Here is a 192,892-nt window from a genome sequence, read left to right as displayed (position 1 = left end):
CCCCGACCTCGACACCGGCCCCATGGAGATCATCGGGCGTATCAACCGCTGCGCCGCCCTCCTCCAGCAGGCCGAGGACGCCCCGCTGCGCCGGGCCGGCCTCAGCCGCCCCGAGTTCGACCTGCTCGGCGCGCTGCGCCGCACCGGCCACGAACTGACCCCCGGCGAACTCGCCCGCGAGACCTTCTCCTCGGGCGCCGCCGTCACCAAGCGCCTCAAGCAGCTCACCGAGCGCGGCCTGGTCGAGCGCCGCGGCGACACCCGCGACCGGCGCGTCGCCCACCTCCGCCTCACGGACGCCGGCCGCGATCTCGTCGACGGCATCCTCCCCGAGCAACTGGCCTACGAGACCTCCGTACTGGCCGTCCTGGATCCGCAGGGGCAGGGCGAACTGGCCGGGCTGCTGGGCGAGTTGCTCGGCCGGCTGGAGGGCCGTCTCGGCGCGCTGCGCGTCTGAACCCCGCTGAACCGCCGCGTCCGGAACTTTCGGAGGCCGGGTGCCCGTTGACGTGATCGACTCCGACTCCCTACGTTCGACCAGGCCGGTTCGGATCACCGACTGGCGTACGACATGTCGAACGAAGGGGCGATGCCGTGACAGCCGAAACGCTCACTGTCGATCTGGGCACGGAGACCGGCTCGTTCCACGGCGGCGCGAGCGGCACGCTCTACGGCCTGTACGGCGACGGCGTGCCCAGCCGCGCCGTCGTCGAGGGCATGTACGTCCGCACGGTCACCACCAAGGCACAGGACGGCGTCCAGCACCCCGGCGCCGACGCCCTGGAGATCCTGCCGTCCTTCGTCGCGGCGGGCGGTCAGGACGTCTACGTCTACCTGACCGACATCCACCGCGGCTTCCCCTACGAGTGGCCGGGCGCCACCGGCGAGGAACGCCTCACCGCCTACCTGGCGAACGTCCGCCGCCAGGTCACGCAGGTGCAGACGCTGGGCGCGCTGAAGTCCCATGTCGTGTACGTCCCGTTCAACGAGCCCGAGGGCAACATGTTCGGCACGGGGGAGTGGAGCTACGACCAGGTCTCCTGGCACACCGAGCCGGGACCCTACTTCGCGGCCTGGCAGCAGACGTACCACCTCATCAAGGGCCTGGACCCTCAGGCACGCATCGCCGGCCCGAACACCTGCATCCTCTATCCGGAGGTGCGCGGCTTCCTGGAGTTCGCGCGCGAGCACGACGTGCTCCCCGACGTGATCACCTGGCACGAGCTGTCCTCGCCGGACGAGGTCCGCAGGAACGTCGCCGAGTACCGGGAGATGGAACGGGAGTTGGGCATCGGCCCGCTGCCCGTCAACCTCAACGAGTACGCGCACAACTACCATCTGTCCGTCCCCGGACAGATGATCCAGTGGATCGCCGCGATCGAGGAGTCCAAGGTCGACGCCGACATGGCGTACTGGAACATCGCCGGCAACCTCAACGACTCGGCGGTCGAGGCCAACAAGGGCAACGGCCAGTGGTGGCTGTTCAACGCCTACGGGCAGCTGTCCGGCAACACCGTCCGCGTCACCGCACCGCACCCCGACGTCCAGTACACGCTGCAGGGCGTCGCCACCCTCGACCGGCTCAAACGGCAGGCCCGTGTGCTGTTCGGCGGCGCGAGCGGCGCCGCGGACCTCGTCCTCGAAGGCGTCGACACGGACGTGTTCGGCACGACCGTCCACCTACGCCTCCAGGAGATCGCCTGGAGCGGCCAAGTCGGCGCGAGCGCCCAGCCCTTGCGGCTGCTCGACGCCGAACTGCCGGTCGTGGACGGCCGGGTGACGCTGACGCTCACCGGCCTGGACGAGATGTCCGCCCACCAGTTGATCGTGGCTCCCGGTGGCCACGGTGCCGCCCTGCTGCCGCCCGCGGCGGGCCGGCGGTTGACGTACGAGGCCGAGGACGCCACGTACACGGGCGGCGGCTACGTCAAGCACGGCCCCGAAGGATCCCCTTCCGACGTCGACAAGTTCGCGACCTCCGGCGGCTACCACATCGGCGGCCTGCGCACCGGCTCCGACGGCGTGCTCGCCTTCGACGTCGAGGCCCCGCAGGACGGGACGTACGACCTGCGGGTCTTTGCCAATTCCCACAACCTGGCCGATCTGGTGCGCGAGAACGGCCCCACCAACGTCTTCCTGCGCGTCGACGGCAAGGACGCGCGCGAACTGCGGCTGCCGCTCGGCTACAAGTGGGCGGTGTGGGGCCACACCGACACCGAGGTCGAACTGACCGCCGGCCCGCACCGGATCACCCTCGCCGCGCAGGACCCCGACCTCGGCACGACCCAGGGGGACGCGGTCGTCGACAAGCTGGACCTCACCCTGCGCGACGACCAGGAGGCCCTGTACGAGGCCGAGTTCGCCGCCCTCGACGCGGGCGCACGGGTGAGCTACGCCGACCTCGGCGCCTCCGGCCCCGGCGCCGCCGTCCTCCCCCGGGGCGGCACCGTCACCTTCTGGGTGCATGCCCCCGACGACGGCGAGGCGACGGTCACCGTCGACCTGCTCGGCCCCGGCGAGGGCCTGCTCACGGTCAACGGCGAGGAGCTCGGACCCGTGCAGCGAGGCGCAATCCCGCTGTTCCTGGCCGGCGGCATCAACAAGGTCACGGTGACCGGGACTTCGGACCGCCTGGTCGTGGACCGGCTGCGCGTCGGCGCCTCCCGCTCACTGCTGCCCACGTACGTGTCCGCCGCCGAGGACGGCATCCTGACCGGCACCGCGAGGGTGACGGGACGCTCGTACGCCACCGGCGGCAAGGCGGTCGACGGCATCGGTGCCGGCCCCGGCAACGCGCTCACCCTGACGGTGACGGCCGAGCGCGCCGGGCGCCACGCGCTCACCATCCGCTACTCCAACGGCGAGCAGGCGCCCGCCACCCACTACAACCCCGACCCGGTCTGCCGCCACGCCGACATCTCGGTCAACGGCGCGGCCCCGCAGCGCGTCCTGTTCCCCACCACCTTCCACTTCAACAACTTCTGGAACCTCTCCCTACCCGTGACCCTCCATCAGGGCAGCAACACGCTCACCTTCACCGCCGACGAACTCCCCGACTTCGACGGCCACACCAAGAACGCATACGGTCAGCGCTCGGCGTATGCCCCGCTCATCGACCAGGTGACGGTGACACCGCTTGCGCCGCTCTGTCGTGACGGGCACGAGGAAGGGGCCTGATGCTGGAGTTCACGTTCGCCGGCCGGGTGATCGAGTGGCGCGGCCCGGCGCCCTACTACTACCTGCCCGTGCCCGATGAGGAATCCGCGGACATCCGTGAGGTCGCGGCGCAGGCCAGCTACGGCTGGGGCGTGATCCCCGTGGCTGCGCGGATCGGCGAGGTCGACTTCGAGACCTCGCTGTTCCCCAAGGACGGCGGCTATCTGCTGCCGCTGAAGGCCGCGGTCCGGGCGCCCCGGCAGATCACCGCCGGCGACGAGATCACCGTGGAGATGACCGTTCGGCTCCCGCACTGATCAGTGCTCGTCACCCGCCCGGTACACGCCGAACACCGCCGCCTGCGGATCCCGCAGCACCGCGATCCGCGGCCCGTCCGGCACCGAGGTGGGCTCCATGAGGACGGTGCCGCCCGCCTGCGTCGCCGTGGCCGCGCAGGCGTCCACGTCGGCCACCGCGAAGTACGGCAGCCAGTGCGGCGGCACCTCGGGCGGGAACTTCTCGTCCATCCGCACCATGCCGCCGAAGTCCGCGCCGTCGATGCCCCATTGCGGGTATTGCTCCGAAGCGCTGACACTCCAGCCGAACACCGTCGTGTAGAAGCTCTCGGCCCGCTCGGGCGCCCGGGTCAGCAACTCCACCCAGCCCAGTGAGCCGGGCGCGTTGAACAGCCCGGCACCCGGGAAGGCCCGCGCCTGCCACAACTGGAAAGCGGCACCTGCCGGATCGAGCGCCACCGCGAAACGGCCCACGTCGAACACGTCCATCGGGCCCAGCAGAACCGTCCCGCCGGCCGCGGTCACCTGCGCGGCGGCGGCATCCGCGTCCGCCACCGCGAACGACACGTTCCATGCGACGGGCTGCGACTCCTGGTACAGCGGGGTCAGCGCGGCGACCGCGGCGTCGCCCAGGTGCGCGACCGTGTATCCGCCCGCCTCCTGCCGCGGATCCGTCTCGCTGCGCCAGCCGAACAGCTCCGCGTAGAACCGCTTGGCCGCCGCCAGGTCGCTGGTCCCCAACTCGGCCCAGCAGGGCCCGCCGGTCACCGGCTTGTCGAGCTTCATGGCGTCCTTCCGAAGCCTTGGGCGAACAATGGCCCCTCCAGCACGCTGAGCCCGGCCCCGCCCTCCGGCCATCCGGCCGAAACCCTCGCGCCCGGCGCCGCCCCCGACGTACCCTCGCCCATGTACCGCACCGCATGGCGGCCTCCAGCCCACGTCTCCGCTTCCTGGAGGTTCCGCATGCCCGCGCCCACCGTCCGCCCCTTCCGCCGCGACGACCGCGACCAGCTCACCGACCTGATCAACGCACATGTCGCCGCCGTCGTCCCCGGCGTCTCCGTCTCGGTCAACACCGTCCTCAGCGACCTGGAGCGACAGCCCGGCGAGTTCATCACCGACCCTTGGGTCGCCGAGCGCGTCACCCTCGTCGCCGAGCAGCGCCGCCACATCGTGGCCGCCGCCCACCTGCTGCGCTACCGCTCCGGAGACGAGGTCGGCGACCACTACCGGGACGCCGGTGAGATCGACTGGTTCGTGTACCGGCCGCCGGCCTCCTTCTGGCCCGACTCCGAGAAAGCCGCGGACCAGCTGATGGCCGGGTGCCTGGCCCAGTTCGCCCGCTGGAACGTACGCGTCCGTTACGCCGACGGCGCCCTCCCGGCCCCCGTCGTCCACGGCCTGCCCCGCAACTGGCCGCACATCCGTGCCGTCTACGAACGCTCGGGCTTCCGCCACGTCGGAGACACCGAGGTCGTCCTGATCGCGCTCGTGGCCGACCTGCCGGCCGTCGAACCCCGTCCGGGCGTGAGGTTCGAACGCTCGCTGGGGGAGTGCGGCACCCGTTTCACGGCCTACGTCGACGCACGCGCCGCAGGCTTCATCGAGGTCGACACCGCCCTGTCCCGCCCTGAACGCCACGCCCGCGCGGCAGGCCTCGCCGACATCGGCAACCTGCACATCGATACGGCCTCGTACGGCGAGGGCCTGGAGAAACAGCTGCTCGGCCAGGCCGCGGACTGGCTGTGCCTGTGCGGCACGGACCGTCTCCTCGCCTACGAGTCGGCCGACGACAAGGTGGCCATCGACCTCCTGCTGGCGGCAGGTTTCCGGGAACTGACCCGCACCGATTGCCGCTGGGAACACGGCTCACGCTGAGTCCGTCAGGCCGTGAGACCACCGGACTGAAATTCCCGACATAAGGGTCGATAATTCCTTTCAGGTCTGCGGAGGGTGGAGCGACATTGATTCGCGTGCTGCTCGTCGAGAACGCCCGCCTCGTGCGGGGAGCTTTCGCCGCCCTGCTCTCCCGTGAGGACGACATGGAGGTCGTCGCGGAGGAAGCAGGTGATGGCGAGGTGCTGGCGCGGGCGCTGATGTGCCGCCCCGACGTGGCCGTGATCGACGTCGACTCCGAGGAGGGCGAGGAATTCGCCTTGCGGGGCGAGCTGAAGCGGCGGCTGCCCGCGTGCCGAGTGCTGCTGATGATGGCCTCGCCCACACCGGCGCGGCTACGGCGGATGCTCGATCTGCGCGCCGCCGGGGTGATCAGTACGAACGCTCCGGCGGACCGGCTGATCCACGGCATCCGCAAGCTGGCCAGGGGACAGCGGTTCATCGACCCGGAGTTCGCGCTGGCCGCGCTCGACGCGCGGGCGAACCCGCTGACCCCGCGGGACGTGGAGATCCTGCGGCTGACCGCTGACGGCATTCCCATGCGGGAGGTCGCCGAGCGTTTGTCGCTGTCCGTGGCCACGGTCCGCAACCACCTGTCGGCGATCACCAGGAAGATCGGGGGACGCACCCGGATCGACGCCATCCGGATCGCCAGGGAGTCGGGCTGGGTGTGACCACCCCCGGGCGGGCCGTGGCCGCCGGGTCCGCCGACCGCCTTCGGCGGGCCTTGGCCAGGTTTTCACCGCTTCCCGCCCGCACCGGCACGTCGTGGAGGCGCACCAGCCCCGGCCGGGGGTTCGAGCACCCCGCGGGTTTCCGGGCCGTCAGATCCCCGGCCGGTAGCGGATCGGATGGTCCGCCGGCACCTCGACCAGCACGATCCGTGTTCCGTCCGGATCCGCGATCCACATTTCGATCAACCCCCAGGGCTCCTTCACCGGCGGCCGTACGATCTCGACGCCCTTGGCCCGCAGCTCCTCGTGCGCCGCGGCCGCGTCCTCGACCTGCAGCCACAACTGCACGGCGGGGGAGGGCGGGGTCTCGGAGCGGCCCGAGACCTCCAGGAAGCCGCCACCGAGGAAGTAGACGGTGCCGCGCTGCGGCCCCGTGCCGAACTCGCGGTGGACGGCGAGGCCCAACTGCTCGCCGTAGAACGTGCGGGAGCGCTCGGGATCGCTCGGCTGGAGAAGGGTCCGGCTGCTGAGAACGTGCACCATGCATACGGAGCCTAGTGGCAGGGTTAGGCTCGTCCCTGCCCGCGCCGAGCCAGAAACCGGAGTGACGCCCATGGAGACCGCCGCCGACGGACTGACCTTCCGCGACGCCACCGACGCCGACGTCGACGTGCTGGTCGCGCTGATCGAGTCGGCGTACCGCGGGGACTCCAGCCGGGCCGGGTGGACCACCGAGGCGGACATCCTGCAAGGGCAGCGCACCGACCCCGAGGGCGTGCTCGCCGTCATCAAGTCGCCCGACAGCCGTCTGCTGACGGTCGAGCGGGACGGTGCCGTCGTCGCCTGCTGCCAGCTCGAACACCGCGGGGAACACGCCTACTTCGGGATGTTCGCGGTCAGCCCGCAGCTGCAGGGCGCGGGCCTCGGCAAAGTGATCATCACGGAGGCGGAGCGCACGGCGCGCGAGAACTGGGGCGTGCGCGAGATGCACATGACCGTGATCTCCGTACGAGACGACCTCATCGCCTGGTACGAGCGCCGCGGCTACCGCCGTACGGGCCGGATGACCCCGTTCCCGTACGGCGACGAGCGCTTCGGCATTCCGCAGCGCGACGACCTGCAGTTCGAGCTGCTGGTCAAGCAGCTGGTCTGATCAAGGGGCCGGGCTGAGGCTCAGGCCGTGAAGCGGCCGGTGCGCTTGATCTCCGGATAGTCGGTGGTCGCGCCGTCCAGCTGGAGCGCCCGGACGAGCCGCAGATGGTCCTGCGTGTTCACCACCCAGCCGATGATCCTCAGGTCCGCCTTGCGGGCCTGCTCCACGATCTCCAGGGTGAGGCGGCGGATGTTGAGGCAGACGGTCGCGGCACCCGCCTCCACGGCGCGCTCCACGATGTCGGTCCCGTAGCGGCTGCCGATCAGCGCGGTCCGTACGCCCGGCACCAGACGGGTGACCTCGGCGATCGCCTCGTCGTGGAACGAGGACACCTCGACCCGGGCGACCAGGTCCCGTTTGAGCATGACCTCGGCCAGCGCGCGTGCCGCCGCGATGTCCTTGATCTCGGCCTGCAGCGGTGCCCGCACGGCTTCGAGGACCTCCTCGAAAACGGGGACGCGCTCGCCGCGGCCCGCGTCCAGGGCGCGCAGCTCGGAGAGGGTCTTCTCGGCGATCGGGCCAGTGCCGTCGGTCGTGCGGTCCACGTCGGTGTCGTGCATGACGACGAGGGCGCCGTCCTTGCTCAGATGCAGATCGAGTTCGATCACGTCGAGCCCGGCGTGCTGGGCGGCGACGAAGGAACGGAGGGTGTTCTCGGGCTCGGTGCCCATGACTCCGCGATGACCGATGGTAAGGAAGTTCAAGGTTCAACTCGCTTCCGTCGACGGCGGCTCGGCTCCGCGCGCGGACCGGAGCGGACGGCCGCGCGGGCAGAGCCGCAGCCTAATGGCCCGGCCCGGCGATGAACCCGCGCGTACACGGGGATTGGCGCGGCGCCGGGCGTGTGCCTGGCCTGTACCCGTCGGGGATCACCCTGGCGTGGGCGAGTCCTTCCGGTATTGACCGGTGGCCGGTTTCGTCGTGCCGTCGCCGGGTAGCCGCGCGATACCCAAATGTCTGCCGGACGGGTTTCCGGCAGGAAAAAATTCGGTGACCAAGGAGCAGTGCAGGATAATCTCCCGAGACTCCTCTTGCTGAGAGGAAGTCCGTATGTATACGGTCTCCATACGCGAGCTTCTCCCGTGGAGGATGGGACATGACGGAAATTCTTGTGCAGGCGGCTTCGGGGGAGCAGGTTCCTCCGGTGACCAGGGTGGTTGAGCACCCGGCCTGGGCCGTGCTCAAGAATGCCGTGGAGCAGATCCGGCCATGGCAGTCCAAGGACGGGTCGATCGACCTCGAGGCCGAGGGCGCACCCGAGCGCGCGGACGCCGAGGCGGCCGTACGGCGTGTCGTGGCGGCCGTCGAGGAGCTCTCCCCGCTGCTCCCGCACGACACCGACTACCACGAGGCGCTGGCCAAGGACCTGCTCCGGTGGGCCGAAGGCGGCTTCGAGGTGCCCGACTTCCTCGACTCGCTGCTGGCCTTCCAGCCCGCCGCGAACCGTGCGGACGGTCTGCAGCACCTGGTCGTCTTCCCCATGTACACGCAGAACGGCAACCCGGACCGCAACCTCGAAGCGGTCGTGCTGCGCATGGTCTGGCCCGACTGGCTGGCCGAGCTGGAGCGCACCCGTTACGACAACCCGCTGTTCTGCGGCATCAAGTTCGAGGACTTCACGGCCGGCTACGACACCAACTCCGCCGTCCTCTTCCCGGAGACCATCGCCGTGCGCGAGGCGCCGGAACGTTTCTCCTGGGGTGGCATCTTCTGCGACCGCGAGGCCGCCCGCTTCCGCCGTGTGACCGACGCCGCCGTCGACATCCTCGGCCTGGAGCTGCCCGAGGACATCGCCGCGATGGTCCACGACCAGAAGCGCTGCGAGGAGGCCTTCGTGCTGTGGGACATGGTCCACGACCGCACCCACAGCCACGGCGACCTGCCCTTCGACCCGTTCATGATCAAGCAGCGCCAGCCGTTCTGGATGTACGGCCTCGAAGAGCTGCGCTGCGACCTCACCGCCTTCAAGGAGGCCGTGAAGCTGCAGGAGGACGGCGTCCCGCAGGCCCGTGACGTGCAGTACGCGGTGCTGTTCGACCGCATGTTCCGCTTTCCGGTCACCGGCGAGCGCGTGCGCAACTACGACGGCCTCGGCGGCCAGCTCCTCTTCGCCTATCTGCACAAGCACGACGTGATCCGCTGGACCGACAACAAGCTGCACATCGACTGGCAGCGCGCTCCGCAGGTCACCAACCAGCTGTGCGGCGATATCGAGGACCTCTACCGGGCCGGCATCGACCGCCCGAAGCTGGTCCACTGGTTCGCCGCCTACGACCTGGTGTCGCAGTACCTCGCCCCGCACCCCGGCTCCCGCTGGGCCAAGGGCCCCGACGCCCTCGACCTGAGCCGCCCGCCGCGGAAGCTCGTCGATGACGTGCTTCCGGACGAGTTTCCCCTGAGCATGTTCTATGAGGCCCTCTCCAAGAAGCTGAAGAACGTGATCGCCTCCACCAAGGGCATCACGGCGGAGAGCCCCGAGCGGGTCGCCGCATGAGCGACCGCAGCACCAGAACCACTGCTCAGGAGGCGAAGACCATGGCGGGGAACGGAGCTCTCAGCGGTGTGGTGATCGCGGTGGCCGGCGCGGGCGGACCCGCCGGGCGCGCGGCACTGATCCGGCTCGCGGAGGCGGGCGCGACCGTCGTCGCCGCGGACAACGATCCCGAGCGGCTCGCGGAAGCCGTGGACGCGGCCCGTTACGCGTCCGGCGGCGCCACCGTGACCGGTGAGCCTGTCGACCTGCTCGACCTGGAGTCCACCCGGGAGTGGGCCACGCACATCGAGAAGGAGTTCGGCCGCGTCGACGGCCTGGTCCACCTCGTCGGCGGCTGGCGCGGCAGCGAGACCTTCATCAAGACCAGCCTCGACGACTGGGACTTCCTGGAGCTGCTGCTCATCCGCACCGTGCAGCACACCTCCCTCGCGTTCTCCGAGGCGCTGCAGCGCAGCGAGCGCGGCCGCTACGTCCTGATCAGCGCGGCCGGAGCGTCCAACCCGACCGCCGGAAACGCCGCCTACGCCGCCGCCAAGGCCGCCGCCGAGGCGTGGACCCTCGCCATGGCCGACTTCTTCCGCAAGGCGGGAGGCGCCGACGGGCCGACGTCGGCGGCTGCGATCCTGGTGGTGAAGGCGTTGGTGCACGACGCGATGCGCGCAGAGCGACCCAATGCGAAGTTCGCGGGCTTCACGGACGTCAAGGAGCTGGCCGAGGCCATCGCCGACGTCTGGAGCAAGCCCGCCGCCGAAGTGAACGGAAAGCGTCTGTGGCTGACCGAGAAGCCGTGAACCCTCCGAGGACCGACGCGCGTCGCCATCACGACCCGCAGGTCCGCGGCTTCGCCAGCGACAACTACGCCGGGGCCCACCCGGAGGTGCTCGCCGCCCTGGCCCTGGCCAACGGCGGGCACCAGGTCGCGTACGGCGAGGACGACTACACCGACAACCTCCAGAGCATCATCCGCAGCCACTTCGGGGCCACGGCCGAGGCCTTTCCGGTCTTCAACGGCACCGGCGCGAACGTCGTCGCGCTCCAGGCGGTCACCGACCGCTGGGGCGCGGTGATCTGCGCCGAGAGCGCGCACATCAACGTCGACGAGGGCGGCGCCCCGGAGCGCATGGGCGGCCTCAAACTGCTCACGGTGCCGACGCCGGACGGCAAGCTCACTCCCGAACTGATCGACCGGCAGGCGTACGGCTGGGACGACGAGCACCGTGCGATGCCGCAGGTCGTCTCGATCACCCAGAGCACGGAGCTCGGCACGCTCTACACGCCGGACGAGATCCGCGCGATCTGCGAGCACGCACACGCGCGTGGCATGAAGGTGCACCTGGACGGCTCCCGGATAGCCAACGCGGCCGCGTCCCTGGACGTCCCGATGCGGGCGTTCACCAACGCCGTCGGCGTCGACATCCTCTCGCTCGGCGGGACGAAGAACGGCGCGCTGTTCGGCGAGGCGGTCGTCGTCATCAACCAGGACGCCGTCCGCCACATGAAGCACCTGCGGAAGCTGTCCATGCAGCTCGCCTCCAAGATGCGCTTCGTCTCGGTGCAGTTGGAGGCCCTGCTCGCCAAGGACCTGTGGCTGCGCAACGCCCGCCACTCCAACGAGATGGCCCAGCGCCTGGCCGAGGGCGTGCGCGCCGTGCACGGCGTGGAGATCCTCTACCCGGTCCAGGCCAACGGGGTGTTCGCCAAGCTCCCGCACGACGTGAGCGAGCGGCTGCAGCAGCGGTTCCGCTTCTACTTCTGGGACGAGGCCGCGGGCGTGGTGCGCTGGATGTGCGCCTTCGACACCACCGAGGAGGACGTGGACATGTTCGTGGCGGCGCTCAAGGAGGAGATGGCGCACTGAGGTACCTCCCGTGATGCATAGGTATGCGGTTGCCTGAAAAGTCATTGACTCTCGGGTGATCGTATTCCTATGCTCTGCGGGCATGGAGCTGATCCAGAACACCCCCGACCTGTCCGCCTACCTGGCCGCCGACGAGGTCGTCGACCATGACCATCCGGTGGTACGGGAGACGGCTGCCCGCCTCGCCCGTGATGTACCGGACTCGTATGCCTATGCGCGGGCCGCTTTCGAGTTCGTGCGTGACACCATCCCGCACTCCCAGGACTCTGGCGACCTGCGCGTCACCTGGCGGGCCTCCGACGTACTGCACCAGGGCACCGGCATCTGCTACGCCAAGGCCCACGCCCTCGCCGCCCTGCTCCGGGCCGAGGACATCCCCACGGCACTCTGCTACCAGAGGCTGGCCCACGACGACGGCGACGGCCATGCCGTGCACGGGCTGATCGCGGTCCGCTTCAACGGCGCCTGGCACCGGCAGGATCCCCGCGGCAACAAACCCGGCGTCGACGCCCAGTTCTCCCTCGAGGGTGAGCGGCTGGCCTGGGTCCCCGATCCGGATTCCCACGAGGTGGACTATCCGGACCTGTACGCCGAACCGCATCCGGCGGTCATCGAAGTCCTCAAGGCCGCCGCCGACCGGCCCCATCTCTGGAAGATGCTGCCCACCGCACTCTGACCCCGCATTCACCCGTGTCGCGATCGAGGCACACAGCCTGGTCAACGGGCCCGCCATCGAGGAGTGTTCGGCCCTCCGGGGCGAGGCGACCGCATACATCGCCGCCCGCCTGGACGGTCGCGCCCCGCACGACGACCCGCACATGGCCGCCTGGCGCGAGATCTGCACGGCGTTCGGCGCCACGGGCCGTCGGTGACAAGGACTTCGTGTCGGCCGGCGGCGAGGAGGCCGTCGAACACCCCGACGGGGGGTCGGTCGCCCGGCACGACGACGCCGGCGTGACCTGCCGCCACTGGAACTGGCACCAGGGCCCGCGTACCCGCCTCACCGAGGACATGGTTACGGGGGGAAGCGGAACTCGCCGAACTGCTGGAGAAGTTCAGCCCCGGGGCACGGATCACCGTCCACGCCCCGGTGTGACGATTCAGCGGGCCTCGGCCGCCTTCACCTCTTCGGGGGTCGGCGCCGTGCCGCCGAGATGGGCGGGCATCCACCAGGTGTCGTCCGGGCCTTTGGGCCGCACGGGATAGGCGCGCTGCGCCGCCTCCAGCAGCTCCTGGACGCGCTCGCGCAGTCGCCGGGTGATGGCGCCCGCGTACTGGTCCTGGGGGGCCTCCACCGGCTCGCCCACCCGGATGGTGATCGGCGTGTGGCTGCGCTTGAAGTTGCGCGGGTGGCCCTTGGTCCACAGCCGCTGGGTGCCCCACAGCGCCATGGGGATGAGCGGGACGCCCGCCTCCTGGGCCATGCGCGCGGCACCCGACTTGAAGCTCTTCAGGGTGAAGGACTGCGAGATGGTCGCTTCCGGGAAGACGCCGACGATCTCACCGGACCGCAGCGACTGCAGCGCATGCTGGTACGCCGTCTCGCCCTGCTTGCGGTCCACCGGGATGTGCTTCATACCGCGCATCAGCGGACCGGAGATCCGGTGCCGGAACACCGACTCCTTCGCCATGAAGCGCACCAGACGCTTCTGCGGCAGGGCGGCCAGACCGTCGAAGATGAAGTCCAGGTAGCTGATGTGATTGCTCACCAGCACGGCGCCGCCCGAGCGCGGAATGTTCTCCGATCCCCTGCAGTCGATCTTGAGGTCCCACACCTTGAACAACGTTTGGGCGAGACCGACGACGGGACGGTAGACAAGCTCAGCCATGGACGGGGTGGACCCTTCTCTCTGCCTGGATGGGTGCTCCCGGCGGGAAGTTACGCAGCCGTAGGTTTACGGCATTGCGCAGATCGTGCCCCAAGAACGAACGGGGGGCCAGTCCTGGCGCCGCAGAACGGCGAGATCCTCGTCACGTCCGACAACTGATCCACCTCGGATTTTTAAGCCGCCTTTACTCCGTACGGACCGTCACCCGCCGTACGAGCAGGTACATCTCGCAGCCCAGGCAGTACCCGAACGCGGCATTGAGGAACGCGGCGGCGAGCGCCGCGGCGGTCGCCGCGAGCCCCAGCCAGGTCGGGCCGAGTCCGAAACCCACCAGTCCGACCCCGGCGAAGACCAGCCCCACCGCCTGCGCGAACCGCGGCGGCTCCGGCGACTCGAACTCGGTCGGCGGCCCGAGCCTGGGACGCACCGCCTTGCGGAACAGCCAGCCGTACGGCGAGCGGCCCACCCCGCCCGCCGCGCCCAGCGCGAACGCCAGCGTCTGCCAGGCCAGCAGCCAGGCGCTCCCGGTGATCAGCACGACCGCCAGGACGACGGTCGTCACGGCCGCCCCGAAGCGGGGCCCCCTCACATCGATGTCCATGAAGCAAGCATTCCGTATGGGGAAAGATCCGGGGAGCCGGGAATCTTTGCAGTCTCGTGAATGCTTGTGCAGGTGATGACCGGACTTGTGGTGTGCGCAGCGGTGCTCGTGGCGGCGAGCGCCTACGGAGTGATTCATCGACGGCGAAACGGGAGGGTGCGCGTGCGTGGGCGCGACGGCGGGAAGCGGCTGGCGGCGGCCGAGTTGGGCGCGGAACTCGGCGAGCGCGCCACGCTCGTGCAGTTCTCCAGCGCCTTCTGCGCGCCCTGCCGGGCCACCCGGCGCGTCCTCGGCGAGGTGGCAGGCATGGTCCCCGGCGTGACCCATGTCGAGATCGACGCCGAGGACCATCTGGACCTGGTGCGCGAACTCGACATCCTCAAGACCCCGACCGTGCTGGTCCTGGACGCCGACGGCCGGATCGTACGGCGTGCCACCGGCCAGCCGCGCAAGGCCGACGTCATCGCCGCACTGGGGGAGGCGGTTTGACGGCTGTGCTGCGGACGGTGAGGCATCTCCCATATGCCGGAACCTACTTGACTGTGCGCACCACCTATCGTCAGCCTGACCGTATGCCTACGGAACTCCTTCTCTACGGGCGGGTCCACGTCGACCTCGCCCGCACTGCGAGCGCGCGCTGTCCGAGCTGTTGAGCAGCCACGACGCCCGCCCCTCCGCGTAGAAGGACAATTCCATGACGGCCACGCCCGACCTCGGCACCCGTACCCCTCAGCTCGCCTCTCCCGAGCTGCTGCGCTCCGTCTTCCGGCGGCACGCGGCAGGAGTCGCCGTGATCACCGCACGCGGCGACGCCGGCCCGGTCGGCTTCACCGCCACCTCGCTCACCTCTGTCTCCGCCGAACCCCCGCTGCTGTCCTTCGGCATCAGCACGGGGGCCTCCAGCTGGCCGGCGATATCGGCGACCGACCACATCGGCGTCCACATACTCGGCGAGCATCAGCAGGACCTGGCGGCCACCTTCGCCAAGAGCGGCGCCGACCGCTTCGGCGCGGCCACCGCCTGGCGTACGGGCCCCGAGGGCGTTCCCGTCCTCGACGACGTCCTCGCCTGGCTGGTCTGCCGGATCGTGGGCCGCGTCCCCGCCGCGGACCACCGCATCGTGCTGGCCGAGGTCGTGCTCGGGGACCCCACGGGCCCCGGCCGCCCGCTCCTCTACCACCAGGGTCATTTCAACGGCCTGCGCGACTGACCGCCGGCCGGCTCCGCCTGCGAAGCGGTCGAGTTCCGATTACGCTGCGTTGCAAAGGTCACAGTTCAAAGCGCTTGCTTAGCGGGAACGAACTGGGTGTACTGACGAGTAATGTTTCGCTCGGAGCGCGGGTCGCCCCGATCGGGATCGGCCGCTTGAGGCGCCTATGCTGCCTGAGAGTAGGCAGCACCGAAATGACGATTGCAGTAGGAGAGCCGGCGTGAGCTTGAGGATCGTTGTCACTGTGAAGTACGTGCCCGACGCCACTGGCGACCGGCACTTCGCCGATGACCTGACCGTCGACCGGGACGACGTGGACGGTCTGCTCTCCGAACTGGACGAGTACGCGGTCGAGCAGGCGCTGCAGATCTCCGAGAACTCCGACGACGACGTGGAGATCACCGTCCTGACGGTGGGTCCGGAGGACGCCAAGGACGCGCTGCGCAAGGCGCTGTCCATGGGCGCCGACAAGGCCATCCACGTCGAGGACGACGACCTGCACGGCACCGACGCGATCGGCACCTCGCTGGTGCTGGCCAAGGCCATCGAGAAGGCCGGCTACGACCTCGTGGTGTCCGGCATGGCCTCCACCGACGGCACCATGGGCGTCGTACCGGCCCTGCTCGCGGAGCGCCTGGGCGTGCCGCAGGTGACGCTGCTGTCCGAGGTCTCCGTCGAGGACGGGACGGTCAAGGGCCGCCGGGACGGCGACGCCGCCTCCGAGCAGCTGGAGGCTTCGCTTCCGGCGGTGGTGTCGGTGACCGACCAGTCGGGTGAGGCGCGCTACCCGTCCTTCAAGGGGATCATGGCGGCCAAGAAGAAGCCGGTCGAGTCGTGGGATCTGTCGGACCTGGAGATCGACGCCGATGAGGTCGGTCTGGCGGGTGCCTGGACGAAGGTCGAGTCGGCGGCCGAGCGTCCGGCCCGTACCGCGGGCACGATCGTCAAGGACGAGGGCGAGGGCGGCAAGCAGCTCGCCGAGTTCCTCGCGAGCCAGAAGTTCATCTAAGGGCCCTGGACCCTTCACGGCTCAACTCCCTCACCGCCCCTCAGACTTCGCACATCGCAGGAGAGCAATCCCATGGCTGAAGTTCTCGTCTACGTCGACCACGTGGACGGTGCCGTCCGCAAGCCCACCCTGGAGCTGCTGACCCTCGCGCGCCGCATCGGCGAGCCGGTCGCCGTCGCGCTGGGCAACGGCGCCGGTGACACCGCCGCCGCGCTGGCCGAGCACGGCGCCGCCAAGGTGCTGACCCACGAGGCGTCCGAGTACGCCGACTACCTGGTCGTCCCGAAGGTGGACGCGCTGCAGGCCGCCGTCGAGGCCGTGTCCCCGGCCGCGGTGCTGGTGCCGTCCTCAGCGGAGGGCAAGGAGATCGCCGCGCGTCTGGCGCTGCGGATCGGTTCCGGCATCATCACGGACGCCGTCGACCTGGAGGCCGGCGACGAGGGTCCGGTGGCCACCCAGTCGGTGTTCGCCGCTTCCTTCACCACCAAGTCCCGGATCGGCAAGGGCACGCCGGTCATCACCGTCAAGCCGAACTCCGCCGCGGTGGAGGCCGCCCCGGCCGCCGGCGCGGTCGAGGCCCTGACGGTGTCGTTCTCGGAGAAGGCGACCGGTACCAAGGTCACCGCCCGCACGCCGCGGGAGTCGACCGGGCGTCCGGAGCTGACCGAGGCCGCGATCGTGGTCTCCGGCGGCCGTGGCGTCAACGGCGCCGAGAACTTCCCGATCATCGAGGCCCTCGCCGACTCCCTGGGTGCCGCGGTGGGTGCCTCGCGTGCCGCGGTGGACGCGGGCTGGTACCCGCACACCAACCAGGTCGGCCAGACCGGCAAGAGCGTGTCGCCGCAGCTGTACATCGCCAACGGCATCTCCGGCGCCATCCAGCACCGGGCCGGCATGCAGACCTCGAAGACGATCGTGGCGGTCAACAAGGACCCGGAGGCCCCGATCTTCGACCTGGTCGACTACGGCGTGGTCGGCGACCTCTTCGACGTCGTCCCCCAGCTGACCGAGGAGATCAACGCCCGCAAGGGCTGATCACCCGAAGGCCGGTCGAGGCCCCCGCGACTGCACGAACAGTCGCGGGGGCCTCGGCTCATTCCAGACTGAGCGAGGCCCGCACGGGCAGATGGTCGCTCGGGAACTGGCCGCCGGCGGAGAAGGTGTCGACGGATGCCCGGTGGGTCGTCACCCAGGGCGTGGTGAGGATCCAGTCGATGCGGTCGCCGTTCGGGCTCAGCCCCTTGTAGCCGTGGAAGGTCCCGTACGAGGCGCTGCGGTGCGCCGTCGCGTCCCAGGTGTCGAGGAGCCCCGAGCCCACCAGCGTGTCGTGGACCGGGTTCCCGTGCGCGGCGGCGTTGAAGTCGCCGGTCACCACGGCCGGAAGCGAACGGTCGAGCTGGGCGATCCGCTGGATCAGCAGCGAGGCGCTGCGCTCGCGCGCGTACTGGCTCGCGTGGTCGAAGTGGGTGTTGAGGACGTAGAACTCCCGGCCGCCGTCGGCGAGATCGCGGAAGCGGACCCAGGTGACGATGCGCGGGAAGGCGGCGCCCCAGGTGTTCGAGCGGATGACCTCCGGGGTGTCGGAGAGCCAGAAGGTGTAGTGCTCGACGGGGGCCAGGCGCCGGTTGTCGTAGAAGATCGCCGTGGACTCGTCGCGGCTGCCGCCCTCGCGGCCGGTGCCGATCCAGTCGTAGGACGGCCCGAGGTCGGTGTCGATGTCGCGCAGCTGCTGGTAGAGGCCCTCCTGGGTGCCGATGACATGGGGGTGCGCGCGACGCAGCAGCTCGCTCATCACCGGTCTGCGGTCGCTCCAGCTGTTGGGTTCCTTCGTGCTCGCGAAACGTAGGTTGAAGGTCATCACCTCGAGACGTGGCGCCCGGCGCGCCTGTGTCGAGGGGGACGGCGCGGGCGAGGCGGACGAGGCGGAGATCGCGGCGCCGGCGAGCGGCACGGTGACCGCCGCGGCCACGGTCGCCTTGAGGCCCAGACGGCGGGTGACTCGGCGTTGGTTCGGCACGGAGGCTCCTTCGGTGGCGGCAGCCGGACGAGTCGTGCGAGGGCGAGTCGTGCGTAGGGAAGTGTCATACCCGGGTGTGAGATGAGCGTGAACATGCCGAGATCGCGGCGTTGCTCCCCGTGGACATGGTGTTGACCACCGGAAGGTGCCCAGATAACTTCATTCTACGGATTGTTGATTCCGCACAGTGGAAAACAGGAGGGTATGGGATGGGTCAGGGCCAGCAGGAGAAGGTGGCGACGAGCCTCGCAGGCGCGATCAGCGAGGAGATCAGCGCCTCCCTCGCCCCGGTCGACGCCGAACTGGAGCGTCGCTACCCGGGGGACCCCGGCACCCGCCAGCCCGTCCACACCGTCTACGTCCCTGGTGACGTCTTCGCCGCCGACACCATCCGCTCCTGGGGCGACCAGGCCCTTGCGGCCCTCGACGCACACGCCCCGGACGCCGCCTCCTTCGCCGCCGTCCTCGGCCTGTCCGACGAGCTCGCCGAGCCCGTCTACGCGCGCGTGCGCGCCAAGCTGGAGCGGGAGCCCATCGAGGACCTGCGCGTCGACTTCGAGGACGGCTACGGCCCCCGTCCGGACGCCGAGGAGGACGAGACGGCGGCCCGCGCGGCCCGCCTGATCGCCGAGGCCTATGCGAAGGGGGCTGCGGCCCCGTACATGGGCATCCGCATGAAGTGCATGGAGGCGCCGGTACGCGACCGGGGCATCCGCACCCTCGACATCTTCCTCAGCGGTCTGATGGAGGCCGGCGGGCTGCCCGACGGGCTGGTGCTGACGCTGCCCAAGGTGACGTACGCCGAGCAGGTCACCGCCATGGTGCGGCTCCTGGAGGCCTTCGAGAAGGCGCGCGGGCTCGAGCCCGGCCGGATCGGCTTCGAGATCCAGATCGAGACCAGCCAGTCCATCCTCGCCACCGACGGCACCGCCACCGTCTCCCGCATGATCCAGGCCGCCGAGGGCCGGGCCACCGGGCTGCACTACGGCACCTTCGACTACAGCGCCTGCCTCGGCGTCTCCGCCGCCTACCAGGCCAGCGACCACCCGGCCGCCGACCATGCCAAGGCGATCATGCAGGTCGCGGCCGCGGGGACGGGCGTACGGGTGTCTGACGGCTCGACCAACGTGCTGCCCGTGGGCCCGACCGAGAAGGTCCACGACGCCTGGCGCCTGCACTACGACCTCACCCGCCGGGCCCTCGCCCGCGCCTACTACCAGGGCTGGGACATGCATCCCGGCCACATCCCCACCCGGTACGCGGCCGTCTTCGCCTTCTACCGCGAGGGCTTCGAGCAGGCCGCCGCCCGCCTCGCGCGGTACGCCAACCGGGCCGGCGGCGACGTCATGGACGAGCCCGCCACCGCCAAGGCCCTCAGCGGCTATCTGCTGCGCGGTCTGGACTGCGGCGCCCTCGACATCGCCGAGGTGGCCCGCCTCACCGGACTGACCCGGGCGGACCTGGAGGGCTTCGCGTCGCCCCGGCGCGGCGACCTGACCGCGTCCGCCAAGTAGCAGGCCCGTCACAGGAGTCACCACCGGCTGGCGTTGTCACCCCCGCCCCGTAGTCTGTACCGCACGCATTGACGTGTCACAGGAACGGGGCGTGCGGTGTCTTCGGGGGAGACCTCAGGCGGGAACAACCAGGGCGACGGGACCGGTCGGCTGCTGGCGGGGCGGTATCGCGTCGTTGCCCAACTCGGCCGCGGCGGCATGGGCGTGGTCTGGAGAGCCGTCGACGAGGTGCTGGGCCGTGAGGTCGCCGTCAAGGAACTGCGCACCTACTCGGACGTCGCCGGGCCCGAACTCGACGACCTGCGGCTGCGGATGCAGCGCGAGGCGCGCGCGGCGGCCCGGGTGCGCCACCCCGGAGTCGTCGCCGTTCACGACGTGACCGAGGTCGACGGCCGCCCGCTCATCGTCATGGAGCTGGTCGACGGGCCGTCCCTGGAGCAGGTGTTGCGCGAGCGCGGCTCCCTCGAGCCGGTCGAGGCCGCCGGCATCGGCGCCAAGGTGATGGACGCCCTGGCGGCCGCCCACCGGGCCGGCGTCCTGCACCGTGACGTGAAGCCCGGGAACATCCTGCTCGAAGGGTCCGGCCGTGTCGTCCTGACGGACTTCGGCATCGCGGCGATGGACGACCCGGGCGACGGCGCGACCGCCCACCTGACCCGCAGCGGTGCGCTCGTCGGCTCCCTGGACTACCTGGCGCCCGAGCGGGCCCAGGGCGCCGAGGCGAGCCCGGCCTCCGACGTCTGGGCCCTGGGAGCCACGCTGTACGCGGCCGTCGAGGGCTCCTCGCCCTTCCGCCGCACGTCGACGTACTCCACGCTCACCGCGATCGTCACCGAGCCCCTGCCGGAGCCGGAGCGTGCCGGCCCGCTCACCCCCGTACTCCGGCAGCTGCTGGACAAACGGCCCGAGACCCGCCCGGAGGCCGAGCAGGGGCGCGCTCTGCTGCAGGCGGTGGCGGACGCGGGCGGCACGGACACGCCGACTACGACCCTGCGTGAACACGCGGTGCCGAGGGCGCAGACGGAGCCCGACATCCCGTCGCTGCCTCCCGGCTTCCTGATGCCGGGAGCCGCACAGGGTCCCGCTCCCACTGAGCAGCGCAGGTCGGCGGAGCCCGCCCCCGACTCGGCCGGAGAGCACCACCGGGTGGCGCCCGGCTCCCACCCCGCGCCGTTTGCCGCACACGCGACGCCGGGCTTCGGCCCGCCCGCGCCGCACAACCCGGCACCGGACCTGGCGACGGCCCCCACCGGGCCCATGTCGCCGGCGACCTCCCCGCGCCGCAAGAGCCGCGCCCTGCTCGCCGCCGCGGCCGTCACCGTCGTCCTCGCGGCGGCCGGCGGCACCGTCGCCCTGCTGAACGCCCGGAACACGCAAGCGAACACGCGCACCTCCGCGTCCCATTCGGATGCCCAGGGGTCCGCGTCCGCCACCGCCCGCACCGACGCCGGCCACTCGGACGGCCCCAAGCCGACGGAACAGGGCGACAAGAAGACCCCGACGCCGACGAGGACCGCCGGTCAGACGGGCGGGGCCAAGCCGACGAACCGGGCCTCGTCCTCATCCACGGCCAAGTCCCCAGGCGGCGGTACCACGGGCGGTACGACCTCAGGCGGCTCCACCACCGGCGGCGGCAGCGGCGGTACGACGGGCGGAGGGGGCGCGACCACCCCGGCACCGGCCTGCACCTCCATGGGCGGCGGCAAGTACAACTGCACGGTCTGGCGCACCGCCAAGTCCTACACCGCCTCCGGCACCGAGGTCGGCGTCCTGGGCGCCGGCACCAACTACTTCTACTGCCAGCAGAACCTGGGCCGCCGCGAGACATACGGCCAGTGGACCAACGTCTGGTGGGCGAAGACGGACGACGACAGAGGCAACACGAACGTCTACATCAGCGACGTCTACATCAAGGGCGGCGACAACGACCAGCCGATCCCCGGACTCCCGGTCTGCTGACGCCCCTCACGCTCACCCGTCCGCCACGTACCGTTCCAGCCCGGACTCCGTCACCAGCTTCTCCTCGGCGAACACCCGGGTGCCCCGCTCGCACAGCCCCGCGTCGGCACGCGCCCGCGTGCAGAACTCCTCGGGAGTGACACCGAACAGCTCCCTCAACCGGGCCGAACCGGCGAGGAGTTCGGTGAGCAGCGCCCGCTGAGCGACCTGCCCGCGCGGCGCCCGCGAACCGTTGCGCAGGACCCCGCGGCGGTTGACGTAGATGTACGCACCGGGCAGCCGCGTCCCGTCCTCCAACTCGATGCGCACCTCCGGCTCCTGCAGCCGGGCGCGCCGGAAGTTGCCGTAGCGCAGCGGCACACCCTCGCTGGCGTCGATCACCGCGAGCTGTGCGGCGTCCAGCCAGGTCACGAACAACTCCCGTACGGCGCCGGGTGCCTCGACCGGTGAGGCGGACACATAGCCCAGGCGGCTGACGTGCGCGGAGACGCCCACGTCGATGCCGGTGACCCGGGCGCGCACCATCGGGACGGGCGAGGTGATCCCGGACTCGTCCATCTTGTGGCGCAGTTGGCCCGGGCAGGCGTTGGAGCCGACCGCCACCACGGGGACGCGGTCCTCGTGCACCAGGCGGTCGAGGGGCAGGAACCGGTCACCGTCGAGGAGCCCGGACCGCGCGGGCCAGGCCCCCGGGTAGAGCAGCGGGTGGTCACGCGGGGCCACCGCGAGGCCCAGGGCTTCGAGGTTGTGGTCCGCTGCACCGTCCACGGGCGGCTCAGTCCGCCGGCGGCAGCTCGCCCGAACCGCGGGTGATCAGCCGGGTCGGCAGCTCGATGCGCTCCGGGGTGAGCAGCGCGCCGTCCAGCTGACGGAAGAGGCGGTCGGCGGCGGTGCGACCGAGGGCCGCCGCGTCCTGGGCGACGACGGTGACACCCGGCTGCAGCAGATCGGCGAGCTCGAAGTCGTCGAAGCCGACCAGGGCGACCCGGCGGGGCTGCTCGGCCAGGACCCGGACCACGGTGACCGTCACACGGTTGTTGCCCGCGAAGACCGCGGTGACCGGGGCAGGGCCGGAGAGCATCTCCTCGGCGGCCCGGCGCACCCGCTGCGGATCCGTCACGCCCAGGGACATCCAGGAGTCCTCGACCGGGATGCCCGCGTCCTCCATGGCGGACCGGTAGCCCCGCAGCCGCTCGGCGGCCGTGTGGATACGGGGCATGTCGCCGATGAAGCCGATCCGGCGGTGGCCGTGGGCGATGAGGTGGGCGACTCCGTCGCGGGCGCCGCCGTAGTTGTCGGACAGGACGACATCGGCGTCGATCTTCCCGGCGGGCCGGTCGACGAACACCGTGGCGACGCCCGCCCTGATCTCCGGCTCCAGATAGCGGTGGTCGTCACCGGCCGGAATGATCACCAGGCCGTCCACCCGCCGCGCGCACAGGGCCAGCGCCAGCTCCTGCTCGCGATCGGGGTCCTCGGCGCTGGAGCCGTTGATCAGCAGGGCGCCGTGCGCGCGGGCCACCTCCTCGACCGCGCGGCTGAGGGGGCCGTAGAACGGGTCGGCGAGGTCCTCCAGGACCAGGCCGATGCTGGCGGTGCGGCCCTTGCGCAGCACGCGCGCGCTGTCGTTGCGGCGGAAGCCGAGCGCGTCGATGGCCTCCTGGACGCGGCGCTCGGTCTCGGGGGTGACGCCGGGCTCGCCGTTGACCACGCGCGAGACGGTCTTCAGGCCGACTCCGGCGCGCGCCGCCACGTCCTTCATGGTGGGACGGTTGCCGTAACGCGTTGCGGAGAGGGGGGCTGTTCGGCGAGCGGTCTCGGGCACGATGCGCTGTCCTGTCTCGTCCACGGGTCTCGTCCACAGGGATGCGTCAGACCATGAGTTTGTATGAGGATGTGGCGTCGAGCATAGAGCCTGGACAACGTTGTCATATGCACGAGAGACTGTCCACCGCAATCTCCGGCCTGCGCCCCCACCGCCAGGTCGGCCGCCCATCTCCGTAGTTGAAAGGGGAACTTTCCCCTGACCGACGGAGATCCGATGGTTTTCGGGGAGATCCGACACTGATGCACACCGACCTCGTGGCAGCGCTCGACATCGGCGGCACCAAGATCGCCGGGGCGCTGGTGGACGGCCACGGCCAGATCGTGGTGCGCGCTCAGCGTGCGACGCCCGCGCAGCAGGACGGCGAGACCGTGATGGGTGCCGTGCGGGAGGTCCTCGGCGAGCTGACCGCCGCGCCCCTGTGGGGTCGCGCCACGGCGCTCGGGATCGGCAGCGCCGGCCCGGTGGACGCCTCCGCGGGCACGGTGAGCCCGGTGAACGTGCCGGGCTGGCGCGACTATCCGCTCGTACGGCGGGTCCAGGACGCGGCCGGGGGGCTCCCGGTCGAGCTGATCGGTGACGGCGTGGCGATCACGGCGGCCGAGCACTGGCAGGGCGCCGCCCGCGGCCACGACAACGCGCTGTGCATGGTGGTCTCCACGGGTGTCGGCGGCGGCCTGGTCCTGAACGGGCAGCTGCACCCCGGCCCCACCGGCAACGCGGGCCATATCGGCCACATCAGCGTCGATCTCGACGGCGACCCCTGCCCGTGCGGCTCGCGCGGCTGCGTGGAGCGCATCGCGAGCGGCCCCAACATCGCCCGCCGCGCCCTGGAGAACGGCTGGCGGCCCGGCCCCGACGGCGACACCTCCGCGGCCGCGGTGGCCGCCGCCGCCCGTGCCGGGGACCCGGTCGCTGTCGCTTCCTTCGAGCGCGCCGCCCAGGCGCTGGCCGCGGGCATCGCGGCCACCGCGACGCTCGTCGAGATCGACATCGCGGTGATCGGCGGGGGAGTGGGCAAGGCGGGCGACGTGCTGTTCACCCCACTGCGCAAGGCCCTCGGCGACTACGCCACCCTGTCCTTCGTGCAGCGCCTGGAGATCAGCCCGGCCCAGATGGGCACGGACGCCGGGCTGGTCGGGGCGGCCGCGGCCGCGCTCGCCAAGCGGACGGACGCGGCCGCGGTCTGAGGGGCGGGTGACAACGGGCTGCCCGGCCCTCCGGAGCGGACTCAGCAGGTCAACTGCGCGTTCGCCCAGTCCGCATGGTCCGAGTCGATGCCGTCGCCGCCGTCGGTGACGACCAGGCGGACCACCTGGGCGCCGGTCACATCGGCGGTGAGCGGCTGGGCGGGCATCGCATTGGTCAGCACGCCGGTCGAGGCCACCTTGGTGCCGTCGGCCCAGATCTCGAAGGCGACGGTGCCGTTCGCGCCCTTCTCGTCGTCGACGCCGACATCGGCGGTGACCGTCCTGCACGCCTTGCCGGCGTAGTAGTCGACGGCACTCTCCGCGTGGACGCCGAGTCCCTTGCCGTACACCACCCCGCCGATGGTGAGGGGGTTGCCGTCACCCGCGGCGCTCTCCCCGTTGCTGGTGTTGCGCTCGACCGGCCCATAGCCGTTCGTGGCCGACAGCCACGGCAGATCGCCGAGTCCGGAGGTCCCCGAGGGCGGTGGCACGACGACGGACGCGGTCAGCGGGACCGAGCTGTATACGCGGTCACCGCTCGCCGAACGGTAACTCACCTTGAGGGTCAGATCGTACGACCCTGTCGGCGTCCCCGCCGGGGCGGTGAGCGACCACTGGGTGCGCAGGGAGCGGCCCGTCGGCAGTGAGGCGGTCGTGGTCCGTGAGGTTGCCTCGGCCGTCCAGCCCTGCGGCCCGGTCAGTGAGACGGACACGTGCCGGGCGGGCGTACGGCCCAGGTCGGTGACGGTGGACGTCAGTGCGGCCGCCTTGCCCGCCTCGACCAGCGGGCTGCCGTCCAGGCCGGGTTCGACGGCGGGCGGGTGCGCGGCCCACTTGGGGTCGGCAAAGACCCGTACCAGGACCGTGCCGTGCGCCGGTACCGTCGCCGAGACGGTGCCGGCGGTGTTGTAGCTCTTGTGCCGCCACAGGTCGCGCAGGGTGTAGGCGTCGGCGGCGGGCAGGCCCACGGCCTTGGCGGTGGTGCTGATGTGCTGGGCCGTTCCGGACTCGTTGAAGAGGGCCACCGTGCGGCTGCCGTCCTTCATCTCCTTGGCGACGACCCAGCGCCCGCCCTGGGAGGAGACGACCGTGCCCTGCTTGCCCAGCGGGTCCTGGTCGACGGCGACGACCTCCTTGTTGTCGAGGACGTCGAAGGTCGCCTGGGAGGCCTTGCGCAGGTCGGAGCCGATGAGAAGCGGCGCGGCCATGATGGACCACATCGAGAAGTGCGAGCGGTACTCGGTGTCCGTCATGCCGCCGTTGCCGACCTCCAGCATGTCGGGGTCGTTCCAGTGCCCGGGGCCCGCGTACGGCGCGAGCGGCAGGTTCTTCTTCAGGATGGACAGCATCGAACCCCAGTTGTCGCTGATGTCGCCCGTCGTACGCCACAAGTGGCCCACGTCGGCCGCCCATTCCCAGGGTTTGTTCTGGCCCCATTCGCAGATGCTGTAGACGATCGGCCGACCGGTCGCCTTGAGTGCGTCGCGCATGGTCGTGTAACGCACCTTGGCGTCCACGCCCTGGTTATTGCAGTTGTCGTACTTGACATAGTCCACGCCCCAGTCCGCGAACTGCCGGGCGTCGCTGTACTCGTGACCGAGCGCGCCCGGGAATCCGGCGCTGTTGCAGGTCTTCGTGCCCGCGCTGGTGTAGATGCCGAGTTTGAGCCCCTTGGCGTGAACATAGTCGGCGACCGCCTTGATCCCGTTCGGGAAGCGGGCCGGATCGGGTACGAGTTTGCCGTCCGCGTCCCGGGCCGGCAGGGCCCAGCAGTCGTCGAGGTTGACGTACTGGTATCCGGCGTCCTTGAGGCCTTTCTCGACGAAGAGGTCCGCGATTCCCTTGACCATGGACTCGTTGAACTCGGCACGGCAGTGCGTGGAGTTCCAGTTGTTGAAGCCCATCGGCGGGGTCAGGGCGAGGCCGTCGGCCAGGGCCGGGGCGGCGGGCGCGGTGGTGGGTGCCGCCACGGCGGGCACGGCGAGCCCTGCTGCGCCCAGCAGCCCCGCGGTGAGCACTCCGACCACTCTTCGACGGGTTGTGCGGTTGGGAAGGTGACGCATCGTTACGTTCCTCCGAGCACACGAAAGATGGGATGATGTCATGTTCGCGTCATCGCTGCGCGTTTACGGTAAGACCTGTCGGACTGTGTTGGAAGAGAGGAGGTGCTGGTTGTTCGATATCCCGTCAGAACCCTTGACCCTGTGGACGCATTGAGGGGAGGTCCAAGTCGCGCGTTCGGTTATGTTGAGTGACCCCTCCGGTGGGGAGCTCGGCGTAGTCATCGTTCGACCGTTGGTCCAGCCCAAGGTGGTGAAGGTCATCCGATGTCCCGTGATGAATCCCTTGCCTGCTGCGGCCCTTGGTGTCGTCGGCAAGATATTTTGAACGCGTTCAAGTTTCTGGGTTAGGCTTCCGTCATACGAAGGGGGAAGCCTGATGAAGATCGTCATTCCCGGTGGGACGGGCCAGGTCGGCACTGTCCTGAGGCGCGCGCTGACGGCCGCCGGTCACGAGGTCGTGATCCTCACGCGGCGGCCGGTGCGCGAGGGCGAGGTCCGCTGGGACGGCGAGCACCTGGGCCCGTGGGCCGAGGAGATCACCGGCAGCGACGTCGTGATCAACCTGGCCGGGCGCAGCGTCAGCTGCCGGTACACCCCGGCCAACCTGAAGGCCATGATGGACTCCCGGGTGAACTCGGCCCGCATCGTCGGCGAGGCGATCGCGTCCGCCTCGCAGCCGCCCCGCGTCTGGCTCCAGATGAGTACGGCCACGGTGTACGCCCACCGCTTCGACGCGCCCAACGACGAGAGGGCCGGCGCGATCGGCGGCAGCGAGCCCGGCGTCCCCGGCTACTGGGCCTACAGCGTGGAGATCGCCAAGAACTGGGAACGGGCGCAGGAGGACGCCGACACACCCCGCACGCGGAAGGTCGCCCTGCGCTCCGCCATGGTGATGAGCCCCGACCGCGGCGGAGTCTTCGACGTCCTGCTGCGGCTGGCGCGGCTCGGCCTCGGCGGCCCGGTCGCGGGCGGTGCGCAGTACGTGTCCTGGATCCACGAACGCGACTTCGTCCGCGCGGTGGAGTTCCTCGTCGACCGGGACGACCTGGCCGGACCGGTGAACCTGGCCGCGCCGGGGCCGCTGCCGCACCGCGCCTTCATGCGGGCCCTGCGCACCGCCTGGGGCATGCCGGTCGGGCTGCCCGCCACGCGCTGGATGGCGGAACTCGGCGCCTTCGCCCTGCGCTCGGACACCGAACTCCTGCTGAAGAGCCGCCGGGTCGTTCCCGGCCGGCTGCTCGAAGCGGGGTTCGCCTTCGAGCACGCCCGGTGGCCCGAGGCCGCCGCGGACCTGGTGCGCCAGGTGCGCGGCGGACGAGGGCGTGACCCGCGGGCGGTTTCACAGTTGAACCGGGCATGAAGAAACGCAGCATGCTCGCCATCGCCTCCCTCGCGACCGGTTTCGTCGTCGCGGCCATCACCCCCTCGCAACACGCCGACCACCAGGTGGTCGGTGGCCACCAGACGCTCGGCGACCTGGGCGTCGAGGACACCGTCGGCACGGTCACCCACACGGCCGGGGACGAGGGCCTCGCGGGCCCCGGCAAGGCCCTCGGCCAGTAGCACCGACGCGGACGAGACCGGATCGCGGCGCCGGTGCCCCTGCCGCAGGGGCACCGGCGCCCCCTTTTGCGCCCCCTCAACTGGGGCTGGTTTCCGTGGCAGGGTGGAGCGGGCAAGCCTCAGGGGGCCAAGAGAAGAGGGGGACCTGTGACCGTCGTCTGGATCAACGGCGCGTTCGGTGCGGGGAAGACCACCACCGCACGGGAACTGATCGAGCTGATCCCGAACAGCACGCTCTTCGACCCCGAGGTGATCGGCGCAGCGCTCACGCACCTGCTGCCGCCCAAACACCTCGCCGAGGTCGGCGACTACCAGGACCTGCCGATCTGGCGACGTCTCGTGATCGACACGGCGGCCGCAGTGCTCGCCGAACTGGGCGGAACCCTGGTGGTTCCGATGACCCTGCTGCGCCAGGAGTACCGCGACGAGATCTTCGGCGGCCTCGCAGCGCGCCGTATCTCTGTCCGACATGTCCTCCTCGCCCCGGCGGAAACGATCCTGCGGGAGCGAATAGCCGGCCGGGAGGTGCCGCCCGACCTGCCGGACGGCGAGATGCGCGTACGGCAGTGGTCGTACGACCACATCGAGCCCTACCGCGCCGCCCTCGCCTCCTGGCTCACCGCCGATGCCTATCCCGTCGACACCGGGGCCCTCACTCCGTATGAGAGTGCGCTCCGTATCGCCGAGGCCGTCAGCACGGGGGAGGTAGTGGCATGTGACATAGTACAAACCCCCGAGCCCACCGCCGAGACGCTCGCCGCCGGCGTCCTCCTCTTCGACGAGCAGGACCGCGTCCTTCTCGTGGACCCCACCTACAAGGCCGGCTGGGAGTTCCCCGGCGGTGTCGTCGAACCCGGCGAGGCGCCTGCCCGGGCCGGCATGCGTGAGGTCGTCGAGGAGACCGGCATCCACCTCGACGAGGTCCCCCGCCTGCTGGTCGTCGACTGGGAGGCCCCCGCACCGCCCGGTTACGGCGGACTGCGCCTCCTCTTCGACGGCGGGCGCCTCGACTCCACCGAGGCCGCACGGCTCCTGCTGCCCGGCCCCGAGCTGCGCGACTGGCGGTTCGCCACCGAGGAGGAGGCCGCGGACCTGCTGCCGCCGGTGCGCTACGAGCGGTTGCGGTGGGCCTTGCGGGCGCGTGAGCGCGGGGCGGCGCTGTATCTGGAAGCGGGCGTCCCGGTCGGCTGACCTGCACCGAACTCCCCTGGTAGGGACGTGACTTCTGTGGTTCCTGAGTGCTTGTCAGGCGACTTTGCCCGGCGGAGGTGGTTCCTGGGGTAAAGCGAGGGTGAATCGTCGCCGTCCCGGTATGAACAGGAACCTGAAAAAGGTACACACGAGTTCTACCGTCGGTGCGCAGCTCAGCTCTCTCGCGGCCGCTCGGCCGCCTCGACAAGGCCGCGGAGCCTCCGTCGGCCGGAGGAGGGACATGCGCGCGCAACCATCGGCCCTCACAAGGGGACTTGCTCTGGCCGCCGGGCTCGTGCTGGCTCTGGCCGCCTGCAGCAGCAGCGGCGGCGGTGGCAGCTCCGACAAGGGCAGCTCGGCCGGGCTTTCGTCGTGCAACACCCAGGGCAAGGCCAACACCTGCAACTCCGCCGCCACCAAGTCCGGCGGAACGTTCACCTATGTGCTGGAGAAGAACATCCAGCAGTGGAACGTCCAGGACACCAACGGGAACACCTTCGAGAACGCCGAGGCCCTCGAGGTCGTACTGCCCCAGGTCTTCGTCCCGCTGCCGGACTTCACCGTCGCCCTCAACAAGGACCTGGTGACCTCGGCGACCCAGACCGGCACCAGTCCGCAGACCCTCGTCTACAAGATCAACCCCAAGGCGGTCTGGAACGACGGCACCCCCATCACCGCCGACGACTTCGTCTACTACTGGCGCACCAACGACGGCAAGGACTGCCCGCCGCCGCCCGCGAGCGACAGCACGCAGACCAAGGGCTGCCTCCCGCAGAGCACGGCCGGGTACGACCGCATCAAATCGGTCACCGGATCCGACGGCGGCAGGACGGTCACGGTCGTGATGGCCAAGCCCTTCTCCGACTGGAAGCAGCTGTTCGGCGCCGGCTATCCGCTCTATCCGGCGCACATCGCCGAGAAGCTCTCCGGTGCCAAGGCCGGCGACGCCGCACACATGACGGCCGCCCAGATGACCCAGGGCTGGCAGTACTTCCAGAAGAACCCGCCCACCAAGTACCCGACGGCGGGCCCGTACAAGATGACGCAGTGGGTGGACAACGACCACGCCACCTTCGAACCCGACCCCAAGTGGTGGGGCGCGACCAAGCCGTCCCTGCAGCGGCTGATCTTCAAGGTGATCTCGGACGCCACCCAGGAGCCGATCGCCCTGCGCAACAACGAGGTGCAGGCGATCTATCCGCAGCCCGAGGTGGACCTGGTCAACCAGGTGAAGTCCATCCCGAACGTCACCTACAACATCGGCAACGGCCTGCAATGGGAGCACTTCGACCTCAACCTGCACAACCCGGTCCTCGGCAAGTACACGGCGCTGCGCCGGGCGATGTTCACGGCGATCAGCATCAAGGACATCATGTCCAAGACGGTCGCCCAGTTCGATCCCTCGGTGAAGCAGCTCGGCAACCACAACTACGTACCCGGGCAGGCCGGTTACCAGGATCTGGTGACCGCCACCGGTCAGGGATCGGGTGATCTCACCAAGGCCAAGAAGTACCTCACCGACGCCAAGTTCACCGGGGTGGGCACCGCGCTGAAGACGCCGGACGGCCAGGCCGTCGGACCCTTCAACTGCCGCTACACCACCGGCAACCAGATCCGGCAGAGCGAGTGCCAGATCCTGCAGAGCGACCTCGCGAACCTCGGCGTCAAGGTCACCATCAAGCCGATCGGCGCGGCCGACCTCGGTACGGTGCTGGCCGGGCACCAGTACGACATCATCGTCTTCGCCTGGGTCGCCTCGCCGTTCCCGACCGCCAACGCCCAGCAGAACTGGGTCACCGGAGGCGGCGGCAACTACGGTGGCTACAGCGACAAGCAGGTCGACTCACTGATCGCGCAGGCCGTCGGCACGACCGACCAGGCCAAGGCCGCCGCCCTGCTCAACCAGGCGGACAAGATCATGGTCGATGCCGCCTACGTCCTGCCGCTGTACCAGAAGCCGACGTTCCTCGCGGTCCAGACGCGGTTCGTGAACATGCGCAACAACTCCACGAACGTGGGACCGCCGTACAACACCGCGGAATGGGGCCTGAAGAAGTAGCCGCCGCACCCGTCATGCCCGGTCCCGGCGACCCCGGAACCGGGCCCGGCCCGCGAGAGAAGACCGCATGCTCGCCTACACCGTGCGCCGCATCCTCGTCTCGATCCCCGTGCTGATCGCCTCGACCTTCATCGTGTTCCTGGTCGTCGTCAACGCCGGCGACCCGGTCGCCAACTTCGCCACCTCACGGCAGCCCCCGCCCAGCAAGGCCGCCGTCGCCGCGTTCGCCCGGCACATCCACGCCGACGAGCCCGCCGTGCAGCGCTACTGGAACTGGATCACCGGAGTGCTGCACGGCGACTGGGGCCCGTCCGTGCAGCCCAACCTCGACATCGGGCACGACCTGTTCACCCGCTTCCGGGTGACGGTCACCCTGGTCGCCGCCGCCATGCTCATCGCCCTGGTCCTGGCCGTGGTCTTCGGTGTGTTCAGCGCCATCCGCCAGTACACCGCCGCCGACTACACCATCACCTTCTTCGGGTTCCTCTTCCTCGCCATGCCCGTGTTCTGGTTCGCGGTGCTGCTCAAGCAGGCCGGAATCTGGTTCAACGAACAGACCGGCAGCCAGTTCCTCGGCACCATCGGCGAGAAGTCCCCGTACCTCGAAGTCGACACCACCTGGAACCAGTTCACCGACCGCATCGGCCACCTAGCCCTGCCCACCATCACCCTGGCCCTGGTCTCCTTCGCCTCCTGGACCCGCTACACCCGCGCCTCCATGCTGGAGGTTCTCAACAGCGACTACGTCCGTCTCGCCCGCGCCAAGGGGCTGCGCCGCCGTACGGTCATGGTGCGGCACGCGCTGCGCACCGCCCTGATCCCGCTGGCCACCGTCACCGCCCTCGACATCGCGATCATCCTGGGCGGAGCGGTGATCACGGAGACGATCTTCCAGTGGCACGGCATGGGGGAGATGCTCGTCGAGTCGGCCGCCACCGTGGACGTCTACCGGACCATGGCGTGGCTGCTGCTCTCCGCCGTCGTCGTCATCGGCTTCAACCTCCTCGCCGATCTCCTCTACGCCGTACTCGACCCGAGGATCCGCTATGACTGACATCGAGGCCGCCGGATCCGCGGGCACCCAACTGCCGCCCGCCGAGCACGAGTTCACCGTCAGGCAGCGCACCCAGACCCAGCTCGTGCTGCGTCGCTTCCTGCGGCACCGGGCCGCCATGGTCAGCCTGGTGGTCTTCGTGCTGATCCTGCTGTGGGCGTTCATCGGCCCGCACCTGTGGCACTACTCGTACCAGAAGTACACGCCCGACAACTCCCAACCCCCGTCCTGGAAGCACCCGTTCGGCACCAACGCCTCCGGCTACGACGCCTACGCCCAGGTGATGCGCGGCACCCAGACCTCGCTGAAGATCGCCATCCTGATCGCGCTGGGCTCCACCCTCCTGGGCGCGGTCTGGGGGGCGGTCGCGGGCTTCTACCGGGGGTTCGTGGACGCGGTCATGATGCGGATCGCGGATCTCGTCCTGACGCTTCCGCTGTTCGCGATCGCCCTCGTCATCTCCTCCCGCAGCGGCGGCTCCTGGTACTGGATCGCCGCCGTCATCGCCGGACTGACCTGGGCGTACGTATCGCGTGTGGTGCGCTCCACGGTCCTGTCGCTGCGTGAGAAGGAGTTCGTGGAGGCGGCGAAGGCGCTCGGCGCCTCGGACGCGCGGATCATCTTCCGGCATCTGCTGCCGAACTCGCTCGGCCCGATCATCGTCAACGCGACGGTGCTGGTCGCCACCGGCATCCTCACCGAGACGGCCCTGTCCTTCGTCGGCTTCGGCGTCCAACCGCCCGACACCTCCCTGGGGCTGCTCGTCTCCCAGGCGCAGACGGCGGTCGACACCCGGCCCTGGCTCTTCTACATCCCCGGCGCGTTCATCATCGCCATCGCCCTGACCATCAACTTCATCGGCGACGGCCTGCGCGACGCCTTCGACCCCCGGCAGCAAAGGGTGCGACAGTGACGGTCATCGGCAAGGGCGAGGAGTCGGGCGCGGTCCTCGAAGTGGAGGACCTCAGCGTGGAGTTCCCCACGGAGGACGGTCTCGTACGGGCCGTCCGCGGCGTCGGCTACCGCCTCGACCGCGGAGACTCGCTCGGCATCGTCGGGGAGTCCGGGTCCGGCAAGTCGGTCACCGCGCTCGCCGTGATGGGACTGCTGCCGGCCACCGCCCGGGTGCGCGGCTCGGTCCGATTCGAGGGCACGGAACTGCTGGGGCTGCCCGACGCACGACTGTCGGACCTGCGCGGCAGCGGCATCGCAATGATCTTCCAGGACCCGATGACCTCGCTCAACCCGGTCTACAACGTGGGATACCAGATCGCCGAGACGCTACGACGCCACAATCCCGGCCTGAACGCCCGCGCCGCCCGTGCCCGGGCCGTCGATCTGCTCGGCACGGTCGGCATCCCCAGCCCCGAGCGGCGCGTCGACAACTACCCGCACGAACTCTCCGGCGGGATGCGCCAGCGCGTGGTCATCGCCATCGCCATGGCCAACGACCCGGATGTGATCATCGCCGACGAGCCCACCACCGCCCTGGACGTCACCGTGCAGGCGCAGATCCTCGACGCCCTGGAGACCGCCCGTGCCGAGACGGGCGCCGCCCTGGTGCTCATCACCCACGACCTGGGCGTCGTCGCCGGGCACAGCGACCGGGTCGCCGTCATGTACGCGGGCCGCATCGTGGAGACCGGCTCCGTCGAGGACATCTTCTACACCCCGCGCATGCCCTACACCCTCGGCCTGCTCGGCTCGCTGCCCCGCATGGACCGCGAGGAGGAACGCCTCACCCCGATCACCGGCTCCCCGCCCTCCCTGCTGAACCTGCCGCCCGGCTGTCCCTTCGCCCCCCGCTGCCCCCTGCGCCGCGAGGCCTGCGACAGCACGGAACCCGCACTGCGCAAGGCCGGACACGAACTGCACCTCAGCGCCTGCCACTTCGCCGACGAACTCGTCGACACCGGGGCCGCGGAGGTGTTCGACGCGGTCGGCGCCGACTCCGAGGCGCTGGCCCGCTTCGCCGACACGACGACGCCCTCGCCCCACTCGACCACCGCCGAGGAGGACTCCGCATGAGCGCCCCCGCCCAGGCCACCGCCGCACCGCTGCCCCCACTGCCCGGGCACGGCGGCACCGGTGAACCCGTCCTCCAGGTCCGCGACCTCGTCAAGCACTTCCCGGTCATGTCCCGGGGCGTCGTACGCCGCCGTGTCGGCGAGGTGCACGCCGTGTGCGGAGTCTCCTTCGACCTCTTCCGGAACGAGACCCTGGGCCTCGTCGGCGAGTCCGGCTCCGGCAAGACCACCACCGCACGCACCGTCCTCGGCCTGGAGTCCGCCACCTCCGGCCGGGTCCGCTACCGCGGCACCGAACTGACCGGACTGAGCAGACGCCGGATGCGGCCGCTGCGCCGCGAACTGCAGATCGTCTTCCAGGACCCGTACGCCTCCCTCGACCCGCGCATCACCGTCCATGAGATCGTCGCCGAACCGCTGCGCATCCACGGCCGCTACGACGCGGGAGCCAAGGACGAGGTGCGCGAACTGCTGCGCCTGGTCGGGCTCAACCCCGAGCACGGCAACCGCTACGCCCACGAGTTCTCCGGCGGCCAGCGCCAACGCATCGGCATCGCACGGGCGTTGGCCCTGCACCCCAAGGTGATCGTGCTGGACGAACCGGTGTCGGCACTCGACGTGTCGATCCAGGCGGGCGTCCTCAACCTGCTGATGGACCTGCAGAGCGAGCTGGGCCTGTCCTTCCTGTTCGTCGCCCACGACCTGTCGGTGATGCGCCATGTGGCCGGCCGGGTGGCGGTCATGTACCTGGGCCGCCTGGTCGAGATCGCCCCCGCCCGCCATCTGTTCACGGCCCCCGCCCACCCCTACACCCAGGCCCTCGTCTCGGCCATCCCGCTGCCGGACCCGCGCAAGGAGCGCGCCCGCACCCGCATCCTGGTCCAGGGCGACATCCCCAGCCCGGTCCGCCCGCCCAGCGGCTGCCGCTTCCGCACCCGCTGCCCCAAGTTCGCGAACGAGTTGACGGAGAGCGAGCGCGAGACCTGCGTCGAGGAGGTGCCGGCGCTGATCGACCGGGGCGGCGGGAACCCGGTTGCCTGCCACTACGCGGAGAGCGTGGAGCTGTTGTAGGCGAGCCGCAGCTCCTCGTACGGGTAGGGGGTCTGCCTGCTCTGGGTGCGCAGGCGGCCGAGGAAGCCGTTGACGACGGCGGTCAGTGCCGCGTCGCGCTTGATGATCGCGGCGGCGGCCTCGGGCACGCCGTCGGGGTGCGCCCCGACCGCGCAGGCGCGTACGAAGGCCTCCCGCTCGAGTCTGTCGTACCCGTACAGGGCGGTGACGAGCCAGTTCACCAGGTGGGCGCGGCTGTAGACGAGGTCGTAGTCGCGATGCCGGTCGAAGAAGGCGCGCTCCGGCCGGGACAGCCGGAACCGGGAACTGAAGGCGAGCCCGTAGTCCGCCAGGAAGAACTCCTCGCCGTCGGTGAGGACGTTCTGGAAGTGGGCGTCGAAATGCAGCAGTTGGCGTTCGCGGAGGAAACCGGTGAGCGCGCCCAGCCACTCGTCCACCTGGGTGCAGATCCGGTCCGAGTCGACGGTGCGCACCTGTGTGTCGAGCCAGTCGTGGAGGGTGTGAGGGAAGTACTCCAGGAACAGGGTCAGGCTCGCGGACGAAGCGCGCAGGGCCTCCAGGCGCTCACGGACCTGTGGGGAGGCCCCGCAGTACGCCACCGTCCCTTCCACGTCGGCCAGTTCATCGGGGAGCGGCTGGACGGTGTCCGGCAGCACCCGCCAGTGGTGCATCAGAGGGAAGCCGGTGAAACGGTCGGAGAGCACCCAGTTCGTCGTCATCGTGTGCACGGCCAGCTCGCGCCAGGCGCCGAAGCCGGGGCTGCGGCCGGTGCCGTAATGGCAGAAGGCCGGCAGCTCGAACAGGTTCGCCGTGGACCGAGCGTTCTCGGGCAGCAACTCGACGTCCGTGAGCGGCATCCGCTTCACGAAGACCCGGCTGCCGTCCACCTCGACCAGCAGATACCGCCCGCCGATGCCGGCACCCGCGGGGGTTCCCGAGGCCAGGAGGCCCGCCAGCTCGTGGTCGCTGAGAAGGGAGAGGGTGGTGGCGAGGTCGGCGTGGACGGCGCGGCGCGCGGCGGAGGACATGACCTCCATGGTCAGGGTGACGGCGGCTGCGTGTCTGCCGATCGGTGAAGCGCCGTCCTCGCGTGTGTGATCGTGACGGCCTGTCGGCGGACCGGGCTTGAGTGAGTGTCAGGTCCATCATGCCTGGTCGGAGACGCTTTCGGTAGGACGTAGGGCACGCCCGTTCGGCCTTGTGCCGGGTGGTGCCGCACCCGCAGACTCGTCGTCATCCACTCTCCGGCCCACGGGCCGGCAACCGTCATCGGCTGCCGGCGCGTTCGCCGTGCTGTCTCGCCGTGTGACACGCACCGGTCGGGGAGGGACGGGACGAAGGGGATCGATGGACCGGGACATGGTCGTGCTGGCGAAAGTCCGGCTGCTCAGTGCCAACCGGCGGGTGGTGCGGGGTGCCGAGGGACTGTGGATCTACCGACTGCTGACGCAGGTCGAGCCGGAGGTGTACGGATCGAAGCTGGTGTACGTCCTGGTGGAGGAGAGCGGCTCCCCCCTGGTGCGGGAGTCGCCCGAGCGACGGCTGGCACTGCTGGACGAGGCCGTGGACGCGGCGAAGGCCCTCAGCGAGGCGAACCCCTACCGCGCGAAGATGCTGGCGAGGGCACTGGCCGCCAGGCAGCGCGAACTCGAGGCCGGTGCGGCGAAGCCGCGAGAACTCGAATGACCCGGTAGGCGACCGGCGTCGCCTTGAACGTGGGGCCCCGTCCGGGGGCGGGGCCCCTCCTAGGGCTTGCATATCCTGGTGCCGGGCCAGGCGACCGGTGCAGACGTCCCCGCCGACGCGGCTCCTGGACGAGGAGGAGTCTGAGATGACGGTGAGCGTTCTGAGAGCGGACGAGCGCCCGGCCGTGCCATGGAAGAACGGGGGCGGACTGACCCGTGAGATCGCCTCTTCCCCCAGCGGGGCAGGGATGTCGGACTTCGCGTGGCGGGTGAGTCTCGCCGACGTGGCCGAGCCGGGACCGTTCTCCCGCTTCGAAGGCGTCGACCGGATCATCACCCTGGTCGACGGGCCCGGCATGGTGCTGACCGTCGACGGCACCTCGCACACCGTGGCCGAGCGGTACGTTCCCTTCCCCTTCCCCGGGGAGGCCGCCACCGGCTGCCGGCTGCTGGGCGGTCCGCTCGTCGACTTCAACGTGATGGTCCGGCGCGGACGGGCCACCGCGCAGGTCGAGATCGTACGGGACCGGGTGGCGCTCCCCGCTCAAGCCGAGACGACGCTGCTCGCGGTCGTACTGGACGGCTCCGCGGTGTTCGAGGCGTCCGGCCTGGTCCTCGAACGCTTCGACGCGGCCCTGATCACCGACGCTCCCGACGAGGCCCTCATGGTGGCCGGCAGCACAGCACTCGTCACCCTCACCGGCACAGCCGCAGAGGGGTAGTTCAGGGGGTGCGACCGGGCGGCCACGGCGGGCGCAACGGACGCGGAAAGGGCCCCTAGAAACCACCGTGGACGGGGGCCCTTTCCGTGTCGCAGAGCCGTCAGTTCGCGGCGTAGTTCTGCAGGAACAGGGCCTCCGCCACCGACAGCCGTTCCAGTTCCTCGGGTGAGACGCTCTCGTTCACCGCGTGGATCTGGGCCTCCGGCTCGCTCAGGCCGATCAGGAGGATCTCCGCCTGCGGGTAGAGGGCGGCGAGGGTGTTGCACAGCGGGATCGAGCCGCCCTGGCCGGCGTACTGCATCTCCTGGCCGGGGTAGGCGACCGCCATCGCCTCGGCCATCGCCGTGTACGCCGGGCTGGTGGTGTCGGCGCTGAACGGCTGGCCCTGGCCGACCTGTTCGGTGCGCACCCGGGCGCCCCACGGGGTGTGCGCCTCCAGGTGGGCCTGCAGCAGCTTGGTGGCCTCGGCCGCGTCGACGCCCGGCGGCACCCGCAGGCTGACCAGGGCACGGGCGCCCGCCTGCACCGACGGGGTGGCGCCGACGACCGGCGGGCAGTCGATGCCGAGGACCGTGACCGCCGGGCGCGCCCAGATACGGTCCGCGACCGAGCCGGAGCCGATCAGCTGCACGCCGTCCAGCACCTTGGCGTCCTGGCGGAACTGCTCCTCGTCGTACTGCAGGCCCTCCCAGCGGGTTTCGGGGGTGAGCCCGTCGACGGTGGTCGAGCCGTCCTCCGCGCGCAGCGAGTCCAGTACGCGGATCAGCGCGGCCAGGGCGTCGGGGGCGGCGCCGCCGAACTGGCCGGAGTGGAGGTTGCCGCGGAGGGTGTCGATCTGGATGCGGACCAGGGTCATGCCGCGCAGCGTGGAGGTGACCGTCGGCAGGCCCACCCGGAAGTTGCCCGCGTCGCCGATGACGATGGTGTCGGCGGCCAGCAGGTCCGGGTGTGCCTCGGCGTACCGCTCCAGACCGCCCGTGCCCATCTCCTCCGAGCCCTCGGCGATCACCTTGATGTGGACCGGCACGCCGCCGTTGGCCTTCAGGGCGCGCAGCGCGAGCAGATGCATGATCACGCCGCCCTTGCAGTCGGCGGCGCCGCGCCCGTACCAGCGGCCCTCGCGCTCGGTCAGCTCGAAGGGCGGGGTGGTCCAGGCGGCCTCGTCCAGCGGCGGCTGGACGTCGTAGTGGGCGTAGAGCAGGACGGTCCTGGCGCCCTCTGGGCCGGGCAGATAGCCGTACACGGACTGAGTGCCGTCGGGGGTGTCGAGGAGGGCGACGTCCTGGAACCCCTCGGCGGTCAGCGCGTCGGCGACCCACCTCGCGGCGCCCTCGCTCTCGCTCCTGGGGAACTGGTCGAAGTCCGCCACCGACTTGAACGCCACCAGTTCGGCGAGCTCCGCCTGCGCCCTCGGTATCAGCGAGGCGACGGTCTCGGCGACCGGATTCGACGACATGGGCACGCTCCTTGTGGGTGCGACGTTGTACGTGTGGATATCGGGATCCTCCCACAGCGGCCTGCGGTGATGTCCGCCGTAGGATGCGGGGGACAGGTGCGGCAGCGGCTTGATCGGGAGCAGTAGACCATCGTGAGCAGCGAGAACTCTTCGGCGGGCGACGTGCAGCGGGTGTGGGACGTCGTCGTGGTGGGCGCGGGGCCCGCGGGGGCCTCGGCCGCCTACGCGGCGGCGGTCGCGGGACGCAGCGTGCTGCTGCTGGAGAAGGCCGAGCTGCCGCGCTACAAGACGTGCGGCGGCGGGATCATCGGTCCCTCGCGCGACGCTCTGCCGCCCGGCTTCGAGCTGCCCTTCCGGGACCGGGTGCACGCGGTGACGTTCTCGAACAACGGGCGCTTCACCCGCACCCGGCGCTCCAAGCAGATGCTCTTCGGCCTGATCAACCGGCCCGAGTTCGACCAGCAGCTCGTCGAGCACGCGCAGAAGGCCGGCGCCGAGCTGCGCACCGGCGTCACCGTGCAGCGCGTGGAGCAGCACGGCTCGGCGGTGCCGGACCGGCGTACGGTCGCGGTGTTCCTGCAGGGCGGCGAGACGCTGTTCGCGCGGGCCGTGGTGGGCGCGGACGGCAGCGCCAGCCGGATAGGGGCGCACGTCGGGGTGAAGCTCGACCAGGTGGATCTCGGTCTGGAGGCGGAGATCCCGGTGCCCGAGACCGTCGCGGAGGACTGGAAAGGGCGGGTGCTCATCGACTGGGGCCCGATCCCCGGCAGTTACGGATGGGTGTTCCCCAAGGGGGACACGCTCACGGTCGGGGTGATCTCGGCGCGTGGTGAAGGCGCGGCCACCAAGCGGTACTTGGAGGAGTTCGTCGGACGGCTCGGCCTCGCCGGGTTCGAGCCGAGCGTCTCCTCGGGCCACCTGACCCGGTGCCGGGCCGACGACTCGCCCCTGTCCCGGGGGCGGGTGCTGGTGTGCGGGGACGCGGCGGGGCTGCTGGAGCCGTGGACCCGCGAGGGCATCTCGTTCGCGCTGCGCTCGGGACGGCTCGCGGGGGAGTGGGCGGTGCGGATCGCCGAGGCGCACGACGCGGTGGACACCCGGCGCCAGGCCTTGAACTACGCGTTCGCGATCAAGGCGGGACTCGGCGTCGAGATGAGCGTCGGCAAGCGTCTGATGACGGCGTTCGAGCGCAGGCCCGGCCTGTTCCACGCGGCGCTGACCGGGTTCAGGCCCGCGTGGAACGCGTTCCGGGACATCACGCGCGGTTCGACGTCCCTGGCCGAGATCGTGCGCACCCACCCGATGGCCCAGCGCGCGCTGACCGCGCTCGACCGGCGCCCGCCGGCCGGCAGCGAGGTCAGCTCCTGACCGTGATCAGGAACACCGGGTGGTCCGGGGCGATACGACGCAGATCGGCATCGGGGGAGTCGGGGCCCACGCCGTTGAAGAAGACGCCGACCTCGGCCTTCCAGCGCTTGAGGTAGGCGCGCAGCAGCGGGACCTTGTCGTCGTCGGCGACCTCGGTCGCGGTGAACACGTCCACGTTCTTGCCGAGGCGCAGCTCGCCGCCGCCCGCCGCCCGCATGTTGTGCGTCCACTGGACGTGACCGCGGGGGGCGAGCAGATACTGCTGCCCGTCCACCGTCAGCAGGTTCACGGGGGTGGTGCGCCACTCGCCGCTCTTGCGCCCACGGACCGCCAGTACCCGTGAGCCCCAGACGCTGATGCCGCGGCGGGTCATCCATGCCACGGCGCGGTTGAAGACGTTGACCGTGAACCAGCCGGGCTTCTGGACGTGTGTGGACATGAGGACCCCCATCGGTGTCGGAGAGATCGCTGCTCGCCTTTGTGAGCACTGCTCTCGCTTGATGGACAGTCTGCACCGGATCGGCGATCGAAAGCAAGAGCGGTGCTCTCTTTTTTGTTCGCTGTTCTCTGTTGTGTGCACTGCTCTCGTTTCATGGGAGACTGCTCCCCATGAGCACCGCACACGGCGCCCGCGCCCGAGCCAGGATCGAGGTCACCGCGGCCATCAAGGAAGAGGCGCGCAGACAGCTCGCCGCCGAGGGCGCCGCCAAGCTCTCGCTGCGCGCCGTGGCGCGCGAGCTCGGCATGGCCTCCTCCGCGCTCTACCGCTACTTCCCGAGCCGCGACGACCTGCTGACCGCCCTCATCATCGACGCGTACGACTCCGTGGGGGAGGCGGCCGAGACGGCGGACACCGCCGCGGCCGACGCCGGACCCGTGCAGCGCTGGACCACCGTGTGCGAGGCCGTGCGCGAGTGGGCCCTCGCACATCCCCACGAGTACGCGCTGATCTACGGCTCGCCGGTCCCCGGCTACACGGCCCCCGACACCACCGTCCCGGCCGCCGCCCGGGTCGGCCTCGTCCTGATCGCCATCGTGCGTGACGCCTATCAGGGGCGAGGCCTGGCCCTGCCGCCGCTCGCCGCCGAACTGCGCCCCGAGGCCGAGCGCATGGCCGCCGAGCTCGCCCCCGACCTGCCGCCGTCCGTGGCCGTGGCGCTCGTCGCGGCCTGGGCCCAGCTGTTCGGGCTGGTCGGGTTCGAGCTGTTCGGGCAGTTCAACAAGGTCGTGGAGGACCGGGGGACGTTCTTCCGGCAGGCGGCGGGTCAACTCGCCCACGGGGTGGGTCTGGTGTACCCGGCGAAGGACGGCGTCACGAGGAGGTCCGGCGGGTAGCTTCGTCCACCGAAGATCGGTGCACGGACGAATTCGGGGGCACAGGGGTGGAGATGCTGAGCGCATTGGTGACGACCGCCGCCGGGGCTCTGTCCGCCACGGTGGGCGTCCTCGTGGGGGGGCGTCCTCACCCGGCGGGCCCAGGACGAGCAGTGGCTGAGAGACCAGCAGGTCGTCGTCTATCAGGAGCTGCTGGGCCATTTCGCCAAGTTCACCATGATCCTCAAGCGGGCTCATGCCGATCGCAGCGGCTGGGACTACGACTGGGGCGAATGGAGCGCGGTGCTGACCCGCGCGAGCCTGGTCGCTGACGAGGCGGTGGCGCTGGAGATCGACATCTTCGGCAAGACCGTCGAGACCTACCTGGGCCGAGTGGCCAGGGGGAGCGACCCTGCGCGCGATCCCCTCACCGACGAGGAGTTCCTGCAGGCGGGCGCGGAGGCGGCACAGGCTCAGGTGCGGCTGGTCAACGCCATGCGCAGGTCGCTCCGGAGGAAGCAGAAGGACCTGCCCTTCTGGATCGGCGGGGCTCAGACGCACCGTCCCCCGGACCGTTGACCGTCCCGTCCGGCTGATCCCGGATACTTCCCCGGGAGTACCCCTGATCACCTCGCCCGGTGGACGCCCACCAGGCCCGATCGCGTCTAGCGTGGCGTGCATGGATGAGCAGCGCGTCGGCGGGGGCGGGCCGCCCCAGTGGTGGCGGCACGGGCCGCCGTGGCTGAACCGCTGGGGTGAGGAGCACCAGCGGGCCCGCTGGCCGTGGCTGTCCACCGTGCTGCTCACCGTCTTCTTGCTCGCCGGCTCCCACTACGCGGCGCATCAGCAGGAGGGCAAGCGGGCCGCCCTCGACCTCTTCGCGCGCGTACTGCTGCTGGTGGGCTCGGGACTGCTGCTGTGGCGGCGGCGCCATCCGGTGCTCGTCGTGTACGGCACGGCGGCCGCGGCGATGGTCTACCTGGGTGCCGGGTACGCGTACGGGCCGGTCTTCTTCACCGTGGTGGTGGCCTGCTTCAGCGCGATCGTCTCGGGGCGTCGGCGGGCCGCCTGGGGCGCGGTGGCGATGCTGTGGGCCGGGCACATGCTGGTGGCCCACTGGCTCTACCGCTGGCTGCCGCCGTCGCGGGACTCGACGGCCCCCTGGGCGCAGGAGGCAGTGATCGCCGCGTGGGTGGCGGCGATCGTGGCGGTGGCGGAGCTGGCCCGGATCCGGCGCGAGCAGTGGGCCGGAGAGCGGGCCGAGCGGGCGCAGGCGGCGCGGCGGCGGGCCGACGAGGAGCGGCTGCGCATCGCCCGGGAGCTCCATGACGTCCTCGCCCACAGCATCTCGGTGATCAACGTCCAGGCGGGTGTCGGCCTCGCCCTTCTCGACAGCGACCCCGAACAGGCGCGCACCGCGCTGACCACCATCAAGGCCGCCAGCAAGGAGGCGCTCGGCGAGGTCCGCCAGGTCCTCGACACGCTCCGCACACCGGGAGACGCCCCGCGCGCTCCGGCACCCGGTCTCGACCGGCTGCCCGAGCTGGTGGAGCAGGCGGCGAGCGCAGGCCTCACGGTCGACGTCCAGGGCGAACCGCCCCTCCTCCCGCCAGGCACCGACCTTGCAGCCTTCCGCATCGTCCAGGAGGCCCTCACCAACGTCGTACGGCACTCGGGCTCACGCCATGCGCGCGTGCACGTCGAGCACGACGAGCGGACGCTACGGCTGCGCATCGACGACGACGGGCCCGCCACCGGCGCCGACGCGGGCGGCAGCGGCAACGGTCTGGCCGGAATGCGGGAGCGTGCCGCAGCGCTGGGTGGCACGATCGAGGCGGGCCCGCGCCCGGACGGCGGCTTCCGGGTGCTCGCCGTACTGCCGCTCAAGGTCAAGGCCAAGGAGGACGACCGGTGATCCGCGTACTGCTCGCCGACGACCAGTCGCTGGTGCGGGCCGGCTTCAAGGCGCTGCTCGACGCGCAGCCGGACATCGAGGTGGCCGGGGAGGCCGCCGACGGCGAGGAGGCGCTGCGCAAGGTGCGCGAACTGCGCCCGGACGTCGTCCTGATGGACATCCGCATGCCGCTGCTTGACGGCCTGGCAGCAACCCGCCGGATCACCGACGAGGAGGCCCTGCAGGGCGTCAAGGTGGTCATGCTCACCACCTTCGAGCTCGACGAGTACGTCTTCGAGGCGATCCGCTCCGGCGCCTCCGGCTTCCTGGTCAAGGACACCGAACCGGAGGAACTCCTGCGCGCCGTAAGGGCGGTGGTCGAGGGCGACGCACTGCTCTCACCCGGTGTGACCCGCCGGCTGATCGCCGAGTTCGCGGCCCGCTCCAAGGAACCCGCGGCGGCCGGCGCGCTCGCCGAACTCACCGAGCGGGAACGCGAGGTGATGGCCCTGGTCGGCATCGGCCTGTCCAACGAGGAGATCGCCCGCCGTCTGGTCGTCAGCCCCCTCACCGCGAAGACCCATGTCAGCCGGACCATGGTCAAGCTGGGTGCCCGGGACCGGGCCCAACTGGTGGTCCTGGCCTACGAGTCGGGGCTGGTGCGGCCGGGCTGGCTGGGCTGAGCGCCCCGCCGGAAGCGCACCACGACGCTCACGACCCGGACGACGAACACGATGGGTGCGAGCGTCACCCCCATCAGCAGGAGCAGCCTGGACAGCAGACCCGGCAGGTCGAAGAGCAACGCCGGACCGGCGACGGCCCCGAAGACCACGGCCGCCGCGAACACCGCACTGACCAGCGCGTAACCGATCTCGACGGTCATCGCATCCTGCTCGGCCTTGTGACGCCGGCCCCCGTATCCGTCCATGCACCCAGTCTCACGGCGATGCGCCCGGCGGGGCAAGCAGGCCGCCGCCGGGCGCACACGGGGGAGGCGTCCCCCTAGTCGCGTACGGGTACGCGCTCCGCCTCCAGGGATGTGGACTTGGCGACCACGAGGGACTGCTGGGTACGGCGCGTCCGCAGGCCCGGGAGGGTGATCAGCAGGCCGGCGACGGCGACGCCCGTCACCACCACCAGTCCGGGGCGGTAGCTGTCCAGCACGGCCTGCGGGGTGGCGTGTTCGGGGGCTCCGGCGGTCACCACCGCGGTCACGACGGCCAGGAAGATCGCCCCGCCCACCTGGACCGAGGTGTTCAGCAGCCCGGAGACCATGCCCTGCTCGTGGTCCTCGACGCCGTTGGTGGCCTGGATGTTGAGCGAAGGGAAGACCAGCGCGCAGGCCGCGCCGATCAGCAGCATCGACGGCAGGATGACGGCCGCGTACACGGGGTCGAGGTTCACGCGCAGGAACAGCGCGTATCCGACGACCATCAGCGCGAAGCCCGCCGCGATCAGCCGCTGGGTGCCGAACCGGTCGACGACCGAGCCGACCTTCGTCGAGGACACCGCCACCAGCGCGCCGGCCGGCAGGAAGGCGAGCGCCGTGTGCAGCGCCGACCAGCCGAGCAGCGACTGCATGTACAGGGTGACCAGGAACTGGAAGCCGACGTAGGACCCGAAGAAGGCCATCGCGCCGAGCTGGGCACGGATCTGGCTGCCGGAGCGCAGCACCCCGAGCCGGATCAGCGGACCGGCCGAGCGCCGCTCGACGAGCACGAACACGGTCAGCAGTGCGGCGACGGCCAGGAAGGACAGCAGCGTGCGGGCCGAGGCCCAGCCGACCTGCGGTGCCTGTACGACGGTGAAGACGAGCAGCAGCATCGACGCGGTGCCGATGACGGCGCCGGGGATGTCGTAGCCGTTGTGGTCCTTCTCGCGTTCGCTGCGCGGCAGCAGCTTCAGGCCCGCCACCAGAGCGATCACGGCGATGGGTGCCGGCAGCAGCATGGTCAGGCGCCAGCTGGCCTCGGTGAGCAGGCCGGAGAGCACCAGACCCATCGAGAAGCCGGTGGCCGCGCAGGTGGTGTAGATGGACAGGGCCCGGTTGCGCAGCGGGCCCTCGGCGAAGGTCGTGGTGATGATGGACAGGCCGGCGGGCGCGGTGAAGGCCGCGCTCAGGCCCTTGATGAAGCGGCTGGCGATCAGCAGCGGACCCGAGTCGACGAGCCCGCCGAGCAGTGAGGCGAGGGCGAACACGCCCAGGGCGATCAGGAAGACCTGGCGCCTGCCGAGCAGGTCGGCGGTGCGTCCGCCGAGCAGCAGCAGACCGCCGTAGCCCAGGATGTAGCCGCTGACGATCCATTGCAGCGCCGAGGTGGACAGATCGAGGTCGGAGCCGATGGACGGCAGCGCGACGCCGACCATCGACACATCGAGTGCGTCCAGGAACATCGCGGCGCAGAGCACCAGCAGGGTGCCCCACAGCCGGGGGGTCCAGCGAGCCGCCGAGGAAGGGGCCGCAGGGGTGGAGAGCGGAGAGGTCATGGACACAGACACTACATGCGTATGCATCGAATGCAAACGCATTTAATTCCGGTGCAATAATTCCTTGTCTCTGCTACGGTGCGCGGATGGTGGCGAAGAAGGCGGAAGAGGCGCTCGTGGACCAGTGGCGGGACATCCTCGCGCTGCATGCCCGCACCCAGTGCGAACTCGACCGCGCACTGCATCAACACGGCCTGTGCGCCAGCGACTTCGAGGTGCTGGACGTGCTGTCCGGCGACTCGTGCAACTACCGCGTGCAGGAGATCTCCGAGCGGGTCCATCTCAGCCAGAGCGCACTGTCGCGACTGATCGCCCGGCTGGAGAAGGACGGCCTCGTCGAACGCGCCATGTGCCCGGAGGACCGACGGGGCGTCCGCGTCGCCCTCACCGCGAAGGGGCGCACGCTGCACGGCGAGGTGCTGCCGGTGCAGCGTGCGGTGCTGACGCGGATGCTGGCGGGCGACCTCAGCTCCAGGTGACCGCCGACTTCTCGCGCCACAGGGCGGCGACCGCGCTGTCCCCCCTCACGTCCGGGAACGGCAGCCGGTTCCACAGCGCCAGGTACAACTGCGCGGCGGTGCCGGTCACTTCGCAGTCCGCGTCTCCTGCTGCCTCCCGCACGGCCACCGGCGGCTCCTGAGACAGCCTTACGGTCCACACCGCGTCGTCCGTGTCCGTCGCCCGCACCCGCAGCACCCGGGGCTCGTCGCTGCGGACCTTGCTCCTGGGCCGGGTGTGGAAGCCGCGCAGCAGCTCGTCGATGCCGTCCGCCGCGAAGCCGGGATCGATCCCGCTCTGCGCCCCGCCTCTCGCGGACTCCGCGTCGATCCGGTGCACGGTGGTCTCGTGCGCCTGCCGCCTGGCCCAGAACGCGAGCGGTGACGGCGCGGGCAGGAAGTGCCAGCACTGCACGTCGGGCGCGGCGGAGGCCAGGGTGTCCACGAGATACCGGTGACCCTCGCGGAACCAGGTCAACAGTTCGTCGCCGTCGAGGTCGGGCAGCCCGCCGTCGGGGTGGTAGGAGGTGTGTCCCTCGGCGACGTAGGCGGCGGCCCACCGGTGCACCATCCCCGTGTGCCGCAGCAGGTCCCTCACCTGCCAGTCCGGGCAGGTCGGCACCTTGGCGTCGGTGCCGGCCGCCTCGGCGGCCGCGACCAGCAACCGGCCCTCCCGGTCCAGGATCTCCACGAACTCGGCTGTCTCCATGGGGCGAGTGTGCCGGATGGAGTGCGGTCGAAGGGAAGAGGGCGCGGCTACGGCCGCCGGCTGGAGCGGCCCTCCGGGCGGTCGGCGGTGCCGTGACGCAGGCCGGCATCGACGTTGCTGCTGCGTACGCCGGGCGAGACGCTGCTCGGCGGGCCGGCGGGCTGCGCCCTGCCTCACCTTCGTCGGCGCACCCCCTCAAGCTCCGTCGCCTTGGCCGTCGAGGGCGCACACCTCAAGGTGATCCTGCCGGGCCGGAAGATCGCCCTGCTGTTGTCCCTGACCACGGGTTCGGCCATGGTCGGGATCGCCTCCGCCACCGGGACTGTCGCGCCGCTGATCGGAGACGAGGGAGTCTCGCTGCTGGTCGCTCAGGGGCGGCCGCCGCGAAGCCGCCCCTGAGTGCCCGTCAACTGCCTTACCGCTGGGTGTAGATGAAACCGACCTTGTCGACCTCGTCGCCCGTGCGTCCGTGGAAGCCCGCGATCTGCCAGCCCGAGGGGGCGGTGCGGGTCACGCAGTCGGAGGTCGTGGTGCCGCCGGCGAGGGTGCGGCCGAGGTTGGTGGTGAACTTGGCGTAGAAGATCCGCGTGTGGCCGTCGTACGCCCCCTGGCAGAGCTGACCGCTGGTCACGTACTCCCCGCTGCCGAGGGTGAGGGAGGACGCGGTGCCGCCCGTCCCGCCGTGCGTGAGCGTGCTGCCGTTCGCGAGGGTGAGGCTCAGCTGGTCGACCCGGGAGCCGGAGCGCAGCGCGATGGTGGTGGCGCGGGCGCCGGCGGGCACGCTGTTGATGTCGTTGTAGTAGTCGCCGTGCGGGCCGCCGAACTGGTCGCTGAGCTGGTAGGCAGGGTTGCGCGACCAGTTGAAGCCGACGGTGATCGGGTCGTGGTCGGAGAGCATCAGCCCGGCGTCGGTGAGGAACTTGGCGTGCTCGTTGTTGTACGACGTCGCGCCCAGCGAGACCAGCCTGCTGCTGCGGTAGAGGACCTTGTCGACGACCTCGCAGGTGTTGGGCACGGTCGGCCCGGACTGGTCGCAGACCAGGGCGTCGCTGCCCTTGGCGGGCGGGGTGCCGCCTCGTATCAGCTGCACCCAGGCGTCGGTGAGGCCGTTGGCCGCCGCGAACTCCGCGATGGTGTCGGCCGAGCGGGTGTAGCGGGTGTTGGTGTCACCCATGACGACGACGGCGTTGCCCGCGGAGTGGGTGTTGATGAAGGCGGTGAGCTGGTTGAGGTTGTCGGCACGGGAGGCCTCGTCGCCGTCATTGGTGCCGGCGTTGGTGTGCAGGTTGTAGAAGTCGACATAGACGCCCTCGGCGAGGCGCTCGCGCATGAAGGTGAAGCCCTTGGGGGTGAGGCAGTCACCGGAGTCGACCTGGCAGGAGTTCCAGTGGACGCGCTCGAAGTCGTCCGTGTCGTAGGGGATTTTCGACAGCGTGTTGAGCCCGCTGCCGATGCCCGCGCCGCCGCTGGTGGGGGTGCGGTAGGCGTGCGCGGTGTCGGCGGCGTAGAGGTAGGAGTGGTAGTTGAAGTCCTCCTCGGCATGGACGATGTCGTACGGGGCTATGCGCTGCCCGATCGCCGTGGTGCTGGACTCGCGGGGCGTCGGCGCGCTGTTGATGGCCGCGGGCAGTCCGGCCACGTTGTAGCTGAGGACGTTGAAGCTGCCGGAGTCGGCCGCCGCCGCGGTGGGCGCGGCGGCGGTGAGCCCGCCGAGGACGGCGGTGGCCGCCGCCAGGCAGGCGAGGAGTCTGCGCATGGGGTGTGTCTCCTGTGGAGGGAAAGCGGTTTCGGCGTGAGCCTGACAGAAGTTACCGCCGGTTACCCCAGGCGTGTCGAGTGTTCGGACGCTCTTTCGCAGGAGTTGTCGCTGAGGACTCATCCCTGCGTGGTGTACGGCACCACGCTCACGCGCAGTGTGAAGGCGGCGCGTGCGGCGCCCGCCACGTCCGGGGCCTTCGCCAGCGCGGTGACCACGGCCTCGCCGCCGCGGGTGCCCGCGCACCGCAGTGCGGCGTGTGCCGTTCCGCCGGCGTCCAGCCGCCATCCGGAGGCCGGCACGAGAGCCGGTGCGGAAGTGTTCACGCCCTCCCACCGCTTGTCGTCCGTCCGGGGCCGCAGGACGAGGGACACCACGGTCCCCGGTCGCACGCACAGCCGCTGCTCGACCGCATCCCCGGGGGCGACGCTGATCTCCGTGTGCCCGGCGGCACAGTGGCCCGCCGGAGTCGAGGACGCCGTGGCTGACTTGCCCGGGCCCGGCCCGGAAGGGGACGCGGGCGCGGCTGTGGGTGCCGTGGAGGACGGCCGTGCCGAGGTGCCGCCGGACGCCGACGCCGGTCCCGTGGATCCGCCGCCCGCCGACGTGCCGCACGCCGCCAGTACGACGATCCCGGCGATCATCCAAGCCCCGGACCACCACCGCATGCCAGTTCCTCCCGACCCGCTCGTACCGAAGACAGCATCCCGCGGAATCCGGCCGGCAGCAGCGGGCCGCCGCCACTTTTCACGGCAGGACGCTAGTTGAGGGCGCTGCCCTTCTTCCAGGTGACCCAGGGGACGTTCCAGTCGCCGTAGCCGTTGTTGGCCGCGACGGTTTCGACGGAGTGGACGACCGTGACCGGGTCGCCGAGGTGGACCCGGCCGTAGAACCACTGTGCGTCGCCGGTGCTCATGCCGATGCAGCCGTGGCTGCCGTTGACCACGCCGAACTTGCCGTCGTTCCAGGGCGCCGCGTGCACATAGGTGCCGGACGGGGTGAGCTGGACGTCCCATTTGACCGCGCCCAGGTCGTACGCCTCGGGGCCGAAGATCCGCACGGTCGAGGAGTCCATGCGGATGGTCGGCACCTTGCCCAGGACGACCATGGTGCCGTTCCAGGTCTCGTAGCCCTTCTTGCCGCTGGAGACCTTCAGGGTGCGCAGCGTCCTTCCGTTCTTGCGCACCGTCATCGTTTTCGTGGTGACGTTCACCGTGCTCGTCACGGCGTCCCCGATGCGGAAGTCCACGACGCGTTGCTGGGTGCCGTAGAGCCCGTTGCCCGCGTTCACGCCCGCCAGGTCCATGCGCAGCGTGACACGGGTGCCCGGCTGCCAGTAGTTCACCGGGCGGTAGTCGATACGGTCCTTGCCGTCGCGGTCCTTCATCCAGCTCCAGGCGCCCTGGACCGCGGGGGAGGCGGTGACATGGAGCTTCCGCTCGATGGCCGCCTTGTCGCGGATCGGCTTGTTGAAGGTGATCGAGACCGGCATGGCGATACCGACCGTCATGCCCCCGTCGGGGTGGTACTCGCCGACGAAGGCGTTCTTCGGCGTCTCGGTGGTGAAGGAGGCGGTCTTGTCGAGAGCCGACCCGCCGTCCGTCTTGCCGTGCGCCGTCACCGTGTAGGTGGCGCCCGGGGCGAGCGGCGTGGTCGAGGTCCACACGGACCTGTCCTCGGACCAGGTGCCGGAGATCCGGCCCGGGCCCGGGGAGCCCACCTGGACGGAGATCAGGGATCCGCCCCGTGCGTGCACCGTCACCTTCCGCCCGACCGGCACCCTCGCACTGCCGGCGTCGGGCTGCACGACTATCGCGGGCGGTCCCCCCTTGTCCCCGCCGTCCGCATCGCCGCCCGAGCTGCAGGCGGCGAGAAGGACGGCGGCGGCCGACGCGAACGCGAGCGGAGGTGCGGTCCGGCGGCCCCGCGATGCCGGCAGGCGCTGTCGCATGGGACTCTCCCCTTCCCCAAGGGCTTGCTTGCGTTTCCTGGTGCGTTGCTTTGTCGCTTTCCTGGTACCCCGGGAAGGCACCCGGCCGACCGGCCCATCGGGTGACTGCTTAGGGTGGGCGCACCTGCGCCCTCTCCTTGGGCCACGATTCGACTGGGGGTCGGCGGTGACGGAGATCGGTCGCTGGACGGACGGTCTGGAGGAACAGGCCGCTCGCGCTCTGCCGCCCGAGATCTACGGCTATTTCCGCCGAGGTGCCGGCCAGGGCATCAGCGCGGCCGAGGCGGCCACCAGCTGGGACCGGCTGCGACTGCGGCCCCATGTGCTGCGCGACGTCTCCGTCTGCGACACCTCGACGACCGTGCTGGGCACACCGGTCGGCACCCCTGTCCTCGTCGCGCCGAGCACCTTGCAGCGCCGCGCCGACCCGGAGGGCGAGGCGGCCACCGCGCGCGGTGTCGCCCGTGCAGGATCGCTATTGGCGGTCACCTCCAACACGGCGATCCCCTTCTCCGCGCTGCCGGCGAGCCAGGCGCCGTGGTGGGTGCAGGTCTACGTGGCGCGGGACCGGTCGCTGACCGTGGAGGTGCTGGAGCGGGCGAAGGCCGCCGGTGCGCGGGCGGTGGTGCTCACGGCCGACACCCCGGTCATCGGCTCGCACGGCAGGCCCGGAGCCCATGTGGCGGACTTCGTCGGACCGGAGGACCTGTACGGCAACATCACCGGCATCCCCGCCCCGGAGGCGGCTGAGCACGCGCCCGACCTCACTCCGGACGTGATCGGCCGGCTGGCCGAGCAGACGGGACTCCCGGTCGTGGTCAAAGGCGTGCTGCGCGGCGACGACGCGCGCGAGTTCGCGGCAGCCGGGGCCTCCGGGCTGCTGGTCTCCAACCATGGCGGACGGCAGCTGGACGGGCTGGTGCCGACCGCCTGGGCGCTCCCGGAAGTCGTCGACGCGGTGGCCGGCACCGGCACGGAGGTCTACGTCGACGGCGGCCTGCGCCGGGGCACGCACATCCTGGCCGCTCTCGCGCTCGGCGCCCGCGCGGTGTTCGTCGGACGGCCGGTGCTGTGGGCACTGACGGTCGCCGGGGACGCCGGAGTTGCCCGGTTGCTCGGCGAGCTCACCGGCGAACTCGCCGAGGCGATGCGTCTGACCGGCATGTCGTCCCTGGACCGGGTGACACGTGATCTGCTCTGGAGCGGGCCTCCCCCTGTGAGCTGAGGGTGCGGCGAGTGCCGAGGGCCGGGGCCTTCGGTGGCCGTACGGCGTGTTACTCAGGTGTGCCGTGCGATGCCCGCGCCGATGTCGCCGACTCGGCTGCCTTGCTGCCGGGGGTCCGGGGGTAGTCCCCCGGAAAACGCAGCGCCAGCCCGATGAGCGCGGCGACCGCTGCCAGTGCCGCGACGCTGGTGAGGGCGGTGGGCAGGGAGAACCAGTCGGCCATGAAACCGATCGCGGGCGGGCCGAGGAGCATGCCGCCGTAGCCGAGGGTGGAGGCGGTCGCGACGCCGCTCGGGCCGGCGAGCATCCCGGCACGTTCGACAGCGACCGGGAAGAGGTTGGCGAGACCGAGTCCGGTGACGGCGAAGCCGATGAGAGCCGCCCACAGGGAGGGCGCCAGGGCCCCGGTCAGCATGCCGAGTGCGGCGGTGGTGCCGCCCGCGATGACGGTGCGGGTGCGGCCGAGACGTTCGAGCAGGGTCGTCCCCGTCAGCCGCCCGACGGTCATGGCGAGCGCGAAACAGGAGTACCCCAGCGCCGCGGCTCCCGCGGAGGCGCCCAGGTCCTGTTCGAGGTGCAGTGCACCCCAGTCGGCCATGGCCCCCTCGCCGTATGCCGTGCACAGGGCGATGAGGCCGAAGACGGCGACCAGCACGCGGCGACGACCGTCAAGGCGGCGCGGACCGTCCTGTGCGGGGTCGCCTGCCGGCTCGGGAGGCTTAGGTGGCTGCCGACGCAGCAGGGAGCGCCCTGCCACGGACGTCACGACGAGCCCGATGATGGCCAGGCCGAGGAGATGCCGGGTCGGGGAGAGATGTCCGGCGACCAGTCCGCCGAGCCCGGCGCCGAGCATGCCGCCCAGGCTGAAAGCGGCGTGGAAGCTCGGCATGACCGGCCGCCGCAGGGCGGTGACGAGGTCGACGGCGGCGCTGTTGAAGGCGACGTTGATCCCGCCGTAGGCGGCGCCGAAGACGAGGAGCACGGCGCCGAGCGCGACCGCCGAGTGGGTCAGCGGCGGCAGGGCGACGCTCAGGGACAGCAGGATGCCGCAGATCACGGTGACGGCGTGGCTTCCGTAGCGGCGGCACAGGCGTCCGGTGAGCATCATCGTGATCACCGCGCCGGCGGACACACCGAGCAGGGCGAGCCCGAGGACGCTGGCGGAGGCGCCGGTCTGTTCCTTGATCGCGGGGATGCGTACGACCCAGCCGGCGAAGACGAAGCCGTCGAGGGCGAAGAAGACGGTGAGGGCTGTGCGGAGCCGGGTGAGGTCGGTGTTGTTGCTGCCCGGCACGACGTTGTGCGTTCGGGATTTGTTTATTTGCGGCACAAAACCACGCTAGGGGGACGCGGAGAGCAGGGCAAGGGATTTGCTCCGCCTGCATGGGAGGCTCGGTGACGAGGATGTCGAGGGCCTGTGGGGGCCCTATCCGTGTTTGAGCCGCGCTGAGGCGTGTACGCGACCGGTATGACCCAGTCGAAGCGTGAGACAGAGCGAAAGTACGATGCTCCGTCGGCCGATGACACCTCGTGGCTCCCGGAGCTCACCGGCGTGGACGGCATCGTGTCGGTCGTGGAACAGGGCACCGATGAGCTGGATGCCGTGTACCACGACACCGAGGACCTGCGGCTGGCCGGCGCGACGGCCACGCTACGGCGCAGGAGGGGCGGACCCGATGCCGGCTGGCACCTGAAGCTGCCCCTGTCCAAGGACAGTCGGGAGGAGGTGCGGGCGCCGCTGTCCGAGACGATTCCGGAAGCACTGCGTGACCTGGCCCTTTCCCGTACCCGCGGGGCAGAACTGAAGCCGGTCGTCCGCATCAGGTCCACCCGCGCCACGCGGCACCTCGTCGATCTCCAAGGCGCGGTCCTCGCGGAGCTGACCGTCGACGAGGTCCGCGCCGAGTCCCTGCGTGGCACGACCACACTGGCTGCCTGGACGGAGATGGAGGTCGAGCTCGCCGACGATGCCGATCCGGCACTCCTGGACGCCGTGGACAAGACGCTGCACAAGAACGGCATCGACCGTGCGGCCAATCCGTCCAAGCTGGCCCGGGCCCTGGAGCAGACAGGAGTGGGCGGGCCGCGCCTGCCCGACCCCCGTGCCGAGGCCGTCGTCCCCGGGTCCGCCGGCGACGACTTCCTCAGGTACCTGGACGAACAGGTGCAAGCCGTGGTGCGTCTCGATCCCGCGGTGCGCCGTGACGTGCCCGACTCGGTGCACAAGATGCGCGTCGCCTGCCGCCGGCTGCGCAGCACCCTGCGTTCCTACCGGTCGGTGCTGGATCGTGAGGTCACCGATCCGATCCGCGACGACCTCAAGTGGCTGGGCGGCGAACTGGGCGCGGAACGCGACCAGGAGGTCCTCATGGAACGGCTCGGTGCGCGCATCGAGGCCCTGCCCGCGGAGCTGGTTCTCGGGCCGGTCGCGGCCCGGTTGAAGGCGTGGAACGTCGCCAGCACCGACGAGGCGCGCCGACGCACCCTGGAGGCACTGCACACACCTCGCTATCTGGCCCTGCTGGACTCCCTGGCCGCGCTGACCGAGCAGCCGCCGCTGCGTCGCAAGGCCGCCCGCAAACCGGACAAGGCGATGGCCAAGGGGATCTTCAAGGAGTACGACCGGCTCGCCGGTCGGGTGGCACACGCGCTGGAACTCCCGCCCGGACCGGAACGCGACACGGCCCTCCACGAGGCCCGCAAGTCGGCCAAGAAGACGCGCTACGCCACCGAACCTGCACGTGCCTCGCTCGGCAAGCCCGCGAAACGGCTCGGCAAGCGTGTGAAGGCCGTGCAGAAGGTGCTCGGTGACCATCAGGACAGCGTCGTGGCCCGGGACGCCCTGCGGAAGCTGGCCCTGGCGGCGCACGCCGCGGGGGAGCCCGGTTTCACCTGGGGCCTGCTCTACGGCCAGGAACAGGGCGTGGCCAGGGAGCGCGAACGCGAACTGCCGGCCGCATGGGCCGATGCGTCGAAGCCGGGCCTGCGCAAGGGGCTCGCCCCCTGACGGGTGCCCCGCTCAGGGGTCCGGTCGGATGCGGGACGCCCGCCCGGGTGAAACCCCCCGGGCTCCCGGCCTGTGCACCGGGCCCGGTCCGGGCGGGGCGGCATCGTGGCGGAGTCGCGACACCGGACTTCGCAGGAGGAAACACATGCTCGGCACCGACTTCCGCACCGGATCACCCAACTGGATCGACCTCGGCAGCCCCGACACGGACGCGGCCGCCGCGTTCTACGGCGCCGTCTTCGGGTGGCAGTTCGTGTCCGCCGGGCCCGACGCCGGCGGGTACGGGTTCTTCCAGAAGGACGGGAAGACCGTGGGTGCCCTCGGGCCGCTGGGCGAGGAGGGCGCCCGGTCGGCCTGGACGACGTACTTCCAGAGCGACGACATCCAGGCCACCGCCCGCCAGGTGATCGAGGGTGGGGGCACCGTCCGCGCCGAACCCATGGACGTCATGGGTCAGGGCTGGATGGGCCAGTTCACCGATCCCCAGGGCGCACAGTTCGCCGTATGGCAGCCGGCGAAGACGAAGGGGCTGGAGAAGGCGTCGGAGGACAACACTCTGGTGTGGGTGGAACTGCACGTCGCTGACCCTGAGGCGGCGATCCGCTTCTACGCCGGTCTGTTCGGCTGGCGTTCCCAGGAGATGCAGGCACCCGGGATGACGTACCGGGTGCTCAGCATCGAGGACGGCGACCAGCAGGAAGGCTCCTTCGGCGGTGTCGCCCCGCTCCAGGGCGAAGGCGAGGAGACGCGCTGGGTGCCGTACTTCGCCGTGGCCGGCGCCGACGCCATCGCGACGAAGGTGCAGGAGAACGGCGGGTCGGTGCTCATGCCTGCCTCGGATGTGCCGGACGTCGGCCGGATCGCCTGGCTGGCCGACCCCGCCCAGGCGGTGTTCGCCGTGCTGAAGCCGAACCCGCGGCAGGGGTGACGGCTCCTCAGGTGCGTGTCGGAGGTCGGCGCTGTTCCGCCTCGTCCGGGAAGCACCGGGCCACCTCCGCGGCCTCGCAGGGCAGGGCGTCGTGAGCGGTGCGCGGCTCGGTGTACGTCAGTTGCGTGCCGCTTCCCGCCCGGCTGAGGACCAGGTCGCCGGGCTGGTAGAAGGGCCCGGCCAGGCTCGGGGTGGCCAACAACCGTACGACCGGCGGCCGTTCAGCGGTACGCCCGTCGGTCTCCCTGGAGCCGGGGCCGGCGGTGAGGTCCGGCTCGGCGTGCTGGGTCCTACTCATCACCGGGTGCCCTTCGCCGCGAAAGTGGCCACGGCGTCGACGTTGTCCTTCGTGATGAAGGCGGGCCCCGTAAGTACGGGGGCCGTGCCGCCCCCGCTGAAGTTGCCGTTGGTCCTGTACAGCCACAGGGAGTCGACGGCGAGGTAGCCCTGCAGGTAGGGCTGCTGGTCGACGGCGAACTCGATGGTGTTCTTCTGGATGGCGGCGACCAGGTCCTTGTTGAGGTCGAAGGTGGCGACCTTCGCCTTGCTGCCGGCGTCGGTGAGGGACTGCACGGCGGTCAGCGCGATGGGGGCGCCGAGGGTGACGACCTGGTCGATGGAGGAGTCCTGCTTCAGCTTCGCGGTGATGGTGGACTTCACCGAGGGCATGTCGGTGCCGTTGACGTAGAGGATGTCGGTCTTGCCGTGGAAGCCCTTCTTGAGGCCGGCGCAGCGGGCTTCGAGGGCGACCTGGCCTTGTTCCTGGATGACGCAGAGAGCGTGCTTGGCGCCGAGTTGGTTCAGGCGTTGGCCGAAGGCCTGGCCGGCGATGTTCTCGTCCTGGCCGAAGTATTCGAGCATGCCGAGCTTCTGCCAGTCGCCGACACCGGAGTTGAAGCCGACGACGGGGATGCCGGCGGCCTTGGCCTTGTTGATGACGTCCTTCATGGCGGTCGGTTTGGCGGCGGTCAGGGCGATGCCGTCGACCTTCTGGTCGATCGCGTTCTGCACCAGGTTGGCCTGGTTGCCCGCGTTGGGGTCGCTGGAGTAGACGAGTTTGATGTTGTCCTTGGCGGTGGCGGCCTGGGCGCCCTTGCGGATGAGGTCCCAGAAGGTGTCGCCGGGGGAGGCGTGGGTGACCATGGCCACCGTCATGCGGGGTGTGGTGGCCTTGCCTGCGGAGGCCGCCGCGTCGCCTTCCTCGGACTTCTTGCCGCCGGAACTGCTGGAGCAGCCGGTGGCGAACAGGGCGCCGACGAGAGCCGTGGCGGTCAGAGTGGCGGCTCGGTGGTGTCTGTGCATGTCCCTTGCACCTCACTGTGCTGGTCAGGGGGATGGGAATGGGGCGTGGGCCTTGATGGAGTTGCTGAAACTCGCTGGAAGAGCTCCGCCCGGTCCGGCGGGATGGGCGAGCGGCTCGGGAGCGCCGTGTGCGGCGGGGTGTCGTCTGCGGCGGCCGTGGGTGTGGTCCGCTGGATCCCATGGACTAGAGCGCGTTCCTAGCGCGCGCTAGGTGCTCGAACTATGGAGTGCCGCACCGGTGATGTCAGTGAATTTGTCAGGACGTCTCGACAAGAAGGCCGAGGTGTCAGGCCCGCCCGTGCGCCTCCTGAGAGCGTCGTGACAGCGCGTCGATGACCACCGCGGCGAAAAGCACCCCGCCCGTGATGACGAACTGGATGGCCGTGGGGGTGTCCGTGATCGCCATGCCGGACGCGATCGACTGGATGACCAGCATGCCGAGCACCGCGGACCAGGTCGTACCGCGCCCTCCGAACAGACTGGTGCCGCCGATGACGGCTGCCGCGATGGCGTTGAGCAGCAGGACGCCCGAACCCGAGCTCTGGCTGACCGAGGTGATGCGCGAGGCGAGGAACAGGCCCCCGATCGCGGCCATCGTCCCGGAGACCGCGAGCACCGCGGTCTGAATGCCGATCACATTGAGGCTGGCGCGACGGGCCGCCTCGACGCCGCCGCCCAGTGCGTAGACCTGCCGGCCGTAGTGCGTGTGGCGCAGGATGACGTCGAGTCCGGCGACCACCACGAGGAAGATCAGAAGGGCGAGCGGCAGCCCCTGGAACCGGTTGAGCAGATACGCCGTGGTGAAGGCGACCACCGCGAGCCCTCCCGCTCGTACCACGATGTCCCGCATCGACCGGTGCGGCATGCCGGCGGCCGCGCGGCGGCGCCGGTCCAGGTACGACATCACGAAGACGAGGCCCGCCCAGAGCGTCGCCAGGCCGTAGGCGACGGCGTCATTGGTGAAGTAGTAGCTGGTCAGCTTGGCGACGAGCCCGTTCTCGTCGAGGTTGACCGTGCCGCTGGTGCCGAGGACGTAGAGCATCAGACCGTTCCAGGTGAGCAGCCCCGCCAGCGTGACGACGAAGGCCGGTACCCGGGTCTTGGCGCAGGAGAAGCCCTGGAGGGCTCCCGCCGCGGTGCCCGCGAGCACCGCGAGGATCAGGGCGAACCACTCGGGCACGCCGTTGTTCACGGTCAGCACGGCGAAGACGGCCGCGGCGAAGCCACTGATCGAGCCCACCGACAGGTCGAGTTCACCCAGCAGCAGCACGAAGACGATGCCGACCGCGATCAGGCCGGTGCCCACGATGTCCACGCTGAGATTCGACAGGTTCCGGGGCGAGAGGAAATTGTTGTTGAGGGACTGGAAGATGATCCAGACCGTGGCGAGAACGAGGACCACGGGCAGTGAGCCCAGTTCACCGGCGCGGAACCTGCGCCGCAGGAGGTCGGCCCCGTCCTTCACGGCGAGGGTCAGAGCCGCCCGGCCGTGCGGTCCGCGGGGCTCGGCGGCCGCGGCCTCTTCGGCCCGCGTGTTGTCCGTCATGCGGCGCATCCCTTTCACCACGCCTCGTGGGTGGCCGGCCGGCGGGGCACGTTCTCCGTGGCACCGGTGATGGAGGAGATGATCTGTTCCTGGGAGGCGGTGTTCACGTTGAAGAAGCCGTTGTTGCGGCCGAGCCGCAGCACGGCGGCCCGGTCCGCGAGCGCTTTGACGTCCCCCATGTTGTGGCTGATGAGCAGCACTCCCATGCCGCGCTCGCGCAGCGCGTCGACGAGGTCCAGGACCTCGGTGGTCTGCTCGAAGCCCAGCGCCGCCGTCGGTTCGTCCAGCAGGAGCACCCGGGGCTCGCCGAGGAGCGAGCGTGCTATGGCGACCGTCTGGCGCTGGCCGCTGGACAGGGAGACCACCGGGGCGCGCAGGGCGGGCACGGTCCTGGTGAGGCGTTCGAGCAGCTCGATGGTGCGGCTCTCCATCTCCATCTCGTCGAGGAAGCCGAACCTGCGGATCTCCCGGCCGAGGAAGAGATTGCCGACGACGTCGAGGTTCCCGCACAGCGAGAGGTCCTGGTAGACGGTGGCGATGCCGAGATCCCGGGCGTCGTGCGGGCGCCTGATGTGCACCGTTCGCCCCTCCCACTCGATGACGCCCCTGTCCGCGGGGGCGACACCGGAGATCACTTTGACGAGGGTGGACTTGCCGGCGCCGTTGTCGCCGAGCAGGGCGACGACCTGACCGGCGTGGATCTCCAGTTCGACGTCCTTGAGGACCTCGACGGCGCCGAAGCGTTTGCACACGCCGTGCAGCGCCAGCAAGGGGGAATCCGGCACTCGGACCATCTCCTTCCCGGGGCTCGGACTCGGCCGAAGCCGGTTCGTCAGGTCAGTCCGGACCTGCTGCAGGCGGCCTGGAGTCGGGGGACGCAGATCTGCCGGACGGTGTAGAAGCCGTCCTTGACCAAGGTGTCCTTGATGGTGGCGGCGGTCACGGACACGGGGGTGAGCAGGACCGCGGGAACGGTCTTCCCGCCGCTGGTCGTGACCTTGTCCTTGGCGACCTGCTGGAGGCCGGTCCGGCGCGCCGCGGCCACCGCCATGGCGGCACCGGCGGAGGCCTCGGGGCCGAAGGGCTTGTAGACGGTCATGTACTGATCGCCGGCGACGATCCGCTGCACGGCCCCGAGTTCGGCGTCCTGCCCGGTGACCGGGGGCAGCGGGTCGACCTTGTTCGCCTTGAGGGCGGAGATGCTGGCCCCGGCGAGACCGTCGTTGGCGGAGTACACCCCCTGGATATGGGCCACGCCCAGGGCGGCGATGGCGCCGGACATGTTCGTGTTCGCGATCTCCGGGCGCCACTGCGGTGTGTCGTACGCCTTGCCGATCTTCACTCTCCCCGTGAGCACGGACAGCGCGCCCTTCTTGAACGAGACCGCATTGGGGTCGCTGGGATCGCCGTTCATCATGACGATCTGGGGCAGGTGGCCGTGGTTGCCCATGGCCTTCAGCAGCGCTCTGCCCTGGAGTCTGCCGACCTCCTCGCCGTCGAAGGAGACATAGCCCGAGATCGGGCCCTGCGCGAGCCGGTCGTAGGCGATCACCGGGATGTCCGCCCGAGCTGCCGCCTGCACCGAAGTGGCGAGCGATCTGGCGTCCACCGCCACGAGCACGATCGCGTCGACGCCCTTGGTGATCATCGAGTCCATCTGCTCCTGCTGGAACGCCACATCGCCCTTGGCGTTGGCGTACTCGATCGTGCAGCTACGGCACAGCTCCATGATCTTCTTCTCGAGCAAGGGCCTGTCCTGGGTCTCCCAGCGGGCCGTGGTGGCATCCGGCAGCAGCAGGGCGATCTTCGGTGCGGTCCCCCCGTCGGAGGTGCTTGCGGTGCCCGACCCGCAGGCCGACACGGCGACGGCCGTCGAGACCGCGGTCATGACCATGGCCGCGCCCCGTATGCAGGCCTTCATGCGCGAGACCTCCCTCCGAGTGCGGGTCGGGTGGTCACGCCGGCATGGAGATCCAGAGATGCACTGGTCGCTGCCCGCACGCGGCGACACCTGGCCCTCTCACGTGAGCGGCAAGACGACCATGCCGTCAGTGTGGCACCGGCTACGGCGATCTGCGAATGCAGTGGCGGTTTGCTCAGATATGCGATTCTGTTGTGGGGACGCCCGATCTCAGCCGCATCCGCGGCACGGACGGGAGGTAGGTTGCGGACATGCCTGAAGACGGCGGTGCCCCGGCCGGAGTCTCTCAGCTGCGGGCATCGGGAGCCGATGCCGCGGACGCGGGCGGTCTGCCCGCGGTGCCGCAGGCGGCAGCGGAAGAGCGCGCTCTGACCTTCGCCGGGGTGGCCATGGCAGCCGTCTATGTGCCCGCCGGTGACACGGACGAGCTGCGCCTGGCGGAGACGGCCCGCTGGACCGTTTCCGACTACCGGCTGCCCGAGTGTCTGCCCCTGCCGGGAGGCTCACCCGCCGCGCACGCCTTCCGCACCGACCGGCCGCTGTGGCTCACCCCTGCGGAACTGGCCGACCACTCCCAGGGCGCGCCCACTCCACCGCACACGCAGGCCTCGCTCGGTGCCCTGCCGCTGGAGGCGGACGGCAGCCGGCTCGGCTGCCTCGTCGTCGTGGGCGCCGATGCGGACGGCTTCGAGGACGAGCAGCGCCGTTTCCTGGAGCGGTACGCCGACGCCGTCGCCGGTCTGCTGCTGGCCGCCGCCGGCCGGTCCCCGCCGTCGCCGCTGCTGGGTCCCGCGCTGCGGAGCCTGCGCGTCGGCTCGTTCGTACTGGTGCCCGACACCGGTCTGATCGACGCGGACGACGCCCTCCTCGAACTCCTCGGTATCACGCCGGCCGACTTCGACGGCAAGGCCGACACCCTGCTCGCGCACGCCCTGCCCGAGGACATGCACGCGCTGGTGTCGGTCCTGGAACCGGCTCCGCAGGCGTTCGGCCGGCGGGAGCTGGAGTTCCGGGTGCGCGGCCCGACGGGGGAGATGCGCTGGCTGAGCCTGAGCTGCCGGGTCCTGGCGGGCACCGACGAACGCCCCGAGCAGGTGCTGGGCGTGGTGACGGCGACCTCCGTGCTGCGCCGCGGCCCCGACGACGTCTCCAGGATCCAGTGGCTGACCGCCGCACTGGACGACGCCACCACCGTCCGTGACGTCGGCCGTGTCGTGGTCACCGCGCTGCGGGAGCCGCTGGGCGCCGACCGGGTGGCCCTGGCGGAGCTGCAGGGCGACCGCCTCATGGTCACAGTGCTCGATCCGCCGCAGCCTGCCGCCTGGCCTCAGGCCTGGCGCGCCGAGTGGCGTACCGAGTGGCCCGACGCACCGGTCAGCGCTCTGCCCACCCTCCAACTCGCCCTGCGGGACGGACGGTTGGACCTGTGGCCGGCCGGGACGGCCTTCGAACCGAACCTCGCGGGCATCGGCGACGGAGGTCTCGCCGTCCTGCCGCTGCCCGCCAAGGGCCGGGTCGCCGGCCTCTGCATGGTCGGCTGGGACCAGCCGCACGAGTTCGCCCCCGACGAACGGTCCCTGCTGACCGCCACCGCGGCGCTGGTCGGACAGGCCCTCAAACGGGCGCACGAGCACGACGCCGAGCAGGAACTCGCGACGATGCTCCAGCGCAGCCTGCTGCCCCGGCGCCTGCCCGAGCTGCCCGGCGGCACGGCCGTGGCCAGGTATCTGCCCGCCAGACGGGGCCTGCAGGTGGGCGGCGACTGGTACGACGTCATCGCCCTGTCCGAGGACCGGGTGGCCCTGGTCATCGGCGATGTGCAGGGGCACAGCGCCGGAGCCGCGACCATCATGGGCCAGATGCGTACGGCCGTCAGGGCCTACGCGGTGGAGGGCCACCCGCCCGACGTGGTCGTCTCCCACGCCAACCGTCTGCTCGTCGGCATGGAGACCGACCTCTTCGCCACCTGCTGCTACGCCGAACTGGACCTGGAGCAGGGCAACACCCTCTTCGTCCGGGCCGGGCACCTCGCCCCCCTCGTTCGCCACCCCGACGGCAGCACCGAGGAGATCGAGGTCGAGGGCGGACTCCCGCTGGGCATCCTCGACGAGGCGGAATTCCCCATGACAGCCGTCGAGTTGTCTCCCGGCACGGTCCTCGCCCTGGTCACCGACGGCCTGGTCGAGGCCGCCGGCCTGCCCCTCGACGAGGGCATGCGCCAGACCCGCACGGCGCTCGCCGCGGCCGATCCGGAGGATCTGGGGCGCATGGCCGACCAACTGCTCGGCGACGTCGGCCGCCGCGAGGACGACGTCGCGGTGCTGCTGCTGCGCTACGACGGCATGGGCACCCGGCCGATCAGGGCCGGCTGGGTGGTGTGGCGGCTGCCCGACGCCGTCATGCACGCCCGCCGCTTCACCGCCCGCACCCTGCGCAGCTGGCAGGCCGAGGACGTGGCCGACGCGGTCCTGCTGGTCGTGTCCGAACTCGTCACCAACGCCCTGGTGCACACTCAGGGCCCGGTCCGCCTCGACCTCATGCTCCGCGGTGACCGGGTACGGGTCTGCGTGAGCGACTCCTCGCCCCGTGCGCCCGCCAAGCCGGTGATCGTGGACTGGGAGTCGACCGGCGGCCGGGGTCTGCTCCTGGTCGAGGCGATGTCGGAGTCGTTCGGTTCGATGCCGGTGGCCGGCGGCAAACAGGTGTGGAGCGAGATCGTCCTGCCGGGACGAGCACCGGCGCCCACCGCCCCGGGCCCGGGAACGGAACGAGGGGGCCGGCGGTGAGAACCCGCCTGTGGCAGGTCGTCGCCGCGCTCGCCGCGGGACTGCTGACGATGTCCCAGGCCGCCTGCGGAGGAGACGGCAAGGCGGGATCGGGCAGCTTCACCGTCGGCCTGCTGCTCCCGAGCCGATCGGTCCCCCGCTGGGAGCACTCCGACCGGCCGCTGATCGACAAGCGGCTGAAGGAGCTGTGTCCGCGCTGCACCATGGAGTACGCCAACGCCGAGGACGACGCGGACCGGCAGCGGCAACAGCTGACCTCCATGATCACCGCGGGCGTCAGGGTCCTGATCCTCGACGCCGCCGACGCGAAGGCGCTGCGGTCCTCCATCGTCGAGGCCCACCGGGCGGGGGTACCGGTCGTCGCGTACGACCGGCTCGCGGAGGGCCCGGTCTCGGGTTACGTCACCTTCGACGGAGCGCAGGTCGGCAGGCTCCAGGGTGAGGCGCTCCTGAAGGCGATGGACGGGCGGGTGAAGAGCAGCGAGGTCGTCATGCTGAACGGCGATCCGACCAGCCCCAACGCAGCCTGGTTCAGAAAGGGCGCCCTGTCCGTCCTGGCGGGCAAGGTCAGCATCGGCAGGTCGTACGACGTCCAGGGCTGGAGCACGGACGACGCCCACGCCCAGATGTCCGCCGCCGTCGCGGCCCTCGGCCCGGACCGGATCGGCGGGGTCCTGGCGGCCAACGACGCGATAGCCGCGGGTGCCGTCTCCGCACTCAAGAGCGCAGGCGTCAGGCCGCTTCCCCCGGTCACCGGTCAGGACGCCGACCTCGACGCAGTACGGCGCATCGTCGTGGGCGAGCAGTACATGACGGTGTACAAGCCGTTCCGGGCGGAGGCGGATGCCGCCGCCGCCATGGCCGTGGCGCTGGGGCGCGGCGACGATCTGAGCAAGGTCGCCACCACGACGACCGACAGCCCCACGACCAGCCGTATCCCGTCCGTGCTGCTCACCCCGAGGGCTGTCACGGCCCGCAGCATCGAGCAGACACTCGTCAAGGACGGCGTGTACACCGTTGACCAGATCTGCACCCGCGCGCTCCGGCCCGCCTGCCAACGGGCCGGACTCGCGCGCTAGCCACCGTCACGAGGTGATGGACGGTCATGGAGTCCACTTGATGTTCGGGTTCACCCGGCCGGTCCAGTTGAAGGTGGCCATGTTGTCCCAGCCGTCCCCGCTGTTGTTGATGTCGGCGGGATCCCATCCGTTGCCGGGGACCGCGTACCAGGTCGGCTCCCAGTAGAAGACGCCGATCGCGCCCGCGCCGCGGGCCGTGTTCTGCACGGCCGTGAAGTCGGCCGCCTGGCCCTGCCAGGTGAGGGGGTAGCCCGGGCAGCCGGAGGTGACCGAGTTGGCTGTGCCGTCCGCGTTCCCCGTGGTGAAGGGGTACGCCGTCTCGGCGATGATCACGTCCTTGCCGTAGCGGGACTTCATGTCGGACACGACGCTGCCCATGTTGGACAGCGTGCCGTGCCACATGCAGTAGTAGGACAGTCCGGTGATGTCCCAGTTGACGCCCTTGGCCTTGATGCCGTCGTAGAACCAGCGGGCATGCGCGTCGCTGTCCGCGTCCGCGGTGTGAATGACCACCTTGGTGCCGCTGTTGCATGCCTTGGTCGCGTTGTAGCCGGACTTGAGAAGCAGGCTGAGGTTGGTGAAGTCGTTGTTGATCACCTTGCCGTCGTCCCACAGCATGCCGACGTTGATCTCGTTGCCTATCTGCACGCTGTCCGGAGTCGTGCCCTGGGCCTTGAGGCTGTCGCAGACGTCGTAGGTGTAGTTGTAGACGTCGGTCTGCAGTTGGCTGATGCCGTGCCCGGACCAGGCCGCGGGCTTGTACTGCTTGCCGGGATCCGCCCAGGTGTCCGAGTAGTGGAAGTCCACCAGCAGCTTGAGGCCCTTCGCCTTGACCGTCTTCGCGTACGCCAGGACCTTGGCCTTGTTGTTGTAGCCGCCGGCCGGGTTGTTCCAGATCCGCAGGCGGACGTAGTTGACGCCGGCGCCCTTGAGGATGTCCAGCGGGTCCTTGGCGTTGCCGTTCGCGTCGTAGTACTTGGCGCCCAGGTCGAGTGCCCGCTGTGCCGTGGAGACGTCGGCGCCGAGCATGCTGAGCGAGCCCGCGGCGGAGGCGCTCGTCGGCGTGGTGAGCATGGCCGCCGGCAGCGCGGCGGCCACTGCGAGCAGGGCGGCGACCTTCGTGGTGCGCCTGGGGCCGTGCACGGACATCCCGATCTCCTTTGACCCGGCGTCGAGTTGACGAGCGGCAGATGCTGAGAACGCGCACAGTAGGGGACGTTATTGTCATGGGCAATGCAAAAGTGCGTGGAGGGTGGGAAAACTGGGAACGTGCACACCATGAGCGAGGCCGGTCGGCCTCGGGGAGCGTGACCGCTCACCGAGTGCTGCAGACCGTCTTCGGAGCCGCCGTGGGTACCGGCTGCGCGGCCTGCACGCTCTGTATGCCGTTGAGGAGTTCCGGGATCTTGGGGTCCTGGTGCGCGGCGGCCCTGGCCAGGGTCAGCAGGACGGCCTCGTAGAAGGCGTCCCGGACGGCCGGGGCCATGACGTCGGAGGCGTCCAGGCATCGCGGTCCGTCACCGGTGAGCCGCCCGGCGATCTCGTCCTCGACCCGGCCGTCGTGGGGATGTACCTGCCGATTGGCCGAGAAGACGTGCGCCACCTTCGCCCACTGCTGCTGGCCCTCCTTGGAGGCCAGTCGTTCGATGAGGTCCCTGGCCGGGCGGCGGTCGCTGAACAGTGCGGCGAAGTCTCCGGTCACCTCATGGGCCCGGACCTGCTCCGGGCCTGCGGGCAGCAGCGGAGCGGAGTCCATCAGCTCCGCATGCTTCGCGTCGGCCTGTCCGTAGAAGGAGCGGGCGAAGGAGCCCTGGTGCTCCAGGGTGCATCCGCGCCGACCACCGAACAGCAGCCCGTTGCTGCCCGGGGCGCCGCGGTGATCGGTGAGCAGGGCGTCCGCGGCCGCAGCCCTGTTCTGCTCGAACGGACGGGCCCATGCCTCCCAGGCGTCGCGCACCGCAGCACTCGTCCACCACTCTTCCTTCTTGTTCTTGCCCAGCGCCCACTTTCCGTAGATGTCCGGGCCCGAGCGCTGCAGCACCAGGTCCTCGATCCAGTCGGTGCCGGGCCAGCCGGAGGCGCCGTCGTCCCCCATGCCGATGCACCAACTCTGCAACGGTGCCGGTGCGTTGGCGGGCTTGTGGCCCTGTCGGTACCAGACGATGCTCTTCAGGTCCGCCTTGACCGGGACCCAGTACACGTCCCGGGAGGTCCCGCTCGCCGTGCTCCACGGCGAGCCGTACTGCTGAGGGTCGTAGAGGCCGTTGAGCCGCTTGAGCCGTTCCTGGTCCGCGTACTCGGCGAGTTCACCGATACCCGGCATGATCACGATGTCCGGGGGCTCGCCCGACTGCACCTTGGAGAGCAGCACCTCGCGCTGCGCTGCGGTGCCCTGGTACTGGAAGGGGATGCCGAAGCTGCGCAGCACCTGCTTGAACTGCTCCTCCTGGGTGCCGGTCCACGTCCCGAGGATGGTCACCGGCTGCTGGTCCTCCTGCTCCGCCCACACCACCACGATGCCGGTGACAGCGGTCAGCAGCAGCACCACGACGAACACCAGCACCTTGAACCGCCTGGTCACCGTCGCCTCCAGTAGTCGCTGTCGAGTCGGAGCACGAGCCCTGTCGCGGGCAGGAGGACGACCAGCAGGCCGCCGATCAGGGTGCCCCGGTAGACCCTGTCGGTCCAGGCGTCGTCGGCCAGTTCCCCCCGGACCTCCTCGGACTTCTCCGTGACCTCTTGCTGTGCGCCGACCAATGCGTCGCTGCAGCAGTTCTGACCGGACACCTCGGTGATCGTCTGCAAGTCGCTGAACGCGTTGTCGAGGTCGTCCTCGGTGGAGGAGGTCGTCATCAGCGGGACGACGGCGAGCAGCACCGTGAGGACGAAGCCTGCGAGCAGATACGGATTCCAGTCGCGGCCGCAGCGGTCGCGCAGCACGAACAGCGCGGACATCAGGGTCAACGCCAGGGCTGCCAGGGCGAGTTCGGCGGCCCACCAGCCGCTGCGCTGCACCCACCCCATGGCGGCAGTGGTTTCGGCGTGCTGCAGTTGGATCTGCTGCAGTCGGTCCAGCCGGGGCACGAGTCCCACACCCGGGCGGGTGAGCAGGGACTTCGCCTCCTTGAGTTTCTGCTCCTGCATGTACCGCTGGCCCTGGTACAGGGATGTGCCGAGGTTCACGGAGTTGCCGTAGGTGGCGAGCACACCGTTGACGGTGCCGAGGTCCTGATCCGTGCGGTCCGCGATCCGGGACAGGCTCTGGTCGGCGGCGGAGAGCTGGGACCGGTAGGTCTCGCCGGAGCCCGCGACGCGGATGAGGCCGTTGTGCAGCAGGACCTCGGTCTCCCACTCGGCACGCAACACCGAGAGCCGGGCGGCGGCGAGCCCCTGGACGGCCGGCGCCTCCCGGGACGAGAGCGCCTCGGCGCCGCGCTGGGTCTGGTGGTACGAGAGGAGCAGGGAGCCCACCGCCACCATCGCGCACACCGTCAGCAGCAGGAGGTGCGCCTCCAGCAGCCGGCGGGTCCGAAAGGGGCTCAGGCGTCCGCGCCAGAAGGCGGCAAGGGAGTAGTCGCGCAGGGAGGCGGTGCGTCCGGTCGTCACAGCAGCTCCTTCCCGCAGGCGATGCAGTAGCGGGCCTCGCTCCCGGCCGGGGTCGAGCAGTGTCTGCAGTGCGGGCCCGGCCGCGGGAAGACCGTGTCGGTCAGGGTTCCGCCGGGATAGGACCCGGCGCGCAGGATCATCGGGCGGAGGGCACCGGAGTCGACGGCGGTCGGCAGCCGGACCCGCCCGGCGGCAGCGTCCTCGATGTCGGCGACTTCGCGGATCTCGTCCAGCACCCAGTCCGCCTCGAACTTCTCAGCCATGCTCGCGGCCTGCCCCAAGCAACGTTCCGCGACCTCCCGTTGGCCCTCTTGGAGAGCTTCGAGGCCCTCCCGCAGGGCATTGCGCATGGCGGCGGTGCCGGTCAGGAAGCGTACGCTGGCAGCGCCCGCCGAGGCGTGTGCCGGCGCCGGCCCGGGGCGGTGCCAGCGGGCGACGACGGGCGCATGGACATCGCCGATGGAGACCATGGCGAACTGCAGGTCGGCCTCCAGCGGGTCGGCGTCCGCGTCGGCGACGAGAGTGAGCAGATAGTCGCGCCTGCCCTGCTCCTGCCACTGGTAGGTCGGGAAGCTCCAGTGGTGCGGCCGGTCGGCGTGGGACTGTGCGCGCAGGCGGCGCGGCCGGGGCGCCTTCTCGCTGAGCGAGACCTGGCGCACGGAGGGCCGCACGGTCACCTCGATCGGCAGTTGCGGGGTGTGCACCCGGCGCAGCCGCTCGATGGCGCCGGTGATCGCCCCGCCGAGCCCCTCGTCCACGAACTCGGCGGTGCCGTGCAGCCGTTCGGCAAGGGCCAGCAGCGGGTCGGGGTTCCAGTCCGCGCCCACGGCGAACACATCGCAGGTGAACTGCCCGGCGCAGGCCTCCAGTTCCTCCTCGAGCCGGGTCTCCCCCGGGGCGCTGCTGCCGTCGGTGATCAGCACCAGATGGCGCACGGACAGCGGGCGGCCGGTGAGCAGGGCGCGCGCACCGGCCGCCCAGACGGCGTACCCGGCCGGCCGCGGACCGTCCCGGTGCAGCGGGAGCGCGCCGGCGGCGAAGACGGCCCGGCGCCTCACGGCATGGTCGGCGACGGCCCACTCGGCGTCGCCGCGCGGATAGCACCGCAGCGGCTCGGGCCCCCCGCCGAGCACGGTGAAGGAGATGCCGTCGGGCAGGGCGCGCAGTGCGGCCGGCAGAGCGTGCCGTACGGCCGGCCGGTTTGCCTCGGCTACGTCCACCGCGATGATCACGGCGAGTTCCACCGCGGGCAGGTCGACGGGAGCGCCGTCGGCGGCCATGTCGACCCGCAGATGCGCCTCGATCTTCGCGCTGCGGTGCGGGCGCAGGTCACCGTCGAGATCGACGTGCAGCTGGATGGCCGGCTGCAACGGCAGGGTGTGGCTGCTCATGCCGTACGTCACCGCTCCTTCCCCTTCGTCGCCGTTCGGGCTGCCGGCTGCCGTGCGGTCGGCACGGCGGCCCGTCAGAACACGGTCTGAGGCCGTATCGCGTGCAGCAGGTCCACAAGGTGCTCATGGGCGGTGGCCGACTCCCGGTTGCGGGCGGCCAGTTGCCGGTAGTGCGACTCCAGCCGTCTGCGCAGCTCGCGTTCCGCCGCGCTCATGCGTCTGAGGCTTCGGACATACAGCCGTCCGGCGTCCCCTCCCGCGGGGCCGGGGCGGTCGTCGAGGCTGCGCAGGGCGTCCAGTTTCCACTCGTGCAGTTCGGTGCTCAGGCGGAGCGCCTCGTCCTCGGACAGGCTCGGCTCACCGGCGCCGGGTGTCTGGTGCACCAGGCCGGCCAGCTCGCCCAGCGCCGCGTCGACGTCGGCCGGCGTGGGCAGCTGATCGCGCTGCCCGGGCAGCCGGGCCGCGCGGATGCGCAGGGAGGCGATCCGGGCGACCGTGTGGTCCAGGGTGCCGGGCCGGACCCGGCCGAGCACGTCGAGGGCCGCCGGGCGGTCGCCCGCACGCAGCGCGAGGCGGGCCAGGCCGAGGGCGGCGCCGCCGTGCGCGGGGTTGCGGGCGAACACGGCCTCATACAGTTCCTTGGCGGTCGGCCCGGCCCGGTCGTCGCCGAGCCGCTCCCCGCAGTAGGCGAGGGCCAGTTTGGGCGCGTACTCGCCGGGCAGCTCGAGGTACACCTGGGCGAAGTGGGTCCTGGCCTCGGCGACCTGCCGGGGGTCGTCGTGCAGACCGGCGCTGCGCAGGGCGAGCAGCGCACGGTGCCACTCCAGCCGCCACCGGCGCACGGCGGACGGCCCGGGGATGGAGTCGGCGGTGTCGAGCTCCAGTTGCGCCCGGTTCAGATCGTCCTCGGTGTTCCGGTCCAGCAGGACGCGCACGTTGTGCAGGCAGATCTCCACCGAGCGCGGCTCCCTGTCCTCCTGGTCGAGGAGTTGGCCCGGGTCGTAGCCGCTGCTCACCTCGAACCGGGCGGTCTGCGGATCGCCCGGATAGCGCCGCGGCACCGGCAGACAGCGGGCGATCTCGGCGGGGGTGGGTGCGCCCAGGTCGAGCGCGGGGGCCACCGGCGGTTCATAGCGGAAGCGGCGGGGGCGCTCCAGCCAGTGCTCGATGCCCGGGACCGTGCCGAGCCGGGCACCGAGCAGCTGCGGGGACGGCCGGAAGTGGTCGGAGGGCTCGGGCGGGTCCGTCTTGCCGCGCAACGCACGGATCTCCCGCAGCGCGCCCCGCAGCTGGCCGGCCATCTCCCGGGCGTCGGCGAACCGCTTGCCCGGGTCGGTCCGCACGGCGCGCTCGACGACCTTCCAGAAGGAGGCGGTGCCGAGACCGGGCACCTTGTCGACGGCCCAGCCGCCGAGTTCCCGCAGGGTGACGCCGACGGTGTGCAGGTCGTGGGCGACGGTGGGGCCCGGCAGGAACGCGGTCTCGGGCGCCATGTACGGGGGCGTGACATGGGCCGGGGGCCTGCTCTGGCCGTGTTCGCGCATGCCGCCGAGATCGATGACCTTGACGCCGTCCTCGTGGTGCACGACGTTCGAGGGCTTCAGGTCCCCGTACACGAAGACCCGTTCGCGGCCGGCATGCAGATGGACGAAGGCCTCCAGGATCTGGCAGCCGTACGCGGCGACATGCTCGATGTCGAGGACCGTCTCACCGCGCCTGGTCTCCTCGACGACCTTCTCCAGGGTGCCGTCGCCGACGTCGTCCATGACGATGTGGCCGCCGGTGACCTGGCCGTCGGCGTCGCTGCGGGCGACGAAGTCACGGATCTGGACGATGCGCGGGTGGCGGATCGCGACGAGGTTCTGGCGTTCGACGTCGGCGAGCCGGGCGCCGTCGTGCTCGTACCGGTTGAGCAGTCCCTTGACCGCGACGACGTCACCGAGATGGGTGTCCCGGGCGAGGTAGACCCAGCCCTGGCCGCCGTGCGCGATGGGCCCCATGATCCGGTACTGGTCGCGCAGCACCTCGCCCTCGGCGAGTTCGGGACGGTACGAGTAGGGCTTGCCGCAGACCGGGCAGTGCCCCTCCATCGGCACCGGGCCCTCGGTGTAGGGCGGGGCGAAGGTGATGCCGCAGTCGGCGGACGAGCAGGCCATGGTGATGCGCAGCGGTGCTTCGGGGTCGATGAGGCGTTCCTCAGGGGGGCGCGACACGCGCCGGGGCAGCGAGAGGAGCTCCTCGGGCCCCAGGTCCTGCGGGTTCCCGGGCAGCGCGGGCAGCTCGGGCGTGTCCTCGGCACGGCCGCAGTCGGAGCAGTACCCGGTGGGCAGCACGGTGCCGTCGCAGGGGGCTCCGGTGAAACGCCGGTGCGGGCATGCCGTCATGCTCGCGTCCTCCCGCCGCCCGGGCCGGGCGGAGCCCCTCATCCCTGGCCTCCGTGATGCCGCAGGTCGGCACGCACGGTCTTGATCAGCCCGCGCAGCCGGGACAGTTGCTCGTGCGCTTGCGTGAGGCCTTCGATCACGCGGAGTTCGTGCCGCCGGCGGTCGGCCGTCTCGGTCGCGCGGCTGAGGGAGGCGCTGTCGACGACGCCCCGGCGGATCGTGCGGCCGAACTCCTCGGTCCGCAGGCGGGTGATCAGCGTGTCCGCATGGCCGAGCAGGGCGGGCCGCAGGAGTTGGTCGCGGGCGGCGTTCCAGCCGGTACCGCCCTCGTGGCGGAAGACGAGCAGCAGCCGGACGCCGAGGGCCCGTAATCGGACCAGGAGTTCGATCAGCGGGCCCGGCTCGGGTTCTTCGTCGAGGCCGTCGACGAGGACCGTGACCGGGCGGACGGGCGCGCGGTCGGCCGCCCGTCCGGGCCGGGGCTTGCGGCCGAGCAGCCAGTACCAGTACGCCAGGTACTCGCCGGTCGGGACGGTGATCCGGTCCAGGGCGCGGTCGGCGAGCTCCGGTCTGCTGGCGCCGCCGCGATGGACGACGTCGGCGCGGTGCAGCAGATGGCGCAGCGAGCGGTCCTTGCCACTGCCCGGGGTCACCACGGTGATCTTCACCGGGTCCTCGTCCGGGTCCCCGAACCACCGCATCGACCGCTCCTCGAAGTCGCGGTCCCATGCGGACGGGCGGCTCAACTCCTCGACGAGCGGCGAGAGCGCGGCGATGCGCTCCATGGGGATCAGATACGAGAAGGCGAGCCGGTTCTTCTCGGGCCGCTCCTCGTTCATGTCGCCGCGCCAGCTGACGACGAGGCCGACGACCCGCACGGGAGGTCCTTCGAGCGGCCCGGTGCACACGCCCGCGCCGCTGAAGCTTCGGCGGACCACCTCCGCCTTGGTGACGGCGTCGAGTTGCACCAGATCGCCGCTGGCCCCGCTGATCCGGCCCCACAGGCTCATGCCGTCGTCGAAGCCCACCGCGTAGCCGGTCGCGTACACCTGCATACCGCTGTGCAGTGTGCGCTCGAGCGGGGCGGGGCGCGCCTGCGGGCGGGGGCTGTCCAGGCGCAGCACGGCTACGTCCTCACCGCGGTCAAGCAGCCAGCCGCCGGGCAGGACGCGTGCGGCCACCGGTTCCAGGTCACCGTTCTCCGCGAACTCCAGCCACATGACGGCGTCCGGGTGGTCCACCACATGTGCGCAGGTCAGTGCCGTGTTCTGGTCGACGAGCACGCCGGCCCCGCAGATGGGTCCATGAGCGCCCTCGCGCCGCAGCCTGAGTCTCCAGTCCGCACGCAGTTCCCCCATGGTGTCTCAGGCTACGCTCGGTGCATGCTGCGTCACTAGACTCGTGACCAGGATTGATCGGTCAACCAACGGAATCCGTCCGCTGGTTGACAAGGGGGCCCGAACTGGTTGCGGTTCCCCGCGCCCCTTTGGGCGCGGGGAGTGTGCGCCTAGTGCCGGTGGTCTCCGATCCTGACGGTGCCGGTGGTCCTCGTACCGTCCTGGTTGTCGTAGACGACGTCGCCGGTGGACTTCCTCCAGATCCTGATGCGGTATGTGTCCGGGCTGTCGGTGGCGGTGATGCGGAACGCGTAGCCGCCGTGGCCGTCGACCGTGCCGGAGCCCTGGTAGACGGCCCGGGAGCCGGTGATCACCAGCCAGTCGGAGCCGGTGGAGCGGAAGGTGAGCTTGGCGGCGCCGAAGACGAACACCGCCTCCCCGGTGGGGGTGGTGGCCCCCTTTCCGTACCGGGCGCCGAAGGTGAACGCCGCCTTGCCGGTCAGCCCCGGCCTGGCCGGGAAGGCGCCGGCCGGTGACGTGATCGTGCCGGCGCCGAACGCCGGACCGGCGCCGCGGTCGTAGACGATCACCTCGGGGAGCGTCCTGCTGTCCGTGCCCCCGTCGTCGTCGGAGACGGTGATCACCGGGCGGTGGATGCCCGCCGTGGCGTAGCGGTGCTCGGCGCGGCAGGCGTCACCGGAGGCGGTGAGCCGGCCCGGTGTCGGTGTGGTGCCGTCCTTCCAGTCGATGGTGCAGGTGTGGCTGTCGGACGTGCCCGGATCGGTGAAGGCAGCGGTGACAACCACAAGCTTCCCGACCGGAGTAGGGGTCGCGGGGCCTGTCGCCGAGGTGATCGACGGGGCGGCGTCGGAGACCGTGACCGTCGTGGTGTCGGTGCTGCGGCCGCCGGTCAGGGTGAGCTCGAAGGTGCCGTTGTCGGTGCAGGTGACGGTGGTGCGGGCCGAGCCCGGGTCCGCGATCGTGCAGGGTGCACCGGTCTCCACCGTCCACTTGGGCGTGCCCGCACCGGAGATCGTGCCGGCGAGCGGGATGGCGTCGCCCTCGATGCCGGTGGCGTCCGGGCCCGCGTGGACGATGGTGACCGGGTCGATGCTGGTGAGCGTCGGGACCACCTTCTCGATCAGACCGTCGGAGTCGAACTCCATCTTGTCGATGGTGGTTTCACGGTGGGTGCCGTCTCCGCCGGGGATGGCGAACCGGTGGTAGGCGATGTACCAGTCGTCGGTGTTCGGGACGTGTACGACGCTGTGGTGGCCGGTGCCCTTGATGCCCTGGGAGAGGTCCTTCGAGAGGATCACGCCCCGCTTGGTCCAGGGGCCGGTGGGGGAGGGGCCGGTGGCGTAGGCGACCCGGTAGTTCTCGTCCCGGGTGTCGTTCTCCGACCACATGAAGTAGTAGGTGCCCTTGCGCTTGATGACGAAGGAGCCCTCGTTGTAGCCGCTCGGGGTGATGTCCTTGACCTTCGAGGTGTCGATGGAGGTCATGTCGGCGCCCAGCGGCACGACATACGCATGGCCGTTGCCGAAGTACAGATACGACTGGCCGTCGTCGTCGGTGAAGACCGCGGGGTCGATCATCTGTCCGCTGAAGTCCCCCGCCTTCAGCAGCGGCTTGCCCAGCGCGTCCTTGAACGGGCCCGTCGGCGAGTCGGAGACCGCGACGCCGATGTTCGCGTCGGCGCAGAAGTAGAAGTAGTACTTCCCGTCCTTCTCGGCGATGGTCGGCGCCCAGGCCCTGCTGTCGGCCCAGGAGATGTCCGGGCCGAGGTCGAGGATGACGCCGTGGTCCTTCCAGTGGACCAGGTCGGTCGAGGAGTACGCCTTGAACTGCGTACCGCTCCAGCCGTCGAAGCCGTCGGTGGTCGGGTAGATGTAGAAGGTGTCGCCGAAGCGGACGATGTTCGGGTCGGCGTTCAGGCCCGGCAGCACCGGGCTTTTCATCACGACTGCTGAGACCGTCCAGTTGCGCTTCTTGCCGTCGGAGCCCGTCACCTCGTACGTCACCGGCTTGCTGAAGTCCTGGACGCTGCCGGAGGCGGGGCTGATCGCCGCGCCGTGGGCCAGGGTGAACTCCGGTGCCAGGGACGTGAGATCGGTGCCTTCCTTCATCGGCAGCGTGATCCTGCTGTCGGCGTTGTCGATGATCGCGTCGACCTTCAGATCCGGGTGCGTCGCCTTGGCGATGCCCGCCGTGTTGCCGCTGAGCTCCATCACCTCAGTGGCCGACAGGGCCCGGTCGTAGATGCGGAAGTCGTCGACCTCGCCGCCGAAGTACGGGTCGGCCGAGTACAGGGACCGGCCGATGTAGCCGCTGTAGTCCTTGTTCGCGTCGTACAGCTCCGACGGCTTGATGCTGGTCGTGGTGCGGGCCGCCTCGATGCCGTCGACGTAGAGGACCATCGTGCCGGTCGAGCCGTCGAGGGTGACGGTGACGTGCCGCCACTCGCCGGGCGTGAGCTGTGAGCCGGCCGTCAGTTTCGACTCCGCCGACCAACTGGCCTTGGTGATCGCCGAGTAGAGGCTGGAGCCGCCGTTGGAGGGGGTGGCGAAGAGATACTTGTTGCTGTCCGGACCGAGCCCGAACAGCCACTGGAAGCTGCTGCCGCCCTTCCACTTGGCATACGTCGACACGGTCACGCTGTCGGCGTCCTTCAGCACCCCGTTCGGGATCTTCACATACGGCGAACTCGACGCGTCCCCGGACATCTTGAACGAGCCGCCCGTCACGCCCGTGCCGAAGTCGGGCGTGTGGACATAGGTGCCGTGGTAGCCGTGTCCGCTGGAGTCGTGGGCGATGTTGCCGCCCGTCTCGTCGAAGTCGTAGTGCAGGAGCAGGTCGGCCGGGACGTCGGCACCCTCCTCCGACACCGTGACCTCGGCCTGGACGGGGAGGGCGGTGCCGTCCGGCAGGCTGCCGGTCACGGTGAAGGTCCCGGGGTTCGCGTAGGCCGAGGCCGGGACGTCGTCCCAGGTGACGGCGACGGGCCGGTCGACGCCGTCGGCGTACTTCGCGATCACGGTGGCCGGCAGGACCGGCGCCTGACCGGTCTTCGTCTTCACCTTCACGCCCTCCACGCCCTCCACCAGCTGGTCGGGCTGGTAGGCGCGCAGCAGACGGTCGTACTCGGCCTGGGTGACGGGCAGGACGGTGCCGTGGCGCGGCTTGGCCGGCAGGTCGTAGCCGGTGGACGGGGTCCAGTTGCCGGAGGCCAGGTCCGTCGTCTCGAACGGGATGTAGCCGCGGCCGCCGAACTCGTCGAGGAAGGCGTACCACTTGTCCTCGGTGTTGGACTTGAACACCAGAGGACCCTCGGCCGCGCTCATCGCACCCTTGCCGATGCCCTCGGCGACCGGGTCCCAGGAGCCCAGGATCGAGTCGCTCTTCTCCTCGAAGATGAACTTGCTGTTGGGGGTGGAGGAGGTGTTGTTGCGCTCGTCCTTGGACAGGCGGTAGTACGTCCCGTCGTGCTGGATCATCGTGGAGTCGATGACCGAGTAGCCGCGGTCGATCCACACCTTGGGCTCGCTGAAGGTGTAGAAGTCGCGGGTGGTGGCGTACATCATGCGGTTGTACGTGTCGCCGCCGTGCTCGGCGTTGTCGTACAGCTTCGAGGCCCAGAAGACCACGTACTCGCCGCGCTTCGCGTCGTAGAAGGCCTCCGGCGCCCAGGTGTTGCCCGCGCTGTCGGGGGAGATCTTCACCAGCCGCTGGTTCGTCCAGTGCACCAGATCGGTGGACTCCCAGATCATGATGGACTTGCTGCCGGTGCGCTGGGCGGCGTCCCAGTCGCCGTTGCCGTAGATCCTGAGGTCGGTGGCGATCTGGTAGAACTTGTCGCCCTCGGGGGAGCGGATGATGAACGGGTCCCGCAGGCCCTTCTCGCCGAGCGTGGAGGTGAGGACGGGCTTGCCGTCGTTCAACTCCCGCCAGTGCAGCGGGTCGTTGCCCTTGCTGAGGGCGTTGTAGATCTGTTCGCCGTCGGCCGTTCCCTCGCCGGTGAAGTAGCTGAACATGTAGCCCTTGAGGGCAGCCTTGGCGGGCAGTTCGGGCACGTGTGCGGTGAAGGTGCGGGTTGCGGTCGCCGTGCCCTTGGTGACGGTGGCGGTCAGCTCGACGGTGGTGGCGCCGTCGCCGTGCGCGGGGCGGTGGACGACACCGTCGGCGGAGACGACGTCCGGGTTCGCGGAGGACCAGGCGACCTGAGTGGCGTACGAACCGCTCGCCGGGAGGGTGAGGTTGCCGCGTGCGTCGTCGAGGTTGTGGACGGTCAGCGCGTCGGCGGCCTGCCGGGTGGCGGTGGCGTCGTCGAAGTCGGGCAGGACGGTCACCTCGAAGGTGCGGGTGTCGGTGACCGTGCCCTTCTTGAGGGTCGCCGTCAGCGTGGCGTGGCCGTCCGGTGCACCGGCGGCCGGGCGGGTCACCTTGCCGGAGTCCGAGACGAGGGCGGTGTTGTCGCTGGCCCAGCTGATCGTGGAGCCGCCCGCCGTACCGGTCTTCGGCAGGTCCAGGTCGGCGGTGACGGCGCTGGTGTCACCGAGGCTCAGGGCCGCCTTGTCGTCGGCGACGCCCTGCGTGTCGACGGGGAGGGCGAGTTGCTGGACCTCCGAGCCGGCCAGTGCGCGGTCGTATACGCGGAAGTCGCGGATACGGCCCTTGAAGAGCTTGTCGCCCGAATACACGGACTTGCCTATGTAGTTGGCGGTGGTGGTGCCGGAGCCGATCGCGCCGGGGGTGATCGTCACCGACGTGTTGCGGCCCACCTCGACGCCGTCCTCGTAGAGCACGCCGGTGGCGCCGGTCTGGGTGTAGGCGAGGTGCTTCCAGACCGCGCGGGTGAGGTTGTGGGAGTCGGACGGCTTCGTGGTCTGTTCCGTCGACCAGTTGCCGCTCGCCACCGAGGTGCGCAGGGAATTGCCGGTCGTGAACAGGTAGCCGTTGCCGTTGCCGCCGCTGGTGTTGCCGAAGCCGTAGAGGAAGTACGGCGTGCTCTGCGCGGAGTCGAGGAGCACGTCCAGGGAGACGGTGATCGAGTCCATGCCCTTCATGACGTCGTCCGGCACCTTGATGTAGGTGTCGGAGCCGTTGAAGGCGAGCCCCTGACCGGCCGCCGACCAGTCGGCGGTGCCGTTCACCGTGCCGTCGCGGCCGTTGCCGGAGGCGTCACTCACGGTGGTCCCGGATCCGCCGTCGAGTTTGTACCAGAGGGCGAGACCGTCGGTGAGGCCGGAGGCCTCGGCCGTCGGTGACGCCTGCGCGGGGAGGGCGGGGCCGGCGAGGGTCAGGAGCATCGCGGCGGCGGTCAGTCCGGCGAGCCGGCCCGCCAGGCGTCTCGCGCGGCCGTGAAGTCGTGCGCTGTGCGTCATGTCGGGATTCCCTGCTGAGGCATGGCTGATGAGGGGGGAAAGGCTGGATGCGAGCAAGCGGGAGCGGGCCGACAGCGCATGCGCGGAGGGCCTGGTGTTACGTAGAGGTGACGTCGTGTTGCGAGAGTTTCAATCGGCGTCCTGTGGAGCGTCAAGAGGTTTCGAACGATGTGCGACAGGTCGAACGAAAGGAGTCGGGATGAATACGGCGACCGTCGTCGGTGCCGGGCCCAACGGTCTGGCCGCCGCCGTCGCCCTGGCCCGGGCAGGCCTGCGGGGCACGGTGCTGGAGGCGGCCGACACGATCGGCGGCGGCACCCGCTCCGGCGAGGCGATCGTGCCGGGACTGCTGCACGATTTCTGCTCCGCCATCCACCCCATGGCCGTCGGCTCCTCGTTCCTGAACTCGCTGGGCCTTGACCGGTACGGGCTGCGGTGGGCGTGGCCGGAGATCGACTGCGTGCATCCGCTCGACGGCGGCACGGCCGGGGTGCTGCACCGCTCGGTGACCGCGACCGCCGCCGGTCTCGGCGCCGACGGCCGGGCCTGGCGGCGGCTGTTCGAGGGCCCGTCGGCGGCGTACGACACCTTCGGCGACGACATCATGGGCCCGCTCGCACGCCTGCCCCGGCACCCGCTCCGCCTCGCCCGCTTCGGTGTTCCCGCGCTCGCCCCCGCCTCCCTGCTGGCGAAGGCGTTCAGGACCGAGGAGGCCAGGGGCCTGTGGGGCGGGGTCGCCGCGCACGCCTTCCACCCCCTGGAGCGGCCGCTGACCGCGAGCATCGGGCTGGGCATCGTCACCGCGGGCCACTGCTACGGCTGGGCCGTGGCCGAGGGCGGCTCGCGCCGCATCACCGACGCGATGGCGGCGCTGCTGCGGGAACTCGGCGGGACGATCGAGACCGGGGTACGTGTGCGGTCGCCGGCCCAACTCCCGGACGCGGACGTGACCTTGTGGGATGTGGCTCCCACCGCGCTGGCCGACATACTCGGCGATCTGCTGCCGCCCCGGACCGCCCGCGCCTACCGACGCTACCGCTACGGACCGGGTGCTTTCAAGGTCGACTTCGCGGTCGAGGGCGGAGTGCCCTGGCGCGCCGAGGCCGCACGGCGGGCCGGCACGGTGCACGTCGGCGGCACCTACGCCGAGATCGCGGCCGCGGAGCGGGACGTCCATGCCGGGCGGATGCCGCGGCGTCCGTTCGTCCTGGTCGGGCAGCAGTACCTGGCCGACCCGTCACGCTCGGCCGGCGACATCCACCCCGTCTGGTCCTACGCCCACGTCCCGAACGGCTACACCGGCGACGCCACCGCGGCGATCACCGCCCAGATCGAACGGTTCGCGCCCGGCTTCCGGGACCGCATCATCGGCACCGCGGTACGCACCACACCCGGCTTCGCCGAATACAACCCCAACTACGTCGGCGGCAACATCATGACCGGCGCCACGGACATCCCCCAGCTCCTCCTCGGAACCCACCTCACCCTGCAGCCCTACGACACCGGGGTCCCCGGCCACTATCTGTGCTCCGCGGCCACCCCGCCCGGCGCCGGCGCCCACGGAATGTGCGGAGCCCACGCCGCGGCCCGAGCCCTGCGGCGGCTGCGCCCGTGACGCCGGGTGTGTGAGGAGTCAGTGCACGTCCCGGGCCGCTCGTACCAGCGCATCGAAAAGCCCCTGCTGTGCGGTGTCCTCGTGGGCGGTGTCCTCCGGATGCCACTGAACGGCCGTGAACCACCCGCGGGCGTCGGGGAGTTCGAGTCCCTCGACCGTGCCGTCCGCGGCGCGTGCGGTGACCGTGAGCCCGGTGCCGGGGCGGTCCACCCGCTGGTGGTGGTAGCAGGACGCCTCCACTTTCTGCGCGCTCGTGACCTGCTCCAGCAGGGTGCCGGCCAGGACCGCCACCGGGTGCACGACGTGGCGGTGCTCGCGTTCCGGGCCGCCCATGTCCTGGTGCAGGGTGCCGCCGAGGGCGACGTTGACGACCTGGAGGCCACGGCAGACCGCCAGTAGGGGAAGGCCCAAGTGCAGGGTCTTACGGGCGAGTTCGAGGTCGAAGGCGTCCTGGAGGTCGTCCACGTCGTACACGGTGTCGTGGGTGTCGGTGGCGCCGTAGCGGTGCGGGGCCAGGTCGCCGCCCCCGGGCAGCAGGACGCCGTCGAAGCGGGCGAGCCGGGAGGCGACCTCGGAGTCCGCCGGATGGATGCTCACCGGTTCGCCACCGGCCCGCCACACCGCCTCGATCAACGCGCGGGCGTTGACCTCGGCGGCGTACCGCAGGGCGGAGGTGGTGGCGGCGAAGCGCGCGGGGATCGCTATCAAGGGGCGCGTCACAGCTGGATCCAGGTCGTCTTGAGCTCGGTGTACTTCTCGATGGCGTGCACGGACTTGTCGCGGCCGTTGCCGGACTGCTTCATGCCGCCGAAGGGCACGGTCAGGTCGCCCTCCTCGTAGCAGTTCACCCAGACCGTGCCGGCCTTGAGCGCCCGGGCGACCTTGTGGGCGGTGGACAGGTCGGAGGTCCACAGGCCGGCGGCGAGGCCGTACTCGGTGGCGTTGGCGAGCCGTACCGCCTCGTCCAGGTCGTCGAAGGTGAGGACGGACAGGACCGGCCCGAAGATCTCCTCGCGGGCCAGCCGCATGCCGGGGGTGACCTGCTCGAAGACGGTCGGCTCCAGGAAGCAGCCGCCGGTTCCGGTGAGGGTGCGGGAGCCGCCCGTGAGTAGCCGCGCGCCTTCCTCGCGGCCGGTGGCGATGTGGTCGAGGACGCGGTCCAGATGGGCTTCGCCGACCAGGGCGCCCATCTCGGTCGCCGGGTCCAGCGGATCGCCGACCCGCAGCTCGCGGGCCCGGGCCACGATGGCCTCGGTGACGCGTTCGGCGACGGAGGAGTGCACCAGCAGCCGGGAGGGTGCGGTGCACATCTCGCCCTGGTTGAAGAAGATGCCCCAGGCGGCGGTGGCGGCGGCCTTCTCCAGGTCGGGGGCGTCCGGGAGGATGATGTTCGGTGACTTGCCGCCCAGCTCCAGCCAGACGCGCTTGAGGTTGGAGTCGGCCGCGTAGTGCAGGAAGCGGCGGCCGACCGCCGTGGATCCGGTGAACGCCAGGACGTCCACATCGGGATGCAGTCCGATCGCCCGGCCTGCCACCGGTCCGTCGCCGGTGACGACGTTGAGCACGCCCGGCGGCAGCCCGGCCTCGGTGGCGAGCCGCCCCAGCAGCAGGGCGGACAGGGGTGAGTTCTCGGACGGCTTCAGGACGACCGTGCAGCCCGCGGCCAGCGCCGGAGCTGTCTTCCAACTCGCCAGTGTCAGGGGGAAGTTCCACGGTACGACGGCGCCCACGACACCGGCCGGCTCCCGGGTGACCAGGGCGAGGGCGTCCGGGGCGGTGTGCGGTGACTCGTCGGTGAGTTTGTCCGCCAGCTGCCCGTACCAGCGGAAGGTGTTGATGGCGGCACGCAGTTCGATGTCGTGCGCGTCCGTGATCGGCTTGCCCATCTCCAAGCTGATGGTCAGCGCGAGCTTCTCCCGCTGCTCTTCGAGCGGTTCGGCGATGCGTAGCAGGATCCGGCCGCGGTCGGCGGGCGCGAGGCGCGGCCACGGGCCGGTGTCGAAGGCCCGGCGTGCGGCGGCCACGGCCAGGTCGACCTCGGCGGGCCGGGCGTCGGCGATCTCGGCGAGGACCTGTCCGTCGCGCGGCGCGACGACGGCGAACGCGGTGCCCGCGCCCGGTTCGTCAGCACCGTCGATGTGGTGCTGGGTGGGCAGTTCCAGATCCTTGGCGCGACGCAGCAGGTCGTCGTGGGCGAGGGGCGGCATCAGCTGTCCTCTCCCTGGTCCTGGGGGTTTGCGGAGGGTTCGGACCGTTGCCGGTTCCGGGTCAGCCGCGCCGCGGCCAGTCCCAGGACCAGCACCGCCGGGACGGAGAGCTGGAGCCAGACGGCGGTGGTCTGGTCGCCGCCGATGAGCGTGGTGAAGTTCTCGATGATCAGCCAGATCCCGCCGGCGATGCCGAGCGCGCCGAGAACCGGTGCGACGAGGGTGTTCCAGGCCCGGGTGTCGGCCCGTGAGCGGCGGAAGAAGACGACCACGGAGACGGAGGTCAGGAAGTACAGGAGCATGATCCCCAGGACTGCGACGCCACTGAACCAGGAGAAGAGCGTCAGCACCGGGTCCTTGCCCAGCAGCGCGAACGGCATGACCAGGGCCACCGCGATCACCGTCTGGACGATCCCGGCCGCCCAGGGGGAGTGGCGCCGGTTCAGCGCGGTCAGCCGGTGCGGCAGCAGCCCTTCACGGCCCAGGGAGAACAGGTAGCGGTTGGCGGAGTTGTGGAACGCCAGGATGCCGGCGAACAGCGAGGTGGCCAGCAGGACGGGCAGCACATCGCCGGTCCATGCGCCGAACTGGGCAGCGATGGGTGCGAAGACGAAGGATGTGGCGTCGCCCGACGCCAGCGCCTTGCCGGCCTGTGCGGTCGCCCTGGACGCGCCGTGCGCGGAGATCAGCATCCACGAGGTGAAGGCGAAGAAGCAGGTGATCACCGCGACCGCCAGATAGGTGGCGCGCGGGACCGTCTTGCGGGGCTCCCGGGCCTCCTCGCCGTAGATGGCGGTGGCTTCGAAGCCGATCATCGACGCCACGGCGAACATCAGCGCCACGCCGGGGGCGCCCTGGAGCGCGGCGTGGGGGGAGAAGCTGTCGCCGAAGCCGAGCCCCTCGGGGCCGCCGCCCTTGAAGAAGGTCACCAGGGCGAAGACGGTGAGGATGCTGAACTCCGCCAGCACGAACACGGCCAGGACCTTGGCACCCATCTCGATCCCGGCGGCACCGAGCACCTGGACGACCGCCATGGTGACCAGCGTGCAGACCCACCATGCGACGTGTACGTCCGCGTAGTGCTGGATGAGTCCGCTCACCGTCGCGCCGTGGAGCCCGTACATGGCCGCCTGGACGGCGCAGTAGGCGAGCAGGGCGACCCCGGCGCTGCCGGAACCGGTCGAGCGGCCCAGGCCCTTGCCGATGTACATGTAGAAGGCGCCGGCGTCCACGACATGGCGGCCCATGGCGACGAAGCCGATGGAGAACAGCAGGACCACGAGCCCGGCCGCGAGATAGGCGGCGGGGGTGCCTGCGCCGTTGCCGATGGCGACGGCGATCGGCACCGCCCCGGCGATACCGGTCAGCGGTGCCTGGGCGGAAAGGACGAAGAAGAGGATGCCCAGGACACCGAGGGAATCGGGCTTGAGCCTGCCGGTCACGGATGAATCCTGCGCGCTGTGCGGGGAGAGGGCCGTCTGACTGTCCACTCGGATCACCTGTCGGGGACGGGAAGGGATGGTGGTTCGTTTAGGGTCAAACGAGTTGCTTCATGGTGGGCTGGAACTATCCGTTTGGCAAGGGGGTGGGCGGAGTTTTCCGGTCAACGGCAAAAGGCCCCGGGAAACCCCCCGGGGCCTGGAAAAAGCGCAGCTCAGGAGTCGGCGTCGAGGAGCCTCAGCAGGGCGCGCAGTTGCTCCAGGGCGGCGTCAGTGACGTCCGGCTCGCCGAAGACGAGCTGGTGCAGCACCAGGCCGTCGAGCGCGGCGAAGACCAACCGGGTCATCGCCTGGTCCGCGCCGGCCGGCAGCATACGGTTCAGCTCGCGCCGGGTGGCATCGAAGTACTCGTCGTACAGTGCGCGCAGCTGCGGCAGCAGCTCCGGCCTGCGGCGCGCCTCGAGCAGGAGCTCGTACTGGAACGCCTGGATGCCGGGATCCGCCGTGACCATGTCGGAGAGCCCGGTCGAGAAGTCCGCGACCTTGCCGGTGCCCGGTTCGAGGGCGCTGGTGCTCAGCGAGGTGCGGATCGTGTGCGCGAGCGCCTCCTCGATCAGCGCGTCACGCGAACCGAAGTGGTGCACGACCAGCCCGTGGGTGACCCCGGCCTCCTCGGCGACGGCCCGGTAGGTGAGCTTGCGCAGTCCGCCCCGGGCCACCACGCGCACGGCCGCGTTCAGCAGGGCCTCGCGCCCCTCGCCGTACTGCAGGCGCTTGCGTGACGGTCGGCCCTTCGGGGCGTCTGCGGACTCGGTCATGCCCGTGACCCTACCGGTATCGCTGAGCAGCCCTTTTGGGAGTCAGCGCCGGGGCGGCCGGATCCCGCGGAACTCCCAGTCGCCGCCGAGCGCGGTGGACAGCACCTCCTCGGACTCGGTGGGCTGGGCGCCGACGTCGGAGCGGATCGGGGCAGGCCCGGTGACGATGTGGTTGGTGAGGCGGCCCAGACCCTCGACCTCGACCTCCACGACGTCGCCCGGCTGTACGGGGCGGGAGTTGGCCGGGGTGCCGGACAGCAGCACATCCCCCGGATACAGGGTGATGGTGCGGGCGATGTCGGCGACGAGATAGTGCATGTCCCACTTCATCTCGTCGGTCGAACCGTCCTGGACCACCTCGCCGTCGACATACGTCCGCAGGGTCTTGCCGTGGAAGTCCCAGTCGGTGACCAGGCCGGGGCCGAGTGGGCAGAGGGTGTCGGAGCCCTTGACACGGAGCATGGAACCGGCGTCGGTGTCGCGGAAGTCGTGCAGGCCGTAGTCGTTGGCGATCGTGTAGCCGGCGATGTACTCGCCCGCCTCGGCCGGGGAGATGTTCCGGGCGGTCCTCCCGATGACGATGGCGACCTCGCCCTCGTAGTTGAGCCATTTGCAGCCCTCGGGGCGGACGACCGCGCCCTGGTGGGAGTTGAGCGCCGAGGTCGGCTTGTGGAAGTAGGTGGGCGTGTCGGGCAGGTCGATCCGGAACTCGTCGACGCGGCTGCGGTGGTTGAGGTGGACCGCGATCACCTTCGACGGCACGACCGGCGGCAGGTGCTGCGCCTGTTCGGTCTTGATGCGGCGGCCGTCCCCGGCGACGAGTTCGTCCCCGTCGACGGTGACCTGGACGGCGGCGCCGTCGAGGAGGATGCGGCGGTATTCGGGCATGGCGGCCTTCCTAAGGGCGTCGGTGCGGGTGGTGGGGCGCGGCTGTCACGGGTGCTCCCGTGCCGGTCCAGCCGTCGGCCGGGCGGTCGAACCACAGGTGGACCTGGCCGGTGCCGACGGCGTTCTCGTACTCGCCGTACTGGCGGGCCCTGGCGGTGCAGGCCTGCTCGCCGAGGGCGCCCGCCATCATCAGGTAGTGGAAGAACCTCGCCTCCGGCTTGAACTTCCAGAACTCGTCCATGGTGTCGAGGACCTTGTCGTGCCGGCCCTCCTTGAACCAGCCGATGCGCTCGAGGTCGGCGGCGCGGGCCTCGGGCGTGAAGATGTGCGCCGGGTCGCTGGCCTCGTGGTCGCGGATCTCGCGCAGCGGCCAGAACGTGTGCGACAGCGCGCCGGAGGCGATCAGCAGGACGCGCCGGCCGGGCGTGGCGGCGATGCCGTCCGCGAGGGCGCGCCCGAGCCGCAGATGGTCCTCCATGTCGCCGGTCTGGCACACCCCGATGGTCACCCACCGCTTGTCCGGCAGCCCTTCGCCGAGGAACTTCCAGAGGTTGATGGTGGCGTAGTAGATCGGCAGGTAGTCGTCCTCGATCGCGGTGATCCAGGTGCCGTGCCGGTCGGCGAACTTCTCGATGCTGCGGGCGAGTTCGGGGTCGCCGGGAAAGTCGTACGGCATCCGGCACATGCCGCGCGGCAGCTCTTCGGAGGTGAACAGCCCCGCCCGGCGCGGCTGCGCGGTGACGACGAACTCGACCGTGGTCGCCCAGTGGGAGTCGAGGACGACGACGGTGTCGTAGTCGTCCCGCTCGAAGATGTCACGGCGGAGTTCCCGAAGCCCGGAGACGAGAGTGATCTCCTTGCCCTCGTTGAGCTCCAGCCGGTCGGCCTCGGGGAGCACGATGGTGGGGACGTGGGCGAGCAGCCCGGCCCCGACGATCTCACCCATGGTTGTGCTCCCATCCCTTCGGGGCGGTCACGGTGTTCTTCAGGTCGCAGTAGAAGTCGAAGCTCCAGGTCCCGCCCTCGCGGCCGACACCGGAGAGCCGGGAACCGCCGAAGGGCGCCTGCAGATCGCGTACGAAGAAGCAGTTCACCCACACCGTGCCCGCGACGAGCCGGGCGGAGACGCGGTCGGCGCGCTCGCGCGAACCGGTGGCCACGGTGGCGGCCAGCCCGAAGCGGGTGTCGTTGGCCAGCCGGAGGGCCTCGTCCTCGTCGGCGAAGGTCTGCAGCGTCAGGACCGGGCCGAAGACCTCCTCCTGGACGATCTCGCTGTCCTGTCGGACACCGGTGAGCAGGGTCGGCGCGTAGTACTGGCCGTCCCTCCGGTGGCCGCCGATGACCGCGCGGGCTCCCGCTGCGAGCGCCCGCTGCACGAAGCCGTCGATCTTCTCCAACTGCCGGGGGTGGATGTTGGGCCCGATGTCGGTGCCCTCGTCGCGCGGGTCACCCTGCTTCAGTGCGGTCGCTTTGTCGACGAAACGGCGGGTGAACTCATCGGCCACCGACTCCTCGACGAGCAGGCGCGTCGCGGCCAGGCACACCTGCCCGGCGTTGTCGTACTGCTCCACCGCCAGGTCGACGGCGAGGTCGAGATCGGCGTCGGCGAACACCAACAGCGGTGATTTGCCGCCCAGTTCGAGGCTGAGCGGAGTGAGGTTGGCCGCAGCCGACTCCGCGATCCGCCGGGCGGTGGGAACGGATCCGGTGAAGCTGATCCGGCGCACGTCCGGGTTCGAGGTGAGGGCGTCGCCGATCTCCGAGCCGTAGCCCTGCACGACGTTCAGGACACCCGCCGGCAGCCCCGCCTCGGCCGCGATGTCGGCCAGCAGCGAGGCGGTCAGCGGAGACCACTCGGCGGGCTTCAGGACGACGGTGTTGCCCGCGGCCAGCGCGGGCGCCACCTTCCAGGTCGCCAGCATCAGCGGCGCGTTCCACGGGGTGATGAGGACACACGGACCCGCGGGGTCCCAGCTCACGTGGTTCGTGTGGCCGCGCGTCTGGAAGTCCTCGTGATCCAGCTTCAGCAGCCAGTCGGCGAAGAAGCGGAAGTTCTGCGCCACCCGGGGCATCACGCCCCGGCGGTGCGAGCGCAGCAGGGCGCCGTTGTCGGTGGTCTCGACGACGGCGAGCTCTTCGCGCCGCTTCTCCACACCGTCGGCGACGGCATGCAGAATGCGGGCGCGTTCGGCGCGGGGAGTGGCGGCCCAGGCGGGGAAGGCGGCCTTGGCGGCGGTGACTGCGGCGGCGGCTTCGGCGGGTCCACCGCGCGCGATCTCGCCGAGTGCACTGCCGTCTGTCGGCGAGATGTCGGTAAAGGTGTCGGCGGAGGCGAGTCGCTCACCGCCGATCCAGTGCCGGGTGTCGACGGCGACCCCGGCGACAGTGATGCGGTGCTCGGTCATGTCCGGTCTCCAAGTCCCTTGATGCGTACGGTGGTCACTCGGCTCCGGACGTGCCGGACTCCAGCAGTCGCCCGCCGTCCCAGACGACGCCGACCTGGCGGTAGTAGGCGGCGATCGGCTCGTGGATCTCCAGGCTGGCCAGCTCCTCGGTGGGCGCCTCGAACAACTCGAGATCGGCGTCCCCGACCCATGGCTGACCGGCCTCGAAGGCCGCGGCACCCGTCTCGATCAGCTCGTCCAGCGCCAGGCCCTTGCCCTTCTCGATGGACGGCAGCCAGCGGTGGTGCGCCATCGGATGGCCGTTGACGAACCCGTTCGTGTCCGAGGGCTCCCGCAGCGTCACCACGGCCTGGGCCAGCCGCCGGTCGGCGGCGGCGAGGGTCGCCCCGAACCGTGCGCCCGCCTCGATCCGCGGTGCGGGGCCGTACGGGTGCGGGCGGGTCTGGTGGATCGAGCCGAGCTTCTTGGGATAGCCCTGGTGCAGTCCGCGGGCGATCGCGAAGTCCTTGTCGACCCAGATGTACACGCACCGCGAGTACGTCTGCCCGCGGTACTTGCAGCGGACGACCGCGAAGGCCTCCTTGTACTGGGACAGCACCGGGTCGAGCAGTTCCGCGCCCGACGCCGAGCAGGACTGCCAGTCGGCCCAGATCAACGCGACCGCACCCGGGTCCTCGTCCGCCAACTCCAGTGGTTCGGGCAGCAGTTCACGGACGCGCGCGGGGTCGGTGCGGTACTCGACGGTGAGCAGGTCACCGGAGTAGCGCCAGGGCGGGGAGGGGATCAGCGACGAGGTGCCCGTCGCCGTCCTGGGGTGGAGGTATCCACGGACGGTGGTCATGGTCAGGAGCTCCCTTGGGCGCTGAGGGCGGGCTGCTTGAGCAGTTCGGCGCGGTGGCGGGCGGCGGCGGATCCGGCGGCGGGGCCGCCGAGCGCCACGACACCGACCAGCCGGCCGTCGTGGTGGTAGCCGACCAGGACGTCCGCGGCCGGGTCGCCGTCGAGGACCCGCACGTCGCCGACGCCGAGCGCGGGGGCGCCGAAGGACTGCAGCCGGAAGTCGTGCTGGTCGCTCCAGAAGGTGGGCAGCGGAGCGAAGGGCGCGGGCTCGGCGTCGGCGCCGGTGAGATGGGCGACCAGCATCTTCGCCGCGTGCTTGGCCGTGTCGGTGGGGATGCACCAGTGCTCGACCCGGCGCGGTACGCCGTCGTAGCGGGCGTTGGGGAAACGCGCCACATCGCCCACCGCGACCACCTCCGGCCGGCCGCCGACCCGCAGATGTTCGTCGGTGAGCACCCCGTCGGTCAGGTCGAGGCCGTTGCCGTCCAGCCATTCGGTGTTTGCGAGTGAACCGACCGACTCCACCACCACATCGGCGGGCAGCACGGTTCCGTCGGCGAGCACCACGCCGGCGACCCGGCCCGCTCCCTCGAAACCGGCGACTGAGGTGCCGAGCGCGAAGCGCACCCCGCGCTGTTCGTGCCGCTCCAGCAGTGCCCGCCCGAGCAACTCGCCGAGCGGGCCGACCATGGGCAACGGCAGCGGATCGACCACCGTCACCTCGCGGACACCCAGTCCTACGGCGGTGGCGGCCACCTCGCAGCCGATGAACCCGGCGCCGACCACCACCAACCGGGCGCCGGGGCGGGTCAGTCCGTCCCGCAGCCCCTGGGCGTCGGCCAGCGTACGGACCGTGTGGCGGCCGGCGATCGGGCCGGGGCAGCGCAGCCGACGGGGCCGCATGCCCGTGGCGACGACGAGCCCGTCGTAGGAGAGCGTCGAACCGTCGTCGAGCTCGACGAGCCGTTCGGTGAGCCGGGAGGCCACGACCCTCGTGCCGAGGCGCCATTCCGCGTCGGCCACGCTCGCGCGGGGGCGGAAGGCCAGCGATGCGAAGGGTGCCTTCCCGGCCAGTACCTCCTTGGAGAGCGGGGGCCGGTTGTAGGGCATGTGCGGCTCGTCGCCGACGAGTGTGATCGCCCCGGTCCAGCCGGCTGCGCGCAACTGTTCCGCGGCGCGCAGACCGGCCATGGAGGCGCCGGCCACCACGATGCGTGCGCTCATGCTCAGGCCTCGATCCGGATGGCCTGCAGCGGGCAGACGTCGGCGGCTTCCTCGACCTCGTCGCGCAGCGCGTCGTCGGGGTCGCTGACGAAGCCCAGCCGCCCGTTCTCGTCGAGCTGGAAGACGTCGGGGGCCGCGAAGACGCACTGGCCGTGGTCCTGGCACTTGTTCATGTCGACGACGACCTTCATGGCGAACCCTCCTGGATCTCGTTTGGCTTCAAACAACATAGGAAGCGTGCGGCCCCTGGTCAATACCTGTCCAGGTGGATAATTTTTTGAAGCCACCCCCTTGCGGGTGGCGGGAGCGGTTCTTATCGTTTGGCATCAAACAATATGCCGGCCGCCGAGGAGACAACGGTGAGCGCATCCAGAACACCGGACGTCCGTCAGTACCAGGAGCGGCTTGCCGCCGAGGGCATCGACGTGGTCCGGGTGACCTATCCCGATCTCATCGGCACCGACCGGGCCCGCGACGTGCTGCTCGACCAGCTGCCGATCGCCTGCGAGCACGGGCTCGCCTTCTGCCGGGCCGTCTACCACACCTCACCCCAGGGGGACGTGGTCCCCGTGACCGGCGGCCTGGACGCCGGACTGCCCGACATCACCGTGCGCCCGGACCTCGACACCCTGGTCGCGCTGCCCTGGGAGCCCGGGGTCGCCGCCTGCCTGGGCGACGTCATCGACCCGGCGACCGGGGCACCCGCCCCCGAATCACCCCGTGACCTGCTGCGCGCGGTCCTCGCCCGGTGCGCCGAGCAGGGCCTGCGCCCCGTGGCCGGACCCGAACTTGAGTACTTCCTGTGCGAGAAGGCCCCGGGATCCCCGAACGGCTGGAAGCGCTACTCCGCGGCCACCGGAGCCGTCTACACGGCAGGCCTGCGCGCCGACCCCGACAACCATCTGCTGCGGACCCTGCGCGGGCTCCGCGACCTGCGCATCGGTGTCACCAACGGCAACCACGAATTCGACGGCGGGCAGTTCGAGATCAACCTCACCCACTCCGAGGCCCTGTCGGCCGCCGACCGCGCCTTCCGCTTCAAGGCCGCCGTCAAGGAACTCGCCCGCAAGGAGGGCCGGCTCGCCACCTTCATGGCCAAGCCCTTCAACGACGCAGGCGGCTCCGGCTTCCACCTCCACCTGTCCTGCGAGGACGAGCGTGGCCGCAACGCCTTCGACGACCCGGCGGGCGCCCACGGCCTCTCGGCCACCGCCCGCCATGCCCTCGCCGGCATCCTCGCGCACGCCCCGGCCCTCGCCGCCCTGGCCAACCCGACCGTCAACTCGTACAAACGCTTCGGCCCGGACACCCTCGCGCCCTGGCTGATCGACTGGGGCCTCGACAACCGCAGCGCCATGGTCCGCATCCCTCCCGAGCGCGGCTTCGCCGCCCGCCTGGAGTTGCGGCTCGGCGACGCGAGCGCCAACCCGTACCTGCTGCTCGCCGGCACGATCGCCGCCGCGCTCCTCGGGGTCCGCGCGGCGGAGGAGCCGCCCGCCCCGCTGGAGGGCTACGGCTACGACACCGCACGTGCGTCCGTGCTGCCGACGAGTCTGTCCGCCGCCCTCGACGCGCTGGAGGCGGACACCGCCCTGGCCGAGGTGCTCGGCAAGGACTTCACCACCTCATACCTCAGCTACAAGCGCAACGAGGTCGAACGCTTCGGGCGGCACGTCACCGACTGGGAGTTCACCGAGTACGCCTACCACCTGTGACGTCCGGGAGCCACCGATGACCGAGACCCTGACCACCGCCGTCAACGAACCGATGCCGCTCGCGGACGTCGACCTCGCCGACCTCGACAACTTCACCGACGGGGTGACGCCCTGGCGGATGTTCCACACCCTGCGCCACCAGGACCCGGTGCACTGGCAGCCGGAGGAGGCGCCCAACTCCGGCTTCTGGGCGGTGACCCGGCACGCGGACATCGCCCGCGTCGACCGCGACGCTCAGACCTTCACCTCGACCAGGTTCGTCAACCTGGAGGAGGTCGACGACGACCAGATCAACAAGCGGGCCTCCATCCTGGAGATGGACGGGGTACGGCACCGCGCGCTGCGCAGCGTGATCCAGCGGCAGTTCGGCGCGAGCGTGATCAACGGTTACACGGACTTCCTCCGCGGGCTGACCGCCACCACGCTGGACGCGGCCCTGGCGAAGGGCAGCTTCGACTTCGTCGCCGACGTCTCCGCCGACTTCCCCATCAACGTCCTCGCCCGGCTGCTCGACGTGCCGCCTCAGGACAATCAGAAGCTCATCGACTGGGGCAACCGGATCATCGGCAACACCGACCCCGACTACGCGGACGTGCTGCTGCACAGCGCGGAGAGCGAGCAGTACCGCGACTTGCCCTTCCGCTCACCCGCCTCGCTGGAAGTCTTCGACTACGGCCGCGAGCTGGCCCGGCAGCGGCGCGGCGGCGACGGCACCGACCTGGTCTCCCGGCTCGTCAACACCACACCGCGCGACGGTGTCCCGCTCTCCGGGCAGGACTTCGACAACTACTTCCTGCTGCTGGTGGTGGCCGGCAACGAGACCACCCGGCACACCATCACCCACTCGATGCTGGCCCTGCTGCAGCACCCGGAGCAGCTCGCCCGCCTGCAGCAGGACCCCTCCTTGATCCCGGTCGCCGTCGAGGAGTTCCTGCGCTGGGCGTCCCCCGTCTACCACTTCCGCCGCACCGCGACCAGGGACGTGGAGCTGGGCGGCAAGCAGGTCAGGGAGGGCGACAAGGTCGTCATGTGGTTCGCCTCCGGCAACCGTGACGAGGAGGTCTTCGGCAACCCGTACGACTTCGACGTCACCCGGCAGCACAACGACCACGTCACCTTCGGCAAGGGCAGCCCCCATCTGTGCCTCGGCAATCTGCTCGCCCGCACCGAGATCCGCATCATGTTCGAGGAACTGATCCCCCGGCTCGCGGACATCCGCCTGACCGGCGACGTGCCGCGCGTACGGTCCAACTTCGTCAACGGCATCAAGAAGCTGCCCGTCGAGGTGACCCTGGCCTGAAAGGTCAGGACGTCATCCCGTAGTGGAGCACACCGCCCGAGGTCAGCACCCCTTCCGGAAGGAAGGGGCCGTTGACGGGGAGCCCGTTCAGCCTCAGGGACCGCACGTGGGTGTTCGTGGCCGAGGCGTCCGGGGCGAGCAGGGAGAGGGTGACCCCGTTGCCGCGGTGCACCGTGGCGGCGGGGAACAGCGGGCCCGCCAGGGCCAGTTGGGCGCTTCCCGGGACCTGGGGGTACATGCCCAGACAGGCCCAGACCGCCCACGACGACATCTCGCCCAGGTCGTCGTTGCCGACGAGGCCGTCGGGCCGGTCGGTGAAGAGGGTGGTGAGGGCCCGCCGCACGATGTCCTCCGTGCGGTCGGGACGGCCCGCGTAGTCGTACGCCCAGGGGATGTTGAAGGACGGCTCGTTGCCGAGATAGGCGTACGGCTTGTCGGCGCCCGCGTTGAGCTGGGTGAAGAAGGTGTCGAGACGGGCGGTGGCCGCGGCGGTCCCCCCCATGGCGGTGAACAGACCGGGCAGGTCGTGCGGCACCAGCCAGGTGTACTGCGCGGCGTTGCCCTCGACGTACTCCCCGTGCTGGGTGGGGGAGAAGGACGGCCAGCTTCCGTCGGCGTTGCGGGGCTGGATGTAGCCGCTCACCGGGTTGAACAGATTGCGCCAGTTGCCGGCGGCGCGGGTGAGGAGCGCCTGGGTCTTCGTGTCGCCGAGACGTCCGGCCAGATGGGCCAGCGCGGCGTCGGCGATCGCGTACTCCAGCGTGGTGGCCGCACTGCCCCAGACGCCCTTGGTGCCGGCCGGGATGTAGCCCAGGGTGTCGTACTGCTGGTGCCCCGGCCGCTGCCGGTCGTCCTGGCGGCCCGCCACGGCCGCGCGCAGCAGCCCCCGGGCGTCGAAGTCGGTCCCGCCGAAGGCGTGGATCGAGGCGGCCATGGCCGGCAGCGGGTCGCCGACCATGACGCGGGTGCCGCCGTTGGCCACCGTCCAACGGTCGAAATAGCCCGCCTGGCGGCCCTGTTCGAGAATCGACTGGGCGATGTCGGACGCCTCGTGCGGCGCGATCAGAGCCAGCAGCTGGCCCTGGGAACGGTAGACGTCCCAGCCGGAGAAGTCCGCGTACTGCACATGCCCCGGACGGGTGCGGTGGACGCGGCCGTCCATACCCCGGTAGCGGCCGTCGGTGTCGCTGAAGGCGCTGGGGTGCAACAGCGCGTGGTACAGCGCGGTGTAGAACACCCGGCGCTGGGTCTCGGTGCCGCCGCGCACGGCGATCCTGCCCAGCCACTCGTTCCAGCGGTCACGGGCGGCCCTGTGCAACTGGTCGTAGGAGCGCTTGCCCTGCTCCACGGTGACATTGCGGCGGGCGGCGGCGACGTCCACGAAGGACACGCCGACCCGCGCGGTCACCGTACGGGTCCCGGGGGCGAAGGAGACGTACGCCCCGGAGGTCTTCCCGTCCAGGGGCTCGGAGTGCGCGAAGGGGCGGTCGAAGACGACGTGGAAGTAGAGCCGGTAGCGGTTCGAGGAGTGGCAGAAGCCGCCGCTGTCGGTGTAGCCGGACAGGGTGCGCGACCCGATGCTGATCTTCCCGGTGGCCTTGTTGAAGGCCCGCCCCGCGTCCACCGTCAGACCGGCGGGCCGCGCGTCGCCGGCCGGATAGGTGAAGCGCGCGATGCCGGAGCGCTGGGTGACGGAGATCTGCGTACGGATGCCGTTGTCGAAGCGGACCCCGTAACTGCCCGGCGATGCCTCCTCGTTGGTGTGGGAGAAGGTGGCGTGGCGCGCGGCGGGGTCCGGGTCCGGGCGGCCGGTGAGCGGCATGAACGGCACGTTCCCGTAGTCGCTGCAGCCCGCGCCGGAGATGTGGGTGAGGCTGAAACCCCGGATCCGGTTGTCCTTGTACGCGTACCCGCCGTGCTGGCGGGTGACCGTGTCGGGGCTCCACTGGATCCCGCCCAACGCCGCCGAGGCACCGGGGAAGGTGTTCCCGGCGCCTCCGCCGTGGCCGAAGTCGGTGCCTCCCGGAGCGGTGCCGACGAACGGGTTGACGTAGCCGGCGGGGTCGTCCGTGGCGCGTGCGGGCTCGGCCGTGGCCGGGGCGGCGGACGCCGCCGGGAGCGGCGAGGCCAGCAGCACGGCCGAGGTCAGGGCAGCCGCGACAGGGTGCAGGCGCAAGAAGCTCTCCTCGAGACGGTGGGACGTCGCGGTGGCGAACGACGACGGAATGCCCACCTTCCCGGCCTAACGGCGTGGTTGCGCGACGCCTTGCCGTGGAACGCGCGCGGATCAGGCTCACGGCGCAATGCACCGGAGTGAACGAGGGCGCGCGTGCGGGGAGCTCACACCTCCCGGTGGTCGATGCCCAGCAGGCTCGCCGCGGCCCGCAGATCGGCGCCGTGGCTGCCGACGGCGAGGGACCAGTGGTGGCCGACGCCCGTCGCGCTCCAGGCGTCGACCCATTCGCCGGGGTCACGGCCGAAGTCGACACGGCTGGTGGTGTTGCCGATCTCCAGCAGCGGCCCGGGCACGACGGTGCCCTCGGAGGTGATGAACGACAGGCTCCCGTCGGCGTCCTGGCCGAGGCCCAGGAGGGTGACCGGCCCGTGCCGGACGTCGAACTCCACGCTGACGCCCCAGCCGCGCTTGCCGTGGTAGACGCCGAGACCGCGCAGCAGCGGGTCACGGGCGCTGACGGCGAGGTGGGCCGGCCCGTCATGGCCCATCTCCACCACGCCGTCCTCGAAGTCGAGGGCCTGGATCTCGGTGAAGGAGCCCCCGGCGCCGACGCTCTGCGATGCCAACTGGGCCACGCTCGTGCGCAGTTCGTACTCGCCGGCCGCGGGTACGCCCCGGGCGGTGAGCAGGGAGGCGCCCAGGATCATGCCCGCCCCCAGCCGTTCGTGCAGCTCGCCGTCGAGGCCGCGGTGGTAGTAGGCGAGCGTGTCGAGGCCGAAGTCCTCGACCAGCCGGTCCAGCGCGACGGACACCTTCGCACCCCACGCGAAGTCCTCGTCCGCAACGCTGTCGTCGAGGGTGAAGACCTGGCGGGCCAGCGCCATGCGGTCGCGGGTCTCCCCCTCGCTCACCCTCTCCACCCGCTGCCGCAGGTCGTCGAACTCCAGTACCTCCACGTGCGAGCCGAAGGTCGCGGGCAGCAGCGTCAGATCGGTCGACACGTCCAGCATGCCCGGGTACAGATGACCCATGAGGCCATGCCGGGCGTGCCGCAGCGCCGCGCGGACACGGGCCGCGCGGATCCACTGCTCGATGCGCCGCCAGGCGGACTCCTGGCGCAGCCAGCCCGACACCGACCGGAAGGGGATGCCGGCCCGGCGGAAGACATTGCCGACCTCCGGCACCGAGCACTGCGCGCAGTACGCCAGCCAGGCGCCCGTGTCGAAGGTGGCGTGGTCCATCCGCTCGGACGGCTGGAGGTCGATGACCAGCACGGGGGTGTGCGAGCGCCGGGCGATCGGCAGCACCATCGACGAGGTCAGATACGTCGTCAGGAACAGCACGATCAGGTCGCAGTCGGCCCGACGCAGCTCCTCGGCGGCGACCGCGCCCTCCTGCGCGTCGGAGATGAACCCGACGTCGGTGACCTCCGCGTCCACCTGCCCGAGCCGCTCGGCCAGGTACGCGGCGGACTCCTTCAACTGCGGCAGCAGACCGGGAAACTGCGGCCAGTAGGTGCCGAGCCCGCCCGAGACCAGGCCGACCCGGGTACGGCGCCGGTGCACCGGCGGCAGCAACTCCTGCAGGGACATGGAGTGTTCGGCGGTTGCCATGGCTGGGGGTAGCTCCTTCGCGGGTCCACGGTCGGATTCAGAGGTGCCCGGGCCGGTCCTACGCCCGGGCTACTCCCAGGTCCGCCGGAGCGGCAGCGGCGCCGGGGGAGCGCTGGATGAGGACACGGACGACGTACACGCCCGCGACCGCCGAGGCCGCCATGCAGGCGGTGATCGACCAGAGCAGCACGGAGGCGCTGTACTCCATCAGGGCGGGAGTGACGAAGGCGACGCCCGCGAAGACGCCCCGCGAGACGGCGTAGGTGAGGCCCTGGGTGGTACCACGGGTGTCCGGCGGCAGCGTGAGCTGTGACCACACCTTGTAGCTGGCCTCCCCCGCGAAGGGGTTGGAGATCTGGTAGAGCACGAAGAAGACCAGCATCCCGGCCAGCGCGCCGGCGGTCAGGGAGGCGATGCAGAACGCGACGATCTGCACGACGGTGAACACGTAGAACAGCCGGTCCCGCCAGGCGGTGTCGGCAAGCCGGACGAAGACGAGGGTCAGCACCAGCGCGATCGGCAGGAACGCCAGGTTGATCCCGGTGGCCAGGCTCTGCGAGGCGCCGCTGACCGTGACCAGCAGATAGGTGCCGAACTGGCCGAAGGTGTTGGCTCCGATGCCCCAGGTGACGTAGTAGGCGAAGGTCGCGGCCATCGGCACCAGGGCGGCGCGGTTGAGGATGTTCCGCAGTTCGATACCGCGTGGGGCGGCCAGCGCGGCCGCCTCCTCGGCCAGTTCCGTGTCCGAGGGCTCGTCGGCCAGGTCGAGCCGGGAGCGCAGCTGCCAGGTGACCAGCGCGGCGACGGCCAGATGGCCGGTGATGATCCGCGCCCCGGTCATACCCGTGTCCGACAGCAGATAGCCGAGGAAGATGACGACGACGATGCCCGCCACCCACATGACCTGCGTGAAGGACACCAGACGCGCCCGGCCGTCGGCGGGAGCGGCGTCCGAGACCACGGCCAGGGAGGTCGGCAGATCGGCACCGGCCGCGAGCCCCGCCACGAGCACGCCGATGAAGAGCACGATGTCGTTCGGCGCGAGCGTGATGACGACCGCACCCAGGGCGAAGCAGAAGATGTCCCAGTTGTAGACACGGCGGCGCCCGAACATGTCGGCCAGCCGCCCGCCGACCAGGGAGCCGACGGCGATGCAGCCGGTGACGATCGCGCTGATCGCGCCCGCCATCCACACGCCCATGTCGTAACTGTCGCGGTAGATGGCCAGGTTGACGGCGATGCTGACGATGAGAGCGGCGTCGAGGTAGGAGGCCATGCCCGACAGGGCCGCCACCTTCCACAACCGCCAGGGGATGGGTTGTTCCGAGTGTTCGGGAGCGGTCGGGGTTCGGACCATGATGCGACTCCGTCGTCAGGGGATGGGCCGAGCGGAGAGGGACGGCGCGGCTCTGAGGCCGAGTGCAGTGAATATAGGGTCGGAAAAACGTTCCAACAACCCCTCATGCGCCCATTTGCAGGAAGACGCGTCGGCGTGCTTCCCGCACTCGGGATCCGGTGCGAACATTCCAGGTTGTCGGCGATCTGACCCATGTAAAACGTTTTGATCCGCGAGGGTGCCCAGCCGTTCCCGGAAGGACCGTATCCGTGATCTCCTCCGCGCTGCAGCAGCTGTTCGACGACCCGCCCAGGGACTTCGGCCCCACTCCGCTGTGGTGGTGGTCGGGTGCCGAAGTCACCCGCGAGCGCCTCGCCTGGCAGCTGCGCAGGTTCGCCGAGGGCGGCGTCCACAACCTCGTGGTGATCAACCTGGCGCCGGCCGGCCCGAGCTTCGGCGCCCGCGCCGACGAACCTCCGTGGTTCGGCGAGGAGTGGTGGGCACGCTTCACCGACGCCTGCGAGATCGCCCGGGACCTGGGCATGCGCCTGTGGTTCTACGACCAGATCGGGTTCTCGGGCGCCAACGTGCAGGGCGGAGTGACCCGCTCGCATCCGGAGGCGGCCGGCCTCGCCCTGCGCTGCCGCACGGCGACCGTCTCCAACGGTGCCGTCCCGCTGGGGAGTTCGGAGACCCTCGTGGGCGCGTACTTCCCGGAGGGCCGGCGCCTTCCCGTCACCGGCATCGCGCGGATCGCGGCCGCCGACGGCAGCGAGGTGCTGCTCGTCACCGCCGTCCCCACGGCCTTCGACTACCTGGACCCCGGCGCCGTCCGCCTGCTCCTGGACGCCGTGCACCACGAGTACGACCGGCGCGTCCCCGAGTACCTGGGCAATGTCATCGCCGGAAGCTTCCAGGACGAACTGCCCGGCACCAACGCCTGGAGCCGCCGCTTCCCGCAGGAGTTCCTCGCCCGTCGCGGCTACGACCTGCTCGACCACCTCCCAGCCCTCTTCCACGACACTCCCGACGCCGGCCGGGCCTCGAAGGCCCGCGCCGACTACTACGCGGTCCGCGCCGAACTCACCGAAGAGGCCCTGTTCCAGCCCCTCGCCGCCTGGCACGACGATCGCGGCATGCTCCTCGGCTGCGACCAGAGCCACCCCGCCCGCTCCGGCTTCCCGGCCCAGTCCACACAGATCTACTCGGACTACTTCCGCACCCACCGCTGGTACGGCGCCGCGGGCAGCGACCACCACGGCGACGCCAAGGTCCACTCCTCCATGGCGCACCTCTACGGCCACGAGCGGGTCTGGATCGAGGCGTTCCACTCCTCCGGCTGGGGCGGCACCCTCGAGGACACCTACGACTGGCTCCTGCCGTTCCTGCGCAGCGGCGCCAACCTGTACAACCCGCACGCCAGTTACTTCGGCACCGCGGGCGGCTGGTTCGAGTGGGCGCCGCCGTCCACCGACTGGCGCCAGCCCTACTGGCCGCAGTACCCGGCCTTCTCCCGGGCGGTCGCCCGGCTCTGCTCGATCCTGTCCTGGGGCACCTACAGCGCTGACGTGGCGGTCCTGCACCCCACCACCACCATGCAGTCGCTCATCCCGCTGGACGCCCCCGTCAAACACTTCGGCGACGGCCGCCTCGGCGAGACCCACGCCGAGGCCGACGAGACCCAGCGCCACTACCTCGGCCTGTGCGGCACCAACAACTGGCTGCGGCCCCACATCGGCGCCCTGGACCGGCACGGCATCTCCTACGACGTCATCGACGACGCCTCGGTGCAGCGGGCCACGCCCGCCGACGGCGCCCTGCGGGTCGGGGACCTGGCGTACACCGCGGTGCTGCTGCCCTCGGCGAGCGTCCTGGAGCAGGACACGGCACGGCGGCTGACCGAACTCCTCGACGCCGGCGGACGGGTGGTGGCCGTGGGCCGCCCGCCGACTGCTGCGGCAGGCCTGGCCGGTGACGACACCGTCGTGGCGGCGCTGTGCGCTCATCCCGGGCTGGAGCGGGCGAGTGACGCCGAGGCGGGCGCCGCGGCCGTGGCGGACACTGCCGGTCACGCCACCGGCGACGTGCCGCTGCTCGTGCGGCGGCAGGGAACGGAAGCGGTCGCCCTGGTGACGGGTGCCTTCCCCGACGCCCGCGCACATCCGCCCGAGGGCAACCACGAGATCGACCCCGCCCGCTACGCCCGCACCAGGTCCCTCACCGTGCGCGCCCCGGTCGCCGAGGCCGAGGTCTGGAACCCGGCGAACGGCGCCCGGCGCCCCGCGCACGTCACCGTCGCCGACGGCGTCTCGACCATCGAAGTGCCGCTGGAAGGCGCCCCCGCCGCCCTCGTCGTATGGCGGGAAGGCACCCCGGTGGCCCCGACACCCGCACCACCGCCCGAGCCGGCCCGGACCATCGACGTGTCCGGCGGCTGGGAGGGCCGCCTGGTGCCCACCATGGACAACACCTGGGGGGACCTCGCCCTGCCCGCGGGGTCGTCCGTCGAGGAACCGCAGATCTGGACCATGCGGTGGACCGAGAGCGATGCCCCGGACGCACGCTGGGAGCAGATCCGGGCGACATACGGCAACCGGGCACGGGTGCTGCCCCCGGTGCCCGCCGCGAAGGCCCCCGACCCGCTCGACCAGGCCTTTGTCGCACGGGTCCTGGCCGGAGAGCAGCCCCTTGTGCCCTGGGACGAGAGCTGGAGCGTGGCGCTCTTCTCGTCGAGCCGCGGAATCCCGGACCCGGACGGGCTGCTGGGCAACAAGGGGCTGGTGACCGAGGAGTTCGTACGCGTCCCGGTGCCGGGCCTCGGCACGGTCGCCCGGGTCCGGTCGATCGTCGAGACCGACCACCGCGGGCCCGCCGATCTGCACGTCGGTGCGGCAGCGGCCAAGCGGGTGTGGTGGAACGGCGAGAGGCTGCCCACGGGCCGCGGATACCTGGCGTCCGTCGGGGTGTCGGTGGACCGGCCCCGCAACCTCCTGGAGTACGAACTGTCCGACGCCGAGGACCGCCCCTCGATGATCTCGGCCACGGCCCAAGCCCCGTTGGGCAGTTACTTCTGTTTGTCTCTGCCGGACGGGTTCGCGGCGCGTCCGCAGTTCATGTGTCTGCCGGAGGGCGTACGGCCGGACGGCGGCGTCACCTACCGGGGCCGTCTGTGTCTTCCCGACGGTGGGGAGCGGGCGGTGCTCGTGGTGGGCGCCGCGGCGGGAGTCACCGTACTGCTCGACGGCGCGGTCGTGGCGCGGCAGGAGAAGGTCGAGTACTACGAGTCCGACTGGGGCGCCGTGCCGATGTTCTTCCGCCACGAACTGACCCTCTCGGCGGGCGATCACGTGCTCGACGTCGTGACCGACAGCGTCCGCGCCCGTGATGCCGTGTTCGTCGACCTCGTGGCGGGAGAAGGCGTGACCGCGCTGGTCAGCGGCGCCGGATGGGAGGCCGGGACGGGGCAGTGGCGCGGGCGTACGGTCGAACACGAGGGCAGGTGGGGCGAGTTGCAGCACTGCCATGCCGCCGTACGACCGCATCCCTTGCCGGACACCGAGTGGCTGACCGGCAAACCCGTGCTCGGCACCGCAGTCCTGCCCCTGCGGTCCACCGATGAAGTCCGCCCCCGTGCACAGCGTTTCCGCTTCACCGTGCCCGCGGGGACCGTGTCGCTCAGGCTGCCGCTGGCGCTGCCCGCACGAGTGAGGGCCGCGGACGGCGCTGAACACTCACTCGAAGGACAGCTACTGCCCCTGCCTCAACCTGCCTCGGAGGCAACGGAGTTCGAGGTCGTCACCGAACCGACCACCGTGCTGCGGGGCGGCTCCGCCTGGTGCGGGCCGGTGCGCGTCCGTACCGTGGCGGCGCCCCTGCCCCTCGGGGACTGGCAGTCGCTGGGTCTTGGCGGTTGGAGCGGCGGTGTGACGTATGCGCGCGAGGTGGAGGTGCCCGCCGGGCCGGACCCGGTGCTCGACCTGGGGCGGGTGCGGGGGAGCGTCGCGGTTCTTCTCGACGGGGAACCGGTCGGCGAGGCGTTCTGCGCGCCGTACCGCTTCGAGCTGCGCGGTGCCGCCGGGCGCACCGTGCGGATCGACGTGACCGTCCACAACACCCTGGCCCCGTATCTCGCCGAAGCCACCCCCACCGCCTGGGCCTTCCCCTCCCAGCTGACGTCCGGGCTGATGGGGCCGGTGACGCTCAGGATCCCGGAGTCAGCCGCCGGTGAGTGACCGGGTGGAGTCCCGCAGCACCAGTCCGGGCGCGAACACCCTTGCCTCATGGGCGTGTTCGGCGCGGGCCTCCACCTCGTCGAGGAGCATCTCCACGGCGGCCCGGCCGAGATCCTCGACGGGCTGCCGGACCGTCGTCAGGGTCGTCCCCACGAAGCTCGCGATGTCGAGGTCGCCGTACCCCACCACCTGTACGTCCTCGGGGACCTTCACACCCCGCTCGGCCAGGCCCCGGCACAGCCCGGCGGCGAGGAAGTCGTTGGTGCAGAACACCCCGTCGGGCAGTTCGTCGAGCCCCCGGGCGATCTCCATGCCGTACGCCACCGTCATCTCCTCGGCGACCACCTGGCCCAGCCGCGCCTCGCGCCGGGTGCGCACGGCCTGCCGGGCACCCTGGTAGCGGTCGGCGCACTGCCGTATGGACCGTTCGCCGTTCACGACCAGGATGTCGCGCGCCCCGCACTCCAGGAGGTGCTGCACGGCGATACGGCCGCCGGCGATGTCGTCGACGGAGACGGAGCAGCCGTCCTGCGCGGGCATCGCACGGTCCGCCAGTACGAGGGGAATGCCCCGCTCGCGCAGCCGTGTGAGCCGGGTGGGGTCGGCGCTGAGCGGGACGACCACGGCGCCGACGGCGCGCTGTTCGACGAGCATGGTGAAGTAGCCCTGCTCGCGCTCCGGGGCGTCCCCGCTGTGGCAGAGCACCAGGGAGTAGCCGTGGTCGTAGGCGGCGTCGGCGGCGCCCCGCGCGATGCGGGCGTAGAAGGAGTTGGTCACGTCGGGCAGGACCAGGCCGATCGAGGACGTGTGGCCCGTGCGCAGTCCCGCGGCGCCCGGATGGGGCACGTAGTCGAGCGCCGCGACCGCGTCACGGACCCGCTCAGCCGTGGCGGCGTTCACGCGCTCCGGGCGGTTCAGCACGTTCGACACCGTCGACACCGACACTCCGGCGGCGGCTGCGACGTCCTGGATCCGGGCGGGGCGAACCGGGATGGCGTCCACCCCCCTCGCTGTGACAGCCGTGCGACCAGGCACGACGTGGTCCTCATGGGCGACGCAAGTCTACCCCGACGGCGGTTGAAACGTTTTTCAGCCCGCAGGGCCGCCGGGCCTTCCTGCAAACCCTCGCCTGACGAGCATCAGCACGCCCTCGCTGCTTGTCCACGGCCCGTGCTCCATTCCCGGATGCCGGTACGCGTACATCCCCGCGGTGAACGTCTCGCCGAGGCGCAGGTCGGTCAGCGAGCCCTCGACGAGGTACACCTCCTCGAAGTAGTCGTGCCGGACGCTGCCCTGCGCACTGCTGTCCGTGCCCGGCTCGTACCGTTGCAGCACGGTGGCGTCCCCGGTCCGCGGATCCTCGGCCAGCACCTGCTCCCACACGCCGTCGGCCGCACCGGGCGGCCGGAGCCACGGCGCCTCGGGACGGTGGAACTCGGACTGCGGTCTGCTCATCGGCGGTGCTCCTCACTGTGTCGACCGAGTTCAGCACAGGCGACGCGCCATTCACCCTCTGTCGTACCGTCCGGCACCACCCGCGACCGGCAGGTCGCCGACTGTGCCGGGCCCTTTCGAAGTGGGACGCTGGGACGAGAGGCATCCGCCGAGGGGACTCGGGAGGGCCCGATGGGACGTGACGTACCTGCCCTGGTGTTCACGCGCGAGGACCGCCGCCGCTACCGGGACAAGATGCACCTCTGTCTCGACGTGCTGGCGCAGATGCTGCGCGAGTCGGGCTTCGAGAGCGAGCGCCCCCAGGTCGGGCTGGAGATCGAGCTCAACCTGGTGGACGACGACGGACGGCCGGCGATGCGCAACACCGAGGTGCTCCAGGCGATCGCCGACCCCGCCTGGTCGAGCGAGCTCGGCCGCTTCAACCTGGAGATCAACATCCCGCCCCGGCAGCTGACGGCCGGCGGCCCCGGCGCCTGGGAGCAGGCCATCCGCGACGCCCTCAACCACGCCGAGGAACGCGCCTCCGACGTGGGCGCACACATGATCATGGTCGGGATTCTGCCGACGCTGGGGGAGTCGGACGTGGGCGAGTCCGCCCTGTCCGGCGACCCGCGGTACAAGCTGCTCAACGAGCAGATCTTCGCGGCCCGCGGCGAGGACCTGCGCATCCGGGTGGACGGCGTGGAGCGCCTGTCGATGTACGCCGACGCCATCACCCCCGAGGCCGCCTGCACCAGCACCCAGTTCCATCTGCAGGTCGCCCCGAAGGAGTTCGCGCCCTACTGGAACGCGGCCCAGGCGATTGCGGGCGTACAGATCGCCCTGGCCGCCAACTCGCCCTTCCTGTTCGGCCGGGAGTTGTGGCGAGAGACGCGCATCCCGCTGTTCGAGCAGGCCACCGACACCCGCCCGCAGGAGATCAAGGCCCAGGGCGTACGGCCGCGGGTGTGGTTCGGCGAGCGGTGGATCACCAGCGTCTTCGACCTCTTCGAGGAGAACGTCCGCTACTTCCCGGCCCTGCTGCCGCTGTGCGACGAGGAGGACCCGCAGGCGACGCTCGACGGCGGCGGCGTCCCGCAACTGGGCGAACTGACCCTGCACAACGGCACGATCTACCGCTGGAACCGCCCTGTGTACGCCGTCACGGAAAGCGGCCCGCACCTGCGCATCGAGAACCGAGTCCTGCCCGCAGGCCCCACCGTGGCCGACATCATCGCCAACGGCGCCCTCTACTACGGCCTCACCCGCGCCCTGGTCGACGAGGACCGGCCGGTGTGGACTCGGATGTCCTTCGCGGTCGCCGAGGAGAACCTGCACGCCGCCGCCCGTGACGGCATCGACGCCCGCCTGTACTGGCCCGGCGTGGGCGAAGTCCCGGTCACGGAACTGGTGTTGCGGCGCCTGCTGCCGCTCGCCCACCGGGGCCTCGAACTGGCCGGCATGGACGCGACCTGGCGCGAACCCCTGCTCGGCATCGTCGAGCAGCGCTGCGTCACGGCCCGCAACGGCGCCCTGTGGCAGGCGGAGACGGTCCACCACCTGGAGAAGACCGGCATCTTTGGCCGCCAGGAGGCGCTGCGCCGGATGACCACCACATACATGGACTACATGCACCTCAACGCGCCTGCGCACACGTGGCCCGTGGACTGACGCCGACCTTGCACAAGGCGAATTCGACCGTGACGTCGACCCCCTCCATAAGGTAATCTAAAGGCAAAGAAACATTCGATGTACGGCAAAGGAGGCACCGGTGTTCGATCTTCGGACAGAGGCAGAGATGAGGCTGCACTCGGAAAAGACGGCCAGGGAACTCGCCCTGAAGAAGCAGCGTGAGGAGACCCTGACGGCTCCTGGCGCCGGCGAGGAGAGTGCGAGCGCTGAAACGCAGCCGCCACCGACATAGCGCGCCGGTCGATCGGCCCCCTCTGTCGGAGGGTGGCTGACCTGCGTCTTGTGTGCGGGGAGGCGTGATGGAACGCTTCCTGTCCACGGCGGCAGGGGAGCGTACCGATGGACCTGGAGCTACGGCATCTGCGCGTCCTGTGTGCGATCGCGGACGCCGGGAGCGTGGGCCGCGCCGCCTCGGACCTCGGCTACTCGCAACCCGCCATGAGCACCCAACTCCGGCGGATCGAGCGCCACTTCGGGCAGCCGCTGTTCGAGCGCGGGGCGACAGGGGTCAGGCCGACACGGTACGGCGTCGAGGTCGTCACCCAGGCCCGCGACGTCCTGGCCCGTGCCGCCGCGATCGGGTGCCGTCCGGCCGCCGGTGCCACGAGCAGCCGTAGGACCCTGCGTGTCGCGGCGACCAACTCGCCGGTGCTGTCCGGCATGGTCTCGCGGGTCCGGGCCCGGCTGCCGGACGTCACGCTCGCGGTCAGCAGCGTGTACGCCTCCTCGCGGATCGTCGAACTCCTGGAGGACGGCGAGGTGGACGCGGCCGTGGCCGCGGACTACCCCGGGATGGAACTGAAGCATGCGGACACGGTCACCCACCGAGGAATCGTCACCGAGCCCACATTCGTGGCGCTGCCCGCCCGCCATCGCCTCGGACACCGCGCCCAGGTCTCGCTCGCCGATCTGGCCGAGGACGCCTGGTTCCTGACACCGGACGACGGGGCGGGCTGGCCGGGAGTGTTCTACACGGCCTGCGCGGCGGCCGGATTCTCACCGGTCGCCGTACATGAATTCCTCGGTGACCAGCTGCAGTTGCAGAGCATGATCGCCGACGGCCTCGGGGTCTCCGTCGTGCAGGCGACGCTGCGGCCGATCCCGGACGTGGTGATCAGGCCGCTGATCGGTACGCCGCTGTGGTGCCGCTATGTGCTGGCCTGGCGGCATGACGCGGTTGCTGAGGACGTGGTGGAGGAGCTGTTCCACTCCGCCGCCTCCGCATACCGCGAACTTGCCGGGCGGTCACCGCACTTGAGGGCGTGGGCCGCACGCACTTGGCGGGAAAGCGGGGCGTAGCCGGAGTCGGGGCGGACGGGTGTTATTGGGCGACGGGTGTTATGGCCGGCCGGAGCACAGTGCTATGTCACATTCCATTGTTGAGGGCATCCGGCGCTGAGATGGTGCCTCACGCGCCTCAACACCCTTATCGAGGCGCATCCCTCCGCAGAGGAGTCCAGAGATGCGCTACCTCTTCGCGCTGCCCAGACGCGCCGCCGTCACCCTCGCCGTCTGCACCACCCTCGCGGGCATGCTGTCGGTGCCGGCGCTTGCCGCACCCCCCGCCCGGCAGGGCGCCGCCCTCGCGGCACTGGCCCGGAAGGTGCCGCCGCCCACCGGCTCGACCGCCACCGCCGCGGACCAGCCGGCCGTACAGGCCCGCCCGCTCGCCACGGCCCAACTGCCCCCGCTGAAGCCGACCGGACCGAAACCCGAACCGAAGCCGGTCTCGTGCACCCCGGCCGACTTCGCGAACAGGGCCGGTTCAGCGCTCGTCACCTTCGTCGAGGCCTCGACCACAGATTGCATCAACACCCTGTTCGCAGTGACCGGCACCGACGCCCGCGACATCTTCCGCCAGTCCAAGATGGTCACCGTGGCGAAGGCCTTCAGGCGAGAGGCGCAACGGTATCGGGGCGACAACACCTCCGGGGTGTGGCAACTCGTCCTGTTCCTGAGGGCCGGCTACTACGTCCAGTTCAACCACCCGTCCGACGTCGGTCCCTACGGCGCACCCCTGGCCCAGGCCGCCACCCGTGGCCTGGACGCCTTCTTCGCCAACCGGCACTCCCGGGACGTGACCGCGGAGAACGGAGACGTGCTGGGCGAGGCCGTCATCCTCACCGACAGCGCCGACCAGCAGGCCCGCTACCTGAAGGCCTATCGGCGCCTGCTCAACGCCTACGACAGCTCCTACGACGTGCTCCCCAGCATGCTCACCGCCGTCAACGACGTCTACACCCCGCTCTGGCGCGGCAACTGGAACCCGGCCTACGTCAACGCGGTGACCGCCGACCCGGGCATCGCCCGGACCCTGCACGGGTTCGCGCTGGGGCACCTGGACCTGCTCGGCACCGACCGCGCCTACCTGGACTCCAACGCCGGGATGAACGTCGCCCGTTACGTCGAACACACCGCGCTGCGCGCCACGGTCCAGCCGCTGGCCAAGGACCTGCTGGACGCCTCGAAGATCACCGGTCCCACGGCCGGGCTGTGGGTCGCGGTGGCGACCCAGGCAGACTCCTACGACCGCCCCGACTGCTTGTACTACGACATCTGCAACCTGCCCGCCCGGCTCACCGACGCCGCCCTGCCCCTCACCCACACCTGCGACGCGACCCACACCGTCCGGGCCCAGGCACTCACCTCGGCCGAACTCGACGCGGTATGCGCCGACCTCGACGCCCAGGACCCGTACTTCCACGATCTCGTCAAGGACGACGGCCCCATACCGGGCCAGTACCTGTCGACGGTGCAGCTCGTCGTCTTCGCCAGCCGCGCGGACTACCAGACCTACGCCGGGGCGATCTACGGCGTCAGCACCGACAACGGCGGCATCACGCTGACCGGAGACCCGGCCGACCCCGCCGACCAGCCCCTCTCGATCATGTACCAGAAGCCCTCCGACGACGGCTTCACGGCCCGCGTCTGGAACCTCAACCACGAGTACACGCACCTCCTCGACGCCCGCTACGACATGAAGGGCGACTTCACCCGGCAGACGTCGGTGCCGGACGTCTGGTGGATCGAGGGCCTGGCCGAATACGTCTCCTACGGCTACCGGGGCATCACCGACGAGCAGGCCGTCGGCGAGGCGGGCAAGCACACCTACCGGCTGAGCACGCTGTTCCAGAACACCTACGCGAACAGCGACGTGATCCGCACCTACCCCTGGGGGTATCTCGCGGTCCGCTACATGTTCGAGAACCACCCCGCGGACATCCAGCGCATGCTCGCCCGCTTCCGGGTCGGCGACTACACGGGCGGATACGCCCTCTACGCCTCCGACATCGGCACCCGCTACGACGCCGACTTCGACCAGTGGCTCACGGCATGCGCCGACGGCGCCTGCTCCGACACGCCCGCCCCCGGACGGCGCAGCGAGTCGGTGTTGTAGTCCGGACGGGGCTGAGGCCAGTGCTGGGGCGCGAGCGGCGCGCTGAACGCCGAACTAAGGGCGTGATGCCGGACTCCTGCGGATGCGCTGCGGGCCGAAATGGAGTATTGGACGCGCCCAAGATCCCAAATTACTACTTAGTGCATGTATATGCTCACACTAAGTAGTCAATCCAGGGCTTTGCGCCCGGGTGAGAAAGGGTCAACCATGCGCAGGTTTCAGCGCGCTGCGGTCGTAGCCGTAGCGGTGGCGGGGCTGTCCGTTCTCGGTGTCGGTGTCGGCTTCGCCGACGACGCCGACGGGCCGCGGCAAGCCACCGAAGTCACCCCGCCGTGGCACTTTGCGCCGACGGTGAGTTCCAAGAAGGCGACGCCGGAGCAGGCACCCAGATACACGGTGCCGGAGTTGGATCTCAATCGGTTCATCGATGCGTTCGTCGCCCCGGCTTCCAAGGATGCGAGCGACAAGTAGCCAGGCGCCAAGGGGGCGAGCGGCTCCGTAGCCCGCGCCCCGGTCGGCCCAGATACGTCAGAGCAGCAAAGGCAGCCCGGACGCGCTAAGACCCATCAGGGGTGCGCGCCCGGGCTTTTGCCGTTTTCCGCCCCCTCCAAGGCCTTGGCGCACGCCGGTCGACGGCGACCGCGCCCGGGCCTCGATCGTGTTCGGGGACAAGCACATGTTCCGTCACCCGGGGACCCGTGATGGAAAGACCTCCAACAAGGGGATGGAAATCAATCACCTGTATTCATGAATGCCGGACCGGGGTGGGTTCCCGATCCGGCCCTTTCGGCTTTCTGGGATCCCGGCGGACGGCCGGCTTTTCCGGGCATGCGAAAACACCGGTGCCCCGGCTTGCGGCCGGGGCACCGGTGTGAGCTTTTCTGTTACTTGCCGCCGACGCTGTTGTTGCAGCCCATGGACGAGCCCAGCGAGGTCGACTGCGCGCCCTCGTTGCCCTCGCCGTTCAGGGCGCCGCCCAGCAGGCCGTTGAGCAGTCCGACCTGGCCGAGGATGTCCAGGTTCAGGTCGTGTGACCTGCAGGTGGTGCTCTGCAGGACGGTGTTGCCGCCGCCCTTCCCGCCGTCGTCGTGGGCCTGAGCGGTGCCGGCACCCAGGAGTCCGACGCTGACGGCGGCGACCAGGACGGCAGCCTTGCGAAGCTGGTGCATGTCATCTCCGGTGGAGTGAAGTGGATGCGACCTGCGATAGATCGACTTCGTGCAGTTGTGGAGGTTAATAAGAAATATCCCCGGAACATCAGGCGGCGCGCCGAATTCGGAAAATGACTCACTACCCTGGTCGATGGCCCGGAAATAATCCTTGTGAGTGAACCACGGCGTAAGCAGATATTGAGGCCCGCCAACTTGGCCGACTGCCGGGCGAGTTGTTGCGCGCCCTGTGCGGCTGACGCACGCTGGTCACATGGGTGAGCACGACGGCCCCACGCTGATCACTTCCGTCCAGCGGGCCTTGCGGCTGCTGGAGGCGGCGAGCGCGCACGAGAACGGCGCGCCCGCGAAACAGCTGGCACGGGAGACGGGGCTGCCCCTGGCCACCGCCTATCACCTGCTGCGGACGCTGGTCCACGACGGATACCTGCGGAAGCTGGGCGACGGCGCTTTCGTGCTCGGCGACAGACTGCAGACGCTGCGGACCACGGGCCGTGGGCAGGCACTGCTCAGCCGGGTCCGCCCCACGCTCGCCGCACTGCGGGACGAGTTCGCCACCGCCGCCTACCTCACCTTCTACGAGGACGGCGAGATCCGCGTCGCCGAGATCGTCGACAGCGCCCGGGCACCCCGCGTCGACCTGTGGGTCGGGTTCGAGGACGCCGGGCACGCCACCGCGCTGGGCAAGTCGGTGCTGCGGGAACTGGACGACGAGGCCCGCAAGGACTACCTGTCCCGGCACCACCTGGCCGACCTCACCCCGCGGACGATCACCAGCCGGCCGGAGCTGCTCCGGAGGCTGGATGCCTCACCCGTGGCCCCGGCGGTCACGGACCTGGAGGAGTACACCCTGGGCACGGTCTGCGTCGCCGTCCCCGTCTACAGCGGTGACACCCTCGGCTCGCTCGGTGTCTCGATGCCGGTGGACCGGCTCTCCCGGCTGCCGGCGATCCGGGCGCGGCTGCTCCCCACGGCGGACCGTGTGACGAGGAGTCTGTCGCTCACTATCTGAAAAACCTCTGCTTGTGACGGCCGGGGCCCACCCCGTTTCCTGGATGAAACAGACATTTCAGTGGCGGGCTCCAGGACCGACGGCCCCACACAGATGAGGACTGCAGACACAAGATGAGTCAGGCCCGAGACCATGGCGGCGGACACTGGCCCATACGGTCGCTCAGACGCGCCGTCGCGCGGCTGGCCGCGGGGGCACCCGTCCTGCCCGTGCTGATCGTCTCCGTGATCGTGCTCGCCGACCTGGCCGGCGGAGCCGGGATCACCTGGCTGCCGATGCTCGCGGCCGGTCCCGCCCTGGCCGCCACCACCAACGGCCCGCGCGGTGTCCTGTGCGTCGGCCTCCTCGCCGCGGCGCTGGGCGGCTCGCTCGGCACCCGCAACGGTGTCCCGGGCAGCGAGCTGGCGGCCGTACTGTCCGCTCTGGCGGCCGTCACCCTGGCGAGCGGACTGGCCAGCGCGCTGCGCGGGCGCCGCGAACGCGTGCTCGCAGCCGTCCGTTCGGTCGCGGAGACCGCCCAGCATGCGCTGCTCACGCCCGTCCCGGCGACCGTCGGCCCCTTCCAGGTGGCCGTCCGCTACAGCGCCGCCGCGGCCGAGGCCCGGATCGGCGGCGATCTCTACGCGCTGATCCCCACCCCGTACGGCGTACGGCTGATCGTCGGCGATGTGCGGGGCAAGGGGCTGCCGGCCGTGGGAACCGCCGCGCTGGTGCTCGGGATCTTCCGGGAGGCCGCCTACGACGAGCCAGATCTCCTGGCCGTCGTCGACAGGATCGAGCGGAGCCTCGCCCGCAACCTCGGCAGCGACGACTTCGTCACCGCCGTGGTCGCCGGATACCCGAGGGCCGGGCAGCTGGAAGTGGTGAACTGCGGACACGCGCCCCCGCTGCTGGTGCGCGGGGACGGCAGCGTCACGTCGGTGGAGTCCACGCACCCGGCCCCGCCTCTCGGGCTGCGCGCGCTCACCGATCACACCCCTCGCCTCCAGGTGCTGCCCTTCGCCGAAAGGGACCAGCTGCTGCTCTACACCGACGGCGTCACCGAGGCCCGCGACCGGGGCCGGGCGTTCTATCCGCTCGACGAGGGGCTGGCGCGCCATGTGTCCGACGACCCGGCGCACACCCTCGGCGCGCTCCACGACGAACTGCTGGCACATGTCGGCGGCCGTCTCCACGATGACGCGGCGCTGCTTCTGATCCGTAAGCCGGCCCTCGCCGAGCTCGTCGCCGACGCGGAGCCCGGCGGCAGGGACCTGGCCTCCGAGGCCGCGTGACCGGAAGGTGCCGTCGGTTTCACCGTGCGGCGGTTCGGTCGGCGGCCGGTTCCCGCCATGTCTCGGCGGCCGTGAGCGGAACCAGGGCCGGTGGCGGTGCCGAGGTCGTCAGCTCGATACGGCGTCCCTCGGCCGACGAGCGGAGCAGGGCGGTCATCGTCTCCAGCACGTGCAGGGCGAGAGCGCCGCTCGCGCGATGCGCCCGCCGTCCGTCGGCGGTGAGGAAGTCGAGCAGCCCGAGGCCGCGTGCGCCGTCGACGTAACCGGCTGAGGGCGGGAGTGTGCGCCACTGGGTGCCGCCGAGTTCGAAGAGCCGTACCTCGCCGTCGAAGTGGTTGGGGTCCGGCACCGTGAGCGTGCCGGTCTCGCCGTGGACCTCTATCGGGGCGGCCGTGGTGGCGACGCCGTCGAAGCTCGTCGTGATCGTGGTGAGAGCACCGCCCGCGTGCTCGAGCACACCGGAGACATGACTGTCCACCTCGACCGGAATCCGTTCGCCCGCGCGCGGACCGGAACCGATCACGCGCTCGGTGCGCAGTCGGCCGGCCGCCCCGATCACCGCACGCACCGGACCCAGCAGATGAACCAGGGACGCGAGGTAGTACGGCCCCATGTCGAGCAGGGGGCCGCCACCGGCGGTGTAGTAGAAGTCGGGGTGGGGATGCCAGCGTTCGTGTCCCGGGGTGACCATGACGGCCGAGGCGAACTGTGGGCGCCCGATGCTTCCCGCCTCCAGGGCCGCCCGCGCCGTCTGTACTCCGGTGCCGAGGACGGTGTCCGGCGCGCATCCCACGCCGACCCGGGCCTTCTCGGCGGCTTCCAGGACGGCCTGGGCGTCGGCGAGGGTGGCGGCCAGTGGCTTCTCCCCGTAGACGTTCTTCCCGTGGGCGATGGCGCCCAGGGCTATCTCGGCGTGGGCGGCGGGGACGGTCAGATTCAGCACCGTGTCCACGTCCGGGCTGCTCAGCAACTGCTCGACGGTCAGCGCCCGGGCGTCGGGCAGCTCGGCGGCGACCGCGGCCGACCGCGCGGAGTCCAGGTCGGCGACCGCGGTGACGCGTACGGCGGGATGGCCGCGGAGCGTGACCAGATACGCGCGGGAGATGACGCCGAGACCTACGACGCCGATGCGGTGCGCGTCGCCCACAGCATGCCCCTCTCGATGACGGTGCGGACGTTCGGGTTCTCCAGTACGTCCAGGCTGTGCCCCGGTGTCGTCACCACGATCCGCCCGGCTCCCCATTGCCGGGTCCAGATCGCCGGTGAGGTGACGGGCCGCTGCCAGGGCTGCCAGGCGCGGGCGGGGTGCGTGGTGGTGGCCAGGACGTCGATCAGGTCGTCGTGGAGCACCCAGTACTGCTCGGTGCACAGCTCGAAGTCGTCGAGCCCCTCGGTGACCGGATGCTTACGGCCCAGTTCGGTGATGTCGATGGTGTGCGGCAGGAAGTTGTCCTCCGCCTCGCCCCGACGCTCGCACGGCTCCTTGCCGGGGTGGCACGCGAACTGGCCTCCGACCAGCTGCAGATAGTCGGAGCAGCCGCGGAACGAGTCGGCGACACCGCCGTGCCAGCCGGTGAAGCCGGTGCCGGCCGTGACCGCCGCGCTCAGTCCCGACACCTGCTCGGCGCTGATCTCCGACATCGAGATGCACTGCACCACCAGGTCGGTGCGGGCCATCTCGGCGGTATCGGCGTAGACGTCGGTCGACTCCTCGACCCGGACGGTGAAACCGCTGCTCTCGAGGAAGGGCAGGAACAACTCGGTGGCCTGGACCGGCCGGTGCCCCTCCCATCCGCCTCGGACCACCAGGGCTCTCTTCGGCTGCATCCTGTTCCTTCACCCCGTCGTACGGAGTCCTCACTATGCGTCAGTCACCCGCGCCCGGCAACGGGCTGCCGGATACGCGAAAGTTTCGCGGCTGTGGAGCCCTCGACCCGGGTCAGCGGGTGGCCGAGGTGGCCGACGCGCGGGCTTCGACCAGCCAGCAGGCGGCGGTGAAGCGGACCTCCGTGCCCTGCACGAAGGGGTCGAACGCGGCGCGGGCCGTGTTGATGACCTGTGCGCGGGTCGGCTCGTCGACCTCGCGAAGAGCCAGACCGACCGGGCCGAGCCGGGTGAGGTAGTGGACCAACTCGCTCTCGGGCAGGGCGCAGGACACGTCGATCGGCCGGATGTCGATCCCGCTCCAGCCGCTCTCCGCCAGGATGCGGCGGACCCGGTCCGGGTCCGCGAAGGCGAACTGACCCGGCTCTTCCGGGCGGCGGACGGGCAGGTCGGGCAGCAGCGGTGCCGCCGCGCGTTCGGCCGTCGTCATGAACGGGTTCTCCGCAGGGCCGCGCCAGGCGATGAACCGCAGCGGGGCCTCGTCCGTCGCGGCACGCCGGAGGTTCGCGAACGCCCGCACGGAGTCGTTGAAGAACATGACGCCGAAGCGTGAGATGACGGCGTCGAAGGTGGCGGGCTCGAAGGCGTGGTCCTGGGCGTCGGCGAGGACGAAGGACGCCGGTGTGCCCTCGCGTTCGGCACGCGCCCGGGCGGCGGCGATCACCGGTTCGGAGATGTCGACGCCCACGCTGCGGCCCGCCGCACCGAGCCGGCGCGCGGCGGCCAGCGTGACGCCCCCGGTGCCGCAGCCGACATCGAGCACACGGCTCGCGTGTCCGGCGGCCACGGCATCGACGAGCAGGTCTTCGAAGGGCTTGAACATCCCGTCCAGCACCGCCTGCAGCTCGACCCAGGCATTGCCGCCGGGCCCCTTCCAACGGGCCGCCTGATCGTCATTGCTTCCGCGCCTGACGTTCATGAACGCCTCCTCCGCTTGCCTTGGTCCGGTCGAGATGACACCGTGCCACTTCAAGTCGACTTGAGGTAAAGAGCATGACGGAGCTGGACATCGCCGAGGTGGTGCAGCGCGCCGGAGTTCCCGCCTCCACCCTGCGGTTCTACGAGGAAAAGGGGCTGATCGCCGCGAGTGGCCGGCGGGGTCTGCGCCGTCAGTACGACCCCGCCGTACTGGAGCGCCTGGCGCTGATCGCGATGGGGCGCACCGCCGGGTTCTCGCTCGACGAGATCGCGCGCATGTTCGCGTCGGACGGACGGCCGCGCATCGACCGCCAGGTGCTTGCGGCCAAGGCGGAGGAGCTGGACCGCACGATCCGCGAACTGGGCGTCCTACGCGACTCCTTGCGGCACGCCGCAGCCTGCCCCGCCCCGAGCCATATGGAGTGCCCCACCTTCCGCCGCCTCCTCAAGGCGACCGCCTCGGGCGCTGCCGCCGCACCGAGGAAGCGGGCACCGCGCTCACCGCGGGAGCGCTGACGGATCCTGTGGGACCACCAGTCCCTCAAGCAGAATCGGCGTCGTACTCCTGCCGGGACCGCTCGACCTTTTCGAGGTTGTCGGCGGACCATTCGGCGAGATGCGCGAAGAGCGGGGCGAGGCTGCGGCCGAGTTCACTGATCTCGTACTCGACCCGGGGCGGGACCTCCGGGTGGTACGTGCGCACGACGAGACCGTCGCGTTCCAGCTGCCTCAGCCGCTGGGTCAGGACCTTCGGCGTGATCCTCGCGATGCGCCGCTCCAGCTCGACGAACCGCTGCCGGCCGTGCGTGTGCAGGCTCCACAGGATCGGTGTGGTCCACCGGCTGAACACGATGTCCACGACCGGACCGATCGGACAGGCAACTTCCGGATCCGTCCCGGCAGTTGCCGCCTGCATGCCCCTGACCGCCATGCGCATCCCTCCGGGATAGCCACTTTCCCCTAGGTACCTACTATATCGGCGGTGTTAGCGTCCTGAAGGCGGCCGGGGACCAGCACTCCGCGGCGTCCACGCCCACTCAGGGCATCGACAACACACCGAATGAACAGGGGAGTTGACCGTGATCGTAGTGACGGGGGCGACTGGCAACGTCGGCCGATCGCTCGTGCAGGCCCTCGCAGCCGGCGGTGCGCAGGTGACCGCGACATCCCGGGCCGTATCGGTCGCGGACGCGCCGCACGGCGTCCGGCACCGACAGGCGGACCTGACCGATCCGGAGAGCCTCCGTCCGGTGTTCGACGGCGCCGAGGCGCTGTTCCTGCAGAACGGCGGCCCCAGCGCGCACCTGCTCAGCCCGCGGGACATCCTCGACGTCGCCAAGACCGCCGGGATCGAACGAGTCGTGCTGCTCTCCTCCCAAGGGGTCGTGACCCGGCCGGAATCGGCCTCGCACGGGGGTGTCGCACGCGCCATCGAGGACGCCGTCCGGCAGTCGGGCCTGGGCTGGACGATCCTGCGGCCGGGCGGCTTCAACTCCAACACCTACGCCTGGGCCGAGTCCGTGCGCACCCGACGAGCGATCGCCGCGCCGTTCGCCGACATCGGCCTGCCCACGATCGACCCGGACGACATCGCCGAGGTCGCCGCCGCGGCCCTGCGCGAGGACCGCCACACCGGACAGACCTACGAGCTGACCGGACCCGCCCTCACCACGCCCCGCCGGCAGGCCGAGGCGATCGGCGACGCCCTCGGCGAACCGGTGCGCTTCATCGAGCAGACCCGAGCCGAGGCCCGCGCACAGATGCTGCAGTTCCTGCCCGAGCCGGTGGCCGACACGACGCTCGACATCCTCGGCAAGCCCACACCAGCCGAGCAGCGCATCAGCCCCGACGTCGAGCAGGTCCTCGGCCGCGCGCCCCGGACGTTCGCCGAGTGGGTGCGGAGCCACATTGCCGCGTTCCGATAGATCCTCGCACCGGCCCAAGGTCTGTGCGGGCCCCGCCGGTTGATCCCGGCGAAGCCCGCTCACGCAGAACGTTGAGAGCGCTCTCGCTTCATGCGCGGCAGGGCTTAGCGGGGGATCGAAGGGAGGTCCACGCCAATCCCGAGCGGGGTGGAGGCGTGAGGGGTTCGATCGCCTCGGGCCGTGTGCCCGTGCGGACGCCCATCGCTGCACGGGGGTTGTCCTGACATTCCCTCGCACCTAAGGTCATCTCGCGGGCGCAAGCGCTTTCTGCAACCAGGCCAGGCATGGCGACCACCCCCACACTGCGCCCCAGAGGAGTGCGCATGAGCATTCGCGTCAGTCACGCGTACGGCGACTACATCGCCGTCGCGGCGCCGGACGGCACCGAGATCCTCCGCTACGTCTACCGTCCCGACCCCGATGCCTTCGAGGCGCGCAAGCCCTACGCGCATCCGGTGCGCACCCTCGCCGGACGCACCGTGACCGGCTACCGCCCCAGCGACCACCGCTGGCACAAGGGCCTGCAGATGACGGCCAGTCATCTGTCCGGGCAGAACTTCTGGGGCGGCAACTGCTATGTCCACGGCAGGGGTTATCTACCGCTGCCCGACCGCATCGGCTCCATGAGGCACGACGGCTTCCCCGCGTTCACGGTCGAGGACGACCGGCTCGCCTTCACCGAGGCCCTCACCTGGGTGGAGAACGGCGGCGCCGAGTGGGCCCGCGAGGAGCGCGGGCTCACCGTCCACTCGGTCGACCAGGAGGCCGGAGCCTGGGCCCTGGACTGGTCGATCCACCTCACCAACCTCCGCGACGAGCCACTGGCCTTCGGCTCGCCCACCACAGAGGGCCGTGAGATGGCCGGCTACACCGGCCTGCAGTGGCGCGGCCCCCGCGACTTCACCGGCGGCACCGCCTTCGGACCAGACCTCGACGGAGGAGCCGGCACGGACGCGGGCAAGCTGATGGGCACCCAGGGCCCCTGGCTGGCCTTCACCACCGAGCACGACGACGTCGACGCGCACTCCACGCTCGTCTTCGCCCACGCGCCCGAGAACCTCGACGGGCAGTCGGCGATCCACGACTCGCACTGGTTCGTGCGCTCCGAACCGATCCCCACCGTCGCGTTCTCCTGGGCGTTCTTCGAGGAGTTCGAGCTGCCGCCCGGCGAGTCCTTCGCCTACCGCTATCGGCTTGTCATCGCCGACGGCGCCTGGGACCGCGACCGCGTGGCCGGCCACCTGGCAGGTCTGGCGTGGTGACCGACCGGCCCTGAGAGCAAGCAGTTGTGAGGAATGAGGTGACCTCGGCATGCCCGGACACAGGACAAAGGGGTTCTGCGCAGCGGCCGTCGCACTCGTGCTCAGTGCGGTGCTGGCCGGCTGCGGGGGATCCGGGGAATCGGCCGGCGGCGGCAAGGTCGTGCTGCGCTACACCTGGTGGGGCAACCCCGACCGCGCTGCACGCACCGAACAGGCCGTCGCCCTGTTCGAGAAACAGCATCCGAACGTGCGGGTGCAGACGTCGTTCTCCGGCTACGACGCCTACAAGCAGAAGCTCGCCATCCAGGCCACAGGAGGCGACGCCCCCGATGTGATGCAGCTCGACTACCGCCAGATCGACCAGTACGCCTCCGGCCATGTCCTGCTCGACCTCGGGAAGGTCAAGGACGTCCTGCGCACCGCCGAGATCGACCCGGGCCTGCTGGCCACCGGCCGGGTGAACAGCACCCAGTACGCCATTCCGCAGGGCCGCGGCACCGAGACCGTCGTCTACGACGTCAAGGCATGGAAGGCGTCCGGGGTGCCCCTCCCGCGCAAGGGCTGGACCTGGCGCCAATGGGCCGACACCGTGCGGGAGTTGGCCAGGAAGACCGGCAGGCCAGGTGCCACCGACCCGGGCCAGAGCGAGGACGCCTTCGAGGTGTGGCTGCGCGGCCAGGGCAAGGCCCTCTACACCAAGGCCGGCAGCCTCGGCTTCACCGCCGGCGACCTCGCCCGCTGGTGGTCCTTCACCGACGGGCTGCGCCGGGAGGGCGCCGTCTCCCCGGCCGAACAGACCACCCAGCTCGACGGCTCCGTCGAGAACACCCCGCTCGGCCGCGGCAAGGCCACCGCCGACTTCAACTGGGACGCCCCGTCCAGCGGTTACCTCGCACTTGTCAAGGGCGGCGTCGCGCTCGCGCCGATGCCGTCCGGCGAGGACGGCACGCCCGGACAGTACTTCAAGCCGTCCATGTTCCTCGGCATAGGAGCCCACACCGGCCACCGCAAGGAGGCCGCCGCGCTGATCGACTTCCTCCTCAACGATCAGCGGGCGGCGAAGATCCTCGGCGCGACCCGCGGCATCCCCGTCAACGAGACCATCCGCAAGCAGACGGCCTCCCAGCTCAAGGACTTCGACAAGACGGTCGCCGACTTCCAGTCCTTGCTGGAGGGCTCCCTCAAGGACCCGCCGCAGGCACCGCCCTCCGGTGACAACGCCCTGCAGACCACCTTCCAGCGCGACTACGACCAGGTGTCGTACGAGCGCATGTCGCCGCGCCAGGCGGCCGAGAACTATGTCACCGAGGCGAAGGCGGAGCTGAGGTCATGACCACCACCGACATTCCCGCACCCACCGCACGCCCACCCCGGCCCGCGCCCCCCGCCGGGCGCCGCCCCAAACGCGAACGCGAGGGCGCCGCCTGGGTGTTCCTGTCCCCGTGGGTGCTCGGCGCGAGTGTCCTCACGCTGCTGCCGATGGCCGTGTCGCTGTATCTCTCCTTCACCGACTACGACCTGTTCAACCCGCCGCACTGGGTGGGCCTGCGCAACTACACGCAGATGTTCACCGAGGACCCCCGGTACTGGCGGTCGGTCGTGACGACCCTGACGTACGTCGTGATCGCGGTGCCCCTGCAACTGGCGCTCGCCCTCGTGGTCGCGCTCGCCCTCAAGACCATGAAGCGCGGCAAGGGCTTCTACCGCTCCGCCTTCTACGCCCCCTCGCTGCTCGGCGCGTCCATGTCCATCGCCCTCGTCTGGCGCGCGGTCTTCAACGACGGCGGCACCGTGGACAACCTGCTGGGCACCGGCGGCTGGGTCAACAAACCCGGCTGGGCGCTGCTCGCCGTGGCGTTGCTGACGGTGTGGCAGTTCGGTGCGCCGATGGTCATCTTTTTGGCGGGGCTGCAGCAGATACCGGCCGAGCTGTACGAGGCGGCGGCCGTGGACGGGGCGGGCAGGTGGCGGCAGTTCCTTTCGATCACCGTGCCGATGCTGTCCCCGGTGCTCTTCTTCAACCTGGTGCTGCAGACCATCCAGGCGTTCCAGGTGTTCACCCCCGCCTTCGCGGTCAGCGGCGGCAAGGGCGGCCCCGCCGACTCCACCCTCTTCTACACCCTCTACCTCTACGACCGCGGCTTCGTCGCCTCCCACATGGGCTACGCCTCCGCCATGGCCTGGGTGCTGCTGCTCGTCATCGGCGCCGTCACCGCGGTGCTGTTCCGCACCTCGCGCTCCTGGGTCTTCTACGCCTCCGAGGGGGAGCGATGACCACAACCGCCGTAGCACGAAGGCCAGTTCGCTGGAGCCGCATCGCCCTGCACCTCGGCTGTCTGGCCGCCCTGCTCGTCATGCTCTACCCGCTGGCCTGGCTGCTCGCCACCTCCCTGAAACCGGCCGACGAGGTCATCGCGAGCCTCAACCTCCTGCCCAGCCACCTGGAGTGGTCGAACTACAAGACCGCCCTGGACGGCGTGAACGGCGTGTCCATCTGGCGGCTGCTCGGCAACTCGCTGCTGATCGCGGGCGGCGCGGTCGTCGGCAACGTCGTCAGCTGCTCCCTTGCGGCCTATGCCTTCGCCCGGCTGCGCTTCCGCTTCCGCGGCCCCATGTTCGCCTTCATGATCGCCACGATCATGCTGCCGCACCATGCGGTGCTGATCCCGCAGTACATCATCTTCAACAAGCTCGGCATGGTGAACACGTACTGGCCGCTGATCCTGCCGAAGTTCCTCGCCACCGAGGCGTTCTTCGTCTTCCTGATCGTGCAGTTCATGCGCGGACTGCCGAGGGAACTGGAGGAGGCGGCGCGCATCGACGGCTGCGGGCCGTTCCGCAGCTTCTTCCAGGTGATCCTGCCGCTGACGCGCCCCGCGCTGATCACCACGGCGATCTTCACGTTCATCTGGACGTGGAACGACTTCTTCACCCAGCTGATCTACCTCTTCGACCCGGACAAGTTCACGCTCACGCTTGCGCTGCGCTCGTTCGTGGACGCCTCCAGCCAGTCGGCGTTCGGGCCGATGTTCGCGATGTCGGTGATCGCGCTGCTGCCGATCGTGCTGTTCTTCCTCGCCTTCCAGCGGTTCCTGGTGGAGGGCATGGCCAGCTCCGGACTGAAGGGGTGAGCGGGATGAGCGATGCGCGAACGCGCGAGCGGGGCGAGATCTTCGGGCCTCGCATGACCCTGTTCGCCGACATGCTGAGCGTCGGCCTCGCCACGGCAGCGGCCTGTCTGCCGCTGCTGACCGCCCCGGCAGCGCTGTCGACGGCCTGCGCGGTCCTGCGGGGCGCGCGGGAGGACCGGCCGGTAACCGCCGGCCGCTATTTCGCGCTGCTGCGGCGGCGCCTGCGGGCGGGCGACCTCGTCGTGGGTGCCGTCGCCCTGGCGGTTGCGCTGCTGTTCGCCGCGGACCTGGCGCTGGCGGGGGCGGGACTGCCGGGAGCACCGCTGTTCGCGGTGACCGCCGCCGCGATCGGTGCCTGCGCCACCGTGGTCGCCCTCAGGGCCTGCGCCCGCCCCGAGTCCCTGGACGACTGGCCGGCCGCCCTGCGCGAGGCCGCCCGGGACGCGGTACGGGACCTGGGCGGCAGCGGCCTGGTGCTCCTCGCGGTGGCGACGGCCGCCGTGTGTGCCTGGGTGCTGGTGCCTCTGGCGTTGCTGGCGCCGGGGCCGCTGGCGCTGGCGCTCACCGCCGTTGATGTGCGGTGGGCCGCCGCCCGTTCCTGATCCGGCCTGCGCCGGCGGTCACTGCTGTGGACGTGCCGCGTACGCCTCGGGCCGGCGCTGGGCGGGGATCGCCGGTGTCGGGCGGGTGATGCCGGACAGATCGCGGGCGGCCATGCTGTTGCGGTCGGTGACCGAGCGGCCGAGGGCGTGGTGCGGCCACAGTCCCGCAGCCACCCGGCGGCTGCGCTCGGTCCATTCGCGGGCCGCGGCGCTGCTCGCCTTGTAGTGGTTGACGGCGTACCCGCCCGAGTGGATCCGCAGCAGACAGAAGCCGCCGGGATAGTCCTTGACCGCGCTGACCTCCTGCATCGTGACATGCGGGGCCTGCGGCAGCACGGTGCGTTTGTTGCGGTGGGTGTGGCCCGCGTGATGGAGGAAGACGCCGGGTGCGCTCGCGTAGGCGTCGAGTATGGAGCGGGCCTGCCGGCGGCCGAGGCGCTGCCCGCCGGTCACCGGGAAGACGGAGTCCCGCACGGCCAGCGGATGATGCCCGAACACCACCGTGGGCTGGTCCCCGTTCTCCCTCAACCGGTCCCGGAACCAGGCCAGTTGCTCGGCGCCGAGGCCGCCCGCGTCGGCGCCGTTGCCGTCCTTCTCGTAGGTGTCGAGTCCGACGATCCGCAGTCCGCCGAGGTCGCGCGCGAAGTACGCGGGCCCGTCGCCGTTGAGGAACCCGTCCCGGAAGGAGTCCCCGCAACCGCCGTCACAGGACCGGCAGTTGCCGTGCCCGGGCCGGTCGTGGTTGCCGCGTACGACGAAGTAGTCCTGACCGTGGGCGCCGAAACCGTCCAGGATCTGCTTGGCCTCGGCCAGGTCCTCGGCCGCCCCGCCGGCCGAGATGTCCCCGGCGGCCAGCAGCACGTCAGCCCCGCGCCGACGGGCCTCCTCGACGACGGCCCGGCTCATGATCTCGGGATACGGCGCGCGGCCGTGTTCCTGCCTGATCCCGCGCATCAGGGGCATGCCGGTCACCAGGCCGGCGGTGGTCTCACCCAGGTGCAGGTCGTTGCAGAGCGCGATCGACAGCAGATGCCGCCCCGGCGGCGGCTGCGGCGTGGTGAAGGAATACGGGCCTCCGGCCGAGCCCAGCCCGTGGCGGTTGGTGCCGACGGCGTTGCCGCGAACGAGATGCAGCGGCGTCGGCGTCGCGGATACGCCCCGTGAGCGGGCCTGGTAGTAGTACGTCTGCCCGGGCTCCAGGTCGGTGAGCTCCACATAGTGGTGTGCCATCGGACCGTCCTCCGCCGCGACGCGGGTGAGGCGGCCGGGGTGGGTGCCGTAGACGACCTCGCCCTCGGTGACCGCGGGGAGCATGTGCCCGAAGCCGTCGTCGGTGCCGGGTACCCCGGTGTACCAGGTGATGACGGCGCGGTCCTCGGTCAGCGTGACCAGTTCCAGATGGACGGCGGCCAGCCCGTCGCGGTGGCTGTGCCTGCTCCTGCCCGCGGGGCCGCGCAGGGCATCGGCGGCGGTCCGCAGCAGGGCGGGGGTGAGCAGGGCGCCGGAACGCAGGATCTGACAGGGGTCCGGCAGGGCCGAGAGAGCGGCGAGGGGAGCGGACAGGCAGCAGCGCATGCCCCAGTGTGCCCATCCGCGGTGAACGGCGGCAGTGACATGGATGCCGGGACGGCGGCCGTAGGGCGACAAATCCCAGGTCGGCCCCACTGTGACCGGTCCGGGTGAGAATGCTCACCTCATGATGATCAGCACGGTTCGCCCCGATATGTACCGAAGTACCATCGGTTGCCTTCGGGGTCACGGGCGGCGAAGTCGCGGGAGCCGTAATCGGTGACATGCAGATCGGTGGTGATCTCGGCGCCGGCGGCCTTGGCGCGGGCGTGGACGGCGTCCGGGTCGGCGGTGACGACGTAAGCGCTGAAGGCGCCGGGCGGTGTCGGGCCGCTGCCGGGCTCCTTCTCCTCGCGTACGGAGCCCAGCATGATGCCGCCTCCCTCGGGCCAGCTGAGCTGGGCGTGCTGGACCAGGTCGCCCTCTGCGTAGACCACGGTCTCCTCGAAGCCGAAGGCCTCGACAAGGAAGCGGATCAGCGCGCGGGCGTCGTGGGCGCGCAGGGTGGGCCAGACCTGTGGGGCGGGCGGCTGCTTGCTGGTGTCGGGCGTACTGGTCGTCATGGTGATGCGCCTCCGTTTCGCGGGAGCCGGGAGCGGGAGCCTGCCGGGGGTGCCCGGCCGCTCTCACCAGGGTCACGCGGGTGGATGGTGCCCGGATTGGATGTTTCGGAACTCCTGCGCCAGCCAGGCGCTGGGTGTGCAGGAGGCCAGGGCGGCGAACTCGCGGTCGAGGTGGGACTGGTCCGCATAGCCGCAGTCGGCGGCCAGGCCCGCGAGGTCCGGCGGGCCAGGGCGGGCGGCCAGACGGCGTCGTGCCAGGTCGAAGCGGATGACCCGGGCGGCAGCCTTGGGGGTGAGGCCGATGTCGGCGCGGAAGCGGTTGCGCAGATGACGCTCACTGAAGCCGGTGTCGGCGGCCAGCTTGTCGATGCGCAGGCGACCGCCGGCGCACAGCAGCCGCTGCCAGGCCTCCGCCACCGGGGCGATCGTTTCCGCACCGTCGCCTCCGGACATGCGGTGCAGCAGCCAGTCGTCGACGACGGCGAACCGGGCGGCCCAGTCGGGTGCCTCGCGCACCTGGTCGTGCACCTCGTGCACGCCCGCGCCCAGCACGTCGTCGGCGTGGACGTCGGTCCCGGCCAGTTCCCCCGCGGGCAGCCCCAGCAGGACGCGGGCGCCGAGTGGGCTGATCGCGACCTGGATGCCGGACTGCCGCCCGGGGATGTCGATCAGGGCGGGCGTCAGGTGCAGACCGCCCAGCAGGGTGGGGTAGTCGCCGGGGGCGGCGCCCGGGTCGGGATGGGCGGCCATGCTGAGCGGCTCGTCCAGGGTGATGATCAGGGTCAGCCACGGCGAGGGCAGCCCCCGGTGCCGGCCGTGCGGGATGCCGCGCTGACGGTAGCCGGAGTACCAGCCCACCAGTCCGCGCAGCGGCGGCGCGGGCACCGCCCGCACCGCCTCGTCCACCAGCTCACCCATGCGGTCATTGTCCTGCGCCGGGCGCGGACGGCGCTACGGAAGCCCCCACGCCGTGCCGGGCTCGCTCACCGCCACCGGGGCGATGACGAGATCGGGCCGGTTGCCGGTGTACAGCAGGACCTCACGGCCCTTGGGGAGGTCGACGGCGAGGGTGCCGTCGGAGGTGGTGCGGGTGTGCGCCGGGCGGCCGTCGTCGAGAACGGCGGTCAGCCGGCCGTCAGCCAGCCCGTGGCGCAGTCGGAGCGGCTCGCCCGCCAGGCTGCGCACGCGCACGAAGCGGGTGACCCCCTTGGTGCGCACGGCGCTGACCAGGAAGGCACCCTGGGTGCGGAAGTCGTGCAGGGTGACCTCCGGCCAGGAGGACGGGACGGCGGGGAAGACCCGTACGACACCGCCCCAGCTCTGGCACAGCATGTCGTGCAAGGACTGCGACGCCGACAGCGGTGTCTCGATGACCGGACCGGCCTCGGTGTAGTGGGTGTTGGCCCGGCACGGATAGCGGGTGGTGGGGTCGAAGAACTTCTTCAGATACGTCAGTGCCGTGTCACCGCGGCCCATCATCGCGTACATCGACGCGGCGCCCGTGTAGCTGTAGCCGCGGTGCGCGCCGGTCAGGGCGTGCCAGCGCACGACCGTCTTCTCGATCAGCTCCCGCTGCTCCGGCTGGTCCCAGTTGACGAGGTAGAGCGGATAGACCATCAGCAGATGCGAGTAGTGGCGGTGGGACTGGGCGTACGGCGTCTCCGCGCCGATCATGAAGCCGTTCTCGTCGACCGGATACGGCGTCAGTCTGGCCAGTATCTCCTGCCAGCGCTGCTTGAGCGGGTCGTCGATCCCGAGTTGTGCGGTCGCCTCCAGGAGCGTGGTGCAGCCCCAACGGATCAGCGCAAGGTCGTAGTTGGTGTCCCGCGGGGGGACCACCGGGTACTCGGGCGAGAGCGTCGAGGGCAGGTGGAGCCTGCCGTCGTCGCCGGGCTGGAGGAAGTGCCAGTAGTAGTTGATCGTGCGGCGCAGCAGCGGGTGGATGGTGTCGCGCAGCAGGGCCTCGTCCATGGTGTGCCGGTAGCTCAGCCACGCGTTGTGCAGTGCCCAGGTCAGGTCGCCCACCTCGGCGCCGGTGCCGGGCATGCCGACGCCGCGGTCGGCGAACATGTCGGAGCTGCGGCCGATGCCGGCACTGTCCGGGCGGTAGGCGGAGGGGACATTTGCGACCAGCTGCTCCTGGCTCTGCCTCAACGTGCTGACCAGCGAGTCGAGTTCGAGGTGGTTGGAGCCGTGGATGAGCCAGTACTCGAGCTGGACGTTGAGGTTCCACCACACGGCGGGCCACGGCGTCGGTTCCAGCCACGGCCCGGAGGTGGCCATCACGGGGCCGCCCGCGCGGCTTGCCGACGCGACCTTGTACAGCTGGATCCAGTGGAAGCTCTGCAGCCGCTGGTCGGGGATCGAGACGAAGCTCTTGCGGTAGAACGCGTGCCACCAACGGGTGTGCTGGGAGCGGAGCTTGCCGTAGGAGCCGGCGCGCTGGATCTTCCTGAGCGAGACCTCCGCGGCCCGGGTGTCGGAGGGGTGGCTGTGGGCCACGCTGAGCAGGAGGGTGTCGCCGAAGCGGCGGTGGGCCGTCGCGGTCTGGCCGCCGCCGACGAGCGGCTGCAGCACCTGTTCGACATCGCCGGTGGTCTGGGTGGTCCAGGGCGGGTTGGCGACGTACCCCGCGGGCGGCGCCTCCTGGATCTTGCGGGGGCTGACGGCCTCCTCGGGGTGGAAGGTCCAGCGGACCTGCTCCTCGCCGTCCGCCGTCACGCGGGCGGCGAGGATCCCGTCGTGGATGAGCGCGGAGAGCGTCAGGGAGCCCTTGTCCGTGGTGACCGTGCCGGTGAGCTCGGCGTTCCACAGGCTCAGTCGCCAGTCGACGGAGGTGATGGTGCCGGCCGGGTCGAGGGTCAGGTGCCCCACGGGCAGCCGCGCGGTGCCCCAGCCGCTGCCGAACTCCGGCCGGTGGTCCTGCACTTCGCCGTGCTGCACGGTGAAGCGGATGCTGTTCGCGTCCGGCTCCCGGTACACCATGCTGCCCAGGCGCCCGTCGCCGAGGAACGGGCCCTCGTACCAAAGCGCGGGCAGCCGGCGCCACACCAGATCCTGCCCCCGCAGGAAGCCGGCCCACGCGCCGTCGGAGTCCATCCGGTTGCGGAGCTGCCAGCGGCCGTCGGGCGCGGAGGCCTCCGGGGGAGCGGTGGCGGCAGCGGCAACGCCGGGTAAGGCGGCGGCCGTCGTGGCGCCGAGCGCTGAGCCGAGCACGGTTCGTCTAGAGGTCATGGCGGGGTGCCTCCACGATGCGAACGGACGGTTCCTGACGGTTCGATTCATCGGATCTATTTTTCGGAGGAGCGTAGGACTGGTGCACGGTAGGCGTCAACGGTCCCAACGCGTCGGAGATTGATCCGATGTACGGGTGTCCTACGCAGGTTCTGCGACGGCGATGAACCGACCGGCCACCGGCCGGATGCGAACCGACCAGCCCAGCGCGGCGAGGTCGCGCGTCAGCGCCCGGGCATCGTGGAAGACCTTCACAATGCGGTACTCGCTGCCGTCGTCGAGCCGTCGCACCGCCGCCGGGACGGGATGATCCGCGAGGACGTCCTCCGTCGCGGCCTCGGCGGGCCCGTCGTCGATGAAGATCGCTTTGCCGCCCGGAGCGAGTGCTTCGGCGACGGTGCTCAAGAAGCGGGGCAACCGCGCCGGCGGGACATGCGAGAGCCAGAAGGCGAAGAAGACGGTGTCATGGCGCCGCGGCGGCCGCCACTCGAACAGGTCGGCCTCGACGAACTCGACGGTGCGTGCGTCGGTGCGCGCACGGGCGAGCGCCAGTGTCTCGGCCGCCGCGTCGACGGCCGTCACCGAGCGCGCCCGCGTGGCGAGCAGCCGGGTCCACTGGCCCGTTCCGCAGGCCAGTTCCAGCACATCTCCCGCAATCGGCAGACCGTCGATGGAGGCCAGTAGTTCCTGCAGGTCTGCGAGCTGCGCATAGGGCCGGTCGTATTCGGCCGCGCCGGCCCGGTAGTAGGCCAACTGCTCGGCCGGCAGTGCGTCGTCATCCATACCGCCGCGGTCGGCCCTGCCCCTTGGGCAGGGTCAAGGCCGACCGGACATGTGGCGCGGCGCTCAGCGCCCGTCTCAAATCCCCGGCCGTGCGCCCGGGGCCCCATGACGCCGTGCGCTGATCCGGCCTGGGACATGACACAGGCGCTCAGGCGCCGACGTACTCCGCGAGGTGCTCGCCGGTGAGGGTGGAGCGGGCGGCGACCAGGTCGGCCGGGGTGCCCTCGAAGACGATGCGTCCGCCGTCGTGGCCGGCGCCGGGACCGAGGTCGATGATCCAGTCGGCGTGCGCCATGACCGCCTGGTGGTGCTCGATGACGATCACGGACTTGCCGGAGTCCACCAACCGGTCCAGCAGACCGAGGAGTTGCTCGACGTCGGCGAGATGGAGGCCGGTGGTCGGCTCGTCGAGGACGTAGACACCGCCCTTCTCTCCCATGTGCGTGGCCAGCTTCAGGCGCTGGCGCTCACCGCCGGAGAGGGTGGTGAGCGGCTGGCCGAGGGTGAGATAGCCGAGCCCGACGTCCGCGAGACGCTCCAGGACCTTGTGCGCGGCCGGAGTGCGGGCCTCGCCCTCGCCGAAGAACTCCAGGGCCTGGGACACCGGCATCGCGAGCACCTCGGAGATGTCCCGGCCGCCGAGCCGGTACTCGAGGACCGAGGCGTCGAACCGCTTGCCCTCACAGTCCTCGCAGGTGCTGGCGACCCCGGCCATCATCCCCAGGTCGGTGTAGATGACGCCCGCGCCGTTGCACGTGGGGCAGGCGCCCTCGGAGTTGGCGCTGAACAGCGCGGGCTTGACGCCGTTGGCCTTGGCGAACGCCTTGCGGATCGGTTCGAGAAGACCGGTGTACGTCGCCGGGTTGCTGCGCCGCGAACCCCGGATCGGGCTCTGGTCGACCGAGACGACCCCGAGCTCGGCGGGGATCGACCCGTGCACCAGCGAGCTCTTGCCGGACCCCGCGACACCGGTGATCACGGCGAGCACACCGAGCGGGATGTCCACGTCGACGTCCCGCAGGTTGTTCGCCGTGGCGCCGCGGATCTCCAGCGTGCCGGTGGCCTTGCGCAGCCCGTCCTTGAGCTTCGAGCGGTCGTCGAGGTGGCGCCCGGTGACGGTGTCGCTGCCGCGCAGCCCGTCGAGCGTGCCCTCGTAGCAGACGGTGCCGCCCGCCGTGCCGGCGCCGGGGCCGAGGTCGACCACGTGGTCGGCGATCGCGATGACCTCCGGCTTGTGCTCCACGACGAGCACCGTGTTGCCCTTGTCGCGCAGCCGCAGCAGCAGGCCGTTCATCCGCTGGATGTCGTGCGGGTGCAGGCCCGCGGTCGGCTCGTCGAAGACGTAGGTGACGTCGGTGAGCGAGGACCCGAGGTGGCGGATCATCTTCACGCGCTGTGCCTCACCACCGGAGAGTGTGCCGGCGGGCCGGTTCAGCGAGAGGTAGCCGAGACCGATCTCGACGAACGAGTCGAGGGTCTGCTGCAGCGAGGTGAGCAGCGGCGCCACCGACGGCTCCGCGAGTGAGCGCACCCAGTCGGCGAGGTCCCTGATCTCCATCGCGCAGGCGTCCGCGATCGAGATCTTCTTGATCTTCGAGGAGCGGGCGTGCTCGGCGAGCCGGGTGCCCTCGCACTCGGGACAGACGGTGAAGGTGACCGCACGCTCCACGAAGGCCCGCACGTGCGGCTGCATCGCCTCCTTGTCCTTGGACAGCATCGACTTCTGGATGCGCGGGATCAGACCCTCGTAGGTCATGTTGATGCCCGCGATCTTCATCCGGGTCGGCTCCCGGTGCAGCAGGTCGTGCAGCTCCTTCTTGGTGAACTTGCTGATCGGCTTGTCCGGGTCGAAGAAGCCGGACTCCGCGTACAGCCTGGAGTTCCAGCCGCTGCCGGTGTAGCCGGGGATGGTGAACGCGCCCTCGTTGATCGACTTGCTGTCGTCGTAGAGCTGGGTCAGGTCCAGGTCGGAGACCGAGCCGCGGCCCTCGCAGCGCGGGCACATGCCGCCCACCTTGTTGAAGGTGACCTTCTGCTTGGCGCCGCCGCCCACCGAGATCGCACCGGCCGCGGAGACCGAGGGGACGTTGAAGGCGAACGCCCCGGGCGGGCCGACGTAGGGCTTGCCGAGCCGGCTGAAGAGGATCCGCAGCATCGCGTTGGCGTCGGTGGCGGTGCCGACCGTGGAGCGCGGGTCGGCGCCCATCCGCTGCTGGTCGACGCTGATCGCGGTCGTCAGACCGTCCAGGACGTCGACCTCGGGCCGCGACAGGCTGGGCATGAAGCCCTGCACGAAGGCGCTGTAGGTCTCGTTGATCAGGCGCTGCGACTCCGCGGCGATCGTGTCGAAGACCAGCGAGCTCTTGCCCGAGCCGGAGACACCCGTGAACACCGTCAGCCGGCGCTTCGGGATCTCGATGCTGACGTCCTTGAGGTTGTTCTCGCGCGCGCCGTGCACGCGGATCATGTCGTGGCTGTCTGCGGCATGCAGCGCGGACACCTGCGCGTTCGTCCTCTTCGCCGTGGTCATCGTCTCTCCATGGGTCGGGCCGGGCGGGCGCGGCAGTCGTCTTCTGCGGTCACGTTAGCCGCGGCTCACCAGAGCGCGCTTCTCGATTCCTGCTCGGTTCCCGCGCCGGGCGAGCAGCAGGACGCACGTGAGCGCGCCGACCGCCACGGTGGCGAGCCCCGAGCCGCCGAGCGTCGCGCGCGGGCCCAGCGCCGTGGCGAGCGGTCCGCCGAGCGCCGTGCCCAGCGGCGACGCGGTGAGGAGCACCGCGCTGCGGGCCGCGAGCATCGCCGCCAGGTGCTGCGGAGGCGACTTGGCCTGCATCAGCGTCACCGACAGCGCCACGAACGGGCCGTAGATCGCGCCGCCGAGCGTGAAGCACGCGACGGTGACGGCCGTCGGCGCACCGGCCCCGAACGGCACGAGTACGAGCCCCCAGGCCGTCACGATGCCGACCGTCACGGGCCACAGCGGCAGCCGCTGCAGGGCACCGACCGCCAGCGAGCCGAGCACGGCCCCGAGGCCGAACAGCATCCAGTACAGACCGAGCAGGGTGCCGGGTGCGTGCAGGTCCTCGGTCACATGCAGCGGCAGGGCGACCTCGACCGGGCCGTACAGGAAGTTGAAGAACCAGGTGAGCGCCAGCAGTCCCAGCAGCTCGGGACGGGACCGCAACAGAGCGAGCCCGCCGCGGGCGGCCGTCCCGTCGACGGGGGAGACCTGCCTCGACTCCGGCACTCGGGTGCGTACGACGAGCACGGCGAGGAACACATAGGTGAGCGCGTCCAGGCCCAGTACGAGCGCCGAACTCCCATAGGTCACCAGCACTCCGGCGAGCGCGGGCCCGGCGATCGTGGCGGCGAATTCGAGCGAGCCGACAAGGGTGTTCGCGGCCAGCCGCTGCTCGTCCGGCAGCAGTTCGGCGAGCAGGGTGTACTTGCCCGCGCTGCCCCAGGCGTGCAGCAGTGACGAGACCGCGAGCAGCGCGACGTACAGCCATGGTGTAAGGAGCCCGGCGAGCCAGGCGACCGGCACGGCCCCGATGAACACCCCGCGCACCACGCTGTCGGCGATCAGCAGCCGCCTGGCCGGCACCCGGCGCAGCCTGCGGCCGAGCAGCAGCGCTCCGAGCACCCCCGGCAGGGTGTAAGCGGCGACCGCGCCGCCCACCCACAGCCCCGCACCGGCCTGCGGCGCGAGCTCGATGGCGAGCCACGCCACCGCGACGAAGCTCATGCCGTCGCCGAGGCAGGAGACCGCGAAGCCGAGGAACAGCCGCCGGAACAGCCGGTGGGCCAGGACCGGCCGGTACGTGGAAGGAACGAGGCGTCGGATCACCCCGCTCACGCTAGGTGTGGCCGAGGGGATGGCGCTTCTCGATTCCTGATCGCTCTGTATGCGACGCCTGGTGAACAGCCGTCGGCGTCCCTCCGTACCCCTGTGGTACGCCCGTCCGTCCGGGGCGGGGCCGAACCGGCGCCGAGATGGAGACGCACGTGTTGCCGCACCCCCCGCGAGGACGCACGGTACGCATCCCGCCCACGACCCGGCTCGTACGCGGCGCGACACTGGCCGGCAGCCTGGCGCTCCTTCCGCTGGCCGTGGCCTGCGGCGGGGGAGAGGACGACGCCTACGAACGCTCCAGGGCGAGCAGGACGGCGGTGACCGCCGCCCCGGAGGCGGGAGTTGTGGCACCGGCGAAGGTGGAGGTCATCGCCGAACTGACCGGCTGCAGGGCCAGGATCCGGGTGGAGGCGGAGGAACTGCGCCAGGGGGTCTGCCACACGAAGAAGGCCGACTACCTCATCACCACCTTCCCCCAGGACGAGTTCCAGCAGGTCTGGCTGGACAGCGCCGCCATGTACGGGGGCAAGTACCTCGTGGGGACCCGCTGGGTGGTCGGCGCGCAGCCGAAGATGCTGGAGCGGCTCCGGCCCAGGCTCGGCGGGACCATCAGGCAACTGGGCGTGGCGGGCCCGGCACCACGGCCGCGTGCCTCGTGAGCCGGGTCCTCTAGCGGGCGGCGGACGGCGTCCCGAACCGGACCGAGACGCCCGGCGAACAGAGCACGCTGACCGGCGCCTCCGCCATCCGCGGCAGACCGGCCGCCATGATCAACTCGTCGTCCAGGTCGAGCAGTTCGGCCCGGTGCAGCGGCCAGGGCGCATGCTCGTTGGGCAGGTGCACCGTGCGGCCGTGCCAGGGGACGTGCATGCCCCAGCGGGCGGTGAGGAACAGCTCCAGCGCTGTGGGCTGCGCTATGGGCGCGCCGGGCCGCACCACGACCCGGCTTCGGGGGCCGCGGTCCGTGGACCGTCCGCGACGGCAGGTGTAGGTGATCCTGTCGTTCTCGCGGTGCAGCCGCATCGCCGACCACACATAGGGCAGCCGCACGCCCAGCCGCCCCACCAGCACGGGCAGCAGCCGGGTCGCGTCCAGGGAGCGGAACACGACACCGCGGCGGCCCCGCTCGTCCACCGAGTACAGCCGTACGTTCGTCTCGCAGAAGGTTCCCAGGTACGGCAGACCTGGCCCCGGACCGAGGCCCACGCCGCGCATCAGGAACGGCACCAGGCCGACGTAGGTGACCCCGTCGAGCGTGTCCGGGCGGGTCCCGGAAGGCAGCAGCGGAGCCACCCGCTCCGGCTCGACCGGCCAGTGCAGGAAGGTCAGTTCGTGCCAGCCCTGCACCAGCGTCGGCCTGCGCACCGGCCGCGGGGTCGAGGGGGTGACCGGTTCGATCTCCATGCTCGGCCTTCCAGCACGCGGGCAGCGGCCCGGCTGCTCGAACGGGCCCGGGTTCGCCGGCGTTGTGCGCCACGGCACAGTCATCGCTGCCGGTCCGGCGCGGCGGCGGTGCTGTGCCTGACGACCAGGCTGGTCGGGACGAGATCGGTGCCGGGCTTGGAGTCGCCGCGGGTGCGGATCTGCTGGAGGGCGTCCTGGACGCAGCGGCGGCCGACCTCCGCGAAGTCCTGGTGGACCGTGGTCAGGGGCGGCACGAAGAAGGCGGCGTCGGGGATGTCGTCGAAGCCGACGACGCTGATGTCCGCGGGCACCCTCAGACCGCGCTCGTGGAAGGCGCGCAGCAGGCCCAGCGCCATCTGGTCGTTGGCGGCGAACACGGCGGTGCAGTCAGGCTGTTCGGCGAGCGTGAGCCCTGCCGCGTAGCCCGACTCGGCCGACCAGTCGCCGTGCAGGGGCGGCGGCACCGGGCGCCCCGCCTCCTCGAGGACCGTGCGCCAGGCCTGGGTGCGGCGCTGCCCGGCGAAGGACGTCTCCGGGCCGGTCACGTGCCAGACGGTGCGGTGGCCCAGTTCGAGCAGGTGACTGACGGCCTTGCGGGTGCCGTCGGCCTGGTCGGTGTCGACCACGCTGTAGCGGTCACCGGCGTCGGAGTCCACCACGACGACATGCACGCCGGGCGGTAGCTGGACGGTGCCGGTGTCCAGCAGATGGATCTCCATGATGACGATGACGGCGTCGACGGCCAGCTCTCCCATGCGGGTGAAGGCGCCCAGGACGTTGTCCTGGGTGGGGACGTCGATGGGGATCAGGGTGATTGCGTACCCCTCGGCCGCGGCATGCGTGGCGATCGCCTCCACGGTGCGGCTGTTGCCCGTGGAGGACAGGCTGAAGAGGATCACGCCGATGGTGTTGAACTGGCCGTAGCGCAGGGCGCGCGCCGCGCTGTTGGGCCGGTAGCCCAGGTCCCGCATGGCCGAGAGCACCTGCTCCCGGGTCGAACTGATCACCCCGGGATAGCCGTTGGAGACCCGCGAGACCGTCTGGGAGGACACGCCCGCGAGCTTGGCGACGTCGGCCATGGAGACCCGCTGCTTGCGGCGTCCGCCGGGGACGCCGGTGCTGCCCCGTTCCACCACTGGTGCCTCCCTCGGGTGCCCCGACCTGTTGCGCGACGCACCGGATGTTACGCGTGAGGAGCCTTGACGGCCGCTGAGGCGGATGCCACGATTCCGGCGCCGCCGAGTTTACGTAAACATCCGCTGCGACGACAGCACATGTTTACGTAAACATGCGGGGTGCCGAGCCGACCTCCTGAAAGGCCACGTCGATGCGCAAGACCCCCACCCACCGCCTCGCTCCCCGGCTGCGCGCCGCCTGTGTGGCGGTCGCGATCGCCGCGGTCAGCGGCGCGACCCTCACCGGCAGCCCCGCCTCCGCCGCACCGAAGACGGACACCACCCAGTTCAAGGGCGTCAACTGGGCCGACCCGCGTGACAACTACGCCAACGACCCCGTGGTCCTGTCCGGCCTGTCGCTCTCCGACACCTACGCCCAGACGTACACCAAGGCGAGCCGGGTCATCTCCGCGTTCCGCGCCAACCTCGGTGCCAACACCGTCCGCCTGCCCATCAACCCGTACACCGTCAACGGCTCCTACTGGAAGTCGTACCGCGGAGTGATCGACGCGGCGACGGACAAGGGCTTCAAGGTGATCCTGTCGTACTGGGAGGGGACGGGCGCGCAGAAGGACGGCTTCATCGACGACGAGGCCACCTACTGGCCGATGTGGAACACCGTCGTCAAGGCCTACAAGGGCAATTCGAAGGTCTACTTCGAGCCGATGAACGAGCCGCACGGCTACACCGACACCCAGTGGGCCGACATCGCCGCCAAGTGGCTGTCGACATACGGATCCGTCCCGCGGGGCCGCGTCTTCGTCAGCGGCGCCGGCTACAACGACCACGTCACCTCGGTCTGCGCCGACCCGCGGCTGAAGGGCACCTACCTGTCGCTGCACCACTACGGCTTCTGGAAGTCGTACGCCACCTACGACCAGTGGACCGCCGACCTCAAGGAGCGCATCGGCGACTGCGCGAGCCGTACGGTCATCGACGAGTTCGGCGCCCCGATGACCACCGGCCTGAACTACGACAAGCCGGCGCCCGACGACAACTACGTCAACTTCATCCAGGCCGAGACCGACACCGCCCGCGAGCTGAAGATGGGCTCGGTGTACTGGCCGGGCCTGCGCACCGACGACACCTACTCGATACAGAAGCTCGTCGGCGACGCCTCCCGCCCCTGGCTTGCGACCACCAACCAGTCCGGCGCCGACCGTCTCGCCTGGGCCTGGGGACGCGGCCGGCCCGTCCAGCACTGACCCGCGCCACAGCCGCCGGACGGCCCCGGAGCCACTGGGCCCGGGGCCGTCCGGTCTCTCCGAAACGTCACCGCTACGGCTTGATGCCCACCCCGGTCCAGAGGCTGACCTCGGCGTCCGTGGCGCCGGAGTCGCCGTCCGGGCGCCAGCGGTGGCCGACCGCGATTCCGGGGTCGAGCAGATCCAGTCCGCTGAAGAACTTGGCGACGTCGTCCTTCGAGCGGAACTGCACCGGCGTGCCCGCATTGGTGTAGATGTCGGTGACCTTCTGCCAGGTGGCCGGGTCGAAGTCGGGCGTGCAGTGGCTCAGGGCCAGTGCGCTGCCCGAGGGGAGGACGGCCAGCAGACGGTCCACGATGCCGTACGGGTCCTGCGCGTCCGTCACGAAGTGCATCAGGGCGTTGAGGGACAGGGCCACAGGCTGATTCAGGTCCAGGACCTCGGCCAGCGCGGAGGAGTTCAGCAGCGCGGCCGGGTCGTTGACATCCGCCTCGATGTACGTGGTGCGGCCCTGGGCCGTGCTGCGCATCAGACGCTCGGCGTACTTGAGGACGAGCGGGTCGTTGTCCGCGTAGACCACCCTGGCCTCGGGGACCACGGACTGGGCCACCTGGTGCAGGTTCGGCTCGGTGGGGATGCCGGTGCCGATGTCCAGCCACTGGCGGATGCCGTGCTCCTGGGCGAGCACGCGAGTGGCGCGATGCATGAACGCCCTGTTCTCACGGGCGCACACGAAGATCGCCGGATAGACCGAGGCGACGGTCTCCGCGGCCAGCTTGTCGACCTCGAAGTGGTCCTTGCCGCCGAGGTAGTAGTCGTACATCCGGGCGGAGTGGGGCCTGCTGGTGTCGATGTCCCGCGCGGCGTGCGAGTTGGTCATGCTGTCCCTTTCGGTGGACGTGGGGGGTACAGGGCCGTCAGATGATCGGCGAGACCTCGTTTGACTCCCGCGACGAACGCGGTGATCTCCTCCGGGGTGTAGATCAGCGCGGGGCCCGCGGGGTCGGTCGACTGCCGCAGGGCCACCCGGCCGTCGGCGAGCTGTTTCGTCTGCACGCACTGGCCCCCGTTGGGGCCGCTCCACGGAGACTCCCAGCCCTGTTCGCCGAGGTCCGTCGCGGGCATGCCGTTGTAGACGCCTTGGACAACGCTGTCGGCGCTGGTCATGAGTACTCCTTTCGCATGCGGTTCAGGAGCGCCCTGCTGTCCGTGTCCGAGGTCAGCAGGGACATGCGGTTGTGCGCCTCGAGATGGGCCGCGACGTCCGAGCGCTGGTCCAGGTACATGGCGCCGGAGAGGATCTCGCTGTAGACGATGTCGGGCAGCTCGGGCTCCTTGAACCGGAAGTAGGTGAAGGGGGCACACGCTCCGACGTGGGCGCCCGCGGAGAACGGCACGACGTCGACGCTGACGTGCTCCAGTTCCGAGGCCTCCAGGAGCCGGTCGATCTGCTCCCGCATCACCTCGGGGCCGCCCACCACCCGGTGCAGCACCGTCTCTTCGAGTACCACCCACAGCGTGGGCGCATCGGGTCTCTCCAGCAGGCCCTGCCGGCGCAGCCGCAGATCCACCCGCCGCTCCAGGTCCTCCTCGCTGCCGCCCGGGAAGCCGCCGCGCAGCACCTCGCGCGCGTAGTCGTGGGTCTGCAGCAGCCCGGTCACATAGTGCGGTTCGTAGGTGCGCAGCGTCGTCGCCCCGGACTCAAGGCTCACATAGCCGCTGAACCAGCTCGGCAGCACATCGCGGTACACATGCCACCAGCCGGGCTCGTTGGCCCGCTCGGCGAGGGCGACGAACTCGTCGATCTCCTGCCGGTCGGCCCCGTACGTCTCCAGCAGCTTGTCCACGTACAGGGGCTTGAGGCCGACCTCCGCCTTCTCCAGGCGGCGGATGGTCAAGGACGTCACCCGCAGGGCCCTGGCCGCCTCGTCCAGCGTCAGACCCGCATCCTGGCGCCGCTCCTGCAGCCGCCGGCCGAGGATCATGCGGAGAACGGTGGGTGCGCTGGGGCTGTTGCCCGCGCCCGACCGACCTTCGTTCACCACGCACTACCTCCTGAGTCGCCGTCACCGCGACGCCGCCGGAAGCGACTTGACGATGCGGACGGACAGATACCGGCTCCATGAAATTATCAGGCAGCTGGTTGCAGCTTGAACTGCCCTGTGAGCATAGTTACTTGCGTGAATCGTCTCGACGGTCACTGCGCGCCCCGCTCCCCACGGAAGGCAACTGCGTGTCCCCCCACACGACTTCCTCCCCGCAGCTCTTAGACGCCCCGAACCAGGAGCGCACCCACTGGCTCGAACTGCCGCCGCACCGCTCCAGCATCAAGGTCGCCCGCCGCTCCATCGGCGCGCGGCTGAGCGCCTGGCGGCTGCCGGGCGACCTGTGCGCGGACGCCGTCCTGCTCGTGTCCGAACTGGCCACCAACGCCGTACGGCACACGCTCAGCGCCCGGATCCTGTGCGGCATCGGGCTCATCACCGACCAGTGCCTGCGCCTCGAGGTGCACGACCACGACCGCAGCGACCGCGCCCTGCCCCGGTGCGAGCCGTGCCCCGACGACGAGAGCGGCCGCGGACTGCTCATCGTGGAGGCGGTCGCGGACAGCTGGGGAGTCGACCGGTCCAGACTCACCGGCGGCAACGCCGTGTGGGCGCACCTGACGGCCTGAGAGCTTGCCGGGGAAGGGCGTTCAGCCCTTCTGGGGGGTCAGCTCGGCGAGCAGCAGGGTGCGGTCGTCGGCGGCGGCCGCGGCGGAAGGGGTGCTCAGCAGCCGTCGGCACAGGGACTGCAGCGGGTCCTGCTCGCGGGCGGCCGCGGACTCGACGGCCGCCGCGTCCAGGGCGCGCGCGAGGCGGACGATCTCCTGGTCGATGTCGGCGTCCCGGGACTCGACCAGGCCGTCGCTGTAGAGCACGAGCAGAGCAGGTTCGTCCACGGTCAGCACGGTCGCCTCGTAGCTGCCCGTGCCCAGGCCCAGGGGCAGGCCCGGGCCGGTGAGCGCGACCGGCGCGGTCCGGCCGTCGGGGCCGCGCAGCAGCGGGGGCGGGTGACCGGCCCCCACCAGCGTGCAGGTGTGCCGCCGGGCGTCCCACTCGGCGTACATGCAGGTGGCGAACGATGCTCCCGGGGTGTCGCAGGCGAGCGCGTCGAGGCGGCGTATGAGATCGGCCGGCGGGATGTCGAGGGTGGCCAGGGTGCGGACGGCGGTGCGCAGCTGGATCATGGCGACGGCGGACTCCGGGCCGTGCCCCATGGCGTCCCCGACGACCAGACTGACCCGGTCACCGGGCCGTCTCAGCACGTCGAACCAGTCACCGCCGATGATGTTGCCCTGCCCGGCGGGCAGGCAGCCGTGGGCGATGCGGCAGCCCTCGACCTCCTGTGCCGTGCCGGGCAGCAGGCTGTTCCGGATGGCCAGGGCGGTACGGCGCTCGCGCTCGTAGCGGCGCGCGTTGTCCAGGGCCGTGGCGGCCCGAGCGGCCAGCGCCTCCGCGGCCACGACGTCCGCGGGCCGGAAGGGAGCCCGGTCCGGGCCGCGCGAGCAGGCCACGAAGCCGACCGCGGTGCCCCGCAGCTGCAGCGGGACGACGACGAAGGACGACACGCGCAGCAGATCGTCGATCCGCGCGTCGCCGCCACCGGAGGCAATCAGCCGCTGGGAGGTGTGCGGGTCGATCGTGTCGAGCAACTGCGCGTGCCCGGCGGCGAGCGCACGCGCATACGGCGTCTCGCGCGGGAAGACGATCACTTCGCCGACCGGCAGCACGCCCGCCCAGTCCTCCGCCGCGTCCGTGCCGATGCGCAGCGCCAGACGGCGCGCCTCTATCTGGGGCGGGTCCGCGACGGCGTACGCGTTCTCGTCGCGCAGCCAGCGCTCCAGCAGATAGAGCGAGGCCGCGTCGCAGAAGCCGGGGGTCAGCGCGTGCACGACATGGCTGCCGGTCAGCCCCAGGTCGAGTTCCGAACCGATGGCGTCGGCGGCGGGGGAGAAGGCCGACCGGCGGGGCGAGGGCAGTGCGGCGGGGGGTACGTCGGTGCGGCTGCGCGGTTCGTTCCGCAGGGGTCGTGCCTTTCCGGGTGTGGGGCTCCGGGCGCACGGCGATGAGGGTGGCTCGCCGTGTGTCGTCGGCAACTATATGATGTCGCGTCAAGGCCTTTGGTCGGAAAGGGAGTTGTGGTGCTCGACAACGAACGGATTCCGCCGGGGACCGATCCCGACAAGGCAAGTGTGGCCCGTATGTACGACGCCATGCTGGGCGGGCAGCACAACTTCGCCATAGACCGGGAAGCGGTGGCGGCCGTCACGGGCATCGATCCCCAGGTCCGCACGCTGGCCCGCGCCAACCGCGCCTTCCTCGGACGGGCCGTGCGACACCTGGTCGACGCCGGGGTACGACAGTTCATCGACCTCGGCTCCGGAATCCCCACCCAGGGCAATGTGCACGAGGTGGCCCAGGCGGCGAGCCCCGGGGCCCGGGTGGTCTACGTGGACAAGGACCCGGTGGCCGTGGCCCACAGCACCTCCCTGCTCGCGGACAACCCGGACGCGGACATCGTCGACGCCGACATCCGCCGGCCGGCCGACGTCCTGGCCGCCCCGAAGCTGCGCAAACTGATCGACTTCGAGCAGCCCGTCGCCGTCCTGATGGTCGCGATCCTGCACTTCGTGACACCCGAGGAGGACCCGGCAGGCATCGTCGCCGCCTTCCGGGACGCCCTGCCCGAGGGCAGCTGGCTGGCACTGACCCATGCCACGAACGAGCACCGCCCGGACACGGCCGCCGCCGTGAGCAAGCTGTACAGCGCCAGGGCCACCTCCCCGGTCACCGCCCGCTCCCACGACGAGATCCACGACCTGTTCACCGGCTTCGACCTGGTGGAGCCGGGCCTGGTCCACGTACCCCTGTGGCGCCCCGACCCCGGCGACCCGATCCCGGACAAGCCGTCGGAGTACTGGGTGTATGCGGGAGTCGGCCGCAAGGCCGCGTAGCCGGGCCGCAGCGACCGGGGTACCAGCCGCCGCGCGCTGTCGATCCGGCGGTCCCTCGTTCGTGTAGAGGGTGAGAGGCCGGCACCGGGCCGGCCCGAGCCCAGGGCTGTGAGAACGATGACCCACGTATCCACGCTGCTCACCGGACGGGGCCTGGTCGAGTCACCCCGCTGGCACGGCGACCGGCTGTACTTCTCCGACTGGACCGCCGGCGAGGTCCTCTCCGTCGACCGGGACGGCCGCACCGAGGTCGTCGCGAAGGTGCCGTCGCTGCCCCTGTGCACCGCCTGGCTGCCCGACGGCCCACTGCTGATCGTCTCGTCCGCGGAGGGCCGGCTGCTGCGCCGCGAGCCCGACGGCAGCCTGGTCGAGTACGCGGATCTCGGCGTCCCGGGCTGGAACGACATCGTGACGGACGGCCGCGGCAACACCTACGTCAACCGCGCCGACTTCGACCCGATGGCGGGAGAGGACGTCAAACCCGGCTCCGTCCACCTGGCTGCGCCCGACGGCTCGGTCCGCGAGGTGGCCGACGACATCGCCTTTCCCAACGGCATGGCGGTGACCGCCGACGACACCACCCTGATCGTCGCCGACTCCTACCGCCGCCGGCTGCTCGCCTTCGACATCGAGGCCGACGGCACCCTGTCGCACCGGCGCGTCTGGGCCGACCTGGGCGAGGGCGTCCCGGACGGCATCTGCATCGACGCGGAGAACGCCGTCTGGTACGCGGACGTGCCCAACCGGCGGTGCGTGCGCGTCGCGGGAGGCGGCACCGTCCTGCAGACCGTGCCCCTTGACCGCGGAGCCTTCGCCTGCGTGCTCGGCGGACCCGACCGCAGCACGCTGTTCATCACCGCGGCCCGCTGGCAGGGCATGACCGAGACCGAGATGGTGGCACCCGGAACCGGGCAGGTGCTCGCGGTGCGCGTCGAGGTGCCGGGAGCAGGACGGCCGTAGCAGCATGCCGCCCCTGCCTCACAGGAACGGCGTGCCCGCATCGAGTCCCGACAGGACCCGGCCGTAGATCTCCGGATCGGTCGCCTGCCGTTGACGACATGGCCGTCGGCCGTGGCGACCGCGGTGGCCGGGATCAGGGCGTGAAAGCCGGCGAGCTGCACGCGGCGGCGATCTCGGTCAGCGTGTCGACCTCGGTGCGCGGCCGGGTCTGACAGCCGCCGGCAAAAGGTCCGTCAGCCACTGCCCATCCGGTCCGCCAGACAGGCGAGGTAGAGGGCCATGGTGGTGAGGTGTTCGCGCAGCGGCCGGCCGGTGATCTGCTCGATCTTCTTCATGCGGTGGACGACGCTGTTGCGGTGGATGTGCAGGGCGGCGGAGGCCCGTGTGAGGTTGAATCCGCTCTCGCACCAGGCGGTGATCGTGCCGCGGAGCGCCGGCCAGTCCGGCTGGGCGCGCAGATCCGCGGTGGTGAGGTCGACCAGGCGGTTGCGGCCATGAAGGAGTGGTTCGCTCTCTCCCCGGACTCCGCCCTTGACTGGTCACCCCTTGCGCGGGAGGCCCTGGCGTTCGTCGACGGGCAGCGGAAAGGCCCCGGCGGCGGCTGAGGGCCGTCGCGAGCGGGCACACGTTCGTCTCCGGTCGCGCAGCGTTCCCGCGAGGACAGGGCGAGGTGGGCGGTGTGCCCTCGAACCACACGCCGTCGCGGTCGGCTTGGGCTGGGAGGCTGGGATGGGGGAGTCCTCGTCCGCGATGAGGGATCCCGAGCCGAAGGGGACACCCCCGTACGACTGCCCGGTGGGGACCGTGTGCACCGTGCTCGGTGTCGCCCCGCGGATCGTCGGTGTCTGTGGCGATCTCCATGCGGGGCACGGCGGCCGAAACTCAGCCCTTCGGCCGTCGGCCACTCCGCCGGGGTGCCGGCTCGGCGCCGTTGAGGAGGGACTGGCGGCGCTCCTCGCCGTTCTCCTCCACCTGGATCACCACGCGCCGCAGACCCTGCGCCAGGGTCCGGCACTCCTCGTCCGTCAACCGGCCGGTGACGAAGGCCTCTTCCTCGTTGAAGGCCGGGAACAGCCGCTGCATCAGCTGCTCGCCCTCTTCGGTGAGGCTGAGCAGCACAAGCCGGCCGTCCGTCGGGTGGCCGGCCCGCCTGACGAGTCCGCGCGACTCCAGGGTGCGCGACACCCCGGTCAGCGTCCCCTTGGAGATGCCCGCTTCCTCGGCCACGTGCCGGGTCTCCGACTCGCCCCACACCCATACGACCCACAGCACGACGAACGCCGTCCAGGTCAGGTCGGAGCCGCGCAGCACCGAGTTCTCCACGTGCTGGCGCACGGCGGAGGCCGCCCGGTAGATGTTGGCCACGGCGGCCATCTGGTCCCGTCGTACCGGGATGCCGCCGAGTTTCGCCGCGGCGAGCTTCTCGGCTTCGGTGATGGATCGCTGGCCGGGCACGGGCGCTCCCTCGCACTTCATTGACCGTTCGGACTCAAATTGTACGAAGAGAATGACGAAGCGAGTCACATGGCGAGCCACACGGAGAATCACGCAGAGAATCGCGAAGGGTGTCAGCGTTCGTGGACGATGCGACCGTCGAACACCGTCAGGTCCACCTCTGCGTCCGTGATCTCGTGCGGATCCAGGCCCAGCAACGGCCGGTCCAGGACGCACAGATCCGCGACCTTGCCGGCCTCGACCGTCCCCTTCCACTCCTCCGCGAAATCCTGCCGGGCCGCGTTGACCGTGTACGCCCGCAGGGCCTCGGCGAGGCCCACGCACTGCTCAGGGCCGCTGCGCCGGCCGCTCGCCTTCGACTCCCGCAGCATCATCGCGGCCGCTCCCTGCCGCCAGTCGGGCTCGGTGATCGGTGCGTCCGAACTGGCGCAGACCGCGATCCCGGCCTCGACGGCGGACCGTACGGGCCACTGGTAGGCGGACCGCTCGGGCCCGACGACCTCGTCCATCAGGTCGGAGATCGTCCACTTGATGGCGGGGTTCATGTTGATTCCGTAGCCGTGCGCGGCGAGCTTGGCGAGGCTGGCGGCGCTGATGAAGTCGCCGTGGATGACGTAGTGGCGGGCGTCGGGCCGGGGCGCGGCCTCGTTGGCGGCTACGAAGGCGTCCACGACCGTGTCGATGGCGCGGTCACCGGTGACGTGCACGCCCAGCTGGAAGCCCGCCTCATGGGCGGTGCGAATCATCTCGCGCAGTTCGTCGACCTGGATCGCGGGGGTCTCGCCGTGCACGCACAGCGCGCCGTGGCCGCCGTCGGTGTACGGCTCCTTCATCCAGGCCGTACGGTTCGGTGGCACCCCGTCGGCGAAGATCTTGACGCCGATGGCGCGCAGGAGACGCGGGTCGGCCGACTCCGGGCGCCGCAGCTCCGCCAGGCCCTTGCGTACGTCGTCGGCGCAGCCGCCCATCGGCGCGGGCAGCAGCAGGACGCTGACCCGGGCGCGGACCGGAGTCGAGCAGGTTGGATTCGCCCGGACCCAGTCGGCCTGAAGCATGTGCGGGCGGGGCGGGTTGGCTTGTGGCTGGGTCGTGTGCGGGTGGGGCGGGCTCCTTCGGGCCGGAGTGGACCGGGTGGGACACGGCCGGGTCGTGTGCCGCCGACAGGAGGGCCGACTCAGTCATTTCGGGGCCGGTCAGTTCGCCGGTGATCCGGCCGGCGGAGACGATCAGGCAGCGGTCGGCCAGTGCGACGACCTCCTCGGGGTCGCTGGACGCGAACAGGACGGCCGTGCCCCGCTGTTCGGCGAGTGTGGGAAACGGGCCCGTCACGGCGGGCGTCCGGTGGTGCCGAACAGAAAAGCCCCGGGCCTGTTCGCCCCGCCATCCGTACAAATACCGACTCTCCGAGCGCCCACTGCCCACCTGCGGGAAACCGGTCACGCACAACGGCGAACGGCTTGTCCTGCGCGCTCGCCCCACTTACCGTTAGGGCCCAAACAATCCTCGGGTCACCAGAGCCCTCGGGAGGCTCGCATGCTCACCCACCAGCAGATCGCCGCCGCGACCCGCATCGGCATGCTCACCCGCGAACGCGACACGGCCACCGCATGCGACCAGGCGCTGCAGGAGCTCGGCCGGGCCCTCCCCTTCGACGCCGTCACCCTGCTCGGCATCGACCCCCTCTCCGGGGAACATGTGCAGATCGCCGGTGTCGGCTACACCGCCGAGACCTCGCAGGCGCTGGCCGCCGAGTTCGTCTCGACCCCGTGGTACCGCAATGTCGTAGAGCAGGAGCTGCCCCGCTCCGTCTCCGAGGACGCCGACGATCCAGGACTCCGGTTCCGGCACGGCTGGTTCTACGCCGAGCGGGTCCGGCCGGCCGGATTCCGTGACGGACTGACCGGGCCGCTGCGCCACGAGGGTCGGCTCGTCGGCCTGATCCACCTGTCCACCGAGGGGGCCGACGCCTACGACACCGAGGCGCGGCACCTGCTCGCCTCGATCCTCCCGGCACTGGGCGTCCTCACCGACCCCACAGCTCACGCCGACGGCATCGGCAGCCTGCCGCCGGGCGCGGTGGCGAACCTCGTCACCGCCGACGGGGTGATCGACCTGCCGGGCCGGGCGCCCGCCGGATCGTTGCAGGACCCGGATTTCGCCCTGCTCGTCGAGGTGTTCGTGCTGTCCGGCGGGCTGCGGTCGCGGATGCTGTGGCCGCTCGGGTCCGGCTGGTGCCGGGTCGTGCTGCACCGCTGCACGGTGGGGCCGGGTGCCGCCCGCAACGCGGTCCTGGTGCACGAGGAGCGCGCCCCACTGCCGTACGGCCTCAGCCCCCGCGAGCTGGAGGTTCTCACCCGGGCCGTCAGGGGCCGGACCGACCAGGCCATCGCGCAGGCCCTGTTCCTCTCGCCGCGCACGGTGCACAGCCACGTCGAGCACCTGCTGCGCAAGACCCGCTGCGCCTCGCGCGCCGAGGCCACGGCGCTCGCCGTACGCGACGGCGTGCTGCGGCCCACCCCCGACGACCTGGAGTACTTCGTGGAACGGGCGCCCGCCGCCCGGGAGGAGCGAGAGAACCGATGACGGCCCGTACGCCCCGCATGCTGCTCGTCCTCAGCGAGAACTGGACCCTGACAGGCAGCCGCGCCGATCTGCCCACGGCCGTACGGTGGGCCCGCGAGGCCGAGGACGCCGGCTTCGACTCGGTCATGGTCAGCGAACACATCGTGCTCGGACCGGACGCGGGCGCCGACGGCGTCATGGGCAACCCCCGCGACTACGCCCTCCCGGGCAACCAGGACCCGTACACCCCTTGGCCGAACTCGCTGCTGCTGCTCGCCGCCATTGCCTCCGTCACCGAGCGCCTGCGGCTGGCCGCCGCGGCCGTACTGGCCCCGTTGCGTCATCCGCTGCTCATGGCACGGGAGTTGGGCACCCTCGACCTGATCAGCGAGGGCCGGCTGGTGGTGCAGCCGACGGTCAGCTGGAGCAAGGACGAGTATGACGCGCTGGGGGTGCCCTTCGGCACGCGGGGGCGGCTGCTCGACGAACACCTGGAGGTCTGGGCCAAGGCCTGGGGGCCGTCCCCGATCTCGCACGAGAGCGCGCACTACCCCTTCCGGGACGTCTACTTCGAGCCCAAGGCATACCGTCCGGAGGGTCCGCGGCTGTGGTTCGGCGGACAGCGACTGCACGGGCCCGTGCTGCGCCGACTCGTCCGGTACGGCCACGGTTTCCACCCGCTGGGTCGGGCCACACCGCAGGACCTGCAGTTGCTCAAGGATGCGATGGCTGCCGCAGGCCGGGACGCCGCCGAACTGGAGATGATCGGCGGCACCCATGCCGTCTTCCCCGACGAGCACTCGCCGGCGGACCTCGGCGCAGCTCTCGCGTCGATCCCCGAGCAGCTCGAGCAGGGCTTCACGACGTTCTGCATCAAGCCGAACCAGTTCATCGACGACCCGGACGGGGTCGGAGCGTTCTGCCGTGACGTGATGCGCCGGGTCTCGTGACGTGTACTTGGCACAGTGGGACCGTGTCGGATCCGGCTTGTCAATGGCGGTCGGCGCCTGCCGGTCATGACCTGCGTTTGAGGACGACGTAACCGTACGCGGCGTCGTCGATCACATAACGGACGTCGGGGTGCAGCTGATGGGCGTACGCCTGGACGTCTCCGACCCACTTGCCGGTGTTGTTCAGGGCGATGTAGTCGGGGGTGATGCCCCGGGTGGCGCCGATCCAGAAGACACGGCAGCGGGAGGTGAGACGGCTGCTGGGGCCGATGTCGGCCTCGACCGTGGCACCGTCCGGGATGCGGTCCAGGGCGCGTTCGATGCGGGGGACGCCCTCGGGGGTGTCGTAGGTGGCGGATTCCGTCAGCGTGGACAGCGGGAGGGCGGTCGTGAGGGCCAGGGCGGCTGCGGCGACCGCCGCGGGCATGTGCTGGGCGTACGAACGCAGCCAGGGCCGGGAGCTCACCCGTGCCCGGGCGAGCGCGTCGACGAGGGCCAGCGCGACGACCGGCATCAGCACCGCGCTGTAGTGCCAGCCGGTGCCCCAGTAGTGGTCGTCGGCGGAGTAGAAGCGCCAGCCCAGGGTGGGCAGTGCCACGACGAACAGCGGGGAACGCAGGGCGAGCAGACCGCTGGTGGGGATCAACAGCCAGGCCAGGGTGCGGAGTTTGATGTCCGTGCCGTCGAAGAGGGTGAAGCCGCTGTCGACCTTGGTCCAGTACTCGTACCCGCCACTGGTGTTGAAGGAGGGGATGACGACGGTGAGGGTGACGAGGGTGGCCGCGATACCCAGGACCGCCACTGCGAGGGCGTACGCGAGCGGGCGCGGGGAGCGGCGCCAGCGCAGGGCGACGACCAGCGCGATGGCCGCCACCGTCAGGCCCAGGTCCTCCTTGACCAGCACCAGCGGCAGCGCCCACCACAGCGCGGTCCGCCACCTGCGGGCCAGCAGCGCCTCCAGGCTGAAGGCGATCAGGGGTACGGCGAAGCAGACTTCGTGGAAGTCGAAGTCGACGGCCCGTTGCAGACCCCAGGACAGCCCGTACGCGAGGCCGAGGACGAGCCCGTGCGGCCGTCCCAGCAGCCTTGAGGCCGCACGGGTCACCGGCACGGCCGACAGCGCGAAGAGCGCGGCCTGGGCGAGGAGCAGCGTGACGGGGGAGGGGAAGAGCCGGTAGACGGGGGCGAGCAGAGCGAGCACCGGGCTGAAGTGATCGCCCAGGATGTTGAACCCGGGCCCCTTCAGATCGACGACCGGCGCCTCCAGATGGGCGTAGGCGCGGACCGCCTGCTCGAAGATGCCGAGGTCCCAGGACCGGGTCGCCAGATGCTCGTACCGGAGGATGGACAGGATCGCGTACGCGGCGAACAGGGCGGCCGCCAGGAAGCAGGGATCGCGGCGGCCGGGCGGACAGCGCCGGTCACGCGGGGGAGGCGCGACCGGCGCCGGTATGGACTTGTCGGGGAGGAGCGAAGTGGGCGGGTCCTGCTGGGTGTCGGGCACGGTGGGGGGCGTCCTTACGTGCCGGCAACGGATCATCCGCCGTGGGCACTCGATGACTACGTCATCTGCTGTGACCGTGTTCCCCGGCTCGCGGTTCACCCGCTGAGACGTAGATCACTTGCTGCTGCGGCGGGCGATACCGGCGCTGCGCCTGTCTCGACGGGGCTCATACGGCTTGGGCAGGCGCATGCCCCGGTCGGCCATGATCTGCCGTACATGGTTGGGGTAGTTGGTGATGATGCCGTCGACGCCCATGTCCATCAGCGCTTTCACGGTGTCCGGATCGTCACAGGTCCACGGGATGACCTTCAGGCCCCGTGCGTGGGCCTCCTCGACCATCGTCCGGTCGGAGTAGAAACGGAAGTCAGGGTCGCCGACCTTTCCGGTCTGCGGGAAGCCGTAGTTGGGGGAGAGGGCCCTGACGCCGGGGACGGTGGCGGCCGCCTTCACGAAGTCGCCGCCGTAGTCGTCGGCGTCGATCCCGCCGAGCCACGGGGAGGCGCCCGGCCGGCCGACCTGGAGGAAGTCGTAGTTGGTGAGCGCGACGAGGGGCCACCTCGGGGCCAGTTCGTGCATCGCCTTCAGCGCGCCCCAGTCGAAGGACTCGATGGTGACCTGGCGCTCGATGCCCGAGCGGTGGATCTCCTCGTAGACCCGGCGCACGAACAGCGCGCGGGGCGCGGTCTGTTCGGGGGCGCCCGCCTCGACCTTGGTCTCGATGTTCAGCTTGAGCTGCCCCGCGTGATAGCTCCGGACCAGGTTCAGGACGTCCTTCAGCTCGACCATCCGGAACCCCTTGACCACCTCCTGCTCGGGGAAACCGGGCAGTTGCCGGTAGCCGCAGTCCATGGTCTTGATCTGGGCCAGCGTGAGGTCCTTGATGTACTTCCCGACGTACGGATACATCGGGTCGCCCGGCGTGACGGGAGCGGTGTCACGGCACTTCTGGGCGCTGACCTGCCGGTCGTGGTTGACGACGACCTTCTCGTCCTTGGTGATCTGGGTGTCCAGTTCCAGGGTGGACACCCCAAGACGCATCGCTTTGCCGAATCCCTCCAGGGACTCCTCGGTCGTCATGCCGATGCCGCCGCGGTGGGCCTGCAGATCGAAGCGCGTCTTCCCGGGCGGCACGAGGGAGCCGTCGTACGTCGTCGCATGAGCCGCCGCCGGCAAGGCGAGCAGGGGACCAGCGCCAGGGCGGCGAGGGTGTGTCTTGCGGACATCGAAACCTCACTGGGGTCGGTTCGGGCCACTGAACGACGCTAGTTGGAGACCGGCCCGGCGAAACGGCCCGCACACGAGGACGGCGTGAAATGTACGTGCCCGGCGAGGACCACCTCTTCTGCTGCCGTTTTGTAGCGGCAGGCACTCTTGACAACATGCGTACTGTTTCGCGACGTTTGATCCTCGGCGGACAGTTCGGAACCCGAGGATCGAGCGCGGAACGACCATGTACACGGCCGGGAACCGGCTGATACTCAAAGAACGTGGTAGGACGCGGACAGTGCGCCGCGGGGGGACGTCACGGGGGGAGCGGTCGCGGATGCGATCAATGAACAGGGGTCCACACGCTCTACCGGCCTGCCCTGCGGCCGGGTCGTCGCTCGCGGAGCCTGGGGAAGGGCGGATGATCTGACGTGGACGTCACGATCCACAGAGTCGACGAACTGAGCACCTCGCTGCGTACGGCGTGGCATGCGGCGATGGACGAGTCCCCCGAGTACGCCAATCCTTTCCTGGCTCCGGAGTTCGCCCTCGGGATCGGCGGATACCGCGCCGGCACCCGGATCGCCGTCCTGCGTGAGGACGGGGCGCCGGTCGGCTTCTTCCCGTACGAACGCAACGCTTTCGGCGTCGGCCGGGCCGTCGGGCTCGGCCTCTCCGACTGCCAGGCGCTGGTGCACCGCCCCGGAGTCACCTGGGACGCCCAGGAGCTGCTGAGAGCCTGCGGGCTGTCCATCTTCGAGTTCGACCATCTCGTCGAGGAGCAGAAGCCGTTCGGCCGGCATGTCACGGGGATGTTCGCCTCCCCGGTCGTCGATCTGAAACCCGACGAGAGCGGTTATGGGCCATGGTTGCGCGGTGCCTACCCCGGGCTGGCCAAGACGACGCTGAAGAAGGAACGCCGTCTCGGGCGCGACGTGGGCGAGGTGCGCTTCGAGTTCGACGAGCGCGATCCGCGGATGCTGCGCCGGCTGATGCAGTGGAAGTCCGCCCAGTACCGCAGGACCGGCCGGATGGACCGCTTCTCGCGGCCATGGATCGTCGACCTGGTGGACCATCTCTTCGAGGTCCGCGAGGAGCACTTCACCGGTGTGCTGTCGGTGCTGTACGCGGGCGACCGGCCGGTGGCGGCGCACTTCGGGCCCCGGTCGCGCACCGTGCTGGCGGCCTGGTTCACCGCCTACGACCCCGACCTGCACTACTACTCGCCCGGCCTGATGATGCATCTGCGGACCGCCGAGGCGGCCGCCCGCAACGGGGTGACGCTGATGGACCTGGGGCGCGGTGACAAGGAGTACAAGGACTGGCTCAAGACCCGCGAGCTGCGCGTGGCGGAAGGATTCGCCAGCCGCCCCCACCCGGTCGCGGCGGCCCACCGGCTGTGGCGGAGACCGGTGCGGGGTCTGCGGAACACGGTCAATGCCCACCCCGAGCTGCGCGCACCCGCCGACCGGCTGCTGAAGACGGTCGGCACCCTGCGCACCTCGAGGCGGACGGACTCCGGCACCGCGGGGCCCCGCACACGCTGAGCGGACGCCGGCGTCAGCCCGCAGCGAAGTCCGGTCCGCCTGCCGGAGCAAGGGTGTAAGCATGTAATACACGCATGTATGCCCTTGGGCCGGCGGAAAGGTCGACTCGTGGCCGAGACATTTTCCGAGCCCGACCGCTCCCGTCAGGAGCAGGCCGCGCTCGACTCCTACTCGCAGATCGTCACCTCCGTCGCTGCCGAGCTCACTCCGAAGGTGGCCGCGCTGAACGTCGCGCACCGCCGCTCCAGAGGCCGATTCGTCATGGGGACCGGCTCCGCGGTGGTCTTCACCGACGACGGCTTCCTGCTCACCAACGCCCATGTCGTGGGGCACTCCGACGCCGGTACGGCGCACTTCGCCGACGGCACGACCACCCCCTTCCATGTCATCGGCGCCGACCCGCTCTCCGACCTCGCGGTGGTCCGGGCCGACGGGCCGACCCCGCCCCCGGCCCGGCTCGGCGAGGCCGACGCCCTACGGGTGGGGCAGTTGGTCGTCGCGGTCGGCAACCCCCTCGGACTGACCGGCAGCGTCACCACCGGCGTGGTGAGCGCGCTGGGCCGGTCACTGCCGGCGAGCGCGGGCCGGGCCACCCGCGTCATCGACGACGTCGTCCAGACCGACGCCACCCTCCACCCCGGCAGCTCGGGCGGGGCCCTCGCCACGGCCGACGGCAGCGTGGTCGGCATCAACACCGCCATCGCCGACGTCGGCCTGGGCCTCGCCGTCCCGGTGAACGGCACCAGCCGCCAGATCATCGCGACCCTCCTCTCCGACGGCAGAGTCCGCCGCGCCTACCTCGGCCTCGCCGGCATCCCCGCGCCGCTGCCGCCCCTGCTGCGGGCACGAACCGGCCGCCACACGGGCCTGCGGATCGTCGAGGTCGTGCCCGCGTCCCCCGCCGCCCGGGCCGGACTGCGGGACGGCGACCTGCTCATCACGGCCCACGGCGAACCGGTGACCAGCGCCCAGGCCCTGCAGCGCCTGATGCTGGAGGACGCGATAGGGCGCCCCCTCGCCCTCACCGCACTGCGCGGCGACGCCCTCGTGGACGTCATCGCCACACTGGTGGAACTGATCGCGGAGGACTGAGGGGCCGAGAATCCCGGTGGGCCGACCGATGATCCGCTGCCTCGCGGCGGCGCCGACGTTGGTACGGGGCTTGCGCCCGGCATCGCATCCGCTGTGGGCGGCGCGCACGTCGAGCGACTGGCGCAGTGGGCTTGCGGTGTGGTGAGGCGCGCGCCGCCCGGCGCGGACACGCCGTCCGGCGCAGGGATTGCCGGTCTGGGCCGGGTGTGCGGCGTTCGGCGCTTGGGCTGGTCGTCGGGTACGGGGGTTTGCGTGGCGGGGCTGTGGTGTGGGGGGCGTTCGCTGTCTGGCGTTGGTCGGCTGTGCGGGTGCGTGGGTTTTGCGGTTTGGGCCGGGTGCGCGGGGTTGGTCGTGGGGTAGGGGGGTGGCGGGGTTGTGGTGTGGAGGGGCGTGCGCTGCGTGGCACTGACCCGCCTTGTGGCGGTTTTGCGGTGATTGCCTGAGCTTGCGGCGCGGGGCGGGTTGCGCCGTCCAGCGCCGGCGCTCGTCCACGCATGGGCGTCTGCGACTCGGCGCCCGGACTTCGGGCCCGCCAAGGCGCCTGGCGCCCGCCATGGGTGCGTCGCCCCGTACTGGCCCCGCGGCCGGCGCTTGGGCTTGCGGCCCGACGGTGGGGCTGCCGGTCGGCACTCACGCTCGGCGCGCCACATGTGGGCTTGCGCGCGGTGGCCGATTTGCCGAAATGGCAACAGGCATCGACCGGATCGCCGCGCACCCGGCATGATCGTCGCCCGCGCCTTCGGTCACGCTCGCCCCGGGAGGGACCCATGCCGCAGACCCCCGCCGACCGCCCTCACCACCGCCTCGTGCCCTCACCCGCCGGCCGGATCCATCTGGTCGAGCAGGGCAGCGGGCCCCTGGTGCTGCTCGTGCACGGTTTTCCGGAGTTCTGGTACTCGTGGCGGCACCAGCTGCCGGCCCTGGCCGCCGCCGGTTACCGGGCCGTGGCCCTCGACGTCCGCGGTTACGGCCGTTCCTCCGAACCCGGGGACGTGGCCGCGTACCGCATGCTCGACCTGGTCACGGACAACGTTGCCGTCGTCGACGCCCTCGGCGAGCGGTCCGCGGTGATCGTCGGCCACGACTGGGGCGCGACCATCGCCGCCACCTCGGCTCTGCTGCGGCCCGATGTGTTCCGCGCGGTCGGGCTGCTGAGCGTGCCCTACACCCCGCCCGGCGGGCCCAGGCCCAGCGAGTTCTTCGCAGGAATCGGCGGCGAGGAGGAGTTCTACGTCTCCTACTTCCAGAGCCCCGGCCGGGCCGAGGCCGAGATCGAGCCCGACGTACGAGGCTGGCTCGCCGGTTTCTACGCTGCCCTGTCCGCCGACACCATGCCCGCGCCCGGCGCGCCCGACCCGCATTTCGTCGGCCGCGGCGGGACGCTGCGTGACAGGTTTCCGGCGGGCCGTCTGCCGCACTGGCTCGGTGAGACCGAACTCGACGCCTTCGCCGGGGAGTTCGAACGGACCGGCCTGACCGGGGCCCTGAACCGCTACCGGAACATGGACCGTGACTGGGAGGACCTGGCCGCCCACCACGGCGCCCCCGTCGCGCAGCCCTCGTTGTTCATGGGCGGAGCCCTCGATGCGTCCACCACCTGGCTGGCGGACGCGATCAAGGCGTACCCCACCACCCTTCCCGGTTTGACCTCCTCACATGTCCTCGACGGCTGCGGCCACTGGATCCAGCAGGAACGCCCCGAGGAGGTCAACCGGCTACTGATCGACTGGCTCGGCTCTCTCGATGCTCCGAACTCTCCTGGTGTCTGATGCGCGTCAGGGCTTGCCGGTCCAGGTGTGGGCCACGTCCACGATCACATGGCCGGCCGTCCGCAGTACGCGGAACGGCAGACGGGCCCGAACGCCGAGCCCGAGCTGGGTGTCGCCCTCGAAGCTGCCGGCGAACCGGGTGTCCCGGAAAGCGCGGTACCCGGTGAGGTCGACGCCCGGCAGGGGACGGCCCGCCCGGGCGGGATAGGTGGGTACCCCTGTGCCGGGGTCGTAGCTGGGCGCATGCACCCGCACCTCGAGGATGGCACCGCCGCCGACGGGTATGAGGCGCCCGGATCCGTCCTGGTACAGGTGGTTGACGTACCTGACGGAGTAGCCGAGGCTGCTCCGGCCCGCGCCGGGGATGTCGATGACCATCCGGTCGTAGCAGGTGTGGCGGCCGGTCCTGATGTTCTTGACCGGCTTCGTCGTGGATGCTGCGCGTGTCTTGGCCAGACTGCCCCAGCCGGTGGGGCAGGTGACGGTCTGGGCGGTGGCCGCCGGTGCGGCGTCGGCCGGAACCGCGGTCGCTCCCATCGCGGTGCCCAGGAGCATGAGCGTCGCCCATGCCGTTCTGCTGCGTATTGCTCTGCTTCGTCTCATCTCATCCCCCGAAGCATGGTTCGTACTGGTATTTGATGAGACATAGCGGGTGGCTGAAAGGTTGCGGCTTCTGGCTGACTATTTCCAGGATCCATCCAGGGGGCTCCGACAGCATCGACGCCCCGGGCAGCGGTCGCGGATGCCGTTGCGGAAGGGTTTGATCGTCGCAGTCAACAAGCGCGGCGAACGACTCTTGGCCCGCCCCGCTGCTGATTAGGGCGAGTGGTTCGAGCGCGGAGACGGCACGATGCTGCCGGTGGGATGGCTGGCTACTTCCTGCGACCTCGGCAGCCGCGAGTCGGCCACGCTCGTCCTGTTCCACTCCAGTCGGCGAGGTTGTCGGAGAAGTGGACGTCGATGACGCCTGTCACGCCCCGCGCGGCCGCATCCCGGCAGGCCTGGGTCACCCACTCGTCGAGGATCTCGTCGGGCACCTCGGGCAGCGCCTGCATGGCCTCGAAGCACTCGTGCACCACCCTCAGCCCAGGGCCTTGTCCAGGTTGAAGGCCGCGCTGATGAGGGCCAGATGCGTGAACGCCTGGGGGAAGTTGCCCTGTTGCTCGCCGGTGTGGCTGATCTCCTCGGCGTACAGGCCCAGATGGTTGGCGTAGGTGAGCATCTTCTCGAAGGCGAGGCGTGCCTCGTCGATGCGGCCGGCGTGGACCATGGCCTCGACGTACCAGAACGAGCAGATGGAGAACGTGCCTTCGTCGCCGCGCAGCCCGTCGGGGCTGGCCGTCGGGTCGTAGCGGTAGACGAGGGAGTCGGACACCAGGTCGTGGGTGAGCGCGTCGAGGGTGGACAGCCACTTGGGGTCGGTGGGTGCGATGAACTTCGTCAGCGGCATCATCAGGACGGCCGCGTCGAGTACGTCCTCGCCGTCCTCGTGCTGGACGAACGCCTGCCGGGTCTCGGACCAGCCCCGCTTCATGATCCGCCGGTAGATCGTGTCTCGGGACTCGCGCCAGCGGGGCAGGTCGGCGGGCAGACCGCGGCGGTTGGCCATGCGGATGGCCCGCTCGATGGCCACCCAGCACATCAAGCGGGAGTAGAGGAAGTTCTTGCGGCCGCCGCGGGTCTCCCAGATGCCCTCGTCGGGCTGGTCCCAGTGCCGGCACACCCATTCCACCAGCGTGCACACGTCGTCCCACTGGGCGCTGGATATGGGCTTGGCCCACTTGTCGTAGAGGTAGATCGAGTCGATCAGGGCGCCGTAGATGTCGAGCTGGAGCTGGTCGGCGGCCGCGTTGCCGATCCGCACCGGCGCGGAGCCCTGATGCCCTTCCAGGTGGTCGAGTTCGAGTTCGGCGAGGTCGGTGCGGCCGTCGATGCCGTACATGATCTGCAGGGGTGCGGAGGTGCCGTCGGCGCACGGACTGACGTGCCGGGTGAGGAACCTCATGAACGCCTCGGCCTCCTCGGTGAAGCCGAGCCGCAGCAGCGCGTAGACGGCGAAGGCGGCGTCACGCACCCATACGTACCGGTAGTCCCAGTTGCGTTCGCCGCCCAGCTGCTCGGGCAGACTCGTGGTCGGCGCGGCCACGATCGCGCCGGTGGGCGCGTAGGTGAGCAGCTTCAGGGTGAGCGCGGAGCGGTGCACCATCTCCCGCCAGCGGCCACGGTACTTGGACGCCGACAGCCACCGCCGCCAGTACGCCACCGTCGTGCCGAACTGCTCCTCCGCCTCCAGCTTCGCGCACCGGCGCGGGTCCACGTCGCCGCCGACCTGGTCCAGCGCGAACACCGCTGTCTCGCCCTCGGAGAGCTTGAAGTCGGCCCGCACGTCAGGCCCGTCCGCCTCCAGCGGCACCGTCGCCGTCAGCGCGAGCGACAGCTCCTCGGATGCGAACACCGCGACCTCGCCGACCAGGCGCACGGTGTGCGGCCGGGTGCCGTAGGCGAAGCGCGGGGCGACCCGCGTACGGAACGGGATGGAGCCGCGCACGCACACCACCCGCCGGATCAGCCGGTGCCGCTCGGTCTCGACTTTGCCGCCGTTGAGCGGCATGAAATCCTGCACCTCGCCGACGCCGTCCTCGGTGAAGAACCGGGTGATCAGCACGTTGGTGTCGGGGAAGTAGAACTGCTTGGTCTTCGCCGGCACGGACGCCGCCAGCTCGAAGGAGCCGCCGCGGTCCGCGTCCAGGATCGCCGCGAAGACGCTCGGCGCATCGAAGGCCGGGCAGCAGTACCAGTCGATGGTGCCGTCGGTGCCCACGAGGGCCACGCTGCGCAGATCGCCGATCAGACCGTGCTCGGCGATCGGCAGATAGCGGGGAGCGGCCCCCGGGACGCCCTGGTCGATCGCTCCTGAGCCCATCACAGCCTCCCTGCCCCGACCCGCATCCGCGCTCCCAGCCTAGGCCGAATCAACCAGCCGGGCGTCTGGATCGCGGATGCGGGGCGCGCTGTCGGGAGTCAGACCCTGACGACCGTGATCCCCGCCTCCTCGAAGCGACGCACCGGGTCCTCGCTCGCCGCGGTGTCCGTGACCAGGGTGTCCACCGAGTCGGCCGTACAGATCGGGGCCAACGCCCGTCGGCTCAGCTCGCCGGGGTCGGCGGCGACGACCACCCGCTTGGCGCGCCCGCACAGCAGCAGGCGACGACACCCAGCGCGGGCACATCACATGGTGATCTGGCCGAGCACGCCGTCCCGCGAGCGGCCCGGTGAGCTCGTACGACGCCCCCTACGCGACCGGCTCGGCGGCCGCCTCCCCGACTTCCAGCCGGCCGCGCTCGACGAGCAGTTCCAGCAGCGCCTGTCGGCGGGTGTCCCGGGACATGGCCACCCTCCGTGCCTCGATCCCGGCGACCCTAGGCACCCGCATGCGTTCGAATGCTTGATTTTGCTCGAAAGCTCGCTATATCTTGCAAGAACAATCACACCTGCCATCACGTCAGGATCGGACCAGGGGAGGGCCCGGCATGACCCATGTCGAGGACGAGCTGACCAGCCAGCCCGAGTGCTGGATACGGGCCGCGTCGGAGGCGGACGGGCACCGTGGGGTGCTCCCGGAGCCCGGGGAGCGGGTCGCGATCGTCGGGTGCGGCACCTCGTACTTCATGGCGCAGGCGGCCGCCGCACTGCGCGAGGGCGCGGGACAGGGCGAGACGGACGCCTTCGCCGCCTCCGAGTTCCCTCACGGCCGCTCGTACGACCGCGTCGTGGCCCTCACCCGTTCCGGCACCACCACTGAAGTCCTCGATCTGCTCGGCCGGTTGAAGGGACGCACCCGGACCACGGCGATCACCGCCGACCCGGACACGCCGGTCGTGGCGGCCGCCGACGACCTCGTCGTGCTCGACTACGCGGACGAACGCTCCGTTGTGCAGACACGGTTCGCGACGACCGCACTGACTCTGCTCCGCGCCCATCTGGGCCTGCACACCGACGCCGCCGTCGCCGACGCCCGCACCGCCCTCGCGACCCCGCTGCCCGACGGGCTCGTCGCCTGCACGCAGTTCACCTTCCTGGGCCGGGGCTGGACGGTGGGCCTGGCGAACGAGGCCGGGCTGAAGATGCGCGAGGCCTCACTCGCCTGGACCGAGGCCTACCCGGCGATGGAGTACCGGCACGGCCCCATCAGCATCACCACCCACTCCACGGCCACCTGGATGCTCGGCGAAGCCCCCGAGGGCCTGGCCGAGCAGGTGCGCGCCACCGGCGGGCTGTGGATCGCGGGCGGCCTCGACCCGCTCGCCGAACTGGTACGCGCCCAGCGCCTCGCCGTCGCCGTCGCCGCGGTCCGCGGCCTCGACCCGGACCAGCCGCGCCACCTCACACGCTCGGTGATCCTCGCGCCCTGACCGCCCCGAAAAGCCCGAAGGAGAAGCCGTGCCGCTCGTCACCACCGGCGAACTGGTCACCCGGGCCGCCGCCGGGCGCTCCGCCGTCGCCGCCTTCAACATCATCACCCTCGAACACGTCGAGGCCGTCATCGCCGGCGCCGAGTCCGCCGAGGCCCCCGTCGTACTCCAGGTCAGCGAGAACGCCGTCAAGTTCCGCTACGGACGGCTGCTCCCGCTCGCCCGCGCGGCCGCCGTCGCCGCCGAACGCGCCTCGGTACCGGTCGCGCTGCACCTCGACCACGTCCAGAGCGACGACCTGCTGCGCCAGGCGGCGGACGCCGGATTCAGCTCCGTGATGTACGACGCGGCCCGCCTGCCCTACGAGCAGAACCTTGCCGCGACCAGAGCCGCCGTCGACTGGGCGCACGCCCAAGGCCTCTGGATCGAGGCCGAGTTGGGGCAGGTCGGCGGCAAGCCGGGGCCGGGCGGGTGGGGGAAGTCTGCTGGGCCCCCGCTGGACGCCCACGCGCCCGGCGCCCGCACCGACCCCGCCGAGGCACGCGCCTTCGTCGCCGACTCCGGCGTGAACGCCCTCGCCGTCGCCATCGGCAGCACCCACGCCATGACCACCCGCACCGCAACCCTCGACCACGACCTCCTCAAACGCCTGTCGGCAGCCCTGGACGTGCCCCTCGTCCTGCACGGCTCCTCGGGCGTGCCGGACCACGAACTCGCCGCGGCGGTCGCGGGCGGCATCGCCAAGGTGAACGTCGGCACGGCCCTCAACATCGCCATGACGGGCGCGATCCGCGACTTCCTCGCCGCCCACCCCGAGGCGGTCGACTCACGCAAGTACCTGAGCGTGGGGAGGGAGGCGATGGTGCGGGCGGTGACCGGGATCATCCGGACCGTGGGCCGGCCCGCCGCCTGATCACTTCCTGACGGCCTTCAGCACCACGAACTTCGGGTCACTGGCGACCAGTTGGCTGTTGCCGAACACCTGGCGCAGCTTCACGTGGTAGCCCAGGTGCCGGTTGCCGACCACCCACATCTCACCGCCGGGACGCAGCACGCGCCGCGCCCCGGTGAACATCCGCCACGCCGTCGCGTCGGTCGTCGCCTGGTGCGAGTGGAACGGCGGATTGCTCAGCACGAGGTCGACACTCCCGTCCGGCAGCCCCGCCAGCCCGTCCCCGACCCGGAACTCCGCGTGCCCGGGCACCCCGTTCGCCTTGTACGTCGCCTCCGCCGAGGCCACCGCCTGGAACGACTCGTCCACGAACAGCACCTCGGCCGACGGCTCGGCCACCGCCACCGCCGTACCGACCACTCCGTTGCCGCAGCCCAGGTCCACGATCCGCCGGCCGCCCAGCGCGGCCGGCAGGTGTTGCAGGAAGAAGCGGGTGCCGATGTCGAGGCGGTCGGCGCAGAAGACGCCGGCGTGGTTGACCACGGTGCGCCCCGAGACCGGGCCGATGCCCTCGGGCAGCGCGTAGCTGTACGGCCACGGGTTCGCGGGCCGCTCCAGTTCGGTGTCGGGCGTGCAGAAGATCAGCCGGGCCTTCCGCTCGGCCAGCGAGGTGCGGGTCGGGCCCAGGATCCGCTCGAACAGCTGCAGCGTCGAGGTGTGGATCTCCTTGACCATCCCGGTGCCGACGACGACCGTCCCCTCGTGCACCGCGGGCGCCAGCCGCAGCAACTGGTCCTCCAGCAGCGCAAGGCTCTTGGGCACCCTGACCAGGAGCACGTCGACACGCCCGGGCGGCGGATCCTGCGTGGTCAACAGCCGTACGGCACCGGTCTCGACGCCGGCCCGGGCCAGGTTCGCGCGGGTCGCCTCCTGCGCCAGGAACGAGTCGGTGATCTGCACGGGCCGGTGCGCCGCGAGTGCGGTCGCCAGCGCGCCCCAGCGGTCGCCGAGGACCACGACCGTGCCGGACAGCGGGACCTTCTCGGCTGCGAGGTGCCTGAGCAGGTACTCGTCGGAGGCGTCCCAGGCACGCAGCCTCTCGCGCGGGTCCTCGGGGAAACGGGCCAGCGCGAGCTCGCCCCACGGCGTCGTCATACGGTCGTTCATCGTGCGTCAAGGCTAGCCGAGCCGCAGCTCACGGCCGGTGGGGGGAGGATGGGCGGCATGGATGCCGAGCTGTTCCCACGGGAGCGCACTAAGGTCGCGCCCGGCGCGGTGCACGTGCCCGGCTGGCTGGCCGCGGACGCCCAGCGCCGGCTGCTGGACGCCTGTCGTGAGTGGGCGCGCCCACCGGCCGGCCTGCGCACGGTGCGCACGCCCGGCGGCGGCACGATGACCGCCCGGCAGGTCTGCCTCGGCCGGCACTGGTACCCGTACGGCTACGCCCGCACCGTGGTCGACGGCGACGGAGCTCCGGTGAAGCCGTTCCCGGGATGGCTGGGCGAACTCGGCCGACGGGCGGTGCTGGAGACACTCGGCGAGCCGGCGGCGCCGTACGACATCGCACTGATCAACTTCTACGACGCCGAAGCCCGCATGGGCATGCACCGCGACAGCGACGAGAAGTCGGACGCACCGGTGGTCTCCCTGAGCCTGGGCGACACCTGCGTCTTCCGCTTCGGCAACACCGAGACCCGCACGAAGCCCTACACGGATGTCGAACTGCGCAGCGGCGACCTGTTCGTGTTCGGCGGACCGTCCCGGCTCGCCTACCACGGGGTGCCGCGTGTGTACGGGGGCACCGCGCCCCCGGAGTTGGGGCTGGCAGGACGGCTGAACATCACGCTCCGGGTCAGCGGCCTGTAGCCCGCTGTAACTGCGGATCATGGGAGACTCGCCCTCATGAGCGGCAAGGCGGACCCCCGGCCGACGGGGGAAGGGACCACCTCGAGGGCGCGGTTGGACCGGGGGCGCGGTGCGCTCGGGCCCGCGTTGGAGCTCGTGCACACCGGGCGCGCGCCCACGAGGGCGGTGCTCACTGCCGAGCTCGGCGTCACCCGGGCCACTGCCGGAGCGGTCGCCGCCGAACTGGAGGCCCTCGGGCTGATCCGGGTCGACGCCCGGCCCGGCGCGGCGGCCGGCTCGCAGGGCAGGCCCTCGCACCGGCTCGCCGTCGCCGAGGACGGCCCCGTCGTCCTCGCCGCGCAGGTGCACGCCGACGGGTTCCGGGCGGCGCTGGTGGGTCTCGGGAGCCGCATCGTCGCCACCGCACCCGGCAGCGAGACCGTCGACGCCGACCCGGCGAAGGTCCTCGGCTCCGTCGTGGAGGCGGGCGCCGAGCTGCTGCGCTCGACGGGGCGGCGCTGCGTGGGCGCCGGACTCGCCGTACCCTCCGCGGTCGCCGAACCCGACGGCCTCGCTCTCAACCCCCTGCACCTGGCGTGGCCCGCCGGTGCGCCCGTCCGCCGTATCTTCGCGGAGTGCGTGCGCGCCGCCGGTATCACCGGGCCCGCCTTCGCCGGCAACGACGTCAACCTCGCCGCCCTCGCCGAGCACCGGCACGGCGCGGGCCGCGGCGCCCGGGACCTGCTGTGCGTGGCCACCGGCCACCGGGGCGTGGGCGGTGCGCTGGTCCTGGACGGCCGCCTGCACACGGGCAGTTCGGGGCTGGCCCTGGAGGTCGGCCACCTCACCGTCAACCCCGAGGGCCGACCCTGCCACTGCGGCAGCCGCGGCTGCCTCGACGTCGAGGCCGACCCGCTGGCCCTGCTCACCGCCGCGGGCCGCGAGCCCGGTCCCGAGGTCAACCTCCTCCGGCAGGCCAACGACCTGATCCGCCACCACTCCGACGACCCCGCCATCCGCACCGCCACCGAGGCCCTCATCGACCGCCTCGGCCTCGGCCTCGCGGGCCTGGTCAACATCCTCAACCCCGACCGCATCATCCTCGGCGGCCTCCACCGCACCCTCCTCGACGCCGACCCCGAGCGCCTGCGCGCCGTCGTCGCCGACCGCAGCCTGTGGGGCCAGAGCGGCGGCGTCCCCATCCTCGCCTGCACCCTCGACCACAACAGCCTGGTCGGCGCCGCCGAGTTGGCGTGGCAGCCGGTACTGGACGACCCGCTGGAGGCGCTCACCCGGTGAGACCGCCGACGCCCTTGGTCAGCTCGTCCGCCAACGGCTCCGGCACATGCGGTGGGCAGGGCAACGGCGCGGGGACGACGGCGAGTTCGGCACCCTCCGCGGCGAACTCGGCAGCCGCGCGGCGGTCTGTGCCGGATCACCGTCGAACCGCACCTGCGCGGAGAGCCGGATCTGCGACGGATCGCGTCCGACGTGGCTGCACAGCCAGTGCCCCGACAGGCAACGTTTGCCAGCGCGAACTGCTCGGTCTGCCGCCTATCAGCGACTGCGGAACTTCGCCTGCCTCATTCCGCCACAGCAGTCCAAAGTGCTGGTCTACCTGAAGGCAGATCCGGCGGAGGTGGACCTTGCGCCCGGCTTCACCCGGGCCGTGACGGGGCTCGGCCACCACGGTACGGGTGACCTGGAAGTGCAGCTGCGCACCGAGCGGGACTTGGAGCGTGCCCAGGACCTACCGTGTGGCCGCGTGCTCATTCCTCCGCTGGTACGGCCATGGCCGCACCGTATTCAATGCGCTGCTGCCGGATGCAATGCGCTGCTGCCTGTCGGCTTCGGTGATCTCTGGATGGGCCGGGGCGCTCTCGAGTGCGTGCCCCAGCTGGATCAGATGGTGCTCCCCGTGGTCGCCGATACCGGGTTCGGGATCATCGGCGTGGCAGAGCAGGCGCCTCCGCACCCAGCCGTCGTCGACGGCCGGCAGCAGTAGGAGGACCTTCAGCCCTGCCGACGCCCGGCGGCACGCAGCAGCCGTCCGCCGGTGGGCGGAACGTTCCGTCCCCACGGCCGTCGTCATCGGTGGCCTGACCGGCCACCTGCCGGGGACCATCGGCCCCTCACCCGGAGGCCGCCGGGCGCCCACTCTCGAAGGACAACCACCTGTTCCGAAACCCGTGCGGGAGGAGGGCACCATGCCATCCGTGCCTCTCGACGCCGAGACCCTGGAAGCCTGCGTGGCGGCAGCGGTGGCCGCGCCGTCGTTCTTCAACACGCAGCCCTGGCGTTTCGGGCTGGACCCCGACACCGTCGCCTTCGAAGTGCGCGCGGACCCGCAGCGCAGCCTGCGGCATGCCGATCCGGCCGGCCGTGCGCTGCATCTGTCGGTGGGTGCCTCCGTCTTCAATCTCCGCGTCGCGGTGTCCCACTTCGGCTGGTCACCCGTCGTGCGGCTGCTGCCCCGCCCCGACGAGCCCGACCTGCTCGCCGTCGTCCGGCCCACCGGAGCCAAGGGCGGGCACGGCACGGAACACCGCGGCGACCTCTACCCCGCGATCTGGCGCAGGCACAGCAGTCGCTTCCCGTTCGCCGACAGGCCCCTGCCGCTGCAGGCACGCGCCGAACTCGCCGAGGCCGCCCACGCCGAAGGCGCCTCACTGATCTTTCCCGAGGCCGCCGAGACCGTCCGGCTGCTGCGGGTGACCGCAGAGGCCGAGCAGCGCAACCGTGCCGACCCGGAGCGCGGTACGGAGAGCCGCCGCTGGGTGCACCGGGACCCGGACAGCCCGATCGACGTCGGCCTTCCGCAGACCGCCCTCGGCCCGCAGGACACCCGCGAGCGCATCCCCATGCGGGACTTCACCGCCGCACGCCACCCCGTGCGGCTGCCCGCCCAGGATTTCGAGACCACCCCGGCCATCGCCCTGCTCAGGACCGAGCACGACCGTCGTACGGACTGGCTGCGCGCAGGAGAGGCACTCGAACACGTCCTGCTGGTGGCCACCGCCCTGGGGCTGCGTACGTCGCTGCTGCACCAGCCGATGGAATGGCCCGACCTGCGCCGCTTCCTCAGCCCCGAGCCGCACCACACCGGTCACGCACAGATGCTGATCCGGCTCGGCTACGGCGCAGAGGGCCCCGCCACCCCGCGACGCGCCCCGCAAGCGGTGCTGGACAAGCAGCTACCGGCCCGGTGAGCCGGTTTTCGTCAGCGGGCGGCTGCGGTCAGCGTTCCATGCCTCCGTTGCCGCGTGCGAAGGCCAGTCGGCGCACGGCCCGCCAGTCCGCCCGCGGTTTCGCCTGGGGCACGTCCTCGGAGCGGCAGCACCTCCTGGGCCGGTTCCACGTGGTCGACATGGCGCGCAAGGTGGTCGGAGTGGGCAGCGTCGGCACCCGCTGCTGGATCATTCTGCTGCTGGGCCGTGACGGCGAGGATCCGCTGCTGCTGCAGGCCAAGGAGGCGGGCAACTCGGTACTCGCCCCCTACAGCGGCGCGAGACCGTACGAGAACCAGGGCGAGCGGGTGGTGGCCGGGCAGCGACTGATGCAGGCCGCCAGCGACATCTTCCTCGGCTGGAAGCACATGACGGGGATCGACGGTCGCGAACGCGACTTCTATGTACGGCAGTTGCGGGACTGGAAAGGCATCGCACAGCCCGAGACCATGGATCCTGCGACCCTGGCGCTCTTCGGCCGTTTGTGCGGCGCCTCGCTGGCACGCGCCCATGCACGGTCCGGCGATCCGATCGCCATCGGCGCCTATCTCGGTCGCGGCGACAGCTTCGACCGGGCGCTGGCTCAGTTCGCGCGGGCCTACGCCGATCAGAACGAGCGCGATGACCGGGCACTGGCCGATGCCGTGGCCGCCGGACACGTGACGGCGAGGACCGACCTCACCTCGTAGGACCGGGCCCGGCGGACAGCGCCGGGCTCTCCGGCTCCGGCGTCCTCCCGCAGCTCACGCCCGGCAGCCGCGCCCGTGCGCCGGAACCAGGCGCCGTACCGCCCGGCAAGAGCCGAGGCCGACACACCGTGCAGCAGGATGCTGAGCCCAACGGTTGCGGCGACCACCCGCCCCATCGTTTCCGTCCCCGGCACGTGCTCCTCCAGTACGAGCAGCCCCAGCACGACAGAGGCCAGACCGCGCGGCCCGAACCAACCGATGTACGCGACCGTCGGCGGCCGCAGTCCGCTGCCGAGCAACGACACGGCCACGGGCAGCATGCGCACCACGGTCAGGCTGAGCACGGCATAGAGCACGATTTTCCAGGTCAGGTGCTGCAGCGTAGGTCCCAGCAGCACAGCGCCGAAGACCATCAGGCTGACCGATGCCAGCAGGCCGCCCAGATTCTCCGCGAACTCGGACGTGTCGTCTTCGCTCTCCGGCTCGGTGCCGGTGCTCTCGGTGCCGGGGCTGACGGGGGAGCGCCGAAGGGCGTATCCGAAGGCGAACCCGGCCACCCAGGCGGCGCGGGCGGCTTCCAGCAGGGCCGTCAGCAGCGCGGCCTTGTGTTCGAGGCCGACGATGTCGAGGACGGCGGGACCGGGGACGCGTCGGCGCTGAAGGCGTACGGCGAGCGGGAGAACACCCGGCTCGATCACGTCCGTGAGCTGCGGCGGGTCATGGAGTATACGGAGTTCGCCGAGGTGGAGGCGGAGCTGCGGGCGTGGGTGGATGCGCGGGCCTGGACCACCGGGGAGGGTCCGAAGGCGCTGTTCGACGCGGCGGCGGGGTGGCTGCGTGAGCGGCGGGTGCTGCTGCCCGGGGTGACGACGCTGGCCCCCTGGTGGCCGCGGTGAGGGAGGCGGCGAACCAGCGGCTGTGGGACACCCTCCACGGGCTGCTGAGCACTGGTCAACGTGCGGTGCTGGACTCCCTGCTGATGGTGCCGCCGGGCGCCCGGGTGTCGGAGCTGGCCCGCCTCTCGCCGTTCGTCAGGCATCACATCAACATGCTCGGCCGGTACTCCTTCCAGCTTCCCGACCTGGCCGGTGGCCTGCGTCCGCTGCGCGACCCGGACGCCACCGACGAGGAGTGACCGGCCCTGGCCTGCGCCCCGGGCCCCACCTCGTAGACCCGGCACTCCGCGCAGCGGAACAGGTCGGTGCTGCTCTCGCAGGGGGGATCGCCGAGGGAAGCCTAAAAGGGGCCAAGGGATGATCTTGGTTTTTTGAGGCCGCAACCCGTCACCTGTTCGACTTCGTCTCGTTGGTGTGATGCTGGGCCTGTCGACTGGGGCCGGGGCGGGACTGTGACCTCGATCGAGCGGAGGGCGTATCCGCGGTTCAAACGGCTGGTCGCCGCGCATGAGCGAAGATCAGTACGTCACCCTGTTGGCGGCGGTGTCCGTCGTGGTCGGCTGTGGCGCTAGTGCAGATAGTCGCTCGCCTGGGCGCCGAGGACGTTCAGAAGAGCCAGCGTCTCGGCGCCGGGGGATCCCGGCGGTGCGCTGTAGAGCACGAGGTGCTGGTCGCGGTCGGTGAGGGTGAGGGTGTCGCAGTCGACGGTGACGTCGCCGACGGTCGGGTGGCGGAAGGTCTTGGTGAGCGTCGGTACAGGCTGTACGTCGTGGCGTTCCCAGAGCCGGGCGAAGTCGGGGCTGGTGTCTCGGAGTTCGTCGACGAGGCCGGTCACTGCGGGATCGGTGGGGTAGCGGGCGAGGGTGGTGTGGAGCTGCATCACGATGCCCAGCCGGAAGTCGGCGGCGTCGGAGATCCCGTAGAGCGTCTCATCGGCGTACTGCGGTCCGGGGAAGGCCCGGCGGGCGAGGTTGCGCTCATTGGGGGTGAGCGGGGCGAAGTCCTCCATGAGAGCGGCCGCGAGGTCGTTCCAGGCGAGGACCTCGCACGCGGCGGACATCACGAAGCCAGCTGTCTGAGGCATTCGTTCGAGGAGCGCGAGGATGCTGGGGCGGACGTCGCGCCGGTGCAGTCCGGTGCGGTTCGGCGCGGTGCCGGCGAGGACGTGGAGGTGGTCGGACTCGGCGTCGGTGAGCCGCAGGGCGCCGGCGATCGCGGCCAGGACGTCGCCTGAGGGGCGTGGCGCCCGGCCCTGCTCGAGGCGGATGTAGTACTCGGTGGAGATGTGCGCGAGGACGGCCACTTCCTCGCGGCGCAGACCTGGTGTGCGGCGTCGCGGGCCGGAGGGGAGGCCTACGTCCTGGGGGCGGAGCCGCTCGCGGCGGCTACGGAGGAATGCCCCGAGCTCCTGTTTGTCCATGCGGCCAGTGTGCGCGCCGCCCGGCGGCGGATCGTAGTACTGGTTGTGCCTGTATCCGGTCGGCGGCCGGCCGGACGCTGTTGCCATGACGAACAACACGAACACCACTGAGATCGCACCCGTCGGCCTGCTCACCGGCAAGATCACCTTCATCACCGGCGCCAGCCGTGGCATCGGGGCGGCCGCGGCCCGGCTCTTCGCCTCCGAGGGCGCCGCCGTCGTGCTCGCCGCCCGCAGCACCGACGCCCTGGAGACCATCGTGAAGGAGATCCGCGCCGACGGCGGTACCGCCGACGCCGTCACCCTGGACCTCGCCGACAGCGCGAGCATCCGCGCCGCCGTGGACCAGGTCGAAAAGCTGCACGGACGGCTGGATGGCGCCTTCAACAACGGCGCGGTCCCCCAGCAGCAGTTCGGCCCGGTCCACACCACCAGCGACGAGGACATCGACGAGCAGTTCGCCGTGAACTTCCGCGCGCACTGGACCGCCATGAACGCCCAGGCCGCTCTCATGCGGAAGAACGGCGGCGGGGCGATCGTCAACACCTCCAGCATCGGCAGCCGCCGCGCGAACCCGGCCCTGCCCGCCTACGGCGCCATGAAGCGCGCGCTCAACAGCCTCACCGAGACCGCCGCGGTGAACTGGGCCGGTGACCGTATCCGGGTCAACGGCATCACCCCCGGCGGCACCTCCACTGAGATGATCGCCACCTGGGAGGCGGCGACCCCCGGCATCGTCGAGCAGATGACCAAGTCGATCCCGCTCGGTCAGATGGGCGAGCCCCGGCAGATCGCCGAGGCGGCCGCCTGGCTGCTCAGCGACCGCGCCTCGTACGTGACCGGCGCGATCCTGCCGGTCGACGGCGGCGCAGGCGCCTGACCAAGACAGCCCAGCGCCACCCGCCGAGGCCCACCCTCTCACTTAAGGACCGCCCGGCAACCCCGCAGGCTCCACGACGCGCAGACCTGCGACCTAGCCCCCGGGCCGGACACTGCCGGGCGGCCCTTACGGCCACCCCCCAGGCGCCGTCGAGCGTAAGGATGCGCGATGAACGCACCGCCGCGCCGCACCACGCCCTGAAGGGCTGATCAATTGCCGGGGACGCGACAAAGCATCCCGGCGGCCGGCACCACACCACCGGCAACACGTCCGGTGCCGGTCCCATCCAACAGCTGCAGAACACAGAGAAGGAGCTAAAGATGACAGACCTGTCGGGAAAGGTAGCGGTCGTCACCGGTGCCAGCCGGGGTATCGGCCGGGCCGTCGCCGTTCGGCTGGGACGGCTCAGCGCAAGCGTCGTGGTCAACTACTCGCGAGACACATCGGGGGCCGCCGCAACGGTGGCCGAGATCGAGGCCGCGGGCTCCCGCGCCATCGACGTCCGCGCGGACGTGTCGAAGCCGGACGAGATCGAGGCGCTCCTCGACACGGCGCGCAGCCGGTTCGGCGGCCTTGACATCGTCGTGGCGAACGCCGGCCTCGACGAGGGCCTCGGTCCGGTGCTGGATGTCACCGAAGCCGAGTACGACCGCATGTTCAGCGTCAACGCCAAAGGCGCGTTCTTCACGCTGCAAAAAGCGGGAGGCATGGTCGACAGCGGCGGCTCGATCGTCTACATCGGATCCAGTTCTACACTCCGGCCACAACCGGGCTTCGGTCTCTACACGTCGAGCAAGCTGCCTCCGAGCTTCCTGGTCGGGATACTCGCCCAGGAGATCGGCGAACGAGGCGTCACGGTCAACGCCGTGATCCCGACCGCGACCGACGGTGCAGGCTATTTCAGCGCAGGCAACGACGACACTGAGCTCCGCTCGCTCGTGCAGAACGCCAGCCCGCTCGGCTCACGCATGGGAACGGTCGACGACGTCGCGGACGCGGTCGAGTTCTTTACCGGCAAGCTGGCCCGCTGGATCAGCGGACAGCAACTGCTCGTCAGCGGCGGAGCACCCACCTGATTCCCTCCCCCGTACACGTCCACCCCGCCAGGCCGCCGTGAGCCGTGCCGAGATCCGCGCCGTTATCCGTGGGACGACTTCAGACAGGCCCGGCAACCGATGAACCGTCAGCCGCCCACCAGGACCGACGGAGGCTTAGCGCCGGTTTTCGTTCCGATGTTCCTCAACCCCCCACCCCCACTCCGATGACCGTGTGGAGCTGTCGTTCTGTGCCGATTCGTCGCTCCGGGGCCTACGGTGTGAAGCCCGCAGCCCCCCGTGCCGCCCGTCGACCACGGGCACGCGGGGCTCGCGCATCTAGGCGCAATACCGGTGACTTTGGGTCGGTGGGTGGTTAGCGGTGTGTGCCGCGTGTGGGTCAGACGAAGTTGTCGGGTGGGCAGTTGAGCGGCTCACGCGGGAAGCCCGTGCGCTGCTTCGCCGAGGAACCCGGACGGGCTCCGCAGCGTCTCCCTGGAGGAGGCGGGACCCCACGGCGGGGCCGTGGGTGCGGGCACCGGTGCGGGGAGGGCTGCGTGAGCAAACGCGAGGCGGCGCTGGCGATGGGGGCGGCCGAAGGGCTGGGCGGGTACCGCAGACTCGCGGTCCCGGGATCCACGGCCGGCGACGGGTTCTTCGTGATGCTGGGCGTGTTCTTCGTAGGGTCGGCGGGCTACGAGCTGGTCCGCGGTGTTCCTGGCTGGCCCGACGGTCTGATCACGGCCCTGGGGCTGGTCATGGGCCTGGTCCTGGGCGGCCTCACCTGCTTGCCCCGGTTCGAGCGACGCGAGGGCGGCCCGATGACGCACCTCTACTGCTTCGAGGACGGCTTCGTGATCGCCGGCCGCGACTCGATGCGCGCGGTCCGCTGGTCGCGCATCACCGTCACCGCCGAGAGGTGGGAGTCGGGAACGGGCGACGACCGCGAGTCGGGCACTCGCCGCACCCTACGAGCACCCGACGGCACCGTGCTCGCCCACTTCACCGGTCGGGAGCCCGAACAGATCGGCGGCTACGGCGTGCTGTGCCTCCACCAGGCGGCCGTCGAGCGCGAAGACGCCCGCCCGCTGCCCGATCTGCCATTTGACGACCGGATCGAGCAGTCGGACCGGCGCGGAGCGGAAGAACGGTGACGCGCGCGCCGTCGGTCATCGCCACCAGCAGGCAAGGCCGGGTGGACTCCGGAACCGGCTGCCGCGTCACCTGTCACGCACCGCGCTCACCGGTCCGGTCCGTGGTACCGCCACCGCCATCGGAACCGTCCTCGCCGGCCGGTTCACCACCTGGGCCCGCGAACACCTATGACCGCGAGGCCCAGACCGGCCTCCAGGCTGATGAAACGCCCGCATCGCCCTGCGGCGCGCAGCGCGCGGGCACCTGACGCCTTCGGCAGCCGGCAGGTGAACGCGACCGCGTCGCTGTGGGGTCCGCTCCCGGGTCCCTCGGGCGCCCGTTTGCGTCGTGGGGCGCGCAAGGTTCTGTCACGCTGCCGGCATGCGTACAGGGCTCTCAGGACTGTGTACGCATCGCTCTTCGCCCTTGCTACGTCGGCTTGTCGTCTAAGCCGGCGCCCGCGGCCGGATCGTCCTCGTCCGCAGGTCATGCGTAGGTGAGCAGGCGCGCGTCATGCCGTGCGCGGGCGGCGGCCAACTGTGCGGCGATGTCCGGGTGGGCGTGAGAGGGATGCTCAGGGTGCCCCCGGTAGGTGTCGTAACCGGGGATGTCGGAGTCCGGCTCCAGATCCCGCAGCATGAGCAGCCTGCGCACCTCCTCCAACTCCGGCCCGTCCTGGCACGCCCAGACCGCGTCCTCCAGCAGCAGTCGGTCGAGCTCGGCCATCCGACGGCAGTCCCGGCAGGCGGACGCGGGCTGCTCCCGCGCGCGCAACAGCTCGGCCAGCGCCTGCCGTAGCGGCTCGGGGGCGCGGCCAGGCTGTGTCCACGTGCCGTGGAGGACGGCGTCCGCGTCGGACCAGGAGATGAGGATCTGCTTCTGCTCCCTGAGCTTCTCCGGACCGTCCGCCTCGCTCCCTACGAGGTGCACGCGGAACAGGAGCATCTCGTCGCCCTTGGCGCCGATCCTCGGATCGTCCGCCGGGTCGAGCGCCCACTCCAGGCGGTACTCGCGGACCGCCGCTCCCGCTGGCAACGCCAACAGGTAGTCCGACTGGCGCGGATTGTCGTCCGGCAGGGCCGTCGCCTCGAACGCCGGGCCCAGCGGCGAGCCTTCAGCGTCCAGGTCGCGGCAGCGGACCGCCACCAGGTGGGAGAGGAAGCGACGCAGCCGCAGCACCGTGCGGCTCTCACGGTCGGTGGGGCGCAGGCGCACGCGGACGACAGCCTGCCCCCTTATCGTCCCCGCCAGTTGGAAGCGGTCGAAGTCGACATCGAGTGGTTCGGTCTCGTCGCCCGGCTGCACAGATACTCCTTCGGCCCGGTCTACTTCCTTCGGCCCGGTCGCGGGCGGAGACGTACGCGCGGGGCCGCTGGTTCCCTCCCCGGAGAGGACGTCACAATGCGAGGGACGGTTTTTCCAGGGAGGGGACAGTCCATGCAGCCCGAGCACGTTCCTGCATAAGGCCAGCCGGGCACCATCTGGTGTTTGCCCTCGCCCCGACCGAACGTGTGGCAAAAGGCCCGGTCAGCACATGAGTTGGCGTCTGGTCTCAGCCACGGCGATACGTCCACCGCCAGGACCAGCCGACCATCTGCCGCCCTCGGCAGCGGCACCCCGACCAGGGCACGACGCAGCCGTGCGACATCGATCTGCCCCTGGTTGAGCCCGCCGTACAGAGCTCCGTGACCACGGCGGTGTTCAGGCGTGAGCGCGAGATCGACCAGCGTCCGCACCGGCCCGTCCGTGCACAGCAGCGCGTCGCGCAACTCGAACAACGCGTCGCCTCGCGCGGTCAGACACGCGTACAGCTCCGACCGGAAGTGTGACTCCCGCGAACGCATCCCGTAAGACGCTCTGATGCACCAGACTCATGACCACGGCCTTCGCACTGTTCCTCTGCCTCTGTGACGGAGCAAAGGATCAGCCGAAGCCCCATACGCGTCCGCTGGACTGCGAAACATCGATCAAGTTCGAGTCCCGTTCGAGTCGGCTTGAACCGAAGGCGAACTGCTGCAAACGCCGTTGTTCCCGACCTTCCGCGTTGTCATGATCGTGCGATGAGCAGCGAGCGAGCGAACGACATCCACCAATGGGGACGGTCCCTGTTCGAACGGCAGCAACACCCAGTGACATGGGCTGGCCACGTCCTTGAGGCAGCTTCGCTGAGTCTGGGCAGGACTCCAGAGATTGAAGCCGCCCTGGAGATGGCCGCCGACCAGACGCAATGGAGTCGTGGCCGCGAGTTGTTCGACAGCGTCCGCCGAAGCAGTCTGGGCAGCGAGGACCGACTCGCGCAACAGCTACTCTTCCGACTCGCTGAGCTGGTTGGCAAGCTCGCGCACAATGTCGCTGGACCCCATCCGCACTTCGACCATCACGCCGGCTGGCAGATCGGGCCCATTGCGTATCGCCTCGCCATCGAAGTGCAAGATGCCGCACTCCAGGGCCGGCTCGCCTCCGCGCTGGGAAGTTGGCCAACGCCAGGCCCTCGGACCGGGCGCTAACTGGCCCGCCATGTTAAACGACAAGGTGAGTGCCTGTCGCCGTCGGATGGCTCCAGAAACCTGGCCGCCCGGAGCCCGCGACGACTCGACCGCTGATTGGGATAGGCGACTTGATCGCTTCGTAGGGCAGTGCCGGCGAGGTCGTCTGCAGGGCGAACGGTGACGACGACCAGGCGGCGGTGACCGTGCCCGAGATCTGGGCCGAGTTAGACATCGGGAAGGAACACCACCACTGCGTGGTGATCGACGCGGCAGGTGAACGGCGACGTGCTGTGGGCGGTCGACATCAACCGCGGCGCCGCTGCCCTGGTCATCGGTCTGCTGCTCGACCACAACCAGCCGATGGTCTACCTTCCCGGCCTGGCAGTGCACCACGCTTCCGCTGCCTACCGAGGCCAGGGCAAGACGGACGCCAAAGACGCACGTCATCGCTGACCAAGCCTGGATGCGCCGTGACCCTCGGCGTCCTGCGGCCCGGTGACGAGGCGGCCGTAGACCTTCGGCTCCTCATCACCCGCCGGACCGACCTGATCTGCGACCGCACCCGTCAGATCAACAGGCTCCGGGCACAGTTGCTGAGATCTTCCCCGCGCTCGAACGGGCGCTGACCCTGACCAACCAGGGGCCGGTCATGCTGTTGACCGGCTATCAGACGCCGGCGGCGATCCGTCGCACGGGAATCAAGCGCATCGCGACCTGGCTGAAGAACCGCAAGGTCAGGGGCGCCGCCGAGCTGGCTCAGGCGGCGGTCGAAGCGGCTCAGGCCCAGCAAACCGCCCTGCCAGGCGAGAAGCTGGCCGCGGCTCTGGTGGCCCGCCTCGCGAAGGGGGTGATCGCCCTACACTATCTCCGGGCTCTATCCAGAAGTCGCGCAAGGTCATAGGCGGATGATGACGAGAGCGATGTCGTCAGAGACACCCCCGGCGACGTCGAGCCGGGTCAGCAGTGCGTCGGCCAGCGGTTCAGGGGCGAGGGTTCGGTCCTGGGCCAGGGCAGTGGTCAGGCGTTCCAAGCCGGCGTCGATGTCCTCGTCGCGGCGTTCGATGAGGCCGTCGGTGTACAGCACGAGGGTGTCTCCCGGCCCGTAGGGGAGGCCGGCCTGGGGGCGGGGGACATGGTGCTCGCGCGTGCCGAGTGGCGGGTCGGTGGCCTGGTCCAGCAGGTCGCAGATCCCGTCGGTGTGGAGCAGGATCGGCGGTGGGTGCCCGGCGTTGCTGTAGATGATCAGCCTGCTGCGGGTGTCGATGAGTACCTTGACCGCGGTGGCGGCCATGGCGCCGTCCACGGAGCGGGCATAGAGGCCGAGGATCTCCAGGGCCTCGGCGGGGCTGGGGATGGCGCGGATGACGGCGCTCAGGGCGCTGCGGAGCATGCCCATGACGGCTGCGGCGTGCAGTCCGTGGCCGACGACGTCTCCGACCGCCACGGCGTAGCGGTCGGGTGGCAGGTCGACGATGTCGTACCAGTCGCCGCACACGTTCAGTGACGCGGTCGCGGGCAGGTAGCGCACGGCGATGTTGCTGTGCCGGTCCAGGTCGGGGACGGAGAGCATGGCTTCCTGCAGGGTGATGGCGACCTGCTGTTCACGGGCGTGGGCCTGGCGCAGTTCCTGGTTCAGCCGGTGCAGCTCGCGGGCCCGTGAGTACAGCTCGGCTGCCATGCCCTCCGTTCGTTCGGGCGACTCCTCGCTGAGCTGACGTGCCCGGGGTGAGTGGACGAAGGGCGTCACGTCCTCTATCTGCTGGATGATCCACTTCACTCTGCCGTCCGGGGCGGACAGCGGGGTGTGGACCACTGACCACCATCGCTCCTCGAACCCGTCCTGCTGATCGGGGGCGGGAAGGTCGTACCGCTGGAGCACCGCGGTTTCCGGCTTACCGGTGTCCAGAAGCCGGTGCAGGGTGGCTTTCAGATTCCGTTCCGCATCGTCGTCGAAGCCGGGATTTTCCGGCAGGGCGTCGAAGAAGTACTTCCCGATCAACTCGTGCTTGGTCCGGCCGGCAGTCCGCAGGCAGGCCGGGTTGACGTAGCGGATCACCAGGTCCGCATCCAGCACCAGGTACGGGCTTGGTGTGGCGTCGAAGAACGCCGTGAAATCGATGTCCGCTGTCATTACGCGCTCTCCGTGGCCGCGAGCGCGACTGCCTGGACTTCCAATCTACGGCCGGTCCAGTGCTCGGGCTCGTTCGCCTTCATTCACCCGGCACCGCCCCCCGGCCGGGTCCCAGAAGGCACCCCGCAGCCGGTGTCGTGCCGCATCGCATGAGGCGTCGGCAAGCCTTCTGGGGCGAGAAGTTCCCTGTAGTGCCGCCAACGCATAGAGATCGCCCGAAGCGGCAGCCAGGGCGACGGCACTGATCCGGCAATTCTCCGTTGACCAGTCGAGGGCTTCGTCGAGGGTGATGACCGAGCCGACATCGGCCTTCAGGGCACCGTTGGCGGCCTGCTCGGCGAGCGGTTCGGTGACCTCGCGGACGGCCGTGGTCACGATCGGGGTGACGGTGACCCCGGCGGCAGTGCCTGCGTCGGTGTTCGGGGGCCTGAGTGAGGGTTGCCACCTTGCCGCCGCGACGCACGGCGGCGAGCGGGACGTCGTCGATGGTGTGGTCGAACAGGTTGACGGGGGCGTCGACGCCGCCGGGGTGCGCGGCGAGGACCTGTTCGGCGACGGGTCCGGCGGTCCGGTCGACGACCGCGGTGGCGCCGGGGCCGGTGAGCCGGTCGGTGTCGGTGCCGGTGGCGATGACGGTCACCCCGCGGGCGGCGAGCAGCTGCACGGCGTAGGAGCGGATGCCGCCGGACGCGCCGTTGACCAGGACGGTCTGTCCCGGCTGCGGGTCGATGGCGTCGACGGCCTGCACGGCGGACGCGCCGGCCAGCGGCAGTGCGGCGGCCTGTACGAACGAGAGGGCGGCGGGTTTGCCCGCGACCGCGGCCGCGGGCAGGACGGCGTACTCGGCGAGGGTGCCGGCCTGCACCGGCGGGGCGAGCAGCACGTGGCCGAACACCTCGTCGCCGGGCTTGACGTGCTCGACGCCGGCGCCGACGGCTTCCACGACGCCGGCGGCGTCACGGCCGAGGACCAGCGGGTACTCGTGCGGCAGCATGCCGGTGAGGTAGCCCGCAGCGATGGCGTTGTCGACGTCTGGCTGACACCGGCGCGAAGCCCCACGAGACCCAGGCTATCTTGGGCCACAGCCACTTCGACACGACGATGTCGGTCTGCACTCATGCCGCCCTCCAGGCGCAGCGTGAGGCGTTGGACGGGGTCGGGTCGCTCATGCGAGCCGACGAAACTGATGTCCAAAATTGATGTCATCGAGCGGCTCCAGGCCGCTGACCTGGGGAGGACGAAGCCGCGCATGAAGATCTCGGTTTCCTCGGACATGGACGAACCCGTGGCGCGCTCGCTCGTCGCGGAACTGGACAGGCGCGGCCACGAGGTCGTGCCCCATGGGGCGCTGAGCCCCGGGGACGACCCCCAGTGGGCCGCCTGCTCCGAGGCCGCGGCCCGCGAGGTCGCCGAGGGAACCGCCGACCAGGCGGTCGTCTGCTGCTGGACCGGCACCGGCGCGTCCATCGCCGCCAACAAGGTGCCCGGAGTGCGGGCCGCCCTGTGCACCGACGCGTACTCGGCGGACGGCGCCCGCCGCTGGAACGACGCCAACGTGCTGGCGCTCAGCCTGCGCCTGACCTCCGAGCCACTGCTCAAGGAGATCCTCGACGCCTGGTTCGCGGCGCAGCCCAGCCAGGACGCCGAGGACCGGGAGAACGTGGAGCGCGTGGCACGCCTCGATGCCGGCAGGACCGCCGGCTGAGGACGCATGCCGCCGCTCAAGACCTCGACGATCACCTCTTGCTTACTTCAATAAAGGCGCTTTAACTTTGTCAGCATGATGTTGACCCAGCGGGAGCGCGAGATCATCGCGCTGCTGCGCCGCGACCCGCTGGCCGGGCCGCAGGCGATCGCCGACGCCCTCGGCAGCACCCGGGCCGCGGTGAACGTGCACCTGTCCAACCTGGGCAAGAAGGGCGCCATCCTCGGCCGCGGCTACATCCTCCGCGAGGAGAACGCCGTCGTGGTCGTCGGCGGGGCCAACGTCGACGTGAAGGTACGCAGCCTCGCCCCGGTACGGCAGCGCACCAGCAACCCGGGGCGGGCCGGCACCACCGCGGGCGGCGTGGGCCGCAACATCGCGGAGAACCTGGCGCGGCTGGGCACCCCGACCCATCTGGTCGCCGCCGTGGGCCGGGACGCGGCGGGCGAACGGCTCCTCGCCGAGACCGCGGCGGCCGGGGTACGCCTCGACCACGTGCACCGCAGCGCCCACCCGACAGGGACATACACGGCGGTCCTCGACGCCGACGGGGACCTCGTCGTGGCGGTCGCCGACATGGCGGCCACCGAGGCGCTGGCGCCCGAGGACCTGCACCCGGCCCGCGAGCTGATCGCCCACGCGGACATGCTGGTCCTGGACGGCAATCTGCCCGCAGAGGTGCTGGCCCACGCGATGGACGTCGCGCAGCTCGCCGCCGTACCGGTGGTGATCGACCCGGTCAGCGCCCCCAAGGCGGCCCTGCTCGCGCCCCTGCTCACCGCCCGCCGTGCGGTCTTCGCCCTCACACCGAACCTCGACGAGCTACGGGCCCTGCTCGGCCGGCCCGTCGGCGACAGCGAGGCCGAGGTGACGGCCGCCGCCGACACGCTGCACGCGCGCGGGGTGCGCCATGTGTGGGTACGGCTCGGGGCGCGCGGCAGCGTGCTGAGCACCGCGGGCGAGGAGGCGACCTTCCTGCCCGCCCCGCCCGCCGAGGTCGCCGACGTCACCGGCGCCGGGGACGCGATGCTCGCCGCGTTCGTCCACGCCCTGCTGGCCGGCGGCGACCCGGTGGACGCCGCCCGCTACGGGCACGCGGCCGCGGCCCTGACGGTGCAGAGCCCGGCGACGGTGCGCCCCGACCTGACCCCGCGTCTGATCGAGGACGCGCTGACCGACCCGACCGAACCGAACGACCTGAACGATCCGATGCGGAGCCAGAGATGATCACGCCCACCCCCGCCCCGACTCCCGCGACCCCCGTCCCGCATCCGCGTCTCGTGCTGACCGACGAGGTCCGAGAGGCGTTGCGCGACGGGCGTCCCGTCGTGGCGCTGGAGTCGACGATCATCAGCCACGGCATGCCGTACCCGCAGAACGTGCAGATGGCGGTGGAGGTCGAGCAGATCATCCGCGAGGGCGGCGCCGTCCCCGCGACGATCGCCGTCCTGCACGGACGGCCCCACATCGGGCTGACCCAGGCGGACCTGGAGCTCCTCGCGACCGCACCGGACGTGACCAAGGCCAGCGTCCGCGATCTCGCCTATGTCATCGCGCGCGGTACCCACGGCGCGACGACGGTCGCCGCGACCATGCGGCTGGCCGCCCTCGCCGGCATCCGTACGTTCGTCACCGGCGGCATCGGCGGGGTGCATCGCGGCGCGCCGACGACGTTCGACATCAGCGCCGACCTGACCGAGCTGGCCGCGACGGGCGTCGCGGTGATCAGCGCGGGCGTCAAGAGCATCCTCGACATCGGCCTGACGTTGGAGACCCTGGAGACCCTGGGCGTCCCGGTCCTGACCTACGGCACCGACGAGTTCCCGGCGTTCTACTCGCGCCGCAGCGGCTTCACCTCGCCCATGCGCGTGGACTCGCCCGCCGAGATCGCCGCCGTGATGCATGCCCGCTGGGACCTCGGCATCCCCGGAGGCGTCAGCATCGCCAACCCCGTGCCCGAGGACGAGGAGGTCCCGGCCGAGCGCATGGACGGCGTCATCGCCCAGGCCCTCGCCGAGATGGACAAGGCCGGCATCACCGGCAAGGACACCACCCCCTACCTCCTCGGCCGCATCGTCGAACTCACCGGCGGCGAGAGCCTGCGCACCAACATCGCGCTGGTCAAGAACAACGCCCGGCTCGGCGCGCGCATCGCCGTCGAGTACGCCAAGCTCCGCTGAGGCCCGGACCGCACCTCACAGGCTCCACAGGGCCGCCACCAGCGGCCGCCGCAGATCCGCCCGCCGTACGCACAGCCCGATCGGGAACTGCTCCGGCGGCGGATCCGCGGGAACCACCGCCAGCCGGTCGCGGACCGCACTGTGCTCCAGTACGAGCCGGGGGACCACGCCCGTACCGCAGCCCAGGGCCACCAGCGTCAACAGCCCCTCGTGACCGTCCGGTTCGCAGGCCACCTCCGGTCGCGTCCCGCGGGCGCGGAACCAGCGGTCGGCGGCCTCGCGGACCAGCCCGCGGCGGGGCAGGACGAACGGGCCGTCGAGACCGGGGTCCGGGCGGTCCCGTGCGGTGACCAGGACCAGTTCGGTCACCGCCACCGTGCGGCTCACCAGCCCCTCCGGCAGCCGCGCCGGGATGCCCGCCACGGCCACGTCGACCTCGCCCTCGTCGAGCCGGGCCAGCGCGGCCGCCGCATCCCCGGTGCGCAGATCCAGCAGGACCTGGGGGTGGGCGGTGCGCAAAGGGACCAACAGGTCGGGCAGCAGCGCCTGGCAGGCGGTCACCGTGGCGAACATCGCGAGACGGCCGGTGAGCTGGGCCGGGTCGGGGTGCTCCGCACGGTAGGAGCGCCACAACTCCAGTGCCTGCACGGCGTATTCACGGAAGCGGTGCCCCTCCGCCGTCAGCGACACCCCGCGCGGCCCGCGCTCGAACAGCCGGTGCCCGAGATCGGTCTCCAGGCGCTGCACCGTGCGCGTCAGCGTCGCCGGACTGACATGGCAGTCGAGGCTCGTCCGCCCGAAGTTAAGCGTCTGCGCCAGATGGAGAAAGAGCCGCAACTCCCGGTGGTCGTCCCGCACGCCGTGACCTCGCCCTTTCATCTCGCGCAACACTCCGCTGCAGATGTTGCGCTTGCTGCAACGCTCTGCCGGAGCCTACAACTCGACCATGACCTCCACCACGTACACCTCCCGCGTCTTCGCCCTCGAAACGATGGACGTGCCCGGCGGCACCGAGACCATCCTGCGCGGCGGCCGGCACCTCTTCCCGCTGCTGCCGCAGGCCTTCGCCGGCGTCCGCCGCATCGGCGTGCTCGGCTGGGGCCCGCAGGGCCGCGCCCAGGCCCTCAACCTGCGCGACTCGCTCGCCGGCACGGACATCCGGGTGGCGGTCGGACTGCGGCCGGACTCCGCGTCGGCCGCCGACGCCCGCGCCCACGGCTTCACGGAGGAGAACGGCACGCTCGGCGACTGGCTGGCCGTCGCCGCCGACAGCGACCTGCTGATCCTCCTGATCGCGGACGCCGCCCTCGCCGCCCACCACCAGCAGATCTTCGCCGCCCTCAAGCCCGGCGCCGTCATCGGCCTCTCGCACGGCTTCCTGCTCGGCCATCTGAGGGAAACCGGCGGGGAGTTCCCGCCCGGACACGGGGTGATCGCCGTGTGTCCCAAGGGCATGGGCGACTCCGTGCGCCGCCTCTACCAGCAGGGCGAGGAGATCAACGGCGCCGGAATCAACAGCAGTTACGCCGTCCACGCCGACCCCGACGGCCGCGCCACCGACCTCGCGCTCGGCTGGTCGGTCGCGCTCGGTTCGCCGTACACCTTCCGCACCACGCTGGACAGCGAGTACCTCTCCGACATCGTCGGAGAACGCGCCATCCTGCTCGGCGCCGTGCACGGCATCGTCGAGAGCCTGTACACCCGCGCCCGCCTCGACGGCGACGACCCCGTCACCGCGTACGAGAAGACCTGCGAGAACATCACAGGACCGATCGCCCGCACCATCTCGCACACCGGGCTGCGCGCCGTGCGCGAAGGCCTCGACACGGCCGGCCGGGACGTCTTCGACCGCGCGTACAGCGCGACGTACGGCCCCGCCCGCGAGATCGTCGCCGAGATCTACGACGAGGTCGCCGACGGCACCGAACTGCGCAGCGTCATCCTCGCCGAACGGCGGCTCGGCAGCCGCCCGATGAGCGAGATCGGCGGCTCACCCATGTGGTCCGCCGCCGAGGAGGTGCACGCCCGGCGCGGCGAACGCGATCTGCCGGTCGAACCGTTCACCGCGGGCGTCTTCGTCGCCACCATGACCGCCCAGATCGACGAGTTCGCCGAACGCGGCCACCCCTGGTCGGAGATCGTCAACGAGTCCGTCATCGAGGCCGTCGACTCCCTGCTGCCCTACATGCACGCCCGCGATGTCGCCCACATGGTCGACAACTGCTCCCGCACGGCCCGTCTCGGCGCCCGCCGCTGGGGCCCCCGCTTCCAGTCGGCCTACGAGCAGATCGCCTACCCCGCCGCCGAACGCCCGGCGGACGAAGCCCTGTTGACGGCCTTCGACATCCACCCCGTGCACGAGGCCCTGGCCGCGGCGGCGAAACTGCGGCCGTCCGTGGACATCTCCGTCTCCTGAGCACCGTCCCGTACCGTGATCGGCCACCTCACGGCTGGCAGCGCGAACAGCCCGTGGCGTTCCTGGGTCACGAACCGGCCGCATCCACGTACTGCGCCACGCCGTGGCCGAGCAACCAGTCGGCCGACTCGTTGCGGCGGTGATCCTTTCCGCTCAGCGCCACTCGACGGCGAACGCCCGGCCGGGGTTGTCCGTGAGGACGCGGTTCATCAGTTCCTCGCCCAGCTCCCGCGCGAGCCGCGGGCGTATCCTGCGCAGCAGATACGGCATCCCCGGGCCGCCGTCGACCGACCGCGCCCCTGCGACGACCGTGTCCCCGCCGAGCAGCAGCCGGTGGCCGAAACCCGCCTCGGCGAGGGCCCGTACCGCGTCCGGCATGCGCCAGTCCGTGGCGTGATGGGCGCGGGACGGGCCGTCGAAGGCCAGCCAGCAGCCCGCCTCCGCGGCCTGGCGCTGGACCACGAGGTCGGGGGAGCGGTTGAGGTGGCCGAGGATCACGCGCTGCGGCGGGACGCCCAACTCGCCGCACAGCAGGTCCAGTACGTCGAGTGCGCCCGTGCCCAGCTCCAGGTGGACGGCGATCGGCGCCCCCGTGGCGTGGTGGGCCTCGGCCGCCGCGGTCATGGTCCAGCGGGCGTGCGCGTCGAGCGCGTGGAAGCCGCCCGCCACCTTGACGAGGCCGGCGCGAACGCCCGACGTGCCGATGCCTTCGGTGAGTTCGGCGACGAACACGTCGGCGAGTTCGCCGCGCAGCTCGTCGAGCAACTCCGGTGTGTAATGGGCGGCTTGGTGCAGTCCGGTCGCGCAGACCACGTGCACACCGGCCGCCCGGGAGAGGAGGGGCAGGTCGGCGGCCCGACGCCCCATTCCCAGAGGCGTCCACTGGACGACGCTCGCCCCGCCCGCGGCACGGAACGCCTCCAACTCGGCCCGCGCGGCGGTGCCGTCGTTCAGCTCCTGGCCGGGCAGTTGCGGGCTGCTGAGGAAGAGATGGTCGTGCGCGTCGCACACCCCGAGGTCCTCGGGCAGTACGTCCCCCAGCACCGTACGGACGCTGCTCACCACTGGCGCCCGCGCGGCAGCCTCTCACGCCCCGGCGCCGACAGGTGCAGCACCTCGAACAAATCGCCGTCGGCCTTCGGCGTGTCGTGTTCCCACAGCGAGAAGTGGACCAGCTCCCAGCGGCTCGAGTCCACGGCCGCCGCCGCAAGCACCGCGCCGTCCTCGCCGGCCAGCCGCACGGTCTCCTGCGCCGCGTCCGCCATGACGTCGGCCAACACCACGCCCTCGGGCACCGGTTGACGCCGCCGCACCGCGAACCGCGCCGGTGAGCGAGGCGCTCCGCCCTCCTCGTACGCCAGGCCGGTCCACTGCCGCACCGAGGGTCGCCCGAAGTCGTTGCTGAGCCCCTGGAAGGCGCCGCCCCACAGGAAGGTGTTCATGCCCTCCACGGTGTTCCACAGGTAGAACGGCGCGTACTGGTTGACCGGTGAGCCGTTCACGCCGCGCTCCCGCAGGAGATACGTCTTGAAGCCCAGGCCCTCCCAGTCGTCCAGCAGATGCCCGATACGGGCGACCCGGCCGCGGATGATGCTCGTGTCGTAGTCGGCGGGCAGCGTCAACTCGTACTGCATGGCGTGCATCGGATGCCTCCTCAGGCAGAAGGGCCGTTCGCGGGGTAGTCCTCGGGGCCGACGTGCGCGTCCCACTCCGTGGTGGTGCCGTCCTCGGCGGCCTCGACGACCGCGAGATGTGTCATGAAAGTGCGCGGCCCGGCGCCGTGCCAGTGCCACTCGTCCGGTTCGATCCACACGGTGTCGCCCGCGCGGATCGACTCCGGCGCGCCGCCCTTGCGCTGCACGAGTCCCTCACCCTCCAGGACGTGCAGCACCTGACCGCGCGGATGGCGGTGCCAGGCGGTGTGGGCGCCGGGCGCGAAGTGGACGTTGAACATGCGCAGCCGCGACGGGGCCGCGGGCGCGGCTATCTCGTCGAGCCAGACCGAGCCGGTGAAGTTGTCCGCCGGGCCCTGCCGGGTGTCGGGGCGCTTCCTGGTGATGTGCACGGACCTGAACTCCTAACGCGGGGCGAGAAGGGAGAGCAGCCCTCGCACGCCGGCGTCGAAGGCGGCGGGGGAGCCGGAGGCGCGGGCGAGGACATAACCGCCCTGGACGGTCGCGAGGACGGTCGCGGCGATCTCCTCGCCGTCCAGCGAGGGGGCGAACTGCCCCTGCTCCTTGCCCTCTTCGACGATCCCGGCGATCAACTCCCGGATCGCGTCGAGCGTCTCGTCGACCGGCGCGCGCAGCTCGTCGCTGGCGATGACGTCCGGATCCATCGTCAGCCGTCCGACGGGGCAGCCGCGCAACACGTCACGCTCGCGCCGCAGATACGCCTCGATGCGCTCGTACGGCGTTCCCGGCCCGCCCAGTACTCCCTCGGCGGTAGCCCGCAACTCCTCGGCCGTCCGCCGGATCGCCGCCAGGGCGAGATCCGGCTTGCCCTTGAAGTGGTGGTACATGCTGCCCTGTCCGGCGCCCGAGCGCTCCAGGATCGCCTTGGGGCTGGTGCCCACGTAACCGCGCTCCCACAGCAGCTCGCGGGTGGACTCGATCAGCCGGTCCGAGGTGCTTCCCGAGGTGCTCATGCACTGAGTGTACATACTAGTAGTTACAGAAGTCGAGCCCTTTTGGGAGCAGCGGCCGCGACTCCGCCTACTCCCCGGGAGGTACACGCACTGCCGCTGGCCGTAGGACGACCCCGACCCCTCCCCGGCGGGAGTCTCGAGCCATCACCACAAGACGCACCACAGACCCGCCTGGGAGATGACCCGAGATGCAGACCTTCGCAGACTGGCACGGCGGCCCCGGACCGTGGATCCTCTTCTTCCCGCTGATCTGGGCGGCCGTCGTGATCGGCGTCGTGACCGTCCTGCGCCGCACCGTGTGGCGTGGTCGGCGTGGACCCTGGCGGGCCGTGGACGATGCGCGCCCCTCCGGCGACTCGCCGCTCGCCGTGCTCGGCCGCCGCTTCGCCTCCGGTGAGATCGACGAGGACGAGTACTGGCGCCGACTGTCCGTGCTCGACGAGCAGTTCGGCCGCACCAAGGGCGGTGCCGCGTGACCACCACGACCGCCCTCCGCACGGCCGCCCGGGTCGTCGACGCCGTGAAGGTGTACGGCCGCGGCGACACCGAGGTGAGGGCCCTGGACGGGGTGAGCGTCGACTTCCCGGCCGGCCGCTTCACCGCGGTCATGGGGCCCTCGGGCTCCGGAAAGTCGACCCTGATGCACTGCGCGGCCGGCCTCGACACCCTCAGCGCGGGGACCGCGTACATCGGGGACACCGACCTCGGCGGTCTCGACGACCGCCGCCTGACCCTGCTGCGCCGCGACCGCGTCGGCTTCGTCTTCCAGGCGTTCAACCTGGTGCCGACGCTGAGCGTCGCGGAGAACATCACGCTGCCGCTGGACCTCTCCGGCGGCAGCGGCGACCTGGAGTGGATCGAGGCGCTGATCGACGTCGTCGGCTTGCGTGACCGCCTCCACCACCGGCCCGCCGAACTCTCCGGCGGCCAGCAGCAACGCGTCGCCGTGGCACGGGCGTTCGCCGGGCAGCCCGACGTCGTCTTCGCCGACGAGCCCACCGGCAACCTGGACTCCCGCTCCGGCGAGGAGGTCCTCGGCCTGCTCGGCCGCGCCGTGCGCCAGACCTCCCGCACCGTCGTCATGGTCACCCACGACCCGGTGGCCGCCGCCCACGCCGACGAGGTCGTCTTCCTCGCCGACGGACGCCTGGTCGACCGTATGGAATCCCCGACCGCCGACAGGGTCCTGGACCGCATGAAAGCCTTCGAGGTGCCCTCATGAACGCCTCCGTACGCCTGAGCGTGTCCTCCCTGCGCGCCCACCAGCGGCGCTTCGCCGGCACCTTTCTCGCCGTGTTCCTCGGCGTCGCCTTCCTGGCCGGCACGCTCGTCATGGGCGACACGCTGCGCGCCGGCTTCGACTCGATGTTCGGCAACGCCACCAGCGGCACGGGCGCCGTCGTCCGCAGCGCCGACGCCATCACCACACCGGGTGAGAGCCAGGGCGTGCGCCGGCCGGTCGGCACGGCTCTGGTGAACACCCTCGAACGGGTGCCCGGGGTCGCGGCCGCCGCACCCGACATCGAGGGCGCCGGCCAGCTCGTCGGCAAGAACGGCAAGCCCATCGGCGGCAAGGGCCCGCCCACCCTCGCCGGCAACTGGATCCCCGACGCCAAGCTCAACCCCTACCGGCTCGCCGAGGGCCGCGCCCCGCAGAAGTCCGGCGAGGTCGTCGTCAACCGCGGCGCCGCCAAGAAGGGCAACCTGAAGATCGGCGACACCACCACCCTCCGAACCCCCGACCCGGTCAAGGTGACCATCGTCGGCCTGGCGACCTTCGGCGGCGAGGACGGCATGGCACAGGTGACCTTCACCGGCATGACCCGCGCCGACGCCGAGAAATACCTCACCGCCCGCCCCGGCGAGGCGGCGAGCATCAAGGTGCGGGCGGGCCCAGGCCTCAGCGAGAAGGAACTCGTCGACCGCCTGACCCCCGTACTCCCCAAGGGAGTTGAGGCCATCACCGGTCAGGCCTCGGCCCAGGAGAACACCGACATGATCTCCAGCCAGTTCCTGACCGTCTTCACCACCTTCCTCCTCGTCTTCTCCGGCATCGCCCTCCTCGTCGCGACCTTCTCCATCCACAACACCTTCGCGATCGTCGTCGCCCAACGCACCCGCGAGAACGCCCTGTTGCGCGCCCTCGGCGCCTCCCGCCGCCAGGTCACCGCCACCACCCTGACCGAGGCCACCGTCGTCGCCGTGACCGCCTCGGCGGCGGGCCTCGCAGGCGGCATCGGTATCGCAGCCGGACTGCAGGCCCTGTTCCCGGCGATCGGATTCCCCTTCCCCAACGGCAACCTGGTCATCAGCGGCCTGTCCATGACGCTTCCGCTCGCGGTCGGCATCGTGGTCTGCCTGGGCTCCGCGCTGCTGCCCGCCGCACGCGCCGGCCGCACCGCCCCGCTGGCCGCGCTGCGCGAGACGGCCGTCGACACCTCCGGCGCCTCCCGCACCCGCGCCGTCACCGGCCTGGGCCTGGCCGCCCTCGCCGTGGCCACCACGCTCAGCGGAGTGCTCGTCTCACCGTCCCTCTGGATGGCGGGACTCGGCGCCGTACTGGCCCTGGTGGCGTTCGTGGTGCTCGGCCCGGTCGCCTCGACCACGGCCGTACGCATCCTCGGCGGCCCCCTCGACAAACTCCGCGGCGTCACCGGCGGCCTCGCCCGCCGCAACGCCCTGCGCAGCCCCAAGCGGACGGCCGCCACCGCGAGCGCCCTGATGATCGGCGTGGCCGTCGTCTCCCTCTTCACCGTCTTCGGCGCCTCGCTGAAGGCCACCATGGACCAGACCGTGTCCCGGTCCTTCGCCGGCGACGTCGCCGTCAGCACACCGTCATTCGGCGCGGGCGGCAGCGGCCTGAGCCCCCGGCTCGCAGGCGCGGTACAACAACTCCCCGAGGTCGACACGGCCGTGGGCCTGGGACGCGGAGTGGCGAAAGTCGACGGCAGGGGACGGGCGTTGACCGTCACCGACCCCGTCGCGCTGGAGCGCACCTTCGACCTCGGCAAGGTCGACGGTTCACTCCGCGCCCTCGGCGCCGACGGCCTCGCCCTCACCAGGACGGAAGCCAAGAAACAACACCTGTCCACCGGCGACAAGGCCCAACTCGCCTTCACCGACGGCAAGAAGCAGACCTTCACCGTCCGAGCGGTCTACGGCCGGTCCGAACTCGCCGGGGACTACGTCATCACCCGAGCCGCCTGGGCCCCGCACCGCACCCAGGACTCCGACACTCTGGTCGCCGTCTCCTTCAAGGACGGGGTGAGCACGGACGCGGGCAAGGCCGCCGTGCAGAGGGTCGCCGACCGCTACGGCAACCCCGAGGTCCAGACCCGCAGCGAGTACGCGCAGTCCTCGGCCGGCGGCATCGACATGATGCTGACCCTCGTCTACGCCCTGCTCGCCCTCGCGGTCCTCATCGCACTGCTCGGCATCGCCAACACCCTGACCTTGGCGATCCACGAACGCACCCGCGAACTGGGCCTGCTCAGGGCCGTCGGCCAGACCCGCCCCCAACTGCGGGCCATGGTCCGCTGGGAGTCGGTCCTCGTCGCCGCCTTCGGCACGGTCGGCGGCCTGGGCCTCGGCGCCTTCCTCGGCTGGGTCCTGGTCAAGGCCTCGGACGGCGCCAGCGACAGCGCCTTCGCCTTCGCGATCCCACCCACGCAACTCGCGATCGTGGCCCTGGTGGGCCTGGCAGCCGGCGCCCTGGCGGGCCTGCGCCCGGCCCGACGAGCGGCACGCCTGGACGTCCTGCGGGCCATCGCCACGGAGTGACCGACGCCCGGCAACAAGGCGGTCAGCGGCCGTGCCCAATGGCCGACCGGCTCACGGCACAGGCCCTGCAACGCCCACTGCACCGCCGGACACCGGCCGGGAGGGAGCCGCAGGGGCGCGTCGGTCTCTCGACACCGGCTTAGGCGCTCCGAAGGCGACCGACCCGAAAGAGTTGCACGACCGACCCAATGTCACCGCCCGGTCAGCCGGGAACGGCGGACCGGGCGGGAGCGTGCGTGGACCTGTGGCTGTCGGCCGCGTGCTCGAGCTCCACGAGTCGGCGGGCCGGCGTGTCGGCCGTACGGCGCGGAGGGCGGGCCGGGGCAGCCACCGGAGCGGGTGTGGTGGGCAGAGCGAACCAGACGACCTTGCCCGAGTCGCCGTCCGGGCGCGCCCCCCAGCTCTCGCTCACCGCGGCCACCATGGCCAGCCCGCGCCCGGTGGTGGCGGAGGCTTCGACGTCCCGCACCTCGGGCAGGCGGGGGTCGTGGTCGTGCACGGAGACCATGAGCCGGTCCAGCACGAGCTCTATCTCCACGGTGCACAGCTTGTCGGGCTGGGCATGCAGATGGACGTTGGTCAACAGCTCCGTCACACCGAGCGCGGCCCGGTCGATGAGGGCGTCCAGATGCCAGTAGCGCAACTGCGCAGAGACGATTCTGCGGACCTGGCCGATCCGCGACGGCAGGGCTTGCAGCTCTACCGTGCAGTGCCTGCTTGGGTGACTGATCACGGCTGCGACTCCCCGACTTAAGAGGTCCGGAAGAACACGGAGTACGGATCCAGCAGGTGCCTGAGGGCCTGGCCACCTGCCGTCGTGCCCGGCGGGCTGGTTCGCAGCGTTATCGCCGGTAAACCCAGAGTGACGTGTGAACAGCGTGACCCAGGGGGCGCGGGACCGCAACTCGCCATCGGTTGCCCCGACCACGCGGGGGCGAGCCCGCCGCCGTCCTGTGGGTCCTGTCAGCCGCCGCGCCCCGCCGCTTTGCGTACGGCCTCGATGAAGCGGCGCGCCGCGGGCGGCCCCGGCTCGCCCGGCGCGGGGTCGTGCTCGCCCAGAGTGAGCAGGTACCGCTTGCCGTTGAGGTCCGCGAGCGCTCGGTCCTCCGCGGCGAACCAGGGCTTGGAGGCGCGCACCGTCTGCACCGGCGCGCTGTCGATCTCGGTGCCGTAACTGGTGAGCAGCGCAAGTCTGCCGTCGCTGATCCGGACCTGCCCGGCCCGGGTGAGCGAACGCAGCCGTTTGCCGATCCGCACGCCCGTCGCCGTGAACTCCGGCTCCGCCATGCCGCCCGCCCCCTTGTGGCCGTCCGGTGCGCTGGACCGTGCCCTGTGTGGTCGTGATCCAGCTCGTCTCGTGATCCAGTGTGCGCCCCCGTTCGGTGCAGTCTGCCCCCACCCGACGTCTGGCACCAGTACGCACGACACGCTCGGAGCGAGTGCCCGGAGCACTCGCGCGAATGCGCCCCCACCTTCGCCCGACTACCGGCCCCAGGGTGTCCTTTGGGGTCCTCAAAGGTGCGTTTATGCAGGTGAGAAGCGTGCGGAAGGTGTTTATGATCGGTGTGTCGGCCGCGCTGTGCGCCGTCGGCGCACAGCCTAAGGAGCACCCGTCGTGAGCACCTCCCAGCAGACCCGGACCGGCAAAACCCTCGATGTCGACCACAGCGACGCCGCCTACCGCGACTGGCTGAAAGAAGCCGTCCGCAAGGTCCAGGCCGATGCCAACCGCTCGGCCGACACGCATCTGCTCCGCTTTCCGCTGCCCGAGAAGTGGGGGATCGACCTGTACCTGAAGGACGAGTCGACCCACCCGACCGGCAGCCTCAAGCACCGGCTCGCCCGCTCGCTCTTCCTCTACGGACTGTGCAACGGCTGGATCCGGCCGGGCCGCCCGGTGATCGAGGCGTCCAGCGGCTCGACGGCCGTCTCCGAGGCGTACTTCGCGAAGCTGATCGGGGTGCCCTTCATCGCCGTGATGCCGCGCACGACGAGTGCCGAGAAGGTCCGCCTCATCGAGTTCCATGGCGCGCAGTGCCACTTCGTGGACGACTCCCGCAAGATGTACGACGAATCGGCCCGCCTCGCGGTGGAGACCGGCGGCCATTACATGGACCAGTTCACCTACGCCGAACGGGCCACGGACTGGCGCGGCAACAACAACATCGCCGAATCCATCTTCCGTCAGCTGGAGTTGGAGCGGTTCCCGGAGCCCGCGTGGATCGTGGCGACGGCGGGCACCGGCGGCACCTCGGCGACCCTCGCGCGCTACGTCCACTACACCCAGCGCGACACCCGCATCTGTGTGGCAGATCCGGAGAACTCATGTTTCTTCGAGGGCTGGACCACCGGCGATCCGGACGTCACCAATGACTGCGGCTCGCGCATCGAAGGCATCGGCCGCCCCCGGATGGAGCCGAGCTTCGTGCCGGGCGCCATCGACCGGATGATGAAGGTGCCCGACGCGGCCAGCGTCGCCGCCGTACGGGCGCTGGAGCGGGCCATCGGCCGCAAGGCGGGCGGCTCGACGGGCACCGGACTGTGGAGCGCGCTGAAGATCGTCGCCGAGATGGTGGCCGAGGGACGGCAGGGGAGCGTGGTGACGCTGTTGTGCGATCCGGGGGACCGGTACCTGGACAAGTACTACTCGGATGCGTGGCTCTTTGAGCAGGGGCTGGAGATTGAGCCGTACGCGGCAGCGATCGATGCGCTGCTGGAGACCGGCGTCTGGCCCTGCTGAGCGCTGTGCCGGACGTCTGCTCAGCGTCTGCGGCTTCGTCTTCAGCGTCTGCGGCTTCGTCGTGGCTGGTCGCGTCCGCGCGGCGGAGCCGCAAATCGCCACAGCCCCGCGCGCCTTCTGGACGCTGCCGGAACTGCTCAGCCCTGGCGGGCGAGCCGACGGTCCAGCGAGACGACCGCGTCCCGGAAGGCCCGCCCCAGCCCCGCCCGCGCCGCCTTCACCACGAAGCGGAACGGTGCCGTGCCGTCCGCCGCGAAGGTCCACTGGACGCGTGTGCCCGTCCCGGCCGGTACCAGTCGCCACTCCTCGGCGAGGGCGCGGGCGCCGGGTGCGTTGGTGACGTCGACCCGGTAGGCGTACACCTCCGCCTCCTTCGCCGCGATGACCGTCTCCCGGAAGCGGCCGCCGCCCTTGAGCCGGATGTCGCGCCCGGCGCCGCCGTCGAGGGACCGCGCGTGTGTGACGGCCGCGAACCATTCCGCCCACCCCGGCACATCGTCGTTGAGGGCGTGGAAGACCGCCTCGGGGGTCGCGGACACCTCTTGGGCGAAGACCAGACGCACGGGTGCGGTGTCGACGAAGTCGAGCCCGACGGGACGCAGACGGTGGGCCATGAGCGCGAACCCCCTTGACGGAGAAGGGTGGTTGACCTGGGCGACGTCACGATAGCTGGCGACCCGTCAGATGTCAGCAGCGCCCCGAGGGGTCAGCTTTCCGACTCGCCCACCACGACCAGCCGGCGCAGATGCTCGGAGATCTCCTCGCGCGCGTCGCCCGCCAGGCCCGCGTCCGTCACCAGCGTGTCGACCTGCTCCAGCGCCGCGAACGAACTCAGGCCCACCACACCCCACTTGGTGTGGTCGGCGACCACCACGACCCGCCGCGCCGACTGCACCAGGCGCCGGTTGGTCTCGGCTTCCGCGAGGTTCGGTGTCGACAGCCCGGCCTCCACCGATATGCCGTGCACACCGAGGAACAGCACGTCGAAGTGGAGCGCCGCGATCGCCTGGTCGGCCACCGGGCCCACCAGCGAGTCGGAGGGCGTGCGCACCCCGCCGGTCAGCACCACCGTGGCCGCACCCTGCCGGGGGCCGGAGGTGCGCTGCGCCGCATGGAAGACATCGGCCACCCGCACCGAGTTCGTCACTACGGTCAGGTCCGGCACGTCCAGCAGATGGTGGGCCAGTGCATACGTCGTCGTACCGCCCGACAGGGCGATCGCGGTACCCGGCGCCACCAGCTGGGCCGCCGAGCGGGCGATGTCCTCCTTGGCCGTCAGCTCAAGGCCCGACTTGGCCTCGAAGCCCGGCTCATGCGTGCTCGCCTCCACGATCGGCACCGCGCCGCCGTGCACCTTCTCCAGCACGCCCTGGCGGGACAGCGCGTCCAGGTCGCGGCGCACCGTCATGTCCGACACGCCGAGCTTGCGGGTCAGCTCGTTCACGCGGACCCCGCCCCGGCGCCGGACCTCGTCCAGGATCAGGGCGCGCCGCTGCTCCGCGAGGAGGTTCTGATTCTCGCTCACGTACGCTCCGGTCCTTTCGCCTCAAGCCGTCCGACACGCCCTGCGCACCTGCTCCGACAAGGACATTCTTA

Annotated in this window: 166 protein-coding genes and 10 pseudogenes; 87 read left to right on the top strand and 89 right to left on the bottom strand. The window is 70.8% G+C overall.

Annotated features, from left to right (window positions below):
- The 3 genes from ACWCRD_RS29575 to ACWCRD_RS29565 form a co-directional block, all read left to right on the top strand.
- Positions 1-457 (top strand): MarR family winged helix-turn-helix transcriptional regulator (locus ACWCRD_RS29575; protein WP_450968814.1); only part of this gene is annotated, 457 nt, incomplete at its 5' end.
- Positions 458-594: 137 nt separating this feature from the next.
- Positions 595-3,177: a cellulosome protein gene (locus tag ACWCRD_RS29570; RefSeq protein ID WP_450968813.1), complete on the top strand. Its 2,583-nt coding sequence runs from the start codon at positions 595-597 to the stop codon at positions 3,175-3,177.
- Between the two features lie 2 nt (positions 3,178-3,179).
- Positions 3,180-3,473, top strand: a complete 294-nt coding sequence (locus ACWCRD_RS29565) for a DUF1905 domain-containing protein (RefSeq protein WP_115914548.1) — start codon at positions 3,180-3,182, stop codon at positions 3,471-3,473.
- Here the strand turns inward: ACWCRD_RS29565 and ACWCRD_RS29560 are convergent, their stop codons facing one another.
- The gene (locus tag ACWCRD_RS29560; RefSeq protein ID WP_450968812.1) at positions 3,474-4,238 is read right to left on the bottom strand and encodes a VOC family protein; all 765 of its coding nucleotides are present in this window, start codon (positions 4,236-4,238) and stop codon (positions 3,474-3,476) included.
- A gap of 177 nt (positions 4,239-4,415) precedes the next feature.
- Here ACWCRD_RS29560 and ACWCRD_RS29555 point away from each other — a divergent pair, with 177 nt between their 5' ends.
- Both ACWCRD_RS29555 and ACWCRD_RS29550 read left to right on the top strand, forming a co-directional pair.
- A complete protein-coding gene (locus tag ACWCRD_RS29555) occupies positions 4,416-5,330 on the top strand; it encodes an N-acetyltransferase (protein WP_450968811.1) in 915 nt (304 codons plus the stop codon).
- Positions 5,331-5,425: 95 nt separating this feature from the next.
- Complete coding sequence (locus tag ACWCRD_RS29550; protein ID WP_450968810.1) at positions 5,426-6,022, top strand: LuxR C-terminal-related transcriptional regulator; 597 nt, start codon at positions 5,426-5,428, stop codon at positions 6,020-6,022.
- A gap of 150 nt (positions 6,023-6,172) precedes the next feature.
- Here the strand turns inward: ACWCRD_RS29550 and ACWCRD_RS29545 are convergent, their stop codons facing one another.
- Entirely contained in the window at positions 6,173-6,565 is a 393-nt protein-coding gene (locus ACWCRD_RS29545) for a VOC family protein (RefSeq protein ID WP_450968809.1), read from the bottom strand.
- 70 nt (positions 6,566-6,635) lie between these two features.
- Here ACWCRD_RS29545 and ACWCRD_RS29540 point away from each other — a divergent pair, with 70 nt between their 5' ends.
- Positions 6,636-7,175, top strand: coding sequence for a GNAT family N-acetyltransferase (locus ACWCRD_RS29540; protein WP_450968808.1), 540 nt, complete (start codon positions 6,636-6,638; stop codon positions 7,173-7,175).
- A gap of 20 nt (positions 7,176-7,195) precedes the next feature.
- Here the strand turns inward: ACWCRD_RS29540 and ACWCRD_RS29535 are convergent, their stop codons facing one another.
- Positions 7,196-7,879: a glycerophosphodiester phosphodiesterase gene (locus ACWCRD_RS29535; RefSeq protein WP_450968807.1), complete on the bottom strand. Its 684-nt coding sequence runs from the start codon at positions 7,877-7,879 to the stop codon at positions 7,196-7,198.
- Positions 7,880-8,271: 392 nt separating this feature from the next.
- On the opposite strand from ACWCRD_RS29535, the gene ACWCRD_RS29530 reads away from it, so the two are divergent.
- The 5 genes and pseudogenes from ACWCRD_RS29530 to ACWCRD_RS29510 all read left to right on the top strand — a co-directional run bounded on the left by ACWCRD_RS29530 (position 8,272) and on the right by ACWCRD_RS29510 (position 12,623).
- Positions 8,272-9,669 (top strand): DUF6421 family protein, encoded by a 1,398-nt coding sequence (locus ACWCRD_RS29530; RefSeq protein ID WP_450968806.1) that lies wholly within the window; start codon positions 8,272-8,274, stop codon positions 9,667-9,669.
- Positions 9,666-10,460: an SDR family NAD(P)-dependent oxidoreductase gene (locus ACWCRD_RS29525; RefSeq protein ID WP_450968805.1), complete on the top strand. Its 795-nt coding sequence runs from the start codon at positions 9,666-9,668 to the stop codon at positions 10,458-10,460. Before ACWCRD_RS29530 ends, ACWCRD_RS29525 begins: the two co-directional genes overlap by 4 nt.
- On the top strand, positions 10,457-11,527 hold the full coding sequence (locus ACWCRD_RS29520) for a threonine aldolase family protein (protein ID WP_450968804.1): 1,071 nt from the start codon (positions 10,457-10,459) through the stop codon (positions 11,525-11,527). Before ACWCRD_RS29525 ends, ACWCRD_RS29520 begins: the two co-directional genes overlap by 4 nt.
- Positions 11,528-11,609: 82 nt before the next feature.
- The gene (locus tag ACWCRD_RS29515; protein ID WP_450968803.1) at positions 11,610-12,203 is read left to right on the top strand and encodes a transglutaminase domain-containing protein; all 594 of its coding nucleotides are present in this window, start codon (positions 11,610-11,612) and stop codon (positions 12,201-12,203) included.
- A pseudogene (locus ACWCRD_RS29510) lies at positions 12,172-12,623 on the top strand (hypothetical protein). The gene ACWCRD_RS29515 and the pseudogene ACWCRD_RS29510 overlap by 32 nt, the downstream one beginning before the upstream one ends.
- A gap of 4 nt (positions 12,624-12,627) precedes the next feature.
- On the opposite strand, the gene ACWCRD_RS29505 reads toward ACWCRD_RS29510, so the two are convergent.
- A complete protein-coding gene (locus tag ACWCRD_RS29505) occupies positions 12,628-13,356 on the bottom strand; it encodes a lysophospholipid acyltransferase family protein (protein WP_450968802.1) in 729 nt (242 codons plus the stop codon).
- Between the two features lie 184 nt (positions 13,357-13,540).
- Entirely contained in the window at positions 13,541-13,957 is a 417-nt protein-coding gene (locus tag ACWCRD_RS29500; RefSeq protein ID WP_450968801.1) for a DUF4395 domain-containing protein, read from the bottom strand.
- A gap of 75 nt (positions 13,958-14,032) precedes the next feature.
- On the opposite strand from ACWCRD_RS29500, the gene ACWCRD_RS29495 reads away from it, so the two are divergent.
- The 4 genes from ACWCRD_RS29495 to ACWCRD_RS29480 all read left to right on the top strand — a co-directional run bounded on the left by ACWCRD_RS29495 (position 14,033) and on the right by ACWCRD_RS29480 (position 17,211).
- On the top strand, positions 14,033-14,446 hold the full coding sequence (locus tag ACWCRD_RS29495; protein WP_450968827.1) for a TlpA family protein disulfide reductase: 414 nt from the start codon (positions 14,033-14,035) through the stop codon (positions 14,444-14,446).
- Positions 14,447-14,651: 205 nt separating this feature from the next.
- Positions 14,652-15,167, top strand: coding sequence for a flavin reductase family protein (locus tag ACWCRD_RS29490; RefSeq protein WP_450968800.1), 516 nt, complete (start codon positions 14,652-14,654; stop codon positions 15,165-15,167).
- Positions 15,168-15,387: 220 nt separating this feature from the next.
- Positions 15,388-16,176: an electron transfer flavoprotein subunit beta/FixA family protein gene (locus ACWCRD_RS29485; RefSeq protein WP_450968799.1), complete on the top strand. Its 789-nt coding sequence runs from the start codon at positions 15,388-15,390 to the stop codon at positions 16,174-16,176.
- 72 nt (positions 16,177-16,248) lie between these two features.
- Positions 16,249-17,211: an electron transfer flavoprotein subunit alpha/FixB family protein gene (locus ACWCRD_RS29480; RefSeq protein WP_450968798.1), complete on the top strand. Its 963-nt coding sequence runs from the start codon at positions 16,249-16,251 to the stop codon at positions 17,209-17,211.
- 58 nt (positions 17,212-17,269) lie between these two features.
- On the opposite strand, the gene ACWCRD_RS29475 is transcribed toward ACWCRD_RS29480, so the two are convergent.
- Positions 17,270-18,193, bottom strand: a complete 924-nt coding sequence (locus tag ACWCRD_RS29475) for an endonuclease/exonuclease/phosphatase family protein (protein WP_450968797.1) — start codon at positions 18,191-18,193, stop codon at positions 17,270-17,272.
- A gap of 209 nt (positions 18,194-18,402) precedes the next feature.
- On the opposite strand from ACWCRD_RS29475, the gene ACWCRD_RS29470 reads away from it, so the two are divergent.
- Positions 18,403-19,707 (top strand): DUF6986 family protein, encoded by a 1,305-nt coding sequence (locus ACWCRD_RS29470; protein WP_450968796.1) that lies wholly within the window; start codon positions 18,403-18,405, stop codon positions 19,705-19,707.
- Between the two features lie 96 nt (positions 19,708-19,803).
- On the top strand, positions 19,804-21,666 hold the full coding sequence (locus tag ACWCRD_RS29465; protein ID WP_450968795.1) for a protein kinase domain-containing protein: 1,863 nt from the start codon (positions 19,804-19,806) through the stop codon (positions 21,664-21,666).
- Positions 21,667-21,678: 12 nt separating this feature from the next.
- Here the strand turns inward: ACWCRD_RS29465 and ACWCRD_RS29460 are convergent, their stop codons facing one another.
- Together ACWCRD_RS29460 and ACWCRD_RS29455 are read right to left on the bottom strand one after the other, a co-directional pair.
- Entirely contained in the window at positions 21,679-22,434 is a 756-nt protein-coding gene (locus tag ACWCRD_RS29460) for a hypothetical protein (RefSeq protein WP_450968794.1), read from the bottom strand.
- 7 nt (positions 22,435-22,441) lie between these two features.
- Positions 22,442-23,491: a LacI family DNA-binding transcriptional regulator gene (locus ACWCRD_RS29455; protein WP_450968826.1), complete on the bottom strand. Its 1,050-nt coding sequence runs from the start codon at positions 23,489-23,491 to the stop codon at positions 22,442-22,444.
- Positions 23,492-23,733: 242 nt separating this feature from the next.
- On the opposite strand from ACWCRD_RS29455, the gene ACWCRD_RS29450 reads away from it, so the two are divergent.
- Positions 23,734-24,681 carry an ROK family protein gene (locus ACWCRD_RS29450; protein ID WP_450968793.1) on the top strand — a complete coding sequence of 316 codons (948 nt, stop codon included), beginning with the start codon at positions 23,734-23,736 and terminating at the stop codon, positions 24,679-24,681.
- Between the two features lie 41 nt (positions 24,682-24,722).
- On the opposite strand, the gene ACWCRD_RS29445 is transcribed toward ACWCRD_RS29450, so the two are convergent.
- A complete protein-coding gene (locus tag ACWCRD_RS29445; protein WP_450968792.1) occupies positions 24,723-26,744 on the bottom strand; it encodes an NPCBM/NEW2 domain-containing protein in 2,022 nt (673 codons plus the stop codon).
- A 376-nt stretch (positions 26,745-27,120) separates the two neighbouring features.
- On the opposite strand from ACWCRD_RS29445, the gene ACWCRD_RS29440 reads away from it, so the two are divergent.
- From ACWCRD_RS29440 to ACWCRD_RS29405, 8 genes are all read left to right on the top strand, one after another.
- Positions 27,121-28,104 (top strand): TIGR01777 family oxidoreductase, encoded by a 984-nt coding sequence (locus tag ACWCRD_RS29440; RefSeq protein WP_450968791.1) that lies wholly within the window; start codon positions 27,121-27,123, stop codon positions 28,102-28,104.
- Positions 28,101-28,307, top strand: a complete 207-nt coding sequence (locus ACWCRD_RS29435; protein WP_450968790.1) for a hypothetical protein — start codon at positions 28,101-28,103, stop codon at positions 28,305-28,307. Before ACWCRD_RS29440 ends, ACWCRD_RS29435 begins: the two co-directional genes overlap by 4 nt.
- A 147-nt stretch (positions 28,308-28,454) precedes the next feature.
- Complete coding sequence (locus ACWCRD_RS29430; RefSeq protein ID WP_450968789.1) at positions 28,455-29,498, top strand: NUDIX hydrolase; 1,044 nt, start codon at positions 28,455-28,457, stop codon at positions 29,496-29,498.
- A 241-nt stretch (positions 29,499-29,739) separates the two neighbouring features.
- On the top strand, positions 29,740-31,557 hold the full coding sequence (locus tag ACWCRD_RS29425; protein WP_450968788.1) for an ABC transporter family substrate-binding protein: 1,818 nt from the start codon (positions 29,740-29,742) through the stop codon (positions 31,555-31,557).
- 67 nt (positions 31,558-31,624) lie between these two features.
- The gene (locus ACWCRD_RS29420) at positions 31,625-32,611 is read left to right on the top strand and encodes an ABC transporter permease (protein ID WP_450968787.1); all 987 of its coding nucleotides are present in this window, start codon (positions 31,625-31,627) and stop codon (positions 32,609-32,611) included.
- Complete coding sequence (locus tag ACWCRD_RS29415) at positions 32,604-33,524, top strand: ABC transporter permease (RefSeq protein WP_450968786.1); 921 nt, start codon at positions 32,604-32,606, stop codon at positions 33,522-33,524. The genes ACWCRD_RS29420 and ACWCRD_RS29415 overlap by 8 nt, the downstream gene beginning before the upstream one ends.
- Positions 33,521-34,639, top strand: a complete 1,119-nt coding sequence (locus tag ACWCRD_RS29410) for an ABC transporter ATP-binding protein (protein ID WP_450968785.1) — start codon at positions 33,521-33,523, stop codon at positions 34,637-34,639. Before ACWCRD_RS29415 ends, ACWCRD_RS29410 begins: the two co-directional genes overlap by 4 nt.
- Positions 34,636-35,709 (top strand): ABC transporter ATP-binding protein, encoded by a 1,074-nt coding sequence (locus ACWCRD_RS29405; protein ID WP_450968784.1) that lies wholly within the window; start codon positions 34,636-34,638, stop codon positions 35,707-35,709. Before ACWCRD_RS29410 ends, ACWCRD_RS29405 begins: the two co-directional genes overlap by 4 nt.
- Here ACWCRD_RS29405 and ACWCRD_RS29400 read toward each other — a convergent pair.
- Positions 35,682-36,737, bottom strand: a complete 1,056-nt coding sequence (locus ACWCRD_RS29400; protein WP_450968783.1) for a protein kinase family protein — start codon at positions 36,735-36,737, stop codon at positions 35,682-35,684. The genes ACWCRD_RS29405 and ACWCRD_RS29400 overlap by 28 nt on opposite strands.
- Positions 36,738-37,056: 319 nt before the next feature.
- Here ACWCRD_RS29400 and ACWCRD_RS29395 point away from each other — a divergent pair, with 319 nt between their 5' ends.
- Positions 37,057-37,395 (top strand): hypothetical protein, encoded by a 339-nt coding sequence (locus ACWCRD_RS29395; protein WP_450968782.1) that lies wholly within the window; start codon positions 37,057-37,059, stop codon positions 37,393-37,395.
- Positions 37,396-37,540: 145 nt separating this feature from the next.
- On the top strand, positions 37,541-38,116 hold the full coding sequence (locus tag ACWCRD_RS29390) for a HutD/Ves family protein (RefSeq protein ID WP_450968781.1): 576 nt from the start codon (positions 37,541-37,543) through the stop codon (positions 38,114-38,116).
- Positions 38,117-38,216: 100 nt separating this feature from the next.
- Here the strand turns inward: ACWCRD_RS29390 and ACWCRD_RS29385 are convergent, their stop codons facing one another.
- Complete coding sequence (locus tag ACWCRD_RS29385) at positions 38,217-39,572, bottom strand: M20/M25/M40 family metallo-hydrolase (protein WP_450968780.1); 1,356 nt, start codon at positions 39,570-39,572, stop codon at positions 38,217-38,219.
- A gap of 132 nt (positions 39,573-39,704) precedes the next feature.
- Between ACWCRD_RS29385 and ACWCRD_RS29380 the strand changes: the two genes are divergently transcribed.
- On the top strand, positions 39,705-40,940 hold the full coding sequence (locus ACWCRD_RS29380; protein WP_450968779.1) for a geranylgeranyl reductase family protein: 1,236 nt from the start codon (positions 39,705-39,707) through the stop codon (positions 40,938-40,940).
- Here the strand turns inward: ACWCRD_RS29380 and ACWCRD_RS29375 are convergent.
- Positions 40,930-41,379, bottom strand: coding sequence for a nitroreductase family deazaflavin-dependent oxidoreductase (locus ACWCRD_RS29375; RefSeq protein WP_450968778.1), 450 nt, complete (start codon positions 41,377-41,379; stop codon positions 40,930-40,932). The genes ACWCRD_RS29380 and ACWCRD_RS29375 overlap by 11 nt on opposite strands.
- Positions 41,380-41,549: 170 nt before the next feature.
- Between ACWCRD_RS29375 and ACWCRD_RS29370 the strand changes: the two genes are divergently transcribed.
- From ACWCRD_RS29370 to ACWCRD_RS29355, 4 genes are all read left to right on the top strand, one after another.
- Complete coding sequence (locus tag ACWCRD_RS29370) at positions 41,550-42,275, top strand: TetR/AcrR family transcriptional regulator (RefSeq protein WP_450968777.1); 726 nt, start codon at positions 41,550-41,552, stop codon at positions 42,273-42,275.
- 216 nt (positions 42,276-42,491) lie between these two features.
- A complete protein-coding gene (locus tag ACWCRD_RS29365) occupies positions 42,492-42,833 on the top strand; it encodes a hypothetical protein (RefSeq protein WP_450968776.1) in 342 nt (113 codons plus the stop codon).
- Positions 42,834-42,933: 100 nt separating this feature from the next.
- Positions 42,934-44,169, top strand: coding sequence for a sensor histidine kinase (locus tag ACWCRD_RS29360; RefSeq protein WP_450968775.1), 1,236 nt, complete (start codon positions 42,934-42,936; stop codon positions 44,167-44,169).
- On the top strand, positions 44,166-44,831 hold the full coding sequence (locus ACWCRD_RS29355) for a response regulator (protein ID WP_450968774.1): 666 nt from the start codon (positions 44,166-44,168) through the stop codon (positions 44,829-44,831). Before ACWCRD_RS29360 ends, ACWCRD_RS29355 begins: the two co-directional genes overlap by 4 nt.
- On the opposite strand, the gene ACWCRD_RS29350 is transcribed toward ACWCRD_RS29355, so the two are convergent.
- Together ACWCRD_RS29350 and ACWCRD_RS29345 are read right to left on the bottom strand one after the other, a co-directional pair.
- Entirely contained in the window at positions 44,792-45,076 is a 285-nt protein-coding gene (locus tag ACWCRD_RS29350; protein WP_450968773.1) for a DUF6332 family protein, read from the bottom strand. The genes ACWCRD_RS29355 and ACWCRD_RS29350 overlap by 40 nt on opposite strands.
- 74 nt (positions 45,077-45,150) lie before the next feature.
- A complete protein-coding gene (locus tag ACWCRD_RS29345; RefSeq protein WP_450968772.1) occupies positions 45,151-46,635 on the bottom strand; it encodes an MFS transporter in 1,485 nt (494 codons plus the stop codon).
- Positions 46,636-46,721: 86 nt separating this feature from the next.
- Here ACWCRD_RS29345 and ACWCRD_RS29340 point away from each other — a divergent pair, with 86 nt between their 5' ends.
- Entirely contained in the window at positions 46,722-47,114 is a 393-nt protein-coding gene (locus ACWCRD_RS29340) for a MarR family winged helix-turn-helix transcriptional regulator (protein ID WP_450968771.1), read from the top strand.
- On the opposite strand, the gene ACWCRD_RS29335 is transcribed toward ACWCRD_RS29340, so the two are convergent.
- A complete protein-coding gene (locus ACWCRD_RS29335; protein ID WP_450968770.1) occupies positions 47,101-47,841 on the bottom strand; it encodes a maleylpyruvate isomerase family mycothiol-dependent enzyme in 741 nt (246 codons plus the stop codon). The genes ACWCRD_RS29340 and ACWCRD_RS29335 overlap by 14 nt on opposite strands.
- 210 nt (positions 47,842-48,051) lie before the next feature.
- On the opposite strand from ACWCRD_RS29335, the gene ACWCRD_RS29330 reads away from it, so the two are divergent.
- Positions 48,052-48,240, top strand: a complete 189-nt coding sequence (locus ACWCRD_RS29330; protein WP_450968769.1) for a hypothetical protein — start codon at positions 48,052-48,054, stop codon at positions 48,238-48,240.
- Positions 48,241-48,256: 16 nt separating this feature from the next.
- Here the strand turns inward: ACWCRD_RS29330 and ACWCRD_RS29325 are convergent, their stop codons facing one another.
- From ACWCRD_RS29325 to ACWCRD_RS29315, 3 genes are all read right to left on the bottom strand, one after another.
- Entirely contained in the window at positions 48,257-49,597 is a 1,341-nt protein-coding gene (locus tag ACWCRD_RS29325; protein WP_450968768.1) for a jacalin-like lectin, read from the bottom strand.
- Between the two features lie 119 nt (positions 49,598-49,716).
- Positions 49,717-50,265: a hypothetical protein gene (locus tag ACWCRD_RS29320; protein WP_450968767.1), complete on the bottom strand. Its 549-nt coding sequence runs from the start codon at positions 50,263-50,265 to the stop codon at positions 49,717-49,719.
- 92 nt (positions 50,266-50,357) lie between these two features.
- Entirely contained in the window at positions 50,358-51,548 is a 1,191-nt protein-coding gene (locus ACWCRD_RS29315; protein ID WP_450968766.1) for a L,D-transpeptidase, read from the bottom strand.
- A gap of 166 nt (positions 51,549-51,714) precedes the next feature.
- Between ACWCRD_RS29315 and ACWCRD_RS29310 the strand changes: the two genes are divergently transcribed.
- The gene (locus ACWCRD_RS29310; RefSeq protein WP_450968765.1) at positions 51,715-52,773 is read left to right on the top strand and encodes an alpha-hydroxy acid oxidase; all 1,059 of its coding nucleotides are present in this window, start codon (positions 51,715-51,717) and stop codon (positions 52,771-52,773) included.
- Positions 52,774-52,822: 49 nt separating this feature from the next.
- Here the strand turns inward: ACWCRD_RS29310 and ACWCRD_RS29305 are convergent, their stop codons facing one another.
- A complete protein-coding gene (locus tag ACWCRD_RS29305) occupies positions 52,823-54,067 on the bottom strand; it encodes an MFS transporter (RefSeq protein ID WP_450968764.1) in 1,245 nt (414 codons plus the stop codon).
- 174 nt (positions 54,068-54,241) lie between these two features.
- Here ACWCRD_RS29305 and ACWCRD_RS29300 point away from each other — a divergent pair, with 174 nt between their 5' ends.
- Together ACWCRD_RS29300 and ACWCRD_RS29295 are read left to right on the top strand one after the other, a co-directional pair.
- Positions 54,242-55,780 (top strand): CYTH and CHAD domain-containing protein, encoded by a 1,539-nt coding sequence (locus ACWCRD_RS29300; protein ID WP_450968763.1) that lies wholly within the window; start codon positions 54,242-54,244, stop codon positions 55,778-55,780.
- A gap of 145 nt (positions 55,781-55,925) precedes the next feature.
- Complete coding sequence (locus ACWCRD_RS29295; RefSeq protein ID WP_450968762.1) at positions 55,926-56,708, top strand: VOC family protein; 783 nt, start codon at positions 55,926-55,928, stop codon at positions 56,706-56,708.
- A gap of 7 nt (positions 56,709-56,715) precedes the next feature.
- On the opposite strand, the gene ACWCRD_RS29290 is transcribed toward ACWCRD_RS29295, so the two are convergent.
- The 5 genes from ACWCRD_RS29290 to ACWCRD_RS29270 form a co-directional block, all read right to left on the bottom strand.
- Entirely contained in the window at positions 56,716-57,006 is a 291-nt protein-coding gene (locus ACWCRD_RS29290; RefSeq protein WP_450968761.1) for a hypothetical protein, read from the bottom strand.
- Positions 57,006-58,010, bottom strand: coding sequence for a substrate-binding domain-containing protein (locus ACWCRD_RS29285; protein ID WP_450968760.1), 1,005 nt, complete (start codon positions 58,008-58,010; stop codon positions 57,006-57,008). Before ACWCRD_RS29285 ends, ACWCRD_RS29290 begins: the two co-directional genes overlap by 1 nt.
- A gap of 286 nt (positions 58,011-58,296) precedes the next feature.
- Positions 58,297-59,565 carry a sugar ABC transporter permease gene (locus ACWCRD_RS29280; RefSeq protein ID WP_450968759.1) on the bottom strand — a complete coding sequence of 423 codons (1,269 nt, stop codon included), beginning with the start codon at positions 59,563-59,565 and terminating at the stop codon, positions 58,297-58,299.
- Positions 59,566-59,570: 5 nt separating this feature from the next.
- Positions 59,571-60,350, bottom strand: a complete 780-nt coding sequence (locus ACWCRD_RS29275) for an ATP-binding cassette domain-containing protein (RefSeq protein WP_450968758.1) — start codon at positions 60,348-60,350, stop codon at positions 59,571-59,573.
- A 38-nt stretch (positions 60,351-60,388) separates the two neighbouring features.
- A complete protein-coding gene (locus tag ACWCRD_RS29270; RefSeq protein WP_450968757.1) occupies positions 60,389-61,477 on the bottom strand; it encodes a substrate-binding domain-containing protein in 1,089 nt (362 codons plus the stop codon).
- A 251-nt stretch (positions 61,478-61,728) separates the two neighbouring features.
- Here ACWCRD_RS29270 and ACWCRD_RS29265 point away from each other — a divergent pair, with 251 nt between their 5' ends.
- A complete protein-coding gene (locus ACWCRD_RS29265; protein ID WP_450968756.1) occupies positions 61,729-64,263 on the top strand; it encodes a SpoIIE family protein phosphatase in 2,535 nt (844 codons plus the stop codon).
- Positions 64,260-65,342, top strand: a complete 1,083-nt coding sequence (locus ACWCRD_RS29260; RefSeq protein ID WP_450968755.1) for a sugar ABC transporter substrate-binding protein — start codon at positions 64,260-64,262, stop codon at positions 65,340-65,342. Before ACWCRD_RS29265 ends, ACWCRD_RS29260 begins: the two co-directional genes overlap by 4 nt.
- Before the next feature lie 24 nt (positions 65,343-65,366).
- Here the strand turns inward: ACWCRD_RS29260 and ACWCRD_RS29255 are convergent, their stop codons facing one another.
- The 7 genes from ACWCRD_RS29255 to ACWCRD_RS29225 all read right to left on the bottom strand — a co-directional run bounded on the left by ACWCRD_RS29255 (position 65,367) and on the right by ACWCRD_RS29225 (position 79,444).
- The gene (locus ACWCRD_RS29255; RefSeq protein WP_450968754.1) at positions 65,367-66,491 is read right to left on the bottom strand and encodes a glycoside hydrolase family 53 protein; all 1,125 of its coding nucleotides are present in this window, start codon (positions 66,489-66,491) and stop codon (positions 65,367-65,369) included.
- Between the two features lie 166 nt (positions 66,492-66,657).
- Positions 66,658-67,923 carry a carbohydrate ABC transporter substrate-binding protein gene (locus ACWCRD_RS29250; protein WP_450968753.1) on the bottom strand — a complete coding sequence of 422 codons (1,266 nt, stop codon included), beginning with the start codon at positions 67,921-67,923 and terminating at the stop codon, positions 66,658-66,660.
- Positions 67,920-68,948 (bottom strand): hypothetical protein, encoded by a 1,029-nt coding sequence (locus ACWCRD_RS29245; RefSeq protein WP_450968752.1) that lies wholly within the window; start codon positions 68,946-68,948, stop codon positions 67,920-67,922. The genes ACWCRD_RS29250 and ACWCRD_RS29245 overlap by 4 nt, the downstream gene beginning before the upstream one ends.
- Positions 68,945-70,339 (bottom strand): vWA domain-containing protein, encoded by a 1,395-nt coding sequence (locus ACWCRD_RS29240; RefSeq protein WP_450968751.1) that lies wholly within the window; start codon positions 70,337-70,339, stop codon positions 68,945-68,947. Before ACWCRD_RS29240 ends, ACWCRD_RS29245 begins: the two co-directional genes overlap by 4 nt.
- A gap of 74 nt (positions 70,340-70,413) precedes the next feature.
- Positions 70,414-72,723, bottom strand: a complete 2,310-nt coding sequence (locus ACWCRD_RS29235; protein WP_450968750.1) for a tetratricopeptide repeat protein — start codon at positions 72,721-72,723, stop codon at positions 70,414-70,416.
- A 38-nt stretch (positions 72,724-72,761) separates the two neighbouring features.
- A complete protein-coding gene (locus ACWCRD_RS29230) occupies positions 72,762-74,081 on the bottom strand; it encodes a S1 family peptidase (RefSeq protein ID WP_450968749.1) in 1,320 nt (439 codons plus the stop codon).
- Positions 74,082-74,230: 149 nt separating this feature from the next.
- A complete protein-coding gene (locus ACWCRD_RS29225; protein WP_450968748.1) occupies positions 74,231-79,444 on the bottom strand; it encodes a family 43 glycosylhydrolase in 5,214 nt (1,737 codons plus the stop codon).
- 199 nt (positions 79,445-79,643) lie between these two features.
- Between ACWCRD_RS29225 and ACWCRD_RS29220 the strand changes: the two genes are divergently transcribed.
- Positions 79,644-81,059 (top strand): phytoene desaturase family protein, encoded by a 1,416-nt coding sequence (locus tag ACWCRD_RS29220; protein ID WP_450968747.1) that lies wholly within the window; start codon positions 79,644-79,646, stop codon positions 81,057-81,059.
- 18 nt (positions 81,060-81,077) lie between these two features.
- Here the strand turns inward: ACWCRD_RS29220 and ACWCRD_RS29215 are convergent, their stop codons facing one another.
- The 10 genes from ACWCRD_RS29215 to ACWCRD_RS29170 all read right to left on the bottom strand — a co-directional run bounded on the left by ACWCRD_RS29215 (position 81,078) and on the right by ACWCRD_RS29170 (position 91,071).
- Positions 81,078-81,779, bottom strand: coding sequence for a gamma-glutamyl-gamma-aminobutyrate hydrolase family protein (locus tag ACWCRD_RS29215; RefSeq protein WP_450968746.1), 702 nt, complete (start codon positions 81,777-81,779; stop codon positions 81,078-81,080).
- Entirely contained in the window at positions 81,776-83,266 is a 1,491-nt protein-coding gene (locus ACWCRD_RS29210) for an aldehyde dehydrogenase (RefSeq protein WP_450968745.1), read from the bottom strand. The genes ACWCRD_RS29215 and ACWCRD_RS29210 overlap by 4 nt, the downstream gene beginning before the upstream one ends.
- Positions 83,266-84,756 carry an APC family permease gene (locus ACWCRD_RS29205; protein ID WP_450968744.1) on the bottom strand — a complete coding sequence of 497 codons (1,491 nt, stop codon included), beginning with the start codon at positions 84,754-84,756 and terminating at the stop codon, positions 83,266-83,268. Before ACWCRD_RS29205 ends, ACWCRD_RS29210 begins: the two co-directional genes overlap by 1 nt.
- A 164-nt stretch (positions 84,757-84,920) precedes the next feature.
- Positions 84,921-85,523 (bottom strand): TetR/AcrR family transcriptional regulator, encoded by a 603-nt coding sequence (locus ACWCRD_RS29200; RefSeq protein ID WP_450968743.1) that lies wholly within the window; start codon positions 85,521-85,523, stop codon positions 84,921-84,923.
- A gap of 42 nt (positions 85,524-85,565) precedes the next feature.
- Entirely contained in the window at positions 85,566-86,411 is an 846-nt protein-coding gene (locus ACWCRD_RS29195) for a fumarylacetoacetate hydrolase family protein (RefSeq protein WP_450968742.1), read from the bottom strand.
- 10 nt (positions 86,412-86,421) lie between these two features.
- Positions 86,422-87,357: a 3,4-dihydroxyphenylacetate 2,3-dioxygenase gene (locus tag ACWCRD_RS29190; protein WP_450968741.1), complete on the bottom strand. Its 936-nt coding sequence runs from the start codon at positions 87,355-87,357 to the stop codon at positions 86,422-86,424.
- Positions 87,350-88,816: an aldehyde dehydrogenase gene (locus ACWCRD_RS29185; RefSeq protein WP_450968740.1), complete on the bottom strand. Its 1,467-nt coding sequence runs from the start codon at positions 88,814-88,816 to the stop codon at positions 87,350-87,352. Before ACWCRD_RS29185 ends, ACWCRD_RS29190 begins: the two co-directional genes overlap by 8 nt.
- Positions 88,817-88,850: 34 nt before the next feature.
- Entirely contained in the window at positions 88,851-89,657 is an 807-nt protein-coding gene (locus ACWCRD_RS29180; RefSeq protein WP_450968739.1) for an acetoacetate decarboxylase family protein, read from the bottom strand.
- Between the two features lie 2 nt (positions 89,658-89,659).
- A complete protein-coding gene (locus ACWCRD_RS29175; protein WP_450968738.1) occupies positions 89,660-90,880 on the bottom strand; it encodes an NAD(P)/FAD-dependent oxidoreductase in 1,221 nt (406 codons plus the stop codon).
- A gap of 2 nt (positions 90,881-90,882) precedes the next feature.
- Positions 90,883-91,071, bottom strand: coding sequence for a ferredoxin (locus ACWCRD_RS29170; protein ID WP_450968737.1), 189 nt, complete (start codon positions 91,069-91,071; stop codon positions 90,883-90,885).
- A 168-nt stretch (positions 91,072-91,239) separates the two neighbouring features.
- Here ACWCRD_RS29170 and ACWCRD_RS29165 point away from each other — a divergent pair, with 168 nt between their 5' ends.
- Both ACWCRD_RS29165 and ACWCRD_RS29160 read left to right on the top strand, forming a co-directional pair.
- Positions 91,240-92,595 carry a glutamine synthetase family protein gene (locus ACWCRD_RS29165; protein ID WP_450968736.1) on the top strand — a complete coding sequence of 452 codons (1,356 nt, stop codon included), beginning with the start codon at positions 91,240-91,242 and terminating at the stop codon, positions 92,593-92,595.
- A gap of 16 nt (positions 92,596-92,611) precedes the next feature.
- Positions 92,612-93,895 carry a cytochrome P450 gene (locus ACWCRD_RS29160; protein WP_450968735.1) on the top strand — a complete coding sequence of 428 codons (1,284 nt, stop codon included), beginning with the start codon at positions 92,612-92,614 and terminating at the stop codon, positions 93,893-93,895.
- 4 nt (positions 93,896-93,899) lie between these two features.
- On the opposite strand, the gene ACWCRD_RS29155 is transcribed toward ACWCRD_RS29160, so the two are convergent.
- The 3 genes from ACWCRD_RS29155 to ACWCRD_RS29145 form a co-directional block, all read right to left on the bottom strand.
- The gene (locus ACWCRD_RS29155) at positions 93,900-96,071 is read right to left on the bottom strand and encodes a GH92 family glycosyl hydrolase (RefSeq protein WP_450968734.1); all 2,172 of its coding nucleotides are present in this window, start codon (positions 96,069-96,071) and stop codon (positions 93,900-93,902) included.
- 164 nt (positions 96,072-96,235) lie between these two features.
- Positions 96,236-97,684, bottom strand: coding sequence for an arabinose isomerase (locus ACWCRD_RS29150; RefSeq protein WP_450968733.1), 1,449 nt, complete (start codon positions 97,682-97,684; stop codon positions 96,236-96,238).
- A gap of 58 nt (positions 97,685-97,742) precedes the next feature.
- The gene (locus ACWCRD_RS29145; protein ID WP_450968732.1) at positions 97,743-99,041 is read right to left on the bottom strand and encodes an MFS transporter; all 1,299 of its coding nucleotides are present in this window, start codon (positions 99,039-99,041) and stop codon (positions 97,743-97,745) included.
- Between the two features lie 248 nt (positions 99,042-99,289).
- Here ACWCRD_RS29145 and ACWCRD_RS29140 point away from each other — a divergent pair, with 248 nt between their 5' ends.
- Positions 99,290-103,252, top strand: a complete 3,963-nt coding sequence (locus ACWCRD_RS29140) for a glycosyl hydrolase (RefSeq protein WP_450968731.1) — start codon at positions 99,290-99,292, stop codon at positions 103,250-103,252.
- Here the strand turns inward: ACWCRD_RS29140 and ACWCRD_RS29135 are convergent.
- Together ACWCRD_RS29135 and ACWCRD_RS29130 are read right to left on the bottom strand one after the other, a co-directional pair.
- The gene (locus tag ACWCRD_RS29135) at positions 103,235-104,254 is read right to left on the bottom strand and encodes a LacI family DNA-binding transcriptional regulator (protein WP_450968730.1); all 1,020 of its coding nucleotides are present in this window, start codon (positions 104,252-104,254) and stop codon (positions 103,235-103,237) included. The two genes, ACWCRD_RS29140 and ACWCRD_RS29135, sit on opposite strands and share 18 nt — an antisense overlap.
- An 87-nt stretch (positions 104,255-104,341) precedes the next feature.
- The gene (locus ACWCRD_RS29130) at positions 104,342-104,707 is read right to left on the bottom strand and encodes a cupin domain-containing protein (RefSeq protein WP_450968729.1); all 366 of its coding nucleotides are present in this window, start codon (positions 104,705-104,707) and stop codon (positions 104,342-104,344) included.
- Between the two features lie 171 nt (positions 104,708-104,878).
- Here ACWCRD_RS29130 and ACWCRD_RS29125 point away from each other — a divergent pair, with 171 nt between their 5' ends.
- The 4 genes from ACWCRD_RS29125 (at position 104,879) to ACWCRD_RS29110 (ending at position 110,246) form a co-directional block, all read left to right on the top strand.
- On the top strand, positions 104,879-106,357 hold the full coding sequence (locus ACWCRD_RS29125) for a glutamate--cysteine ligase (protein ID WP_450968728.1): 1,479 nt from the start codon (positions 104,879-104,881) through the stop codon (positions 106,355-106,357).
- 360 nt (positions 106,358-106,717) lie between these two features.
- Complete coding sequence (locus tag ACWCRD_RS29120) at positions 106,718-107,677, top strand: LysR family transcriptional regulator (protein ID WP_450968727.1); 960 nt, start codon at positions 106,718-106,720, stop codon at positions 107,675-107,677.
- Between the two features lie 163 nt (positions 107,678-107,840).
- Positions 107,841-109,775, top strand: coding sequence for a collagenase (locus ACWCRD_RS29115; RefSeq protein WP_450968726.1), 1,935 nt, complete (start codon positions 107,841-107,843; stop codon positions 109,773-109,775).
- A gap of 207 nt (positions 109,776-109,982) precedes the next feature.
- Positions 109,983-110,246 (top strand): hypothetical protein, encoded by a 264-nt coding sequence (locus tag ACWCRD_RS29110; RefSeq protein WP_450968725.1) that lies wholly within the window; start codon positions 109,983-109,985, stop codon positions 110,244-110,246.
- A gap of 413 nt (positions 110,247-110,659) precedes the next feature.
- On the opposite strand, the gene ACWCRD_RS29105 is transcribed toward ACWCRD_RS29110, so the two are convergent.
- A complete protein-coding gene (locus ACWCRD_RS29105) occupies positions 110,660-110,944 on the bottom strand; it encodes a hypothetical protein (protein ID WP_450968724.1) in 285 nt (94 codons plus the stop codon).
- Between the two features lie 253 nt (positions 110,945-111,197).
- Between ACWCRD_RS29105 and ACWCRD_RS29100 the strand changes: the two genes are divergently transcribed.
- Together ACWCRD_RS29100 and ACWCRD_RS29095 are read left to right on the top strand one after the other, a co-directional pair.
- The gene (locus ACWCRD_RS29100; RefSeq protein WP_450968723.1) at positions 111,198-111,956 is read left to right on the top strand and encodes an IclR family transcriptional regulator; all 759 of its coding nucleotides are present in this window, start codon (positions 111,198-111,200) and stop codon (positions 111,954-111,956) included.
- Positions 111,957-112,069: 113 nt separating this feature from the next.
- Complete coding sequence (locus ACWCRD_RS29095) at positions 112,070-113,230, top strand: PP2C family protein-serine/threonine phosphatase (protein WP_450968722.1); 1,161 nt, start codon at positions 112,070-112,072, stop codon at positions 113,228-113,230.
- 19 nt (positions 113,231-113,249) lie between these two features.
- Here ACWCRD_RS29095 and ACWCRD_RS29090 read toward each other — a convergent pair whose 3' ends face one another.
- The 3 genes from ACWCRD_RS29090 to ACWCRD_RS29080 form a co-directional block, all read right to left on the bottom strand.
- Positions 113,250-114,377: a Gfo/Idh/MocA family protein gene (locus ACWCRD_RS29090; RefSeq protein ID WP_450968721.1), complete on the bottom strand. Its 1,128-nt coding sequence runs from the start codon at positions 114,375-114,377 to the stop codon at positions 113,250-113,252.
- On the bottom strand, positions 114,347-115,057 hold the full coding sequence (locus ACWCRD_RS29085) for a ThuA domain-containing protein (RefSeq protein WP_450968720.1): 711 nt from the start codon (positions 115,055-115,057) through the stop codon (positions 114,347-114,349). The genes ACWCRD_RS29090 and ACWCRD_RS29085 overlap by 31 nt, the downstream gene beginning before the upstream one ends.
- Before the next feature lie 112 nt (positions 115,058-115,169).
- Positions 115,170-116,033, bottom strand: coding sequence for a class I SAM-dependent methyltransferase (locus ACWCRD_RS29080; protein WP_450968719.1), 864 nt, complete (start codon positions 116,031-116,033; stop codon positions 115,170-115,172).
- Positions 116,034-116,107: 74 nt separating this feature from the next.
- Here ACWCRD_RS29080 and ACWCRD_RS29075 point away from each other — a divergent pair, with 74 nt between their 5' ends.
- Positions 116,108-116,548: a helix-turn-helix domain-containing protein gene (locus ACWCRD_RS29075; protein ID WP_450968718.1), complete on the top strand. Its 441-nt coding sequence runs from the start codon at positions 116,108-116,110 to the stop codon at positions 116,546-116,548.
- A gap of 25 nt (positions 116,549-116,573) precedes the next feature.
- On the opposite strand, the gene ACWCRD_RS29070 is transcribed toward ACWCRD_RS29075, so the two are convergent.
- A complete protein-coding gene (locus ACWCRD_RS29070; protein WP_450968717.1) occupies positions 116,574-116,963 on the bottom strand; it encodes a winged helix-turn-helix transcriptional regulator in 390 nt (129 codons plus the stop codon).
- A gap of 148 nt (positions 116,964-117,111) precedes the next feature.
- Between ACWCRD_RS29070 and ACWCRD_RS29065 the strand changes: the two genes are divergently transcribed.
- From ACWCRD_RS29065 to ACWCRD_RS29040, 6 genes are all read left to right on the top strand, one after another.
- Positions 117,112-117,957, top strand: coding sequence for an NAD(P)H-binding protein (locus tag ACWCRD_RS29065; RefSeq protein WP_450968716.1), 846 nt, complete (start codon positions 117,112-117,114; stop codon positions 117,955-117,957).
- Positions 117,958-118,280: 323 nt separating this feature from the next.
- Positions 118,281-119,219 carry a DUF6807 domain-containing protein gene (locus tag ACWCRD_RS29060; RefSeq protein WP_450968715.1) on the top strand — a complete coding sequence of 313 codons (939 nt, stop codon included), beginning with the start codon at positions 118,281-118,283 and terminating at the stop codon, positions 119,217-119,219.
- 49 nt (positions 119,220-119,268) lie between these two features.
- The gene (locus ACWCRD_RS29055) at positions 119,269-120,552 is read left to right on the top strand and encodes an ABC transporter substrate-binding protein (RefSeq protein ID WP_450968714.1); all 1,284 of its coding nucleotides are present in this window, start codon (positions 119,269-119,271) and stop codon (positions 120,550-120,552) included.
- A complete protein-coding gene (locus tag ACWCRD_RS29050) occupies positions 120,549-121,493 on the top strand; it encodes a carbohydrate ABC transporter permease (protein WP_450968713.1) in 945 nt (314 codons plus the stop codon). The genes ACWCRD_RS29055 and ACWCRD_RS29050 overlap by 4 nt, the downstream gene beginning before the upstream one ends.
- Positions 121,490-122,350, top strand: a complete 861-nt coding sequence (locus tag ACWCRD_RS29045) for a carbohydrate ABC transporter permease (RefSeq protein ID WP_450968712.1) — start codon at positions 121,490-121,492, stop codon at positions 122,348-122,350. Before ACWCRD_RS29050 ends, ACWCRD_RS29045 begins: the two co-directional genes overlap by 4 nt.
- Positions 122,351-122,355: 5 nt before the next feature.
- Entirely contained in the window at positions 122,356-122,952 is a 597-nt protein-coding gene (locus tag ACWCRD_RS29040) for a hypothetical protein (RefSeq protein ID WP_450968711.1), read from the top strand.
- An 18-nt stretch (positions 122,953-122,970) separates the two neighbouring features.
- Here the strand turns inward: ACWCRD_RS29040 and ACWCRD_RS29035 are convergent, their stop codons facing one another.
- From ACWCRD_RS29035 to ACWCRD_RS29005, 7 genes are all read right to left on the bottom strand, one after another.
- On the bottom strand, positions 122,971-124,527 hold the full coding sequence (locus ACWCRD_RS29035; RefSeq protein WP_450968710.1) for a metallophosphoesterase: 1,557 nt from the start codon (positions 124,525-124,527) through the stop codon (positions 122,971-122,973).
- A gap of 128 nt (positions 124,528-124,655) precedes the next feature.
- Complete coding sequence (locus tag ACWCRD_RS29030; protein WP_450968709.1) at positions 124,656-125,084, bottom strand: VOC family protein; 429 nt, start codon at positions 125,082-125,084, stop codon at positions 124,656-124,658.
- Between the two features lie 72 nt (positions 125,085-125,156).
- Positions 125,157-126,002 (bottom strand): helix-turn-helix domain-containing protein, encoded by an 846-nt coding sequence (locus ACWCRD_RS29025; protein ID WP_450968708.1) that lies wholly within the window; start codon positions 126,000-126,002, stop codon positions 125,157-125,159.
- A 33-nt stretch (positions 126,003-126,035) separates the two neighbouring features.
- Positions 126,036-128,318, bottom strand: a complete 2,283-nt coding sequence (locus ACWCRD_RS29020; protein ID WP_450968707.1) for a glycosyl hydrolase family 95 catalytic domain-containing protein — start codon at positions 128,316-128,318, stop codon at positions 126,036-126,038.
- 141 nt (positions 128,319-128,459) lie between these two features.
- On the bottom strand, positions 128,460-129,101 hold the full coding sequence (locus ACWCRD_RS29015; protein WP_450968706.1) for a class I SAM-dependent methyltransferase: 642 nt from the start codon (positions 129,099-129,101) through the stop codon (positions 128,460-128,462).
- Between the two features lie 148 nt (positions 129,102-129,249).
- Complete coding sequence (locus ACWCRD_RS29010; protein WP_450968705.1) at positions 129,250-131,631, bottom strand: ATP-binding cassette domain-containing protein; 2,382 nt, start codon at positions 131,629-131,631, stop codon at positions 129,250-129,252.
- 54 nt (positions 131,632-131,685) lie between these two features.
- On the bottom strand, positions 131,686-132,948 hold the full coding sequence (locus ACWCRD_RS29005) for an MFS transporter (protein WP_450968704.1): 1,263 nt from the start codon (positions 132,946-132,948) through the stop codon (positions 131,686-131,688).
- A gap of 161 nt (positions 132,949-133,109) precedes the next feature.
- Here ACWCRD_RS29005 and ACWCRD_RS29000 point away from each other — a divergent pair, with 161 nt between their 5' ends.
- On the top strand, positions 133,110-133,613 hold the full coding sequence (locus tag ACWCRD_RS29000; RefSeq protein ID WP_450968825.1) for a hypothetical protein: 504 nt from the start codon (positions 133,110-133,112) through the stop codon (positions 133,611-133,613).
- Between the two features lie 10 nt (positions 133,614-133,623).
- Here ACWCRD_RS29000 and ACWCRD_RS28995 read toward each other — a convergent pair whose 3' ends face one another.
- Entirely contained in the window at positions 133,624-134,358 is a 735-nt protein-coding gene (locus ACWCRD_RS28995; protein ID WP_450968703.1) for a YqjF family protein, read from the bottom strand.
- A gap of 80 nt (positions 134,359-134,438) precedes the next feature.
- Entirely contained in the window at positions 134,439-135,494 is a 1,056-nt protein-coding gene (locus ACWCRD_RS28990) for a LacI family DNA-binding transcriptional regulator (RefSeq protein WP_450968702.1), read from the bottom strand.
- A gap of 191 nt (positions 135,495-135,685) precedes the next feature.
- On the opposite strand from ACWCRD_RS28990, the gene ACWCRD_RS28985 reads away from it, so the two are divergent.
- Positions 135,686-136,738 carry a glycoside hydrolase family 5 protein gene (locus ACWCRD_RS28985; protein ID WP_450968701.1) on the top strand — a complete coding sequence of 351 codons (1,053 nt, stop codon included), beginning with the start codon at positions 135,686-135,688 and terminating at the stop codon, positions 136,736-136,738.
- 73 nt (positions 136,739-136,811) lie between these two features.
- Here ACWCRD_RS28985 and ACWCRD_RS28980 read toward each other — a convergent pair whose 3' ends face one another.
- The 3 genes from ACWCRD_RS28980 to ACWCRD_RS28970 are packed head-to-tail and all read right to left on the bottom strand — an operon-like array spanning position 136,812 to position 138,780.
- Positions 136,812-137,618 carry an SAM-dependent methyltransferase gene (locus ACWCRD_RS28980; RefSeq protein ID WP_450968700.1) on the bottom strand — a complete coding sequence of 269 codons (807 nt, stop codon included), beginning with the start codon at positions 137,616-137,618 and terminating at the stop codon, positions 136,812-136,814.
- A complete protein-coding gene (locus ACWCRD_RS28975; protein ID WP_450968699.1) occupies positions 137,615-137,905 on the bottom strand; it encodes a DUF397 domain-containing protein in 291 nt (96 codons plus the stop codon). The genes ACWCRD_RS28980 and ACWCRD_RS28975 overlap by 4 nt, the downstream gene beginning before the upstream one ends.
- The gene (locus tag ACWCRD_RS28970; protein WP_450968824.1) at positions 137,902-138,780 is read right to left on the bottom strand and encodes a helix-turn-helix domain-containing protein; all 879 of its coding nucleotides are present in this window, start codon (positions 138,778-138,780) and stop codon (positions 137,902-137,904) included. The genes ACWCRD_RS28975 and ACWCRD_RS28970 overlap by 4 nt, the downstream gene beginning before the upstream one ends.
- Before the next feature lie 191 nt (positions 138,781-138,971).
- Between ACWCRD_RS28970 and ACWCRD_RS28965 the strand changes: the two genes are divergently transcribed.
- The gene (locus ACWCRD_RS28965) at positions 138,972-139,412 is read left to right on the top strand and encodes an ATP-binding protein (protein ID WP_344398716.1); all 441 of its coding nucleotides are present in this window, start codon (positions 138,972-138,974) and stop codon (positions 139,410-139,412) included.
- A gap of 21 nt (positions 139,413-139,433) precedes the next feature.
- Here the strand turns inward: ACWCRD_RS28965 and ACWCRD_RS28960 are convergent, their stop codons facing one another.
- Positions 139,434-140,876, bottom strand: coding sequence for a PP2C family protein-serine/threonine phosphatase (locus ACWCRD_RS28960; RefSeq protein WP_450968698.1), 1,443 nt, complete (start codon positions 140,874-140,876; stop codon positions 139,434-139,436).
- A 45-nt stretch (positions 140,877-140,921) separates the two neighbouring features.
- Here ACWCRD_RS28960 and ACWCRD_RS28955 point away from each other — a divergent pair, with 45 nt between their 5' ends.
- Positions 140,922-141,734 carry an SAM-dependent methyltransferase gene (locus tag ACWCRD_RS28955; RefSeq protein ID WP_450968697.1) on the top strand — a complete coding sequence of 271 codons (813 nt, stop codon included), beginning with the start codon at positions 140,922-140,924 and terminating at the stop codon, positions 141,732-141,734.
- Positions 141,735-141,851: 117 nt separating this feature from the next.
- A complete protein-coding gene (locus ACWCRD_RS28950) occupies positions 141,852-142,694 on the top strand; it encodes an SMP-30/gluconolactonase/LRE family protein (protein ID WP_450968696.1) in 843 nt (280 codons plus the stop codon).
- Positions 142,695-142,927: 233 nt separating this feature from the next.
- Here ACWCRD_RS28950 and ACWCRD_RS28945 read toward each other — a convergent pair whose 3' ends face one another.
- The 3 genes and pseudogenes from ACWCRD_RS28945 to ACWCRD_RS28935 all read right to left on the bottom strand — a co-directional run.
- A complete protein-coding gene (locus ACWCRD_RS28945) occupies positions 142,928-143,113 on the bottom strand; it encodes a PucR family transcriptional regulator (RefSeq protein ID WP_450968823.1) in 186 nt (61 codons plus the stop codon).
- A gap of 463 nt (positions 143,114-143,576) precedes the next feature.
- A complete protein-coding gene (locus ACWCRD_RS28940) occupies positions 143,577-144,149 on the bottom strand; it encodes a MarR family winged helix-turn-helix transcriptional regulator (protein WP_450968695.1) in 573 nt (190 codons plus the stop codon).
- Between the two features lie 113 nt (positions 144,150-144,262).
- A pseudogene (locus ACWCRD_RS28935) lies at positions 144,263-145,156 on the bottom strand (amidohydrolase); the annotation flags it as partial.
- Between the two features lie 526 nt (positions 145,157-145,682).
- Here ACWCRD_RS28935 and ACWCRD_RS28930 point away from each other — a divergent pair.
- Together ACWCRD_RS28930 and ACWCRD_RS28925 are read left to right on the top strand one after the other, a co-directional pair.
- Positions 145,683-146,732: a LuxR C-terminal-related transcriptional regulator gene (locus tag ACWCRD_RS28930; RefSeq protein ID WP_450968694.1), complete on the top strand. Its 1,050-nt coding sequence runs from the start codon at positions 145,683-145,685 to the stop codon at positions 146,730-146,732.
- Positions 146,729-147,661, top strand: coding sequence for a TIGR03619 family F420-dependent LLM class oxidoreductase (locus ACWCRD_RS28925; RefSeq protein ID WP_450968693.1), 933 nt, complete (start codon positions 146,729-146,731; stop codon positions 147,659-147,661). The genes ACWCRD_RS28930 and ACWCRD_RS28925 overlap by 4 nt, the downstream gene beginning before the upstream one ends.
- A 64-nt stretch (positions 147,662-147,725) precedes the next feature.
- Here the strand turns inward: ACWCRD_RS28925 and ACWCRD_RS28920 are convergent, their stop codons facing one another.
- Both ACWCRD_RS28920 and ACWCRD_RS28915 read right to left on the bottom strand, forming a co-directional pair.
- Positions 147,726-149,201, bottom strand: a complete 1,476-nt coding sequence (locus ACWCRD_RS28920) for a DUF2079 domain-containing protein (RefSeq protein ID WP_450968692.1) — start codon at positions 149,199-149,201, stop codon at positions 147,726-147,728.
- Between the two features lie 78 nt (positions 149,202-149,279).
- Positions 149,280-150,388, bottom strand: a pseudogene (locus ACWCRD_RS28915) (glycerophosphodiester phosphodiesterase family protein).
- Positions 150,389-150,802: 414 nt separating this feature from the next.
- On the opposite strand from ACWCRD_RS28915, the gene ACWCRD_RS28910 reads away from it, so the two are divergent.
- The 3 genes from ACWCRD_RS28910 to ACWCRD_RS28900 all read left to right on the top strand — a co-directional run bounded on the left by ACWCRD_RS28910 (position 150,803) and on the right by ACWCRD_RS28900 (position 154,779).
- Entirely contained in the window at positions 150,803-151,918 is a 1,116-nt protein-coding gene (locus tag ACWCRD_RS28910; protein WP_450968691.1) for a GNAT family N-acetyltransferase, read from the top strand.
- 108 nt (positions 151,919-152,026) lie between these two features.
- Positions 152,027-153,010 (top strand): S1C family serine protease, encoded by a 984-nt coding sequence (locus ACWCRD_RS28905; RefSeq protein ID WP_450968690.1) that lies wholly within the window; start codon positions 152,027-152,029, stop codon positions 153,008-153,010.
- A gap of 767 nt (positions 153,011-153,777) precedes the next feature.
- The gene (locus tag ACWCRD_RS28900) at positions 153,778-154,779 is read left to right on the top strand and encodes an alpha/beta fold hydrolase (protein ID WP_450968689.1); all 1,002 of its coding nucleotides are present in this window, start codon (positions 153,778-153,780) and stop codon (positions 154,777-154,779) included.
- Positions 154,780-154,785: 6 nt separating this feature from the next.
- Here the strand turns inward: ACWCRD_RS28900 and ACWCRD_RS28895 are convergent, their stop codons facing one another.
- The 4 genes and pseudogenes from ACWCRD_RS28895 to ACWCRD_RS28880 form a co-directional block, all read right to left on the bottom strand.
- Positions 154,786-155,334: an AMIN-like domain-containing (lipo)protein gene (locus ACWCRD_RS28895; RefSeq protein ID WP_450968822.1), complete on the bottom strand. Its 549-nt coding sequence runs from the start codon at positions 155,332-155,334 to the stop codon at positions 154,786-154,788.
- Between the two features lie 317 nt (positions 155,335-155,651).
- Complete coding sequence (locus ACWCRD_RS28890) at positions 155,652-155,855, bottom strand: hypothetical protein (protein WP_450968688.1); 204 nt, start codon at positions 155,853-155,855, stop codon at positions 155,652-155,654.
- A 5-nt stretch (positions 155,856-155,860) separates the two neighbouring features.
- Positions 155,861-157,702 carry a glycoside hydrolase family 15 protein gene (locus tag ACWCRD_RS28885; RefSeq protein WP_450968687.1) on the bottom strand — a complete coding sequence of 614 codons (1,842 nt, stop codon included), beginning with the start codon at positions 157,700-157,702 and terminating at the stop codon, positions 155,861-155,863.
- A 98-nt stretch (positions 157,703-157,800) separates the two neighbouring features.
- Positions 157,801-158,065 (bottom strand): annotated as a pseudogene (locus ACWCRD_RS28880) (alkaline phosphatase); the annotation flags it as partial.
- A 244-nt stretch (positions 158,066-158,309) separates the two neighbouring features.
- On the opposite strand from ACWCRD_RS28880, the gene ACWCRD_RS28875 reads away from it, so the two are divergent.
- Complete coding sequence (locus ACWCRD_RS28875) at positions 158,310-159,191, top strand: SIS domain-containing protein (RefSeq protein WP_450968686.1); 882 nt, start codon at positions 158,310-158,312, stop codon at positions 159,189-159,191.
- Positions 159,192-159,219: 28 nt separating this feature from the next.
- The gene (locus tag ACWCRD_RS28870; RefSeq protein WP_450968685.1) at positions 159,220-160,104 is read left to right on the top strand and encodes a class II fructose-bisphosphate aldolase; all 885 of its coding nucleotides are present in this window, start codon (positions 159,220-159,222) and stop codon (positions 160,102-160,104) included.
- On the opposite strand, the gene ACWCRD_RS28865 is transcribed toward ACWCRD_RS28870, so the two are convergent.
- Entirely contained in the window at positions 160,105-161,238 is a 1,134-nt protein-coding gene (locus tag ACWCRD_RS28865) for a methyltransferase (protein ID WP_450968821.1), read from the bottom strand.
- Positions 161,239-161,307: 69 nt separating this feature from the next.
- Between ACWCRD_RS28865 and ACWCRD_RS28860 the strand changes: the two genes are divergently transcribed.
- The 5 genes and pseudogenes from ACWCRD_RS28860 to ACWCRD_RS28840 all read left to right on the top strand — a co-directional run.
- Complete coding sequence (locus ACWCRD_RS28860) at positions 161,308-161,949, top strand: alpha-ketoglutarate-dependent dioxygenase AlkB family protein (protein ID WP_450968684.1); 642 nt, start codon at positions 161,308-161,310, stop codon at positions 161,947-161,949.
- Positions 161,950-161,985: 36 nt separating this feature from the next.
- Entirely contained in the window at positions 161,986-163,227 is a 1,242-nt protein-coding gene (locus tag ACWCRD_RS28855) for an ROK family protein (protein WP_450968683.1), read from the top strand.
- Between the two features lie 253 nt (positions 163,228-163,480).
- Positions 163,481-163,681, top strand: a pseudogene (locus tag ACWCRD_RS28850) (transporter); the annotation flags it as partial.
- Positions 163,682-164,135: 454 nt separating this feature from the next.
- A complete protein-coding gene (locus ACWCRD_RS28845; protein ID WP_450968682.1) occupies positions 164,136-165,137 on the top strand; it encodes an Acg family FMN-binding oxidoreductase in 1,002 nt (333 codons plus the stop codon).
- 113 nt (positions 165,138-165,250) lie between these two features.
- Positions 165,251-165,844: pseudogene (locus ACWCRD_RS28840) on the top strand (DUF2252 family protein); the annotation flags it as partial.
- Here the strand turns inward: ACWCRD_RS28840 and ACWCRD_RS28835 are convergent.
- Entirely contained in the window at positions 165,763-166,401 is a 639-nt protein-coding gene (locus ACWCRD_RS28835) for a cation:proton antiporter domain-containing protein (protein ID WP_450968681.1), read from the bottom strand. The pseudogene ACWCRD_RS28840 and the gene ACWCRD_RS28835 overlap by 82 nt on opposite strands.
- Positions 166,402-166,488: 87 nt before the next feature.
- On the opposite strand from ACWCRD_RS28835, the pseudogene ACWCRD_RS28830 reads away from it, so the two are divergent.
- A pseudogene (locus ACWCRD_RS28830) lies at positions 166,489-166,865 on the top strand (DUF4158 domain-containing protein); the annotation flags it as partial.
- A gap of 443 nt (positions 166,866-167,308) precedes the next feature.
- Here the strand turns inward: ACWCRD_RS28830 and ACWCRD_RS28825 are convergent.
- Positions 167,309-168,160, bottom strand: a complete 852-nt coding sequence (locus ACWCRD_RS28825; protein ID WP_387863323.1) for a helix-turn-helix transcriptional regulator — start codon at positions 168,158-168,160, stop codon at positions 167,309-167,311.
- An 85-nt stretch (positions 168,161-168,245) separates the two neighbouring features.
- On the opposite strand from ACWCRD_RS28825, the gene ACWCRD_RS28820 reads away from it, so the two are divergent.
- From ACWCRD_RS28820 to ACWCRD_RS28810, 3 genes are all read left to right on the top strand, one after another.
- Positions 168,246-169,040, top strand: a complete 795-nt coding sequence (locus ACWCRD_RS28820; RefSeq protein WP_450968680.1) for an SDR family NAD(P)-dependent oxidoreductase — start codon at positions 168,246-168,248, stop codon at positions 169,038-169,040.
- Positions 169,041-169,360: 320 nt separating this feature from the next.
- Positions 169,361-170,116 (top strand): SDR family oxidoreductase, encoded by a 756-nt coding sequence (locus ACWCRD_RS28815; protein ID WP_450968679.1) that lies wholly within the window; start codon positions 169,361-169,363, stop codon positions 170,114-170,116.
- Positions 170,117-170,631: 515 nt separating this feature from the next.
- Positions 170,632-171,228, top strand: coding sequence for a hypothetical protein (locus tag ACWCRD_RS28810; RefSeq protein WP_450968678.1), 597 nt, complete (start codon positions 170,632-170,634; stop codon positions 171,226-171,228).
- Positions 171,229-171,694: 466 nt separating this feature from the next.
- On the opposite strand, the gene ACWCRD_RS28805 is transcribed toward ACWCRD_RS28810, so the two are convergent.
- Positions 171,695-172,513 (bottom strand): hypothetical protein, encoded by an 819-nt coding sequence (locus tag ACWCRD_RS28805; RefSeq protein ID WP_450968677.1) that lies wholly within the window; start codon positions 172,511-172,513, stop codon positions 171,695-171,697.
- 152 nt (positions 172,514-172,665) lie between these two features.
- A pseudogene (locus ACWCRD_RS28800) lies at positions 172,666-173,083 on the bottom strand (transposase); the annotation flags it as partial.
- Positions 173,084-173,900: 817 nt separating this feature from the next.
- Here ACWCRD_RS28800 and ACWCRD_RS28795 point away from each other — a divergent pair.
- Positions 173,901-174,559, top strand: a pseudogene (locus ACWCRD_RS28795) (IS110 family transposase); the annotation flags it as partial.
- Between the two features lie 33 nt (positions 174,560-174,592).
- On the opposite strand, the gene ACWCRD_RS28790 reads toward ACWCRD_RS28795, so the two are convergent.
- Together ACWCRD_RS28790 and ACWCRD_RS28785 are read right to left on the bottom strand one after the other, a co-directional pair.
- A complete protein-coding gene (locus ACWCRD_RS28790) occupies positions 174,593-175,828 on the bottom strand; it encodes a SpoIIE family protein phosphatase (RefSeq protein ID WP_450968676.1) in 1,236 nt (411 codons plus the stop codon).
- Positions 175,829-175,907: 79 nt separating this feature from the next.
- Positions 175,908-176,858 (bottom strand): annotated as a pseudogene (locus ACWCRD_RS28785) (alcohol dehydrogenase catalytic domain-containing protein); the annotation flags it as partial.
- A gap of 219 nt (positions 176,859-177,077) precedes the next feature.
- On the opposite strand from ACWCRD_RS28785, the gene ACWCRD_RS28780 reads away from it, so the two are divergent.
- The 3 genes from ACWCRD_RS28780 (at position 177,078) to ACWCRD_RS28770 (ending at position 179,713) form a co-directional block, all read left to right on the top strand.
- Entirely contained in the window at positions 177,078-177,533 is a 456-nt protein-coding gene (locus ACWCRD_RS28780; protein WP_450968675.1) for an RpiB/LacA/LacB family sugar-phosphate isomerase, read from the top strand.
- Between the two features lie 75 nt (positions 177,534-177,608).
- Complete coding sequence (locus ACWCRD_RS28775) at positions 177,609-178,760, top strand: PfkB family carbohydrate kinase (RefSeq protein ID WP_450968674.1); 1,152 nt, start codon at positions 177,609-177,611, stop codon at positions 178,758-178,760.
- The gene (locus ACWCRD_RS28770; protein ID WP_450968673.1) at positions 178,757-179,713 is read left to right on the top strand and encodes a pseudouridine-5'-phosphate glycosidase; all 957 of its coding nucleotides are present in this window, start codon (positions 178,757-178,759) and stop codon (positions 179,711-179,713) included. The genes ACWCRD_RS28775 and ACWCRD_RS28770 overlap by 4 nt, the downstream gene beginning before the upstream one ends.
- A 15-nt stretch (positions 179,714-179,728) precedes the next feature.
- Here ACWCRD_RS28770 and ilvY read toward each other — a convergent pair whose 3' ends face one another.
- Positions 179,729-180,571 (bottom strand): HTH-type transcriptional activator IlvY, encoded by an 843-nt coding sequence (gene ilvY, locus ACWCRD_RS28765; protein ID WP_450968672.1) that lies wholly within the window; start codon positions 180,569-180,571, stop codon positions 179,729-179,731.
- Between the two features lie 88 nt (positions 180,572-180,659).
- Here ilvY and ACWCRD_RS28760 point away from each other — a divergent pair, with 88 nt between their 5' ends.
- Positions 180,660-182,129: a ketol-acid reductoisomerase gene (locus ACWCRD_RS28760; protein ID WP_450968671.1), complete on the top strand. Its 1,470-nt coding sequence runs from the start codon at positions 180,660-180,662 to the stop codon at positions 182,127-182,129.
- A 153-nt stretch (positions 182,130-182,282) separates the two neighbouring features.
- Here ACWCRD_RS28760 and ACWCRD_RS28755 read toward each other — a convergent pair whose 3' ends face one another.
- The 4 genes from ACWCRD_RS28755 to ACWCRD_RS28740 are packed head-to-tail and all read right to left on the bottom strand — an operon-like array spanning position 182,283 to position 184,776.
- A complete protein-coding gene (locus ACWCRD_RS28755) occupies positions 182,283-183,191 on the bottom strand; it encodes a phosphotriesterase family protein (RefSeq protein WP_450968670.1) in 909 nt (302 codons plus the stop codon).
- Positions 183,188-183,772 (bottom strand): DUF4865 family protein, encoded by a 585-nt coding sequence (locus ACWCRD_RS28750; RefSeq protein ID WP_450968669.1) that lies wholly within the window; start codon positions 183,770-183,772, stop codon positions 183,188-183,190. The genes ACWCRD_RS28755 and ACWCRD_RS28750 overlap by 4 nt, the downstream gene beginning before the upstream one ends.
- A gap of 11 nt (positions 183,773-183,783) precedes the next feature.
- Entirely contained in the window at positions 183,784-184,194 is a 411-nt protein-coding gene (locus ACWCRD_RS28745; protein WP_450968668.1) for a (R)-mandelonitrile lyase, read from the bottom strand.
- Positions 184,195-184,206: 12 nt separating this feature from the next.
- Positions 184,207-184,776: a TetR/AcrR family transcriptional regulator gene (locus ACWCRD_RS28740; protein WP_450968667.1), complete on the bottom strand. Its 570-nt coding sequence runs from the start codon at positions 184,774-184,776 to the stop codon at positions 184,207-184,209.
- Positions 184,777-184,964: 188 nt separating this feature from the next.
- Between ACWCRD_RS28740 and ACWCRD_RS28735 the strand changes: the two genes are divergently transcribed.
- The 3 genes from ACWCRD_RS28735 to ACWCRD_RS28725 are packed head-to-tail and all read left to right on the top strand — an operon-like array spanning position 184,965 to position 188,556.
- The gene (locus ACWCRD_RS28735) at positions 184,965-185,252 is read left to right on the top strand and encodes an SHOCT domain-containing protein (protein ID WP_450968666.1); all 288 of its coding nucleotides are present in this window, start codon (positions 184,965-184,967) and stop codon (positions 185,250-185,252) included.
- Positions 185,249-185,998 carry an ABC transporter ATP-binding protein gene (locus ACWCRD_RS28730; RefSeq protein ID WP_450968665.1) on the top strand — a complete coding sequence of 250 codons (750 nt, stop codon included), beginning with the start codon at positions 185,249-185,251 and terminating at the stop codon, positions 185,996-185,998. The genes ACWCRD_RS28735 and ACWCRD_RS28730 overlap by 4 nt, the downstream gene beginning before the upstream one ends.
- Positions 185,995-188,556, top strand: coding sequence for an ABC transporter permease (locus tag ACWCRD_RS28725; protein ID WP_450968664.1), 2,562 nt, complete (start codon positions 185,995-185,997; stop codon positions 188,554-188,556). The genes ACWCRD_RS28730 and ACWCRD_RS28725 overlap by 4 nt, the downstream gene beginning before the upstream one ends.
- 202 nt (positions 188,557-188,758) lie before the next feature.
- On the opposite strand, the gene ACWCRD_RS28720 is transcribed toward ACWCRD_RS28725, so the two are convergent.
- Positions 188,759-189,289 (bottom strand): ATP-binding protein, encoded by a 531-nt coding sequence (locus tag ACWCRD_RS28720; RefSeq protein ID WP_450968663.1) that lies wholly within the window; start codon positions 189,287-189,289, stop codon positions 188,759-188,761.
- Positions 189,290-189,519: 230 nt separating this feature from the next.
- Entirely contained in the window at positions 189,520-189,843 is a 324-nt protein-coding gene (locus tag ACWCRD_RS28715; RefSeq protein ID WP_450968662.1) for a hypothetical protein, read from the bottom strand.
- Between the two features lie 328 nt (positions 189,844-190,171).
- Here ACWCRD_RS28715 and ACWCRD_RS28710 point away from each other — a divergent pair, with 328 nt between their 5' ends.
- Positions 190,172-191,296: a PLP-dependent cysteine synthase family protein gene (locus ACWCRD_RS28710; protein ID WP_450968661.1), complete on the top strand. Its 1,125-nt coding sequence runs from the start codon at positions 190,172-190,174 to the stop codon at positions 191,294-191,296.
- 137 nt (positions 191,297-191,433) lie between these two features.
- Here the strand turns inward: ACWCRD_RS28710 and ACWCRD_RS28705 are convergent, their stop codons facing one another.
- Positions 191,434-191,910, bottom strand: coding sequence for an SRPBCC family protein (locus ACWCRD_RS28705; RefSeq protein ID WP_450968660.1), 477 nt, complete (start codon positions 191,908-191,910; stop codon positions 191,434-191,436).
- A 92-nt stretch (positions 191,911-192,002) separates the two neighbouring features.
- Complete coding sequence (locus ACWCRD_RS28700) at positions 192,003-192,821, bottom strand: DeoR/GlpR family DNA-binding transcription regulator (RefSeq protein WP_450968659.1); 819 nt, start codon at positions 192,819-192,821, stop codon at positions 192,003-192,005.
- Positions 192,822-192,892 lie beyond the last annotated feature (71 nt).

It is taken from the genome of Streptomyces sp. NPDC002092 (assembly GCF_053593775.1).
The sequence above is the reverse complement of the archived record's forward strand: the minus strand, read 5'-3'. Positions and strand labels throughout refer to the sequence as shown.

Excerpts from the sequence above, each read along its gene's own strand:
- ACWCRD_RS29560 (WP_450968812.1), bottom strand. The coding sequence starts at position 4,238 with ATGAAGCTCGACAAGCCGGTGACCGGCGGGCCCTGCTGGGCCGAGTTG.
- ACWCRD_RS29555 (WP_450968811.1), top strand. The coding sequence starts at position 4,416 with ATGCCCGCGCCCACCGTCCGCCCCTTCCGCCGCGACGACCGCGACCAG.
- ACWCRD_RS29545 (WP_450968809.1), bottom strand. The coding sequence starts at position 6,565 with ATGGTGCACGTTCTCAGCAGCCGGACCCTTCTCCAGCCGAGCGATCCC.
- ACWCRD_RS29540 (WP_450968808.1), top strand. The coding sequence starts at position 6,636 with ATGGAGACCGCCGCCGACGGACTGACCTTCCGCGACGCCACCGACGCC.
- ACWCRD_RS29530 (WP_450968806.1), top strand. The coding sequence starts at position 8,272 with ATGACGGAAATTCTTGTGCAGGCGGCTTCGGGGGAGCAGGTTCCTCCG.
- ACWCRD_RS29525 (WP_450968805.1), top strand. The coding sequence starts at position 9,666 with ATGAGCGACCGCAGCACCAGAACCACTGCTCAGGAGGCGAAGACCATG.
- ACWCRD_RS29515 (WP_450968803.1), top strand. The coding sequence starts at position 11,610 with ATGGAGCTGATCCAGAACACCCCCGACCTGTCCGCCTACCTGGCCGCC.
- ACWCRD_RS29505 (WP_450968802.1), bottom strand. The coding sequence starts at position 13,356 with ATGGCTGAGCTTGTCTACCGTCCCGTCGTCGGTCTCGCCCAAACGTTG.
- ACWCRD_RS29500 (WP_450968801.1), bottom strand. The coding sequence starts at position 13,957 with ATGGACATCGATGTGAGGGGGCCCCGCTTCGGGGCGGCCGTGACGACC.
- ACWCRD_RS29495 (WP_450968827.1), top strand. The coding sequence starts at position 14,033 with ATGACCGGACTTGTGGTGTGCGCAGCGGTGCTCGTGGCGGCGAGCGCC.
- ACWCRD_RS29490 (WP_450968800.1), top strand. The coding sequence starts at position 14,652 with ATGACGGCCACGCCCGACCTCGGCACCCGTACCCCTCAGCTCGCCTCT.
- ACWCRD_RS29480 (WP_450968798.1), top strand. The coding sequence starts at position 16,249 with ATGGCTGAAGTTCTCGTCTACGTCGACCACGTGGACGGTGCCGTCCGC.
- ACWCRD_RS29470 (WP_450968796.1), top strand. The coding sequence starts at position 18,403 with ATGGGTCAGGGCCAGCAGGAGAAGGTGGCGACGAGCCTCGCAGGCGCG.
- ACWCRD_RS29450 (WP_450968793.1), top strand. The coding sequence starts at position 23,734 with ATGCACACCGACCTCGTGGCAGCGCTCGACATCGGCGGCACCAAGATC.
- ACWCRD_RS29445 (WP_450968792.1), bottom strand. The coding sequence starts at position 26,744 with ATGCGTCACCTTCCCAACCGCACAACCCGTCGAAGAGTGGTCGGAGTG.
- ACWCRD_RS29440 (WP_450968791.1), top strand. The coding sequence starts at position 27,121 with ATGAAGATCGTCATTCCCGGTGGGACGGGCCAGGTCGGCACTGTCCTG.
- ACWCRD_RS29435 (WP_450968790.1), top strand. The coding sequence starts at position 28,101 with ATGAAGAAACGCAGCATGCTCGCCATCGCCTCCCTCGCGACCGGTTTC.
- ACWCRD_RS29425 (WP_450968788.1), top strand. The coding sequence starts at position 29,740 with ATGCGCGCGCAACCATCGGCCCTCACAAGGGGACTTGCTCTGGCCGCC.
- ACWCRD_RS29420 (WP_450968787.1), top strand. The coding sequence starts at position 31,625 with ATGCTCGCCTACACCGTGCGCCGCATCCTCGTCTCGATCCCCGTGCTG.
- ACWCRD_RS29415 (WP_450968786.1), top strand. The coding sequence starts at position 32,604 with ATGACTGACATCGAGGCCGCCGGATCCGCGGGCACCCAACTGCCGCCC.
- ACWCRD_RS29405 (WP_450968784.1), top strand. The coding sequence starts at position 34,636 with ATGAGCGCCCCCGCCCAGGCCACCGCCGCACCGCTGCCCCCACTGCCC.
- ACWCRD_RS29400 (WP_450968783.1), bottom strand. The coding sequence starts at position 36,737 with ATGTCCTCCGCCGCGCGCCGCGCCGTCCACGCCGACCTCGCCACCACC.
- ACWCRD_RS29395 (WP_450968782.1), top strand. The coding sequence starts at position 37,057 with ATGGACCGGGACATGGTCGTGCTGGCGAAAGTCCGGCTGCTCAGTGCC.
- ACWCRD_RS29390 (WP_450968781.1), top strand. The coding sequence starts at position 37,541 with ATGACGGTGAGCGTTCTGAGAGCGGACGAGCGCCCGGCCGTGCCATGG.
- ACWCRD_RS29385 (WP_450968780.1), bottom strand. The coding sequence starts at position 39,572 with ATGTCGTCGAATCCGGTCGCCGAGACCGTCGCCTCGCTGATACCGAGG.
- ACWCRD_RS29375 (WP_450968778.1), bottom strand. The coding sequence starts at position 41,379 with ATGTCCACACACGTCCAGAAGCCCGGCTGGTTCACGGTCAACGTCTTC.
- ACWCRD_RS29370 (WP_450968777.1), top strand. The coding sequence starts at position 41,550 with ATGAGCACCGCACACGGCGCCCGCGCCCGAGCCAGGATCGAGGTCACC.
- ACWCRD_RS29365 (WP_450968776.1), top strand. The coding sequence starts at position 42,492 with ATGATCCTCAAGCGGGCTCATGCCGATCGCAGCGGCTGGGACTACGAC.
- ACWCRD_RS29360 (WP_450968775.1), top strand. The coding sequence starts at position 42,934 with ATGGATGAGCAGCGCGTCGGCGGGGGCGGGCCGCCCCAGTGGTGGCGG.
- ACWCRD_RS29350 (WP_450968773.1), bottom strand. The coding sequence starts at position 45,076 with ATGGACGGATACGGGGGCCGGCGTCACAAGGCCGAGCAGGATGCGATG.
- ACWCRD_RS29345 (WP_450968772.1), bottom strand. The coding sequence starts at position 46,635 with ATGACCTCTCCGCTCTCCACCCCTGCGGCCCCTTCCTCGGCGGCTCGC.
- ACWCRD_RS29340 (WP_450968771.1), top strand. The coding sequence starts at position 46,722 with ATGGTGGCGAAGAAGGCGGAAGAGGCGCTCGTGGACCAGTGGCGGGAC.
- ACWCRD_RS29335 (WP_450968770.1), bottom strand. The coding sequence starts at position 47,841 with ATGGAGACAGCCGAGTTCGTGGAGATCCTGGACCGGGAGGGCCGGTTG.
- ACWCRD_RS29325 (WP_450968768.1), bottom strand. The coding sequence starts at position 49,597 with ATGCGCAGACTCCTCGCCTGCCTGGCGGCGGCCACCGCCGTCCTCGGC.
- ACWCRD_RS29320 (WP_450968767.1), bottom strand. The coding sequence starts at position 50,265 with ATGCGGTGGTGGTCCGGGGCTTGGATGATCGCCGGGATCGTCGTACTG.
- ACWCRD_RS29315 (WP_450968766.1), bottom strand. The coding sequence starts at position 51,548 with ATGCGACAGCGCCTGCCGGCATCGCGGGGCCGCCGGACCGCACCTCCG.
- ACWCRD_RS29300 (WP_450968763.1), top strand. The coding sequence starts at position 54,242 with ATGACCCAGTCGAAGCGTGAGACAGAGCGAAAGTACGATGCTCCGTCG.
- ACWCRD_RS29295 (WP_450968762.1), top strand. The coding sequence starts at position 55,926 with ATGCTCGGCACCGACTTCCGCACCGGATCACCCAACTGGATCGACCTC.
- ACWCRD_RS29290 (WP_450968761.1), bottom strand. The coding sequence starts at position 57,006 with ATGAGTAGGACCCAGCACGCCGAGCCGGACCTCACCGCCGGCCCCGGC.
- ACWCRD_RS29285 (WP_450968760.1), bottom strand. The coding sequence starts at position 58,010 with ATGCACAGACACCACCGAGCCGCCACTCTGACCGCCACGGCTCTCGTC.
- ACWCRD_RS29280 (WP_450968759.1), bottom strand. The coding sequence starts at position 59,565 with ATGCGCCGCATGACGGACAACACGCGGGCCGAAGAGGCCGCGGCCGCC.
- ACWCRD_RS29275 (WP_450968758.1), bottom strand. The coding sequence starts at position 60,350 with ATGGTCCGAGTGCCGGATTCCCCCTTGCTGGCGCTGCACGGCGTGTGC.
- ACWCRD_RS29270 (WP_450968757.1), bottom strand. The coding sequence starts at position 61,477 with ATGAAGGCCTGCATACGGGGCGCGGCCATGGTCATGACCGCGGTCTCG.
- ACWCRD_RS29265 (WP_450968756.1), top strand. The coding sequence starts at position 61,729 with ATGCCTGAAGACGGCGGTGCCCCGGCCGGAGTCTCTCAGCTGCGGGCA.
- ACWCRD_RS29255 (WP_450968754.1), bottom strand. The coding sequence starts at position 66,491 with ATGTCCGTGCACGGCCCCAGGCGCACCACGAAGGTCGCCGCCCTGCTC.
- ACWCRD_RS29240 (WP_450968751.1), bottom strand. The coding sequence starts at position 70,339 with ATGAGCAGCCACACCCTGCCGTTGCAGCCGGCCATCCAGCTGCACGTC.
- ACWCRD_RS29235 (WP_450968750.1), bottom strand. The coding sequence starts at position 72,723 with ATGACGGCATGCCCGCACCGGCGTTTCACCGGAGCCCCCTGCGACGGC.
- ACWCRD_RS29230 (WP_450968749.1), bottom strand. The coding sequence starts at position 74,081 with ATGGGGGAACTGCGTGCGGACTGGAGACTCAGGCTGCGGCGCGAGGGC.
- ACWCRD_RS29225 (WP_450968748.1), bottom strand. The coding sequence starts at position 79,444 with ATGACGCACAGCGCACGACTTCACGGCCGCGCGAGACGCCTGGCGGGC.
- ACWCRD_RS29220 (WP_450968747.1), top strand. The coding sequence starts at position 79,644 with ATGAATACGGCGACCGTCGTCGGTGCCGGGCCCAACGGTCTGGCCGCC.
- ACWCRD_RS29210 (WP_450968745.1), bottom strand. The coding sequence starts at position 83,266 with ATGCCGCCCCTCGCCCACGACGACCTGCTGCGTCGCGCCAAGGATCTG.
- ACWCRD_RS29200 (WP_450968743.1), bottom strand. The coding sequence starts at position 85,523 with ATGACCGAGTCCGCAGACGCCCCGAAGGGCCGACCGTCACGCAAGCGC.
- ACWCRD_RS29195 (WP_450968742.1), bottom strand. The coding sequence starts at position 86,411 with ATGCCCGAATACCGCCGCATCCTCCTCGACGGCGCCGCCGTCCAGGTC.
- ACWCRD_RS29190 (WP_450968741.1), bottom strand. The coding sequence starts at position 87,357 with ATGGGTGAGATCGTCGGGGCCGGGCTGCTCGCCCACGTCCCCACCATC.
- ACWCRD_RS29185 (WP_450968740.1), bottom strand. The coding sequence starts at position 88,816 with ATGACCGAGCACCGCATCACTGTCGCCGGGGTCGCCGTCGACACCCGG.
- ACWCRD_RS29180 (WP_450968739.1), bottom strand. The coding sequence starts at position 89,657 with ATGACCACCGTCCGTGGATACCTCCACCCCAGGACGGCGACGGGCACC.
- ACWCRD_RS29175 (WP_450968738.1), bottom strand. The coding sequence starts at position 90,880 with ATGAGCGCACGCATCGTGGTGGCCGGCGCCTCCATGGCCGGTCTGCGC.
- ACWCRD_RS29170 (WP_450968737.1), bottom strand. The coding sequence starts at position 91,071 with ATGAAGGTCGTCGTCGACATGAACAAGTGCCAGGACCACGGCCAGTGC.
- ACWCRD_RS29160 (WP_450968735.1), top strand. The coding sequence starts at position 92,612 with ATGACCGAGACCCTGACCACCGCCGTCAACGAACCGATGCCGCTCGCG.
- ACWCRD_RS29150 (WP_450968733.1), bottom strand. The coding sequence starts at position 97,684 with ATGGCAACCGCCGAACACTCCATGTCCCTGCAGGAGTTGCTGCCGCCG.
- ACWCRD_RS29145 (WP_450968732.1), bottom strand. The coding sequence starts at position 99,041 with ATGGTCCGAACCCCGACCGCTCCCGAACACTCGGAACAACCCATCCCC.
- ACWCRD_RS29130 (WP_450968729.1), bottom strand. The coding sequence starts at position 104,707 with ATGAGCAGACCGCAGTCCGAGTTCCACCGTCCCGAGGCGCCGTGGCTC.
- ACWCRD_RS29125 (WP_450968728.1), top strand. The coding sequence starts at position 104,879 with ATGGGACGTGACGTACCTGCCCTGGTGTTCACGCGCGAGGACCGCCGC.
- ACWCRD_RS29120 (WP_450968727.1), top strand. The coding sequence starts at position 106,718 with ATGGACCTGGAGCTACGGCATCTGCGCGTCCTGTGTGCGATCGCGGAC.
- ACWCRD_RS29115 (WP_450968726.1), top strand. The coding sequence starts at position 107,841 with ATGCGCTACCTCTTCGCGCTGCCCAGACGCGCCGCCGTCACCCTCGCC.
- ACWCRD_RS29110 (WP_450968725.1), top strand. The coding sequence starts at position 109,983 with ATGCGCAGGTTTCAGCGCGCTGCGGTCGTAGCCGTAGCGGTGGCGGGG.
- ACWCRD_RS29105 (WP_450968724.1), bottom strand. The coding sequence starts at position 110,944 with ATGCACCAGCTTCGCAAGGCTGCCGTCCTGGTCGCCGCCGTCAGCGTC.
- ACWCRD_RS29100 (WP_450968723.1), top strand. The coding sequence starts at position 111,198 with ATGGGTGAGCACGACGGCCCCACGCTGATCACTTCCGTCCAGCGGGCC.
- ACWCRD_RS29095 (WP_450968722.1), top strand. The coding sequence starts at position 112,070 with ATGAGTCAGGCCCGAGACCATGGCGGCGGACACTGGCCCATACGGTCG.
- ACWCRD_RS29085 (WP_450968720.1), bottom strand. The coding sequence starts at position 115,057 with ATGCAGCCGAAGAGAGCCCTGGTGGTCCGAGGCGGATGGGAGGGGCAC.
- ACWCRD_RS29080 (WP_450968719.1), bottom strand. The coding sequence starts at position 116,033 with ATGAACGTCAGGCGCGGAAGCAATGACGATCAGGCGGCCCGTTGGAAG.
- ACWCRD_RS29075 (WP_450968718.1), top strand. The coding sequence starts at position 116,108 with ATGACGGAGCTGGACATCGCCGAGGTGGTGCAGCGCGCCGGAGTTCCC.
- ACWCRD_RS29070 (WP_450968717.1), bottom strand. The coding sequence starts at position 116,963 with ATGGCGGTCAGGGGCATGCAGGCGGCAACTGCCGGGACGGATCCGGAA.
- ACWCRD_RS29060 (WP_450968715.1), top strand. The coding sequence starts at position 118,281 with ATGAGCATTCGCGTCAGTCACGCGTACGGCGACTACATCGCCGTCGCG.
- ACWCRD_RS29055 (WP_450968714.1), top strand. The coding sequence starts at position 119,269 with ATGCCCGGACACAGGACAAAGGGGTTCTGCGCAGCGGCCGTCGCACTC.
- ACWCRD_RS29050 (WP_450968713.1), top strand. The coding sequence starts at position 120,549 with ATGACCACCACCGACATTCCCGCACCCACCGCACGCCCACCCCGGCCC.
- ACWCRD_RS29045 (WP_450968712.1), top strand. The coding sequence starts at position 121,490 with ATGACCACAACCGCCGTAGCACGAAGGCCAGTTCGCTGGAGCCGCATC.
- ACWCRD_RS29040 (WP_450968711.1), top strand. The coding sequence starts at position 122,356 with ATGAGCGATGCGCGAACGCGCGAGCGGGGCGAGATCTTCGGGCCTCGC.
- ACWCRD_RS29035 (WP_450968710.1), bottom strand. The coding sequence starts at position 124,527 with ATGCGCTGCTGCCTGTCCGCTCCCCTCGCCGCTCTCTCGGCCCTGCCG.
- ACWCRD_RS29030 (WP_450968709.1), bottom strand. The coding sequence starts at position 125,084 with ATGACGACCAGTACGCCCGACACCAGCAAGCAGCCGCCCGCCCCACAG.
- ACWCRD_RS29025 (WP_450968708.1), bottom strand. The coding sequence starts at position 126,002 with ATGGGTGAGCTGGTGGACGAGGCGGTGCGGGCGGTGCCCGCGCCGCCG.
- ACWCRD_RS29020 (WP_450968707.1), bottom strand. The coding sequence starts at position 128,318 with ATGACCTCTAGACGAACCGTGCTCGGCTCAGCGCTCGGCGCCACGACG.
- ACWCRD_RS29015 (WP_450968706.1), bottom strand. The coding sequence starts at position 129,101 with ATGGATGACGACGCACTGCCGGCCGAGCAGTTGGCCTACTACCGGGCC.
- ACWCRD_RS29010 (WP_450968705.1), bottom strand. The coding sequence starts at position 131,631 with ATGACCACGGCGAAGAGGACGAACGCGCAGGTGTCCGCGCTGCATGCC.
- ACWCRD_RS28995 (WP_450968703.1), bottom strand. The coding sequence starts at position 134,358 with ATGGAGATCGAACCGGTCACCCCCTCGACCCCGCGGCCGGTGCGCAGG.
- ACWCRD_RS28985 (WP_450968701.1), top strand. The coding sequence starts at position 135,686 with ATGCGCAAGACCCCCACCCACCGCCTCGCTCCCCGGCTGCGCGCCGCC.
- ACWCRD_RS28980 (WP_450968700.1), bottom strand. The coding sequence starts at position 137,618 with ATGACCAACTCGCACGCCGCGCGGGACATCGACACCAGCAGGCCCCAC.
- ACWCRD_RS28975 (WP_450968699.1), bottom strand. The coding sequence starts at position 137,905 with ATGACCAGCGCCGACAGCGTTGTCCAAGGCGTCTACAACGGCATGCCC.
- ACWCRD_RS28950 (WP_450968696.1), top strand. The coding sequence starts at position 141,852 with ATGACCCACGTATCCACGCTGCTCACCGGACGGGGCCTGGTCGAGTCA.
- ACWCRD_RS28930 (WP_450968694.1), top strand. The coding sequence starts at position 145,683 with ATGCTCACCCACCAGCAGATCGCCGCCGCGACCCGCATCGGCATGCTC.
- ACWCRD_RS28925 (WP_450968693.1), top strand. The coding sequence starts at position 146,729 with ATGACGGCCCGTACGCCCCGCATGCTGCTCGTCCTCAGCGAGAACTGG.
- ACWCRD_RS28920 (WP_450968692.1), bottom strand. The coding sequence starts at position 149,201 with ATGATCCGTTGCCGGCACGTAAGGACGCCCCCCACCGTGCCCGACACC.
- ACWCRD_RS28900 (WP_450968689.1), top strand. The coding sequence starts at position 153,778 with ATGCCGCAGACCCCCGCCGACCGCCCTCACCACCGCCTCGTGCCCTCA.
- ACWCRD_RS28895 (WP_450968822.1), bottom strand. The coding sequence starts at position 155,334 with ATGCTCCTGGGCACCGCGATGGGAGCGACCGCGGTTCCGGCCGACGCC.
- ACWCRD_RS28885 (WP_450968687.1), bottom strand. The coding sequence starts at position 157,702 with ATGGGCTCAGGAGCGATCGACCAGGGCGTCCCGGGGGCCGCTCCCCGC.
- ACWCRD_RS28875 (WP_450968686.1), top strand. The coding sequence starts at position 158,310 with ATGACCCATGTCGAGGACGAGCTGACCAGCCAGCCCGAGTGCTGGATA.
- ACWCRD_RS28865 (WP_450968821.1), bottom strand. The coding sequence starts at position 161,238 with ATGACGACGCCGTGGGGCGAGCTCGCGCTGGCCCGTTTCCCCGAGGAC.
- ACWCRD_RS28860 (WP_450968684.1), top strand. The coding sequence starts at position 161,308 with ATGGATGCCGAGCTGTTCCCACGGGAGCGCACTAAGGTCGCGCCCGGC.
- ACWCRD_RS28855 (WP_450968683.1), top strand. The coding sequence starts at position 161,986 with ATGAGCGGCAAGGCGGACCCCCGGCCGACGGGGGAAGGGACCACCTCG.
- ACWCRD_RS28845 (WP_450968682.1), top strand. The coding sequence starts at position 164,136 with ATGCCATCCGTGCCTCTCGACGCCGAGACCCTGGAAGCCTGCGTGGCG.
- ACWCRD_RS28825 (WP_387863323.1), bottom strand. The coding sequence starts at position 168,160 with ATGGACAAACAGGAGCTCGGGGCATTCCTCCGTAGCCGCCGCGAGCGG.
- ACWCRD_RS28820 (WP_450968680.1), top strand. The coding sequence starts at position 168,246 with ATGACGAACAACACGAACACCACTGAGATCGCACCCGTCGGCCTGCTC.
- ACWCRD_RS28815 (WP_450968679.1), top strand. The coding sequence starts at position 169,361 with ATGACAGACCTGTCGGGAAAGGTAGCGGTCGTCACCGGTGCCAGCCGG.
- ACWCRD_RS28790 (WP_450968676.1), bottom strand. The coding sequence starts at position 175,828 with ATGACAGCGGACATCGATTTCACGGCGTTCTTCGACGCCACACCAAGC.
- ACWCRD_RS28780 (WP_450968675.1), top strand. The coding sequence starts at position 177,078 with ATGAAGATCTCGGTTTCCTCGGACATGGACGAACCCGTGGCGCGCTCG.
- ACWCRD_RS28775 (WP_450968674.1), top strand. The coding sequence starts at position 177,609 with ATGATGTTGACCCAGCGGGAGCGCGAGATCATCGCGCTGCTGCGCCGC.
- ACWCRD_RS28770 (WP_450968673.1), top strand. The coding sequence starts at position 178,757 with ATGATCACGCCCACCCCCGCCCCGACTCCCGCGACCCCCGTCCCGCAT.
- ACWCRD_RS28760 (WP_450968671.1), top strand. The coding sequence starts at position 180,660 with ATGACCTCCACCACGTACACCTCCCGCGTCTTCGCCCTCGAAACGATG.
- ACWCRD_RS28750 (WP_450968669.1), bottom strand. The coding sequence starts at position 183,772 with ATGCACGCCATGCAGTACGAGTTGACGCTGCCCGCCGACTACGACACG.
- ACWCRD_RS28740 (WP_450968667.1), bottom strand. The coding sequence starts at position 184,776 with ATGAGCACCTCGGGAAGCACCTCGGACCGGCTGATCGAGTCCACCCGC.
- ACWCRD_RS28735 (WP_450968666.1), top strand. The coding sequence starts at position 184,965 with ATGCAGACCTTCGCAGACTGGCACGGCGGCCCCGGACCGTGGATCCTC.
- ACWCRD_RS28725 (WP_450968664.1), top strand. The coding sequence starts at position 185,995 with ATGAACGCCTCCGTACGCCTGAGCGTGTCCTCCCTGCGCGCCCACCAG.
- ACWCRD_RS28715 (WP_450968662.1), bottom strand. The coding sequence starts at position 189,843 with ATGGCGGAGCCGGAGTTCACGGCGACGGGCGTGCGGATCGGCAAACGG.
- ACWCRD_RS28705 (WP_450968660.1), bottom strand. The coding sequence starts at position 191,910 with ATGGCCCACCGTCTGCGTCCCGTCGGGCTCGACTTCGTCGACACCGCA.